The sequence below is a fragment of the Pseudomonas sp. GW456-12-1-14-TSB6 genome (assembly GCF_059424205.1).
This window is the reverse complement of sequence record NZ_JBWKZE010000003.1, coordinates 1-226308: the sequence shown is the minus strand read 5'-3', so window position 1 is coordinate 226308 and position 226308 is coordinate 1. Positions and strand designations below refer to the sequence as shown.

209 protein-coding genes and 4 tRNA genes (1 of these 213 only partly in view) are annotated in these 226308 nt (G+C 61.1%); 114 read left to right on the top strand and 99 right to left on the bottom strand.

The window, feature by feature from the left end; all coding sequences use genetic code 11:
* The 4 genes from eutC to exaC form a co-directional block, all read right to left on the bottom strand.
* Nucleotides 1–217 carry the 5' portion of an ethanolamine ammonia-lyase subunit EutC gene (gene eutC, locus AC07Y2_RS04165; RefSeq protein ID WP_408980492.1) on the bottom strand. 617 nt of this gene lie to the left of the window's left edge, so 217 of the gene's 834 nt are visible here — the first part of the coding sequence; the start codon lies at nt 215–217; its stop codon lies off the left edge, out of view.
* The gene (locus AC07Y2_RS04160) at nt 214–1608 is read right to left on the bottom strand and encodes an ethanolamine ammonia-lyase subunit EutB (RefSeq protein WP_085668085.1); all 1395 of its coding nucleotides are present in this window, start codon (nt 1606–1608) and stop codon (nt 214–216) included. The genes eutC and AC07Y2_RS04160 overlap by 4 nt, the downstream gene beginning before the upstream one ends.
* Nucleotides 1609–1689: 81 nt before the next feature.
* Nucleotides 1690–3060, bottom strand: coding sequence for an ethanolamine permease (eat, locus tag AC07Y2_RS04155; RefSeq protein WP_103385495.1), 1371 nt, complete (start codon nt 3058–3060; stop codon nt 1690–1692).
* A 234-nt stretch (nt 3061–3294) separates the two neighbouring features.
* On the bottom strand, nt 3295–4815 hold the full coding sequence (gene exaC, locus AC07Y2_RS04150) for an acetaldehyde dehydrogenase ExaC (protein ID WP_039771883.1): 1521 nt from the start codon (nt 4813–4815) through the stop codon (nt 3295–3297).
* A gap of 301 nt (nt 4816–5116) precedes the next feature.
* Here exaC and AC07Y2_RS04145 point away from each other — a divergent pair, with 301 nt between their 5' ends.
* From AC07Y2_RS04145 to AC07Y2_RS04130, 4 genes are all read left to right on the top strand, one after another.
* Entirely contained in the window at nt 5117–7033 is a 1917-nt protein-coding gene (locus tag AC07Y2_RS04145; RefSeq protein WP_103385494.1) for a sigma-54-dependent Fis family transcriptional regulator, read from the top strand.
* 194 nt (nt 7034–7227) lie between these two features.
* Nucleotides 7228–8577, top strand: a complete 1350-nt coding sequence (gene mpl / locus AC07Y2_RS04140; RefSeq protein ID WP_103385493.1) for a UDP-N-acetylmuramate:L-alanyl-gamma-D-glutamyl-meso-diaminopimelate ligase — start codon at nt 7228–7230, stop codon at nt 8575–8577.
* Nucleotides 8574–9221, top strand: a complete 648-nt coding sequence (ubiX, locus tag AC07Y2_RS04135; protein WP_039771880.1) for a flavin prenyltransferase UbiX — start codon at nt 8574–8576, stop codon at nt 9219–9221. Before mpl ends, ubiX begins: the two co-directional genes overlap by 4 nt.
* Complete coding sequence (locus AC07Y2_RS04130; protein WP_074691595.1) at nt 9214–9498, top strand: YceK/YidQ family lipoprotein; 285 nt, start codon at nt 9214–9216, stop codon at nt 9496–9498. The genes ubiX and AC07Y2_RS04130 overlap by 8 nt, the downstream gene beginning before the upstream one ends.
* A 34-nt stretch (nt 9499–9532) precedes the next feature.
* Here the strand turns inward: AC07Y2_RS04130 and AC07Y2_RS04125 are convergent, their stop codons facing one another.
* The 3 genes from AC07Y2_RS04125 to AC07Y2_RS04115 form a co-directional block, all read right to left on the bottom strand.
* Nucleotides 9533–10174 (bottom strand): oxidoreductase, encoded by a 642-nt coding sequence (locus tag AC07Y2_RS04125; RefSeq protein ID WP_007958634.1) that lies wholly within the window; start codon nt 10172–10174, stop codon nt 9533–9535.
* Between the two features lie 27 nt (nt 10175–10201).
* Complete coding sequence (locus tag AC07Y2_RS04120; RefSeq protein WP_103385492.1) at nt 10202–11929, bottom strand: C13 family peptidase; 1728 nt, start codon at nt 11927–11929, stop codon at nt 10202–10204.
* A 110-nt stretch (nt 11930–12039) separates the two neighbouring features.
* Nucleotides 12040–12495 (bottom strand): MaoC family dehydratase, encoded by a 456-nt coding sequence (locus AC07Y2_RS04115; RefSeq protein ID WP_085668083.1) that lies wholly within the window; start codon nt 12493–12495, stop codon nt 12040–12042.
* Between the two features lie 193 nt (nt 12496–12688).
* Here AC07Y2_RS04115 and AC07Y2_RS04110 point away from each other — a divergent pair, with 193 nt between their 5' ends.
* From AC07Y2_RS04110 to AC07Y2_RS04100, 3 genes are read left to right on the top strand one after another with little or no spacing between them, the layout of a single operon-like run.
* Nucleotides 12689–13051: a CidA/LrgA family protein gene (locus AC07Y2_RS04110; protein WP_039771873.1), complete on the top strand. Its 363-nt coding sequence runs from the start codon at nt 12689–12691 to the stop codon at nt 13049–13051.
* Nucleotides 13051–13767, top strand: a complete 717-nt coding sequence (locus AC07Y2_RS04105) for an LrgB family protein (RefSeq protein WP_007958637.1) — start codon at nt 13051–13053, stop codon at nt 13765–13767. Before AC07Y2_RS04110 ends, AC07Y2_RS04105 begins: the two co-directional genes overlap by 1 nt.
* Before the next feature lie 10 nt (nt 13768–13777).
* On the top strand, nt 13778–14368 hold the full coding sequence (locus AC07Y2_RS04100; RefSeq protein WP_039771871.1) for an LON peptidase substrate-binding domain-containing protein: 591 nt from the start codon (nt 13778–13780) through the stop codon (nt 14366–14368).
* A 19-nt stretch (nt 14369–14387) separates the two neighbouring features.
* On the opposite strand, the gene AC07Y2_RS04095 is transcribed toward AC07Y2_RS04100, so the two are convergent.
* The 4 genes from AC07Y2_RS04095 to AC07Y2_RS04080 form a co-directional block, all read right to left on the bottom strand.
* Nucleotides 14388–16400, bottom strand: coding sequence for a hypothetical protein (locus AC07Y2_RS04095; RefSeq protein WP_178082842.1), 2013 nt, complete (start codon nt 16398–16400; stop codon nt 14388–14390).
* Nucleotides 16401–16442: 42 nt separating this feature from the next.
* Nucleotides 16443–19916: a calcium-binding protein gene (locus AC07Y2_RS04090; RefSeq protein ID WP_178082841.1), complete on the bottom strand. Its 3474-nt coding sequence runs from the start codon at nt 19914–19916 to the stop codon at nt 16443–16445.
* Nucleotides 19917–20164: 248 nt separating this feature from the next.
* The gene (locus AC07Y2_RS04085) at nt 20165–21481 is read right to left on the bottom strand and encodes a bifunctional DedA family/phosphatase PAP2 family protein (protein WP_103385491.1); all 1317 of its coding nucleotides are present in this window, start codon (nt 21479–21481) and stop codon (nt 20165–20167) included.
* Between the two features lie 54 nt (nt 21482–21535).
* The gene (locus AC07Y2_RS04080; RefSeq protein WP_074691587.1) at nt 21536–22231 is read right to left on the bottom strand and encodes a DNA-3-methyladenine glycosylase; all 696 of its coding nucleotides are present in this window, start codon (nt 22229–22231) and stop codon (nt 21536–21538) included.
* Nucleotides 22232–22408: 177 nt separating this feature from the next.
* On the opposite strand from AC07Y2_RS04080, the gene AC07Y2_RS04075 reads away from it, so the two are divergent.
* The 13 genes from AC07Y2_RS04075 to AC07Y2_RS04015 all read left to right on the top strand — a co-directional run bounded on the left by AC07Y2_RS04075 (nt 22409) and on the right by AC07Y2_RS04015 (nt 35126).
* Nucleotides 22409–23680 carry a glutamate-5-semialdehyde dehydrogenase gene (locus tag AC07Y2_RS04075; RefSeq protein ID WP_103385490.1) on the top strand — a complete coding sequence of 424 codons (1272 nt, stop codon included), beginning with the start codon at nt 22409–22411 and terminating at the stop codon, nt 23678–23680.
* Entirely contained in the window at nt 23649–24371 is a 723-nt protein-coding gene (gene nadD, locus AC07Y2_RS04070) for a nicotinate-nucleotide adenylyltransferase (RefSeq protein ID WP_039771865.1), read from the top strand. Before AC07Y2_RS04075 ends, nadD begins: the two co-directional genes overlap by 32 nt.
* Nucleotides 24372–24443: 72 nt before the next feature.
* Nucleotides 24444–24938 carry a ribosome silencing factor gene (gene rsfS, locus AC07Y2_RS04065; RefSeq protein WP_064382180.1) on the top strand — a complete coding sequence of 165 codons (495 nt, stop codon included), beginning with the start codon at nt 24444–24446 and terminating at the stop codon, nt 24936–24938.
* Nucleotides 24939–24947: 9 nt separating this feature from the next.
* Nucleotides 24948–25415, top strand: a complete 468-nt coding sequence (rlmH, locus tag AC07Y2_RS04060) for a 23S rRNA (pseudouridine(1915)-N(3))-methyltransferase RlmH (protein WP_009051038.1) — start codon at nt 24948–24950, stop codon at nt 25413–25415.
* Between the two features lie 9 nt (nt 25416–25424).
* Complete coding sequence (gene mrdA / locus AC07Y2_RS04055; protein ID WP_074691583.1) at nt 25425–27320, top strand: penicillin-binding protein 2; 1896 nt, start codon at nt 25425–25427, stop codon at nt 27318–27320.
* A gap of 31 nt (nt 27321–27351) precedes the next feature.
* Nucleotides 27352–28455: a rod shape-determining protein RodA gene (gene rodA / locus AC07Y2_RS04050; protein WP_050761190.1), complete on the top strand. Its 1104-nt coding sequence runs from the start codon at nt 27352–27354 to the stop codon at nt 28453–28455.
* A 17-nt stretch (nt 28456–28472) separates the two neighbouring features.
* Entirely contained in the window at nt 28473–29483 is a 1011-nt protein-coding gene (gene mltB, locus AC07Y2_RS04045; protein WP_007958658.1) for a lytic murein transglycosylase B, read from the top strand.
* A complete protein-coding gene (locus AC07Y2_RS04040; RefSeq protein WP_085612550.1) occupies nt 29483–30490 on the top strand; it encodes a septal ring lytic transglycosylase RlpA family protein in 1008 nt (335 codons plus the stop codon). The genes mltB and AC07Y2_RS04040 overlap by 1 nt, the downstream gene beginning before the upstream one ends.
* Nucleotides 30491–30815: 325 nt before the next feature.
* The gene (locus AC07Y2_RS04035) at nt 30816–31973 is read left to right on the top strand and encodes a D-alanyl-D-alanine carboxypeptidase family protein (protein ID WP_011336095.1); all 1158 of its coding nucleotides are present in this window, start codon (nt 30816–30818) and stop codon (nt 31971–31973) included.
* Between the two features lie 84 nt (nt 31974–32057).
* On the top strand, nt 32058–32333 hold the full coding sequence (locus tag AC07Y2_RS04030) for a DUF493 domain-containing protein (RefSeq protein ID WP_011336094.1): 276 nt from the start codon (nt 32058–32060) through the stop codon (nt 32331–32333).
* On the top strand, nt 32333–32980 hold the full coding sequence (gene lipB, locus AC07Y2_RS04025) for a lipoyl(octanoyl) transferase LipB (protein WP_039771855.1): 648 nt from the start codon (nt 32333–32335) through the stop codon (nt 32978–32980). Before AC07Y2_RS04030 ends, lipB begins: the two co-directional genes overlap by 1 nt.
* 25 nt (nt 32981–33005) lie before the next feature.
* A complete protein-coding gene (gene lipA / locus AC07Y2_RS04020; RefSeq protein ID WP_162130488.1) occupies nt 33006–34004 on the top strand; it encodes a lipoyl synthase in 999 nt (332 codons plus the stop codon).
* Between the two features lie 174 nt (nt 34005–34178).
* Nucleotides 34179–35126, top strand: coding sequence for a S66 peptidase family protein (locus tag AC07Y2_RS04015; RefSeq protein ID WP_074691579.1), 948 nt, complete (start codon nt 34179–34181; stop codon nt 35124–35126).
* A 51-nt stretch (nt 35127–35177) separates the two neighbouring features.
* Here AC07Y2_RS04015 and AC07Y2_RS04010 read toward each other — a convergent pair whose 3' ends face one another.
* From AC07Y2_RS04010 to leuS, 5 genes are all read right to left on the bottom strand, one after another.
* On the bottom strand, nt 35178–36500 hold the full coding sequence (locus AC07Y2_RS04010) for a lytic murein transglycosylase (protein WP_039771851.1): 1323 nt from the start codon (nt 36498–36500) through the stop codon (nt 35178–35180).
* Between the two features lie 61 nt (nt 36501–36561).
* Nucleotides 36562–36726 carry an alternative ribosome rescue factor ArfA gene (gene arfA / locus AC07Y2_RS04005; protein ID WP_007958672.1) on the bottom strand — a complete coding sequence of 55 codons (165 nt, stop codon included), beginning with the start codon at nt 36724–36726 and terminating at the stop codon, nt 36562–36564.
* Between the two features lie 142 nt (nt 36727–36868).
* A complete protein-coding gene (gene holA, locus AC07Y2_RS04000; RefSeq protein ID WP_039771848.1) occupies nt 36869–37906 on the bottom strand; it encodes a DNA polymerase III subunit delta in 1038 nt (345 codons plus the stop codon).
* Between the two features lie 39 nt (nt 37907–37945).
* Nucleotides 37946–38551, bottom strand: coding sequence for an LPS-assembly lipoprotein LptE (locus AC07Y2_RS03995; protein ID WP_039771846.1), 606 nt, complete (start codon nt 38549–38551; stop codon nt 37946–37948).
* Between the two features lie 87 nt (nt 38552–38638).
* On the bottom strand, nt 38639–41245 hold the full coding sequence (gene leuS, locus AC07Y2_RS03990; protein ID WP_103385489.1) for a leucine--tRNA ligase: 2607 nt from the start codon (nt 41243–41245) through the stop codon (nt 38639–38641).
* A 254-nt stretch (nt 41246–41499) separates the two neighbouring features.
* On the opposite strand from leuS, the gene AC07Y2_RS03985 reads away from it, so the two are divergent.
* Nucleotides 41500–41823 (top strand): hypothetical protein, encoded by a 324-nt coding sequence (locus tag AC07Y2_RS03985; protein ID WP_039771843.1) that lies wholly within the window; start codon nt 41500–41502, stop codon nt 41821–41823.
* A gap of 105 nt (nt 41824–41928) precedes the next feature.
* Nucleotides 41929–42708 carry a YdcF family protein gene (locus tag AC07Y2_RS03980; protein WP_074691573.1) on the top strand — a complete coding sequence of 260 codons (780 nt, stop codon included), beginning with the start codon at nt 41929–41931 and terminating at the stop codon, nt 42706–42708.
* 35 nt (nt 42709–42743) lie between these two features.
* On the opposite strand, the gene lnt is transcribed toward AC07Y2_RS03980, so the two are convergent.
* From lnt to miaB, 5 genes are all read right to left on the bottom strand, one after another.
* Nucleotides 42744–44267 carry an apolipoprotein N-acyltransferase gene (lnt, locus tag AC07Y2_RS03975; protein ID WP_103385488.1) on the bottom strand — a complete coding sequence of 508 codons (1524 nt, stop codon included), beginning with the start codon at nt 44265–44267 and terminating at the stop codon, nt 42744–42746.
* Between the two features lie 14 nt (nt 44268–44281).
* Complete coding sequence (locus AC07Y2_RS03970; protein ID WP_007909641.1) at nt 44282–45121, bottom strand: CorC family transporter; 840 nt, start codon at nt 45119–45121, stop codon at nt 44282–44284.
* Between the two features lie 5 nt (nt 45122–45126).
* Nucleotides 45127–45621: an rRNA maturation RNase YbeY gene (gene ybeY, locus AC07Y2_RS03965; RefSeq protein ID WP_007958682.1), complete on the bottom strand. Its 495-nt coding sequence runs from the start codon at nt 45619–45621 to the stop codon at nt 45127–45129.
* On the bottom strand, nt 45614–46618 hold the full coding sequence (locus AC07Y2_RS03960; protein WP_011336084.1) for a PhoH family protein: 1005 nt from the start codon (nt 46616–46618) through the stop codon (nt 45614–45616). The genes ybeY and AC07Y2_RS03960 overlap by 8 nt, the downstream gene beginning before the upstream one ends.
* A gap of 123 nt (nt 46619–46741) precedes the next feature.
* Entirely contained in the window at nt 46742–48070 is a 1329-nt protein-coding gene (gene miaB, locus AC07Y2_RS03955; RefSeq protein ID WP_103385487.1) for a tRNA (N6-isopentenyl adenosine(37)-C2)-methylthiotransferase MiaB, read from the bottom strand.
* A 132-nt stretch (nt 48071–48202) separates the two neighbouring features.
* Here miaB and AC07Y2_RS03950 point away from each other — a divergent pair, with 132 nt between their 5' ends.
* Complete coding sequence (locus AC07Y2_RS03950) at nt 48203–48532, top strand: DUF1820 family protein (RefSeq protein WP_007958692.1); 330 nt, start codon at nt 48203–48205, stop codon at nt 48530–48532.
* 98 nt (nt 48533–48630) lie between these two features.
* Here AC07Y2_RS03950 and AC07Y2_RS03945 read toward each other — a convergent pair whose 3' ends face one another.
* The 4 genes from AC07Y2_RS03945 to AC07Y2_RS03930 all read right to left on the bottom strand — a co-directional run bounded on the left by AC07Y2_RS03945 (nt 48631) and on the right by AC07Y2_RS03930 (nt 52151).
* Nucleotides 48631–49185, bottom strand: a complete 555-nt coding sequence (locus tag AC07Y2_RS03945) for a tetratricopeptide repeat protein (protein WP_039771834.1) — start codon at nt 49183–49185, stop codon at nt 48631–48633.
* A gap of 226 nt (nt 49186–49411) precedes the next feature.
* Nucleotides 49412–50695: a glutamate-1-semialdehyde 2,1-aminomutase gene (gene hemL / locus AC07Y2_RS03940; RefSeq protein WP_007958695.1), complete on the bottom strand. Its 1284-nt coding sequence runs from the start codon at nt 50693–50695 to the stop codon at nt 49412–49414.
* A gap of 10 nt (nt 50696–50705) precedes the next feature.
* Nucleotides 50706–51329: a thiamine phosphate synthase gene (thiE, locus tag AC07Y2_RS03935; RefSeq protein WP_103385486.1), complete on the bottom strand. Its 624-nt coding sequence runs from the start codon at nt 51327–51329 to the stop codon at nt 50706–50708.
* 24 nt (nt 51330–51353) lie between these two features.
* Complete coding sequence (locus tag AC07Y2_RS03930; RefSeq protein WP_039771996.1) at nt 51354–52151, bottom strand: hydroxymethylpyrimidine/phosphomethylpyrimidine kinase; 798 nt, start codon at nt 52149–52151, stop codon at nt 51354–51356.
* Nucleotides 52152–52455: 304 nt separating this feature from the next.
* Here AC07Y2_RS03930 and AC07Y2_RS03925 point away from each other — a divergent pair, with 304 nt between their 5' ends.
* The 4 genes from AC07Y2_RS03925 to AC07Y2_RS03910 all read left to right on the top strand — a co-directional run bounded on the left by AC07Y2_RS03925 (nt 52456) and on the right by AC07Y2_RS03910 (nt 58816).
* Nucleotides 52456–54804 (top strand): hybrid sensor histidine kinase/response regulator, encoded by a 2349-nt coding sequence (locus AC07Y2_RS03925; protein ID WP_103385485.1) that lies wholly within the window; start codon nt 52456–52458, stop codon nt 54802–54804.
* A 95-nt stretch (nt 54805–54899) separates the two neighbouring features.
* On the top strand, nt 54900–56549 hold the full coding sequence (locus AC07Y2_RS03920) for an acyl-CoA dehydrogenase family protein (RefSeq protein ID WP_103385484.1): 1650 nt from the start codon (nt 54900–54902) through the stop codon (nt 56547–56549).
* 59 nt (nt 56550–56608) lie between these two features.
* Complete coding sequence (gene amn, locus AC07Y2_RS03915) at nt 56609–58108, top strand: AMP nucleosidase (protein WP_011336076.1); 1500 nt, start codon at nt 56609–56611, stop codon at nt 58106–58108.
* 72 nt (nt 58109–58180) lie between these two features.
* Nucleotides 58181–58816 (top strand): pseudouridine synthase, encoded by a 636-nt coding sequence (locus AC07Y2_RS03910; protein WP_039771829.1) that lies wholly within the window; start codon nt 58181–58183, stop codon nt 58814–58816.
* On the opposite strand, the gene AC07Y2_RS03905 is transcribed toward AC07Y2_RS03910, so the two are convergent.
* The gene (locus AC07Y2_RS03905; RefSeq protein WP_003228500.1) at nt 58811–59020 is read right to left on the bottom strand and encodes a DUF2788 domain-containing protein; all 210 of its coding nucleotides are present in this window, start codon (nt 59018–59020) and stop codon (nt 58811–58813) included. The genes AC07Y2_RS03910 and AC07Y2_RS03905 overlap by 6 nt on opposite strands.
* Nucleotides 59021–59126: 106 nt before the next feature.
* A complete protein-coding gene (locus tag AC07Y2_RS03900) occupies nt 59127–59606 on the bottom strand; it encodes an Lrp/AsnC family transcriptional regulator (protein ID WP_007909658.1) in 480 nt (159 codons plus the stop codon).
* A gap of 455 nt (nt 59607–60061) precedes the next feature.
* Here AC07Y2_RS03900 and AC07Y2_RS03895 point away from each other — a divergent pair, with 455 nt between their 5' ends.
* A complete protein-coding gene (locus AC07Y2_RS03895) occupies nt 60062–61096 on the top strand; it encodes a DUF6515 family protein (protein WP_103385483.1) in 1035 nt (344 codons plus the stop codon).
* Here the strand turns inward: AC07Y2_RS03895 and AC07Y2_RS03890 are convergent.
* Nucleotides 61090–61986: a cation diffusion facilitator family transporter gene (locus tag AC07Y2_RS03890; RefSeq protein ID WP_074691557.1), complete on the bottom strand. Its 897-nt coding sequence runs from the start codon at nt 61984–61986 to the stop codon at nt 61090–61092. The two genes, AC07Y2_RS03895 and AC07Y2_RS03890, sit on opposite strands and share 7 nt — an antisense overlap.
* Before the next feature lie 15 nt (nt 61987–62001).
* Nucleotides 62002–62421, bottom strand: a complete 420-nt coding sequence (pmcY, locus tag AC07Y2_RS03885; protein WP_103385482.1) for a periplasmic Zn2+ metallochaperone PmcY — start codon at nt 62419–62421, stop codon at nt 62002–62004.
* 108 nt (nt 62422–62529) lie between these two features.
* Between pmcY and hrpB the strand changes: the two genes are divergently transcribed.
* Both hrpB and AC07Y2_RS03875 read left to right on the top strand, forming a co-directional pair.
* Nucleotides 62530–65049 carry an ATP-dependent helicase HrpB gene (gene hrpB, locus AC07Y2_RS03880; protein WP_103385481.1) on the top strand — a complete coding sequence of 840 codons (2520 nt, stop codon included), beginning with the start codon at nt 62530–62532 and terminating at the stop codon, nt 65047–65049.
* A 92-nt stretch (nt 65050–65141) separates the two neighbouring features.
* On the top strand, nt 65142–66290 hold the full coding sequence (locus tag AC07Y2_RS03875) for an ATP-binding protein (RefSeq protein ID WP_039771819.1): 1149 nt from the start codon (nt 65142–65144) through the stop codon (nt 66288–66290).
* Between the two features lie 90 nt (nt 66291–66380).
* On the opposite strand, the gene AC07Y2_RS03870 is transcribed toward AC07Y2_RS03875, so the two are convergent.
* A complete protein-coding gene (locus AC07Y2_RS03870) occupies nt 66381–67295 on the bottom strand; it encodes a LysR family transcriptional regulator (RefSeq protein ID WP_007958716.1) in 915 nt (304 codons plus the stop codon).
* 239 nt (nt 67296–67534) lie between these two features.
* Here AC07Y2_RS03870 and AC07Y2_RS03865 point away from each other — a divergent pair, with 239 nt between their 5' ends.
* The 5 genes from AC07Y2_RS03865 to AC07Y2_RS03845 all read left to right on the top strand — a co-directional run bounded on the left by AC07Y2_RS03865 (nt 67535) and on the right by AC07Y2_RS03845 (nt 73462).
* Entirely contained in the window at nt 67535–69028 is a 1494-nt protein-coding gene (locus AC07Y2_RS03865) for an aldehyde dehydrogenase (RefSeq protein ID WP_039771817.1), read from the top strand.
* A 32-nt stretch (nt 69029–69060) separates the two neighbouring features.
* The gene (locus AC07Y2_RS03860) at nt 69061–70431 is read left to right on the top strand and encodes an aspartate aminotransferase family protein (RefSeq protein WP_103385480.1); all 1371 of its coding nucleotides are present in this window, start codon (nt 69061–69063) and stop codon (nt 70429–70431) included.
* A gap of 415 nt (nt 70432–70846) precedes the next feature.
* Entirely contained in the window at nt 70847–71824 is a 978-nt protein-coding gene (locus AC07Y2_RS03855) for an ABC transporter substrate-binding protein (protein ID WP_103385479.1), read from the top strand.
* Between the two features lie 10 nt (nt 71825–71834).
* A complete protein-coding gene (locus AC07Y2_RS03850; protein ID WP_085648700.1) occupies nt 71835–72638 on the top strand; it encodes an ABC transporter permease in 804 nt (267 codons plus the stop codon).
* Entirely contained in the window at nt 72626–73462 is an 837-nt protein-coding gene (locus tag AC07Y2_RS03845; protein ID WP_039771810.1) for an ABC transporter ATP-binding protein, read from the top strand. The genes AC07Y2_RS03850 and AC07Y2_RS03845 overlap by 13 nt, the downstream gene beginning before the upstream one ends.
* Before the next feature lie 2 nt (nt 73463–73464).
* Here AC07Y2_RS03845 and AC07Y2_RS03840 read toward each other — a convergent pair whose 3' ends face one another.
* Nucleotides 73465–74541, bottom strand: a complete 1077-nt coding sequence (locus AC07Y2_RS03840; protein WP_103385478.1) for an endonuclease/exonuclease/phosphatase family protein — start codon at nt 74539–74541, stop codon at nt 73465–73467.
* Between the two features lie 74 nt (nt 74542–74615).
* On the bottom strand, nt 74616–75290 hold the full coding sequence (locus tag AC07Y2_RS03835; RefSeq protein ID WP_218191738.1) for a YciC family protein: 675 nt from the start codon (nt 75288–75290) through the stop codon (nt 74616–74618).
* Nucleotides 75291–75468: 178 nt separating this feature from the next.
* Between AC07Y2_RS03835 and AC07Y2_RS03830 the strand changes: the two genes are divergently transcribed.
* From AC07Y2_RS03830 to AC07Y2_RS03820, 3 genes are all read left to right on the top strand, one after another.
* On the top strand, nt 75469–76227 hold the full coding sequence (locus AC07Y2_RS03830) for a DUF2076 domain-containing protein (protein WP_085668065.1): 759 nt from the start codon (nt 75469–75471) through the stop codon (nt 76225–76227).
* A gap of 137 nt (nt 76228–76364) precedes the next feature.
* Nucleotides 76365–76844 carry an NYN domain-containing protein gene (locus AC07Y2_RS03825; RefSeq protein WP_007958730.1) on the top strand — a complete coding sequence of 160 codons (480 nt, stop codon included), beginning with the start codon at nt 76365–76367 and terminating at the stop codon, nt 76842–76844.
* Nucleotides 76845–76861: 17 nt separating this feature from the next.
* Nucleotides 76862–77467, top strand: a complete 606-nt coding sequence (locus AC07Y2_RS03820) for a 3'-5' exonuclease (protein WP_039771802.1) — start codon at nt 76862–76864, stop codon at nt 77465–77467.
* Between the two features lie 97 nt (nt 77468–77564).
* Here AC07Y2_RS03820 and AC07Y2_RS03815 read toward each other — a convergent pair whose 3' ends face one another.
* Complete coding sequence (locus AC07Y2_RS03815) at nt 77565–78017, bottom strand: Lrp/AsnC family transcriptional regulator (RefSeq protein ID WP_039771800.1); 453 nt, start codon at nt 78015–78017, stop codon at nt 77565–77567.
* Nucleotides 78018–78180: 163 nt separating this feature from the next.
* On the opposite strand from AC07Y2_RS03815, the gene yedA reads away from it, so the two are divergent.
* Entirely contained in the window at nt 78181–79131 is a 951-nt protein-coding gene (yedA, locus tag AC07Y2_RS03810) for a drug/metabolite exporter YedA (RefSeq protein WP_085747674.1), read from the top strand.
* Nucleotides 79132–79197: 66 nt separating this feature from the next.
* Nucleotides 79198–80538, top strand: a complete 1341-nt coding sequence (rhlE1, locus tag AC07Y2_RS03805; RefSeq protein ID WP_007958742.1) for an RNA helicase RhlE1 — start codon at nt 79198–79200, stop codon at nt 80536–80538.
* Between the two features lie 51 nt (nt 80539–80589).
* Here rhlE1 and AC07Y2_RS03800 read toward each other — a convergent pair whose 3' ends face one another.
* Complete coding sequence (locus AC07Y2_RS03800; RefSeq protein WP_103385477.1) at nt 80590–81849, bottom strand: TIGR03862 family flavoprotein; 1260 nt, start codon at nt 81847–81849, stop codon at nt 80590–80592.
* 175 nt (nt 81850–82024) lie between these two features.
* A complete protein-coding gene (locus AC07Y2_RS03795) occupies nt 82025–82945 on the bottom strand; it encodes a histone deacetylase family protein (protein WP_007958746.1) in 921 nt (306 codons plus the stop codon).
* Nucleotides 82946–83027: 82 nt separating this feature from the next.
* Here AC07Y2_RS03795 and AC07Y2_RS03790 point away from each other — a divergent pair, with 82 nt between their 5' ends.
* The 3 genes from AC07Y2_RS03790 to AC07Y2_RS03780 all read left to right on the top strand — a co-directional run bounded on the left by AC07Y2_RS03790 (nt 83028) and on the right by AC07Y2_RS03780 (nt 85163).
* Complete coding sequence (locus AC07Y2_RS03790) at nt 83028–83597, top strand: GNAT family N-acetyltransferase (RefSeq protein ID WP_064599611.1); 570 nt, start codon at nt 83028–83030, stop codon at nt 83595–83597.
* Nucleotides 83598–83703: 106 nt separating this feature from the next.
* Nucleotides 83704–84573, top strand: coding sequence for an acyl-CoA thioesterase II (tesB, locus tag AC07Y2_RS03785; protein WP_039771793.1), 870 nt, complete (start codon nt 83704–83706; stop codon nt 84571–84573).
* Entirely contained in the window at nt 84570–85163 is a 594-nt protein-coding gene (locus AC07Y2_RS03780; RefSeq protein WP_085608732.1) for an HAD family hydrolase, read from the top strand. Before tesB ends, AC07Y2_RS03780 begins: the two co-directional genes overlap by 4 nt.
* Nucleotides 85164–85190: 27 nt before the next feature.
* Here AC07Y2_RS03780 and AC07Y2_RS03775 read toward each other — a convergent pair whose 3' ends face one another.
* The 4 genes from AC07Y2_RS03775 to AC07Y2_RS03760 all read right to left on the bottom strand — a co-directional run bounded on the left by AC07Y2_RS03775 (nt 85191) and on the right by AC07Y2_RS03760 (nt 89776).
* Nucleotides 85191–86144: an alpha/beta fold hydrolase gene (locus AC07Y2_RS03775; protein ID WP_103385476.1), complete on the bottom strand. Its 954-nt coding sequence runs from the start codon at nt 86142–86144 to the stop codon at nt 85191–85193.
* Complete coding sequence (ypfJ, locus tag AC07Y2_RS03770) at nt 86145–87032, bottom strand: KPN_02809 family neutral zinc metallopeptidase (RefSeq protein ID WP_039771788.1); 888 nt, start codon at nt 87030–87032, stop codon at nt 86145–86147.
* 190 nt (nt 87033–87222) lie between these two features.
* Nucleotides 87223–88056, bottom strand: coding sequence for an aldo/keto reductase (locus AC07Y2_RS03765; RefSeq protein ID WP_074691525.1), 834 nt, complete (start codon nt 88054–88056; stop codon nt 87223–87225).
* On the bottom strand, nt 88040–89776 hold the full coding sequence (locus tag AC07Y2_RS03760; RefSeq protein ID WP_103385475.1) for an FAD-dependent oxidoreductase: 1737 nt from the start codon (nt 89774–89776) through the stop codon (nt 88040–88042). Before AC07Y2_RS03760 ends, AC07Y2_RS03765 begins: the two co-directional genes overlap by 17 nt.
* 177 nt (nt 89777–89953) lie before the next feature.
* Here AC07Y2_RS03760 and AC07Y2_RS03755 point away from each other — a divergent pair, with 177 nt between their 5' ends.
* The 4 genes from AC07Y2_RS03755 to AC07Y2_RS03740 all read left to right on the top strand — a co-directional run bounded on the left by AC07Y2_RS03755 (nt 89954) and on the right by AC07Y2_RS03740 (nt 93671).
* On the top strand, nt 89954–90730 hold the full coding sequence (locus tag AC07Y2_RS03755) for an IclR family transcriptional regulator (protein ID WP_039771781.1): 777 nt from the start codon (nt 89954–89956) through the stop codon (nt 90728–90730).
* A gap of 116 nt (nt 90731–90846) precedes the next feature.
* Nucleotides 90847–91908 (top strand): Gfo/Idh/MocA family protein, encoded by a 1062-nt coding sequence (locus AC07Y2_RS03750; RefSeq protein ID WP_103385474.1) that lies wholly within the window; start codon nt 90847–90849, stop codon nt 91906–91908.
* Nucleotides 91909–91910: 2 nt separating this feature from the next.
* Nucleotides 91911–92726 (top strand): sugar phosphate isomerase/epimerase family protein, encoded by an 816-nt coding sequence (locus AC07Y2_RS03745; RefSeq protein WP_103385473.1) that lies wholly within the window; start codon nt 91911–91913, stop codon nt 92724–92726.
* A 66-nt stretch (nt 92727–92792) separates the two neighbouring features.
* Nucleotides 92793–93671, top strand: a complete 879-nt coding sequence (locus AC07Y2_RS03740) for a DMT family transporter (RefSeq protein ID WP_039771776.1) — start codon at nt 92793–92795, stop codon at nt 93669–93671.
* A 60-nt stretch (nt 93672–93731) separates the two neighbouring features.
* On the opposite strand, the gene AC07Y2_RS03735 is transcribed toward AC07Y2_RS03740, so the two are convergent.
* Nucleotides 93732–95069, bottom strand: a complete 1338-nt coding sequence (locus AC07Y2_RS03735; protein WP_064599596.1) for an MFS transporter — start codon at nt 95067–95069, stop codon at nt 93732–93734.
* Between the two features lie 273 nt (nt 95070–95342).
* Between AC07Y2_RS03735 and quiC the strand changes: the two genes are divergently transcribed.
* Together quiC and AC07Y2_RS03725 are read left to right on the top strand one after the other, a co-directional pair.
* Nucleotides 95343–97244 (top strand): 3-dehydroshikimate dehydratase QuiC, encoded by a 1902-nt coding sequence (gene quiC / locus AC07Y2_RS03730; protein ID WP_085668056.1) that lies wholly within the window; start codon nt 95343–95345, stop codon nt 97242–97244.
* 102 nt (nt 97245–97346) lie between these two features.
* Nucleotides 97347–98024 carry a TetR/AcrR family transcriptional regulator gene (locus tag AC07Y2_RS03725; protein WP_085612590.1) on the top strand — a complete coding sequence of 226 codons (678 nt, stop codon included), beginning with the start codon at nt 97347–97349 and terminating at the stop codon, nt 98022–98024.
* Between the two features lie 33 nt (nt 98025–98057).
* Here AC07Y2_RS03725 and AC07Y2_RS03720 read toward each other — a convergent pair whose 3' ends face one another.
* From AC07Y2_RS03720 to AC07Y2_RS03710, 3 genes are all read right to left on the bottom strand, one after another.
* Nucleotides 98058–98912 (bottom strand): shikimate dehydrogenase, encoded by an 855-nt coding sequence (locus AC07Y2_RS03720; protein ID WP_039771772.1) that lies wholly within the window; start codon nt 98910–98912, stop codon nt 98058–98060.
* Nucleotides 98909–99358 (bottom strand): type II 3-dehydroquinate dehydratase, encoded by a 450-nt coding sequence (aroQ, locus tag AC07Y2_RS03715; protein ID WP_039771771.1) that lies wholly within the window; start codon nt 99356–99358, stop codon nt 98909–98911. The genes AC07Y2_RS03720 and aroQ overlap by 4 nt, the downstream gene beginning before the upstream one ends.
* A 140-nt stretch (nt 99359–99498) precedes the next feature.
* On the bottom strand, nt 99499–100410 hold the full coding sequence (locus AC07Y2_RS03710; RefSeq protein ID WP_103385472.1) for a LysR family transcriptional regulator: 912 nt from the start codon (nt 100408–100410) through the stop codon (nt 99499–99501).
* Between the two features lie 204 nt (nt 100411–100614).
* Here AC07Y2_RS03710 and AC07Y2_RS03705 point away from each other — a divergent pair, with 204 nt between their 5' ends.
* On the top strand, nt 100615–101043 hold the full coding sequence (locus tag AC07Y2_RS03705) for a DUF4160 domain-containing protein (RefSeq protein WP_074691513.1): 429 nt from the start codon (nt 100615–100617) through the stop codon (nt 101041–101043).
* Nucleotides 101040–101486, top strand: a complete 447-nt coding sequence (locus AC07Y2_RS03700) for a hypothetical protein (protein WP_039771767.1) — start codon at nt 101040–101042, stop codon at nt 101484–101486. Before AC07Y2_RS03705 ends, AC07Y2_RS03700 begins: the two co-directional genes overlap by 4 nt.
* Before the next feature lie 54 nt (nt 101487–101540).
* Here AC07Y2_RS03700 and trmA read toward each other — a convergent pair whose 3' ends face one another.
* Nucleotides 101541–102620 carry a tRNA (uridine(54)-C5)-methyltransferase TrmA gene (gene trmA / locus AC07Y2_RS03695; RefSeq protein ID WP_074691511.1) on the bottom strand — a complete coding sequence of 360 codons (1080 nt, stop codon included), beginning with the start codon at nt 102618–102620 and terminating at the stop codon, nt 101541–101543.
* Nucleotides 102617–103912: an NCS2 family permease gene (locus AC07Y2_RS03690; RefSeq protein WP_074691509.1), complete on the bottom strand. Its 1296-nt coding sequence runs from the start codon at nt 103910–103912 to the stop codon at nt 102617–102619. Before AC07Y2_RS03690 ends, trmA begins: the two co-directional genes overlap by 4 nt.
* 220 nt (nt 103913–104132) lie before the next feature.
* On the opposite strand from AC07Y2_RS03690, the gene AC07Y2_RS03685 reads away from it, so the two are divergent.
* Nucleotides 104133–104582, top strand: a complete 450-nt coding sequence (locus AC07Y2_RS03685) for a DUF4879 domain-containing protein (protein WP_103385471.1) — start codon at nt 104133–104135, stop codon at nt 104580–104582.
* A 67-nt stretch (nt 104583–104649) separates the two neighbouring features.
* Complete coding sequence (locus AC07Y2_RS03680) at nt 104650–105201, top strand: DJ-1 family glyoxalase III (RefSeq protein WP_039771994.1); 552 nt, start codon at nt 104650–104652, stop codon at nt 105199–105201.
* A 5-nt stretch (nt 105202–105206) separates the two neighbouring features.
* Here the strand turns inward: AC07Y2_RS03680 and AC07Y2_RS03675 are convergent, their stop codons facing one another.
* A complete protein-coding gene (locus tag AC07Y2_RS03675; protein ID WP_103385470.1) occupies nt 105207–106445 on the bottom strand; it encodes an MFS transporter in 1239 nt (412 codons plus the stop codon).
* A 400-nt stretch (nt 106446–106845) separates the two neighbouring features.
* Between AC07Y2_RS03675 and AC07Y2_RS03670 the strand changes: the two genes are divergently transcribed.
* The 3 genes from AC07Y2_RS03670 to AC07Y2_RS03660 are packed head-to-tail and all read left to right on the top strand — an operon-like array spanning nt 106846 to nt 109518.
* On the top strand, nt 106846–108282 hold the full coding sequence (locus AC07Y2_RS03670) for a cytochrome ubiquinol oxidase subunit I (protein WP_039771763.1): 1437 nt from the start codon (nt 106846–106848) through the stop codon (nt 108280–108282).
* Nucleotides 108283–108285: 3 nt separating this feature from the next.
* On the top strand, nt 108286–109293 hold the full coding sequence (gene cydB / locus AC07Y2_RS03665; protein ID WP_039771762.1) for a cytochrome d ubiquinol oxidase subunit II: 1008 nt from the start codon (nt 108286–108288) through the stop codon (nt 109291–109293).
* 57 nt (nt 109294–109350) lie between these two features.
* Nucleotides 109351–109518 (top strand): DUF2474 domain-containing protein, encoded by a 168-nt coding sequence (locus tag AC07Y2_RS03660; RefSeq protein ID WP_007950992.1) that lies wholly within the window; start codon nt 109351–109353, stop codon nt 109516–109518.
* A gap of 70 nt (nt 109519–109588) precedes the next feature.
* On the opposite strand, the gene AC07Y2_RS03655 is transcribed toward AC07Y2_RS03660, so the two are convergent.
* Entirely contained in the window at nt 109589–110713 is a 1125-nt protein-coding gene (locus AC07Y2_RS03655) for a methyltransferase (protein ID WP_103385469.1), read from the bottom strand.
* Nucleotides 110714–110864: 151 nt separating this feature from the next.
* Nucleotides 110865–111587 carry a LuxR C-terminal-related transcriptional regulator gene (locus AC07Y2_RS03650; protein ID WP_103385468.1) on the bottom strand — a complete coding sequence of 241 codons (723 nt, stop codon included), beginning with the start codon at nt 111585–111587 and terminating at the stop codon, nt 110865–110867.
* Between the two features lie 316 nt (nt 111588–111903).
* On the opposite strand from AC07Y2_RS03650, the gene AC07Y2_RS03645 reads away from it, so the two are divergent.
* Nucleotides 111904–112680 carry a ferredoxin--NADP reductase gene (locus AC07Y2_RS03645; protein WP_103385467.1) on the top strand — a complete coding sequence of 259 codons (777 nt, stop codon included), beginning with the start codon at nt 111904–111906 and terminating at the stop codon, nt 112678–112680.
* 32 nt (nt 112681–112712) lie between these two features.
* On the opposite strand, the gene mscL is transcribed toward AC07Y2_RS03645, so the two are convergent.
* The gene (gene mscL / locus AC07Y2_RS03640) at nt 112713–113126 is read right to left on the bottom strand and encodes a large-conductance mechanosensitive channel protein MscL (RefSeq protein ID WP_039771752.1); all 414 of its coding nucleotides are present in this window, start codon (nt 113124–113126) and stop codon (nt 112713–112715) included.
* A 285-nt stretch (nt 113127–113411) separates the two neighbouring features.
* Between mscL and katB the strand changes: the two genes are divergently transcribed.
* The gene (gene katB, locus AC07Y2_RS03635; protein WP_103385466.1) at nt 113412–114953 is read left to right on the top strand and encodes a catalase KatB; all 1542 of its coding nucleotides are present in this window, start codon (nt 113412–113414) and stop codon (nt 114951–114953) included.
* A gap of 142 nt (nt 114954–115095) precedes the next feature.
* Nucleotides 115096–116463 carry a DNA repair protein RadA gene (gene radA, locus AC07Y2_RS03630; protein WP_039771749.1) on the top strand — a complete coding sequence of 456 codons (1368 nt, stop codon included), beginning with the start codon at nt 115096–115098 and terminating at the stop codon, nt 116461–116463.
* Here the strand turns inward: radA and AC07Y2_RS03625 are convergent, their stop codons facing one another.
* Nucleotides 116464–116832, bottom strand: coding sequence for a PilZ domain-containing protein (locus AC07Y2_RS03625; protein ID WP_064599557.1), 369 nt, complete (start codon nt 116830–116832; stop codon nt 116464–116466). It abuts the gene before it with no gap.
* A 159-nt stretch (nt 116833–116991) separates the two neighbouring features.
* On the opposite strand from AC07Y2_RS03625, the gene AC07Y2_RS03620 reads away from it, so the two are divergent.
* From AC07Y2_RS03620 to yjiA, 3 genes are all read left to right on the top strand, one after another.
* Nucleotides 116992–119058, top strand: a complete 2067-nt coding sequence (locus AC07Y2_RS03620; RefSeq protein WP_039771745.1) for a carbon starvation CstA family protein — start codon at nt 116992–116994, stop codon at nt 119056–119058.
* Between the two features lie 15 nt (nt 119059–119073).
* Nucleotides 119074–119271: a YbdD/YjiX family protein gene (locus AC07Y2_RS03615; RefSeq protein WP_003228401.1), complete on the top strand. Its 198-nt coding sequence runs from the start codon at nt 119074–119076 to the stop codon at nt 119269–119271.
* Nucleotides 119272–119432: 161 nt separating this feature from the next.
* The gene (gene yjiA / locus AC07Y2_RS03610; protein WP_166742305.1) at nt 119433–120407 is read left to right on the top strand and encodes a GTPase; all 975 of its coding nucleotides are present in this window, start codon (nt 119433–119435) and stop codon (nt 120405–120407) included.
* 13 nt (nt 120408–120420) lie between these two features.
* Here the strand turns inward: yjiA and AC07Y2_RS03605 are convergent, their stop codons facing one another.
* The 5 genes from AC07Y2_RS03605 to AC07Y2_RS03585 form a co-directional block, all read right to left on the bottom strand.
* Nucleotides 120421–121116, bottom strand: coding sequence for a GntR family transcriptional regulator (locus tag AC07Y2_RS03605; RefSeq protein ID WP_103385465.1), 696 nt, complete (start codon nt 121114–121116; stop codon nt 120421–120423).
* Between the two features lie 24 nt (nt 121117–121140).
* The gene (locus AC07Y2_RS03600) at nt 121141–121845 is read right to left on the bottom strand and encodes a FadR/GntR family transcriptional regulator (protein WP_007950980.1); all 705 of its coding nucleotides are present in this window, start codon (nt 121843–121845) and stop codon (nt 121141–121143) included.
* A gap of 49 nt (nt 121846–121894) precedes the next feature.
* Entirely contained in the window at nt 121895–123208 is a 1314-nt protein-coding gene (locus tag AC07Y2_RS03595; RefSeq protein WP_011336023.1) for a C4-dicarboxylate transporter DctA, read from the bottom strand.
* Nucleotides 123209–123483: 275 nt separating this feature from the next.
* The gene (gene glyA, locus AC07Y2_RS03590) at nt 123484–124737 is read right to left on the bottom strand and encodes a serine hydroxymethyltransferase (protein ID WP_007950978.1); all 1254 of its coding nucleotides are present in this window, start codon (nt 124735–124737) and stop codon (nt 123484–123486) included.
* A gap of 240 nt (nt 124738–124977) precedes the next feature.
* Nucleotides 124978–128826, bottom strand: a complete 3849-nt coding sequence (locus tag AC07Y2_RS03585; RefSeq protein ID WP_039771736.1) for a bifunctional diguanylate cyclase/phosphodiesterase — start codon at nt 128824–128826, stop codon at nt 124978–124980.
* A 286-nt stretch (nt 128827–129112) separates the two neighbouring features.
* Here AC07Y2_RS03585 and ettA point away from each other — a divergent pair, with 286 nt between their 5' ends.
* Together ettA and gdhA are read left to right on the top strand one after the other, a co-directional pair.
* The gene (ettA, locus tag AC07Y2_RS03580; RefSeq protein WP_007950976.1) at nt 129113–130777 is read left to right on the top strand and encodes an energy-dependent translational throttle protein EttA; all 1665 of its coding nucleotides are present in this window, start codon (nt 129113–129115) and stop codon (nt 130775–130777) included.
* Between the two features lie 193 nt (nt 130778–130970).
* Complete coding sequence (gene gdhA / locus AC07Y2_RS03575; RefSeq protein WP_085668050.1) at nt 130971–132308, top strand: NADP-specific glutamate dehydrogenase; 1338 nt, start codon at nt 130971–130973, stop codon at nt 132306–132308.
* Here the strand turns inward: gdhA and AC07Y2_RS03570 are convergent.
* The 4 genes from AC07Y2_RS03570 to AC07Y2_RS03555 form a co-directional block, all read right to left on the bottom strand.
* A complete protein-coding gene (locus AC07Y2_RS03570; protein ID WP_103385464.1) occupies nt 132305–132799 on the bottom strand; it encodes a GreA/GreB family elongation factor in 495 nt (164 codons plus the stop codon). The genes gdhA and AC07Y2_RS03570 overlap by 4 nt on opposite strands.
* A gap of 70 nt (nt 132800–132869) precedes the next feature.
* On the bottom strand, nt 132870–133226 hold the full coding sequence (locus tag AC07Y2_RS03565) for a hypothetical protein (protein WP_064382109.1): 357 nt from the start codon (nt 133224–133226) through the stop codon (nt 132870–132872).
* 84 nt (nt 133227–133310) lie between these two features.
* Entirely contained in the window at nt 133311–135164 is a 1854-nt protein-coding gene (locus AC07Y2_RS03560) for an Lnb N-terminal periplasmic domain-containing protein (RefSeq protein ID WP_103385463.1), read from the bottom strand.
* A gap of 92 nt (nt 135165–135256) precedes the next feature.
* Nucleotides 135257–135745, bottom strand: coding sequence for a DUF3015 domain-containing protein (locus AC07Y2_RS03555; protein WP_007950971.1), 489 nt, complete (start codon nt 135743–135745; stop codon nt 135257–135259).
* Nucleotides 135746–136161: 416 nt separating this feature from the next.
* On the opposite strand from AC07Y2_RS03555, the gene AC07Y2_RS03550 reads away from it, so the two are divergent.
* Together AC07Y2_RS03550 and AC07Y2_RS03545 are read left to right on the top strand one after the other, a co-directional pair.
* Nucleotides 136162–138600 carry a Lon protease family protein gene (locus tag AC07Y2_RS03550; RefSeq protein ID WP_103385462.1) on the top strand — a complete coding sequence of 813 codons (2439 nt, stop codon included), beginning with the start codon at nt 136162–136164 and terminating at the stop codon, nt 138598–138600.
* 244 nt (nt 138601–138844) lie between these two features.
* Nucleotides 138845–139174: a PA4575 family protein gene (locus AC07Y2_RS03545; RefSeq protein WP_007950969.1), complete on the top strand. Its 330-nt coding sequence runs from the start codon at nt 138845–138847 to the stop codon at nt 139172–139174.
* A 19-nt stretch (nt 139175–139193) separates the two neighbouring features.
* On the opposite strand, the gene AC07Y2_RS03540 is transcribed toward AC07Y2_RS03545, so the two are convergent.
* Complete coding sequence (locus AC07Y2_RS03540; protein WP_103385461.1) at nt 139194–141023, bottom strand: hypothetical protein; 1830 nt, start codon at nt 141021–141023, stop codon at nt 139194–139196.
* Between the two features lie 162 nt (nt 141024–141185).
* On the opposite strand from AC07Y2_RS03540, the gene AC07Y2_RS03535 reads away from it, so the two are divergent.
* From AC07Y2_RS03535 to bamJ, 3 genes are all read left to right on the top strand, one after another.
* Nucleotides 141186–141674, top strand: a complete 489-nt coding sequence (locus AC07Y2_RS03535) for a TIGR00645 family protein (protein ID WP_007950967.1) — start codon at nt 141186–141188, stop codon at nt 141672–141674.
* Nucleotides 141675–141809: 135 nt separating this feature from the next.
* Entirely contained in the window at nt 141810–142115 is a 306-nt protein-coding gene (locus AC07Y2_RS03530) for a DUF6482 family protein (RefSeq protein ID WP_103385460.1), read from the top strand.
* A gap of 126 nt (nt 142116–142241) precedes the next feature.
* Nucleotides 142242–142859, top strand: coding sequence for a BamJ family beta-barrel-assembly machinery protein (gene bamJ, locus AC07Y2_RS03525; protein WP_007950965.1), 618 nt, complete (start codon nt 142242–142244; stop codon nt 142857–142859).
* Between the two features lie 49 nt (nt 142860–142908).
* Here bamJ and AC07Y2_RS03520 read toward each other — a convergent pair whose 3' ends face one another.
* The 3 genes from AC07Y2_RS03520 to AC07Y2_RS03510 all read right to left on the bottom strand — a co-directional run bounded on the left by AC07Y2_RS03520 (nt 142909) and on the right by AC07Y2_RS03510 (nt 144809).
* Nucleotides 142909–143166 (bottom strand): PA4570 family protein, encoded by a 258-nt coding sequence (locus AC07Y2_RS03520; protein WP_007950964.1) that lies wholly within the window; start codon nt 143164–143166, stop codon nt 142909–142911.
* A 207-nt stretch (nt 143167–143373) separates the two neighbouring features.
* Complete coding sequence (locus AC07Y2_RS03515; protein WP_007950963.1) at nt 143374–143715, bottom strand: zinc ribbon domain-containing protein YjdM; 342 nt, start codon at nt 143713–143715, stop codon at nt 143374–143376.
* 125 nt (nt 143716–143840) lie between these two features.
* Complete coding sequence (locus tag AC07Y2_RS03510) at nt 143841–144809, bottom strand: polyprenyl synthetase family protein (protein WP_007950962.1); 969 nt, start codon at nt 144807–144809, stop codon at nt 143841–143843.
* 241 nt (nt 144810–145050) lie between these two features.
* On the opposite strand from AC07Y2_RS03510, the gene rplU reads away from it, so the two are divergent.
* The 5 genes from rplU to AC07Y2_RS03485 all read left to right on the top strand — a co-directional run bounded on the left by rplU (nt 145051) and on the right by AC07Y2_RS03485 (nt 148803).
* Nucleotides 145051–145362 (top strand): 50S ribosomal protein L21, encoded by a 312-nt coding sequence (gene rplU / locus AC07Y2_RS03505; RefSeq protein WP_003228361.1) that lies wholly within the window; start codon nt 145051–145053, stop codon nt 145360–145362.
* 35 nt (nt 145363–145397) lie between these two features.
* The gene (gene rpmA / locus AC07Y2_RS03500; protein WP_003228360.1) at nt 145398–145655 is read left to right on the top strand and encodes a 50S ribosomal protein L27; all 258 of its coding nucleotides are present in this window, start codon (nt 145398–145400) and stop codon (nt 145653–145655) included.
* 193 nt (nt 145656–145848) lie between these two features.
* On the top strand, nt 145849–147072 hold the full coding sequence (cgtA, locus tag AC07Y2_RS03495; RefSeq protein WP_039771717.1) for an Obg family GTPase CgtA: 1224 nt from the start codon (nt 145849–145851) through the stop codon (nt 147070–147072).
* 137 nt (nt 147073–147209) lie between these two features.
* Nucleotides 147210–148328, top strand: coding sequence for a glutamate 5-kinase (gene proB, locus AC07Y2_RS03490; RefSeq protein WP_103385459.1), 1119 nt, complete (start codon nt 147210–147212; stop codon nt 148326–148328).
* A 10-nt stretch (nt 148329–148338) separates the two neighbouring features.
* On the top strand, nt 148339–148803 hold the full coding sequence (locus AC07Y2_RS03485; RefSeq protein ID WP_039771714.1) for a CreA family protein: 465 nt from the start codon (nt 148339–148341) through the stop codon (nt 148801–148803).
* A gap of 114 nt (nt 148804–148917) precedes the next feature.
* On the opposite strand, the gene rpsT is transcribed toward AC07Y2_RS03485, so the two are convergent.
* Nucleotides 148918–149190, bottom strand: a complete 273-nt coding sequence (rpsT, locus tag AC07Y2_RS03480) for a 30S ribosomal protein S20 (protein ID WP_003228351.1) — start codon at nt 149188–149190, stop codon at nt 148918–148920.
* A 252-nt stretch (nt 149191–149442) separates the two neighbouring features.
* Here rpsT and murJ point away from each other — a divergent pair, with 252 nt between their 5' ends.
* From murJ to ispH, 6 genes are all read left to right on the top strand, one after another.
* Nucleotides 149443–150981 (top strand): murein biosynthesis integral membrane protein MurJ, encoded by a 1539-nt coding sequence (murJ, locus tag AC07Y2_RS03475; protein ID WP_085668045.1) that lies wholly within the window; start codon nt 149443–149445, stop codon nt 150979–150981.
* A gap of 129 nt (nt 150982–151110) precedes the next feature.
* Nucleotides 151111–152049, top strand: a complete 939-nt coding sequence (ribF, locus tag AC07Y2_RS03470) for a bifunctional riboflavin kinase/FAD synthetase (RefSeq protein ID WP_007959537.1) — start codon at nt 151111–151113, stop codon at nt 152047–152049.
* A gap of 13 nt (nt 152050–152062) precedes the next feature.
* Entirely contained in the window at nt 152063–154894 is a 2832-nt protein-coding gene (ileS, locus tag AC07Y2_RS03465) for an isoleucine--tRNA ligase (RefSeq protein ID WP_085747714.1), read from the top strand.
* The gene (lspA, locus tag AC07Y2_RS03460) at nt 154887–155399 is read left to right on the top strand and encodes a signal peptidase II (protein ID WP_103385458.1); all 513 of its coding nucleotides are present in this window, start codon (nt 154887–154889) and stop codon (nt 155397–155399) included. The genes ileS and lspA overlap by 8 nt, the downstream gene beginning before the upstream one ends.
* Nucleotides 155400–155406: 7 nt before the next feature.
* Entirely contained in the window at nt 155407–155844 is a 438-nt protein-coding gene (gene fkpB / locus AC07Y2_RS03455; RefSeq protein WP_170928297.1) for an FKBP-type peptidyl-prolyl cis-trans isomerase, read from the top strand.
* Nucleotides 155845–155999: 155 nt separating this feature from the next.
* Complete coding sequence (gene ispH, locus AC07Y2_RS03450; protein WP_038361699.1) at nt 156000–156944, top strand: 4-hydroxy-3-methylbut-2-enyl diphosphate reductase; 945 nt, start codon at nt 156000–156002, stop codon at nt 156942–156944.
* Here ispH and AC07Y2_RS03445 read toward each other — a convergent pair.
* Nucleotides 156916–157470, bottom strand: a complete 555-nt coding sequence (locus tag AC07Y2_RS03445; protein ID WP_074691485.1) for a GspH/FimT family pseudopilin — start codon at nt 157468–157470, stop codon at nt 156916–156918. The two genes, ispH and AC07Y2_RS03445, sit on opposite strands and share 29 nt — an antisense overlap.
* A gap of 127 nt (nt 157471–157597) precedes the next feature.
* Between AC07Y2_RS03445 and AC07Y2_RS03440 the strand changes: the two genes are divergently transcribed.
* Genes AC07Y2_RS03440 through thiO form a run of 7 tightly spaced genes read left to right on the top strand, consistent with a single transcriptional unit; the run spans nt 157598 to nt 164370 of the window.
* On the top strand, nt 157598–158071 hold the full coding sequence (locus tag AC07Y2_RS03440; protein ID WP_039771701.1) for a GspH/FimT family pseudopilin: 474 nt from the start codon (nt 157598–157600) through the stop codon (nt 158069–158071).
* Nucleotides 158068–158517 carry a type IV pilus modification protein PilV gene (gene pilV, locus AC07Y2_RS03435; protein ID WP_039771699.1) on the top strand — a complete coding sequence of 150 codons (450 nt, stop codon included), beginning with the start codon at nt 158068–158070 and terminating at the stop codon, nt 158515–158517. The genes AC07Y2_RS03440 and pilV overlap by 4 nt, the downstream gene beginning before the upstream one ends.
* Nucleotides 158514–159227: a PilW family protein gene (locus AC07Y2_RS03430; protein WP_103385457.1), complete on the top strand. Its 714-nt coding sequence runs from the start codon at nt 158514–158516 to the stop codon at nt 159225–159227. Before pilV ends, AC07Y2_RS03430 begins: the two co-directional genes overlap by 4 nt.
* 10 nt (nt 159228–159237) lie before the next feature.
* Nucleotides 159238–159717: a pilus assembly PilX family protein gene (locus tag AC07Y2_RS03425; RefSeq protein WP_039771695.1), complete on the top strand. Its 480-nt coding sequence runs from the start codon at nt 159238–159240 to the stop codon at nt 159715–159717.
* The gene (locus AC07Y2_RS03420; RefSeq protein ID WP_103385456.1) at nt 159704–162796 is read left to right on the top strand and encodes a pilus assembly protein; all 3093 of its coding nucleotides are present in this window, start codon (nt 159704–159706) and stop codon (nt 162794–162796) included. The genes AC07Y2_RS03425 and AC07Y2_RS03420 overlap by 14 nt, the downstream gene beginning before the upstream one ends.
* Before the next feature lie 15 nt (nt 162797–162811).
* Nucleotides 162812–163213 carry a type IV pilin protein gene (locus AC07Y2_RS03415; RefSeq protein ID WP_085648738.1) on the top strand — a complete coding sequence of 134 codons (402 nt, stop codon included), beginning with the start codon at nt 162812–162814 and terminating at the stop codon, nt 163211–163213.
* A 56-nt stretch (nt 163214–163269) separates the two neighbouring features.
* Complete coding sequence (gene thiO, locus AC07Y2_RS03410) at nt 163270–164370, top strand: glycine oxidase ThiO (RefSeq protein ID WP_103385455.1); 1101 nt, start codon at nt 163270–163272, stop codon at nt 164368–164370.
* 59 nt (nt 164371–164429) lie between these two features.
* On the opposite strand, the gene AC07Y2_RS03405 is transcribed toward thiO, so the two are convergent.
* From AC07Y2_RS03405 to AC07Y2_RS03390, 4 genes are all read right to left on the bottom strand, one after another.
* A complete protein-coding gene (locus AC07Y2_RS03405; RefSeq protein ID WP_103385454.1) occupies nt 164430–165776 on the bottom strand; it encodes a sigma-54-dependent transcriptional regulator in 1347 nt (448 codons plus the stop codon).
* Complete coding sequence (locus AC07Y2_RS03400; protein ID WP_103385453.1) at nt 165773–167362, bottom strand: ATP-binding protein; 1590 nt, start codon at nt 167360–167362, stop codon at nt 165773–165775. The genes AC07Y2_RS03405 and AC07Y2_RS03400 overlap by 4 nt, the downstream gene beginning before the upstream one ends.
* Nucleotides 167352–167585: a PP0621 family protein gene (locus AC07Y2_RS03395; RefSeq protein WP_039771683.1), complete on the bottom strand. Its 234-nt coding sequence runs from the start codon at nt 167583–167585 to the stop codon at nt 167352–167354. Before AC07Y2_RS03395 ends, AC07Y2_RS03400 begins: the two co-directional genes overlap by 11 nt.
* Nucleotides 167586–167710: 125 nt before the next feature.
* On the bottom strand, nt 167711–168727 hold the full coding sequence (locus AC07Y2_RS03390; RefSeq protein ID WP_007959566.1) for an outer membrane protein assembly factor BamD: 1017 nt from the start codon (nt 168725–168727) through the stop codon (nt 167711–167713).
* 152 nt (nt 168728–168879) lie between these two features.
* Between AC07Y2_RS03390 and rluD the strand changes: the two genes are divergently transcribed.
* The 8 genes from rluD (at nt 168880) to AC07Y2_RS03350 (ending at nt 175757) form a co-directional block, all read left to right on the top strand.
* The gene (gene rluD / locus AC07Y2_RS03385; RefSeq protein WP_011335991.1) at nt 168880–169842 is read left to right on the top strand and encodes a 23S rRNA pseudouridine(1911/1915/1917) synthase RluD; all 963 of its coding nucleotides are present in this window, start codon (nt 168880–168882) and stop codon (nt 169840–169842) included.
* A complete protein-coding gene (gene pgeF, locus AC07Y2_RS03380; protein ID WP_103385452.1) occupies nt 169839–170561 on the top strand; it encodes a peptidoglycan editing factor PgeF in 723 nt (240 codons plus the stop codon). Before rluD ends, pgeF begins: the two co-directional genes overlap by 4 nt.
* A 130-nt stretch (nt 170562–170691) precedes the next feature.
* Nucleotides 170692–173256, top strand: coding sequence for an ATP-dependent chaperone ClpB (clpB, locus tag AC07Y2_RS03375; protein WP_039771676.1), 2565 nt, complete (start codon nt 170692–170694; stop codon nt 173254–173256).
* Between the two features lie 298 nt (nt 173257–173554).
* A tRNA-Asn gene (locus AC07Y2_RS03370) sits at nt 173555–173630 on the top strand.
* A gap of 9 nt (nt 173631–173639) precedes the next feature.
* Nucleotides 173640–173716 (top strand) — tRNA-Pro (locus AC07Y2_RS03365).
* Between the two features lie 5 nt (nt 173717–173721).
* Nucleotides 173722–173797: transfer RNA gene (locus tag AC07Y2_RS03360), tRNA-Lys, on the top strand.
* Nucleotides 173798–173894: 97 nt separating this feature from the next.
* A tRNA-Pro gene (locus tag AC07Y2_RS03355) sits at nt 173895–173971 on the top strand.
* 160 nt (nt 173972–174131) lie between these two features.
* Complete coding sequence (locus tag AC07Y2_RS03350) at nt 174132–175757, top strand: methyl-accepting chemotaxis protein (RefSeq protein WP_074691475.1); 1626 nt, start codon at nt 174132–174134, stop codon at nt 175755–175757.
* A gap of 72 nt (nt 175758–175829) precedes the next feature.
* Here the strand turns inward: AC07Y2_RS03350 and AC07Y2_RS03345 are convergent, their stop codons facing one another.
* The 5 genes from AC07Y2_RS03345 to AC07Y2_RS03325 all read right to left on the bottom strand — a co-directional run bounded on the left by AC07Y2_RS03345 (nt 175830) and on the right by AC07Y2_RS03325 (nt 179185).
* Nucleotides 175830–176237, bottom strand: coding sequence for an HvfA family oxazolone/thioamide-modified RiPP metallophore (locus tag AC07Y2_RS03345; protein WP_074691474.1), 408 nt, complete (start codon nt 176235–176237; stop codon nt 175830–175832).
* Between the two features lie 210 nt (nt 176238–176447).
* Nucleotides 176448–177746, bottom strand: a complete 1299-nt coding sequence (locus AC07Y2_RS03340; RefSeq protein WP_039771671.1) for an NAD(P)/FAD-dependent oxidoreductase — start codon at nt 177744–177746, stop codon at nt 176448–176450.
* 63 nt (nt 177747–177809) lie between these two features.
* Nucleotides 177810–177983: a DUF3094 domain-containing protein gene (locus AC07Y2_RS03335; protein WP_007909875.1), complete on the bottom strand. Its 174-nt coding sequence runs from the start codon at nt 177981–177983 to the stop codon at nt 177810–177812.
* 51 nt (nt 177984–178034) lie between these two features.
* Entirely contained in the window at nt 178035–178562 is a 528-nt protein-coding gene (locus AC07Y2_RS03330; RefSeq protein WP_103385451.1) for an MOSC domain-containing protein, read from the bottom strand.
* Complete coding sequence (locus AC07Y2_RS03325; protein ID WP_007959580.1) at nt 178559–179185, bottom strand: DUF1780 domain-containing protein; 627 nt, start codon at nt 179183–179185, stop codon at nt 178559–178561. The genes AC07Y2_RS03330 and AC07Y2_RS03325 overlap by 4 nt, the downstream gene beginning before the upstream one ends.
* A 133-nt stretch (nt 179186–179318) precedes the next feature.
* Here AC07Y2_RS03325 and AC07Y2_RS03320 point away from each other — a divergent pair, with 133 nt between their 5' ends.
* On the top strand, nt 179319–180008 hold the full coding sequence (locus AC07Y2_RS03320) for an energy-coupling factor ABC transporter permease (protein WP_103385450.1): 690 nt from the start codon (nt 179319–179321) through the stop codon (nt 180006–180008).
* Between the two features lie 65 nt (nt 180009–180073).
* Nucleotides 180074–180289 (top strand): hypothetical protein, encoded by a 216-nt coding sequence (locus AC07Y2_RS03315; RefSeq protein ID WP_007959584.1) that lies wholly within the window; start codon nt 180074–180076, stop codon nt 180287–180289.
* Nucleotides 180290–180294: 5 nt separating this feature from the next.
* Here AC07Y2_RS03315 and yacG read toward each other — a convergent pair whose 3' ends face one another.
* From yacG to pilB, 5 genes are read right to left on the bottom strand one after another with little or no spacing between them, the layout of a single operon-like run.
* Entirely contained in the window at nt 180295–180495 is a 201-nt protein-coding gene (yacG, locus tag AC07Y2_RS03310) for a DNA gyrase inhibitor YacG (protein ID WP_011335983.1), read from the bottom strand.
* Complete coding sequence (coaE, locus tag AC07Y2_RS03305) at nt 180492–181115, bottom strand: dephospho-CoA kinase (protein WP_074691472.1); 624 nt, start codon at nt 181113–181115, stop codon at nt 180492–180494. The genes yacG and coaE overlap by 4 nt, the downstream gene beginning before the upstream one ends.
* The gene (locus AC07Y2_RS03300) at nt 181112–181984 is read right to left on the bottom strand and encodes a prepilin peptidase (RefSeq protein ID WP_103385449.1); all 873 of its coding nucleotides are present in this window, start codon (nt 181982–181984) and stop codon (nt 181112–181114) included. Before AC07Y2_RS03300 ends, coaE begins: the two co-directional genes overlap by 4 nt.
* A 1-nt stretch (nt 181985) precedes the next feature.
* Entirely contained in the window at nt 181986–183203 is a 1218-nt protein-coding gene (locus AC07Y2_RS03295; RefSeq protein WP_103385448.1) for a type II secretion system F family protein, read from the bottom strand.
* A 2-nt stretch (nt 183204–183205) separates the two neighbouring features.
* Nucleotides 183206–184906 carry a type IV-A pilus assembly ATPase PilB gene (gene pilB / locus AC07Y2_RS03290; RefSeq protein WP_103385447.1) on the bottom strand — a complete coding sequence of 567 codons (1701 nt, stop codon included), beginning with the start codon at nt 184904–184906 and terminating at the stop codon, nt 183206–183208.
* Nucleotides 184907–185132: 226 nt separating this feature from the next.
* Between pilB and AC07Y2_RS03285 the strand changes: the two genes are divergently transcribed.
* A complete protein-coding gene (locus AC07Y2_RS03285) occupies nt 185133–185564 on the top strand; it encodes a pilin (protein WP_039771655.1) in 432 nt (143 codons plus the stop codon).
* A 296-nt stretch (nt 185565–185860) separates the two neighbouring features.
* The gene (locus AC07Y2_RS03280) at nt 185861–186217 is read left to right on the top strand and encodes a BON domain-containing protein (protein WP_011335977.1); all 357 of its coding nucleotides are present in this window, start codon (nt 185861–185863) and stop codon (nt 186215–186217) included.
* Nucleotides 186218–186384: 167 nt separating this feature from the next.
* Here the strand turns inward: AC07Y2_RS03280 and AC07Y2_RS03275 are convergent, their stop codons facing one another.
* The 14 genes from AC07Y2_RS03275 to dksA all read right to left on the bottom strand — a co-directional run bounded on the left by AC07Y2_RS03275 (nt 186385) and on the right by dksA (nt 205600).
* Nucleotides 186385–186681 (bottom strand): DUF2845 domain-containing protein, encoded by a 297-nt coding sequence (locus AC07Y2_RS03275; RefSeq protein WP_074691468.1) that lies wholly within the window; start codon nt 186679–186681, stop codon nt 186385–186387.
* Nucleotides 186681–189632: a DUF748 domain-containing protein gene (locus AC07Y2_RS03270; protein ID WP_103385446.1), complete on the bottom strand. Its 2952-nt coding sequence runs from the start codon at nt 189630–189632 to the stop codon at nt 186681–186683. Before AC07Y2_RS03270 ends, AC07Y2_RS03275 begins: the two co-directional genes overlap by 1 nt.
* A 109-nt stretch (nt 189633–189741) precedes the next feature.
* Nucleotides 189742–190758 (bottom strand): class I SAM-dependent rRNA methyltransferase, encoded by a 1017-nt coding sequence (locus tag AC07Y2_RS03265; protein WP_103385445.1) that lies wholly within the window; start codon nt 190756–190758, stop codon nt 189742–189744.
* Between the two features lie 100 nt (nt 190759–190858).
* Nucleotides 190859–192796, bottom strand: coding sequence for an acetate--CoA ligase (gene acs, locus AC07Y2_RS03260; RefSeq protein WP_103385444.1), 1938 nt, complete (start codon nt 192794–192796; stop codon nt 190859–190861).
* A 114-nt stretch (nt 192797–192910) separates the two neighbouring features.
* Nucleotides 192911–194575 carry a glucose-6-phosphate isomerase gene (pgi, locus tag AC07Y2_RS03255; RefSeq protein ID WP_039771644.1) on the bottom strand — a complete coding sequence of 555 codons (1665 nt, stop codon included), beginning with the start codon at nt 194573–194575 and terminating at the stop codon, nt 192911–192913.
* 349 nt (nt 194576–194924) lie between these two features.
* Nucleotides 194925–195785 carry a pantoate--beta-alanine ligase gene (panC, locus tag AC07Y2_RS03250; RefSeq protein WP_007959604.1) on the bottom strand — a complete coding sequence of 287 codons (861 nt, stop codon included), beginning with the start codon at nt 195783–195785 and terminating at the stop codon, nt 194925–194927.
* Nucleotides 195782–196582, bottom strand: coding sequence for a 3-methyl-2-oxobutanoate hydroxymethyltransferase (gene panB, locus AC07Y2_RS03245; protein WP_039771642.1), 801 nt, complete (start codon nt 196580–196582; stop codon nt 195782–195784). The genes panC and panB overlap by 4 nt, the downstream gene beginning before the upstream one ends.
* 320 nt (nt 196583–196902) lie before the next feature.
* Complete coding sequence (gene folK, locus AC07Y2_RS03240; protein WP_103385443.1) at nt 196903–197388, bottom strand: 2-amino-4-hydroxy-6-hydroxymethyldihydropteridine diphosphokinase; 486 nt, start codon at nt 197386–197388, stop codon at nt 196903–196905.
* A gap of 3 nt (nt 197389–197391) precedes the next feature.
* Entirely contained in the window at nt 197392–198792 is a 1401-nt protein-coding gene (locus AC07Y2_RS03235; RefSeq protein WP_064599472.1) for a polynucleotide adenylyltransferase PcnB, read from the bottom strand.
* A 733-nt stretch (nt 198793–199525) separates the two neighbouring features.
* The gene (locus AC07Y2_RS03230) at nt 199526–200962 is read right to left on the bottom strand and encodes a sigma-54-dependent transcriptional regulator (RefSeq protein WP_103385442.1); all 1437 of its coding nucleotides are present in this window, start codon (nt 200960–200962) and stop codon (nt 199526–199528) included.
* Nucleotides 200963–200984: 22 nt separating this feature from the next.
* The gene (locus AC07Y2_RS03225) at nt 200985–203939 is read right to left on the bottom strand and encodes a sensor histidine kinase (protein ID WP_007959612.1); all 2955 of its coding nucleotides are present in this window, start codon (nt 203937–203939) and stop codon (nt 200985–200987) included.
* Nucleotides 203923–204099: a hypothetical protein gene (locus AC07Y2_RS03220; protein WP_003176118.1), complete on the bottom strand. Its 177-nt coding sequence runs from the start codon at nt 204097–204099 to the stop codon at nt 203923–203925. The genes AC07Y2_RS03225 and AC07Y2_RS03220 overlap by 17 nt, the downstream gene beginning before the upstream one ends.
* Before the next feature lie 77 nt (nt 204100–204176).
* Nucleotides 204177–205073, bottom strand: coding sequence for a tRNA glutamyl-Q(34) synthetase GluQRS (gene gluQRS, locus AC07Y2_RS03215; RefSeq protein ID WP_039771635.1), 897 nt, complete (start codon nt 205071–205073; stop codon nt 204177–204179).
* 83 nt (nt 205074–205156) lie between these two features.
* Entirely contained in the window at nt 205157–205600 is a 444-nt protein-coding gene (dksA, locus tag AC07Y2_RS03210) for an RNA polymerase-binding protein DksA (protein WP_039771633.1), read from the bottom strand.
* A gap of 334 nt (nt 205601–205934) precedes the next feature.
* On the opposite strand from dksA, the gene AC07Y2_RS03205 reads away from it, so the two are divergent.
* Together AC07Y2_RS03205 and sfsA are read left to right on the top strand one after the other, a co-directional pair.
* On the top strand, nt 205935–207107 hold the full coding sequence (locus AC07Y2_RS03205) for a pyridoxal phosphate-dependent aminotransferase (protein ID WP_039771631.1): 1173 nt from the start codon (nt 205935–205937) through the stop codon (nt 207105–207107).
* Nucleotides 207107–207820 (top strand): DNA/RNA nuclease SfsA, encoded by a 714-nt coding sequence (gene sfsA, locus AC07Y2_RS03200; protein WP_103385441.1) that lies wholly within the window; start codon nt 207107–207109, stop codon nt 207818–207820. The genes AC07Y2_RS03205 and sfsA overlap by 1 nt, the downstream gene beginning before the upstream one ends.
* On the opposite strand, the gene AC07Y2_RS03195 is transcribed toward sfsA, so the two are convergent.
* On the bottom strand, nt 207817–208134 hold the full coding sequence (locus AC07Y2_RS03195; protein WP_103385440.1) for a Rieske (2Fe-2S) protein: 318 nt from the start codon (nt 208132–208134) through the stop codon (nt 207817–207819). The two genes, sfsA and AC07Y2_RS03195, sit on opposite strands and share 4 nt — an antisense overlap.
* A gap of 162 nt (nt 208135–208296) precedes the next feature.
* Between AC07Y2_RS03195 and AC07Y2_RS03190 the strand changes: the two genes are divergently transcribed.
* From AC07Y2_RS03190 to AC07Y2_RS03175, 4 genes are read left to right on the top strand one after another with little or no spacing between them, the layout of a single operon-like run.
* Nucleotides 208297–209169, top strand: coding sequence for a heme/hemin ABC transporter substrate-binding protein (locus AC07Y2_RS03190; RefSeq protein WP_103385439.1), 873 nt, complete (start codon nt 208297–208299; stop codon nt 209167–209169).
* 50 nt (nt 209170–209219) lie between these two features.
* Nucleotides 209220–210203 carry a FecCD family ABC transporter permease gene (locus AC07Y2_RS03185; RefSeq protein ID WP_170928972.1) on the top strand — a complete coding sequence of 328 codons (984 nt, stop codon included), beginning with the start codon at nt 209220–209222 and terminating at the stop codon, nt 210201–210203.
* Complete coding sequence (locus AC07Y2_RS03180) at nt 210203–210970, top strand: heme ABC transporter ATP-binding protein (protein WP_103385438.1); 768 nt, start codon at nt 210203–210205, stop codon at nt 210968–210970. Before AC07Y2_RS03185 ends, AC07Y2_RS03180 begins: the two co-directional genes overlap by 1 nt.
* Nucleotides 210971–210991: 21 nt before the next feature.
* Nucleotides 210992–211843 carry a ChaN family lipoprotein gene (locus AC07Y2_RS03175; RefSeq protein ID WP_103385437.1) on the top strand — a complete coding sequence of 284 codons (852 nt, stop codon included), beginning with the start codon at nt 210992–210994 and terminating at the stop codon, nt 211841–211843.
* Nucleotides 211844–212068: 225 nt separating this feature from the next.
* Here the strand turns inward: AC07Y2_RS03175 and AC07Y2_RS03170 are convergent, their stop codons facing one another.
* From AC07Y2_RS03170 to AC07Y2_RS03155, 4 genes are all read right to left on the bottom strand, one after another.
* Nucleotides 212069–212860, bottom strand: coding sequence for a Crp/Fnr family transcriptional regulator (locus AC07Y2_RS03170; protein ID WP_103385436.1), 792 nt, complete (start codon nt 212858–212860; stop codon nt 212069–212071).
* A 15-nt stretch (nt 212861–212875) separates the two neighbouring features.
* On the bottom strand, nt 212876–213148 hold the full coding sequence (locus tag AC07Y2_RS03165; protein WP_003228231.1) for a TfoX/Sxy family protein: 273 nt from the start codon (nt 213146–213148) through the stop codon (nt 212876–212878).
* 222 nt (nt 213149–213370) lie between these two features.
* On the bottom strand, nt 213371–213715 hold the full coding sequence (locus AC07Y2_RS03160; protein WP_007959639.1) for a pentapeptide repeat-containing protein: 345 nt from the start codon (nt 213713–213715) through the stop codon (nt 213371–213373).
* A 91-nt stretch (nt 213716–213806) separates the two neighbouring features.
* A complete protein-coding gene (locus tag AC07Y2_RS03155) occupies nt 213807–215363 on the bottom strand; it encodes a bifunctional aminoglycoside phosphotransferase/ATP-binding protein (RefSeq protein WP_103385435.1) in 1557 nt (518 codons plus the stop codon).
* Nucleotides 215364–215481: 118 nt separating this feature from the next.
* Here AC07Y2_RS03155 and mrcB point away from each other — a divergent pair, with 118 nt between their 5' ends.
* Genes mrcB through AC07Y2_RS03140 form a run of 3 tightly spaced genes read left to right on the top strand, consistent with a single transcriptional unit; the run spans nt 215482 to nt 218904 of the window.
* On the top strand, nt 215482–217806 hold the full coding sequence (gene mrcB, locus AC07Y2_RS03150) for a penicillin-binding protein 1B (protein WP_103385434.1): 2325 nt from the start codon (nt 215482–215484) through the stop codon (nt 217804–217806).
* Between the two features lie 16 nt (nt 217807–217822).
* Nucleotides 217823–218569: a tetratricopeptide repeat protein gene (locus AC07Y2_RS03145; RefSeq protein WP_064599445.1), complete on the top strand. Its 747-nt coding sequence runs from the start codon at nt 217823–217825 to the stop codon at nt 218567–218569.
* Entirely contained in the window at nt 218569–218904 is a 336-nt protein-coding gene (locus tag AC07Y2_RS03140) for a YqcC family protein (protein ID WP_064599443.1), read from the top strand. The genes AC07Y2_RS03145 and AC07Y2_RS03140 overlap by 1 nt, the downstream gene beginning before the upstream one ends.
* Before the next feature lie 18 nt (nt 218905–218922).
* Here AC07Y2_RS03140 and AC07Y2_RS03135 read toward each other — a convergent pair whose 3' ends face one another.
* Nucleotides 218923–219339 (bottom strand): DUF4124 domain-containing protein, encoded by a 417-nt coding sequence (locus tag AC07Y2_RS03135; protein WP_039771610.1) that lies wholly within the window; start codon nt 219337–219339, stop codon nt 218923–218925.
* A 400-nt stretch (nt 219340–219739) separates the two neighbouring features.
* On the opposite strand from AC07Y2_RS03135, the gene AC07Y2_RS03130 reads away from it, so the two are divergent.
* The 6 genes from AC07Y2_RS03130 (at nt 219740) to msrQ (ending at nt 225727) form a co-directional block, all read left to right on the top strand.
* Nucleotides 219740–221464: an acetolactate synthase 3 large subunit gene (locus AC07Y2_RS03130; RefSeq protein WP_039771990.1), complete on the top strand. Its 1725-nt coding sequence runs from the start codon at nt 219740–219742 to the stop codon at nt 221462–221464.
* A 2-nt stretch (nt 221465–221466) separates the two neighbouring features.
* Nucleotides 221467–221958 carry an acetolactate synthase small subunit gene (gene ilvN / locus AC07Y2_RS03125; protein ID WP_003205610.1) on the top strand — a complete coding sequence of 164 codons (492 nt, stop codon included), beginning with the start codon at nt 221467–221469 and terminating at the stop codon, nt 221956–221958.
* Nucleotides 221959–222006: 48 nt separating this feature from the next.
* On the top strand, nt 222007–223023 hold the full coding sequence (gene ilvC, locus AC07Y2_RS03120; protein WP_007959661.1) for a ketol-acid reductoisomerase: 1017 nt from the start codon (nt 222007–222009) through the stop codon (nt 223021–223023).
* A 147-nt stretch (nt 223024–223170) separates the two neighbouring features.
* The gene (pssA, locus tag AC07Y2_RS03115) at nt 223171–224028 is read left to right on the top strand and encodes a CDP-diacylglycerol--serine O-phosphatidyltransferase (RefSeq protein ID WP_039771608.1); all 858 of its coding nucleotides are present in this window, start codon (nt 223171–223173) and stop codon (nt 224026–224028) included.
* 62 nt (nt 224029–224090) lie between these two features.
* Nucleotides 224091–225104, top strand: coding sequence for a protein-methionine-sulfoxide reductase catalytic subunit MsrP (msrP, locus tag AC07Y2_RS03110; RefSeq protein WP_039771607.1), 1014 nt, complete (start codon nt 224091–224093; stop codon nt 225102–225104).
* Nucleotides 225104–225727 carry a protein-methionine-sulfoxide reductase heme-binding subunit MsrQ gene (msrQ, locus tag AC07Y2_RS03105; protein ID WP_039771606.1) on the top strand — a complete coding sequence of 208 codons (624 nt, stop codon included), beginning with the start codon at nt 225104–225106 and terminating at the stop codon, nt 225725–225727. The genes msrP and msrQ overlap by 1 nt, the downstream gene beginning before the upstream one ends.
* The last annotated feature ends 581 nt before the right edge of the window (nt 225728–226308 follow it).

Genomic DNA, 226308 nt, shown 5'->3' with positions numbered 1-226308 from the left:
CACGTTGGCGTTCAGTCAGCTGGGCGCTGAGCCCGGCGTGATCGAACGGCAAATGCACCGCGTCCCGTGCCTGTGCGTGGGCGTACTGGAAATCCAGCTGTGCGCGGGTCGGCAGGCTGGTGCCGGTGCGGCCGAGGGCAATGCGCGCCGGGGTCAGACGACGCAGCTCCAGCCACGGGTTTTGCGGATCGACGGGCGGTTTTTCCATCTGACTCATCCCAGTTGCGCCAAGGCCTGACGAAAGGCCGGCGGCAGGTTGTTGCCGAAGCGGACCTTGCCGTCCGCCTGGGTGAAGATGCCCATGTTCGCCAGCCACTGCTCGAACTCCGGCGCCGGTTTCAGGCCCAGGGTCTGGCGCGCATAGAGCGCGTCGTGGAACGAGGTGGTCTGGTAGTTGAGCATGATGTCGTCGGAGCCGGGGATGCCCATGATGAAGTTGATCCCGGCCACGCCGAGCAGGGTCAGCAGGGTGTCCATGTCGTCCTGGTCGGCTTCGGCGTGGTTGGTGTAGCAGATATCGCAGCCCATCGGCACGCCGAGCAACTTGCCGCAGAAGTGGTCTTCGAGGCCGGCGCGGATAATCTGTTTGCCGTTGTAGAGGTACTCCGGGCCGATGAATCCCACGACGGTGTTCACCAGAAACGGCTTGAAATGGCGCGCCACGGCGTAGGCCCGGGTCTCGCAGGTCTGTTGATCGACGCCGTGGTGGGCGTTGGCTGACAGCGCGCTGCCCTGGCCGGTTTCGAAATACATCAGGTTCTGCCCGAGCGTGCCGCGATTGAGGCTCAGGCCCGCTTCATAACCTTCCTGCAAAATGTTCAGGTTGATGCCGAAACTGGCGTTGGCCGCTTCGGTGCCGGCAATCGACTGGAACACCAGATCCAGCGGCACGCCACGGTTGATCGCTTCTATAGAGGTGGTGACGTGGGTCAGCACGCAGGCCTGGGTCGGAATGTCGTAGCGCTGGATGATCGCGTCGAGCATTTCCAGCATCGCGCAGATCGAGGCGATGCTGTCGGTGGCCGGGTTGATGCCGATCATCGCGTCGCCGTTGCCGTACAGCAGACCGTCGAGAATGCTCGCGGCGATGCCGGACGGCTCGTCGGTCGGGTGATTGGGTTGCAGCCTTGTGGATAACCGTCCACGCAGGCCGAGGGTGCCGCGAAATTTTGTGACCACGCGGATCTTCTGCGCCACCAGCACCAGATCCTGCACGCGCATGATCTTCGACACGGCAGCGACCATTTCCGGTGTCAGTCCGGGGGCGAGGGCGCGCAGGCTGGTTTCATCGGCGGCGTCACTGAGCAGCCAGTCGCGAAAACCGCCAACCGTGAGATGGCTGACGACTGCGAAGGCCTGTTTGTCATGGCTGTCGATGATCAGTCGGGTGACTTCATCGGCTTCGTAGGGAATCAGTGCTTCCTGCAAAAAATGCGTGAGCGGGATGTCGGCCAGCGCCATTTGCGCGGCCACCCGCTCGCCATCGTTGAGCGCGGCGACGCCGGCCAGGAAATCCCCGGAACGCGCGGGGCTGGCCTTGGCCATCACGTCCTTGAGGCTGTCGAAGCGATAGGTCTGGGCGCCGACGGTATGGGCAAATGCGGCCATTGGGCGCGTTCCTCCTGAATGAATGCTTTTAGTGCAGGCACCGAGCCCAAAGCCCGGTGCCGGTGCAACTCAGATAGTTTTTTAGATACCTTCGAGCATAGCGTCTGCCGGTGCTTCGGAGCGTTGCTTGGCGGTCAGCTGGAAGTACAGGTAGCCAGCGGCCATGAAACCGAGGAACACACAACCGATCAGCGTGTTGAACCAGGCCATCGCCACCAGGCACACCAGCGCCAGAAACAGCGCGATGGCCGGCACCACCGGATAGCCCGGCGCGCGGAAGGTGCGCTCCAGGTTCGGCTCGGTTTTGCGCAGTTTGAACAGGCTGAGCATGCTGATGATGTACATCACGATGGCGCCGAACACCGACATGGTGATCATCGCCGCCGTCAGGGTCATGCCTTGCAGATTGACCAGACCGTCGCTGTAGATTGCCGCGATGCCGACCACGCCGCCCGCCAGGATCGCCCGGTGCGGGGTCTGGAAACGCGAGAGTTTGGCCAGGCCTTTCGGCAGATAACCGGCCCGGGCCAGGGCGAAGAACTGCCGCGAGTAGCCGAGGATGATCCCGTGGAAACTCGCCACCAGCCCGAACAGGCCGATCCACACCAGCATGTGCATCCAGGTCGAATTGTTGCCGACTACCGCTTTCATTGCCTGCGGCAGCGGATCGTTGATGTTCGACAGTTGACGCCAGTCGCCGACGCCGCCAGCCATCACCATCACGCCAATGGCCAGGAACACCAGGGTCAGGATGCCGCTGACGTAGGCCCGTGGAATCGTGCGTTTCGGGTCCTTGGCTTCCTCGGCCGCCATGGCGGCGCCTTCGATGGCGAGGAAGAACCAGATCGCGAAGGGAATCGCCGCGAAAATGCCCGGAATCGAGCCCATCGTGAACTCATTGGCGCCGGACCAGCCGTTCAGCACAAAGTTGCTGAAGCTGAAGCCCGGCGCGACCACGCCCATGAACACCAGCAGTTCGGCGACGGCGAGCACGGTGACCACCAACTCGAAGGTCGCGGCGATGCTGACGCCAAGGATGTTCAGGGTCATGAACACGAAATACGCGCCGACCGCCGCGAGTTTGGGATCGAGGCCCGGATATTGCACATTCAGATAGGCGCCGATGGCCATGGCGATGGCCGGCGGGGCGAACACGAATTCGATCAGAGTGGCGATGCCGGCGATCAATCCGCCTTTTTCGCCGAACGCCCGACGGCTGTAGGCAAACGGCCCGCCCGCGTGAGGAATCGCGGTGGTCAGTTCGGTGAAACTGAAGATGAAGCAGGTGTACATGGTCGCGACCATCAGGGCCGTGACCAGGAAACCCAGGGTTCCCGCCGTGCCCCAGCCGTAACTCCAGCCGAAGTATTCGCCGGAAATCACCAGGCCGACGGCAATGCCCCAGAGGTGCAGGGTGCCGAGTGTGGGTTTGAGCTGTGTGGTGGAAGTCATAAGTCCTCTCTGTCTTTTTTATTGTTCGATCTGTTGGACTTTCGGGTGCAGCGGTTGATTGGGTGGATGCTGTTCACGCAGCGGCAGTGTTCCTGCAAATCCTGAATGACGGGTACGCAAGGCCCGTGCCAGAGCGGCCAGGCTTTGTGTTGTGTCATTAAGGACGCTATCGCTGGCTTGCCAGCGATGGCTATTTGAGGGGCAACACAGGGCTACCTGTATTGCCCCGAGGTTTTAGAAGAAGCCCAGCGGATTGATGTCGTAGCTCACCAGCAGGTTTTTGGTCTGCTGGTAGTGGTCGAGCATCATCTTGTGGGTTTCACGGCCGACACCGGATTTCTTGTACCCGCCGAACGCGGCGTGCGCCGGGTACAGGTGGTAGCAGTTGGTCCACACGCGACCCGCCTTGATGGCGCGACCCATGCGATAGGCGCGGTTGATGTCGCGGGTCCAGAGGCCGGCGCCGAGGCCGAACTCGGTGTCGTTGGCAATCGCCAGGGCTTCGGCTTCGTCCTTGAAGGTGGTGATGCTCACCACCGGGCCGAAGATTTCTTCCTGGAACACACGCATCTTGTTGGTACCCTTGAGCAGGGTCGGCTGGATGTAATACCCGGTCGCCAGGCTGCCCTCGAGTTTTTCCACCTTGCCGCCGGTCAGCAGTTCGGCACCTTCGCCCTTGGCGATTTCCAGGTACGACAGGATCTTGTCGAATTGCTGCTCGGACGCCTGGGCGCCAACCATGGTGTCGGTGTCGAGCGGGTCGCCACGTTTGATCTGGCTGACTTTCTTCATCACCGCTTCCATGAACTGCGGATAGATCGACTCCTGAACCAGTGCGCGGGACGGGCAGGTGCAGACTTCGCCCTGGTTGAAGAACGCCAGCACGAGGCCTTCGGCGGCTTTTTCAATGAAGCTTGGCTCGGCCTGCATGATGTCTTCGAAGAAGATGTTCGGCGACTTGCCGCCCAGTTCCACGGTGGATGGAATGATGTTTTCGGCGGCGCACTTCATGATGTGCGAGCCGACCGGGGTCGAGCCGGTGAAGGCGATCTTGGCGATGCGCTTGCTGGTGGCCAGGGCTTCGCCGGCTTCTTTGCCGAACCCTTGCACCACGTTGAGCACGCCCGGCGGCAGCAGATCGCCGATCAGTTCCAGCAGCACGCTGATGCCCAGCGGGGTCTGCTCGGCAGGCTTGAGCACCACGCAGTTGCCGGCGGCCAGGGCCGGGGCGAGTTTCCACGCGGCCATCAGGATCGGGAAGTTCCACGGGATGATCTGGCCGACCACGCCCAGCGGTTCATGGATGTGATAGGCCACAGTGTTGCCATCGATCTCGGCGGCGCTGCCTTCCTGGGCGCGCAGGCACCCGGCGAAGTAGCGGAAATGGTCGGCAGCCAGCGGGATGTCGGCGTTGAGGGTTTCGCGGATGGCTTTGCCGTTGTCCCAGGTTTCGGTGATCGCCAGGGTTTCGAGGTTCTGTTCGATGCGGTCGGCGATTTTCAGCAGGATCAGCGAGCGGGCCTGGGCGGAAGTGGAACCCCAGGCATCGGCAGCGGCGTGGGCGGCGTCCAGGGCCTTGTCGATGTCTTCGGCGGTGGAACGCGGGAATTCGGCAATTGGCTGGCCATTCACTGGCGAGGTATTGGTGAAGTACTGACCTTTGACAGGCGCGACGAACTCGCCGCCGATGTAGTTACCGTACTTGCTCTTGAACGAGACTTTGGCGCCTTCAGTACCGGGGTGAGCGTAACGCATGATGATGTTCTCCTTGGCTTTGTACTTATTAGAGAAACGCGCATGAGCGCTTGCTATAAGCGTAGAGCAAAGGTCGGGCCACTGCCGTGCAGGTCAGGCAAATCAAGGCCTTGCGTAATTTGTGTCAGACAAGTGGCAAGCGCCTGTGACGGTATCGGTACAGCTCGGGTGACAGTTTGTACCGCTTGTGGCACAACCCGTGACCGGGCGGTCTTGCCAGCATTGCAAAGACCGGTTGGCTGGAGGATGCTGGGCACCACTTCACGCATGGGCCGATGAGCCTCGGGGAGAATAATAAGAAATGCACGACAACCATTTGAGTCGCCATGCCCGGCAGGTTCTCACCGTCACCCAGGGCAAGCCGCACCTGCACGGCCCCGGTGCCGACCCGTCGATTGCCCGTTCGTGGCTGCGTTGTCTTGAGGACTATCACCTCGACCCGGCCCTGACCATGGCGCCGACCGTGCTCGAACACGGTCGCGTTCTCGAAAGCCGCGAACGGCTGCAACAGGTGTTGCAGATTGCCGGCAATGAAATGAGCAGTCTGCATCAACAACTCTCCGGCGCCGGCCACGCGGTGCTGCTGACCGACGCGCGCGGGGTGATCCTCAACTGCGTCACCGCTCCCGCTGAACGCAAGATTTTCGAACGCGCCGGCCTGTGGCTGGGTTCCGACTGGAGCGAGGCCTGCGAGGGCACCAACGGCATCGGCACTTGCCTCGTTGAACGTCAGGCCCTGACGATTCATCAGGACGAACACTTTCGCGGCCGTCACACCGGCCTGACCTGCTCGGCGAGCCCGGTGTTTGACCCGCACGGCGAACTGCTGGCGGTGCTCGACGTTTCCTCGGCGCGGCATGACGTCTCGCGGCAGAGCCAGTTCCACACCATGGCGCTGGTCAATCTGTCGGCGAAGATGATCGAGAGCTGCTATTTCCTGCGCTGTTTCGATAACCAATGGCTGTTGCGATTCCATCTTCAGGCGGAGTCCGTCGGGCTGTTCAGCGAAGGGTTGCTGGCGTTTGACGGGGAAGGGCGAATCAGTGCGGCCAATCAGAGTGCCTTGAATCTGCTTGGGCACATTCGCGGTGGTTTGCTCGGCAAACCGGTGGAGGCGTTTTTCGATTGTTCCCTGGATGAGTTGCTCGGGCGTGCCAGTGCCAATGCCAGCGCGAGCTGGCCGCTGCGTACTCGCGACGGGCGGCATCTGTTTGCGGTGCTGCGTGGCGAAACTCGCCGGCCGCTGCCGGTAGCGCCGGTTCCCGCGCCGGTCGAAGCGCCGCGTCTTGCAGGCATTTGTCTCGGTGATGCGGCGTTGCAGGCGGATTTTCGCAAGTCGTTGCGGGTATTCGAGCGTGACGTGCCGCTGCTGATCAACGGTGAAACCGGCTCCGGCAAGGAAGCATTCGCCAAGGCTGTGCATAACGCCAGTCAACGCGCCGGCAAAGCCTTCGTCGCCCTCAACTGCGCGGCAATTCCCGAAAGCCTGATCGAGAGCGAGCTGTTCGGCTATCGCGGTGGCAGTTTCACCGGCGCGCGCAAGGACGGCATGCGCGGCAAGTTGCAGCAGGCCGATGGCGGCACGCTGTTCCTCGATGAAATCGGCGACATGCCGCTGGCCTTGCAGACCCGTCTGCTGCGGGTGCTGGAGGACCGGCAAGTGGTGCCCATTGGCGGCGAGCCGGAAGCGGTCAACGTGCGGATCATCAGCGCCACTCACCGCAATCTGCTGGAGCGGGTCGGCGATGGCAGTTTCCGTGAAGACCTGTATTACCGGCTCAACGGACTGGAAGTCGCGTTGCCGCCGTTGCGCGAGCGCAGTGACAAATCGCAGCTGCTGGATTTTCTGCTGGCTGAAGAGGCGGGCGGGGAAAAGATCCTGATCGAAGAACCGGCGCGCCAGGCGTTGCTGGGCTTCAACTGGCCGGGCAATGTGCGGCAGATGCGCAATGTGCTGCGCACGCTGGCGGCATTGTGCGATGAAGGGCGGATCGGGTTGGAGGATCTGCCGGCGATGTTTCGGCAGGTGCAGCCGCTGTTGGTCAAAGTCGATGAATCGTCGTCCGAACATCCATTGGAAGATGCCGAGCGGCTGGCGTTGCTCAATGCGCTGGAACACACGCGCTGGCATATGACCCACACGGCGCAGCAGCTCGGCGTGAGCCGCAATACGCTTTATAGAAAGCTGCGCAAGCACGGGATCGCCCGAACCGCCTGAATACTCCTGCCGATCGTTCCCACGCTCTGCGTGGGAACGCCTCCCCGGACGCTCCGCGTCCGCTTTTGGACGCAGAGCGTCCTGCGCTGCATTCCCACGTGGAGCGTGGGAACGATCAGGGTCGGGTGATCAGCTAAAGAGTGCGGTTTTCACCTCCCTGCGCTAACCTGCGGCCATGTTTTACGAGGTCGACTATGCACATTCATATTCTGGGTATCTGCGGGACTTTCATGGGCTCGATGGCGGTTCTGGCCAAAGAGCTGGGCCATCATGTGACCGGCTCCGATGCCAACGTCTATCCGCCGATGAGCACCCAGCTCGAAGCCCAGGGCATTCAGCTGACCCAGGGTTACGACCCGGCGCAGCTTGATCCGGCACCGGATCTGGTGGTGATCGGCAACGCCATGTCCCGCGGCAACCCGGCGGTGGAATATGTGCTGAACAAAGGTTTGCCTTACGTGTCCGGCCCGCAGTGGCTGGCCGACCATGTGCTGCAAGGTCGCTGGGTGCTGGCGGTTGCCGGTACGCACGGCAAGACCACCACCAGCAGCATGCTCGCCTGGGTGCTGGAACATGCCGGCATGAGCCCGGGTTTCCTGATCGGCGGCGTGCCGCAGAATTTCTCGGTGTCGGCACGTCTGGGCGGCACGCCGTTCTTCGTGATTGAGGCCGACGAATACGACAGTGCGTTCTTCGACAAGCGTTCGAAGTTCGTCCACTACCGTCCGCGTACCGCGATCCTCAACAACCTTGAGTTCGATCACGCCGACATCTTCCCTGATCTGCCGGCCATCGAACGTCAATTCCATCACTTGGTGCGGACCATCCCGAGTGAAGGCCTGGTGATTCACCCGATCACCGAACCGGCCTTGCAGCGTGTGATCGAGATGGGCTGCTGGACACCGGTGCAAACCACCGGTGCCGGCGGTCAATGGCAGGTCAAGTTGCTGAAAGACGACGGCTCGGCGTTCGAAGTGATGTTCGAAGGCGTATCCCAAGGCGTGGTCGAGTGGGAATTGACCGGTCAGCACAACGTTGCCAACGCCTTGGCGACGTTGGCAGCCGCGCGTCACGTCGGTGTTGTTCCGTCGATGGGCATTGCCGGGTTGAGCGCGTTCAAGAGCGTCAAGCGCCGTATGGAGAAAGTCGCGGAAGTGCGCGGCATCACTATCTACGATGACTTCGCCCACCACCCGACCGCGATTGCCACCACCCTTGATGGCCTGCGCAAACGCATCGGTGATGCGCCGTTGATCGCGATCATCGAGCCGCGCTCCAATTCGATGAAGCTTGGCGCGCACCGTGATGGTCTGCCGGACAGCGTGGTCGATGCCGATCAGGTGATCTGGTACGCCCCGGCCAACCTCGGCTGGGATCTGGCAGGCACCGCCGCGTTGTGCACCGTGCCGTCGATCGTCAGCGATTCGCTGGAAGGCATCATCGAACGCGTGAAGAGTCAGGCCCAGCCCGGCACCCACGTAGTGATCATGAGCAACGGCGGCTTCGGCGGCCTGCACGGCAAACTCGCCGAGGCGCTGAAATGAACACTCGTTTCGAGAGCAATGGCCCGGAACGCATCACGCTGGCGATGACCGGCGCGTCCGGCGCCCAGTACGGCTTGCGCCTGCTGGATTGCCTGGTGCGCGAGGATCGTGAGGTGCATTTCCTGATCTCCAAGGCCGCGCAACTGGTAATGGCCACCGAGACGGACGTGTCGCTGCCGGCCAAGCCGCAAATGATGCAGGCGTTCCTCACCGAATACACCGGCGCGGCCGCCGGGCAGATCCGTGTGTACGGCAAGGAAGACTGGATGTCGCCGGTGGCCTCGGGCTCCGGCGCCCCGGCCGCGATGGTGGTGGTGCCGTGTTCGACGGGGACTTTGTCGGCCATCGCCACCGGCGCCTGCAACAACCTGATCGAACGGGCGGCGGACGTGACGTTGAAGGAACGTCGCCAGTTGATTCTGGTACCGCGCGAAGCGCCGTATTCGAGCATTCACCTGGAACACATGCTCAAGCTGTCGAACATGGGCGTGACCATCCTGCCGGCCTCGCCGGGTTTCTATCACCAGCCGCAGACCATCGATGACCTGATCGATTTCGTGGTGGCGCGAATTCTCAATCTGCTGGGCATCCCCCAGGACATGCTGCCGCGTTGGGGCGAGCACCATCTGAGCAGCGATGAATAAGCTGCTGGCGATCCTGCTGGTGTTGCAACTTACTGGCTGCGCCACCGCGCGCACGCTGGATGCCGCCAAGCCCGGCGCGCCGGTGGTGTATTCCGGCACCCGGCTGGATCTGTATGCGATGAATGGCGGATGTTGCGCGATGGATCGATTCGGCGCCGAGGCGCCGAGTTACCCCGGTGTGGATCTGCCGGCCAGCGCACTGCTCGACACGCTGCTGTTGCCGTTGTCGTTGCTGACGGTGATCGGCGTGGGGTTCCAGGCGACTGGCGGACTCTAAAAAGATCGCAGCCAATGGCTGTGATCTTTTGTTTTTACTTGCCGAGTTTTCTCAACTCGTCCGATTCGACGATCCGCACACCATCCTGCTCCTCCAGCGCCAGCCGCCACATGGCCCGGGCCAGTTGGCAGGCTTCGATGCCGCGGTATTTGCCGGGAATCAGTTTCGAGAACGGTGCGGCAAGCTGCTCGCCCAGGCGCGGCTCGCTGCGTTCGCCGAGCAACAGCGATGGCCGGCAAATGGTCAGCTGCGGCCAGTCCTGCGCACGCAATGCGTACTCCATCTCGCCTTTGACACGGTTGTAGAACACCGAGGACCGGCGGTCGGCCCCCAGGGCACTGATCACGATCAGGTGCCGTGCGCCCATTTCCCGTGCGCGCTTGGCGAAAGCTACGACCATGTCCAGATCCACGGCGCGGAACGCTTCTTCGGAGCCGGCCTGCTTGATGGTGGTGCCGAGGCAGCAATAGGCGATGTCGACGCGACCCGCCAACTGCGGCAGGAAGGTCTGTGGGTCGCCGACCGGGTTTTCCAGATGCGGATGTTCGGCCAGCGGCCGGCGTGAGGGGGCAAGGACACGGCTGATCGTTGGCTCGTTGAGCAGGCGGTCGAGCAGATGTTCACCGGTCAGACCGGTGGCTCCGGCAAGCAAGACATGCTGAGGCGTCAAGTACATAGTGTCTCTCCCTTGATACTGTTCAGCTTAGTTGCTGTTTGTCGCTCCGTCGTTCAATGCAGCACTTTGCAATGCTTTTCTCGCTTGCTGTTTACGCAGCAGTTGCCAGTGCGCCAGTACGGTTTTCGGCGCCCAGATCTGCGGTTCAGAGGCTTCGAAGCTGTCCGCCAGTTCCCGTTCGGCGACGGTGGCCTTGGCCAGTTTGAAGGCTTGTTCCAGGTCGTCGGTCTGGTTCAGCGCCTGGGCAAACAGGGCGTCGCCGAAGTAGGTGAAGTTGGCCTCCTCGGAGCAACCGAACGAAACGCGATCGGCGCGCGAGGCGGTCATGATCAGCGTGCGCTCGTCCTTCAGCGCCGGAATGAAGCCGCCGGAATAGCACGAAGAGATGACAATGATCTTGTCGCGGTTCTTCAGCGGCGCCAGCACGGCGGCGAGTTCGTCGGCGGGCAGGTCGGCCAGTTCCATGCGCGGCTGGTCGAGTACCAGTTCGTGCTCGGCGGTGCCGTGGCTGGTCAGGTAGATGAAGACCAGATCTTCCGGACCGCTGCGTTCGGCCAGGGTCAGCGCTGCGCGGCGCAGGTTTTCGCGGGTGGCCATCGGTCGGTCGCCGAGGTGGTCGCGGTGGTTGACCAGGCGAATCTGGCCAAACGCGCCGAAACGGCTGGTGAGCATGTTGGCCACGTAATCGGATTCGCGCAGGAACACGCTCTGCTTGCCATCGCCGCCGAGGGTCAGGGTGTACAGCTCCACTGCCGGGGTCGAGGCCGGCACATTGGCCAGTGCTTCATCGAGCAGGCGACCCTGGGCCAGCAGGCCGAGTTCGAGGGTGTCCGGCAGCAATTTGCCGTCGGCATCGCGCACTCGCTGGCCGTTGATCCAGGTGCCGCTGAGCACGCTGCCATCGGTGAGCACCAGGGTGCCGCGCCCGGAATAGCTGTCGCTGTCGAACCCGCCGACGTAGAAACTGCCATCGGACAGGTTCAGGCGACCCTGACCGCTGAAGCGCCAATCATTGAAGTAACCGATGTAGTGGCTGCCGTCGGCGCCAATCAGTTCGCCCTTGCCGGTCAGCGCGCCTTCCTTGAACTGCCCGAGCCAGACATCGCCGTCGGCGTTTTCATAGCGGCCCTTGCCGTGCAGTTGATTGTTCTTGAAACCGCCGACGTAGATGTCGCCGTCGGCGCTGTTGAAGGTGCCGTTGCCTTCGAGCTGACCATTGACGAAGTGGCCGGTGAACTGATTGCCACTGGCATCGCCGCGCTGGCCTTCGCCGTTGGGTTTGCCGTGGGCGAACTGGCCCTGATAGGAACTCCCGTCATCCAGCTCGAGGCGGCCGAGCCCGGAATACTGGTCGGCCTTGAATTCGCCGCGATAGGTCATCGCGTTTTCTTTAAGGGTGCCTTCGCCGTCACGTCGGCCCAGCTTGAAGCCGCCGGTGTAGCTGCCGGCCGTGGTGGTCAGCGTGCCCTGGCCGTCGAACAGCCCTTGCTTGAAGTTGCCGCGATAGACCTCGCCATTGCTGCCGTGCCATTCGCCCTGGCCATGCCATTGCCCCTTGTCGAACGCCCCGGCGTACCAGCTGCCGTTGGGGTAGTCGACCCGGCCCTGGCCTTGCAGCAAGCCATCGACCAGTTCACCACGATAGCGGCCGCCGTCGGGCAGGCGCGCATCCGGCGGCAACAGCGATTCGCCGTCGCCACACGCGGCCAGCAAAAGGGTCAAGGCAAGGGGAGCAAGAGGGGCGAATGAGCGCATAGCGGGATCCGGGCAATTAGGCGACCGAGTATGCCGCAGCTATGTGACCTTATACAGCCGGCAGGGAAGAGCGGATGCGAAACAGCGTGAGCCGCTTCGCATCCAGGCGCTTAAACGAAGCAGAGCGACAGCGGTTCGGCGATGTAGGCCGGTTTGTCCGAGCCTTCGATCTCCAGGGTGGCGGTGGCCTTGAGCAGCCACTGGCCAGGTTTTTTCTCGGTCACTTCACCCAGATCGACCTTGAGCCGGACTTTGGAGTCGACCTTGACCGGCTGGATGAAACGCACGCTGTCCAGGCCGTAGTTGACCACCATCTTCACGCCTTGCGGCAGGATCAGGATGTCTTCCATCAGTTTGGGGATCAGCGACAACGACAGGAAACCGTGTGCAATGGTGCTGCCAAATGGCGTTTGCGCGGCTTTGACCGGATCGACGTGGATGAACTGATAATCCCCGGTGGCTTCGGCGAACAGGTTGATGCGCTCCTGATCGATGGTGAGCCATTCGGAACGTCCGAGTTCCTTGCCGACATAATCTTTGAGCTCTGCAACGGGAACATAGGGCATTGAGACTCTCCTTGGGTTCATCGGTTTTATAGTTTTTCAGGTGGGGGATTTGACCGCCCTGCGAACCACTGTAGATCATCATGGCGATTTGCTCAGGTCAACCGACCATGCTTTTGGCGAATGCCGGTTCATAGCGCAGGCGTGCTTATAATGCGGGCGACCTGCGGGGTGAAAAGTAAGACGGAGATGTCGGATGTTGCTACGTGGCCTGACCATGCTGGTGCTGTTTCAATTGCTCGGCACGGCCCTCAATCATTTGCTGTTGCCGGTGCTGCCGGGGCCGATCATCGGCCTTTTGCTGTTGCTGGCATTCCTGATCGTGCGCGGTGAAGTCGGCGAGCCGCTGAATCTCGCCGCCGGCAGCCTGTTGCGTTATTTGCCGTTGTTGCTGGTGCCGCCGGCGGTGGGTGTGATGGTCTACGCCACGGCGATTGCCGCCGATTTCTGGGCCATCGTCGGGGCGTTGGTGGTGTCGCTGATTCTGTCGATGGCCTTCGCCGGCGTGCTGATGCAACGGCTGGTCAAGCGTCACGCGCCGCATTCGGAGGAATCCTGATGCTGTTCGACTGGCAAGGTGCCTGGGCTTCGGTGATTCACCATCCCCTGTTTGGCATCGGCATTACCTTGGGGGCCTATCAACTGGTGCTGGCGGCGTTCGAGAAAACCCGCTGGATCTTTCTGCAACCGGTACTCGTCTCGATGTTGCTGGTGATCGGCGTGCTGGTCGGCTGCGGCCTGACCTACGCCGAGTACCGCAAAAGTACGGAAATCCTCAGCATTCTGCTGGGGCCGGCAACCGTGGCGCTGGCCGTGCCGCTGTATTTGAATCTGCGGCGCATCCGCCAATTGTTCTGGCCGATTTTTACTACGCTGGTGATAGGCGGCGTGGTCGCCACGGGCATGGGCGTGGCGCTGGGCTGGTGGTTCGGCGCCGATCACATGATTCTGATGACCATGGCGCCCAAGTCGGTGACCTCGCCGATTGCCATGCTGGTGGCCGAGCAGATCGGCGGTGTCGCGGCACTGGCGGCGGTGTTCGTGTTGATCACCGGGGTGATCGGTGCGATCTTCGGCCCGGCGCTGCTGACCCGCCTTGGCGTGCACAGCCCCGAGGCGCGCGGCATGGCGCTGGGCATGACGGCGCATGCGGTCGGCACTTCGGTGGCGTTGCAGGAGAGCGATGAGTGCGGCGCCTTCGCGGCGCTGGCGATGAGTCTGATGGGCGTGGCCACGGCGGTGTTCCTGCCGTTGGCGGTGTCGATGGTGGTGTAAGGAAATGTCTATGAGTCTGCCGCTTTTTCCGCTGAACACGGTGCTGTTTCCCGGCTGCAATCTGGATTTGCAGATCTTCGAGGCGCGCTACCTGGACATGATCGGCCGTTGCATGAAACAGGGCGGCGGATTCGGTGTGGTGTGCATCCTTGAAGGCACTGAGGTCGGCGTGGCGCCGGAAGGTTTCGCCATGGTCGGCTGCGAAGCGCGGATCACCGATTTCCAGCAGCAGGACAACGGACTGCTGGGCATCCGGGTGCAGGGCGGGCGGCGCTTCATCGTGCAACGCACCGACGTGCAACGCGATCAGTTGATCGTGGCCGAGGTCGAGTGGCTGGACGAAGAACCCGAACAACCGTTGCAGGATGAAGACGCCGATCTGGTGGCGCTGCTCAAGGCCCTGGCCGAGCACCCGATGGTCGAAGCGCTGAACATGGGCACTGAAGCGGTTGGCCAGCAATCGCTGGCCAACCAGTTGGCCTACCTGTTGCCCTTTGCCGAAGAGGACAAGATCGACCTGCTGCAACTCGACGATCCGCAGCAGCGACTGGATGCGATCCAGGCGTTGCTCGATGAGTTGCAGGGGGAACTGTTTGCGTAAGGCCGGCTGAGCGGTTCCGTTACTCGGGCCAGACGATGTCGCCGGCGAACCACTCCTTGCCCGGGTCCAGTGTCAGTATCGGCTTGCCGGCCTTGGCGACCTTGTCGATCAGCGCGTCATATTCATGCTGGTTGTAGGCGCCGCGATGGGTACGCTCTTCAATACTCGAAGAGGTGAACCAGGGGTCTATTCCTGCCTCAGCCACATCGTCGACTTTCGCCGCCCGTGTATGGGTTGAGTCGAGCAGCCAGAGTCGGCTGGACTCGATGCCCTTTTTCGAGGCGGAGATAAGCGCTTCAAACTCATCCTGAGGAAACCACGCGCCATTCTTCTCAGCGGATAGATTGAGTAGCTGGTTTTCTTCCCTGAGCACGACTTCCATTTTTCGCGTGTCGATGATGTAGGCGAAGATGAAACTCTGGTTATGTCGAGTCGTTTCGTAGTTGCGCTCGGAATCGAGTTCCACGTCAGAGGCATCAGACCACTCGTTATCGGATTCGCCGGAATCAGGGTCAGGCTTACCGGTTTTTTTGCCGGGGTATTTGTTCTTCTGGTTGTTGTAGAGCAGGTATTCCGGATCCGGCGGATTTCTGCCATTGCCGCCATACTCGTGGAGCAACTTCAGACTGACCGTCGCGCTGATCGGCTTTTGGGTGGTCGCTCCCTGCGGATGTTTCCAGCGCGGCAGCATTCTGCCGTCGTTATAAAACTCGAACGGCGTTCGCTCATCTGCCCGGAACAAACCGGGAATATCAAGGCGATACAGGCAACCGCTGTTGTTGCGCAGGTAACCCAGACTGGCTAGAAACCCGTCGAGAAACGGCCGGCTCAGGCTTTGGTCGAAGTCCAGCAGATCGCCGCGCCAGAGCTTGCCGTTTCTTGTCGGGATGATCAGCGGCTCGATTTCCCGACGCAGTTGATCGAAGCGCCCCGGGTCGTTTTCGTCGAGCGAGCGCAATCGGTGCTGCTCCGCCCACTGCGGCATTTGCTGCGGGTTGTCGAGCAGATCCTTGCGCAGCTGCACATGCTGCACGGGCGAAAGATTGTAGCTGCGCAGATGTTCAGTCACTTCATCAAGCGTCTTCTGAGGATGCAACCAGCGCAAACCATCCATGATCAGATCCTGTCTGGCATTGCCGGTCACCATCGGTTTGACCCAGTGCGGCCGACTGCCACCGGTCTGGCCTTCTTCCCGCAAACGCGTGATGTCCTGGCCGTGAATGCCGTATGCCTCCCATATCTGATGGTCCTTCCAGGCTGTCAGGTGGGTGGGCGAACCATTGAAACCGGCCGGCGGTTCGTCAACCTGAACCCAATAGTTGTCAGGACCCTTGAATCCGTAAAAATAATCGGCGTTCGGTAAGCTGGAAAAAAATTCCTGCCGTCGGTAATAACCTTGGGTATCAACCTGTACCCAGTGAGGCATGGGGGCCAGGTGCATACGTGACAAAGGCCGGAAATGTTGCGGTTGTGAAGTGGTCGTACGCTTGATTTGTGTGTCGCCCTGATCAGAGGCAGGACGTTTGGCCAATGGTGCTTTCGGCGGTTGATCGGCAAGGTGCCATGTTGTTTCGCCCGGATCTCTGCGGATCAGCGGGCCGGGTGCCAGTTTCCTGTACAGATCGGTTACCCGATAGGCGGCGTGGACTGCGTCGAACTCCACATGCACGGTGCCGAGGTCCTGTATATCGACGAAACGGCGTCCGACGACAAAGCGAAAACCATCGGCGTCCGCTGGCTGCATGTTGCGCAACAGCGCCTGGTTCAACAGGTAACCGGTCAACCCGCCGCTTGTTACGGGCCGGGCATCCGGCAGGTCGGATATCTCGACCCTGGGCGGGGTGCCGCTGTCGGCCGAGTGACTGCCGGAACCCTGCCCGGGTGTGACGACAGGTGGGGTGGGAATATCCGGGTGTGGTCGATGCCGTACCGGTATTTCCACCTCCGGACGCGGTCGATTGACGAACGTGTCCGTTGGCGTTTGCGAACTCACTCTCGAAGAGTTTGATGGCGGGGGTGTTTTGGGGCGCATCGTGTCATTCCTTGACGATTGATGTGGTTAGCGGGCCGCGACTCAGTTCGCGGCCGTTATGGCGGCAACCCTGTTTTCGATGATCAGGTGTTCGGGATCGACCAGACGCGTGGGGGCGCCGTTGGCTGTCCACTTGCCTGTTGCCGCGTTGTAGAAAATCTCTGCATGAGGTGCGTCGGACAGATGAATGTTTTCGATGAGAACGTTATCGCTTTCCAGCATCTGTCGGCGTTTATGGTCGTTCACCAGGACGACGATTGCCTGGGTCGATCCGCAGGACGAGGCGTTGACGCTATGCAGACCAATCACCTCGAACAGTGCATTGACCCGGTACCGATCTCCCGATGTAACGATCACGTCAATGGTTTCCAGGGGCAGCGAAACGTCATTGCTGTCGGGCAGATGAACATAAAGGCTGCCGATCTTCAGCAGGTCATCCTTGATGGAAAGATGGCTGTCGTTGATTTTTTCCTTCATCTGGTGCGCATGAATGTGCCAGGTCGATGAACCCCGCAGGTTCGCGTCCGCTTCGGCGGTGGACAGGCGAATGGACAGGTTGCTGGACGGGTAGAGCGCATAGGTCGAGGATCGTCCTTCCAGCCAGTAGCTCGTGTTGTGATCGATGGCTTTGAAATCGATGCGTTGCGGGGTATTCCTCAGGGTTCGCTTTTCGACAGAGGGTTTGACGAACAGGTAGGTACCGGCACGCTCTCGCAGTGAGGCACGGCTTGCCACCGATCGATAGCCCGGGTTCCTGGCGTCGTCCAGGCAGACATTGGCCGGATAGTCGAGGGCATAGGAAACACCGTCACGCATGACCAGGGTGAAGGCGTGATTCATCTTCCAGCCCGCGGTCAGGATCCCCGCGCCGCTGTCACTTTTTTTTCCCGTATCTTCGATGACGGCACCGTGCACCGAGAGCAGCCCTGCACCCGCACCGAAAGCAATCCTGAAGTGGACATCGTCGTAGTCGAGCACGGTAAATGCATTTGTCTGTCGGACTGTAACGGTATAGACGGCCTCGACATCGGCAATGTCCTTGCTGTCGAAGTCGATATAAAGCGTACTGCGCCCGCCATTGCTCTGCGGTGCTGCCTTCAGGACGGTGTGGTAGTTGCGTCTGGAGACGAAGTAGAACGAGTGCGCTTTGGTCGGCGGTATGTTGACCGGGCTGTTGAGCTGCACCGGGGAGGGCTTGGCAAGGCCGGCAGTGAGGACGTTGACACGCAGGGGGCGGTCGCTCTGGTCCGCAATCTCGGCGGGCCATTGAGGTTGCAGGTGGTAACCGTCCTGCGTGATGAATATCCATTTGTCGTTGTTCAATACGCGCTTGCCATCGACGGTCCGGTAAACCGCTTCGAGCACGAGGGCGCGCAGCGGAGATCGGGGATGGTCGTCGCGCAATGATTCGACGACCAGGGCATGAGTCCGAATGGTCCAGCTTTGAACGGCCTCGAGGGTGACACCCAGATAGACCCTGCTCGGCTCCAGACCATCCTCAGTGACGAGGATCTGGCGACTCAGAGGGTCGAGTTGGTAGATATCGTTACCGCTACCGCCGTCAACGCTGACGAAGTGGCCTCGAACTGAAATGTGGTCATCCCCTGCACCGGCATTGACCTGATCCTGCCCGTTGGCGGTAATGACGTCGGCCTGATCCGATCCGTTGACCCGGTTGCGGGCACCGGCCAGGGTTTCGACTTTCTCGATGGAACTGAACGTGGAATGCAATACCGGTTCGATTGCGGGGTTTGCTGAACGCAACCCGAGCCTTCCGGTTTTCATGTCGATGTCGTAACCGAGGTAAAGCGGTGGATTCGGGATGTGATCCAGATGCCTGTGAGTGCCTTGAAGCCAAAGCAGGTCGGTACCGTCTCCCCCTTGCAGATGATTCGCGCGGACCTCTGCGCGAGAGAGTGCATCGCCGGCGGACTGAAAGAGAAACGAATCGTCCTTGTCGCCGCCGGTGAGGGATTTGTCGCCGGCGCCGTAACTGAAAAAGTTCGGTTTGTCGCGCACGCCTTGTACCGTGTCATTGCCTCCACCCAGATTCCAGAACACCCCTTTGGCAGTGTCAGTCTTCAGGCTGGTCACGATGGCATCCGAGTCAGGCAGACCGGCTCGTGCATCGTAATGGTCATCGGTTTCGACGATGACTGGCAGGTTTTCAGTGACATAGGGTAATTCGCCCTTGGCCTCATCCCATTGATACCGTGAGAGACGAGTGGGCTGAAGCCTGACATCGAATCGGCCATTGACGATCGCGTCGACACTGTCCTTGAGTTCATTGTCCAGCCAGCGCAGGCTTTGGGTTTTCAAGGCCTTGGCATAGTCGCTGGTGGTTTTCGAGATCAGATATCGCTCCATCAGCGCCTTGTCCTGGTCCTGCCCGGTGAAGGCGAACCAGCCGGCACGCCAGCGTTCGTTCACGGACAGTTCGATGTAATCGTCGATGTCGTCGACAGCCCGGACGGCGCCGTAGATTCTGGCACCGACAATCATGATGGCCGCCGCTGCGATACCCACCGGGCCGGCTGCCTGGAAACCTGCCAGTGCCGCGCAACCCAACGCGAGGGAGAGCGCGGCGCTGAATACACTCAATCCCCCGGTCACGTAGAGATCCTGCGCCTCTTTTCCCTGGGCCTTGGCGGCATCGTTGAAGGATTTGATCGCGGTGTAGATGTCAAAGGGCAGTGTCAGCGCACTGGCGATCAGGCCTGCCCCCCGGCACAGCCATTTGCCCATGCCGGTCTTGCCGAAGTGTTCGATGGCCATCGATCCCTGCCGGATCATGTGCTCGCCTGTCCTGCTCAAGGCGTACTCGAATCCCAGCGAGGTTATCTCCGCAATGCCGCCGCCGACATTGATCAGCACTTCCCCCATTTGGCCTTTCTTGAGAGCGTCGATGGCGCCGGTATACGCGCTGTACAGTCCGTAGGCCTGCAACCCCACCCCCATGCTGGTCATGCTGCGACTCTTGGCCTTGTCTACCCAGCTGGGCAAATGATCCGGCAGCGGGTCTCTGCGAATGTCCAGACGTTGTGTAGCTTTCAGCAGACTGTTGATCTTGTTCATCGCTGGCGCGGAATCGCCGGCGGCCATCTCGCGCATCAGCGCTGGGGCATCGGGTGAACGTTGCGTGACAATCTCATACAGCAGTGGCGCAACTTTCTGGCCTTCTTGCGTATTGACTGATTTGATGCGCTGCTCAACTTCGGCCGGATCGAACTCCAGTGCGTCGATGAATGTTTGATCGGGCTCGGGGAAATAGGAGTTGGCGGCTGTGATGACCTGCCCGTTAAGCCGTCCGCCCAAGGCTCTCAGTTCCTCGCGGGTAACGGTCATCTCACCGATACGCAGGGGGCCGAACAGGCTGTCTGTTTCATGCAGGCTGGGTGTGCGATCGATCGGAGAGGGAGTGTCGGTCTCATTGTTAGTTGATGAATTACTTAGGTCGGAAATAACAATTGCGGCTGTAGGATAAGTTTCCGAAGTTTTTTCGAACGGGATAGACAAGATCAATACTCTTCCATGAGGTAATGAGTATTCAATCTGTCATGCAATGAATTTTTGGCCAGGCTTAATGTTTTGCCAATTATATTTATGGTTGTCGGTTTATCGCGATGACGAATGTTGTCTTTTTTACTTGGAGCAAGCTTGGCGGTGACGTATTTGTCGAAACAGCAGCGTTTCAGTTCAGAAACAGGACTGATCGCCGCTTGCGGATTCGCCCCGAAGGGGAATCCGCAAGCGGCGGATGCGGCTCAATAGGCGTATCGAAGCAGGGTGTGTGGCAGGTGTCGCAATACGAAGAAGCCAAATAGAGCGACCAGAGCTGGCAATACCAGCCACCAGACTTTCTGCGGCATTGCACCAAGAGGTGCATGACGTTGACTGAGCCACAGGCCCGCTGCGCAGACACAGGCGGCGAGCATGGCGCCGGCCAGGACATCCGTTGGCCAGTGCGCGCCCAGATATACCCGTGACAGGGCAATTGCCAGCGCCGGTATGCAGCCGAGCAACAGCCAGGTGAGGCGTAGCCGTGGCGGTTGTCCGCGTCCGGCCAGCACGGCGAGCGCCAGGAACAGCGCAAACGAGCCCGAGGCGTGGCCGCTGGGCATGCTGTAACTGGTGAGTGGGTCAGTCAGCACTTCCGGGCGTACCCGGGCGAAAAACAGTTTGGTCCCGGTGTTGGCCAATGCCGTGACGAGCAGGGTGCCGCCGACGAAGATCGCGTGTCGCCACTGACGACACAGCAACAGCAGCGCTGTCAGCAGGGCACTGAACAACAGCATGTTGCGGAACTCACCGATCAGGGTGAAAACCACTGCCACTTCATCCAGCGCCGGCCTGCGGTGCTCCTGTACCAGGGTCATGACGCCCTGATCGAGGGCGGTCAGGTATGGAAAACCGATGAACAGGCCGATCAGGATCAACAGGCTCATGCTGCTGATCCAGACCGTCGCCCGCCGATGACGGCGCAGGCTGCTGTTGGCGCTCAGGCCGACCATCACCGCGATGCTGCCGGCGACAATCCCGGCCTGCAGCCAGAAGCCTTCCGGCAAGGGCAGGCGAATCGCCGCCCCGGTGGCCCAGCCCGGCAGCAGATAGGCGAGGCTCCAGCCGGCCGCCGCCAGCAGACTCACGGCGGCGAAGCGCGGGAAGGGCATGTCGCACATACCCGCGACCATCGGCAGCATCGGTCGCAACGGGCCGATGAAGCGGCCGACCAGCAGGCTGGCGATGCCGTAGCGTTGGAAGTAGGTTTCCGCGCCGGCCATCCACTCCGGGTGATGGCGCAATCCCGGCAAGCGCCGGATGTTCTGGTGGAAGTGGCGGCCGAGGAAATACGAAATCACATCACCGAGAATCCCGCCAAGGAAACCCAGCAACAGGGTTTCACTCAACGACAGCGCTCCGCTGCCGGCCAGCACCGCCACGGCAAACAGCAGCACCGTGCCGGGCACAATCAAGCCGGCTATCGCCAGGCATTCCACGCAGGCCACGACAAACACAGCGGCGGCCAGCCACTGCGGATTGGCGGCCAGCCACCCGGTCACGCTATCGAGCCATGGGCCCATACAAACCACTCCATTTCATTGATGTCCCTGATCGGCGAGCCGAAGGGTGTGCATTCACAGCAGAAAATAATCGCGACCTTCGACCTGGCCCCGGCGCAGCGGGTTCCGCGTGCACCACTGGGCATAGGCGGCATCGACGAAGCGATACATCAGGTGTTCGTCGCGGCCATGGGGAATGCCCAGGCGGGTGGTCTGAATTATGTGGGTCGGCGCAGGGCCGGTGTCTTCCACCAGCAGAATTTCGTGGTCGAAGCGCTTGGCATCCCACACCGGCACTTTCAGTCCCAGCGCCTTGCACAGCAGCGTCTGCCCGGCACAGAGTTTCTGTGACGGGCGCGGGCGGCCCTGAGCATCGGGGTTGTTCAGCAGCATCTGCGCCAGGCTGGCCGGGCCGCTGATCTCGTCGACCCACGGATAGGCCGATTTGATCAGCACTGCATTGCCCGGACCCTGCGCGCTGAAGTTCAGCGAATCGCCGCCACGGGCGTAGTACATATAGATGTGGCCGCCGTCCAGAAACAAAGCCTTACGCTTTTCTGTGTAGCCGAGGGACGCGTGGCTGCCTTTTTCCTCGCGGTAATAGGCCTCGGTTTCGATGATTCGGGCACTGAGCCACAAGTCACCGACCCGATGGCGAATGACTTTGCCGAGCAGATCCTTGGCCAGCGTCTGGGCGTCACGGTCGAAAAAGGCGTCCGCAAGGCCGACAGGCTGGCGCGCGGAGGTGGCGCGAACGGTCAGGTTGGACATGGCAAACAGTGTTTATCCAGGCGGAGGAGGTCGTGATGATAACAATTCAAGGCTTAATCCCGGCTGAACGTCGGCAAATCGCCGTCCATTTCGACCATCCGCCCGTCACCGCTGTTAGTCCCGGGACGCGACAGCTATAATCTGCCGCTTTCCTCTTTGCCAAGACCCCAGCAGACCATGACTGAGTCCGTTCTTGACTACATGACCCGATTGGGTCGCGCCGCCCGCGAAGCTTCCCGCGTCATCGGCCGTGCCAGCACCGCGCAGAAAAACCGCGCCCTGCTGGCTGCCGCCAATGCCCTGGATGCCGCCCGCGCCGAGCTTGCGGCAGCCAATGAACAGGATCTGGCCGCCGGTCGCGCCAACGGTCTGGAACCGGCATTGCTGGAACGTCTGGAGCTGACCCCGGCACGCATCGACGGCATGATCGTCGGCCTGCGTCAGGTCGCAGCGCTGCCGGATCCGGTCGGTGCGATCCGCGACATGAGCTTCCGTCCGTCGGGCATTCAGGTCGGCAAGATGCGTGTCCCGCTGGGCGTGATCGGGATCATCTACGAATCCCGTCCCAACGTGACCATTGATGCCGCCAGTCTGTGCCTGAAGTCCGGCAACGCGACGATCCTGCGCGGCGGTTCCGAAGCGATTCATTCCAACCGCGCGATTGCCGCTTGCATCCAGCGCGGTCTGGCCGAAGCCGAACTGCCGGCCGCCGTGGTGCAAGTGGTGGAAACCACCGACCGCGCCGCCGTTGGCGCGCTGATCACCATGCCCGAATACGTCGACGTGATCGTACCGCGCGGTGGCCGTGGCCTGATCGAGCGCATCAGCCGTGACGCCCGGGTGCCGGTCATCAAGCATCTGGACGGCATCTGCCACGTCTATGTCAGCGAACATGCCGACCTGCCGAAAGCCCAGCGCATCGCCTTCAATGCCAAGACCTATCGCTATGGCATCTGCGGTGCGATGGAGACCTTGCTGGTCGATCAACGTGTTGCGAAGGATTTCCTGCCGTCGATGGCTGCCCAGTTCCGCGAAAAAGGCGTCGAACTGCGTGGTTGCGAACGCACCCGGGCGATCATCGAAGCCGTAGCGGCGACCGAAGAAGACTGGAGCACCGAGTACCTGGCGCCGATCCTGTCGATCCGCGTGGTGGATGGCCTGGATCAGGCCATCGAACACATCAACCATTTCGGCTCCCACCACACCGACTCGATCGTCAGCGAAAACCTCGCCGACACCCGCCAGTTCGTGGCTCAGGTCGACTCGGCGTCGGTGATGATCAACACCCCGACCTGCTTCGCCGACGGATTCGAATACGGATTGGGTGCCGAGATCGGCATTTCTACTGATAAGCTGCACGCCCGTGGCCCGGTGGGCCTGGAAGGACTGACCTGCGAGAAGTACATCGTGGTCGGTGATGGCCAGCTGCGCGGCCAGGCGACGGTCTGACTTGTCCGACCTCGACCTGAAAGCGCCGAAACCCGGCAAGAGGTCCCGTCCCCGGCGCATTGGCGTACTGGGCGGGACGTTCGACCCGGTGCACGTCGGCCATTTGCGTGGCGCGCTGGAAGTCGCCGAAGCGCTGGGGCTCGATGAGCTGCGCATGATGCCCAGCGCCCGGCCGCCACACCGCGATACGCCGCAGGTGTCGGCGCAGGACCGGCTGGCAATGGTTGAATGTGCGGTGGCCGGTGTGCCGCCGCTGGTGGTGGACGCCCGCGAATTGCAGCGGGACAAACCGTCCTGGACCATCGATACCCTGGAGTCGCTGCGTGCCGAAATGGCCGCCGAGACCCAGGTTTTTCTGCTTCTGGGCTGGGACGCGTTTTGCGGCCTGCCCACTTGGCACCGCTGGGAAGAGTTGCTCCAGCATTGCCACATCCTGGTGCTACAGCGCCCGGACGCCGACAGCGAACCGCCGGATGCCTTGCGCAACCTGCTGGCAGCGCGTTCGGTGAGCGACCCGCTGGCCCTGAAGGGGCCGAGCGGACAGATTGCATTCGTCTGGCAGACACCGCTCGCGGTTTCCGCCACCCAGATCCGTCAACTGCTGGCCAGCGGTAAGTCGGTACGTTTCCTGGTGCCCGACGCGGTCCTGGCCTACATCGATGCGCACGGTCTGTACCGTGCGTCGAACTGAACAAGGCGTGCTTCACTGATACGAATCCACGTGTCGCCAAGCCGCCGAAAATATGAGCAAAACGAGTTTTATATGACTGACAAAGACCAAACCAAAGTAAAGCGCAAAGGCACATTCAAGAGCGCCCCGCTGCCAGAACCGGTCAACACCAACGAACCGCTGAAGGGCGACGAACTGGTCAAGGTGGCCGTTGCAGCCCTGGAAGACGTGAAAGCCCAGGACATCCAGATCATTGATGTGCGCGACAAGCAGAGCATCACCGACTACATGATCATCGCCACCGGTACCTCCAACCGCCAGATCAACGCGATGCTGGACAAGGTTCGCGAAGAAGTGAAAAAGCAGGGCGCCAGGCCGCTGGGCGAAGAAGGCAAGGGCGACAGCGACTGGGTGCTGCTGGACCTGGACCTGGTGATCGTGCACATGATGACTGCCTCGGCACGTCAGTTCTACGACCTGGAACGCCTGTGGGCCGGTGCCGAGCAGAGCCGTGCGGCGGACGCCAAGCACCACAGCCCGGAAAACACCCACGAGCATTTCACCAAGCTCAACAAAGACCAGCTGTAAGGGATTGCTGTGCGACTGCGACTGATCGCCGTCGGTTCACGCATGCCCAAGTGGGTGGAAGAAGGCTGGCATGAGTATGCCAAGCGTCTTCCATCCGAGCTGGCGCTGGAACTGGTGGAAATTCCGCTCAATACCCGTGGCAAGAACGCCGACGTGGCCCGCTTCATCCGTCAGGAAGGCGAAGCCATGCTGGCCAAGGTCGGGCAGAACGAGCGGATCGTCACCCTCGAGGTTCATGGCAAGCCGTGGAGCACCGAGCAACTGGCGGTCGAACTCGATCGCTGGCGCCTGGACTCGCGCACGGTCAATTTCATGGTCGGTGGCCCGGAAGGGTTGGCACCGGAAGTCTGTGCCCGCGCGGATCAGCGCTGGTCGTTGTCGCCGCTGACGCTGCCGCACCCGCTGGTGCGCATCCTCATCGGCGAGCAGTTGTATCGTGCCTGGACCGTGCTGTCCGGCCACCCTTACCACAAGTAATCCGCCCTCATGTCTCAGCCGATCCGCATCAAGGACCACGAAAAAGACGCCCGTCTGGTGCGTGGTCGCGTCGTGTTCGGCGCAATTGCGGTGGTGGCGCTGATCTGCGTGCTGATTGCGCGCCTGTATTACCTGCAGGTGATTCAGTACGAATATCACTCGACCCTGTCGGAAAACAACCGGGTTCACGTTCAGCCGATCCCGCCGACCCGTGGCCTGATTTTCGACCGCAACGGCGTGGTGGTGGCGGACAACCGTCCGAGCTTCAGCCTGAGCATGACCCGCGAGCGCTCCGGCGACTGGCAGCAGGTGCTCGACGTGATCGTCGAGGTCTTGCAGCTGACGCCGGAAGACCGGGTGATCTTCGAGAAACGCATGCGCCAGGGCCGCCGGCCGTTCGAGCCGGTGCCGATCCTGTTCGAACTGACCGAAGAGCAGATCGCCCGGATCGCGGTGAACCAGTTCCGTCTGCCGGGCGTCGAGGTGGTCGCGCAGTTGGTGCGTCACTACCCCCAGGGCGCGCATTTCGCGCACTCGGTGGGTTACATGGGGCGGATCAACGAGAAAGAGCTGAAGACCCTCGATCCGGTCAACTACAGCGGCACCCACCACATCGGCAAGACCGGCATCGAGCGCTTTTACGAAGCCGAGCTGCACGGCCAGGTGGGTTACGAAGAGGTTGAGACCAACGCCCGTGGCCGCGTCCTGCGCGTGCTCAAACGGACCGATCCGGTGCCGGGCAAGGACATTGTCCTGAGCCTCGACATCAAATTGCAGGAAGCTGCCGAGGCTGCGCTGGGCGGTCGGCGTGGTGCGGTGGTGGCGCTCGATCCGAAAACCGGCGAAGTGCTGGCGATGGTCAGCCAGCCGAGCTTCGACCCGAACCTGTTCGTCACCGGCATCAGCTTCAAGGCTTACGCCGAGCTGCGCGATTCGATCGACCGGCCGCTGTTCAACCGTGTATTGCGCGGTCTGTACCCGCCGGGCTCGACGATCAAGCCGGCGGTGGCGATTGCCGGTCTCGATGCGGGCGTGGTGACGGCGTCGAGCCGGGTGTTCGACCCCGGTTACTACATGCTGCCCAACTACGATCACAAGTACCGCAACTGGAACCGCACCGGGGACGGCTTCGTCGACCTCGATACGGCGATCATGCGGTCCAACGACACCTACTTCTATGATCTGGCGCACAAGCTGGGCATCGATCGGTTGTCGGCCTATATGAACAAGTTCGGCATCGGCCAGAAGGTCTCGCTGGACATGTTCGAAGAGTCCCCCGGCCTGATGCCGTCCCGCGAGTGGAAACGCGCGACCCGGCGTCAGGCGTGGTTCCCCGGCGAAACCCTGATTCTCGGGATCGGCCAGGGCTACATGCAATCGACCCCGCTGCAACTGGCCCAGGCCACGGCGCTGGTGGCCAACAAGGGTGTGTGGAACCGCCCGCACCTCGCCAGGACCATCGAAGGCGAGAAGCCCAAGGATGAAAATCCGATGCCGGACATCATCCTTCGCGATCCGTCGGACTGGAACAAGGTCAACCACGGCATGCAGCAGGTGATGCACGGTGCCCGTGGCACCGCGCGCAAGGCCTCGATCGGCGCGCAATACCGGATCGCCGGCAAGTCGGGTACGGCACAGGTCGTGGCGATCAAGCAAGGCGAGAAGTACGACCGCTCCAAGGTTCAGGAGCGCCACCGTGACCATGCCCTGTTCGTCGGTTTCGCGCCGGCGGATGACCCGAAAATCGTGGTGTCAGTGATGGTCGAGAACGGTGAGTCCGGTTCCGGCGTCGCGGCACCGGTGGTGCGCCAGGTCATGGATGCCTGGCTGCTGGATCAGGACGGACGGTTGAAGGCCGAATACGCCAGCCCTATCAGTGCGGAGGCTACGGCCCGTGATGAATAATTTCGATCGCATGCTCTCCAGCGAGGATGTGATGCGTCGCCGGGCGACGCTGCTGCAACGTTTGCATATCGACGGCCCGTTGCTGGTGCTGTTGTTGATCCTGGCCGCCGGCAGCCTGTTCGTACTGTATTCGGCCAGCGGCAAGAGCTGGGACCTGTTGGCCAAACAGGCCACGTCGTTCGGTATCGGCCTGGTGTCGATGATCGTCATCGCCCAGTTCGAGCCAAGGTTCATGGCGCGCTGGGTGCCGCTCGGCTACGTGATCGGGGTGGTACTGCTGATGGTGGTGGACATCATGGGCCACAACGCCATGGGCGCGACCCGCTGGATCAACATCCCCGGGGTGATCCGCTTCCAGCCCTCGGAATTCATGAAGATCCTGATGCCGGCGACCATCGCCTGGTACCTGTCCAAGCGCACGCTGCCGCCGCAGCTCAAGCACGTCGGCATCAGTCTGCTGCTGATCGGCGTGCCGTTCGCCCTGATCGTGCGTCAGCCGGATCTGGGCACTTCGCTGCTGATTCTGGCCGGTGGCGCCTTCGTCTTGTTCATGGGCGGGCTGCGCTGGCGCTGGATTCTCAGCGTACTGGCGGCGGCGATTCCGGTGTCGGTTGCGATGTGGTTCTTCATCATGCACGACTACCAGAAGCAGCGGATCCTGACGTTCCTCGACCCGGAAAGCGATCCGCTGGGTACCGGCTGGAACATCATTCAGTCGAAAGCCGCCATCGGTTCCGGCGGCGTGTTCGGCAAGGGCTGGCTGCTGGGCACCCAGTCGCACCTGGACTTCCTGCCGGAAAGCCACACCGACTTCATCATCGCGGTACTCGGCGAAGAATTCGGCCTGGTGGGCATTTGCGCGCTGTTGCTGATCTATCTGTTGCTGATCGGTCGCGGCCTGGTGATTACCGCCCAGGCGCAGACGCTGTTCGGCAAATTGCTGGCCGGCGCTCTGACCATGACGTTTTTTGTTTACGTTTTCGTCAACATCGGTATGGTCAGTGGCCTGTTGCCGGTGGTGGGGGTGCCGTTGCCGTTCATTAGCTACGGCGGAACTTCGCTGGTGACGCTGCTGTCAGCGTTTGGGGTTTTGATGTCGATCCATACCCATCGCAAGTGGATCGCACAGGTTTGAATAAGGTGAAGAGTTCAATGCAAGTAATGCGTGACTGGGCGACACGATACGCACCGTGGCTCGGCCTGGTAGGCATCCTTGGCAGCGCGCAGGAAGCGTTGGCCGGCGATTACGAAGGCTCGCCCCAGGTGGCCGAATTCGTCGGTGAAATGACCCGCGACTACGGTTTTGCCGGCGAACAGCTGATGGCCGTGTTCCGCGAAGCCCAGCGCAAGCAGGCGATTCTCGACGCCATTTCCAAACCCGCCGAACGGGTCAAGCAGTGGAAAGAATACCGGCCGATGTTCATCACCGACGCGCGCATCGCCCGCGGTGTGGACTTCTGGCGCCAGCACGAGGCCACCCTGGCCCGCGCCGAGCAGGAATACGGTGTTCCAGCCCAGGTGATCGTGTCGATCATCGGCGTTGAGACCTTTTTCGGACGTAATACCGGCAATTACCGGGTGATCGATGCCTTGTCCACGCTGGGTTTCGACTATCCTCCCCGTGCCGAATTTTTCCGCAAGGAGCTTCGTGAGTTCCTGCTGCTGGCCCGGGAAGAGCAGGTCGACCCGCTGACCCTCAAGGGTTCCTATGCCGGGGCGATGGGTTTGCCGCAGTTCATGCCGAGCAGCTTTCGCGCCTACGCGGTGGATTTCGACGGCGACGGCCACATCAATATCTGGAACAACCCGGATGATGCGATCGGCAGCGTCGCCAGCTATTTCAAGCGTCACGGCTGGGTCGCCGGTGAACCGGTAGTCAGCCGCGCGGATGTCCGTGGCGAGCAGGTGGATGAAGGCCTGACCACTGGCATCGAACCGACGAAAACCGTCGGGGAGTTGCGAGCGCTGGGCTGGTCGAGTCATGATGCGCTGCGCGATGACATGCCGGTCACCGCATTCCGCCTGGAAGGCGACAACGGCCCGGAATACTGGATGGGCCTGAAGAATTTCTACGCAATCACGCGTTATAACCGCAGCGTGATGTACGCCATGGCCGTACATCAACTGTCTGAACAGCTGGTACAAGCACGGGGCGTCAAGTAATGCGGGCATTGCCTATCAATAAACCCCTGAAGCTGGTGGCTTTCGCTGCGTTGGCGGTGCTGGTCGCCAGTTGCTCGACCAGCCGTTCGCCGACCCAGAAGCCGACCACCGCCGTTCGCTCGCAGCCGGGCCTGGACATCAACCGGGCTCACAAGGATGGCGCGCCGTGGTGGGATGTCGATGTGTCGCGTATCCCGGACGCCACGCCGACCCTGCACACCGGCCCGTACAAGGCCAACCCGTACACCGTGCTGGGCAAGACCTACTTCCCGTTGCAGGAATCCAAGACTTACGTGGCCTCCGGTACTGCGTCCTGGTACGGCACCAAGTTCCACGGTCAGAACACCGCCAACGGCGAGGTCTACGACCTGTACGGCATGAGTGCCGCCCACAAGACATTGCCGCTGCCGAGTTATGTTCGGGTGACCAACCTGGACAACAACAAGAGCGTGATCCTGCGGGTCAATGACCGCGGGCCATTCTACTCGGACCGGATCATCGACCTGTCCTACGCCGCCGCGAAAAAACTTGGTTATGCCGAAATCGGCACCGCGCGGGTCAAGGTCGAAGGCATCGACCCCCAGCAATGGTGGGCCGCGAAGGGCCGTCCGGCGCCTTTGATGCTCAACGAGCCGCAAGTCGCGCAGAATAGCGCCCCGGTGATCACGGCCTCGGCCGGCACCGTCGAGCAATGGACTCCGCCGCCGCAGCAGCACGCCGCGGCCGTCGTGCCAGTCCAGCTCGATGCAAAAAAAAACGCTTCTGCACCAGCGTCTGGCCAGTATCTGCAGGTGGGCGCGTTCGCCAACCCGGACGCTGCAGAACTCCTGAGGTCGAAGCTCAGCGGGATGGTGAGCGCTCCGGTGTTCATCAGCTCGATCGTGCGCAATCAGCAGACCCTGCACCGGGTTCGCCTGGGACCGATCGGTTCGCCGGGTGAAATTGCCCAGGTACAGAACAGCGTGCGCCTGGCCAACCTCGGTTCGCCAAGTGTGGTCACCGAGTAAACGTAGGACTTGATTGACGGTTCACCAGCGATTGGGGGGTGAACCAGGTTGTTGGCTCGTCGAAGAACAAAAGCCCGGCAAGGGTGACTGGAGTGAGCAACTGAACACGCGATGCTCGTAGGGTTTGCTCGAAAGCTCGCCGAGCGGCGATCAGGCAAGGCAAAAACAGGTGAGGAAGCGGAGTGTAGGGGACCTACATGAGCATTCCGAATCTGTTTTTAACGCAGCATGATCGTCGCGCAGGCAGGTTTCGGGCAAAGCCTGAAAGACATCTGATTAAATTTTGTCCGCTAGGACAGTTTCCATTAGCGATTTCGAGAGACGGATGAACATCACCACCTTTGCCAAACGCCTGTGTCTGCTAGTCCCGCTGCTCCTCTCGCCAGCCGCCTTCGCGGCCGAGATGATGCCGTCGCCACCACAACTGGCCGCCAAATCCTACGTGCTCATGGATGCCAACAGCGGCAACGTGCTGGTGGAGAACAACGGTGACCAGCGTCTGCCGCCGGCCAGCCTGACCAAACTGATGACCGCGTACATCGCCACGCTGGAAATCCGTCGCGGCCAGATCGGTGAAAACGACCCGGTGACCGTCAGCGAAAACGCCTGGCGCACCGGCGGTTCGCGGATGTTCATCAAGGTCGGCTCGCAGGTCACTGTCAGCGACCTGCTGCACGGCATCATCATCCAGTCCGGCAACGACGCCAGCGTCGCGGTGGCTGAACACATCGCCGGCAGCGAAGACGCCTTCGCCGACCTGATGAACAAGACCGTCGCCGATCTGGGCATGACCAATACCCATTTCATGAACCCGACCGGTCTGCCGAACCCCGAGCACTACTCGTCGGCTCACGACATGGCGATCCTGGCGCGCGCGATCATCCACGAAGACCCGGCTCACTACGCGATCTACTCGCAGAAAGAATTCTTCTGGAACGGCATCAAACAGCCTAACCGCAACCTGCTGCTGTGGCGCGACAAGACCGTCGACGGTCTGAAAACAGGTCACACCGACGAAGCCGGCTACTGCATGGTGTCCTCGGCCGTACGTGACGGCATGCGCCTGATCGCCGTGGTGTTCGGCACCAACAGTGAAGTGGCTCGTGCCGCCGAGACCCAGAAGCTGCTGACCTACGGTTTCCGCTTCTTCGAAACCCAGACCTTCTACCAGAAGGGCACCGAACTGGCTCAGGCCCCGGTGTGGAAAGGCACTACCAGCCAGGTCAAGGCCGGTCTGGCTCAGGACCTGACCATGACCCTGCCGAAAGGCCAGCTGAAGAAGCTCGCTGCCAGCATGACCATGAACCCGCAACTGACCGCGCCAATCGCCAAGGGCGACGTGATCGGTAAAGTCGAAGTGAAACTGGACGACAAGGTGGTGCACAGCGCCGACCTGATCGCCCTGGACGCTGTCGAGGAGGGTGGTATCTTCCGCCGCATGTGGGATAGCATCCGTCTATTCTTCTACGGCTTGTTCAACTGATTTGAGTTGACCTGCATGGCCCCGTTCCGATCCGGAGCGGGGCCTTGTTCGTTACCGGGCTTACGCTTACGAGGCCGTTACGCCATGACCGATACCGAAGTAAAGGCGCCAAAGATCGAATTTCCCCAGGTTGATTATCCGGTTAAGGTGATCAGCGATACGGGCGTCGGCAACAAAGACAAGATCATCGACATCGTCAAGAAACACGCCAGGATCAACGATGAGCGTGTCGACGAGCGTCAAAGCAGCAACGGCAAGTACACCACCATCCAGTTGCACATCGTCGCGACCGATCAGGATCAGCTGTACAACATCAACAGCGAACTGCGGGCTACCGGTTTCGTGCACATGGTGCTGTGATGCCCGGCACGCTGGGCTTTCGCGAGCTTGGCCAGATGGCTTACGAGCCGGTCTGGCAGGCCATGCAGCGTTTTACCAACGAGCGTGGCACCACGGCCCCGGACGAAATCTGGCTGGTGGAACACCCGCCGGTGTTCACCCAGGGTCAGGCCGGCAAGGCCGAGCACCTGTTGCTGCCGGGAGACATTCCGGTGGTGCAGGTCGACCGCGGCGGTCAGGTGACCTACCATGGACCAGGCCAACTGGTAGCCTATCTGCTGCTGGATGTGCGCCGACTCGGTTTCGGCGTGCGCGATCTGGTCAGCCGCATGGAGCGCTGCCTGATCGAACTGCTGGCCAGCTACGGCGTGACCGCCGTGGCCAAGCCGGATGCTCCCGGCGTCTACGTCGACGGAGCGAAGATCGCTTCTCTGGGTTTGCGGATTCGCCACGGTTGTTCCTTTCATGGCCTGGCCCTGAACGTGGACATGAACCTGGAACCGTTTCGACGGATTAATCCCTGCGGCTATGCCGGGCTGGCGATGACCCAGCTGAGCGAGCACGCAGGATCGATTGAATTTGCCGAGGTAAGTGCCCGGCTGCGCGCGCAGCTCGTCAAACACCTCGACTATGCTGAGCAGACGACCCTGACGGGCGGAATCGACTGATATGACTACTGATGCAGTGCAAACCATGATCCCGACGCTCGACGTGACCGAGCGCCCGGCCCCGCGTCCCAAGGTTGAAGCCGGCGTCAAGCTGCGCGGCGCCGAGAAGGTTGCACGCATCCCGGTGAAGATCATTCCGACCACCGAACTGCCGAAGAAACCCGACTGGATCCGCGTGCGCATCCCGGTTTCGCCGGAAGTCGACCGCATCAAGAGCCTGCTGCGCAAACACAAGCTGCACAGCGTCTGCGAAGAGGCCTCCTGCCCGAACCTGGGCGAGTGCTTCTCCGGCGGCACCGCGACCTTCATGATCATGGGTGACATCTGCACCCGTCGCTGCCCGTTCTGTGACGTTGGCCACGGCCGTCCGAAGCCACTGGACGTCAACGAGCCGGAAAGCCTGGCCATCGCCATCGCCGACCTGAAACTCAAGTACGTGGTGATCACCTCGGTTGACCGTGATGACCTGCGTGACGGCGGTGCCCAGCACTTTGCCGACTGCATCCGCGAAATCCGCAAACTGTCACCGAACGTACAGCTTGAGACCCTGGTTCCGGACTACCGTGGCCGCATGGACATCGCCCTGGAAATCACCGCCGCCGAGCCGCCGGATGTGTTCAACCACAACCTGGAAACCGTACCGCGCCTGTACAAGGCTGCGCGTCCGGGTTCGGACTACCAGTGGTCGCTGACCCTGCTGCAACGCTTCAAGCAGATGATGCCGCACATCCCGACCAAATCCGGCCTGATGCTCGGCTTGGGCGAGACCGACGACGAAGTCATCGAAGTCATGAAGCGCATGCGCGAACACGACATCGACATGCTGACCCTGGGCCAGTATCTGCAACCGTCCCGCAGCCACTTGCCGGTGCAGCGTTTCGTGCACCCGGACACCTTCGCCTGGTTCGCTGAGGAAGGTTACAAGATGGGCTTCAAGAACGTCGCGTCCGGCCCGTTGGTGCGTTCTTCGTACCACGCTGACGAGCAAGCGAAACTGGTCAAGGCCGAGCTGCTCGGTTCCTGATTAAGCGCTGAATGAAAGAATGCCCGCCGGGGTTTATCGCCCGGCGGGCATTTTTTTGCCCGGCCTACACGCGTTACTGACTTTTCCTGCAATCTGCGGCGCAGCCGAGCCTCTTCTGTTTGTCGCCGTTCCTGACTACTGTGTGAGCATGACTTCACACAGGGAGATCCATGGATGACCGTTCGACCGACCCACACCCTTTTTCCGCACAAGTCCGTGCCCGCACTGCCGTCGGAAGGGCTGATCGGCGTCATTGCGCCCGCCGGCCCCGGCACGCTGGATACCGAAAAGGCCGTTCAGTGGATGCGCGCCCGGGGTTACGGTTTACGGGTGTTCCCGGGCGTCTATGAAAAGGACGGTTATCTGGCCGGCAGCGACGAGGTGCGGCTCAACGATCTGCACGCGGCGTTCGCTGACGAAGAGGTCGATGCGATCATTTGCCTGCGCGGTGGTTACGGCACGCCAAGGTTGCTGGATCGGATCGATTACGATCTGCTGAGCCGCCATGCCAAGCCCTTCGTCGGTTACAGCGACATCACCGCACTGCATCTGGCCATCAGTCGCTACGCCGGGTTCGTGACCTTTCACGGGCCGTTGTTGAATGCCGATCTGCTGGGTGACAAGGAGCCGCCGACGGTGACGTCGTTCTTCGCCATGCTGCGCGGTCAGTTGAAGGCCGGCAGTGTACTGAGTCATCCGGCGGCTTATCCGTTGACCACCGTGGAGCCCGGCATTGCCCACGGGCGTTTGCAGGGCGGTAATCTGGCAATGATCGCCTCGACTCTTGGCACGCCTTACGAAATCGATGTCGAAGGGGTGATTCTGCTCATCGAGGACATCAACGAGCCGCTGTACCGGATCGACCGCTTGCTGACCCAGATGCGTCTGGCGGGCAAGTTGGCCAGATTGCGCGGCGTGTTGGTCGGGGATATTGCGGGGGTGGATGTCGATGCGCTGAATCGCCTGCTCAAGCAGACCTTCGAACCGCTGCGGATTCCGGTGCTGTCAGGATGGCGTAGCGGGCACTGTAATCCGAACCTGACGCTGCCGTTGGGGGCGCTGGTTCGACTGGACGCAGGGAAGAAGGAGTTGATGCTGGAACAGGATGTGGTGATTCGCTGATCGAGCCGCAAAAAAAGACCGCCGCCTGAAGAGGCGGCGGTCTTTTTGTTTTTACTGGTTGCGCAGGCTTTCCAGCAGCTTGTGCGTCGGATAACCGTCCGCCGGCCAGCCAAATGACTGCTGCGCAGCGCGAATCGCCTTGCGCGTATTGGCCCCGATGATCCCGTCGGCGGTGCCTGCGTCGTAGTTTCGCGCGGTCAGCAGGTTTTGCAGTTCGATCCGCTCGGTGCGGCTCAACGGCAGGTCGTCTTTTGGCCAGGTGCCATTGATGAGGCCGGCGCCGTTGAAGCGCTCGGACAACAGGCTGACGGCCAGTGCGTAGGACGACGAGTTGTTGTACTTGAGGATCGCCCGGAAGTTATCGAGGATCAGGAACGCCGGGCCACGGTAGCCAGCCGGCAGCAGCAGGGCGGCGGACAGTTGCTCGGAGCCGGCCGGCACCTGGCCGCCGTTCGGCAGGATCACGCCCAGTTGCCGCCATTCAGCGACGCTCTTGCGAATCGCGCCATCGGCCAGGGTGTAGTTGAAACTGCTCGGCAGTTGCACTTCGAAGCCCCACGGCTGGCCACGCTGCCAGCCGGAGCTTTGCAGGTAATGCGCGGTGGAGGCCAGGGCGTCAGCCGGGCTGCCCCAGATGTCGCGGCGACCGTCACCGTCGAAGTCCACGGCGTGGGTGTTGTAGGTGGTCGGGATGAACTGGGTCTGGCCCATTGCGCCGGCCCAGGAGCCGAGCATTTTCTCCGGGGTGATGTCGCCCTGTTGCAGGATCTGCAGCGCCGCAATCAGCTGAGCATGGGCAAAGCCCGGACGGCGGCCTTCATAGGCCAGAGTGGCCAGCGAGTTGATCACCGACTTGCTGCCCTGGAACTGGCCGAAGTTGCTTTCCATCCCCCACACCGACACCAGCGCCTGGCGATCGACGCCATAACGCTGCTCGATGCTTTGCAGAATGTCGGCGTACTGGCTGATCAGTGCCTGGCCTTTGCGCACGCGCAACGGCGACAGTGCGCCATCCAGGTATTCCCAGACCGGCCGGGCGAATTCCGGCTGGCTGCGGTCGGCGCGAATTACGCTGGCATCGAAGCTGACATTGGCGAATGCGCGGTCGAACAGGTCGGCACGAATGCCGGCGGCCAGAGCGTCCTTGCGGAAACCAGCCTGCCATTCGGCAAAGGTCTGGGTCGGTTGCAGGTCGAGATCGTCACCGGACGGCACTACCGGCGGGATGACCGCTGGGGCTGTGGCAACGGGGACGGTCTGAAGCGGTTGAGCGTCAGCGGCGGTGGGTTTTTCCGCGCAAGCGACGAGCAATACGAAGCTGGAGGCAGCGATCAGTTGGCGAAAGGGCCAACGACGGGAAAGACTGAGGGGCATGCACGGGTCCAGGGAATACGAATCAGGTGCAGACCTTAACATGAGGAAGGGGTGCTGCGCTTTAAGCGGCCAGAAAGTAAGAAGCCTCCCAGCTGTCAGACTGGAAGGCTTCGCGGCGGTAGCTGCCTTTACCCTTGGTTGGTCGTTCCTGGCGGCTGCGGAACAGGGGTTGGGCGACGATGGATTTGGCCTTGTTGTGGCCATGTTTCGATGGCTTTTTACTCATGATGATTCTCTCGATTGAGTGAGGTTTTGCGCGGCAGATAATCTGCCGATCCAGAGCGTCTGTCTATAGGACCGACGGTGGGATGTTCTGTAGGAAATGGACTCGGTAAAAAAAACGGGATCACAGCGCGCGATCCCGGATTTCATTCGGCAGGCAACGTCAGGCGCTGACCAGCCATCAGCAGCGCCAACCGGCTCAGGCTCATCCACGGCGAGCCCGCCGCCTGGCCCTTGATCTGTGCATCGATGCGCTGGGCTTCGAGCAGCAACTGCGCCCAGCGTTGCGCCGAGTAGCGTTGCAAGGCCTTGCTCATCAGCGGTTTGCGCTTGTCCCAGACCGGCGGCTTGGCCTGACTGAAGCATTTGTCCAGCGGTGTGCCCTGGCTGTATTGCAACGAGATGTTGGCCAGCAGCCGTAACTCCCGAGCCAGGGCCCAGAGGATCACCGGCGGCTCGACCCCTTCACCGCGCAGCCCTTCGAGCATGCGCAGGGCGTGGGCCGGTTCGCCGTTGAGCACTGCATCGGTCAGGCCGAACACGTCGAAGCGCGCACTGTCGGCCACGGCCGCCTGTACGGTTTCGATGGTGATCTGCCCGCCCTCGGCCATCAGCTTGAGCTTTTCGATCTCTTGCGCAGCGGCGAGCAGGTTGCCTTCGACCCGCGCGGCAATCAGTTCGACTGCGTCCTGACTGGCCGACAAGCCGGCCTGGGACAGGCGCTGACGAATCCAGCTCGGCAGCTGGTTGGCGTCCACCGGCCAGATCTGCACGAACTGGGTCTGCTGACCTTCGACCAGCGCCTTGCCCCACTTGGTTTTCTGCGCGCTACCGTCCAGCTTCGGCAGGCTGATCAACAGCACCGTGTCTTCAGCCGGGCGCGAGCAGTATTCGATGAGTGCGGCAGCGCCCTTGTCACCGGGCTTGCCCGAAGGCAGGCGCAGTTCCAGCAGGCGTTTTTCGGCGAACAGCGACATGCTGGCGCCGGCCTGCAGCAACGTCCCCCAATCGAAATTGGCGTCGGCGGCAAAGACCTGGCGTTCATCGAATCCTTGCTGGCGGGCAGCGGAGCGAATGGCGTCGGCGGCTTCCTGACACAGCAGCGGGTCATCGCCGCTGATGATGTAGACCGGCGCAAGAGCGCCTTGCAGGTGTTTGCCGAGTTGGGCGGGAGCGAGCTTCATAAGAGAGGGCGAACGGGGCGCCTGAGCGCCCCGAACGTCTTACTGCTGCGGCAGTTCGAGCGGCGACTGACGCGGGGTTTCCGCTTCAGCCTTCTGTGCCGCTTCGAGGGCGTCGGCCTCTGCCTTGGCACGGGCATTGGCGGTTTGCTGCAGAGCGTCCAGCTGTGCCGGCGTCAGCTGTTGCAGACGCAGCATCATGCGCTGTACCAGCTCGCGGCGGGTTTCACGGCGTGCATCGTTGGCTTCCTGGTCGGAACCCACCAGGTTGTTGCCGTCGTGGATGAACACTTTCTGCACTTCAAGCTTGTCGCTTTTGAGCAACAGGTCCTTTTCGCCGCGGATATCGTAGGTCAGCACGGTGCTCACCTGATATTCGCCAGTACGACCGGCGCCCGCGTAGCTGAGGATGCGCTGGCTTTCCTGCTCATCGGACAGGTAAAGCTTGTACGGCGCACCGGAAACGACCTTGACGCCGCTGGCCTCCAGCACCTGACGCAGTTGCGTCACGGTTTCGCCGTAGGCGTTGCGGGCGCTCAGATCGAGCTCCTTGATCGACAGTTCGTTGGTGCCGGTACCACGCAGCTGGAAACCGCAGGCGCTCAACAGGACGGCGAGGCCCATCACCAGCAGATTGCGTTTGATCATTGTGTTGCTCCCCTTGAAACCATGTGGGCCGACTCTGTGGCCCGAAAGGTTTTACTGGGCGTCAGGCACACCTGACGCCCGATCCAATTAGCTGGCGACGATATTGACCAGTTTCCCGGGCACTACGATCACTTTGCGAATCGTCAGGCCGTCAACGAAACGCAGTACGTTCTCGTTGGCACGGGCTGCCGCTTCGACTTCTTCACGGGTGGCGGCGGCCGGCATTTCGATCTGGCCACGCAGCTTGCCGTTGACCTGGATCACCAGGGTCAGGCTGTCCTGAACGAGTGCGCTTTCATCCACCACTGGCCAGCCGGCGTCGATCACAGGGTCGGCGTGGCCCAGTTGATTCCACAGTTCGTGGCAAATGTGCGGGGTGATCGGAGCCAGCAACAGCGTAACGGCTTCCAGACCTTCCTGAACCAGCGCGCGATCCTGTTCGGTGGATTGTGCTGCTTTTTCCAGCACGTTCATCAGCGTCATCACCTGGGCGATGGCGGTGTTGAATTTGTGGTTCTGGCCAACATCGTGGCTGGCCTGCTTGATGGCCTGGTGAATCGCGCGACGAACGGCTTTCTGCTCGTCGTTCAGGCCGGCGATGTCCAGTTTGCCCGGCAGGCCCTGAGTGACGTGGGCCTGAGCCAGACGCCAGACGCGCTTGAGGAAGCGGTGCGAACCTTCAACGCCGGAGTCGGACCACGCGGCGCTCATGTCGGGCGGCGAGGCGAACATCATGAACAGGCGGCAGGTGTCCGCGCCGAACTGGTCGATCATCGATTGAGGGTCGACGCCGTTGTTCTTCGACTTGGCCATTTTCTCGGTGCCGCCGATTTCCACCGGCAGACCGTCGGTTTTCAGTCTGGCGCTGGTGACGTTGCCCTTGCCGTCGCGTTCGAGATCGACGTCCGCCGGGTTGAACCAGGTGTAGGCGCCGTTGGCTTCGCGGCGATAGTAAGTCTCGGCAATCACCATGCCTTGAGTCAGCAGGTTCTTGAACGGCTCGTTGGAGCTCACCAGGCCTTCGTCGCGCATCAGCTTGTGGAAGAAGCGCGCGTAGAGCAGGTGAAGAATGGCGTGTTCGATACCGCCGATGTACTGATCCACCGGCAACCAGTGGTCGGCCGCGGATCTTTCCACCAGACCGCCTTCGAAGTGCGGCGAGGCGTAACGGGCGTAGTACCAGGACGACTCGACGAAAGTGTCCATGGTGTCGGTTTCACGCTTGGCAGGCTGACCGCATTTCGGGCAGCTGCACTCGTAGAACTCGGGCATGCGCGCCAGCGGCGAACCGGCGCCGTCCGGCACCACGTCTTCCGGCAGGACGACAGGCAATTGATCTTCCGGCACCGGCACGTCACCGCAGGCATCGCAGTGGATGATCGGGATCGGGCAGCCCCAGTAGCGCTGGCGGCTGATGCCCCAGTCGCGCAGGCGGAACTGGGTGCGCGAGGCGCCCAACTCTTTCTTGATCAGGGCGACTTCCATGGCGTCGAACGCGCCAGCGAAGTCCAGGCCGTCGAACTCGCCGGAGTTGATCAGCGTGCCGTGCTCGCCGTAGGCGTCTTGCCATGGCGCCGGGTTGGTTTCACCGGAGCTGGTGCGAACCACCGATTTGACCGGCAGGTTGTACTTGTGGGCGAACTCGAAGTCGCGCTCGTCGTGCGCCGGCACAGCCATGACCGCGCCGTCGCCGTAGTGCATCAGTACATAGTTGGCGACCCACACCGGCAGTTTTTCGCCGGTCAGCGGGTGCTCGACGAACAACCCGGTCGGCAGGCCTTTCTTCTCTTGAGTGGCGACGTCGGCTTCGGCGACGCTGCCGCCCTTGCATTCGGCGATGAACGCTTGCAGCTCAGGGTTGTTCTTCGCGGCGAGAGCGGCCAGGTGGTGCTCGGCAGCCACGGCGACATAAGTCGCGCCCATCAAGGTATCCGGACGGGTGGTGAAGACTTTCAGGGTGCCGCTTTCGCCGATCGAGTCAACGTTGTACGGGAATTGCACTTCCATCCCGCGCGACTTGCCGATCCAGTTGCGCTGCATGGTCTTGACCTGCTCGGGCCAGCCGGTCAGTTCGTCGAGGCTCTCCAGCAGCTCATCCGCGTAGGCGGTGATCTTGAAGTAGTACATCGGAATTTCGCGCTTTTCGATCAGCGCGCCGGAACGCCAGCCGCGACCGTCGATCACCTGTTCGTTGGCCAGAACGGTCTGGTCGATCGGGTCCCAGTTCACGGTGCCGTTCTTGCGATAGATCACGCCTTTTTCGAACAGGCGAGTGAACAGCCATTGTTCCCAGCGGTAGTAATCCGGTTTGCAGGTGGTGACTTCGCGCGACCAGTCCACCGCCAGGCCCAGGCTGCGCAGCTGGGATTTCATGTAGGCGATGTTTTCGTAGGTCCACTTGGCCGGGGCCACGTTGTTCTTCATCGCGGCGTTTTCCGCCGGCATGCCGAAGGCGTCCCAACCCATCGGTTGCAGAACGTTCTTGCCGAGCATGCGCTGGTAGCGGGAGATCACGTCGCCGATGGTGTAGTTGCGCACGTGCCCCATGTGTAGCTTGCCGCTGGGGTAAGGGAACATCGACAGGCAGTAGTAGGTTTCCTTGCCTGGCTGTTCACTGACTTCAAAGGACTTTTGCTCGTCCCAGAACGATTGGGCGGCGGCTTCGATTTCACGGGGCTGATATTGTTCGTGCATGGCTACTTTTGTACTGGATAGGGGTGGCCTAATCCTCTTCAATGCGACGTCCCGGGCATGTCGGACGAGCTGGAAGTGGAGTTACAGGAAGCGCCGTAGCATACATGACCGCGCTTGGCCTAGGGAAACCCTGATTGCAGCCGTTTGACCGGCCGAAATTGCGGCGAGGGCCGTTGGTCGCGGCACGCAGCCGGTTTGTGCAGCGAAGCTAAGCTCTAACTGGGGAGTGAGTCTTATCTTCAATGAGGTGAGGGATGGTGGAGTCACAGCAAAAAAACGTTACCAAACCCGAGTTGTACGAGCGGTTGATCGATCGTCTTGGGATGGCCCTGGACGCGGCAAAAACCGCTGGAAGGCTGCGCGACGAGCGCCCCCTGGAGCTGGAATTGCGTGGCTTGAGTCCCGCCGAGTTCAAACTGGTCAAGGCCTATCTGGATCGCAGTGAGCGTGAAACCCACGGATACCTGTCACAAGCAGTGAAACAGCTCGATGCTGCCCATTCGGCCAAGGTCATCTGGCTCAAGGACAAGGCACCCGGCAGAGACGCCGTCAAAGTGCGGACTCTGCAGGCCAAGTAAACGCATGGCAGGTCAAAAAGCAGATCTTTTTCAACGGGATCCGACCCTACTGGTTGTCGCGCTGTATCAACCCACTTAGGCTTCGGGCATCTCTGGAGATGCTCGATGCCTTTTCGTTATTTCATTAAACAACTTCTATTGCCGCCAGGCCTTCTTTTGCTGCTGTTGCTGGCGGCCTGGTGGCTGCGTCGCTCGCGGCCACGGCTGGCCGGGCTGTGCTTTGCCCTGGGTTTTGGCGGCTTCTTGCTGATGAGTCTGCCGGTGGTCGTGCAGTGGGGCGCCAAAGCTCTGGAACGTGAGCCGCCGCTGGCCCGGGAAGCATGGGCAAGCCTGGCGCAGCGCGCCGATGCGATTGTGGTGCTGGGCTCAGGACGCGAGCGCGGCGATCTGGCCTGGGGCGAAGATCAGCCGACCGGTGTTGGACTGGAGCGCCAACGTTACGCGGCGCGACTGGCCAAGGCGTCGGGGTTACCGATTCTGACCAGTGGTGGCCTGCATTACGGTACGCCGCCGACCGAGGCGAAGCTGATGGCGGATTCGCTACGCGATGACTTCGGCGTGACCGTGCGCTGGCAGGAAGGGGAAAGCCGAACCACGTGGGAAAACGCCGAATTCAGCGCCAAAGTGCTGTTGCCGGAAGGCGTCAAACGCATCGTGCTGGTGACCCAGGCCTGGCACATGCCGCGAGCGGTGTGGAGTTATCAACAGGCTGGATTTGAAGTGGTGCCGGCGCCGGTCGGTTTCCTCGGCACGGACAATGCACGACCGTTCGGCGGCTGGCTGCCGGAATTCAAGTCGATCTGGCAGAGCGGGCAATTGATGAACGAGGCGGTGGGGCAAATCGGCTATTCGCTGTTCTATCGAAGGGATGACCGCGCCGAATGATCACTCCCGCGCAAGACGCGGGAGTGAACAGGTTTTCAGAGCGTCTTGGACATCCGGTTGGTCATCAGCGCCCAGCCAAACAGCACCACGCACAGGATGATCAGCGGCCACGAGCGCCATTGCAGATACGGCGTCAGGTTGTGCATCGGCACCACTTCGCCGTAGAGCACGCCCTGTTCGAACTGCGGAATTCGTTCGGTGATCTGGCCGAACGGATTGATCAACCCGGTCACGCCGTTGTTGGTCGCGCGAATCATCCAGCGTCCGGCTTCAAGCGCGCGCATCTGCGCCATTTGCAGGTGTTGCAGCGGGCCGATCGACGTACCGAACCAGGTGTCGTTGCTGATCGTCAGCAGCAGATCGCTGCGTGCCGCCAGGCCTGCGGCGAATTCCGGATACACCACTTCGTAGCAGATGAACGGCGCGATCTGGTAGCCCTTCGCTTGCAACAGCGCCTGATCGGCAGGGCCGCGGGCGAAGTCGGACATCGGCAGGTCGAAGAACGCGATCAGCCCGCGCAGGATGTCCTGCAACGGTACGTATTCGCCGAACGGCACCAGTTTCTGCTTCAGATAAGTGCCATCGCCTTCGCCGACTACGGTGATGCCGTTGAAGAAGCGTTTTTCGTGACGGACCATTTCGCGGATCGGCACGCCGGTGATCAGCGCCGATTTACGCTCGGCGGCGAAGTTGCCCATCATGGTCAGGTAGCCCTCGGCTGACTCCTTGAGCACCGGCACGGCGGTTTCCGGCCAGATCAAAAGATCCACCGGTTTGGAGCGGAAACTCAGATCGCGGTACAGCGCCAGTTGCGCGTTGAGCTCGGCCGGGTCCCATTTCATGCTTTGCGCGACGTTGCCCTGGATGGCGGCAACGGTCAGCGGCGCGCCGGCCGGGCTGGTCCAGGTATGGCCCTTGAGCGCAATGCCCGCCGCCCACGGCCCGATCAGCAATACCAGGCCGGCAGCGATGAAGGCTTTGCGGCGGGTTTGCAGCAGGCGCGGTGCGTTGTAGATCAGTGCAGCGGTCAGTGCGAGGACGAACGACACCAGCCACATGCCGCCCACCGGCGCGAGTCCGGCCAGCGGGCCGTCGAGCTGGCTGTAACCGGAATACAGCCACGGGAAACCGGTGAGGAACCAGCCACGGAAAGCTTCCTGGCCGACCCACAATGCCGCAAACGCCAGGGCGTCGGCCACCGGCGCTTCGTTACGCCGCAACCAGCGCGCCCACAGCCAGGCGGGAAGGGCGAAGAACCAGGCAATGGCCGCCGTGAAGATCAGCATCAGGAAACCGGCCAGCAGCACCGAAGCGCCGCCGAAGTGGTGGATGCTGTAATAGATCCAGCTGGTGCCGGCGCCAAACAGGCCGAAACCGAAGCACCAGCCACGACCCAGTGCCTGACGCGGGCTCAACTCGCGCAGGCCGGCATAGAACAGGCCGACCGCCAGCAGGGCCAGCGGCCAGAGATCGAACGGTGCCAGCGCGAAGGTGGTGATTGCACCGGCCACCACGGCCAGCAGGTTACCGGGCCAGCCGGGGCGGGTTGTCCAGCGCATTTCAGTCCTTAGAATTAACGAGCAATGGGCGTCAGTCGCAGCAAATGAATCCGACGGCTGTCGGCGTTCAGGATGCGGAAGCGATAGGCGCCGATTTCAGTGATTTCGTTGCGTTTTGGCAAGTGCCCGAACGCGCTCATCACCAGCCCGCCGACGGTGTCGAACTCATCGTCGGAGAATTCGCTGTCGAAGAACTCGTTGAAGTTCTCGATCGGCGTCAGGGCCTTGATCAGGAAATCACCGCTGGGCAGCGGCTTGATGTAGCTGTCTTCTTCGACGTCGTGCTCGTCTTCGATGTCGCCGACGATTTGCTCGAGCACGTCTTCGATGGTCACCAGACCGGCCACACCGCCGTATTCGTCGATCACGATGGCCATGTGGTTGTGGTTGGCGCGGAACTCACGCAGCAACACGTTCAGGCGCTTGGACTCCGGCACGAAGGTGGCCGGGCGCAGCAGGTCCTTGATGTTGAAGCTGTCGCCGTTCTCCTTGAGGATCAGCGGCAGCAGATCCTTGGCCAGCAGCACGCCCATCACGTCGTCATGGCTTTCGCCGATGACCGGGTAGCGCGAGTGGGCCGAGTCGACCACGGCGGGGAGGAATTCGCGGGGTGTCTGGGTCGCCTTGATGCTGATCATCTGCGAGCGCGGCACCATGATGTCGCGAACCTGCAGGTCAGCCACCTGGATGGCGCCTTCGACGATGGCCAGCGCTTCGCTGTCCAGCAGTTTGTTCTGATGTGCATCGCGCAGCAGCTCAAGCAGCTCCTGGCGGTTCTTCGGCTCGTGGGCAAAAGCCTGGGTCAGTTTACCCAGCCATGACTTTTGCCCGTTGCTCGATCGATCTTCGCTCATAGCGATTACTCTGAATCCTTTGTCGTAACAGTAGGGGATGTTTCGGTTTCGTCGTCCGCGTACGGATCGGGATAACCCAGTTCGGCAAGCAACTCGCGTTCCAGTGCTTCCATTTCCTCGGCTTCCTCGTCATCTATATGGTCGTAACCCAGCAGATGCAAGCAGCCGTGAATGACCAGATGTGCCCAGTGGGCCTTTAGTTCCTTGCCCTGTTCGGCGGCTTCGCGCTCGACCACGGCCACGCAGATCACCAGATCGCCCAGCAATGGAATGTCGAGAAACTCGTCAGGCACTTCGGCGGGAAAGGACAGGACGTTGGTCGCGTAATCCTTGTGCCGCCAGGTGTGATTCAGTTCGCGACCTTCTTCCTCGTCGACCAGACGAATGGTCATTTCCGAGTCGGCTGTGCGCTGGCGCAGGGCCAGTTCGCACCATTGGCGGAACTCGGCTTCGGTCGGCGCAGACGCTTCGGTCGCGATTTGCAGGTCAAGCTCAAGCATCGTGGCGAGTGTCCTTTGGCGCTTCGTCGGCCAAGCGCGTCTCGAAGCGCTCGTAGGCTTCGACGATGCGTTGCACCAATGGATGGCGCACCACGTCTTTGGGCTGGAAGTGGGTGAAGCTGATGCCCGGCACATCTTTCAGGACTTCGATGACGTGATGAAGTCCGGATTTGGTGCCGCGCGGCAGGTCGACCTGGGTGATGTCGCCGGTGATCACGGCCGTAGAGCCGAAACCGATCCGGGTCAGGAACATCTTCATCTGCTCGACGGTGGTGTTCTGGCTCTCGTCGAGAATGATGAAGCTGTTGTTCAGCGTGCGACCGCGCATGTAGGCCAGTGGCGCGACTTCGATCACCTGACGCTCGATCAGCTTGGCCACGTATTCGAAGCCGAGCATTTCATAGAGCGCGTCGTAGAGCGGGCGCAGGTAAGGGTCGATCTTCTGCGACAGGTCGCCGGGCAGGAAGCCGAGTTTTTCACCCGCTTCGACCGCCGGACGCACCAGCAGAATGCGGCGGATCTGCTCGCGCTCCAGGGCATCGACGGCGCAGGCCACGGCCAGATAGGTCTTGCCGGTACCGGCCGGGCCGATGCCGAAGTTGATGTCGTTGCCAAGGATTTCTTTCACATAGCGCAGCTGATTCAGGCCGCGTGGGCGAATCATGCCCTTCTTGGTGCGCAGGGCGACGGAGGCTTCGGCGGGGGCGTGGTTGTCCAGTTGCTCGACGGCCGATTCCTGGAGGAACAGGTGCACCGTATCCGGCGACAGCTCTGAACCCTTGGTTTCCCGGTACAGGCGGCGAATCAGGTTTTCCGCGGAAGTGGTGTGCTTGGGTTCGCCGATCAGCTCGAACTGATTGCCGCGGTTGCGGATCTCGATGGCCAGGCGCTGTTCGATCAGCCGCAGGTGCTCGTCGAACTGCCCGCACAGATTGGCGAAGCGGCGAGCCTCAAAGGGCTCGAGGATAAAACGATGTGGTTCGATGGGTGCGTTCAAGGTCGTATTTAGCCGCCCTGGGGCAATTAGGATGAAATCAAGGATAACGCCAGCGGCGTGGGTGCGAAAGCTCTTAAAAAGCCTTGCATCGATTCAGCCGTCTGGCGGGGTCTCCTTGCGGTGTTACTGGATCAGCGAGCCGCGCAGCGAGTGCGGTTGCGCCGCGTCGATGTGGACGTCGGCGAACTGGCCGATCAGGGTCGGATTATCGCAGCGGAAGTTGACGATACGGTTATTCTCGGTGCGCCCTTGCAGCTCGCCCGGGTCTTTCTTCGAATAATCGGTCACCAGAATCCGCTGGATCGAGCCGACCATTTGTCGGCTGATCTCGAACCCTTGCTGGTTCAAGCGATGCTGCAAGGCGTTCAGACGTTCTTTCTTCAGTTCTTCCGGGGTGTCGTCGGCCAGGTCGGCGGCCGGGGTGCCCGGTCGCTGGCTATAGACAAACGAGTAGGAAAAGTCGAAACCGACGTCGGCAATCAGCTTCATGGTCTGTTCGAAGTCTTTCTCGGTTTCCCCCGGGAAGCCGACGATGAAGTCCGAACTGATGCAGATCCCCGGTACGGCGGCGCGCAATTTGCGCAGCTTGGATTTGTATTCCAGCGCCGTGTGGTTGCGTTTCATCGCGGCCAGGATCCGGTCCGAACCCGACTGCACCGGCAAGTGCAGGTGCTTGACCAGTTCCGGCACTTCGGCGTGGGCCTGGATCAGGCTGTCGGAGAACTCCAGCGGGTGCGAGGTGGTGTAGCGGATGCGGTCGATGCCGTCGACTGCCGCGACGACGCGGATCAGTTCCGCCAGGTCCGCCAGGCGACCATCGTGGGTCAGGCCGCGATAGCCGTTGACGTTCTGCCCCAGCAGGGTCACTTCACGCACGCCGTGTTCGGCCAGGTGGATGATCTCGGCGATCACGTCGTCGAACGGCCGGCTGACTTCTTCGCCGCGGGTGTAAGGCACCACGCAGAAGGTGCAGTACTTGCTGCAGCCTTCCATCACTGACACATAGGCGCTCGGGCCGTCGATGCGCGGCTCGGGCAGATGGTCGAATTTTTCGATTTCCGGGAACGAGACGTCGACTTGCGGCAGCTTGCTGATGCGCGCGGCGTCGATCATTTCCGGCAGACGGTGCAGGGTCTGCGGGCCGAACACCACGTCGACGTACGGCGCGCGATCACGGATCGCCGCGCCTTCCTGGCTGGCCACGCAACCGCCGACGGCGATCACCATGTCCGGGTTGGCCAGTTTCAGTTCGCGCCAGCGGCCGAGCTGGGAATACACCCGGTCCTGGGCGCGTTCGCGGATCGAGCAGGTGTTGAGCAGGATCACGTCGGCATCTTCGGCGCGCGCCGTGACTTCCAGGGCCTGGTGTTCGCCCAGCAGATCGACCATGCGCGAGCTGTCGTACTCGTTCATCTGGCAACCGTGGGTTTCGATGTAAAGCTTCTTGGCCATGGAATAGGGTCGTCACGTGGTTCAAAGAACCGCGCATTATAGGGAACATGTCCCCAGGTTCCTACCGCTGTGCGTCCGGTGGCTATGCTATAGTTCGCGCCCTCATTTTTACCCCGATGCTGTCTGCCCGCCATGACCAAACGCGAAGCTCCAATCTACAAGGTGATTTTCCTCAACCAGGGCCAGGTGTTCGAAATGTACGCCAAGCAGATCTATCAAAGTGATCTGTGGGGCTTTCTGGAAGTGGAAGAGTTCGTCTTTGGCGAGCGCACGCAAGTGGTCGTCGACCCGAGCGAAGAAAAGCTCAAGGCGCAGTTCGAAGGCGTGGTGCGCAGCTTTGTGCCGATGCACTCGATCGTGCGCATCGACGAGGTCGAGCGACTGGGGACGCCGAAGATCAGCGAAGCCCGTGGCGGCGTTGGCAACGTGATGCCGTTTCCGGTGCCGATGCCCGAGAAGTAAAACCGGACTTTATGGAAGTGATCGTTCCCATGCTCTGCGTGGGAATGCCGCCTTCGACGCTCCGCGTCGGTGACGCAAAGCGCGAGAACTATCGTTAGTCAGGGCAGGGGCGAAAACGGTGTACGCCCGTCGGCGCTCTGCAGTTCCATCAGGTATTTACGGAATATTTGCCCGAGCACCTGGGTCGCGGTTTCCAGGTCTTCGCGGGGCATTTTTTCGGCCACTTCGTCAGCCGTGTCCAATGCCTCTTCAGCACCGTTGACCGCCGCCATCTTCAGCACGATGTAGGCCTGAATGTTGTTGGCCTGCACGCCTTCGCCGTGGAAGAACATGGTGCCGAGCTTGAATTGCGCCTGGGCGTGGCCTTGCAGCGAGGCCTTTTCGAAATAGCTCAGGGCTTGATTGAGGTCGCGCGGCGCATTCTTGCCGTCGTAGTAGAACTCACCCAACTCGTATTGCGCTTGCGCATCCCCCTCGTCCGCCGCTTTCTGGCAGGCGGCCAGTGCCTGCGTGACGTCTTGCGGCTGAGTATTGAGGGTGCAGCGACCCATCGCCGGGATCAACAACGAGTTGCCGCCTGCTTGTGCATGTGCGAGCAGCGGCTGAAGGAGCAACAGGCAGCCCAAGGCAAGGGTGCGGCCGGTGCGGTTCATGGGAATCGACTTACCTCTGAAGGGCGCGCGGACCCGTCGAGGGATCCAATAAGCGCGCATTATGAAATAAGCAGGGCCATCCTTACAAAGTCTTTACTCGATTTTCTGCTGCGCGGGAAATATATCGCCCACTTTATGAGAGATTTTTGGCAGGCGTGTCGGAAAAGGCGTGCGGGTGTAGGAGAACGCTGACGCTGGCAATGGCCAACGTCAGCGGCGGGGCGTTTTACTTCAACCTGGCGAAGGCGCGTTCGGCGGCGTCGAGGGTCAGTTTCAGCTCGGCTTCGCCATGGGCGATCGAGGTGAAACCGGCTTCGAAGGCGCTCGGTGCCAGGTACACGCCACCTTCCAGCATCAGGTGGAAGAAGCGGCCGAACAGCGCTGCATCGCTGGCCATCACGTCTTCAAACGTAACAATGTCGTCGGCACCGCTGAAGTACAGACCGAACATGCCGCCCGCCTGGGTGGTCACGAACGGAATGCCGGCGGCATCGGCGCGCTGTTGCAGGCCGTCGAGCAGGCGCGTGGTGTAGTCGGTCAGCTCGGCGTGGAAGCCCGGACGGCTGATCAGGCGCAGGGTGGTCAGGCCGGCGGCCATCGCCAGCGGGTTGCCCGACAGGGTGCCTGCCTGATAGACCGGGCCCAGCGGCGCGATGCGCTCCATGATCGAGCGTTTGCCGCCGAAGCAGCCGACCGGCATGCCGCCGCCGATGATCTTGCCGAAGGTGGTCAGGTCCGGGGTTACGCCGTAGTAAGCCTGGGCACCGCCGAGGGCGACGCGGAAACCGGTCATCACTTCGTCGAAAATCAGCACCACGCCGTGCTTGTCGCACAGGCTGCGCAGGCCTTCGAGGAAACCCGGCGCCGGCGGTACGCAGTTCATGTTGCCGGCCACTGGCTCGACGATGATGCAGGCGACGTCCTGTCCGACTTCGGCGAGCATTTTTTCAACCGCGTCGATGTCGTTGAACGGCAGGGTCAGGGTGTGTTTGGCGAACGCTGCGGGTACGCCGGCAGAGCTTGGTACGCCCTGGGTCAGTGCGCCGGAACCGGCCTTGACCAGCAGACTGTCGGAGTGGCCGTGGTAGCAGCCTTCGAACTTGATGATGCTGTCACGGCCGGTGAAACCACGGGCCAGACGGATCGCACTCATGGTCGCTTCGGTGCCGGAGCTGACCATGCGCACCATCTCCATCGATGGCACCAGCGAGCAGACCAGATCGGCCATCTCGGTTTCCATCGCGGTCGGCGCGCCGTAGGACAGGCCGTGTTGCAACTGGTTGCGCACCGCATCCAGCACGTCCGGGTGGCTGTGGCCGAGGATCATCGGACCCCAGGAGCCGACGTAATCCACATAACGCTTGTCGTCTTCGTCAGTGACGTAGGCGCCTTCGGCGTGCTTGAAGAACAGCGGCGTGCCGCCAACGCTCTTGAACGCGCGAACCGGCGAGTTCACGCCACCGGGAATGTGTTTCTGGGCGTTGGCAAACAGGGTTTCGGAACGAGACATGATCGGGCTCTCAGACTTTTAGTAATTCATTGAAGGCGCGGGCGCGGCGGGTCACTTCGGCGCTGCTGTCGGCGCCGAACAGGCCATGGACCACGGCCAGCAGATCGACACCGTGGGCCACCAGTGGCGCAGCGTTGTCGAGGGTGATGCCGCCGATCGCGCAGATCGGCAGGTGCAGGGTGCGTTTGGCCTCGTCGAGCAGATCGAGGCTGCAACTCGGTGCACCGGGTTTGGTACTGGAATTGAAGAAGCGACCGAAGGCGACGTAACTCGCACCTTCCTTGGCGGCCTGTTCGGCCAGTTCAAGCTGCGCGTGGCAGGTCGAACCGATGATCGCCTTGGAACCGAGCAGGGCGCGGGTCGGCGACAGCGGGCCGTCGGTCTGGCCCAGGTGCACGCCGACGTTCAGGCGCGCGGCCAGTTCGGCATCATCGTTGATGATCAGTTGCGTCTTGTAGCGCTCGCACAGATCGCGCAGGGCTTCGGCCTCACGCAGACGGCGGGCCTCGTCGCTGCTCTTGTCGCGGTATTGCAGCAGGGTGACGCCGCCTTCCAGCGCCGCCTCCACGTAGGACAGAAACTTGCCGGCCAGCAACTGGCTGTCGGTGATGGCATACAGGCCACGTAGTTTCATCGCGCAGACCTCAGGCTCGAAACATCAGGAACAGAAATCCAGCGGCAGACGACGCGGCACGAACTGGCCTTTGCCCAGCTGTTCGGCATCGCGCAGGGTGCGCCAGGTGTAATCCAGCGCAGTACGCACCGCGCTGGCGAGGTTTTCGCCCAGTGCCAGGCGGCCGGCGAGGGTGCTGGCCAGAGTGCAGCCGGAACCGTGATAGCTGCCCGGCAGGCGCTGGCACTTGAAGGTTTCGCGCAGGCCGTCGCGGCTGTACAGGCGATTGTGGATTTCGGTTTCGTCGCCGTGACCGCCGGTGATCAGCAGGTTCTTGATGAACGGCAGGAGTTTTTCAGCGCACTCGTCCGCGGTGCCTTCCGGCAGTTCGGCAAGGATCCGGGCTTCGGGAAGGTTGGGGGTGGCGATGATCGACAGCGGCAGCAGGCGTTCGCGCATGGCGTAGCCGACTTCGTCCTTGCCCAGGCGTCCGCCGCCGCCGGCACGCAGCACCGGGTCGCAGACCACTGGCAAGTGCGGATGCGCCTGGAGCAGTTCGACGACGGTGTCGACCATTTCCAGGGAACCGAGCATGCCCAGTTTCACCGCCGCGACTTCGGAGTCGTTGAGCACGGCATTGGCCTGGGCCAGTACCCACTCACGGTCGAGGACGCGAAAGTCAGTGACGTTGACCGTGTCTTGCACGGTCAGGGCTGTGACGGCCGGAGCCGCATGGCAACCCTGAGCGAGCAGGGCTTCGATATCTGCCTGCAGGCCGGCGCCACCACTGGGGTCGTGGCCGGAGAGACAGAGGACAACGGGGCGTGAGCTGTAGATATTCATGGTGCGCGAGCTTACCACCAAACCTGTTTTCCGGGTGTTGTGGCGCAGTGCGCGGCCGATAACACGGGTAGCGAGATCCACAGCGCTTGTCACAATCTGACCGAGCCAACAGCTCTAGTCCGGTGTTTTGCTCTGGAACGCCCGTTCTAGAGCCTTTGTAGGAAAAATTTCCATGGTGCTCAATGGCCATCAACGGCTATGCTAGAGTGGATCCAAACCAATAACAGGTAATACCGGTTTTACGTCATCTCAAAGGGAATGGGGGGCTTCCTGACACAACCGGCCAAGCCACGCTGGGGCTTCAATGCGCTATTTGTTGATGATGTTGTTCTGTTTGCCCCTCCTGGCAAACGCCGTCGAATTCGACGAGTTCACCCAGAGCCTCCCGCTGGGTCGATCCCTGCAAGTGTTCGAAGACCCGAGCGGTCAGGCGAGCATTGCCGACGTCCGCGCGCAAGCCGCCGCCGGAAACTTCAAACCCCATGACAAAGCCACGCTCAATGCCGGTTATTCGCGCTCGGCGTTCTGGCTGAAGATCGACCTGCATTACCGCCCGACCAACCCGTCGGCGCAACGCAGCTGGCTGCTGGAACTGGCGTATCCGCCGCTCGATCATCTCGATCTGTATCTGCCCGATGCGGCCGGTGACTACCGTCTGGTGCGGCAGACCGGGGACGCCTTGCCGTTCGCTAGTCGCGAGATCCGTCAGAACAATTACCTGTTCGACCTGGCGTTCAAGCCGGATCAGCAACGAACCGTTTATCTGCGGTTGTCCAGCGAAGGTTCGATCCAGGCGCCGGTGACGTTGTGGTCGAGCACCGCGTACCTTGAAGACCAGCCGGTGCGCCTGTACGTGCTGGGGATCATTTATGGCGTGCTGCTGGGGATGCTGGTTTACAACCTGTTCATCTACCTCAGCGTGCGCGACACCAGTTACCTCTATTACATCTTCTATATCGCCTCGTTCGGCCTCTATCAGCTGTCGGTCAACGGCGCGGCGGTCGAGTATTTCTGGCCGGACAATCCATGGTGGGCCAACGCCGCCACGCCGTTCTTCATCGGATGTGCGGGGTTGTTCGGCAGCCAGTTCGCCCGCAGTTTCCTGCAGACGAAGAACCACAGCCGCTGGCTCGATCGTCTGTTGATCGCCCTGATTGTTTTTGGCGCCGTGGTGATCGGTCTGTCGTTGATGACCAGTTATGGCCTGGCCCTGCGTCTGGCGACGACCCTGGCCCTGACCTTCACCGTGGTGATCTTCGCCGCCGGGATCCTCGCCTGGTGGCGTGGCTTGCGGGTGGCGCGTTATTTCATCATTGCCTGGTCGGCATTCCTGATCGGCGGCATCGTCAACACCATGATGGTGCTGGGCCTGCTGCCAAATGTGTTCCTGACCATGTACGCCAGCCAGATCGGTTCAGCCATCGAAGTGGCGCTGCTGTCGCTGGCGCTGGCCGACCGCATCAACGCCATGCGCGAACAACAGGCGCAGACCCTGTTCGACGCCGGCCAGAAACTTGAAGTGCTGAACCAGCAACTGGCCCACAGCAACAAGCTCAAGGACGAATTCCTCGCGACTCTGACCCACGAACTGCGCACGCCGATGAACGGGGTGATCGGTTCGCTGGAGCTGATGCAGACCGTCGAACTCGATCCGGAACTGGAGCAATACCAGCAGACCGCCGCCGGTTCAGCGCGGGACATGATGCGCATGGTCAACGGCATCCTCACGCTGACCGAGTTGCAGGCCGGCAAGCTCAAGGCAACGCCCGGCAGTTTCAGCCTGCGCGGGGTGGTCGAGGCGTTGCGGATGCAGTTCGATGGCAATGCTTCGAGCAAGTCGCTGGACTTCAAGGTCGATGTGCTGCCGACCCTGCCGGATCGTCTGCATGGCGACAGCGCCAAACTCGCGCAATGCCTGGAGTGCCTGCTGGACAACGCGATCAAGTTCACCCGCGTAGGCGGCCTCGCCTTGCGGGTCACCGGCAAACCGTCGACGGACAATCGCCTGGCGCTGTCCTTCGCGGTGATCGACACCGGCATCGGTTTCACCGATCTGGGCGAGGCGACGATGTATCAGCGGTTCTTCCAGCTCGACGGTTCGATGACCCGCGAATACGGCGGGCTGGGCGTCGGTCTGGCGATCTGCCGTCAATTGGTGGAATTGCTCGGTGGCAAGCTCACGCACCGCTCCGAGCCGGGGCGCGGCAGCCGTTTTCAACTGGATGTCGAGTTTGAGTTGCCGGAAGTGGAAGCCGTGCCCGCGTTCAGCCGTGACACTGTGCGCGCGCCGCAGGATTGCACCGTGCTGCTGGTGGACGACAACAGCGTCAACCAACTGGTGATGCGCGGCATGTTGCTCAAGCTCGGATTTCGGGTGCGCACTGCCGACCACGGCGCGGCGGCGCTCGACTGTTTGCAGCGCGAGCGCTTCGATGCGGTGCTGATCGACTGCCAGTTACCGCCGCTCGACGGGGCATCGCTGTGTTGCCAGATCCGTGACCTGCCGGGATGCGCCCATTTGCCGGTGTTCATGATCGCGCTGGGGGCGGATCGCGAGCATTGCGCGTCGGGCGGCTCGATCGACTACCTGAGCAAACCGGTGAAATTCGAGGATCTGCAGGTGGCGATGCAGCGGCGGGTGTTGAGTTGCTGACAGGGTGAAAGCGCCGGTATTTAGGCCGATATGACACTTTGATCGGTTCCGGGGCGGTGCTTAACTGAAGCTCTGGCCGATCAAGGAGCCCCGTCATGAACCTGCATCAGTTCGCCGAAACCCACGAAGTCACCAACCAGCCACCGTCGCTCGACGGCACCAACCTCTACCGCATCGACCTGCCGTTGCAGGAGTGGTCGCAGCGGTTCGGCGCCGGTTGGGCCGAGTCGCGGATCGACGCTTACGGCGCCTTGGCCGGCGGCCCGTTGATGGAGGCCGGGTTCCTCGCCAATCAAAACAAACCGGTGTTTGCCAGCCATGACCGCTACGGTCATCGCATCGATCTGGTGGAATTTCACCCGGCGTATCACGAGCTGATGCGCACCGCTATCGAACATGGCTTGACCTCGCTGCCCTGGGCTCATCCACAGGATGGCGCCCATGTCGCCCGCGCCTCCATGACCTACCTGCACAGCCAGGCCGAGGCCGGCAGCGGTTGCCCGCTGACCATGACCTTCGCCAGTGTGCCGGCGATGCGTTTGCAGCCGAATCTGGCCGAACAGTGGCTGCCGAAAATCCTCGCCACCGAATACGACCCGCGCAATGTCGGCATGGCCCACAAGGCTGGCGTAACCATCGGCATGGCGATGACCGAGAAACAGGGCGGCACCGACGTCCGTGCCAACACCACCAAGGCTTATCCGGTCGGCGCCAGTGGCCCGGGCCAGGCTTATGAACTGGTGGGGCACAAGTGGTTCTGTTCGGCGCCGATGTGCGATGCGTTTCTGACGCTGGCGCAAACCGACAAGGGCCTGAGCTGTTTCCTGCTGCCGCGCCATCGCCCGGACGACACGCGCAATCAGTTCTATATCCAGCGCCTGAAAAACAAACTCGGCAACCAGTCCAATGCCTCCAGCGAAGTGGAGTTCCGTGGTGCGCTGGCGTGGATGGTCGGCGAGGAAGGACGCGGGGTGCCGACCATCATCGAGATGGTGGCCATGACCCGTTTCGACTGCATGGTCGGCTCCAGTTCGCTGATGCGTCAGGCGCTGACCCAGGCCAGCCATCACTGCGCCCATCGCAAGGTCGGCGGCAAACTGCTCAACGAACAACCGCTGATGCAGAACGTGCTGGCCGATCTGGCGCTGGAAAGCGAAGCCGCGCTGGCTCTGAGCCTGCGCATGGGCAAGGCGCTGGATCATCTGGACGACCGCCATGAAGCGCAGTTCGCCCGGCTGGTGACAGCGGTGGGCAAATACTGGATCTGCAAACGTGCGCCGGGGATGATCAACGAAGCCGCCGAGTGTATGGGCGGCGCCGGGTATGTCGAAGACAGCATCCTGCCGCGGCTGTACCGCGAAGCGCCGGTGAACTCGACGTGGGAAGGCTCTGGCAACGTGCAATGCCTCGATGTGTTGCGCGCCTTGTCGAAAGAGCCGGGTGTGCTTGACGTGTTGTTCAGCGAGTTGGGCGACGGCCATGGCGACAAGCGACTGGCCACGCACATCCAGCAATTGCAGGCGCAGTTCAAGGACACAAGCGACATTCAGTACCGCGCTCGGCAATTGACCGAAGACATCGCTTTGGGACTGCAAGCCAAGCTGCTGCTGGAGGCCGGGAATGCGGCGGTCAGCGATGCTTTTATCGCCAGTCGCCTGAGCGGTGGCGGTCGGGCCTACGGCGCGTTACCGCGTGGGCTGGATGTCGAGGCAATCGTCGCTCGCTCGACACCGCAAGGTTTCTGAAGGGGGATCGCGACAAAGCCACAACGCCACTGTTTCCGTGACGCCACGATGCAGGCAAGATGAAGCTCTGCAAGTCAGAACACAGGAAGCTGATCGTGACCGAAGCGTTTATTGTCGTTCAAACCGCCGAACAGGCCGTGGATCGTCTGGCCGAGCTGCATGAGCGGGCCACCACGGCGCTGAACTCGGCGCTCAAGCGTTATCTCAAGGATCGCGTCGAGCCCGACGCCGAGCAACGTGCCCTGTTCCGTTATCCCGAACTGCGTCTGACCTACCACTGCCAGGGTGAAGTCCCGCAGACCACCCGCGCCTACGCCAAGGTGCAGTTGCCGGGCACCTACAGCGTGACCGTTACCCATCCGAAGGCGTTTCGCAAATACCTGCTCGAGCAGCTCACGCCGCTGATGCACGACTTCACCGTGACTGTCGAAGTCGGAGTCAGCGGGCAGAACATTCCGTACCCGTACGTGGTCGAGCAGGGCGATGAACTGGCCGGCTCCGGTGTCACTGCCGCCGTGCTGGCGCGAGTGTTCCCGAGTACTGACCTGTCCGCCGCCACCGATGGCATCGCCGACGGCCTCTACGACTGGGAAAACACCGATCCACTGCCATTGGCGCTGTTCGATGCGGCCCGCGTCGACTTCTCGCTGCGTCGTCTGGTGCATTACACCGGCAGCGACTGGCGCCATGTGCAGCCGTGGATTCTGCTGACCAACTACCACCGTTATGTCGACCAGTTCATCGTCCATGGTCTGGAGCAACTGCGCCGCGACCCGCGCTTCGTGCGCATGGTGCTGCCGGGCAACGTGATCATCGAAAAAGGCATGGATCACGGCGAAGCCTCGGCGATTGCCGCCGGCGTGGTCTGGCACCGCTACCAGATGCCGGCCTATCACCTGATCGCCAGCGATGGCCACGGCGTGACCCTGGTGAACATCGGCGTCGGCCCGTCCAACGCCAAGAACATCACTGACCACCTGGCCGTGTTGCGTCCGCATTGCTGGCTGATGATCGGTCACTGCGGCGGCCTGCGTCAGTCGCAGACCATCGGCGACTACGTGCTGGCTCACGCTTATATGCGTCGCGACGGGATTCTCGACCGGGTGGTGCCACCGAATATTCCGATTCCGGCGCTGGCCGAAGTGCAACTGGCGCTGCAACAAGCGGCAGCCAATATCACCGGCGAGAAGGGCGAAGAGCTGAAGAAGCGCCTGCGCACCGGCACCGTGCTGACCTACGACGACCGTAACTGGGAACTGCGTTGGGCCCAGGAGCGACCGCTGATCAACCTGTCCCGCGCCGTGGCGGTGGACATGGAAAGCGGCACCATCGCCGCCCAGGGTTATCGCCTGCGAGTGCCGTACGGCACGTTGCTGTGCGTTTCGGACAAACCGCTGCACAGTGAAATCAAGCTGCCGGGTTCGGCCAACGCGTTTTACGAACGTGCGGTCAGTCAGCACTTGAAGATCGGCATCGAAGCGGTGGATCTGCTGCGCACCGAACTCAATTCGCTGCACTCGCGCAAACTGCGCAGCTTCGACGAGCCGCCGTTCCGCTAAAGGTTTGTCGTGGTCATTTGGCGGTCGGGGCACTAGCATTGTCAGCCCAGATCGCCAGATGTTGTTTTGCCCATGTCCCGTCCCCAACGTCCACCTTCTCGCCGCCCCGGCGTGAAGCCATCCTCTTCAGCCCCGCGCCGTGTCGCCAAGGCACCACCGGCCGAGCCGAAGCTGATCCTGTTCAACAAACCGTTCGATGTGCTGACGCAATTCAGCGACGGTGAAGGGCGGGCGACGCTCAAGGATTACATCGACATTCCGGGCATCTATCCGGCCGGGCGGCTGGATCGTGACAGCGAAGGTTTGCTGCTGCTGACCAACGATGGCCAGTTGCAGGCGCGGATCGCCGACCCCAAGCACAAGCTGGCGAAAACCTATTGGGTGCAGGTCGAAGGCGTGCCGACAGCCGAGCAGTTGCAGCGTCTGCGTGACGGCGTCGAGCTGAATGACGGCATGACCTTGCCCGCGCAAGCGCGGCAACTGGATGAGCCCGAGCTGTGGCCGCGCAATCCGCCGGTACGCTTTCGCGCAACGATTCCGACAACCTGGCTGGAGCTGGTGATTCGCGAAGGGCGCAACCGCCAGGTGCGGCGGATGACAGCGGCGGTGGGGCTGCCGACGTTGCGGCTGGTGCGGGTCAGGATTGGTGACTGGACGATCGAAGGGCTCGATCAGGGCCAGTGGAAAGAAGTGCCGGCGCGTTTATAAGGCGCCGGATTCGATCAGGCCGATCACCACGCTCTTGATGATGAACGCGGCCACGCCCAGGCCCAGCACGAAGAACAGAATGAACGAGCCGAAGCGCCCGGCCTTGGACTTCTTCGCCAGATCCCAGACGATGAAACCCATGAAAATGATCAGGATGCTGACAAGGCCAGTCATCATCCACTCTTCAAATACTGCTGGATCCATCGGGCATCTCCGGCGCTGCGCGGCTGAAAGGGCGGCCGGGAGTATACGCCAGCGGTGAACGACGCAGCATTGACCTGCGTCGGTGTGCCGCAGTCATTCGTCGATTTCAGCTGCGCAGATGAGTCAGCGGCAGTTCGGTGCTGTTGAGCACCTGATTCAGCACAAAACTCGAGCGCACGCTGGTTACGCCTTCGATCCGGGTCAGATGCCCCAGCAGCAGCTTCTGATAGTGATCCATGTCCGGCACCACCACTTTCAGTTGGTAGTCGGCATCCACGCCAGTCACCAGGCTGCATTCCAGCACTTGCGGCAAGGTGCGGATTGCGGCTTCGAAGTTCTCGAAACGCTCCGGCGTGTGGCGGTCCATGCCGATCAGCACGTAGGCGGTCAGGCTCAGGCCGAGCATCTTGCGATCGAGCAGGGCGACTTGACGGGAGATGTAGCCGTCATCCTCCAGTTGCTTGACCCGGCGCGAGCACGGGGAGGGCGACAGACCGATGCGCTCGGCCAGTTCCTGGTTGGAGATGCGGGCGTCGCGCTGCAATTCCGCCAAAATACTCAGGTCGTAACGGTCGAGTTTGCTCATCAAACGGTCCTTTGTCTTAACTATTGCGGCGGATTATCTATCCAGGGTTAAAAATTGCGCAAGTGATGTTTATTTGAGCAATCTTCGCAATCATCTGTCGCGGCTCCGGGCCTATTCTTATCACCAGAATCACTGCTCGGTAACACAGTCCACTGCGGCCCGCCCAATCCGGCCCGCCGCGGCCGCCACCCCCACCGGGGTTGTGCCGGCCCCCGAGCTGCACACTGTCCAGAAGACGGCGTGAGGTGAGCCGACGTCAAAAGCGTCGAGCCAGGACGAAGTTCTCTAGAAGGGAGGCCGACGGGTCTCCCTTTTTTCTTGCCCGCGATTTGGCCCATCTCGCTCAATAAATAAATGACGTGACTGATAACCTGTAGCAGAACCCGGTGTGTCCATCTCCGGTCTTAGCTACACGCCCTCTTAATTTCAGGCTCAAGTCCGCAGTGAGGAATTCCATGAAGTCGCGCATCTGGCGTCTGGCCAGTGTTGGTTTGCTGTGTGTGAGTGTCGGTGCGCAAGCGCTGGCGGATGAGCCGCAGAATCGCGGCCCCGACGGCGGCGGACGCGGGCCGGAGCATCAGGGCAACAATCAGGGGCATGGCGGCGGTGATCAGCAGCGCGGCCAGAACAGTCCGCAGCGGCAGAACAACGACATCATTCGTGGCGACAATAGCCGCCAGTTCGAGCACAACGGTCAGCAGAACCACGGTCAGTGGCAGAACCAGAACCAGCCACGTCCGGCCTATAACCCCAATCCGGTGCGCCAGCCGCCACCGCCGCCGCAATTGCCGGCCAACGATCTGCCGATCCAGCCGCGCCCCGACACCGTGCGCCAGACCCAGGAACCGCGTCAGGGTTACTACCGCGACGAGCGCCCGCAGAACGGTTATCACCAGAACTGGCAGACCGGCAACCGCCCCAACGACAACCGCTGGCCGGGTCGACCCGATGGGCATGGCAACGGCTGGGGCCCCGGTCCGCAATACCGGCCGGGTCATGTGATCGACCGTTTCCCGGATCGGGATTACCGCGTGCCGTATCGCGGCCAGGACTATTTCTACTCCGGCGGCTACTGGTATCGCCCGCAAGGCCCGCGCTACATCGTGGTTCAGCCGCCGCGCGGGATTCGCATCCAGTACCTGCCGGATTACGCTCGGGAAGTGTGGATCGGCGGCTCGCTGCTGTTCCTTGCCGCCGGCTCGTACTACGCCTATCAGGAAGCGACGCAGGATTACGTGGTGGTCGAACCGCCGGCGCAGCAGCCACCGCAGCCGACCGGCAATGGTTATGACGTGGAGGCGTATCCGGCCAACGGTCAGTCACCGGAGCAGGTTCAGCGCGACGGTTACGAGTGCTATCAGTACGCGGTGCAGCAGAGCGGCTTCAATCCGCGCACCGCGACTTACCAGCCGGCGCCCGAAGTGGTGCAGGCCTACCGCCAGGCCCAGGGCAATTGCCTGAGCAGTCGCGGTTATCAGGTCAACTACTGAGCCCGAGCGGCTTTGACCACTTCCTGCGGGTCGGCGTGCACCAGCACTTCTGCCCGTGGGTAGGCTTTGTGAATGGCATCCGCCGCCTGATCGCTGATGCCGTGAGCAACTGACAGCGTCAGCTCCCCCGGCAATTCCAGGTGCAATTGCACGAACCAGTGATTGCCGGAAATCCGCGTGCGCAAATCATGCGCGCCCAATACCCCCGGTACACCGCACGCCAGTTCGAGCATGTGCTGACTGACATCCGCCGGCAGCTCTTCATCCATCAGCACCGAAAAACTTTCCCGGGCGATCTGGATTGCGCTCCATAAGATGTAGGCAGCGATCCCCAGACCGAACCACGCATCCAGCTGATCGAAACCCAAACCGGCCAACACCAGCGCAATCAGAATGCTGCCGTTAAGCAACAGGTCCGAACGGTAATGCAGCGAGTCCGCCCGCACGGCGTTGGAGCCGGTCTGCTTGATGACCCGATGCTGCAGCATCAACAGTGCGACAGTCAGCAGCAGGGAAAATACGATCACACCAATGCTCAGCCACGGCGCGCCGAGTGGCTCGGGATGTTTCAGGCGCTCATAAGCCTGAAACGCGATCAGCACCGCACTGCCGCCAATGAACAGCGCCTGCGCCATGCCCGCCAGCGACTCGGCCTTGCCGTGGCCATAACGGTGATCGTCGTCCGCCGGACGCAGCGCGTAATGCACCGCCAGCAGATTGAGCAACGAAGTGACGCCATCGAGGGCCGAGTCGGTGAGGCCGGCGAGCATGCTCACCGAACCGCTCAGCCACCAGGCGATGGCTTTGGCGATAATCAGCGTACAGGCCACCGCCACCGAGGCGCGGGTCGCCAGCCGCAGCAGGCGGGCGTGTTCGGTGCTTGTGGTCATGGGGGCGTCAATTCCTTATGCGGCAGGTTGCAGGCCGAACATCGCCAGTTGCTGGGTGCTGCCCCTGTGCTGGATCAGGCGCGGGTCGTCCAGCGGCAGATTGCGGCCCAGCTCCGTTTCGAGAATAGCCTGCAACTTCAAGTTATCGACCTGACCGTCCGGGCCGATGGCTTGCTTGAGCTTGGCCGGATCGACCTGCGCCGTGTGGCCCGGTTCGAAGTAGATCGCGCCGGTGGCGAAGTCCACGGCAAACGCGATCACGCCGGGAAGGATATAGAACAGCAGGCCCACGGCATCGAGCACGGCAATCGCCGGGTCGATCTTGCCGTCGATCTGGCCGCGCCGGTCTGGGTAGAAAATCGAACCGCACGCGGTGATCTGAGTGAGCAGGGTGGCAACCAGTACACCGCCGATCAGGCGAAAAGGTAAGCGCATGGGAATCTCCTGAGTCATCTGTTAACGAAGCGTCATCGTGTGAAGTTAAGACCCTGACGAACGCCTGGCAGTTCGCCGTTATACTCGCCGCTCTGTTTTGGAGCCAGTATGAATTCGTTGCCGATCGATGACGTTTTACCCGCCCTGCGTGAAGCCCTCGCGACACGTCACGAAGCCGTGCTCGAAGCACCGCCCGGCGCCGGTAAAACCACCCGCGTGCCCTTGGCCCTGCTCAATGAAGCGTGGCTGAACGGGCAGACCATTCTCATGCTCGAACCGCGTCGGCTGGCCGCCCGCGCAGCGGCGGAACGGCTGGCCAGCGAGCTGGGCGAGAAGGTCGGTGAAACCGTCGGTTATCGCATCCGCCTCGACAGCAAGGTTGGCCCCAACACCCGCATCGAAGTGGTCACCGAAGGCATCCTCACCCGGCGCTTGCAGGACGACCCGGCGCTGGAAGGCGTGGGCCTGCTGATCTTCGACGAATTTCACGAACGCAGCCTCGACGCCGATCTGGCGCTGGCCCTCAGTCTGAACGGTCGCGAGCTGTTTCGAGCTGAACAACCGCTGAAAATTCTGCTGATGTCCGCCACCCTTGAAGGCGAACGTCTGGCCGGGTTGCTCGACGACGCGCCAATCCTGCGCAGCGAAGGCCGGATGTTCCCGGTAACGATGCGCTGGGGCCGACCGTTCCAGCCCGGCGAGTACATTGATCAACGCGTCACGCAAACGGTGCTCGAAGCGCTGCACGATGAAACCGGCAGCCTGTTGGTGTTTCTGCCGGGGCAGGCGGAAATCCGGCGGGTTCATCAGCAACTGGCGGACGCCATCGGTGAGCGCAGCGACGTCTTGCTCTGCCCGTTGCACGGCGAACTCGACCTGAATGCACAACGCGCCGCCATCGACCCGGCCCCGGCGGGCCAGCGCAAAGTGGTGCTGGCCACCAACATCGCCGAGACCAGCCTGACCATCAACGGCGTGCGCGTGGTGATCGACGCCGGGCTGGCGCGGGTGCCGCGTTTCGATCCGGGCAGCGGCATGACTCGCCTCGACACCCAACGCATCTCTAAAGCCAGTGCCACCCAGCGTGCGGGCCGGGCCGGGCGTCTGGAACCGGGCGTGTGTTATCGCCTGTGGTCGCAGGATCAGCACGAACAACTCGCGGCTTATGGCAGTGCGGAAATCCTTTCGGCGGATCTGGCTGGCCTGGCTTTGCAACTCGGTCGCTGGGGCGTGGCGCCGAGTGATCTGATCTGGCTGGACGTGCCACCGGCCGCCGCTTATGCACAGGCTCAAGACCTGTTGCAGCGCCTCGGTGCGCTGGACGGTGAAACCCTCAATCGCCACGGTCAGGCCATGGCCGAATTGCCGGCCCATCCGCGCATCGCTCATTTGCTTTTGCGCGGTCAGGCACTGGGATTGGCGAACATGGCGTGCGACGTCGCCGCGTTGCTCGGCGAGCGCGACATTTTGCGTGGCGCCGGGGCCGATCTGCACAGTCGTCTGGCGCTGCTGTCCGGCGAAGAGCGCGCGGCTCGTGGTACCCAGGGCGGCGTGCAGCGTGCCCGGCAACTGGCGCGGCAATATCGCGGCTACCTGCGTGGGCAACCGAGCGAGCCGGTCGCCGACCCGGATCATCCACGCTGGCTCGGCGCCTTGCTGGCGCTGGCCTACCCGGATCGCGTCGCCCAGCAGCGACGGGCCGGTGGCGCCGAATATCGTCTGGCCAACGGTCGCGCGGCGCTGTTCGCCGAAGCCGACAGCCTGATGAAGGAACCGTGGATCGTGATCGCCGACCTCGGCAGCCGCCAAGGCCAGCGTGAAGAGCGGATTTATCTGGCGGCGGATTTCGATCCGGCGCTGTTCGATTCGGTGCTCGCCGAACAAGTGCACAACGTCGATCAACTGGACTGGGACGAACGCGAAGGCGTATTGCGCGCCGAGCGTCAGCGCAAGGTGGGCGAACTGATCCTCAGCCGCGAACCACTGACCGGCCTCGACGAAAACGCCCGCAGTCAGGCGCTGGTCAATCTGGTGCGGCGCAAAGGTCTCGAGCTGCTGCCGTGGACTCCGGAACTGCGCCAGTGGCAGGCGCGAGTCGCGTTGCTGCGCCAGCTCGACCTGGACGCCAAGGGCGACAGCCAATGGCCGGATGTCAGCGACGCCACACTGCTGAAAACCCTCGAAGACTGGCTGATGCCTTATCTGGGCAAGGTCTCGCGCCTCAGCCATTTCGCCAACCTCGACCTGTCGAGCATCGTGCGCAATCTGCTGCCGTGGCCGCTGCCGCAACAGCTCGACGAGCAGGCGCCGCATCACCTGAGCGTGCCGTCGGGCTCGTCGATTCGACTCGACTACAGCGAGCAACCGCCGATTCTCGCGGTGCGCTTACAGGAGCTGTTCGGCCTCGCCGACACACCACGCATCGCCGGCGGCCGGCAAGTGGTCAAACTGCACCTGCTGTCGCCCGCACGGCGCCCGGTGCAGGTGACGCAGGATCTGGCCAACTTCTGGCGCAGCACCTATGCCGAAGTGAAGAAGGATCTGAAGGGGCGGTATCCGAAGCACTATTGGCCGGATGATCCATTGGTGGCTGAAGCCACTGCTCGGGCAAAACCACGGGGTACGTAACAGACGGCATTCAGGTAGGCCTTCCATCTTCCTCAATTATGCGTAATTATTTCTTTATTCATAAATTATGTATTTTGACATAAAGGCTCATAATGACTCCGGAAACCAAGGACTCGCTGCTCTTCCCTCGCACCAACCTGGCTGAAGGAATCCTGGTCACTTTCGAGTCACGCCTGCAGAACGCCGCGACGATATTCGCGCCTCGGCGCAAGGGCAAAACCACCTTTCTGATCAACGATCTGATACCGATTGCCAAGGCACACGGCTTTATTGTTGCAACAGCAGACCTGTGGTTTGACAAGGCGCATCCTGAGCGGGTGATCGCGGGTGCGTTGTATGAGGCCATCCACGGTACAGGGTTCTTGCGACGCAACTGGCTGAAGCTCATGCGACCGGGGTCTCTGGTCCAGTCGGTGGAGGCCGGCGCCAGTACCGACGGCGTAACAGTGAAGGCCGAGCTGGCGAAGGAGGGCGGACTGAACCTGATCGAGCTCTTCGAGCGCTTCCGGATACTCGGTAACGGCAAGGCGCTGCTGATCATCGATGAGGTTCAGCATCTGGCGAGCCGGAAAGAATTCGAAGACTTGACTGCTACGCTCCGTTCGCTATTGCAGCACGCGCACGGTGAAGTCTTTGCAGTGTTTACAGGGTCCTCCCAGGATGGCCTGCATCGAATGTTTCGTCGTACCAAAGCACCGTTCTATCAGTTCAGCCACGAGATCCAGTTTCCTAATCTTGGCCTGGAATTTGTCCAGCATCTGGGCCAGCGGTTCCAGGAAATCACCGGAAGGGAGTGGGAGGTAAACGCCGCTTTCGAGCGTTTTGCTGCCCGGGGATACATGCCCAAGTACATTCGCGATGTATTTCTGCTGTGTCTCACTGAGGGGCTCAGCGTGCGAGATGCAGATCATCGAGCCTGGGGCACCATGACGGACGAAGGCAACTTCGAGAACCTGATTCTGGAGATGGCTCCTCTGGATTTCACTGTACTTATCGGGCTGGTGAGGGGGCTTCCCATTTTTTCTACCGAAGGACGCGAGTGGATTGGCAGCGAGATGCCCGGTGGCCACGTGCCCAGCGCGGCGACGGTTCAGACTGCCTTGAAGCGCCTGCAACGCCGCGACCTGGTCGGCAACCTCGGGCATGGTGAGTGGGCGATTGAAGACATTGCCATGGAAGGTTACTTGCGTCGGAACTTCGTTGAAATTGACCCTCAACTCGGTACGGAAAACGATCAATAGGTTTTTTGGGGGTTGGCATCGGCTTTCCGGCGACAGCCTGAGTTTTATAAAGCTGGTATCAAAAGATCGCAGCCTGCGATCTTTTGATTTTCATCGGCTGGCCTTCGCCGTCAGCTGCTCCCGACAATAATCGGCAAACAGCTGCGCCGGTTTGGTCAGTTGTCCGCGTTTGAGCCACGCCGCCACCAGGCCTGACCCGGTGACGTCTTCGACGATGTCCACGCACACGACTTTCTTGCCGTCGTAGGTGCATTCCGAATGCGGGCGGGTGACCAGGATCGAGAAGCCGAAACCCTGGCCGACCATGCCGCGCACCATTTCGATCGAGGGCGAGCTGAACTCGATGCGTGGCGACAGCCCGAGTTCTTCGAACAGGCTGACGAAGTAGGTGCGGCTCGGTTGTACGTCGAGCAGGATCATCGGTTCCAGGCACAAGTCCCGCAGCGAAACCTGCTTGAGCTGGGCGAAGCGGTGATCTGCCGGCAGCAGGGCGTAAGGCCGTTGGGCCGGCATCAGCGGCTCGGTTTCGATGGTGGCGTCGAGGTCGTGTTTGTACAGGATTGCCAGATCGAAGGTGCCCGAGGTCAGGCCTTGCACCAGTTCCTGTTGTTCGCCGTCGCGGATGCGGATCTTCACCCCCGGATACAGCGCCGAGAACCCGGCAATCAGTTGCGGCAGGTACAGCGGGGCGACGGTTTCGAAACAGCCGATATCGATCTGCCCGGCCACCACGTCGTTGTCGGCGAGGGCGTTCTGTTCGAACTCCTTGGCCATGCGCAGCAGTTCCTGAGCCTTGCGGAAGAACCGCGCACCGCTCGGCGTCAGGGACACGCCCTGGGCGTGATGGCGGATCAGCAGTTGCACGCCGAAGCTGTCTTCCAGCCCCTTGATCGCTGTGGAAATCGCCGGTTGCGCGATGTACAGCTTGCGCGACGCTTCGGCGACGCTGCCGCATTCGACGGTGGTGATGAAGTATTTCAACTGACGCAGGTTGTAAGCGGCCACGGTGAACCTCAAAGCGAACGGATTTCACATCCAAGCAATTTGTAAGCCGCCGGCCTCCGTTCTGTCGGCGGTTTTTTTGTCCCTGAACAATAGCCCCATACGCGCGCGAAGGGGCCATCGGCTGGTTACCTTTTTTATTGTCTGCGAAGACATTTTTACTGGTTTTAGCGCGCACGGGCCTGAGCGACTATCGACCCCGCACTGTTCTCAAAAGAATAAAAGTCCAAGGAGCAACCACCGTGTTCGAGCTTGCAGACTGGCAGCGCAAGGCCGCTGAATTGAGCTATCCGTACCAGGCCGTGATCGACGGCAAACTGCGTGCGGCGCAGTCGGGGCAGACCTTTGCCGCGATCAACCCGGCCACCGGCCAGCTGCTGGCAAACGTCGCCGCGTGTGGTGAAGAGGATGTTGACGCGGCGGTGCAGAATGCGCGACAGGTGTTCGAGGCCGGCACCTGGGCCGGGCGTTCACCGACCGAGCGCAAGCAAGTGCTGCTGCGGCTGGCGGATCTGATTCTGGCCAATCGCGAAGAACTGGCGCTGCTCGATTCGCTGAACATGGGCAAACCGGTGATGGACGCTTACAACATCGACGTGCCGGGCGCCGCCGGGGTGTTCCGCTGGTACGCCGAAAGCCTCGACAAGCTCTACGATCAGGTCGCGCCGAGCGCCTCGAACGTGCTGGCGACCATCACCCGCGAAGCGCTGGGCGTGGTCGCGGCTGTGGTGCCGTGGAACTTCCCGCTGGACATGGCCGCGTGGAAACTCGCCCCGGCGCTGGCGGCGGGCAATTCGGTGATTCTCAAACCCGCCGAGCAATCACCGTTCTCCGCGTTGCGTCTGGCCGAGCTGGCGCTGGAAGCCGGGCTGCCGGCCGGTGTGATGAACGTGCTGCCGGGGCTCGGCGAACAGGCCGGCAAAGCCTTGGGCCTGCACCCGGATGTCGATTGCCTGGTGTTCACCGGCTCGACCCAGGTCGGCAAATATTTCATGCAGTACTCCGCGCAGTCGAACCTCAAGCAGGTGTGGCTGGAGTGCGGCGGCAAGAGCGCCAATCTGGTGTTCGCCGACTGCAAGGATCTGGATCTGGCGGCGCAGAAAGCCGCGTTCGGGATCTTCTTCAATCAGGGCGAAGTCTGCTCGGCCAACTCGCGGTTGCTGGTGGAGCGCTCGATTCATGATGAGTTCGTCGAACGACTGAAGGCCCAGGCCGAACGCTGGCAGCCGGGCGATCCGCTGGACCCGGCGAGTGCGGCCGGGGCGATTGTCGACACCCGTCAGACCGAAAGCGTTCTGCGCTTCATCCATCAGGCCGAACGCGAAGGCGCGACCCGCGTCTGTGGCGGCCGTCAATTGAGTTTCAACGGCTCGGACAACTTCGTTCAGCCGACGATTTTCACCGACGTGCAGCCGCACATGACCCTGTTTCGTGAAGAAGTGTTCGGCCCGGTGCTGGCGGTGATGCCGTTCGATGACGAGGCCCACGCCTTGCGACTGGCCAACGACAGCGTCTACGGTCTGGCGGCGTCGCTGTGGACCGATGATCTGCACCGCGCGCACCGGGTGGCGCGGCAATTGCGAGCCGGTACGGTGTCGGTCAACAGCGTCGATGCGCTGGACGTGACCGTGCCGTTCGGCGGCGGCAGACAATCCGGTTTCGGCCGCGATCTGTCGCTGCACTCGTTCGACAAATACACCCAGTTGAAAACCACCTGGTTTCAACTGCGCTCATGACAGCCGCTCACAACAAGAAAGGAGATCCGGCGATGACCACCTCACGTCAAACCCGCGACTACCAGGCCGCCGATGCAGCGCACCACATTCATGCGTTCGTCGACCAGAAGGCCCTCAACGACGAAGGCCCACGGGTGATGGTGCGCGGTGAGCGTCTGCATCTGTGGGACAACGACGGTCGGCGCTACCTCGACGGCATGTCCGGGCTGTGGTGCACCAACCTCGGTTACGGGCGCAAGGATCTGAACGCCGCGGCGAGTCGGCAACTGGAGCAGTTGCCGTACTACAACATGTTTTTCCACACCACCCACCCGCAGGTGATCGAGCTCTCCGAGTTGCTGTTCAGCCTGCTGCCGGGCCACTACAGCCACGCGATCTACACCAACTCCGGCTCCGAGGCCAACGAGGTGCTGATCCGTACCGTCCGCCGTTACTGGCAGGTGCTGGGCAAGCCCGAGAAGAAAATCATGATCGGCCGCTGGAACGGCTATCACGGTTCGACCCTGGCGGCGACGGCCCTTGGCGGCATGAAGTTCATGCATGAAATGGGCGGGATGATTCCCGACATCGCGCACATCGACGAGCCGTACTTCTTCGCCCACGAAGGCAACCTGACCCCGGCTGAATTCGGCCTGCGGGCGGCGCAGCAACTGGAAGCGAAGATCCTCGAACTGGGCGCCGACAAGGTCGCCGGATTCATCGCCGAACCGTTCCAGGGCGCGGGCGGGATGATCTTCCCGCCGGAAAGCTACTGGCCGGAAATCCAGCGCATCTGCCGCCAATACGACGTGCTGTTGTGCGCCGACGAGGTGATTGGAGGCTTTGGTCGCACCGGCGAATGGTTCGCCCACGAATACTTCGGTTTCGAGCCGGACACCCTGTCCATCGCCAAGGGTTTGACCTCCGGTTACATCCCGATGGGTGGCCTGATCCTGTCGAAGAAAATGGCCGACGTGCTGGTGGAGCAGGGCGGTGTGTTCGCCCATGGTCTGACCTATTCCGGGCACCCGGTGGCGGCGGCTGTGGCGATTGCCAACCTCAAGGCATTGCGCGATGAAGGCGTGGTGACGCGGGTCAAGGATGACATCGGGCCGTACCTGCAACAGTGCCTGCGCGAGGTGTTCGGCAATCACCCGTTGGTGGGCGATATCCAGGGCACGGGCATGGTTGCGGCGTTGCAACTGGCCGAAGACAAGGCCACGCGCAAGCGCTTTGCCAATGAGAACGACATCGCCTGGCGCTGCCGCACGATCGGTTTTGAAGAGGGGGTGATCATTCGCTCGACACTGGGGCGGATGATCATGGCGCCGGCGTTGATTGCCAGTCGTGAAGAGATTGACGAGCTGGTGGGCAAGACGTTGAAAGCGCTGGATCGTACGGCGCAGGAATACGGCCGGCTCTAACTCCCCCGATCGCTCGTTCCGTGTCCTGATCGTTCCCACGTCGAGGCGTCGAACCGTCTGCGTGGGAATGCCTCAAGGGACGCTCCGCGTTCCAGCTCTCGAATGGGACGCAGAGCGTCCCGGGCTGCATTCCCACGCAGAGCGTGGGAACGATCTCCGCCAGACTTTTTCCCATCTGCACCCACCTCGGGCACCCCCGCCCGACGCGCCCTTTCGCGGTGCGCACTACCCAGTTTTTTCATCGTTCGCGTCTAACTATTTCCTCGTTTTCCTGAGGCCAAGCCTGGTTCAACATCGATTTCGCCAGCTAAGGCATTGCCCGCCAGAGTCCAGCAGAGACCGCAGCGTGCATCCGCGCCGACGAGGCTGGCCGTACTGCCCATGACAACTAAATCAACAGCGTTGGGAGTGCTCCATGAACAAGTCCTTGTTTACCCGTCTTGCATGTCCTCTGGCGATTTCCGCCCTTTGCGTCACCGCCGCTCAGGCTGGCACCTTGTCGATCGGCCACACCACGTGGGTCGGTTACGGCACCCTGTATCTGGCTCAGGATCTGGGCTACTTCAAGGAAAACGGCCTGACCGTCGAATTGCCGGTGGTCGAAGAAGCGTCGATGTACATGGCCGCCCAGGCGTCCGGGCAATTGTCCGGCTCGGCCTCGACCATCGATGAAGTGCTCAAGTACCGCCCGCAGTTCTGCTTCAAGGCCGTGGCCGCGCTGGATGACAGCCATGGCGGCGACGGTGTGCTGGTCGGTAAAAACGTGAAGAGCCTGCAAGAACTCAAGGGCCAGGCCGTGGCCGTCAACGAAGGGTCGACCTCGCAGTTCTGGCTGTCGTACCTGCTGAAAAAGAACGGCATGAGCATGAGCGACATCACCGTGCAGAACATGACCGCCGACGATGCCGCCACCGCGTTCATCGCCGGTCGCGTGCCGGCCGCCGTGACCTGGGAGCCGCACCTGTCGATGGTGCGCGACAAGCAGCAGGGCAAGGTGCTGATCGACAGCAGCAGTACGCCGGGGGTGATCGTCGATGTGGTGGCGCTCAACTGCACGGTGATCGAGAAGCAGCCGGAAGACGTCAAGGCGCTGGTCGCCGGCCTCTATAAAGCGGTGCAGTTCACCAAGGACCATCCACAGCAAGCCTACGAAATCATGGCCAAGGGCGTCGGTGGTTACCTGTCTGATCCGAAGGAACTGGCCGCCGCTGCGCAAGGCGTGCGCTTCTACGATCAGGCCATGAGCGAAAAACTCCTTGGCTCGCCGGGCAAGCCGGGTGACAGCGCACCGCTGATCAAACTGGCCAACGAAACCGCCAGTGAATTGCAGGGCAAGCCCTACAACGTCAGCAATGACGATCTGGTGGATAACCGTTTCGTCAGCCCGCTCTAGGAGACTGCTCATGTTCAAGCGCAATTCATGGCTGAGCCGCTGTATCACGCCGAAGACCGGGTTGCCGGTGCCGGTGGTGTGGAGCGCCAGCGGTCTGGCCTGGGTGTTGCTGGTCGGCCTGTGGGCCGGGTTGTCTTATGGCGGCATCGTGCCGGGGATGTTCCTGCCGACGCCCGGCGCAGTGGTCGAAGCCGCCGTGCGCCTGAGCCGCGATGGCACCCTCGGCCAGCATGTCTGGGCGAGTGTCGAAGTGGTGATGGTCGGTTTCATTGTTTCGTCGCTGGTGGCGGTGCCGCTGGGGTTGCTGATGGGCAGCTTTCGCATCGTCCAGGCGTTCCTCGAACCGCTGGTCAATTTCATTCGCTACCTGCCGGTGACCTCGTTCGTGCCGCTGTTCATCCTCTGGATCGGTATCGGTCTGGAGCAGCGGGTGTCGGTGATCATTTTCGGTGTGTTCTTCCAGCAACTGGTGATGATCGCCGACGTGTCCAAAGGCATCTCCAAAGACTTGATCAACGCCTCCTACACTCTCGGCTCCACCCGGCGTGACGCGGTGCTGCACGTGATCGCCCCGGCGTCGTTGCCCGGCGTGCTCGACACCTTGCGGGTGACCATGGGCTGGGCCTGGACCTATCTGGTGGTCGCCGAACTGGTCGCCGCATCGAGCGGCCTCGGTTACTTGAGCCTCAAGGCCATGCGCGGCTTTCAGGTCGATGTGATTTTTCTCGCCATCGCGATCATCGGCCTGCTCGGCCTGGTCACCGATCAACTGTTCCGCTTCTTGCGTTTGAGGATTGCCGCATGGGCTCAGTAACCGCTGCCAACCGTCGTTTCATCGAGCCGGTCGCCGCACCGGCACACGCCGCGCCAAGGTTGCAGGTGGACAAGGTCAGCCTGCGCTACACCAAGCCCGGCGGCGGTACATTCACTGCGCTGGAAGAAGTGTCGTTCGAAGTGCCGGATCAGCAGTTTGCGGTACTGGTCGGGCCGTCGGGCTGCGGCAAGTCGAGCCTGTTGTACCTCACTGCCGGCCTGGCCGAGCCGACCTCTGGCGAAATCTACGTCGGCGGCCAGCAAGTGCAGGGCCCCGGCGCGGATCGCGGGATGGTGTTCCAGAGCTACACGCTGTTCCCGTGGCTGACCGTGCGGCAGAACGTCGAGTTCGGCCTCAAGCGACGGGGCATGCCGGCGGCGCGGCGCAAGGAAATTGTCGATCACTATGTCCACGAAGTCGGCTTGTCCGGGTTTGCCGACAACTACGCCAAGCAACTGTCAGGCGGCATGATGCAGCGGGTGGCGATTGCCCGGGCATTGGCCAACGACCCGCAGATCCTGCTGATGGACGAACCCTTCGGCGCCCTCGACAGCCAGACCCGCCTGCAAATGCAGCAGCTGTTATTACGGGTGTGGGGCAACAGCAAGAAAACCGTGCTGTTCGTCACCCACGACATCGACGAGGCGATCCTGCTTGGCGACCGGGTGTACGTGATGGGCGCCAGGCCGGGGCGAATCAAGCAGATTCTCGATGTGCCGATCGAGCGTCCACGCACGCTGGATATGGTGATGGAGCGCTCGTTCATCGACATGAAACGGCAGATCTTCGGGCTGTTGCACGATGATCTCGAAGAGACTCATTGAGGTCAGTTGGGTGGCAGGAGGAACTTCGCAATCACCGGCAGATGATCGGAAATGCGCAACGTATCGTCCTGCCGCACTGTGGCTTCGACTCGTTTGATCTTCGGGCTGTAGAACAAATAATCGACCGTGCGGTCCGGGCCGTTGAGGCCGGGGTCGTTGGGGTAATGGGTCAGCCATTTGGCGCGGTCGATGCCGCTGGCTTCGTTGTTGGTCGGGATCATCGGGTACTTGTCCCACAGCACATGCAGCGCACTGTCGGCGGTGTACGGCGTGCGCTGCTCGGTGGGCAGGCGCCGGTACTGGCCGAGCGGCAGCAGATTGAAGTCGCCGCCGATCAGCCACGGCGTGCCGTGGCTTTCGTGTTTGTCGAGGACCTTGGCCACCGCTGTCACCTGCGCCTGCAAGGTGTCGTCCGGCTGTACGGCGCGATCCAGATGGGTGTTGAACACCACCAGTTGCCCGCCATCGCTGAGCGGCAAAGTGGTGGCGAGCAGCGCATCTTTCGGCTGGAACTGACGGCTGATGAGGTTCGCCGGCTGCACCGGCAATTGCAGGCGCTCGGCGTGTTCGATGCGGTAGCGGCTGAGGGTCGCGAGTTGCCGGCCGACGCTGCCGAAGATGTGCGGTTCCGGGACGAAGTCGGCCTTCCAGTCAAAGGCGTGGGCGCTGCACGGATAGAGGTCGGTCAGGCGCTCCTGCAACAGCTTGAGTTGATTCTGATAGTCGCTGGCCTTGGCGCCGTCATCCAGTTCCTGCAACAGCACCACGTCGGGCTGTTCGTCGCGGATCACCCGCGCCACTTCATCGAGGCTGAACGCCATGTCTTCCGGGGTCGGGGCTTCGTCGTCGCCTTGCGCCAGGTCATTCCAGAACACGTAGCGCTTGCCGGCCAGGTATTGCACGTTCCAGGTCATGACTTTCAGGGCCTGGCCGGGGACCAGCGTCGGCGGTTGCCCGATGCAACTGACCGGCAGGGTTTCCCGGGCGTCGGGGCGCCAGGTCAGGCTGTAGATCAGCGTGCCGATCAGGGCGAGGGCGAGCAGTACGGGCAACAGGATGTAGCGCAGTAGACGGGTCATGGCTCGGCTTATAGCGATACGGAAGTGGTCCCGAGCATACCCGAGACCCATCGATCAGCCCAAGCGCCGTGCAGTCAGACTATTCCGTCACGTTTGTCGGGCAATTCGCTGATCAGCATGAACAGGCGGAACAGCACCACGCTGGTGAACAGTTGCAGGAAGCTGTGACCGCTGTCGATCAGCACTGCAATCAACGGATTCTGCGGATCGGGATAGACCTGCAGGGTCAGGCCCTTGAGCAGCCACAGCGGCCCCATCACACACAGGATGCACGCCAGAATCCGCAGAAAATGCCCGCGGCTCAGGCGCAGGCTTTCCTTCATCGCCTGCAACGGACCGTAACCGCGCAGCACCAGCAGGTACTCACCGAAGGCCAGAGTGACCATCAGCCACAGGCCCGGCAGGAAATACAGCGACAGCCCGAGCAGAATCAACAGCGTGTTCAGCGCAGTCAGCAGGGCAAAGCGCGGCCACAGACGAGCGGCCATCGCCAGCAGATCGCGGGTTTGTGGGGATTCGCCGCGGGTGCGGGCATCGAGAAACAGAATCAGCGCTGCGGTGTACAGCGGATAGACCAGCAGGCCGACGATCACGCTGATGGCCGAGTAACCGTCCGGGTCGCTGGCATGGTCGACCACCTGTTGCAGCACGGCTTCGACAATCACCAGCGGCAGGCACAACTGGACGATTCGGCCCAGATTGCGTTTGAAGAAATACAGGGAGTCGCGCAGCACATCGAAGGCATTCATCAGTCGGTATCGCAGGTCAAAAACAGTGGCCCACTTTAACCGATGATCCGTTTCGCTGCGCAAACGTAAACGTTCGGTAAAGGTCATTGAAACATTCTGTTGCTGCCTCCATTACAGAGGTGCGCCTGCTCCGACGTGGAGGAGGGCAACGTTATCCCCGGCAATCTACGAGGTCGCCATGAACAGCGAAGAACAAACCCTGATCGATGGACTGTTTTCCCGGCTGCAACAGGCCGAAACGGAGGCAGCCCCGCGCGACGCCCAGGCCGAGGCGCGGATCAAGGAACACCTGACGCGCCAGCCGGCCGCAGGTTATTTCATGACCCAGGCGATTCTGGTGCAGGAGGCTGCCCTCAAGAGCCTCGACGAACAGAACAAACAACTGACTCAACAGGTCAAGCAATTGCAGGCCGAACTGCAATCGGCCAAGGCGCAGAGCGCGCCGCCGGCCTCCAGCGGTGGTGGCTTCCTGTCGAGCATCTTCGGTGGCAGCAGCTCGCGCCCGGCGCCGACCCAGAGCGCCCCGGCCTCCACTGGCGGCTGGCGTGAGCCGGCACCGCAGCAGAGCTTCGGTGCGCCCGCGCCACAACAGAACTTCGGCGCGCCACCTCCGGGTTATGGCCAGCAACAAGCGGCCCCGGCAGCCGGCAGCAGCTTCCTCGGCGGCGCCCTGAAAACGGCGGCCGGTGTGGCCGGTGGCGTGATGCTGGCACAAGGCATCAGCAGCCTGTTCCATCACAATCAGCAGCCGGAAGAAATCGTCGAAGTCATCAAGGAAGAGCCGGCCCAGGTCAACGACCAGAGCAACAACGGCTGGGGCGATGACCAGCGCATGGCCAACAATGACTCCTACGGTAATGATCAGGGCGGCTTCACCGACACCGACTACAGCGATGACAACTCATCGTTCTTCGATGACGACGATTCTTTCGTCTGATTCACCATTCGTCCGGGGCGCCTGATCGCCCCGGGCCGATTATTCGCGGAACCTTCCTTCGGGCTGGCATACTGAGCGCCTTTTTCGGGCCAGGTGCCTGATCCGGCTCATGCGCGTCAGCGCTCACAGGAACTCCGGTGAAAAAAATCGCAGTGTTCGCCGATGTGCAGAACCTCTACTACACCGTGCGTCAGGCCTATGGTTGCCACTTCAACTACGCGGCGCTGTGGGCGGATGTCAGCCAGCACGGGCAGATCGTCGAGGCCTACGCCTACGCGATCGACCGGGGCGACAGCAAACAGCAGCAGTTCCAGCAGATCCTGCGCAATCTCGGTTTCACCGTGAAACTCAAACCCTACATCCAGCGCAGCGACGGCTCGGCCAAGGGCGACTGGGACGTGGGCATCACCCTCGACATCATGGACGCCGCCGACCACGTCGACGAAATCGTCCTGGCCTCCGGTGATGGCGACTTCGACATGCTGCTCGAACGCATCATCAACAAGCACGGCGTGCAAGCGGTGGCCTACGGTGTTCCCGGCCTGACCGCCAACTCGCTGATCCGTGCCGCCAGCCGTTATGTGCCGATCGAAGGCGCACTGTTGCTCAAGAATTGAACGGAGTTGAACCCGGTTTGGAACGCATTGCAGTCATCGACTTTGAAACCACCGGCATCTCGCCGAGCAGCAGCTGCCGGGCCACGGAAATCGCCGTGGTCATGCTGGAAAACGGCCGCATCGTTGAGCGTTACCAGAGCCTGATGAACGCCGGCGTCCGCGTCCCGGCCTTCATCGAACAACTCACCGGCATCAGCAACGCCATGCTGCGCACCGCGCCGTCGGCCGAACAGGTGATGAACGAAGTCAACGAATTCGTCGGCTGCACGCCCCTGCTGGCACACAACGCAGCCTTCGACCAGAAGTTCTGGGACTTCGAACTGGGCCGGATCAAACGCACCCGTTTGCAGAATTTCGCTTGCTCGCTGCTGCTGGCCCGCCGTTTGATGCCGGCGGCGCCGAACCACAAGCTCGGTACGCTCACCACGTTTGCTCAACTGCCGCACACCGGTCAGGCGCACAGGGCGATGGCGGATGCGGAGATGGCGGCGAATTTGCTGGCGCATCTGGCGGATGAGTTGCGGCGCAAGCATGGGGTGCGCGAGCTATCGCACGACTTGCTGTGCAAATTGCAGAAAGTCCCGGCCGCCAAGGTCGGTGAGCACTTGCAGCGCTATCGCTGAATTCCGGCCCCGGTTGATCGTTTGATCGTTCCCACGCTCCGCGTGGGAATGCAGCCCGGGACGCTCCGCGTCCCAGCTCTCGAGCGGGACGGGAAGGTTACTTGCCGTTACCTTCGATATGCCCCAACGGCACCCGCTTCTCTATCGCACTCGATAACACGATCGACGTCTTGCTGAACCCGAATTTCGCCACCCGGTTGATCAGCTCTTCCAGCTCGGTCATCGAGCCCACGGCTGCCTGCATGATCACGCACGGGTCGCCGGTGACGCGGTGGCATTCGGTGAGTTGCGGAATTCTGATCAGTTCGTCGTACACCTTCGGGTTGCCGTGCTGGTTCAGGCGCAGTTCGATGACGCACTGGATCGGCAGGCCGAGTTTGGCCATGTCGACTTTGGCCGAGTAGCCGGTGATGACGCCGCTGGCCTCGAGTTTGGCCACGCGCTCGGCGACGGCGGGGGCGGAGAGGTTCACTTTGCGGGCGAGGTCGGCGTAGGACGCGCGACCGTTTTCGAGCAGGGCGCTGAGCAGCATGCGGTCGTATTTGTCCAAGGTCGGACTCCTGAAAATGCCAGACTTTCGAAATCGCGGTTTTGGCCGTCGATCTCCGTGTTTTCAAAAGTGTACCGGCGCTATAAACAGGATTTGTAACTTATTTTTAGCGGTTGGCCTTTCTAGAATAACCCATTCCCTGAGTCTGACTTTCGAGCTGCCCATGTCTGCCTTGCGCCGTTTTTCCCTGCCCTTGATCGCTGCGTTTTTTGCGTTGTACGTGATTTGGGGATCGACCTATCTGGTGATCCGCATCGGCGTCGAGTACTGGCCGCCGCTGATGCTCGGTGGCGTGCGCTTCGTGATTGCCGGCACTCTGATGTACGCGTTCCTGCGCTGGCGCGGGGCACCGGCGCCGACCTGGGCGCAGTGGAAGGCGGCGGGGATCATCGGGATTCTGCTGCTCAGTTTCGGCAACGGCGCGGTGACTTTGGCCGAGCACAGCGGCGTGGCGTCGGGTGTTGCCGCGTTGGCGGTGGCGACGGTGCCGCTGTTTACCTTGCTCTGCGGTTATCTCTGGGGCGCGCGCAACACTCGCCTGGAGTGGGCCGGGGTGGTGATGGGGATTATCGGTATCGCGATGCTCAACATGGGCTCCAACCTGCAATCGAGTCCACTGGGCGCGGCGTTGCTGATTTTCGCGGCAGCGAGCTGGGCGTTCGGTTCGGTGTGGAGCAAACACTTGCCGCTGCCTCAGGGCGCAATGGCCAGTGCCGTGGAAATGCTGGTCGGTGGCGTCGTGCTGCTGATCGGCAGCGCGGCCAGCGGTGAACACCTGCAGGCCATGCCACCGCTGGAAGGCTGGCTGGCGCTGGCGTATCTGATCTTCTTCGGCTCGATCATCGCCTTCAACGCTTACATGTATCTGTTGAAAAACGTTCGTCCGGCGGCAGCCACCAGTTATGCCTACGTCAACCCGGCGGTGGCGGTGTTGCTGGGGATCGTGTTTGTCGGCGAGACCATCGGCATCGAAGAAGCGCTGGCAATGCTAGTGATCATCGGTGCGGTGGTGCTGATCAGTCTGCCGCAGTGGCGGCGTCCGGCGCGGTCGCCGGTGGTCAGCGAGCCGGCTGCCGCAGCGAAGGTCATAGCGACGGAGCAGCGTGCGAATTAGGGTAAACTGCGCGCCATCGCATACTCGTTTTGCACAATCTGCTCTGATTTTTCCTACGGTACTCCCATGACTTTCGCCACCCTTGGCCTGATCGAACCCTTGCTGCGCTCCCTCGAGAAGCTCGGCTACCAGACCCCGACGCCGGTGCAGGCGCAAGCCATTCCGGCCGTGCTGGCCGGTCGCGACCTGATGGCTGCGGCCCAGACCGGCACCGGCAAGACCGCCGGTTTCGCTTTGCCGCTGCTGCAACTGCTGGCGATGGAAGGGCCGAAAGTCACCGCCAACTCGGTGCGTGCGCTGATTCTGGTGCCGACCCGCGAGCTGGCCGAGCAAGTCCACGAGGCCGTGCGCCAGTACGCCGAAAACCTGCCATTGCGCACTTACGCGGTGTACGGCGGCGTCAGCATCAACCCGCAGATGATGAAGCTGCGCGGCGGCGTCGATCTGCTGGTCGCGACCCCGGGCCGTCTGCTCGACCTGTTCCGCCAGAACGCGCTGAAGTTCAACCAGCTGCAAACTCTGGTGCTGGACGAAGCCGACCGCATGCTCGACCTGGGCTTTTCCGAAGAGCTGGCGAACATTTATCGCGCGCTGCCGAAGAAGCGGCAGACGCTGCTGTTCTCCGCGACCTTCTCCGATGACATCCGCCTGCTGGCCGGGCAGATGCTCAACGATCCGCAGAGCATCGAAGTCAGCCCGCGCAACGTCGCCGCCAACACCGTCAAGCAGTGGGTGGTGACGGTGGACAAGAAGCGCAAGCCGGAACTGTTCGTGCACCTGATGCGCAAGAACAAGTGGAAGCAGGTGCTGGTGTTCGCCAAGACCCGTAATGGTGTGGACGCGCTGGTCGAGAAGCTCCAGGGCCTGGGCGTGAACGCCGACGGCATCCACGGCGACAAGCCGCAAGCGACCCGGCAGCGGGCGCTGGACCGTTTCAAGTTGAGCGAAGTACAGATTCTGGTGGCCACCGACGTGGCGGCCCGTGGTCTGGATATCGAAGACCTGCCATTGGTGGTCAACTTCGATCTGCCGATCGTTGCCGAGGATTACATTCACCGTATCGGCCGGACTGGCCGCGCGGGTTCGACCGGTGAGGCGATTTCGCTGGTGTGCGCCGATGAAGTGAACATGTTGTCGGCGATTGAAATGCTGACCCGCAGCACGTTGAAGCGTGAGGTTGAGCCGGACTTCGTGCCCGAGCACCGCGTGCCGGATACCGATGCCAGTGGTCAGGTGATCAAGAAGCCGAAGAAACCGAAAAAGCCCAAGGCTTCCGGTGGTGGCGGTGGCAAGCGCAATCTGGGCAAGTGGGTGGACAGCGGCGAGACTCAGGCGCCGGAGCCTTCGATCAAGCCTGTGCGCAAGGTGCCGGTGTTCAATACCGGGCCGCGTAAGCGTAAGCCATAAGGGCAGCGGCGAGTTTCAAGCTGCAAGCTACGAGTTAAGGGCGGTTTGTCGTTAGCTTTTGGCTTGTAGCTTGCCGCTGTTGTTGAGCCACTTCAGCATTCCAGCTCCGGCCGCCCGGCCGCTGGCAAAACACGCCGTCAGTAGATAACCCCCAGTCGGCGCTTCCCAATCCAGCATTTCCCCCGCACAAAACACCCCCGGCAACGCCTTGAGCATCATCCGCTCATCCATCGCCTCAAACGTCACGCCACCGGCACTGCTGATCGCTTCATCCAGTGGTCGGGTTTTCACCAGCGTCAGCGGCAAAGCCTTGATCGCCCGGGCCAGCCGCGCCGGATCGGCAAACGTCGCCGCATCAGTGAGTTCACGCAACAGCGCCGCTTTCAACCCATCAATCCCGACCTGACTGTGCAGATGCTTGGCCATCGAGCGCGAACCCCGTGGTTTGCTCAGTGCCGCCTGCAATTTATCCACAGGACGGCCGGGCAGCAGGTCGATGTGAATGGTCGCCGCACCGTGCACATTGATCGCCTCACGAATCGGCGCCGACAGCGCGTAGATCAAACTGCCCTCGATGCCGGTTGCGGTAATCACGCATTCACCCAAACGCGGAACGTCGTCATTCAAACCAATGGCGATATTTTTCAGCGGCGCGCCGGCGAATTTGCTGACCATCAATTCGCTCCAGGCCTGCACCTCGAAGCCGCAATTGCTCGGCTGCAACGGCGCCAGTCCTACACCGCGTTGCTCCAGCGGCAGCATCCACGCGCCGTCGGAGCCCAGTCGCGACCAGCTGCCGCCGCCGAGGGCGAGCAGGGTGGCGTCGGGGGTGAGGGTTTTCTCGCCTTCCGGGCTGTCGATGCGCAGTGCGCCGTTTTCGTCCCAGCCGAGCCAGCGGTGGCGGGTGTGGATAACCACGCCGCTGTCGCGCAGGCGCTTGAGCCAGGCGCGCAGCAATGGCGCGGCTTTCATGTCGGTGGGGAACACCCGGCCGGAGCTGCCGATAAAGGTTTCGATGCCCAGCTCGTGAATCCAGCGGCACAGTGCGTCGGCGTCGAACGCGCGTAGCAGCGGGGCGATGTTCGGGGCGCGTTCGGCGTAGCGCGAGAGGAAGGCCGGCCAGGCTTCGGAATGGGTGATGTTCATGCCGCCGACCCCGGCCAGCAGGAACTTGCGGCCTACCGAGGGCATTCCGTCGTACAGATCGACGCGAACTCCGGCCTGGCTCAGCACTTCGGCGGCCATCAGGCCGGCGGGGCCACCGCCGATGATGGCGACGTGAGCGGGAAGGGCGGCGGAAGTCTGGGTCATGGCAGCGGCAATAGCGTGGCGGAATAAGCCGCGCATTCTAGCAGCAGCGGCCATCGTCAGACCTGATCAAAAAACAACCAGTGCGCTGCAAGCCATGTTCATCGTGGGCTGTAGTCCCTTTCGCTCAGGTTATCCACAGGCCGTTCCACAGCCATTGTGGGTAACGCAGCACAACTCAATGACAACCGGATGACTGCCAGACGCGCTGCGCACTGTGATGCAGGATGCCGTGGCGGCGGGCCAGGGCGTGGCGATCCTTGCTGTAACCGCCGCCGATCACCCCGACCACCGGGATGTCGCGGCCCAGGCAGTGGCGCATCACGCTTTCGTCGCGGGCGGCGACGCCTTCGTCGGTCAGTTGCAGATAACCGAGGGCGTCGTCCTTGTGCACGTCGACACCGGCGTCGTACAGCACCAGATCCGGCTGATACAGCGGCAGCAGATAGTTGAGCGCGTCGTCGACCACTTTCAGGTAATCGGCATCGCCCATGCCGTTGGGCAGTGGAATGTCCCAGTCGCTTTCGGCCTTGCGTGCAGGAAAGTTCTTTTCGCAGTGCAGGGAAACGGTGATCGCTTCCGGGGTGTTGTGCAGAATCCGCGCAGTGCCGTCGCCCTGATGCACGTCGCAGTCGAAGATCAGCACCCGGTTCACTCGGCCGCTTTGCAGCAGGTAGTGGCTGATGATCGCCAGGTCATTGAAGATGCAGAAGCCGGCGGGGTAGTCGTAGTGGGCGTGATGGGTGCCGCCGGCCAGGTGACAGGCCAGGCCATGTTCCAGCGCTTTTTCCGCTGCCAGAATCGAACCGCCGACCGCCCGCACGGTGCGTCGCGCCAGGGCTTCGTTCCACGGCAGACCGAGGCGCCGCTGGTCTTCGCGGGACAACTCGCCGCTCATGTAGCGTTCGATATAACCGCGGTCATGGGCCAGGGCGAGAATGTCGGCAGGGCACAGCTCGGGGCGCAGCAGGTCTTCGTCGCGGGTCAGGCCGCTGTCCACCAGGTGATCGCGCAGCAGGCGGAACTTGTCCATGGGGAAGCGGTGATCCGCCGGAAATTCCGGGCTGTAGTCTTCGTGGTAGATCAGCGGCAACGGCATGGTGGACTATTCATAAAGGCTGCAGGAAAGAGTGCAAAGCCTAACAGCGATGTAGACTGACGGCATCAAGCGGAGGGGCGGGATGGAACCGATACTGGAGCTGCAAAGCGCAAGGCTGCTGATGCGCCAATGGCAGGACGAGGATTTGCCGGCATTCGCGGCGATGTGCGCCGATCCGCAGGTGATGCGCTACTTCCCCGCGCCCTTGAGCCGGCTGGAAAGCGCCGCGCTGATCGGCCGGGTGCGCGGGCATTTCGCCGAACACGGGTACGGCCTGTGGGCGCTGGAGCGCAAGGACACTGGGGAGTTCATCGGTTTTACCGGGCTCGGCGTGGTCGGCTTCGATGCGCCGTTCACCCCGGCGGTGGAAATCGGCTGGCGCCTGGCGAAGGAACATTGGGGCCTGGGTTATGCCAGCGAAGCGGCGTGGACTGCACTGCGCTGCGGTTTCGACCGTTTGTCCCTGAAGGAGATCGTGTCCTTCACCGCGCAGAGCAATCTGCCGTCGGAAAAAGTGATGCAGGCGATCGGCATGCATCACGATCCAGCCGACGATTTCGATCACCCGAAACTGGCGGTCGACCATCCGTTAAGTCGACATGTGTTGTACCGCATCACCCGGGAGCAATGGCTGCAGACCTTGCATGGCTAAGCCGACACGGACGTTTACAATGGCGCGATCAGTGGCTCGCGCCAGAATCTGAATTGGCCGCCGCAGCCAGGGCTGCGCGGCATAGCGTTGTGTGAGGAGAGTCTGAATGAGCCAAGTGTTGGAAGATCTGGTGGATCTGCTGACCCTCGAACCGATCGAGGAAAACCTGTTCCGTGGTCGCAGTCAGGATCTGGGCTTTCGCCAGTTGTTCGGCGGCCAGGTATTGGGCCAGTCGTTGTCGGCGGCCAGTCAGACCGTTGAAGAAGCGCGCCATGTGCATTCGATGCACGGTTATTTCCTGCGTCCGGGCGATGCCAAGTTGCCGGTGGTCTACTCGGTTGACCGCGTGCGCGACGGCGGCAGTTTCAGCACCCGCCGCGTGACCGCGATCCAGAAGGGCCACCCGATTTTCACCTGCAGCGCTTCGTTCCAGTACGACGAAGAAGGCTTCGAGCACCAGAGCCAGATGCCGCAAGTGGTCGGCCCCGAAAACCTGCCGTCGGAGCTGGAACTGACCCAGCAACGCGCGCACCTGATCCCGGAACACATGCGCGAAAAGCTGCTGTGCCCGAAGCCGATCGAAGTGCGCCCGGTCACTGAAAAAGACCCGTACAACCCGCAACCGGCGGATCCGATCAAGTACGTGTGGTTCCGCGCCGACGGTGCGTTGGCCGATATCCCGGCACTGCACAAATACCTGCTGGCCTACGCCTCGGACTTCGGTCTGCTGACCACCTCGATGCTGCCGCACGGCAAATCGGTCTGGCAGAAAGACATGCAGGTCGCCAGCCTCGACCACGCGCTGTGGTTCCACAATGACTTGCGCGCCGATGACTGGTTGCTTTACGCCATGGACAGTCCGTGGGCCGGCAACTCTCGCGGGTTCTCCCGTGGCAGCGTGTTCAACCGCGCCGGGCAACTGGTGGCGTCGGTGACCCAGGAAGGCCTGATCCGTCATCGCAAGGACTGGGCATGAGTCTGGCGGACGTGCGGCACTGGGTGTTCGACATGGACGGCACCCTGACCGTCGCCGTGCACGACTTCGCGGCGATCCGCGTGGCGCTGTCGATCCCGCCGGAGGACGACATCCTCACCCACCTCGCGGCATTGCCCGCCGAGGAAGCGGCGGCGAAACACGCTTGGTTGCTGGAGCATGAGCGCGATCTGGCGCTCGGTTCGACCCCGGCGGTCGGGGCGGTGGAGCTGGTGCGCGACCTGCACGCCCGGGGCTATCGCCTCGGCATCCTGACCCGCAATGCGCGGGAGCTGGCCCACGTGACGCTGGAGGCCATCGGCCTGGCTGACTGCTTCGCGGTGGAGGATGTGCTGGGCCGCGATGAAGCACAGCCAAAACCGCATCCGGGCGGTTTGCTGAAACTGGCCGAGGCCTGGCAAGTGCCGGCGAGCGAGATGGTGATGGTCGGTGATTACCGGTTTGATCTTGATTGCGGCCGGGCGGCGGGCACCCACACGGTGCTGGTGAACCTGCCGGATAATCCGTGGCCGGAGCTGACCGACTGGCATGCGAAGGATTGTGTCGAGTTGCGGCGAATGCTGTTCGCCTAAAAAAACGGGGGCTTGGGCCCCCGTTTTTTATTGCTCGAATAGTGCTTTCTGGCCTTCCGGCGAGGTCAGCATGCCGTCGCCGTTATGCCCGACGCCGGGTACTTCGATCAGGCGCTGATTCACCCCTTCAGGGTGACGACGCAGCAAGTAACCGAAAAACAGCTTCCCGCGCTCCAGTCGATAAGCCCCCTGGGCTTTGGCGGCGCAGCTCTTGTCCAGCGCCGGGTGTTGCGGGTCGGTGTCCTGCTGACCCAGCAGATAAATCACCTCGCGTTTGACGTAACGGCCTTCAAGCTGCGCGGGCGTTTGCCCACCCGCGTAGATCGGCGGGTCCACCAGACCGTACTTCCAGCGGTTGAAACCCGGACACTTGGCATGATCGAAGGCCACCGGGCGTTGCTCATTGAAATAGGCGTACGACGACGGGTTGGCCACCACGTAACGCAAGCGAATGCCTTCGGTCTTGAGCGCCGGTTGTTCCTGGGCCAGCAGCGCATAACGCTGCACCACCTGAGCGCCGCCGGAGTGGCCGAAGATCACGATCTGCTTCACGTCCGGAAACTGCTTGCGATCGCTCAGCCGCCCGACGATTTCGTCCAGTGCGGCGTAGGAACTCAGCGGGCTCGGCCCTGTGGATAACCCGCCGCCCATCCAGTCGTTGCCTTGCCAGCGCAGCACGCTGGCGGGTAACGAGTAGAGCGCCACATCGCTTTCGTTGAGAAACTGCGGGGCGATCACCAGGGTGTTGGCGGTTTGCCCGGCCAGTTCCGCCGCGACTTCGCCGCTTTTGCGATAGGTCTCGGCGTTGCGCAGACGGCCATGAATGACGATCAGCACGCGCTCGATTTTCGCCGGCGCCGGGCCGATGCCCACCGCCATTTCGCCGGCCTGCAATTGCAGGCGCCCGGGACTGATTGCGTCGACGCCGGCCGCTTGGACGGTGCCGCCGATGAACAGTAAAGCCAACAGCCATTTATGCATTTACAGGTTTTTCGCCGCAAAGGTATCGCACTGGCCGACCTGGCCCTGGGCGAATCCGGTTTTGAACCAGCGCACCCTTTGCGCCGACGTACCGTGGGTAAACGAGTCCGGCACCACACGGCCCTGACCCTGTTGTTGCAGGCGATCATCACCGATGGCGTTCGCCGCGTTCAAGGCTTCTTCGATATCGCCCGGTTCCAGCCAGTTCAGACGCTTCTGCGCGTTGTAGGCCCAGACCCCGGCCAGACAATCGGCTTGCAGTTCCTGACGCACCAGCAGGCCGCCGTCGCCTTCCATCTGCCGGCCTTGCTGGCGGGCTGTCTGAATTTTCGCCGAGACGCCGAGAAGCGTCTGCACATGGTGTCCGACTTCGTGAGCGATCACGTAGGCCTGGGCGAAGTCGCCGGCGGCCTTGAAGCGTTGGGCCATTTCCTGGAAGAACGCCATGTCCAGATAGACCTTCTGGTCTGCCGGGCAATAGAACGGGCCGGTGGCCGAGGTCGCCAGACCGCAAGCGGAGTTGACCCGGTTGCTGAACAGCACCAGGGTCGGGTCCTTATATTGCCGGCCGGCCTGCTGGAAGATCGCGCCCCAAGTGTCTTCGGTGTCGCCGAGGATCGAGCGCACGAATTCGGCCTGTTCATCGTTGGCCGGCGGTGCCTGACGGGTTTGCGAAGTGGGGGCCGATTGTTCGGTCATCTGCCCGGTGAGCTGGCCCAGGATCTGCAGCGGGTCCTGTCCGGTGATCCAGCCGATGCCGACGATCAGCAGGATCGCCCCGAGGCTCAGCCCCTTGCCACCGCCGAAGCGCATGCCGCCACCACCGCCCATATCATCGCCACGGGCATCGACGACGTTGTCACTGCGTCGGCCTTTTTTCCATAGCATGTGGGAATCCTCTATCTGTAGGTGGTGATGAGTGTTGCTGGTGTGTGAGTGTGGCGCCAGTCCGGTCGTCCGTCTATTCGTACACACGCACAAAGGCCCGGCCTCGGGGTGACGAGGTCGGGCCTGTTATTGACGAGCGCGAGCGCCGGGAATTCAATTCGCCGGCGGATTTCTTTCGCCGGGTCGGGTGTCAGCGGTCGAAGGCATCCCACACCGGCGCGAAGTCCGGGCTGACCTGACGTTCGCGCTTGGGCAGCGCGGCGATCAGCGCCCGGTCGTCGTCATCCAGTTTGACATTCAGCGAGGCCAGGTTGGCCAGTTGATTGGTCTTGCTGCTGGCCTTGGGAATCGCCGCGACGTTGTCCTGATCCAGCAGCCACTTCAGCGCCACTTGAGTGGGCAGCACGCCGTGTTTTTCAGCGATCTGCTGAATCTGTGGAATCTCCGAGACTTTATTACGCGCCAGCGGCGTGTAGGCCGTCAGCGCCAGATCGTGTTGACGGGCGTAGTCGAGCAGGGCGTTTTGTCCGAGCAGGACGTGGTACTCGACCTGAATGGCTGACAGAGGAATACCGTATTCCTCGACGACTTTGCGCAGCAGCGGCAGCGGAAAATTCGCCACGCCGATGTTGCGAGCCAGCCCCTGTTCCTTGAAGGATGCGAGGGTTTCAAGGGTGCGCGGCAGGTCCCAGTCAGTGCTCGGCCAATGGATCATGAACAGGTCGACGTACTCGCTGCGCAAGGCCTTGAGGCTGCGATCCAGCGATTGACGCATGGCGTTCGGTTGCAACTGGTCCCACCAGACCTTGGTGGTGACGTGGATCTGCTCGCGGGGTGTCGGCGTATTTGCCAGCGCCTGTCCGACTGCGTCTTCGTTGTTGTAGGCCGCTGCCGTGTCGATGTGTCGGTAACCGAGTTCCAGCGCTTGCTCCACGGCGCGGGTGCATTCGTCGCCGAGCATCGGCCAGGTGCCGAGGCCGAGTTTCGGCAGGTTCAGTCCTTGTCTGTTAACGATGTGCTGCATGGTCGATCTCCTGTTCGAAAGCCGTGACGCCCGCCATGTGCCGGGCGGCGATGTAACCGAAAGTCAGGGCCGGGCCGAGGTTGATCCCGCCCGCCGGATAATGCCCGCCCATGATGCTGGCCATGTCGCCACCCGCCGCGTAGAGCCCGGCGATGGGCCGGTCTGCGGCGTCGAGCACTTGCGCATGCGGATTGACCTTGAGCCCGGCGAAGGTGCCGAAGCAGCCCGGCTGCACCTTCACCGCGTAGAACGGGCCTTGTTCGATGGGCGCCACGCACGGGTTGGGCTGTTGCGCGGGATCGCCCTGTTTGCGGTTGTACGGGGTCGAGCCGCGACCGAACAGCGGGTCTTCGCCGTGCCGGGCATGGTCGTTGTATTCATGGAGAGTGGCGCGTAATCCGTTCGGATCGATGCCGCATGCAGTGGCCAATTCCTCAAGGGTATCGCCGGTTTTCAGATAGCCGCTGCGGATAAAACCTGACACCGGCACCGGAAACGGCCGAGACATGCCTAGCCCGTAACGCCGCTGGAACGCGCGGGTGCAGATCAGCCAGGACGCGACTTCTTCGCCTTCAGGGGCCGCGGCGACCATGGCGCTGACATAGTCGTAATAGCCGTTGGCTTCGTTGACGAAGCGCTGGCCGTTGCGCAGCACGCCGATGACGCCCGGTTTGCCGCGCTCGATGATGTGTGGGAAATGGCCGATGCTGCCGTCGGAATGTGGCACCTGCGAGACCGGCGCCCACGCCACGGGCGAGGCCACATCGGTGTTGACCCGGCCCCCAGCGGTTTCGCCCAGTCGCAGACCGTCGCCATTGACTGCCAGCGGAGGCAGTGCCCAATGTTCGTGACCGGTGGGCGTGCGCGGGAACAAGGCCTTGCGCCGCTCGATGTCGTTGGCAAATCCGCCGGCCGCGAGCACCACGCCCTTGCGCGCATGGACAGTGACCGGGCCTTTCGCGGTGTGCACGCGAGCGCCGGTGATGCGTGATTCGTCGCGCAGCAGTTCCGTCACTGGCGCCGATTCCCACAGCAGCACGCCGAGGTCTTCGGCGGATTTCGCCAGCCGCGCCACCAGCGCCACGCCGTTGACCAGTTGCATCGCTCGGCCGTGCAGCGCCAGGTCCAGCAGGTGGCGAGTGAAACGCCGGGTCACGTGCCAGACCGCCGACAACGAGCGAGTCAGATTGAGAAACGCCGACAGGTCCGCGCCGGCCATGATCGGCATGCCCATGAACGATGTTTCCCGCATCGTTGTGCGAAGACGCTTGAGCAGGCGCCCGACCTTTCGTCCGTCGTAGGGAGCGGCAATCACCGAGCGTCCGCCGGTGCCGGCGCCCGGTGTTTCGCCGTGGATGTCGGCGATGGCGTTGCCGTCGGCGAATTGCAGGGCGGTGTGTTGTTCGAAGAACGCCACCATGCGCGGGCCGGCTTCAAGGAAGGCGTCGATCATGGCCGGGTCGTAGTGCTCGCCGAGTTCGTGGCGCAGATAGGTGCGCGGCAATTCCACGTCTTCCACGATCCCGGCGCGCCGGGCCAGCGGATTGCACGGCACCCACGCCCAGCCGCCGGACCACGCGGTGGCGCCGCCGAACACCGGATCCTTTTCCACCACGATGACCTTCAAGCCATGCCAGGCGGCGGTGACGGCGGCCGACAAACCGGCGGCGCCGGAGCCGACCACCAGAACGTCGCAGTGGATATCGGGAAGGGCAGGCATCAGGAAACGCTCCAGCAATCAATTATTTTTAGAATCAGGTTCCAGAAAATAACCAGTGCTGGCGAAGCAGATCAACCGACTGACGCGCAAAGTGGGCGGTTATCGGACGCCGGGTTCCAGATTTCGCATTCCTCGGGATGTCTTCTAGAATCGGCGAAATTTCACCGAGAGCGCATCATGGCCGGCAGTCAAATCGAACGGGTTTTCAGCGTGCTGGAAAGCCTCACCAGTGATCCGCGCGGGCTGCCGATGCAGACCCTGGCCGAGCAACTGGACATTCCGAAGAGCGCGACGCACCGCCTGCTCGCCGAGCTGATCCGCTTGGGTTATGTGCGGCAGAACCCGGAGACGTTGCGTTATCACCTGTCGACCAAACTGGTGGCGATGGGCTTTCAATATCTGTCGAGCAGCGGTGCCGACATTGTGCAGCCGGTGCTTGATCGCCTGGCCCAGGAAACCGGTGAGTTGGTACGCCTCGGGGTGATCGACGGCGAGCGTCAGACCTGGATCGCCAAGGCCCAGGGCGCTCGTAGCGGTCTGCGTTACGACCCGGACATGGGCCGCGACGCGCCGCTGTTCTACACCGCATCGGGCCATGCGTGGCTGGCGTGCATGAGCGACGCCGAGGCGTTGTCGCTGGTCGAGCGCCAGGGCGCGGAGGTGCCGGCGGATATCGGGCCCAATGCGCCGCGCTCCAATATTGAACTGCTCGAACGCCTGCGCGTGGCCCGGGAACAGGGCTATGCCTGTGTGGAAGAAAGCTCGGCGGTCGGCACTTCGGCGATTGCTGCCGTGGTGAAACATCCCGCCGATGGCCGGGTGATTGGCGTGCTCAGCATCGCCGGGCCAAGCGCACGGATGTCGGCGGCGCGATTGCATGAACTGGCGCCGTTGCTGCTGACGTTTACCGAGGAGCTGTCGGCGGCGAGCCTGGCCTCGGAGTTGTTCGTTTAAGCAAAGCTGTGCGCTGTTCGCCCACTTTTCAACCGAGTAGGTGTGAGAATCTGGAACCGGGTTCTAAATTGTTGATGGAGTGAGTTTTCCTACAACAATCACAAGAGGATCGCACCTTGAACCCGCCCCTTCGAATCGCCCTGATCGGCGCCGGCAACATGGGCCAGCAACATTACCGGCACCTGAAGAATCTCACTGAGGCCACGGTATGCGCCGTGGCCGATCCCGGCCCTCAGGCACGGGCCCTGGCGGCAGAGTGGGGTGTGGCGTATTTCGCCGATCACCGTCAGATGCTGGAGCAGAACCGGCCAGACGCAGTGATCGTCGCCAATCCGAATAATCAGCACGTCAGCACCGCGCTGGATTGCCTGGCTGCAGGCGTTCCGGTGTTGCTGGAAAAACCGGTGGGCGTGCATCTGAATGAGGCGCGGGAATTGGTGGCAGCGGTGGAGCGCAGCGGCGTACCGGTGCTGGTCGGCCATCATCGGCGGCACAATCCATTGATCGTGCGTGCTCATGAGCTGGTCAAGGGTGGGGCGTTGGGACGGCTGACGCTGGTGACTGCGTTGTTCCAGCTGCGCAAGCCCGACCAGTATTTCGAAACGGTGTGGCGGCGCGAGGCAGGTGCCGGAATGCTGTTGACCAATCTGATTCACGACCTCGATCTGCTGCGTCATCTATGCGGTGAAGTGCGTTCGGTGCAGGCGATCACCGACCATTCGGTGCGCAGTTTCGCCAATGAAGACAGCGCGGCGATTCTGCTGCAATTCGATGGCGGAGCGCTGGGTACGCTGACCGGTTCCGATGCGGTGGCGGCGCCGTGGAGCTGGGAGTTGAACTCTGGGGAGAACCCGGTCTATCCACGTCAGGCGGATCAGCCGTGTTATTTACTGGCGGGAACGGCAGGAGCCTTGAGCATTCCGCAACTCAAGCGCTGGCATTACCGCGCCGATCAGGTGGATGCCGGTTGGCATGAGCCGTTGCTGTCCGTTGATGAACCGTTCACACCGGACGAAGCCCTGCGGTTGCAGTTGCAGCATTTCGTCCGCGTCGTACGACGGGAAGTCGAACCGTTGGTGAGTGCCGCCGACGCCGCCTGCACCCTGGCGCTGGTCGAGGCTATCCGTGAAGCGGCGGCCAGCGGTCGCGCCACTGAACCTGCGCAGATCGAGTCCTGAATATGAGCGAACGAATTCTGTCCCTGGCCAGCCTGACCGTGCTGGAGTTGTCGCCACCCGAGATGGTCGAGGTCGCGGCCCGTGCCGGATACAGTCATGTCGGCCTGCGTCTGGAGCCGGCGACGCCCGAGGAATATCACTTTCCGTTGGTAGCCGATGGCGATTTGCGGCGTCAGACACTGGCGCGTTTGCGTGACACCGGAATCGGCGTGCTTGACGTGGAAATCCTTCGATTGAAGCCGCAGACAGTGGTCGCGGATTTCGAGCCACTGCTCAGCGTTGGCGCGCAGTTCGGTGCCAGTGAGTTGTTGGTCGCCGGTAACGATCCTGACGAACAGCGGCTCACCGATAATTTTGCGGCACTCTGCGATCTGGCGGCGCGCTACGGTTTGCATCCGCATCTGGAGTTCATGCCCTGGACCGATGCACGCAATCTTGAGCAGGCGTTGCGCATCGTCGCCAAGGCCGGGCGCGAAAACGGTGCGGTGCTGGTCGATGCGTTTCACTTCGACCGTTCCGGATCGCGGCTGGAAGATCTGGATGGCGTGCCGCCCTCACGGCTGCGCTATGCACAGTTGTGCGATGTTGCCGGGCCGAGGCCGACGGACATGGCCGAGATCTTGCGTCAGGCCCGCAATGAACGACGGTTTCCCGGCGAGGGTGATTGTGACTTGAGCGGCTTGTTGCGCAGTCTTCCGGCTAACCTTCCCCTGAGTCTGGAAATTCCCACGGTCAAATTGCTGGAGCAAGGCGTGAGTGGCTTGCAGCGGGCGCAAATGGCGATCGACCGGACACGGGAATTGTTGGCCCGGCTTTAAGTCTGCTTCAAGGGGCGAGGGCGCACGCGTCCTCGTCACCGTTTATTTTTCATTCAGAGAGAGCCCATGACCGTCAGCACTCCGCTTTCCGGCGTCAACCAACCCTTCAAGGGGATCTTGCTGATTGTCGTGGCAACCTTCCTGTTCTCCAGCCACGACGCGCTGTCGAAATACCTTTCGGGTTTTTATCCGATCGTCATGGTGGTGTGGGCGCGGTATCTGGTGCACACGCTGCTGATGGCGGGGATTTTCCTGCCGCAGTCCGGGCTGCGCGTGCTGCGTACAAAACGCCCGTTGTGGCAATTGGCGCGGGCGTTGTGCCTGTTGGGGACCAGCCTGTTTTTCACCACGGCGTTGCTGTACATCCCGCTGGCCGAGGCCACGGCGGTCAACTTTCTTGCGCCGGTGCTGGTGACGGCGCTGTCGGTGCCGCTGCTCAAGGAGCGGGTGACGCGCGGTCAGTGGATCGCGGTGGTGTGCGGGTTCATCGGGGTGCTGATCATCGTCCATCCGGGCGGTGACCTGTTTACTCCGGCGATTCTCCTGCCATTCTGTTCGGCGCTGTTTTTCTGCTTCTATCAGCTGCTCACCCGCAAGCTCGCCGAAGTCGACAGCCCGACCACCAGCAACTTTTTCGCCGGGTTGTGCAACACGCTGGTGATGAGTGCGCTGGTGCCGTTCTTCTGGCAGGTGCCGAGCCTGGGCCATGCGCTGTTGATGCTGGCGCTGGGCAGTTGCGGAATGACCGCGCACCTGTTTCTGACCCAGGCATTCCGCCATGCCGCGCCGGCGTTGCTGGCGCCGTTCGGTTATTGCCAGATCGTGTTTGCGGGGTTGCTGGGCTGGTTGCTGTTTGCTCACACGCCGACCCTGATGACGGTGATCGGGATTGCGGTGATCTGTTGCAGCGGACTGGCGGCAGCGTGGCAGCAGAGCCGGCGCTGAAAGCAAAACCGGCCTGAAATCAGGCCGGTCGGTGCAGGAAGGTTATTCAGTATTGGAAGGCTACTCAGTGACGGTAGGAATCTTGCGCGGTGCCATGAAGTACATCCAGGTCAGGGCAATGAAGTACATCGCGGGGATCAGAGTGAACAACACGGTGTAGTTGTTGTTGGTGACGGTCAGGATGTGGCCGACGATCTGGGTCATGAACATCCCGCCAATCGCTGCGCACATGCCGCCGAAACCGAACACCGTGCTCATCATGTGCTTGGGCGTGTAGTCCATCACCAGGCTCCAGATGTTGGCGGTCCAGGCCTGGTGCGCGCCGATGGCCAGGGAGATGGCAGCGACGGCAATCCACAGGTTGGCGGAACCGGCGGCCATGACCACGCCGATGATGCAGCAGGCGAACAGGAACATCGACAGCAGCCGCGCCTTGATCGAGTTCATGCCGCGACCGATCAGGAACGAAGACAGAATCCCGCCGCCCACGCTGCCGAAGTCAGCGGTCACGTAGATGATGATCAGCGGAATGCCCATCTGGGTGACGTTGATGCCCAGGTTGTATTGCTGATTGAGAAACGGCGGCAGCCAGTACAGGTAGAACCAGAACACCGGCGCGGTCAGCGAGTAGGCGAGGGCGAAGGCCCAGGTGCCGCGCATCCGCAGGATTTTCGAGAACGGCACGCGGGCCTGTTCCGGTTCGACTTCTTTCTGGATGTATTCCAGCTCTGACTGCTTAACGTTTGGGTGATCTTCCGGGTTGAAATACTTCAGGCCCCAGAACAGCAGCCAGATCCCGCCGAGTGCCGACATGCACAGGAATGCGGCCTGCCAGCCCCACACGTGAAGGATCAGCGGCAGCAGCATCGGGGTGAACATCGCGCCGACGTTGGTGCCGGCGTTGAAGATGCCGGTGGCCACGGCGCGCTCGCCGGCCGGGAACCACAGGCGCGTGGTCTTCACGCAGGCCGGGTAGTTCGCCGCTTCAGTCAGACCGAGGATGAATCGGCAGACCATGAAGCCCACCGCCGAGGTCGCCAGACCGTGGGCGCCGGTGGCCAGGCTCCAGAGCAGCACCGCGCAGAAGAACACGCGCTTGACGCCGACCCGATCGATCAGCCGTCCTTGCAGCACGAAACCGATCGCGTAGCCGACCTGAAACCAGAAGTTGATGTTGGCGTAGTCCATCGCCGTCCAGCTCATTTCCTTGGCGAGGATCGGCTGCATGACGCCGAGGGCGGCGCGGTCGATGTAATTGAGGGTGGTGGCGAAAAACACCAGCGCCAGCATGCCCCAACGGGTCTTGCCGACGGCCATGGCGCCGCGGATCTTGTCGCCGATGCCACCCGTGGCAGTGCTCATGGCCGGAGCCATGCGGGAAGTCTGTGAAGGAATCATGTGTTCCACCCGTTTTTGGATTTGTTATTTGGTGTGCTTTTCTTGTGCACGCTGCGACCGGTGGTTCAGTTCCGGACTCAAGGTGAGACGGATGTTGGGCAGTGGACGAAAAATCGTCAATTCGCCAAACCGGCATTCTGTTCGATAATCGCACGCAAAACTAACCGGGTAGTACAGTTTAAATTGCTCAATGAAAAACCGGGACCAATAATTCGCTCACCCTATAAAAGCGGCGCAATTTTCGTAGCCGACGTCTCCACCGGGAGTTGAAACATGCAGCGATCCATTGCCACCGTCTCCTTGAGCGGAACCCTGCCGGAAAAACTCGAAGCCATTGCCGCCGCCGGGTTCGACGGGGTGGAGATTTTCGAGAACGATCTTCTGTATTACGACGGCAGCCCCCGGGAAATCCGGCAGATGTGCGCCGACCTCGGGATTGCCATCACCCTGTTTCAGCCGTTCCGCGATTTCGAAGGCTGCCGCCGTGATCGTCTGGAGCGCAACCTGGAACGGGCCGAGCGCAAGTTCGACCTGATGCAGGAACTGGGCACCGACCTGGTGCTGGTCTGCAGCAACGCCTCCCCCGACAGCCTCGGCGATCAACAGATCCTCATCGACGACCTGCGCCTGCTGGCCGAGCGCGCTGGTGCCCGTGGCCTGCGCATCGGTTATGAAGCGCTGGCCTGGGGCCGTCACGTCAATACTTATCAACAGGTCTGGGACATCGTGCGTCAGGCCGATCACCCGGCCCTCGGCGTGTTGCTCGACAGCTTCCACACCTTGTCGCTCAAGGGCGATCCACGGGCGATTGCCGAGATTCCCGGCGACAAGATTTTCTTCGTACAGATGGCCGACGCGCCGATCCTGGCGATGGACGTGCTGGAGTGGAGCCGGCATTTCCGCTGCTTCCCGGGGCAGGGCGAATTCGATCTGCCGGGCTTCCTCGCGCCGATCATCCAGAGCGGCTACACCGGGCCGCTGTCGCTGGAAATCTTCAACGACGGCTTCCGCGCCGCGCCGCCTCGGGCCAATGCCGCTGACGGTCTGCGTTCGCTGCTGTATCTGGAGGAGAAAACCCGCCAGCGTCTGGAGCAGGAAATCCGTCCTGTGGATAACCGCGACATCCTCTTCGAAACGCCGAAGGCCAGCGAATACAACGGCATCGAGTTTCTTGAGTTCGCCGTGGATGAAAGCCTGGGCGCCAAGCTGTCGAACTGGCTGGAACGGCTGGGTTTCGTCAAGGCCGGCCAGCATCGCTCCAAGAGTGTCAGCCTGTTGCGTCAGGGTGATATCAACCTGATCCTCAACTCTGAACCCTATTCGTTCGGCCACAGTTTTTTCGAGGCCCACGGCCCGTCGCTGTGCGCCACCGCCTTGCGGGTCAAGGACAGCGCCAGCGCGCTGGCCCGGGCCGTTGCCTATAAAGGTCAGCCGTATCGCGGACTGGTCGGCCCCAATGAACTGGAACTGGCGGCGGTGCGTGCGCCGGATGGCAGCCTGATTTATCTGGTGGATCAGGAGGCGGATGTCTACGGCACCGACTTCAATCTGCTGCCAAATGCAGTGGCGGGCGGTGGTCTCAAGCGCATCGATCACATGGCCATGGCGCTGCCGGCGGACAGCCTCGACAGTTGGGTGTTGTTCTACAAGAGCCTGCTGGATTTCGAGGCTGATGACGAAGTGGTGCTGCCGGATCCGTACGGGCTGGTGAAGAGCCGCGCCCTGCGCAGTCGCGACAGTTCGATCCGTCTGCCGCTGAACATTTCCGAGAACCGCAACACCGCGATCTCACACGCGCTGTCGAGTTATCGCGGTTCCGGGGTGCATCACATCGCCTTCGATTGCGACGATATCTTCGCCGAAGTCAGCCGGGCGAAAGAGGCGGGCGTGCCGCTGCTGGACATCCCGCTGAACTATTACGACGACCTGGCGGCGCGCTTCGATTTCGATGACGAGTTTCTCAGCGAGCTGGCGTACTACAACGTGCTGTACGACCGCGATGCGCAGGGCGGCGAGTTGTTTCACGTCTATACCGAGCCGTTCGAGGGGCGCTTCTTCTTCGAGATCATCCAGCGCAAGAACGGATACGCCGGTTATGGCGCGGCCAACGTCGCGGTGCGGCTGGCGGCGATGGCCAAATCACGCAGTGGCGCGGTTCGCCAGGCGAAGTTGTAGGAAATTCGTAAACGCGGGATTAAACACCGGTCGCGCGGCTTCCTTCACTGGGTCGCGCGGCCCATAATCGCCAGCCTGTGCAGTGATGGCCGTGAGCCCGCAATGACAATGACTTCAGAACTTCCCGCAGCTCCCGTTCTACCCGCGGTAGAGCCGCGCAAGAGTCGCAAGAACAACCCGGAAAAGACCCGCGAGAATATCCTGCAGGAGGCGATCGTCGAGTTCGTCCAGCAGGGGCTGTCCGGTGCTCGCGTCGATGCGATCGCCGAGCGTATCCACACCTCCAAACGCATGATCTATTACTACTTCGGCAGCAAGGAGCAGTTGTACGTCGAGGTGCTGGAGAAGCTCTACGGCGATATCCGCAGCACTGAAAACCGCCTGCACCTGGCTGAATTGCCGCCGGTGGAAGCGATCCGGCGTCTGGTGGAATTCACTTTCGATCACCACGATCGCAACGTCGATTTCGTGCGGATCGTCAGCATCGAAAACATCCACAACGCCGAGTATGTGAAGCGTTCCGACGCGATCAAGGCGATGAACAACACCATCCTCGATTCCCTGGGCGAGATTCTGCGTCGCGGTGCTGAAGAAGGCGTGTTCCGCGCCGGGCTCGACGCGCTGGACGTGCATCTGTTGATCAGTTCGTTCTGCTTCTATCGCGTATCGAACCGCCATACCTTCGGAGAGATCTTCCAGATCGACCTGCCGGACGAAAGCATCAAGCAACGTCATCGCGAGATGATTTGCGAGTCGGTGCTGCGCTACTTGCAGGCGTGACCGAAGTCGAGGGGGCCAGGCCCCCTCACTGTTTTATCCATTCATGCTTTGAAAATGCGCGAGCATTCGCTGCGCATCCGGCACCTTGCCGCTGAACAGCTCAAACGCCTTCACTGCCTGAAACACCGCCATGTTGCCGCCATCCAGGGTTCGGCAACCCAGGGCGCGGGCGTTGCGCAGGAGTTCGGTTTCCAGCGGGAAATACACAATCTCCGCCACCCACAACTCGGGCCGCAGCAGCGCCGCCGGCACGGGCATGCCGGGCAATTTGGCCATACCCATCGGCGTAGTGTTTACCAGACCATCGGCCTGACTCAGCGTGCTCCCCAGATCATGTCCGGCCACGGCCCGACCGGCACCGAAATGCTGATTGAGGTTGTTGGCCAGGCTTTCGGCGCGCTCGACATCCACATCAAAGATGCTCAGCTGCTGTACGCCTTCGCTCAACAAGGCGTGGGCAACGGCCGCGCCTGCACCGCCGGCGCCCATCTGGACTACGCGCTCGCGGGCAACGTCTGGCAGGCCGCGACGAAAACCTTCGGCAAAACCCAGGCAATCGGTGTTGTGGCCGACGCGTTTGCCGTCCTTCAGCACCACTGTGTTCACGGCGCCGATGCCTCGGGCTTCCGGAGACAATTCATCGAGCAGCGGGATGATTGCCTGCTTGCACGGGAAGGTGATGTTCAGGCCGGTGTAATTCATGCGTTCGGCGGCCTGCAACAGATCGGGCAGGGCGCTGCTGTCCAGTTGCAGTTGATCGAGGTCGATCAGCCGGTACAAGTAGCGCAGGCCCTGTTCGTCGCCTTCGTGTTCATGCAGCGCCGGAGTGCGGGAAGCCTGAATGCCGGCGCCGATCAGCCCGGCGAGTATCACGTTGTTGCGGTTCATGCGGTTCGCCCCTTCAGCCGCTGGCTGAAATGTTCCAGGGCCAGGCGATAGCCGTGGCTGCCGAAGCCGCACATCACGGCGGTGGCGATGGCCGAGACGAACGAGTGATGACGGAACGGCTCGCGGGCGTGGACGTTGGACAGGTGTACTTCGATCACCGGCAATTCGCTGGCGACCAGAGCGTCGCGGATCGCGACCGACGTGTGAGTCCAGGCGGCCGGATTGATCACGATGCCGGCGCAGCGCTGACGGGCGCCGTGAATCCAGTCGAGCAATTCGCCCTCGTGGTTAGTCTGGCGAAACTCCACGGCCAGGCCGAACTCTTCGGCGGCGCGCCCGCACAGGGCAGAGATGTCGGCCAGGGTTTCGTGACCGTAGGTCGCCGGTTCACGGGTGCCGAGCAGGTTCAGGTTCGGGCCGTTGAGCACCAGAACGATAGGGGGCATGGGGGCAAACTCCACTTATTGTTTTTGGCTTGGGCCGAGGGTTTCGACCTGTGGAGTTAAATTGTACTAGATGGTTACTTTAATCAATTGCTCTGCATCGGCAGCCCGGTTTTGTGTGCGGTGATCGCACACAGGTGAAATCAATGCGGCAACTGCTCGACCAGAAAATCAATGAAAGCCCTGACGCGCAGCGGCATGTGGCGATTTTGCGGGTACAGCAAGGTGAACGGTCGCGAGCGTCCGCTGTAGGGCTGGAGCACTTCCACCAACGAGCCGTCGGCCAGTTCCTTTTCGACAATGAAGCGATAGGTCTGGAACAACCCGGCGCCATGTTTGGCCAGGGTCACGCCACCGAGCACGTCATCGGAGCAGCAGAAGTTGCCCTCGGCGAGGATTTCCCGTGGCGCGTCTTCCTCATAGAACAGCCAAGTGATCCGCCGCCCGCTGCTGGGCAATTCGTACTGAATACACTCGTGTTGTTCGAGGTCTTCGAGGGTCTGCGGCGTGCCGGCGCGTTTGAGGTAGTCGGGGCTGGCGACCATCACCAGCGCTGCGTCCTCCAGATGGCGGGCGATCAGGCCGGAGTCGGGGATTGCCCGCACGCGGATCGCCATGTCGTAACCCTCGCCGACGAAGTCGATGTTGCGGTTGCTGATGTGCATGTCGACCTTCACCTGCGGGAAGCGCGCACGAAACGCGGGCAACAGCGGCAGGATCCGGTGATGGGCGTAGGTTGTAGGAATACTGATACGCAGGGTGCCGGACGGTTCCTGCTGCTGGCCCATGACTTCCCGTTGCGCCTCGACCAGTTGCGCCAGCGCCTGGCTGCATTCTTCGTAGTAGCGACGGCCGCTGTCGGTCAGTTTCACGCTGCGGGTAGTGCGCGCAAACAACCGTACGCCCAGCCGTTCCTCCATGCGGGATACCGAGCGGCTCACCGCTGCCGGCGTCACCGAAGCCGCCTGCGCCGCGCCGGTGAAACTGCCGCACTCGGCGGCCAGGCAAAACAGCTCGATGCTGCCCAGCTGAAGATCGTCGAAGTGTCGTTGCATGATTGATTACACCGGGGAATGAGTCTTCGTATGTAGCAAATGCGTGGCCGCTGCGAAAGAACTGCTTACCATTTTGCGCGGGGCTTTCCTGAATCCCGCACTAGGCTCGAAAACGTAATGACCATTTGAGGCAGCAATGCCGATGGTCGGAATTGTCAGGGAATGGCAGTTTTCGAAATTCTTTAACCTAACGGATGGGTTAGCATGAAAGTGTGCAGTTACAAGGGATTGTCGGTGGTGATCATGCTGCGAGACGAACATTGTCCGCCCCATGCGCACGTTGATTCAGGTGCATGGAGTGCCCGTTTCAAATTCAGCTTCTGGCACAACGGCGTGGAGTTATGGGATGTGGTGCCCCTGTCGCGTCGGCCACCGATTGCAGTGCTTGAGGGGCTGCGTCAATCGCTGCGTGAAACTGTTCATCTGCGGCGGGCCCGTCGAATCTGGTGGACTCGTTTGCAGACGGCGTGTCTCGATAATCAATGGTGGGACGGGGACTCGAACGAAGTGGCCGTCATGCGCGCAGTCACCGGAGCAACCTTCAGAATCGGATCGGCGTATTACGAACCAGAAGAAAACAAAACCCTGCTGGCCCTGGTTGGTGCTCGGGAAGGTGTGGAGATCGAACTATGAAAACAGTAAAAGCCGGTTTGCATGCTGATCGACCGGTAACAGAAAAGCGTCTCGATGAAGCTGTTGAGCGGGGAGGGCTGCGCCGACGCAGCAGCCTTCAAGCCGTGTCGGTGGCCTTTCAGAAACCCTGCCTGGTGATTCACTTCGAGGACGACAGCGGCGTGCTGCTCCCAGTGAATCTCTACCGGGAATTCGATGATTTCGAACCGGAAGACTTCACTGGATTGAACGTTGGCTTTGCCGGCACAGCGCTCTGCCACGACGGCAAGGATCTGCAGGTTTCCATCGCCGGCATGATCTCGGCCAGTCAACCTTTGATGGCCATGGCTGCCTCGGTGATCGCCTCTCGCAATGGCCGCCAGAGCAGCACCGCGAAAGCCGAAGCTGCCCGGGCCAACGGCAGGAAGGGCGGGCGTCCGCGCAAGATCGATCCCGTGCCATGAACAGGCACAAAAAAGCCGTCGATGAGGACGGCTTTCTTGTATCTGGCAGTGCGATCAACGCCGGGTCAATAGCACGCCGGATTCCATGTGGTGAGTCCAAGGGAACTGGTCGAACAGCGCGCAGCGGGTGATGCGGTGCGTGTCGTGCAGTTGGGCGATGTTGGCTGCCAGCGTTTCCGGGTTGCAGGAGATGTACAGGATGTTGTCGAAGCGCCGGGTCAGCTCGCAGGTGTCCGGGTCCATGCCGGCCCGTGGCGGGTCGACGAACACGCTGCCGAACTCGTAGCTTTTCAGGTCGATACCGTGCAGGCGACGGAACGGGCGAACTTCGTTCAGTGCTTCAGTCAGCTCTTCGGCGGACAGGCGCACCAGCGTGACGTTATCCACAGCATTTTCGGCCAGGTTGCTCAGTGCGGCGTTGACCGAAGTCTTGCTGATTTCGGTGGCCAGCACTTTGCGCACGCGGGTCGCCAGTGGCAGGGTGAAGTTGCCGTTGCCGCAATACAGCTCCAGCAGATCGTCGCTGCGATCACCCAGTGCTTCGTATGCCCAGTTGAGCATCTTCTGGTTCACGGTGCCGTTAGGCTGGGTGAACGCGCCTTCCGGCTGGCGGTAGCTGAACGTGCGACCACCGACGTCGAGTTTCTCGACCACGTAATCGAGGCCGAGTACTTCGCGCTTGCCCTTGGAACGGCCGATGATGCTGACGCCCAGATCAGCCGCCAGTTTGGTGGCCGCTGTATGCCAGTGCTCGTCCAGCGGGCGGTGATAGCACAGGGTGATCATCGCGTCGCCGGCCAGGGTGGTCAGAAACTCCACCTGAAACAGCTTGTGGCTCAGCGCCGCGCTGGCCTGCCAGGCCGCTTTCAATTGCGGCATCAACTGGTTGATGCGCAGGCTGGCGATCGGGAACTCTTCGATCAGGATCGGCGTGCGTTTGTCGTCCTGGGAAAACATCGCGTAATGCCGCTCACCGGCCTCGCGCCACAGGCGGAATTCGGCGCGCAGGCGGAAATTCTGCAACGGCGAGTCGAACACCGTCGGCTCCGGTGCATCGAACGGGGCCAGCAGGTCACGCAGGCGCGTGACCTTGTCTTCGAGTTGTGCGGCGTAGGCCTGGGAATCAAAAGTCATGCGTTGAACCAACCCAGCTTGATCACGAACAGAATCGACAGGATCACCAGCGCCGGGTTCAGCTCACGGGCACGGCCGGACAGCAGTTTGATCGCAGTCCAGGCGATGAAGCCGAAGGCGATGCCGTTGGCGATGGAATAGGTGAAAGGCATTGCCAGAGCGGTGACCACGACCGGCGCGGCGACGGTGATGTCGTCCCAGTCTATTTCCGCCAGACCGGAAGTCATCAGCACGGCGACGAACAGCAGCGCTGGTGCGGTGGCGAAGGCCGGTACGCTGGAGGCCAGTGGCGAGAAGAACAACGCCAGCAGGAACAGGATCGCGACGACGATGGCGGTCAGGCCGGTGCGGCCGCCGGCGCTCACGCCTGCGGCAGATTCGATGTAGCTGGTGGTGGTCGAGGTGCCCAGCAGCGAACCGGCCATGGCCGCGGTGCTGTCAGCGATCAGTGCACGGCCCATTTTCGGCATGTGGCCGTCCTTGCCCATCAGGCCGGCGCGCTTGGCGACGCCGATCAGGGTGCCGGAGTTGTCGAACAGGTCGACGAACAGGAAGGCGAAGATCACGCTGACCAGACCGATGTCCAGTGCGCCCTTGATGTCCAGTTGCAGGAAGGTCGGGGCCAGCGAAGGTGGCATCGAGGTCACGCCGCCGAACGGGGTGAAGCCCATCACGATGGAAACGATGGTCACCGCGAGAATGCCAATCAGCACCGCGCCGCGTACTTTCAGGGCCTCAAGGGCGACGATCAGCGCGAAACCGAGGGTGGCGAGGATCGGAGCCGGTTGTTTCAGGTCGCCGAGGCCGACCATGGTCGCCTGGTTACTGACCACGATGCCGGCGTTGTGCAGGGCGATCAGCGCCAGGAACAGGCCGATACCGGCGGCAATCGCCGAGCGCAGTGGCAGCGGGATGCTGTTGATGATCCATTCACGGATGCGGAAGATCGACAGCAGGAAGAAGCACACGGCCGAAATGAACACCGCGCCCAGCGCCACTTGCCAGGTGTGGCCCATGTGCAGCACGACGGTGTAGGTAAAAAAGGCGTTCAGCCCCATGCCCGGCGCGAGGGCGATCGGGTAGTTGGCGATCAGGCCCATGACCGTGGAACCGATGGCAGCTGCCAGGCACGTGGCGACGAACACCGCGCCCTTGTCCATGCCGGTCTCGCCGAGGATGCTCGGGTTGACGAACAGAATGTAGGCCATGGCCAGGAAGGTCGTGACGCCCGCCAGAATCTCGGTTCGCACGTTGGTGTTGTGTGCCTTGAGTTGAAACAGCCTTTCCAGCATGTCTGCTCCCCGTGGCGCGCGTGGCGCCGTGAATGTATCGACCTCAACAGCAAAGCACAGACCGTCGCAAGCGCCTGGAAAATTGTGGTGGGCCGGAAAAAGCCGCGCATCATACCAGCAGCGTGAGGAAGATGGCGGATGTTGGTGTCGATCGTCGGCGAAGTTTTGCACCACGGCCAAGTACGCCATACTGCGCGCTGTTTTTTCGGGGATGGATCGCATGAACAAGGGTTGGATGAAGACCGCTGGACTGATGGCCTTGCTGCTGGCCGTTGTACCGACGGCACTTGCGGCGTCGGCACCGCCATTGAGCGAGGTGAAAGTCATCAAGGTTCAGTCGTCGTCCTGCGGGCTCGAAGACATTACCGATGGCCAGGTGCAAACCCGTTGCGATCACAGCGCGCCGGGCATCAAGGTCTATGTGCTGGAAATCGGTTACGGCCAGAGCCAGCCTCAGGCAGCGCTGGACGGCTTTGAAGTGAACGGCACCCGAAGCCCGGTCTGTGCTTTCGATAACGGCAACCTGACCGAATGCACGCCAGGCGCGAAAACCGTCGGTTCGCTGTACACCTTCGATCTGGCGACCCGACAGGAAGGCACCTTTACCTTCAGCAACACGTCGATCAACGCCCCGCGCAATACGATGTCGACCCAGCTTTACATCAAGTAACGGCTGTCGCCGAACAGGGCAGGGCAAAGCTGACTACGCTTTAAGGATCACCCAGCGGATGGCGCCCATGACCTTTAGAGCCCTGATTACCCTCGCCGAGGGCATCGATGATCTGCAATGCGTGACCCTGATCGACGTGCTGCGTCGCGCCGGCGTCGAAGTGGTGGCGGCCAGCATCGAGGGCCGGCGCATGCTGACCTGCGCCCGAGGCACTCGACTGACCGCCGACGGCATGCTCATTGATGTGCTGGCCCAGACCTTCGACCTGATTGTCCTGCCCGGCGGCGCTGTCGGCGCGCAACACCTTGCCGCGCACCAGCCTCTTCAACAACTGCTAAAGGATCAGGCCAGTGCCGGACGACTGTTCGCCGCCATCGCCGAAGCCCCGGCGGTCGCGCTGCAGAGCTTCGGTGTATTACGTCAACGCCGGATGACCTGCCTGCCCGTCAGCAGTCATAACCTTTCCGGTTGCACCTTTGTTGATCAACCGGTGGTGGTCGACGGCAATTGCATCACCGCCCAAGGCTCCGGCGCCGCGCTGGCATTTGCCCTGACACTGGTCGAGCAACTGGCGGGCAAGGCCGTCAGAGCGAAGGTGGCGGGGGAGTTGCTGGCCTGAGAAGTTCAGGCCTTCACCTCTTCCACCGGCACATGCATCCGGTCGCGGTTGGCCAGGGTCGGGAACAGTTTGATCCAGGTTCCGGTCACCACCAGCGTGCCGATGCCACCCATCACCACCGCCGGCACGGTGCCGAACCAGTGGGCGGTGAGGCCGGATTCGAATTCGCCCAGCTGGTTGGAGGCACCGATAAACAGGCCGTTCACCGCGCTGACCCGGCCGCGCATTTCGTCCGGGGTTTCCAGTTGCACGAACGAGGCGCGGATCACCATGCTGATCATGTCCGCCGCGCCCAACACGACCAGCACCGCCAACGAGAACCAGAACGAGGTCGACAGACCGAAGGCGATAGTGGCAACACCGAACACGCCGACGGCAGTGAACATCACCCGACCGACGTTTCGCTCAACGGCAAACCGCGCCAGGAACAGCGACATCATCAACGCCCCGACCGCCGGCGCCGAGCGCAGCAACCCGAGCCCCCACGGCCCGGTCAGCAGAATGTCCCTGGCGAACACCGGCAGCAACGCGGTGGCGCCGCCGAGCAGCACGGCGAACAGATCCAGCGAAATCGCCCCGAGAATGTCTGGACGGCTGCGAATGAAGCGAATTCCGGCCAGCAACGAATCCAGCGTCGCCTTGCCTTTGTTCAGCGGTGTTTGCCGCGCGGGCAGGTTGAGCATCAGCGTGCAGGCGATGACATACAGAATGACCGTCGGGCCATAGACCCACACGCTACCGAAGGCATAGAGCAGACCGCCGAGCGCCGGGGCGACGATGGTTGCCGATTGCTGCGCCGATTGCGCAGCGGCAACCGCCCGTGGGAACAGCGTGCTGGGCACGATGCTCGGCAGCAGCGCCTGGGTGGTCGGCATTTCGAACGATCGTGCGGCGCCCAGCAGGAACGCCAGGATAAAGATCATTTCCCGGGTGACATGGTCAGTGGCGCTGCCGATGGCCAGTGCCAGGGCGATCAAGGCCTGCAACGACTGGCAGATCGCCGCGACCTTGCGCCGGTCGTAGCGATCGGCAACGTGGCCGGTGTGCAGCATGAACAATACACGTGGCGCGAATTCCACCAACCCGACCAGACCCAGGTCGAGCACATTGCCGGTCAGTTGATAGAGGTTCCAGCCGATCGCCACGGTGAGCATCTGAAAACCGCTGGCGGTGAAGATCCGGGCCAACCAGAACGCAACGAAGGGACGGTGGTGACGTAACAGCAAGGGCTCTTGGCTGGGCATTTGCGGGCCGGTCTTGATCGAGGGGAACCGCGAGATTATCACCAGTCTGTAACAGGAAGTTGCTATGACAGAAAATTTAGTTAGCCAGACATCGATTTTTCCCCGTCGTGGCGCGAGCTCCGGCCACGGACGTATTTCAGAGCGTTGCCAGGTCTGTGAGGCAACTTGTCACGCGGCAAAAGACCACGCGGTTCTCCGTCGGAAATGGGACTACTCTTTCAACGTTGATTGATCCAGATCAAGACCCATCGCGGAACTGATCCCGGACCCGTCGGCAGACTCCCTGCGTCGCGATGCCTGTAAAAAGAAGAACGAATTCGAGTTCGCCGCACTCCATACCCGTGGGGGCAGTGGTTCAAGGCCGCCAGTCCTGGAACCGTTATCTGATAGAGGAAAGCTTATGTTCGGTTTAGAGGCCCTGGATCTCGCCCGAATTCAGTTCGCGTTCACCATCTCGTTCCACATCCTGTTCCCGGCGATCACCATCGGTCTTGCGAGCTATCTCGCGGTGCTGGAAGGCCTGTGGCTGAAAACCGGCAATGACACTTACCGTGACCTCTACCATTTCTGGTCGAAGATCTTTGCCGTCAACTTCGGCATGGGCGTGGTCTCGGGGCTGGTCATGGCCTACCAGTTCGGCACCAACTGGAGCCGCTTCTCGGACTTCGCCGGTTCAGTCACCGGCCCGTTGCTGACGTATGAAGTGCTCACGGCGTTCTTCCTCGAAGCCGGTTTCCTGGGGGTGATGCTGTTCGGCTGGAACAAGGTCGGGCGCGGCCTGCACTTTTTCTCCACGGTGATGGTGGCCATCGGCACACTGATTTCCACGTTCTGGATTCTCGCCTCCAACAGTTGGATGCAGACCCCGCAGGGCTTCGAGATCGTCAACGGTCAGGTCATTCCAACCGACTGGCTGGCAATCATCTTCAACCCGTCATTCCCCTATCGCCTGATGCACATGGCGACGGCAGCGTTCGTCGCAACGGCCTTCTTCGTCGGCTCGTCGGCGGCCTGGCACCTGCTGCGCGGCAAGGACAACCCGGCGATCCGCACCATGCTGTCGATGGCGATGTGGATGGCGCTGATTGTTGCGCCGATCCAGGCAGTCATCGGCGACTTCCATGGCCTCAATACCCTTGAACACCAACCGGCGAAGATCGCCGCGATCGAGGGTCACTGGGAAAACGTCGGCGACGAAGCGACACCGCTGATCCTGTTCGGCTGGCCGGACATGAAGGAAGAAAAGACCAAGTTTGCTGTCGAGATTCCATACCTCGGCAGCCTGATCCTGACCCACTCGCTGGACAAGCAAGTCCCGGCGCTCAAGGAGTTCCCGCCAGAAGACCGGCCGAATTCGACCATCGTGTTCTGGTCGTTCCGGATCATGGTCGGTCTCGGCTTCCTGATGATCTTCACCGGTCTGTGGAGTTTGTGGCTGCGCAAGCGTGACTCGCTCTACACCTCGCGGCCGTTCCTGTACCTGGCGCTGTGGATGGGGCCGTCCGGCCTGATCGCGATCCTGGCGGGCTGGTTCACCACTGAAATCGGTCGTCAGCCATGGGTGGTCTACGGGCTGATGCGCACGGCCGATGCGTCTTCAAACCACAGTTTCATGCAGATGAGCATCACGCTGATCATGTTCGTGGTGGTGTATTTCGCGCTGTTCGGTGCGGGGCTGGGCTACATGATGCGCCTGGTGCGCAAAGGGCCGAAGACCGACGAAGGCAAGGAAACCAACGACGGTGGTCCTGGCCAGAAACGCACACCGGCACGTCCGTTGTCCGCTGCCGACGACGACGGCGCCGAACACGACCGCAGCCTGACCAAGGAGATTTGAGTCATGGGTATTGATCTTCCGCTGATCTGGGCCGTGATCATCATCTTCGGGATCATGATGTACGTGGTGATGGACGGTTTCGACCTGGGGATCGGGATTCTCTTCCCGTTCATCCCCGGCAAGACCGACCGCGACGTGATGATGAACACCGTCGCCCCGGTGTGGGACGGCAATGAAACCTGGCTGGTACTGGGGGGCGCTGCGTTGTTCGGCGCATTCCCGCTGGCCTATTCGGTGGTGCTGTCGGCGCTGTATCTGCCGCTGATCTTCATGCTGATCGGGCTGATCTTCCGTGGCGTGGCGTTTGAGTTCCGCTTCAAGGCCAAGGACGACAAGCGTCACCTGTGGGACAAGGCGTTCATCGGTGGTTCGGTGGCGGCGACGTTCTTTCAGGGCGTGGCGCTTGGCGCGTTCATCGATGGTCTGCCGGTGGTCAACCGGCAATATGCCGGCGGTTCACTGGACTGGCTGACGCCGTTCACGCTGTTCTGCGGCGCCGCGCTTGTTGTGGCGTATGCGCTGCTCGGTTGCACCTGGCTGATCATGAAGACCGAAGGCAAGCTTCAGGAGCAGATGCATGACCTGGCGCGCCCGCTGGCCTTCGTGTTGCTGGCGGTGATCGGCATCGTCAGCCTGTGGACGCCGCTCTCTCACCCGGAAATCGCCGAGCGCTGGTTCAGCCTGCCCAATCTGTTCTGGTTCCTGCCGGTGCCGATTCTGGTGTTGGTGACGCTGTACGCACTGATCCGTGCGGTGGCGCGAAACGCCAACTACATGCCGTTCCTGCTGACCCTGGTGCTGATCTTCCTCGGCTACAGCGGTCTGGGCATCAGCCTGTGGCCGAACATCGTGCCGCCGTCGATCTCGATCTGGGACGCCGCCGCGCCGCCGCAAAGCCAGGGCTTCATGCTGGTGGGCACGCTGTTCATCATCCCGTTCATCCTGGGTTACACCTTCTGGAGCTATTACGTGTTCCGCGGCAAGGTCACCCACGAAGACGGTTATCACTAATGGTGATCACGATGGCGCCGAGCGCGGCGCCATTTCCCGCAACCGGAGGATGCAAGCATGACCGGCAAACATTCCCTGCACGATATTGAAGAAGCCGAAAAAAAGCCGCTGTGGCAGCGGCTCGGCTGGTTGGCCATGATCTGGGTCGGCAGCGTCGGTGCTCTGTTCATCGTCGCCAGCCTGATGCGTATGTTCATGAATGCAGCAGGCCTGACCACGCACTGAGACTTCCCATCCCGCTGCCTTGCGGCACGGATTTTCGACCCTCCGACCGGAGGGTTTTTTTTTGCCCGGATTATTTGCGCGCCTTGAGGATCACGAATTTCGGTGTGGCCGCCACTTGCTCGACACCCCGAAACAGTCGCGCCAGTTTGCTGTGATAACCCAGGTGACGGTTGCCGACGATGTACAGCGCACCGCCAACGACCAGCGCTTCGCGGGCCTGCTGGAACATGCGCCAGGCAAGGAAATCGCCGACCACCTGTTGCTGGTGGAATGGCGGGTTGCACAGGACTACGTCCAGCGATTGCGCCTCCTGGCCGGCCAGACCGTCGCCGGCGCGTACGATCACGTCACGTTCACCGAACGCCGCGCGCCAGTTCTCGGCTGCCGATTGCACGGCCATGAACGATTCGTCCACCAGCGTGTAATGCGCTTCAGGATTTTGCAGGGCGCTGGCGATGGCCAGTACGCCGTTACCGCAGCCAAGGTCGGCGACTCGTGCCGAGCCGAGGTTTTTCGGCAGGTGCGGAAGGAAGGCACGGGTGCCGATGTCCAGCCCTTCACGGCAGAACACGTTGGCGTGGTTGAGCAGTTCGATGGCCGGCTCGTCGAGGTGATAGCGGGTCGGGTAGGGCGAGACGGCCGGTGCCTTGGCCTCGGGCGTGGCGATCAGCAGTCGGGCCTTCTTCACCGCCAGCGAAGCCTGAACCGCGCCGATGTAGCGTTCCAGCAGATCACCGGCGGCACGGGGCAAATGCTTGACCATCGCGGCTGCCACCACTTGCGCACCGGGCGCCAATTGGCCTTGCAGGCGAATCAATTGTTCTTCCAGCAGTGCCAGGGTTTTCGGAACGCGGATCAGCACCCGGTCAAATGGCCCGGCTAACGGCTCGCTGGCGGGAATGCCGCGCAGCGCATCGAATGCCTGACCATTGCGCAGCAGGTTTTTTTCAAGGCCTTGAAACGCCAGGAACGAATCACCGCTGGTGCTGACCTGCACCTTGCCCGAAAGGCTGATGGCCAATGCGCCGAAACTGTCGTTGAGCACCAATACTCGGGTCTCCGCCGGCAGATTTTGTTCGGCCACATGATTGAGCAAGTACTCGTCGGCTGCGTCGAAGGCTTGCAGCGGTTCGTTCTGCTGTTCGGGCTGGCGGATCAGATCGAGCTGGGCGAAGGGCGTATCGAGCAAAGGCATGGGGCGGGGACTCTGGGTAATCGACGGGTGTCCCGCGGCCCAGGGGGAGTGCGGCGGAACCGTCCGAGTGGACAGCGGCGCAAAAGATCGCGTCATCACTCAGGAAGGTTGCAAATGGTACGTTTTTTTTGTTGGCAATACTCGCCTGATTTCAGTACGGGTGAGTGGGAATAAACCCAGCCCTGGTGGCGGCGATGACGGCTGACACCTTGTTGCAGGCGTTGAACTTAACGATCAGGTTTTTGATGTGATAGTTCACGGTTCGTTCGGCCACATTCAGAATCTGGCCGATTTCCCAGGCTGTCTTGCCCAATGCGCACAGCCTTACGATTTCGAGCTCCCGGGTAGACAGTCGTACGGGCGGTGATTTGGCCTGTGCCGGCGGGAGGGCGTGGACGATCATTCCACTCAAGTGCTGCGTGATGAAGTGCATCACACCGTATTGTTCGTAGAGCTCCAATGCAGAGATTTCGCAATGGGGTCGTGCCAGACTGATGGTGCAGCACAGGTCGTTCTCTTCGTCGAGATACGACTGTGACCAGCCATGTTCCATCCCGTGATTCTGAAGCGCACTCCACATTGTCGGTGCCTTGGAAAATGCTTTCCTGGTCCAGAGAAACGGCAACATTGAATGATGGCAAAAAGCTGTAATCGGGTCGTTTTCACAGCAATGTTTTTCGTATTCGTCGTTCCACGCCTCTGTGAAGTTATTGATATAAAACGGTTTGAATGACTGGGAGTCAGGCCGCGAGACGGTAATACCGCAGAATTGAAAACCGATGTTGTTGGCAAAGTTTTTCAAGATCGGGAATGCGTTTTCAATATTCTTCGCGCGCGTAAGCTGTTCTATTTGATACTCCTTCCACCTTTCCATTTTAGGTTGTTCTCCAGTGTTTCATTTCCGCGGGGGGGGCAAATTGGATCCAAGGAACCAGCACGGGTGGAAGTGTAGGAGGATTCCTACAAAGCTGTTGGATTTTTTTGTTCTTGGACGGTGGCAGAAACTGGAATATGAATAATGAGTTTTTATATGCAGGGAATCATTTAAAGGGTTGCATCGCTTCGGCCTCTATAATCGATGTCCGCTGCTGGCTTTTAGATGATGGCACTTTGAAATGTCATTACAAATTGTCGGTGTTCCACTGAAGATTAATGGGTAACACTTGAGTCATTGTTGATGGAGTAACCCAATGACTGCCAGCAGTGAAAAATTCAGCCGCCAGACATTGCTCGATGTACAGCCGCTGACCCCCAGTCTGTTCACCCTGCGCACCACGCGGGATGCCGGTTTCCGCTTCCGCGCCGGGCAATTCGCTCGGCTTGGCGTTACGCGTGAGGACGGCAGTACGGTGTGGCGCGCCTACTCGATGGTATCTTCGCCGTTCGACGAATTTCTCGAGTTTTTTTCCATCGTGGTGCCGGGCGGCGAGTTCACCAGCGAACTGAGCCGGCTGAAGGCGGGGGATACCTTGCTGATAGAGCGCCAGGCCTTTGGCTATCTGACGCTGGACCGATTCATTGATGGCCGCGATCTCTGGCTGTTATCCACAGGCACGGGCGTGGCGCCGTTTCTGTCGATCCTGCAGGACTTCGAAGTCTGGGAGAAATTTGAGCGAATCATATTGGTCTACAGCGTGCGAGAGGCCCGGGAACTGGCTTATCAACAACTGATCGCGGAACTGACACAGCGCGACTACCTCGCGGAATACGCCCACAAGTTCCAGTTTATTCCGGTGGTCACGCGTGAGCCGTATGCCGGCGCCCTCAACGGTCGCATCACTACGTTGATCGAAAATGGCGAACTGGAAAAGATGGCCGGTGTGGAGCTGACGCCGGCGCATTCCCGGGTCATGCTCTGCGGCAATCCGCAGATGATCGATGACACCCGGGCCTTGCTCAAGCAACGCGGCATGGCCTTGAGTCTGACCCGGCGACCGGGACAGGTGGCGGTGGAAAACTACTGGTAAGGAAACGGCGCCCTAAGGCGCCGTTTCAGTCTTCAAGGCTGGTTGTTCTGGGCCTTGAGCAAATCGCGGATCTCACCCAGCAATTCTTCCTCTTTGGTCGGTACCGGCGGCAGGGTAGGGGCTACAGCTTCTTCGCGCTTCAGGCGGTTGATGGCTTTGACGCCCATGAAGATCGCGAAGGCGACGATCACGAAGTCCAGAACACTCTGGATGAACTTGCCATACGCCAGCATCACGGCAGGCGCATCGCCCTGGGCAGCCTTGAGTGTGATGGCCAGGTCACTGAAATCCACGCCGCCGATCAGCAGGCCGATGGGTGGCATGATCACATCGCCGACAAACGATGAAACGATCTTGCCGAAGGCCGCGCCGATGATGATACCGACGGCCATGTCGACCACATTGCCTTTGACCGCGAAGGCCTTGAACTCGCTGAGCACGCCCATAGTTATTTCCTTGTTACAGATGAGTTTGGTGTACGCAGTGTAAATCAGCATAACGCGTCCTGCGCGAAACACCTTCTTACAAAGCCCGTTTTTATCGACACACCATTTCGCAATTAGTTTGCAAAGTGCCACTAATCGCGCGCGCAATACGCTGCAACGTGCTGATCTTCAAGAAAAAATGATCAATCATCGCGTTACGAACTTTCTATTTATGTTTGGCAAGCCGAGCTTCTAGCCTCTGTCTGGCGCACCTGGATGCGCCTCAAAAAAACAGAGGAGCCTGAAATGAATTCCATGCCTGGCCTGGGGGGCTTTCCCCTTCGTCGTACCTTCGGTTTATTGACTGCCGGCCTACTGACCCTTTCTGCGAATGCGGCGCCCTTGACCCGGGATAACGGTGCCGCGGTCGGCGACAACCAGAACTCGCAGACCGCCGGCGCCAACGGTCCGGTGCTGTTGCAGGACGTGCAACTGATCCAGAAGCTGCAACGCTTCGACCGCGAACGCATTCCCGAACGCGTCGTGCATGCCCGAGGCACCGGTGCCCATGGCACGTTCACCGCGACCAACGATCTGAGCGATCTGAGCAAGGCCAAGGTATTCGCTGTCGGCCAGGTCACGCCGGTGTTCGTGCGTTTCTCGGCGGTCGTTCACGGCAATCACTCTCCGGAAACCCTGCGTGACCCACGGGGTTTCGCGACCAAGTTCTACACCGCCGATGGCAACTGGGATCTGGTGGGCAACAACTTCCCGACGTTCTTCATCCGCGATGCGATCAAGTTCCCGGACATGGTGCATGCCTTCAAGCCCGATCCACGTACCAACCTCGACGATGATTCACGTCGCTTCGACTTCTTCTCCCATGTACCGGAAGCTACCCGCACATTGACCGAGTTGTATTCCAACTCGGGAACTCCGGCCAGTTATCGGGAGATGGACGGTAATAGTGTGCATGCCTATAAGTTGGTCAATGCCAAAGGCGAAATCCACTATGTGAAGTTTCATTGGAAAAGTTTGCAGGGGATAAAAAATCTCGATCCAAAACAGGTCGTGCAAGTTCAGGGCCGTGACTACAGTCATATGACCAATGACTTGGTAACAAATATTTACAATGGCAACTTTCCAAAGTGGGACTTGTACATTCAGGTCTTGAATCCGCAAGACTTGTCCAAGTTTGATTTCGATCCTCTTGATGCAACCAAGATCTGGCCAGGTATTCCAGAGCGAAAAGTTGGACAAATGGTCTTGAATCGCAATCCTGCGAATGTCTTCCAGGAAACCGAACAAGTGGCCATGGCTCCCTCAAATGTTGTTCCGGGCATCGAGCCCTCGGAAGACCGTCTGCTGCAAGGCCGGATATTTGCCTATGCCGATACGCAAATGTATCGACTCGGCGCCAACGCACTGCAATTGCCGATCAATGCTGCGAAAGTGGCAGTCAACAATGGCAATCAGGATGGCGCGATGAATGCCGGTGCGAGCACCTCGGGGGTCAACTATCAGCCAAGCCGTCTGCAACCGCGTGAAGAGACGCCGGGTGCGCGATACAGCCAGACCGCACTGCAGGGCAGTACGCAACAGGCGAAGATCCAGCGCGAGCAGAACTTCAAGCAGGCCGGTGATCTGTATCGCTCGTTCAGCAAGAAGGAGCGCCAGGATCTGATCGAGAGCTTCGGCGGTTCGCTGGCCGGCGCCGATGACGAGAGCAAGCACATCATGCTGTCCTTCCTCTATAAGGCGGATCCGGAATACGGCGCCGGTGTGACCAAAGTGGCCAAGGGTGACCTGGATCGGGTCAAGGCCCTGGCGGCCAAACTGGTCGACTGACAGCGACCCTTCAAGCCCCGGCAACTGTCGGGGATTGACCGGCAGCAGCGCCGCGCGTCCGGCCAGCGGAAAAATCCGTCCCGGCGCGGCGCGCTGATCGACGATGGCTGCGTTATCATCGCGGTTTTTGCCGGGGGTTCAGATGGCCAAGGCCAAGCGCATGTACGGCTGCACCGAGTGCGGCGCAACCTTTCCCAAGTGGGCCGGGCAATGCGGCGAATGCGGCGCCTGGAACACCCTGACCGAAACCATGGTCGAGAGCGGCGGTGCCGCCGCCCCGAGCGGGCGCACCGGCTGGGCCGGACAGCAGGCCCAGATCAAGACCCTGGCCGAAGTCAGCATCGAAGAGATTCCACGTTTCTCCACAGCCTCCGGCGAACTGGACCGAGTGCTCGGCGGTGGTCTGGTGGACGGCTCGGTGGTACTGATCGGTGGCGACCCCGGCATCGGCAAATCGACGATTCTGTTGCAGACCCTGTGCAACCTCGCCAAGACCATGCCGGCGTTGTACGTCACTGGCGAAGAGTCCCAGCAACAGGTCGCCATGCGTGCACGTCGTCTGGGCCTGCCGCAGGATCAATTGCGGGTCATGACCGAAACCTGTATCGAAACCATCATTGCCACCGCCCGTCAGGAAAAACCCAAGGTGATGGTGATCGACTCGATCCAGACGATTTTCACCGAACAACTGCAATCGGCACCGGGCGGGGTGTCCCAGGTACGCGAAAGTGCGGCGTTGCTGGTGCGTTACGCCAAGCAAAGCGGCACGGCGATTTTCCTGGTCGGCCACGTGACCAAGGAAGGCGCGCTCGCAGGGCCGCGGGTTCTGGAGCACATGGTCGATACCGTGCTGTATTTCGAAGGCGAGTCCGATGGCCGGTTGCGTTTGCTGCGAGCGGTGAAAAACCGTTTCGGCGCGGTCAACGAGCTGGGCGTGTTCGGCATGACCGACAAGGGCTTGAAGGAAGTCTCCAACCCTTCGGCGATTTTTCTCACCCGCGCTCAGGAAGAAGTCCCGGGCAGTGTGGTGATGGCGACGTGGGAAGGCACTCGGCCGATGCTGGTGGAAGTCCAGGCGCTGGTGGACGACAGTCACTTGGCCAATCCGCGCCGGGTCACGCTGGGTCTGGATCAGAATCGTCTGGCGATGTTGCTGGCGGTGCTGCACCGTCATGGCGGCATTCCGACTCACGATCAGGACGTGTTCCTCAACGTGGTCGGCGGGGTGAAGGTGCTGGAAACCGCGTCCGACCTGGCGTTGATGGCCGCCGTCATGTCGAGCCTGCGCAACCGTCCGTTGCCCCATGACTTGCTGGTGTTCGGCGAAGTCGGTCTGTCTGGCGAAGTGCGCCCGGTGCCAAGCGGCCAGGAGCGTTTGAAGGAAGCCGCCAAGCACGGCTTCAAGCGCGCAATCGTGCCCAAGGGCAATGCGCCGAAGGAAGCCCCGCCAGGCTTGCAGATCATTGCGGTGACACGACTGGAGCAGGCGCTGGACTCGTTGTTCGAGTGATCAGACGTCGATCAGCGCCCCGAGCTCGCGTTCCAGTTCGGTTTCGTCGGCCAGATTGAGTTCGATCAAGCGACGCAGGCGCTGAATCGACTCCAGGCTGATGTGCCGGCACACGAAACCGAGCTGGCCGTGATCTTCATGAGCCAGTTGCACATCCATCTCGATGTGCACGTCTTCGCTCAGATGAATGTCGACGAAAAAGTCCTGCTCGGGATTGCCCAGCCAGGGCTCGGGCCGCTCGATCAGCAGCCCCTTGAGCGAGAGGTCGATCAGCTTCACCGGCCAGATGTATTCGCCCTGGCTCAATTCGGTTCTGGCATCGAACGCGATACGTTTGAAGCGGCGACGCTCGGACGGGTGCTCGCTCATGGCGCAATCCTCAGGAAGGTCAGCTGACTATAGACCCGACCGGCGGGGTGATGCCAACGAATGGACTGTCTAGACCAATGTCGGGGTATGGCCTTTGCCGCCAACAGCGCTAAACTCGGGGTGGCTGTCTTTCTTGTCCACCCTGGCTGGAATAATAAAATGAAAAATAATAATAGCCTGCTACGCCACTTACCCTGGCTGCTGCTGGCAATCGTAGGAGCGTGCGCCCTGGGCGTAGTGGCATTGCGCCGAGGCGAGGCGATCAACGCCTTGTGGATTGTGGTCGCCGCCGTGGCCATCTATCTGGTTGCGTACCGTTACTACAGTCTGTTCATCGCTAACAATGTGATGCAACTCGATCCGCGTCGGGCCACCCCCGCCGTGCTCAACAACGACGGTCTGGACTACGTTCCGACCAACAAACACATTCTCTTCGGTCACCACTTCGCGGCCATTGCCGGCGCGGGGCCGCTGGTCGGTCCGGTGCTGGCGGCGCAGATGGGCTATCTGCCCGGTACGCTGTGGCTGATCGCCGGCGTGGTGCTGGCGGGCGCGGTGCAGGACTTCATGGTCCTGTTCATGTCCACCCGCCGCAACGGCCGGTCCCTGGGCGACATGGTGCGTGAAGAAATGGGCCGCATCCCCGGCACCATCGCTCTGTTCGGCTGCTTCCTGATCATGATCATCATCCTCGCGGTGCTGGCGCTGATCGTGGTCAAAGCCCTGGCTGAGAGCCCGTGGGGCATCTTCACCGTGATGGCGACCATCCCGATCGCGATGTTCATGGGCATCTACATGCGCTACATCCGTCCGGGCCGCATCGGCGAGATCTCGGTCATCGGCGTGTTGCTGCTGCTCGGTTCGATCTGGCTGGGCGGGCAGATTGCCGCCGATCCGGTCTGGGCCAAAGCCTTCAGCTTCACCGGTGTGCAAATCACCTGGATGTTGATCGGTTATGGCTTTGTCGCCGCCGTGCTCCCGGTGTGGCTGATCCTTGCACCGCGTGACTACCTCTCCACCTTCCTCAAGATCGGTACCATCGTCGCTCTGGCGATCGGCATCCTGGTGACCATGCCCGAGCTGAAAATGCCGGCCCTGACCCAGTTCGTCGACGGCACCGGCCCGGTATGGAAGGGCGGTCTGTTCCCGTTCCTGTTCATCACCATCGCCTGCGGTGCGGTATCGGGCTTCCACGCGCTGATCTCCTCGGGGACAACGCCGAAGCTGCTGGATAACGAAACCAACGCCCGTTACATCGGTTACGGCGGCATGCTGATGGAATCGTTCGTGGCCATCATGGCCATGGTCGCTGCCTCGGTGATCGAGCCGGGCGTGTACTTCGCCATGAACAGCCCGGCTGCCGTGGTCGGCGGTGATGTGGTGGCCGTGGCAACCGCAGTCAGCAACTGGGGCTTTGCCATTACCCCGGAAGCCTTGCAAGCCGTGGCGCATGACATCGGCGAAACCACCATCCTGGCCCGTGCCGGTGGTGCGCCGACCCTGGCGGTCGGTATCGCGCAGATCCTGCACAGCGTCCTGCCGGGTGAAAACACCATGGCGTTCTGGTACCACTTCGCGATCCTGTTCGAAGCGCTGTTCATCCTGACCGCAGTCGATGCCGGTACCCGTGCCGGTCGCTTCATGCTGCAGGACCTGCTCGGCTCCTTCGTACCGGCGCTGAAACGTACCGAATCCTGGACCGCCAACCTGATCGCTACCGCCGGTTGTGTGGCGATGTGGGGCTGGTTGCTGTATCAGGGCGTGATCGATCCGCTGGGTGGTATCAACACCCTGTGGCCGCTGTTCGGCATCTCCAACCAGATGCTGGCCGGTATCGCACTGATGCTCGGCACCGTGGTCCTGATCAAGATGAAGCGCCAGCGCTACATCTGGGTCACCCTGTTGCCGGCCACCTGGCTGCTGATCTGCACCACGACCGCAGGCTTCATCAAGCTGTTCGACGCCAATCCGGCGATCGGCTTCCTGTCGCTGGCCAAGAAATACAACGACGCACTGGCCGCGGGTCAGGTGCTCGCTCCGGCCAAGAACGTCGAGCAGATGCAGCACGTGATCTTCAACGCCTACACCAACGCCACATTGACCGCGCTGTTCCTGTTCGTGGTATTCAGCATCCTGTTCTATGCGCTCAAGGTCGGCATCGCCGCCTGGGGCAAAAAAGAGCGTACGGACAAAGAATCGCCATTCCAGGCCCTGCCGGACGCGTAACCAGAGGATTGCAGCATGTTCAATGACCTGAGTCGCCTCGGTAAATACCTCGGTCAGGCCGCGCGCCTGATGGTCGGCATGCCCGACTACGACACCTACGTCGAGCATATGCAGACCAAACACCCGGACAAACCGGTGATGAGCTACGAGATGTTCTTTCGCGAACGTCAGGAAGCCCGTTACGGTGGCAAGGGTGGGCCGAAGTGCTGTTGATCTGACAGCCTTCGGTTGATGCAGTCCCCAACGGTGGGAGCGGGCTTGCTCGCGAAAGCGGTGTGTCATTGAGCAATGATGTCGACTGACACGACCCCTTCGCGAGCAAGCCCGCTCCCACATTTGTTTTGTGTCGTTCATCAATTTTGCGAAGGGGATCGATGTTGTCTTCTCCAATACCTGTAACGGTGCTCAGCGGTTTCCTCGGCGCCGGCAAGACCACCTTGCTGCGCCATCTGTTGAAAGCCGAGCACGGCCTGAAAATCGCCGTGATCGAAAACGAATTCAGCGACGCCGGTATCGATACCCAATTGCTGGGCGACGAGCCGGTGCAAGTCATGACCCTGGCCAACGGCTGCGTCTGCTGCACCATTCACACCGACCTGACCAAGGCCCTGTATCTGCTGCTCGAACGGCTGGACAGCGGCGAAATCGCTTTCGATCGGCTGGTCATCGAATGCACCGGTCTGGCCGACCCGGCCCCGGTGGCACAGACCTTTTTCATCGACGAAGAACTGCGCGAGCGTTACCTGCTCGACGGCATCATCACCCTCGTCGACGCGGCCCACGCCGAACAGCACCTGACCCAGACCATCGCCCAGGCGCAGATCGGTTTTGCCGACCGCCTGCTGGTGAGCAAGACCGATCTGGTGGACGAGGCTGCGTTCACGGCGCTCAGCGAGCGCCTGACCCGCATCAACCGCCGTGCACCGATCCGCGTGGTCGAGCACGGCAACATCGATCTGGCGGAATTGCTCGATGTGCGCGGTTTCAACCTGAATGCCGATCTCGGCGGCGGGGTGAGTCTGCGACCGGTGAGCAAGGCGCCGTCCATCGACCGGATTTCCAGTCTGGTGCTGCGTACCGATCAGCCGCTGGATATCGATCAGCTCAGCGAGTTCATGAATGAATTGCTGGAAGAGCACGGCAAGCAATTGCTGCGCTACAAAGGCGTGTTGAACATCGCGGGCGAAGATCGGCGGCTGGTGTTCCAGGGCGTGCTGAAACTCTATGGCTTCGACTGGGACACCGAGTGGGCGGAAGGCGAGGCGCGGGAAAGCGTGATCGTGTTTATCGCCGACGATTTGCCGGAAGAGAAAATCCGGTTGGGGTTTGCCAGGGTGGCGGCGAACTGAGTCCGCCGCGCTTTCAGTGCGTGGAACCGCTGAGAATCGTCTGCTCCAGGTGATCCAGATGACGGTTCATCAGCGACACCGCCTCGACGGCGTCATCACGCTCGATCGCCTCGACGATCCGGGCGTGATCCTGCCAGCCGCAACAGCTGTGCGTGGTCTCAGTGCATCGCGCAATCGCCAGTGAGGTCAGCGGCACCAGCGTGCCGAGAAAATGCGCCAACGGTGCATTCCGCGCCATTTTCGCCACCTGCAAATGAAACTCCCCGGACAGGCGAATCGCCGCCCCGCGCCGATCTTTATCCACAGCCTGACGCTCCCGTTCGATCAACGCTCGCAGGCGCTTCAGATCTTCAACCTGCACATGCTGACAAGCCAGTCGCACCAGCGTGTTCTCGGCCAGGCGCCGGGCGTGCAGGGTCTGACGTGTCTGCTCGGCATCCGGCGCGGCCACTCGTGGTCGATGGTTGGCCCGCAGTACGATGATCTGTTCGTGGGACAGCTGGGTCAGCACCCGACGCACATCGGCGCGGCTGACCCCGAACATCTGCTTGAGACTTTCTTCGGTGAAACGGCTGGCAGCATCGATGCGCTGTTCGAGGATTGCGTCGAACAGGCGCGGATACAGATCCTCCACCGGCGCGTGCAGGCGGGAGAAGGGCAGGGCCGTCGAGATCGGGCGAGGGTGCGACGGCGTGGCAAGACTGTTCATGGCCGGTCTCCAGTGTGAGGCGTTTCAGTGGCTCAGGTTGTCATCCGGAATATTCAGCTCGATGCCCATCCGCTGGCCTTCACGCAGGATGTGCCGACGCATTTCGGCACTGGCCTGGGCGCTGTTCTTGCTGCGGATCGCGCGCACCACGGCTTCGTTTTCTTCAAGGCGTTCGGCCAGGTGCTCCGGCGAATTGCGCAGCACCTCGGCGCTTTGCTTGAGGGCGTTGCTGGTCTGTTGCACCACACTCTGGAAAATCGGATTCGAGGTCAGGGTGAACAGCTCCTCGTGGAACGCGATGTAGGCGCTGACCCCGGCCTCGCTGTCGCCCGCTTCGAGGGCTTCGCGCATGTCCATCAGGGTCAGGCGCAGCTGGCCGACTTCCTTGCTGCTGATCGACTGCGCCACCAGCCCGACGATGAACGGTTCGAGGGTGTAGCGCAGTTGCAGCACGTCTTCGAGGCTGGCGCCGGCCACTGCGCTGTCGTGGCTCTGACTGTCACTGGCCTGGGCGTCGAGCACCACCACGCCTTTGCCGGGCATCGAGCGCACCAGACCGAGGGTTTCCAGCACGATCACCGCTTCACGCAGGCTCGGGCGGCTGATGCCCAGTTGTTCTGCCAGTTCGCGCTGACCCGGCAGCATCTCGCCGGAGCGCCACTGACCACGGGCCAGCGCAGCCCGAAGTTTTTCTACCACTGAGTTGACGACGGTTGATGTAGTAATCACGGGTTCGCTCCATGTGCCGTGCCTGCATTGGCGCAGGCACGGCGGTCATTCAGAATTCTTTGGCCGCCGCTTGAGCGACGGTTTTTCTCGGCTGAAAGTTATAGCCCTGCTCGCCGTTGAGCACCTTGTTCGCCCGTTGCACGTCGATGTCCTTTTCCCAACGGGCGATGGCCACGGTGGCAACGCAGTTGCCGATCAGATTGGTCAGTGCCCGGCCGATGCCCATGAACCAGTCCACGGCCAGCACCAGCACCAGACCGACCACCGGAATCGCCGGGATGGCCGTCAGCGTGGCCGCGAGAATCACCAGCGCCGAACCTGGAATGCCGTGGGCACCTTTGGAGGTAATCAGCGATACCAGCAAAATCGTCAGCAGATCGGTCATGGCCAGTGGCGTGCCGGTGGCGTTGGCGATGAACACGATGGCCAGGGTCAGGTAGATCGAAAAACCGTCGAGGTTGAACGAGTAACCGGTAGGAATCACCAGCCCGACGGTCGAGCTGCCGATGCCCAGATGTTCCAGTTTGCGCATGATCTGCGGCAGCACGGCGTCGGAGGAGGCGGTGCCCATGACGATCAGCAGTTCTTCACGCAGGTACTTGAGCAGCGGCCACATGCGCAGGCCGGAGAGGCGCATCACCAGACCGAGAATCAGCGCGACGAAGGCGATGCAGGTCAGGTAGAACAAGCCGACGAGGCTGCCCAGATGTTGCAGCGAATCCAGGCCGTATTTGCTGGTGGTGAAGGCGATGGCGCCGAACACGCCGATCGGTGCCAGACGCACGATCATGCCCATGATGCGGAAGATCACGTGGCTCAGTTCGTTGATCAGCCGCGAGATTCCGGAAGCGGCTTCGCCCACCAGATTCAACGCACTGCCGAACAGCACCGAGAACAGCAGCACCTGGAGGATATTGTTATCGGCGAAGGCGCCGAGTACCGAGGTCGGGATCAGGTCCATCAGGAACTGAGTGGTGGTGTGCATATGCTGGCCGCGTTCGGCGATGTCGCCCATGTCGGCGGCGGACAGTTGCTCCAGATGGATGTTGGCGCCGCTGCCGATTCCGGTGGTGAAGGCGAACACGAGACCGATCACCAGGGCGATGGTGGTCAGCACTTCGAAGTAGATCACCGACTTGAGGCCGATGCGCCCGACCTTCTTCAGATCGCCCGCGCCGCTGATGCCGCTGACCACCACGCAGAACACGATCAGGCCGATGAGCATCTTGATCAGTTTGATGAAACCGTCGCCGAGCGGTTTGAGCTGGGCCGAGTATTCGGGAAGGGTCAGCCCGCAGACGATGCCGAGCATCAGTCCGAGAACCACTTGGAGGAAGATTGAACGCGAGCACCATCTGAGCATGGGAGGAATCCTGGTCGGTGTCCTGGCTGCCGTGCGCGGGGCGCATCAGATTCAGGACTTAATTATTGTGGTCTTACCGGTATGTCCAGTGCGGGTGCAGTCTAGGCGCTGTTTTTTAGGGATCGCAAGTGAAAAATGACGAATTGGCATTACCGGTCTGACCAGTTGAGCGGCAAGTCCCATTCTTGAGCGATTCAGCTGTTTGAAAAAATCCGGGCGAAAAAAAACCGGCCAATCACTTGGCCGGTTTTCTTGCTGCGGGTTTAACGTCGCAATTAAGCGCCGTATACCGGCAGTTTCTTGCAGATGGCTTTGACTTTCTCACGAACGGCGTCGATCACCGCTTCGTTGTTCAGATCAGCCAGGATGTCGCAGATCCAGCCAGCCAGCTCTTTGCACTCTGCCTCTTTGAAGCCGCGAGTGGTCACGGCCGGAGTACCGAAGCGCAGGCCGGAGGTGACGAACGGGGAGCGTGGGTCGTTTGGCACGGAGTTCTTGTTCACGGTGATGAACGCTTTGCCCAGAGCGGCGTCGGCGTCTTTACCGGAGATTTCCTGCTTGATCAGCGACAGCAGGAACAGGTGGTTTTCAGTACCGCCGGAAACCACGTCGAAACCGCGCTCGATGAACACGCCGGCCATGGCCTGGGCGTTTTTCACCACTTGTTGCTGGTAAGCCTTGAACTCAGGCTGCAGTGCTTCCTTGAAGCAGATCGCTTTGGCGGCGATCACGTGTTCCAGCGGGCCACCCTGGGCGCCCGGGAATACGGCGGAGTTCAGCTTCTTCTCGATGTCGGCGTTGGCCTTGGCCAGAATCAGGCCGCCACGTGGACCGCGCAGGGTCTTGTGGGTGGTGGTGGTCACGACGTCAGCGAACGGAACCGGGTTCGGGTAGACGCCAGCGGCGACCAGACCGGCCACGTGAGCCATGTCGACGAACAGGTAGGCGCCAACCTTGTCGGCGATGGCACGGAAGCGCGGAAAGTCGAGGATCTGCGAGTAGGCAGAGAAACCGGCCACGATCATTTTCGGCTTGTGTTCAACAGCCAGGCGCTCGACTTCGTCGTAGTCGATCAGACCGTTGGCGTCGATGCCGTACTGGATGGCGTTGTACAGCTTGCCGGAGGAGGAAACGCTGGCGCCGTGGGTCAGGTGACCGCCGTGAGCCAGGCTCATGCCCAGGATGGTGTCACCGGCCGACAGCAGGGCCAGGTAAACAGCGGCGTTGGCCTGGGAACCGGCGTGCGGCTGAACGTTGGCGTAGTCGGCGCCGAACAGCTCTTTGGCGCGGTCGATAGCCAGTTGCTCGACAACGTCGACGTACTCGCAACCACCGTAGTAGCGCTTGCCCGGGTAGCCTTCGGCGTACTTGTTGGTCAGTACCGAGCCTTGAGCTTCCATCACCGCTGGGCTGGTGTAGTTCTCCGAAGCGATCAGCTCGATGTGTTCTTCCTGGCGCTGGGCTTCTTGCTCCATGGCGGCAAAAAGATCGGCGTCGTACTTGGCAATAGTCAAATCACGGCTGAACATGGCGGTCCTCAAGGATCGGGGGCAGAAAAGGGGGGCATTCTAACCCAACGGGTTTTGGATGGCATATGAAACGACATCATGTCGCAGACAAGTGGCGTTCATGACCAGATGTGTGGCGTCCGTGCCGGCCTTTTCGCTGACCAGCCGGTTTGCACAATAACCGAGGCCGCCCCGCGATTTTGTGATCGACATCAATCCCTGTGGAAACGAGCTTGCTCGCGAAGATCGCGCCGCCGATCTTCAGTCGAACATGAACAGCGCATCATTGCTGAACTGCGCTTCGAACCGGCCCGCCGGCATCGGCCGCCCGAACAGATAACCCTGAACCTCGTCGCAGCCATGCTCGCGCAGGAAGTCCAGTTGCTCATGGGTTTCCACGCCCTCGGCGATTACCGCCAGATTCAGGCTGTGGGCCATGGCGATGATTGCCCGGGCGATCTGCGCGTCCTGCTCGCCGGACGGCAGGCCGTCGACGAAGGTGCGGTCGATCTTCAGCACGTCGATCGGGAATTGCTTGAGGTAGTTCAGCGACGAGTAGCCGGTGCCGAAGTCGTCGACTGCAATGCTCAGGCCGAGGTTCTTCAGACCGGCAAGAATCTGCATCGCCTCGCTGACTTCGCGCATCAGGATACTTTCCGTCAGTTCCAGCTCCAGGCAAGCCGGCGGCAGGCCGGTCTCGCGCAGGATCGTGGCGATCCGCGTGCCGAGCTGGCCGTCGGAGAACTGCCGCGCCGAGATGTTCACCGAGACCTTCGGTACGCGCACACGGTTCTGGTGCCAGGTCTTGAGCTGACGGCAAGCCTCGCTGATCACCCAATCGCCGACGTCCACCACCAGCCCGAGTTCCTCGAGCACCGGTATAAAATCCCCCGGTGGCACCAGCCCGCGACGGGGATGACGCCAGCGCAGCAGGGCTTCGGTGCCGGTCAGGCGTTTGCCGTCGCCGCTGAACTGCGGCTGGTAATAGAGCACGAATTCATTCTGCTCCAGGGCGTGGCGCAGGTCGCTTTCCAGTTCCAGACGTTCCAGCGCACTGGCGTTCATGTCGGCCTGGTAGAACTGGAAGTTGTTCTTGCCGCGCTCCTTGGCGTGGTACATCGCGGTGTCGGCGTTTTTCATCAACTGGCTGAGTTCATTGCCGTCCTGCGGGCTCAGGGCGATACCGATGCTGGCGGTGACGAAGAACTCGCGCCCCTCCAGCACGAACGGTCGCACCAGACTGCCAAGAATCTGTTCGGCCACGTGGATCGCACGGTTCAGCGCCATTTCGCGGCTGGAGCGGTGTTGCAGCAGCAGGGTGAATTCGTCGCCGCCCATCCGCGCCACGGTGTCGTCATCATCGACGCAGGCCAGCAAGCGCGTGGCCATGTCCTTGAGCATGCGGTCGCCGGCGGCGTGGCCGAGGGAGTCGTTGATCGGTTTGAAACGGTCGAGGTCGAGGAACATCAGCACCACCCACGACTTCTGCCGTTCGGCCGATTGCAGCGCGGTGTGCAGACGGTCCTGGAACAGCGTGCGGTTCGGCAGGTGGGTCAGGGCGTCGTAGTAGGCGAGGCGGTGAATCCGCTGCTCGCTGGCCTTGCGCTCGCTGATGTCGCTGAAGAAACACACGTAACTGGCCAGGTCGCCCTCGTCATCGAGCACGGCGGTGATGCCGACCCACGCCGGGTAGTGCTCGCCGTTGCGGCGCTTGAGCCAGACTTCACCTTCCCAGGTGCTGTGCTGGTGCAACTGCTTGAGCACGTAGCGCAGGTGTGCGTCCTGCTGTTCGTCGACGGTCAGCATGTTCGGCAGCTGGTCGAGCACTTCACCCACCGCGTAACCGCTGACCCGGCTGAACGCCTCGTTGGCCTGCACGATGTAACCGGCCGGGTCGGTGATCAGGATTGCCGAGGTCGAGTGTTCGAATACCGTGGCCGCCATGCGCAGGTCTTTCTCGGCGCGGCGCTGCTGACTGATGTCGCGACCGACCCCGAGCACGCCTTCGAAGGCGCCATGCTCGTCCCACACCAGCACCAGGCGCAGTTCGATCGGGATCTTGCGGCCGTCGGCGCGCAGGCAGTCGAACAGGAACAGCTGGGTCTGCACCTGGCTGCGCAAAATCACCAGTTGTTCGGGTTTGCCCAGGGCTTTGCTGACGCGATCCATCAGGTGATAGATGCCGCTCAGTTGCTGCGGGTTGGCGATGGTCGACTGCCAGCCGTTCTGGAAAATCCACTCGGCGTCATAACCGAGCACGGCTTGCACCGAGGGGCTGACGTAGTTCAGCGAGAGCTTGCTGTCGGTGGAGAAAATCACGTCGCTGATGCTTTCGGCGAGCATCCGGTAGCGCTGTTCGCTGTCACGCAGGGATTCGCTGGCTTCGATCTGCTCGGTGATGTCCTTGGCCACGCCGATGATCCGCGTGACCTGATCGTGCTTGTCCCGGGCCAGCGCCTGTTCGCGAATATCGAAGCGCCGCCACTCGCCGTCGCGATGACGGAAGCGCAGCTGGCATTGCAACAACTGGCTGTAACCGGCGTGACGCTGCATCTGCCGTGAGCGGTGGTAATAGTCGGCGTCTTCCGGGTGCAGGAGAATTTCCCAGAAGTACTCGCCCATCTGATGCAGTTCGGTGCGGTTGTAACCGAGGGTCTGGCCGAGGTGGTGGTTGCTGAAGATCATCCGCTGGCTGATCACGTCCTGCACATACAGATGATCCGGCACGGTGCGCACCACATCCGACCAGAAACCTTCGCGCTCCAGCAGCGACAGTTCGATCAGCTTGCGGCTGGTGATGTCGTTGATGCTCAGGATCACGGCCTTGTAGTCGTGCTGTTCCTGCGGCAGGCGCAGCACCAGCCACAGGTGCTGGTCGCGGCCATTGATGTCCGGCAGTCTGATTTCCAGTTCCAGCTGCTTTTGCTGCTGCAGCACCGCGTCGAGCACCTGATTGCCGATGGCGCACTGACTGTGCGGCTGACCGTCGATCAACAGTTGCCAGGCGTGGTCGCAGGAATTGACGTTGAGCAGTTGCAGCGCGACCTGGTTGACCTCGGTCACCCGCAGTTCGTGGAGCAATTGCTGGCGCTGTGCCGGCTGGTCGAGCCAGGCCTTGAGCTGGTCGCTGGTCTGGATCTGGGCCCTTTCGAAAACCTGTTTGAGCCCCGAAAGATCCAGCACGCACAACGCCACGCCGGTGCCTTCGAAAATATCCTGATAACGCCGACGCCCCTCATGCACCTGACGCTGACGGCGACGCATGTTGAGCAGGGCGATAAACGGCAGCAGCGACAGCGCCAGGCCCAACAGGCATTTGCCGATGAACGCCGGCAGCAGTTGTTCGAGCACATGCTGGCGGTCGAACAGGCCACGCAGTTGCCAGTCGCTGCTGCTCAGCGGCACTGTCAGCACGCTGTTGGCGAGATCGTCCGGGGTCAGGACGCTGGTGCTGCCGACGGGCATCGCTTCGTCGCGGCTGATGATCTGATGGTTGATGCGGTTTTCCACCAGCCACAGAGGACGGATGCCTGTTTCGCCTTGTTTGGTCAGTGCTTTAAAGAAGGTGGGTGTCAGCCGCAGCGCCCAGTAACCGCGAGTGCTGCCACTGGCCTGATGCAGCAGCAGATGCACCACCGAACCGTCTTCGTCGTTGCTGAAGTAATGCGCCTGAGCGCGACTGCGGCGCACCAGATCGCTGAGGTAATCGGCGTCATGGCTGTCGGCGGCGCTGTCGCTGAGGATCTTTCCGGACGGGCTGAGCAGGGCCAGGCTGCGCAGGTCGGGCAGTGATTTCTGAAGTTTGCGCAGGAGTGCCTGCTGTTCGTCGGCCGACTGCGGTTGTTCGACGATCGGTAGCAGGTTGAGGGCGATCTGCGCGTTCAACGCCATGTTCAGGCTGACCTGAGCGGCGAGGTCGGCGGTGTAGTCGATGGTGTACTGACGCTGGTTTTTCTGGGTTTCACGCAGTTGATCGAGCAGTTGCCAGAACAGCAGCGCCAGCAGCAAAAGCACCAGCGTCGCCAGCGCGCCTTTCAAGGTTCCGCGCAGGGACGAGCCGGGCGCCGGTTGGGTGCTGCTCACAGAGGCTGGCGGAGTGACGTTGGACAAGCTGTAATCCTGCGGTCTGGCTGGACTGGCGCGACGTGCACTATAAGCCGGACGCCCAAGAGGCGGCTAGCATGCCTTGAGTTGTGGCGAAGTGCCAGCCCCACTCGGCTGGACTGCCTTCCGTCATTAAGGTAGCTTTGCCGGTTACGCGGGAGCGTTCCAGCTCCTAGACTCAGACTTTTTCAGCGCGCACGCATTGATGACCATCAAGTGAACGACGCGCATCGGTCTGGCCGGGCATCGCCTGCGCTCCAATCATTCATCTGTCACTGACCCAAGGTTCTCCATGGCTCAATACGTCTTCACCATGCATCGGCTGGGCAAAGTTGTTCCGCCGAAGCGGGAAATCCTGAAAAACATTTCGCTGTCTTTCTTCCCCGGCGCCAAGATCGGCGTACTCGGCCTCAACGGTTCGGGTAAATCCACGCTGCTGAAAATCATGGCCGGCGTCGACACCGAGTTCGAAGGCGAAGCGCGCCCGATGCCGGAACTGAACATCGGTTACCTGCCGCAAGAGCCGCAACTGGATCCGACCAAGACCGTGCGTGAAGTGGTCGAGGAAGCGGTCAGCGTGATCAAGGATGCGCAAGCGCGTCTGGACGAGGTCTACGCGGCCTACGCCGATCCGGATGCCGACTTCGACAAGCTGGCCGCCGAACAGGCCAAGCTCGAAGCGATTCTGCAGGCCAGCGACGGTCACAACCTGGAGCGCCAGCTGGAAGTTGCCGCCGATGCGCTGCGTCTGCCGGCCTGGGACGCGAAAGTGGAACACCTGTCCGGTGGTGAAAAACGTCGTGTGGCCCTGTGCCGTCTGCTGCTGTCCGCCCCGGACATGCTGCTGCTCGACGAACCGACCAACCACCTGGACGCCGACTCCGTTGCCTGGCTCGAACACTTCCTGCACGACTTCCCGGGCACTGTGGTCGCGATCACGCACGACCGTTACTTCCTGGACAACGTCGCCGGCTGGATTCTGGAACTCGACCGCGGCGCGGGTATTCCTTACGAGGGCAACTACTCGGGCTGGCTGGAAGCCAAGTCCGATCGTCTGGCCCAGGAATCCAAGCAGCAATCGGCTCACGAAAAAGCCATGAAGGAAGAGCTGGAGTGGGTGCGCAAAGGCGCCAAGGCCCGCCAGTCGAAATCCAAGGCTCGTCTGCAACGCTTCGAAGAAATGCAATCGCAGGAATTCCAGAAGCGTTCGGAAACCAACGAGATCTACATCCCGGCCGGTCCGCGCCTGGGTGACAAGGTCATCGAATTCAAGAACGTCACAAAGGGCTACGGCGATCGCGTACTGATCGACAACCTGTCGTTCTCGATGCCCAAAGGCGCCATCGTCGGCGTGATCGGCGGTAACGGTGCCGGTAAGTCGACCCTGTTCCGCATGCTGATGGGCAAGGAAACCCCGGACTCCGGCAGCATCGAGATCGGCGAAACCGTGCAGCTTGCCTGTGTTGACCAGAGCCGCGAAGACCTGGACGGCAGCAAGACCGTGTTCCAGCAGATCTCCGACGGTTCCGACCAGATCCGCATCGGCAACTACGAGATCCCGTCGCGTACCTACGTCGGGCGCTTCAACTTCAAGGGCGGCGATCAGCAAAAGTTCGTCAAGGACCTGTCCGGTGGTGAGCGCGGTCGTCTGCACCTGGCGCTGACCCTGAAGGAGGGCGGCAACGTCCTGCTGCTCGACGAACCGTCCAACGACCTCGACGTTGAAACCCTGCGTTCCCTGGAAGAAGCCCTGCTGGACTTCCCGGGCGCCGCCATTGTGATCTCTCACGATCGGTGGTTCCTTGACCGTGTCGCGACTCACATCCTGGCGTACGAAGACGACTCGCAAGCGGTGTTCTTCGAAGGCAACTACACCGAGTACGAAGCCGATCGCAAAAAGCGCCTCGGCGAAGCAGCGGCCCAGCCACACCGGGTACGCCACAAGAAACTGGCCTGATTACGGGTTGGTTGCATGAAAAAGCGGAGCCTTCGGGCTCCGCTTTTTTTTGCCTGCAATGCAGACTGTTTTATAGCGTGTGTACTATTTGTTTTCATAAATGCGACATTTTTGTCTGTTGCTGTGTACATGTCGTTTGTTACAGTCCGGCTCAATCGCTTCCAACGACAACAAATCTGCCGAGACTTTTCCCATGATCGAATCCGTCGAATCCTTCCTCGCCCGTCTGAAAAAACGCGATCCGGATCAACCCGAATTCCACCAGGCCGTCGAAGAAGTCCTGCGCAGCCTCTGGCCGTTTCTCGAAGCCAATCCGCACTATCTGACCTCGGGGATTCTGGAGCGCATCTGCGAGCCGGAGCGGGCGGTGGTGTTCCGGGTGTCGTGGGTCGACGATCAGGGCAAGGTGCAGGTCAATCGCGGTTTCCGCATCCAGATGAACAGCGCTATCGGCCCGTACAAGGGCGGTTTGCGCTTCCATCCTTCGGTGAATATGGGCGTGCTGAAATTCCTCGCCTTCGAACAGACCTTCAAGAACTCCCTGACCTCGTTGCCCATGGGCGGCGGCAAGGGCGGTTCGGACTTCGATCCGAAGGGCAAGAGCGATGCCGAAGTCATGCGTTTCTGCCAGGCGTTCATGAGTGAGTTGTACCGCCACATCGGTGCCGACGTGGACGTGCCGGCCGGTGATATCGGTGTCGGCGCTCGGGAAATCGGTTTCCTGTTCGGCCAGTACAAGCGCCTGAGCAACCAGTTCACCAGCGTGCTGACCGGCAAGGGCATGACCTACGGCGGCAGCCTGATCCGCCCGGAAGCCACCGGTTTCGGTTGCGTGTATTTCGCTGAGGAAATGCTCAAGCGCCGCGAGCAGAGCGTCGAAGGCAAGCGCGTGGCGATCTCCGGTTCCGGCAACGTCGCGCAATACGCGGCTCGCAAAGTGATGGATCTGGGCGGCAAGGTGATTTCCCTGTCCGACTCCGAAGGCACGCTGTATTGCGAGGCGGGCCTGAGCGAAGAACAGTGGCTGGCGCTGCTGGAACTGAAGAACGTCAAGCGTGGGCGGATCAGCGAATTGGCGGCGGCATTCGGCCTGGAGTTCCGCGCCGGTCAATTGCCATGGTCGTTGCCGTGCGACATCGCGCTGCCATGCGCGACCCAGAACGAGCTCGACGCCGAATCCGCGCGCACCCTGCTGCGCAACGGCTGCATCTGCGTGGCCGAAGGCGCGAACATGCCGACCACCCTTGAGGCTGTGGATATCTTTATCGAGGCCGGGATTCTGTTTGCGCCGGGCAAGGCCTCGAATGCCGGCGGCGTAGCGGTCAGTGGGCTGGAGATGTCGCAGAACGCCATGCGCCTGCTGTGGACCGGGGGCGAAGTGGACAGCAAGTTGCACGGGATCATGCAGTCGATCCACCACGCCTGCGTGCATTACGGTGAGGAAAACGGCCGGATCAACTACGTCAAAGGCGCGAACATCGCCGGCTTCGTCAAAGTCGCCGACGCGATGTTGGCGCAAGGCGTAGTTTAAGAACGCTCTATACGGATCACTTCAATCAGTTGATCGCCGGCCGGGCGCTGCCACAGCACTTCATCGTTGAGCCGCGCGCCAAGCAGCGCACGGCCCAGCGGTGAGGCCCAGTTGATCAGGCCGTTGGCCGCATCGGCCTGGTCTTCACCGACCAGTTGCACCCGGTGCTCGGTGTCGTGTTCGTCGGCGTAGGTCACCCAGCTGCCGATCTGCACTTTGTCGGTAGATGTCGGGGCCGGTGCGACCTGAGCGCTGCCGACCCGTTGATTGAAATATCGCAAATCCCGTTCGAGATCGGCCAGCCGCTGCTTGTCGGCCTGTTCGCCCTTGGCCGACTGCTCTGCGTGCAGGCTTTGCAGTTCGGCGACTTTTGCCTGCAATTGGGCAAACCCTTGCGGCGTGACGTAATTGGGCTGGGTGCTGACCTGCCGTTCGACCGGCTGATCGGCTTGCGCAGCGGCATTGTCTTCGTTGACGAAAGCGCGACTCATGGTGGGCTCCTGTTATAGCCGTTGGGCCATGGTCGCAGGCAAAAGGTTTCGCTGGATGTCTGGAAGCGACCTACTGCGAACGATAAGCCCGCGCGGCGCCCTGATCCTTCTCCTGCTGCCAGGCGCGCTCGCGTTCGTCCCAGTGTTCGTTGCGATACTGTTCGCGGTCCTTGTTTTCCAGCATCGCCTGACACTGGCGGAAGCCGTCGCTCCAGCCTTCGGCGTATTGCTTGTCCTTGAGATAACGCGGCACGTTCTTGCGAAACTCGCCGCTGATCGAGCCGGCGGCCTGGCGACCGCTGATGCAACCGTCATCGAAACCGTCAGCGAACGCCGGTGGATAACCCTTGGCAATCAGATCTTCGTGGGTGCTCTGACAGCCACCCAGCAACAGCAACACGCCCGCAAAACACACACACCGCCACATCACACTCTCCCGGGCCGTCAAACGGCTGATAGGGAAAGTCTAGAAGCGGATTCGTCGATGGGGCGTGAAAGAAAGATCAAAACCTCAGTAGTGATACCACTTCACTTCCAGCATCACTTCGGTCTCCGGTGTTGCCAGATGGCTGAACTCGCGCTGCGCACTCAGGCGCAGGCCGAGGTTGCGCGACAGTTCCCACTGTTGGTTCAGACTCAGGCTACGGCGCACTTCACCGTTGAAGAAGTAATCGCCTTTGGCCTCCAGGCTGAGATTGCCCAACGGGTTTTTCCACAGTACGCCGGTATTGAAACCGCCTGCGGGGGAAACGAACTCGGCGAAATCATTGTTGTGTTCAACGCGCACCGTACCGAGGGCAAAACCCAGCACATCGTCGCCCAATGCCCAGGTACCGCCACCGCCGCCGTTGACATGGCTGACCAATGTCTCGTCATCGTGCTTGCCCGGCACACGCTCAAGACCGCCGGTGACTTGCCAAGACAGCGGCTGCAACAGCGCATTGCGCGGCGTCAGTGAGCGGATGGTCGCCAGATCCAGTTGCTGGAATTGCCAGTGATTGCCTTCGTACTGGCGCAGCTTCATCTGCAGGATTTCGATCTGTGCGCCGAGGGGGAAACTCTCCGCGTTGTCGTTGAGGTCGTGATAGGCCATGCGCAAGCCGTACTCGCCGAACGCGCGGTCACCCCGAGTGCCGACACCGGCCTGCCAGGTGCGCGATTCATGGCCGTCCTCGGGCAGGCCCGGTTGGGGAATTTGCAGCTCCGGCGCCGGGTTCTTGTTGATCGCTCGCAGCAATTCGAAACTGCGTTGCGCTCGCTGTGGATCACGCTCCTGGCCGTTGGCGCGGTAGCGCTCCAGCCGATACGCCGCGTCAACAATCAGCGCCTGGCGATCCCGGGGCAGGGCCTGGAAGGCTGGATCCTGCAATTGCTGCTGGTCGGCGCTGACTTTCAGCACCCAGTCCTGTTCTTCGCCGCTCAGGGGCTCGGCACGGCTGAGCAGTTCGCGCTCGCGGGACGGACGATATTCGATGTGCTCGACCAGCCCGGCTTCCTTCACCGCTTTGACGGTGTCGGTGGGGATCGCCGTCAGCGGGAATTGCTCGGTCAGTCGCAGGCTCGGACGGGCGACTTGCAGCAGTTCAAGCAGGCGATAGGAGCAGTTTTCATCGAAGAAAAAATAGTCGAACTGGATCTGCTTCAGCTCCCACACATGCTCGACCATGCGCGCGGTTTCGGCTTGCGTCAGGTTGAGCCGGTACTCCCACAGGTCGCGGTTTTCCAGGCTGCGGTATTCCGAGAGTTTTTCCTGATAGGGCACGAGTGCGAACAGTCCCGGATAACCACCCATCAGGCCTTTCCAGGCGTAAAGAATGCTGTTGTCCGAACCTTCGATGTAGGCGCCGAAGTTGATCGCGTAACTGAGCAGCGAAGTCTTGTCGCTCTGCACGTCGGCCTGGTCGATGCGCAGCAGGGTATGGCCGAACATCGACGACGGGCTGTTGAGGTAGGCCGCCGGGAAAATCATCACCGCGCTGTGGGGCGAGACGTCCTTGAACCATTTCTTGAATTCGGCGCAGTCCGGCGTCGGCAGGTCGGTCAGGTTCAGTTGATCTTTCAACCAGCGGGTGCGTGCCGGGTAAACGCACTGTGCGTGTCGCTCACCGAGACTGGCCGGGGCGTACAACGCCTGCACGGTGGCGGCCAGTTCATGGTCGGGGTGTTCGTTGCCGTCGGGGGCGAGGAAGAATTTTTTGTCGCTGACGTAGCTGCGCCAGCCACCGAGTTTGGCGGTTTCGTAATGACCGAGGGAAATCCAGAAGCGGTCGTTGGCCAGTTGCTGCAAACGTTGAGGGTCGATGTGAGGCGCGGCGGACAGCGGGGCGCAGACACACAGCGCCAGCCAGGCAAGGCGTTTGAGCATAAATGGCAACTTAAGTCGAAAAGAAACAAAGCCCGGGAAGGGCGGGCCGAAAAAATAAAACCCGCTTCCCGAAGGAAGCGGGTGGGTCGAGCTTAAGCCTGAGTCGCGTACTTGGCCAGACGTGGGTCTGCCTTCAGAACGGCCAGGGTGTTGGTATGCACGTCTTCAGCGGTCACGTCAGCCTTGCTGAAGATCTGCTGGAAGTGCTCGTGAGTGACGGCGGCGAAGTGCGCACGGTCTTCCGGCGCCACGCCCAGTACCACGGCATAGGTCGTCAGCGCTTCGCCGTTGCCTTTTGCCATGTCTTCGGACAGCTCGTTCATCATGCCATTCATGGCAAACCAGGATTTGCCGCCATAGGTCAGCGAAGCGTTGGTGGAGCAGCCGTTGGTGCCGGACGTCATGCCGAACGTCGCGTTGCCGGAGGTGCCGTTGGTGGTGGATGCCAGGAAGTGTGCCGGGGTGCCACGCTGACCTTCGAACAGCATGTTGCCCCAACCGCAATCCGGGCCGCCTGGAGCTTGCGCCATGGCGTTGATGGATACAGCGGTGAAGAGAGTACCGAGAAGAATCCGTTTCATAGCTTTGTTCTCTTTGTGTGCATACCAATGGACAGGGTTCTGGCCGGCTCTAAACGTAAGCTGCCTGCGCGACGATCATGCTGCGTTGAAAACAGGCTCGGAATGCTCATGTAGGACCCTACACTCCGCTTCCTCGCCTGTTTTCGCCTTGCCTGATCGCCGCTCGGCGAGCTTACGTTCAGAGCCAAACGAAGCCAGTGGGCCGGTATTAGTTCCAGCCGCGCAGTTTGGAGTTTAGGCACGTTCCGAGGGTTCCGTGAGTTTTTGCACAATATTTGGAATAAACCCCGGTTTCACGAGGCGGCGCCGCGTGCAGGGCGGTTGTCTATGCTTTGTCGTGTGGCGCGCCTTGCCAGTGGGGCTCGGGCAGCGCCAGAATGCCGCTATCTGCCCCGCCTGATTGTTAAGGAAGCCCGATGCCTGATCCTGTTGCTGCCAGCTTGCGTCTAGCGCCCGAAGCGCTGACCCGTCCGTTTTCCGCTGAACAGTTCAGCTTCACTACCACCAATGATCTGGAGCCCTTTCGCGGTGTGCTCGGCCAGGAACGTGCGGTCGAAGCCTTGCAGTTCGGTGTGGCCATGCCACGCCCCGGTTACAACGTATTCGTCATGGGCGAGCCCGGCACCGGCCGTTTCTCGTTCGTCAAACGCTACCTGAAGGCCGAAGGCAAACGCCTGCAGACCCCGGCGGACTGGGTCTACGTCAACAATTTCGATGAGCCGCGCGAACCCCGCGCTTTGGAGCTGCCATCGGGCAGCGCCGCTGCTTTCATCGGCGACATCAACGGCCTCATCGACAACCTGCTGGCGACCTTTCCTGCGGTGTTCGAACACCCGTCCTACCAGCAGAAGAAAAGCGCCATCGACCGCGCCTTCAACCAGCGCTACGACAAGGCGCTGGACGTCATCGAACGTCTGGCCCTGGAAAAAGACGTCGCCCTGTATCGCGACAGCAGCAACATCGCCTTCACCCCGATGCTTGAAGGCAAGGCGCTGGACGAAGCTGAGTTCGCCCAGTTGCCGGAGGCCGAACGCGAGCGTTTTCATGACGACATCTCCGGTCTCGAAGAACGCCTGAACGAAGAATTGGCGAGCCTGCCGCAATGGAAGCGCGAGTCGAGCAACCAGCTGCGTCAGCTCAACGAAGAAACCATCACCCTGGCCTTGCAGCCCTTGCTCGCACCGCTGTCGGAAAAGTACGCGGAAAATGCGGCCGTCTGCGGTTACCTGCAAGCGATGCAGGTCTATCTGCTGAAAACCGTGGTCGAGCAACTGGTCGATGACAGCAAGACCGATGCGGTCGCGCGCAAGCTGCTGGAAGAGCAATATGCGCCGAGCCTGGTGGTCGGCCATCCGGCCAGCGGCGGTGCGCCGGTGGTGTTCGAACCGCATCCGACCTACGAAAACCTGTTCGGCCGCATCGAGTACACCACCGATCAGGGCGCGCTCTACACCACCTATCGCCAGTTGCGTCCGGGTGCGTTGCACCGCGCCAACGGTGGTTTCCTGATTCTTGAAGCGGAAAAAATGCTCGGCGAGCCGTTTGTCTGGGATGCGCTCAAGCGCGCCCTGCAATCGCGCAAGCTGAAGATGGAATCGCCGCTGGGCGAGATGGGCCGTTTCGCCACCATGACGCTCAACCCGCAGCACATTCCGTTGCAGGTCAAAGTGATCATCATCGGCGCGCGTCAGCTGTATTACACGCTGCAGGACCTCGATCCGGACTTCCAGGAGATGTTCCGTGTTCTGGTGGACTTCGACGAAGACATCCCGATGGTCGACGAAAGCCTGGAACAGTTCGCCCAGTTGCTGAAGACCCGCACTTCGGAAGAAGGCATGGCGCCATTGACCGCCGACGCGGTGGCGCGTCTGGCGACTTACAGTGCGCGTCTGGCCGAACACCAGGGGCGTTTGTCGGCGCGGATCGGCGATCTGTTTCAGTTGGTCAGCGAGGCGGATTTCATCCGGCATCTGGCCAACGATGAAATGACCGACGCCGGCCACATCGAGCGTGCGCTGAAGGCCAAGGCCACTCGCACCGGTCGGGTGTCGGCGCGGATTCTCGACGACATGCTGGCGGGGATCATCCTGATCGACACCGACGGCGCCGCAGTCGGCAAGTGCAACGGTCTGACCGTGCTTGAAGTCGGCGACTCGGCGTTTGGCGTGCCGGCGCGGATTTCCGCCACGGTGTACCCGGGCGGCAGCGGCATCGTCGACATCGAGCGTGAGGTCAACCTCGGTCAGCCAATTCACTCCAAAGGCGTGATGATCCTCACCGGGTATCTGGGCAGCCGTTACGCCCAGGAATTCCCGCTGGCGATTTCCGCGAGCATCGCGCTGGAGCAATCCTACGGCTACGTCGATGGCGACAGTGCGTCGCTGGGCGAGGCGTGCACACTGATTTCGGCGTTGTCGAAAACCCCGCTCAAGCAGTGCTTCGCGATTACCGGTTCGATCAACCAGTTCGGCGAAGTGCAGGCGGTGGGCGGGGTCAACGAGAAGATCGAAGGCTTCTTCCGTCTCTGCGAAGCGCGCGGGCTGACGGGCGAGCAGGGCGCGATCATTCCCCAGGCCAACGTCGCAACGTTGATGCTCGATGAGAAAGTACTGGCGGCGGTGCGTGCCGGGCAGTTCCACGTTTACGCGGTGCGTCAGGCCGACGAAGCGTTGAGCCTGCTGGTGGGCGAGCCGGCCGGTGAGCCGAACGAAGAGGGCGGATTCCCGGAAGGCAGCGTTAACGCGCGGGTAGTGGAGCGTCTGCGGGTGATTGCCGAGATGATCAGCGAAGAGGATCTGAAAGAAGCCGAGAAGGAATTGGCGCAGGAAGCGCTGGCGGAGGCCAAACCGGCGTAAGCCAGGCAGCCTTCAAAAAACGGGAGCCTAGTGTTCCCGTTTTTTGTTTTGTCGCGAACGTCGGCAAAAGTGCCATCACTCTGGCGTCAATATTCACACAATGACCATTCGGCGCCTTCTGGTTCTGTGCGGCTTGCGCGGCGGACTTTTCTTCTATTCTCTGCTCAAGGACATCGACAGTATCACTGGATCGAAACAGCTCTTCAGCAAGGGCTGAACACCGGCTTTACCGAGGGTCGCCGCCATGTCGCGCAACCTCTGCCTCACCCGTCAGTGCCTGGGTCTCGTGACCCGTATCGAATGCGCCATCAAGCCGTTGGCGGGCGATAACGGCATGTGGACGTTGCTCTTCGCCGCCGGCATGGCCGGTGAACAACCTTCCGCCATCAAGGCCCAGGGCCCGTTCCACGGACCGATCGCCGCCGAGTCGATTCTCGACACCATCGTTGAAAGCCTGACGATGCACGGCTATGAGCTGGCCAATGATCCACAGATCTGGTCGTTGCATCTGCAGGCGCAGTTGCGGCAGATCAACGGTGGACGCGGACGCAGCATCGGCACCTTCGACCATTAGCGCCGATCATCAGCGCCGATCAGGGCGCAGCGCCCTGGGTCTGCGCCTTGTCGAGTTTGACCTCAAAGCCGTATTGCACGGTGGCGAGGTCGGTTCGCTGGTAGGTTTCAACGTGCGTCGGACGGCCGTAGAAATAATGCACGCCGAATAACGCCGGCCCTTCCGTGCTCGCGTCGTGGCTGACCGACAGAATCCGCTTCAGGTAATGACCGCTGTCGTCCTTGACGAAGAATCGCCATTCGTTGGCGGGGAATCGCTTCAAATCCACCACCAACGCGTTGTTCCTGATTTCCAGACCTTTAGGCAGGGCCTTGGCTTCATAAGCCTGTTTGTCCACCGTGGCCAGGAACAACGGCATCGAGCCGACGGCAATCGCCGGGGTTTCCGGGAACAGGTTCAGGTCGTAGGTGATGGTCGCCTGCAGCGGGTCGACCTGATACGCCTCGGGCGGCAGTTCGATCGGCTCGTCGAGTTTGCCATTGTGTTTTTCAGTGAAGAACGTCACCGGGCTTTCGCCGGGGCTGAAATCGTCGCCGAGCATTTCATCGTTGAAGGTTTTGCGGTGGTCGAACTCAATCCGCGCGGCGCTCGGCTCCTCAACAGACTGGCGGATATGGACACCGCTTTTCAGCTGTTCTTCAGTCAGGGACGCGCCCTTGAGCCAGTCGGGCGCGAGGTCATCGTAGACGGTGATCGGCAGGTCGAGCGGCTGCACGGTTTTTTCCGTGGTGTGCGGATCGAATTCGCGCACGGGCAAATCCAGCGCCTTGCGGGTGACGGTTGCTTCGGAAAAATCCAGCAGGCTGACTTCGAGGGTGTCGATCGGGCCGTTGAAGTACACCTTGTTGTAGTGGCGCGGATGCTGCTGTTCAAAGGCCTGTTGTTCATCGTCCAGCTTTTTTTCCAGCGTCTCGCTCCAGGCTTTTTGCTGTTGCAGGTAGGCCAGCTGCTTTTGATAGAACGCCACCTGCTCGGGGTTTTCATTGATGGCGCCGGCGCGCACCAGAAACTGGCCCGTCGAGTCGCGGGCCTGGACGATCAACGGATTGAGCCGGGTATTGGCGACTTCCGGGGCGAGCGGCAGTTGGTTGCTGAACTCGAGTTCGGCGTAGTGTGTGTCCAGTTTCAGCAAGGTCACGCTGAGGTTGCCATCGGAGCGGGTCTGGCCGACGTCCTTTTTATCCAGATTGAAACTGTGCAGGCGTTTCGGGACGATGACCTCCACCTGGCCTTGCAGGCTGACCGGGCGCGGCAGGTTCTTCTTGTCGACATTCAGTCCTTCGATGAAAGGGTAAGTGACAGTCAGGTCATCGGGGTTGGTGACGTTGGAACTGGAAGGACTGAGCTGAATGCCCGGATCGGTTTCCGACCATTCCGGTTGATAGGCAATCACCCGTTTGTTGCTCAGGGTCACCGAGTGCCACTCCACGCCATGGGGGAACAGAAAGCCGCCGGGGATGTTGAGATTGAAGGGGAACACCGGTTGCAGATCGGTGAGGTAATCGGAACTGGAATCCTTGTGCAGCACGAACAGGCCATTGATGAAGGTATCGACCAGCGTCTGTGGCGTGGGGTAGTGCCTGAGCACGCCGAGGGCGTCTTCGCCGTATTCGGTAATGGACGGTTTGTTGTCGAGCTTCTGTTGCGCGCGCTCGAGCAACAGCAGCGAACCGCCGAGTTCGGTCACGGCGTCCTTGAGTTTGGGGTCGGTGATGGCGTCCAGCGACTGCTCGAACTGCGCAGTCTTTTCTTCAAGACTGACGGCAGGCTTTTCATCGCCGGGCGAACACCCGCCAAGCAACAGGGCAAAGCAAATTCCGGCAGTCGTTATCGGCAATCGCACATCCATTTCCAGTCTTCCTGTGCACTGTCGCTGGGCTGTCAATGGTTTGGACACTAGCAGAAAAACTTTGACACACACACGCAGGTGGCGGATTTTCGGGCGGTTTCTGGCTGTCATGGGCGGCTGGTATACTCGCCGCCGATTTCAACCCTTCTTGTGTGAGAGTCAATGGAACGCTTTATCGAAAATGCAATGTACGCCACGCGCTGGCTGCTGGCGCCGATCTACATCGGGCTGTCCCTGGGGCTGCTGGCGCTGGCATTGAAATTCTTCCAGGAAGTGTTTCATGTCATTCCCAATGTCTTCTCCATGGCCGAATCCGAGCTGATTCTGGTGCTGCTGTCGCTGATCGACATGGCGCTGGTCGGCGGCTTGCTGGTGATGGTGATGATTTCCGGCTACGAGAACTTCGTCTCCGAGCTGAACATTGATGAAGGCAAAGAGAAGCTCAGCTGGCTGGGCACCATGGACTCCTCGTCGCTGAAGATGAAAGTGGCGGCGTCGATCGTTGCAATCTCTTCGATCCATCTGCTGCGGATTTTCATGGATGCCAAGAACGTCGATCCCGAGCACCTGATGTGGTACGTGATCATCCACATGACCTTCGTGATCTCGGCGTTTGCCATGGGTTATCTGGACAAGCTCACCAAGCACTGATGAGCTGACGATTGCTGTAACAAAACCGCCCGTCTGTTGCGAAACAGACGGGCGGTGTCGTTTGTGGCTTGTACTTTGATTCGCCGAGGCATATCCCTGTAGGTCTCAAGGCTTGCCACCGCGTGAGGTGCGTTCATGAACCTGCAAGAGTTGAATGCGTTTGCCGTCGCCAGAAAGGTCGACGAACTGAACCTGATCTCCATGGAAGGCGGGATCTATCTGCTTGAAGCCCGGATGCATGGCGCAGCGTACCCGCTGAGCGACCCGCAAGGGAAAGTGCTGATGCTGCGTTCGGTCGAGCATGCCCGGGATGTGTTGCATAACTTTCCGGTGCTGCCGTTCAACCTGGTGCACACCTCGGTGCACGATGAAATGTGCGGTCTTGGCGCCAGTGGCGAAGAGAGCCTGAAGGTGCCGCTGGCCTGGCGATCCGCGCTGTAGGCGCTGGGGCCTGATCACTGCCGGAACATCTGTGCTAGTCTGCTCGCCCTTTTGGTTCCGGGCGCGCCGGGACGCGCTGTGTACGCACGGCAGGTCCTGAGGCCGTCCGCACAGCGGAGCAGTGTCATGTCCGAAGTAAATCTGTCCACCGACGAAACCCGCGTCAGCTACGGTATCGGCCGTCAGCTGGGTGACCAGCTGCGCGACAACCCGCCACCGGGTGTCAGCCTGGACGCCATCCTGGCCGGCCTGACCGACGCATTCGCCGGTAAGGAAAGCCGTGTAAGCCAGGAAGCCATGTCCGCCAGCTTCAAGGTGATCCGCGAGATCATGCAAGCCGAAGCCGCTGCCAAAGCTGAAGCCGCCGCTGGCGAAGGCCTGGCATTCCTGGCTGAAAACGCCAAGAAAGAAGGCATCACCACCCTGGCCTCCGGTCTGCAATTCGAAGTGCTGACGCAGGGCGAAGGCGCCAAGCCATCCCGTGAAGACACCGTGCGTACTCACTACCACGGCACGCTGATCGACGGCACTGTGTTCGACAGCTCCTACGAGCGTGGCCAGCCGGCTGAATTCCCGGTTGGCGGCGTTATCGCTGGCTGGACCGAAGCCCTGCAACTGATGAATGCCGGCAGCAAATGGCGTCTGTACGTGCCGAGCGAACTGGCTTACGGCGCTCAAGGCGTTGGCAGCATCCCGCCGCACAGCGTTCTGGTGTTCGACGTCGAGCTGCTCGACGTTCTGTAATCCCGTTACCCTGCACAAGCGTGGCTTGTGCAGGGTTTCTCCGCCGTTCTCATACTTCGATCTTGTTGTGCAGTTCACTGGTCGGGCGCAAGGCCCGGGCATAGCAGAACAGGAACAGATTGCGCACCAGCTCCTTGAGCACCAATGGCTCGCTGGAACTCAGGCCGCTGACGTCCAGATCCCCTTGATCCTGCAACTCGTGCAGGGCTTCTTCTTCCAGTACGGCACAGACTTCACCGGTTTCCCGATGCAGGATCCTGAGGTACGGGTGCGGGCGATCCAGCCAGGCGTCGATCAAATAAGTCATGGGTCTCATCTCCATTGAAAGGGTTTCAATGAGAATAATTCTTATTCGTCAAATAGCAAGCGCCTATTGGCGGTTTGTGATTTTTTGCGGGTAAAGATTGCGTAAGGTCAAAACGGCTGGCGTTTGGCTATTGCGAGGATTTGTTGGGGATTGCGGGGGAGGGCGAAGCTCCATCCCACGGCGGGCGCGGGATGGAAGACAGCAGACTCAGACTTTTCTGACGAACTCGGATTTGAGTTTCATCGGGCCGATGCCGTCGATCTTGCAGTCGATGTCGTGATCGCCATCGCACAGGCGGATGTTCTTGACCTTGGTGCCGACCTTGACCACCAGCGAGGTGCCCTTGACCTTCAGGTCCTTGATCACGGTGATGGTGTCGCCGTCCTGCAGGACGTTACCGACCGAATCTTTCTTCACGGCGTCATCGGACGCCACTTCGGCTTCACCGCCGGCAGACCACTCGTGGGCGCACTCCGGGCACACCAGTTGGGTGCCGTCTTCGTAGGTGTATTCGGAATTGCATTTCGGGCAGGGTGGCAACGTGCTCACTAAGGCTCCTTGGAAAGGGGATCGCTAAAAGTCGCACATTGTATAGGGTTTTAGCCGCCGATGGCAGGCAACAAAAAACCGCAGGCTCCAACGGAGGCTGCGGTTTTTAGATGACGCGATGCTGATCAGTGCGTGCGGGCGACCGCGAACTCGCTCAGCTCAACCAGCGCATCGCGGTATTCGCTGGCCGGCAGCGCGTCGAGGCACTTGATCGCACGGGCCACGTAATCACGGGCCAGTTGCGCGGTGTATTCCAGCGAACCGGAGGCTTCCACGGCGATGCGGATGCTTTCCAGGTCTTCGATCCCGCCTTTCTGGATTGCCTGACGCACCAGTGCAGCTTGCTCTGGCGTGCCTTCGCGCATGGTGTAGATCAGCGGCAGGGTTGGCTTGCCTTCGGCCAGATCGTCACCGACGTTCTTGCCCAGAGTTTCGGCGTCGCCCTTGTAGTCGAGCAGGTCGTCGACCAGTTGGAACGCCACGCCCAGGTGATCGCCGAAGGTGCGCAGGGCTTCGCTCTGCTCGGCGGTGGCACCGGCCAGCGCCGCGGCACTGTGGGTCGAAGCCTCGAACAGCATCGCGGTCTTGCCGCGGATGACTTCCATGTAGGTTTCTTCGGTGGTGCTGGCGTCGCGGACCTTGGACAGTTGCAGCACTTCGCCTTCGGCGATGATGCGCGTGGCCTGGGACAGGATCTTCATCACCGGCATCGAGCCCAGTTCGACCATCATCTCGAACGAGCGCGAGTACAGAAAGTCGCCCACCAGTACGCTCGGGGCGTTGCCCCACATGGCGTTGGCGGTGGAACGGCCACGGCGCATGCCGGACATGTCGACCACGTCGTCATGCAGCAGGGTGGCGGTGTGCAGGAATTCGATGGTGGCGGCCAGCAGGCGCATGTCGTCGCCTTCGCGACCCAGGGCCTTGCCACACAGCAGCACCAATAAAGGACGCAGGCGTTTGCCGCCGGCCGACGTGATGTAATCGCCGATTTTCGATACCAGCGGCACTCGGGAAGTCAGCTGCTTCTTGATGATGCCGTCGACGGCGCTAAAATCGTCCGCCACCGCGCGGTAGAAAGCTTGGGGTTGCATCAGCGACAGGTGCTCCAGAAGGGTTGCGCGGCATGCTAGGACCCACGTCCGGGCCTGTCAAGGCGCGATGGACGGCCCCTTGCATGACTTCGAAGGCTTGCGTACAATCGCGCACCCTGAACTTCCTGGGCAGCACCTGCCTTACGCAATTGCACTTGGGCCGTTCCAGCCCCATGCAGCCATGCCAGCCAATACCTCTTCTTATAAAGAGCTGGGTGAGCAGGATTATCGGAGAAATACCATGTACGCAGTAATCGTTACCGGCGGTAAGCAATACAAGGTCGCTGAAGGTGAATACCTGAAGATCGAAAAACTGGAAGTCGCCACTGGCGAATCCGTGACTTTTGACCGCGTTCTGTTGGTCGCCAACGGCGACGACGTGAACATCGGCGCACCTGTTGTTGCTGGCGCAACCGTCAAGGCTGAAGTGATCTCCCAAGGTCGTCACGATAAAGTCCGCATCATCAAGTTCCGTCGCCGTAAGCACCACATGAAGCGTATGGGCCACCGCCAGTGGTTCACCGAGATCAAAATCACCGGTATTCAGGCTTAATTACAGCCTAATTCCTCACTAGGAGAATTGAACTCATGGCACACAAAAAAGCTGGTGGTAGTACCCGTAACGGTCGCGACTCAGAAGCCAAACGCCTTGGCGTGAAGATGTATGGCGGCCAGGTCATCAAGGCCGGCAACATCATCGTGCGTCAGCGCGGCACCCAATTCCACGCTGGCTACGGCGTTGGCATGGGTAAGGATCACACCCTCTTCGCGAAAATCGAAGGCGTGATCAAGTTTGAAGTAAAAGGCGCCTTCGGTCGTCGTTACGTGAGCGTTGTCGCAGCCTAACTGCGAGAGTGCTGGAGAAGCCCTGTCTTGCGACGGGGCTTTTTCGTTTGTGGGGTGAGTCTCTTGCAAAGCTGTTTGTATGGGCTGCCGGCGTGCGATGCAGGTCGTGGATTGGGGTCGCTGCGCTCATTTTTGCAAGAGTCTTATGTCTTGATTGTTTTTCGGCTCGTCCGTACGGCGAGAGGCGTTGGTTATGAAGTTTGTTGATGAAGTATCGATCCGCGTAAAGGCTGGCGACGGCGGCAATGGCTGCATGAGTTTCCGTCGGGAAAAGTTCATTGAAAACGGCGGCCCGAACGGTGGTGATGGCGGTGACGGCGGTTCCATCTACATGATGGCCGACGAAAACCTGAACACCCTGGTGGACTACCGTTACACCCGGCACTTCGATGCCGAGCGTGGCTCCAACGGCGGCAGCACCGACTGCACCGGCAAGAAGGGTGAAGACCTGATCCTGCGCGTGCCGGTCGGCACCACCGTGATCGACTCCGCCACCCAGGAAGTCATCGGCGACCTGACCAAGGCCGGTCAGAAACTGATGGTGGTGCAGGGCGGCTGGCACGGTCTGGGCAATACCCGTTTCAAATCCAGTACCAACCGTGCGCCGCGCCAGACCACGCCGGGCAAGCCGGGCGAGCAGCGCGACCTGAAGCTGGAAATGAAAGTGCTGGCCGACGTCGGTCTGCTGGGTCTGCCGAACGCCGGTAAAAGTACCTTTATCCGCTCGGTGTCGGCTGCCAAGCCGAAAGTTGCCGATTACCCGTTTACCACTCTGGTGCCGAACCTGGGTGTGGTCAGCGTTGATCGCTGGAAAAGCTTCGTCATCGCCGACATTCCGGGTCTGATCGAAGGCGCTTCCGACGGTGCCGGTCTGGGTATTCGTTTCCTCAAGCACCTGGCGCGTACCCGTCTGTTGCTGCACCTTGTCGACATGGCGCCACTGGATGAAAGCAGCGCTCCGGACGCCGCTGAAGTGATCGTCAACGAGCTGATCAAGTTCAGCCCGTCGCTGGCCGAGCGTGACCGCTGGCTGGTGCTGAACAAGTGCGACCAGATCCTCGAAGAAGAGCACGAAGCGCGGGTCAAGGAAATCGTCGATCGTCTGGAGTGGACCGGTCCGGTCTACGTGATCTCGGCCATCGCCAAAGAAGGCACCGAGCGCCTGACGCGCGACATCATGCGTTATCTGGAGGATCGTGCCGATCGCCTGGCCAATGACCCGGCCTACAAGGAAGAGCTGGCCGATCTGGATCAGCGCATCGAAGACGAAGCCCGTGCGCAGTTGCAGGCGCTGGATGACAAGCGTGCCCTGCGTCGCAGTGGCGTGAAGTCGGTCCATGACATCGGCGACGATGACTGGGACGAAGAAGATGTGGATGACGAAGACGGTCCGGAAATCATTTACGTGCGCGACTGATTCGTTGCAGTAAACTTAAGCGCCGCTCAATCGAGCGGCGTTTTAGTATCTGGAAATCGATTGTTGGTCACGAAGAACCACGAATAACGTCACGGGCAGTGCCAGGTCGCGCTGCCCTCAAGCTAAGGTTGAAGATGATGCGGAGCAAGGTGACAGGTGCGCAGCGTTGGGTCGTGAAGATCGGCAGCGCTTTGCTGACAGCGGATGGCAAAGGGCTGGATCGCGCGGCAATGAGTGTCTGGGTCGAGCAGATGGTGGCTTTGCACGAGGCCGGCGTCGAGCTGGTGCTGGTGTCCTCCGGGGCAGTGGCGGCGGGCATGAGTCGCCTCGGCTGGACTGCGCGACCCAGTGCGATGCACGAGCTCCAGGCCGCCGCTGCAATCGGTCAGATGGGCTTGGTGCAGGCTTGGGAATCGAGCTTTGCCGAGCATGGCCGGCATACTGCGCAGATTCTCCTGACCCACGACGACCTGTCTGACCGCAAGCGCTACCTGAATGCCCGCAGCACCTTGCGTGCGTTGGTCGAGCTGAAAGTCATCCCGGTGATCAACGAGAACGACACCGTGGTTACCGACGAAATCCGCTTCGGTGACAACGACACGCTCGCGGCGCTGGTTGCCAATCTGGTCGAGGCCGATCTGCTGGTGATCCTGACGGATCGCGACGGTATGTTCGACGCCGATCCGCGCAATAACCCTGACGCCCAGCTGATTTACGAAGCGCGCGCCGATGATCCGACGCTGGATGCGGTGGCGGGCGGTACCGGTGGTGCGCTGGGGCGTGGCGGCATGCAGACCAAGCTGCGCGCGGCGCGGCTGGCGGCGCGTTCCGGGGCGCATACCATCATTGTCGGCGGGCGTCTGGAGCGCGTGCTCGATCGTCTGAAGGCGGGTGAGCGTGTCGGTACGCTGCTGTCGCCTGAGCGCGGCATGCTCGCGGCGCGCAAGCAGTGGCTGGCCGGTCATCTGCAAACCCGTGGCACGCTGGTGCTGGATGATGGTGCGGTTTCCGCGTTGTCCCAAGGCAACAAAAGCCTGTTGCCGGTCGGGGTCAAGCTGGTTCAGGGCAGTTTCCGTCGCGGCGAAATGGTGGTGTGCGTGGCGCCGGACGGTCGTGAGATCGCCCGTGGCCTGGCCAACTACAGCGCGCTGGAAGCACAAAAAATCATCGGTCAGTCGTCGGATGCGATTGTCGGTTTGCTGGGTTACATGGCTGAGCCGGAACTGGTTCACCGTGACAACCTGATTCTGGTGTAAGGAAAACGCGATGCGCATGGCAAAAGGATTGTTGGGGTTGTTGATGGTGTTGCCGTTGCTGGCCTCGGCCGAGGAAATCGGTCAGGTGTCGACGGTGTTCAAATTTGTCGGGCCGAACGACCGGATCGTGGTCGAGGCATTCGATGATCCGAAGGTTGAAGGTGTGACCTGCTACCTGTCGCGCGCCAAGACCGGTGGTGTGAAGGGTGGGTTGGGTCTGGCCGAGGATCGTGCCGAGGCGTCCATTGCTTGCCGCCAGGTCGGGCCGATCAACTTCAGGGGTGAGTTGAAGGATGGCGAAGAGGTGTTCAAGGAGCGTACCTCGCTGGTGTTCAAGACCATGCAGGTGGTGCGCTTCCTCGACAAGAAGCGCAATACGCTGGTGTATCTGGTCTACAGCGATCGCCTGATCGAGGGTAGTCCGCAGAATGCGGTGACTGCGATTCCGATTTTGCCGTGGGCGTCAGCTCATTAATCACGCGTAAAAAAAGAGGAGCCGATTGGCTCCTCTTTTTTTTGGCCTTGATTTCAGCAAATCGCAGGCAATAAAAAACCGACCCTGAGGTCGGTTTTTTAATGACTACGTCGCTTAGGCAGCTTCTTTCAGTGCCTTGACGTGGCCATTCAGACGGCTCTTATGGCGAGCAGCCTTGTTCTTGTGGATGATGCCTTTATCGGCCATACGGTCGATAACTGGCACAGCCAGAACGTATGCAGCTTGAGCTTTTTCAGCGTCTTTTGCGTCGATGGCTTTAACTACATTCTTGATGTAGGTACGAACCATGGAACGCAGGCTGGCGTTGTGGCTGCGACGCTTCTCAGCCTGTTTTGCACGTTTTTTGGCGGAAGGTGAGTTGGCCACCGTCGAGCTCCTCGAAAGACTTTTTAGGAAATAGCAAACAAAATAGGCCGCGAATCATGCCGATGAGTTGAAGTCTTGTCAAGGGCGCTTGAAACGTTCCGCTAAGTGGTAGGCGTGGTGCGACGGGATATTTCTTTCCGGCGTGTGACCTGTAAACTCGCGAGCTTTGGCTCTGTGCTGTTGCGGCGCGGAGTATCGCACAAGTGGGCGCGTTATTCGCCTGCTGTTTATCGACAGGCACACATTCCTTCAATGAATCTGCTCAAATCGTTGGCCGCCGTCAGCTCTATCACGATGCTTTCCCGGATTCTCGGGTTTGTTCGCGACACGCTCATCGCCCGCACCTTCGGCGCCGGAATGGCGACCGACGCCTTCTTCATCGCCTTCAAACTGCCCAACCTGCTGCGCAGGATTTTCGCCGAGGGCGCATTTTCCCAGGCTTTTGTGCCGATCCTGGCCGAATATAAAAGCCAGAAGGGCGAAGAGGCGACCCGCACCTTTATTGCCTACGTTTCCGGTCTGCTGACGCTGGTGCTGGCGCTGGTCACCGCGCTGGGCATGATTGCCGCGCCCTGGGTGATCTGGGCCACGGCGCCGGGTTTCACCGATACCCCGGAAAAATTCCAGCTGACCTCCGACCTGTTGCGAGTGACCTTCCCTTATATATTGCTGATCTCCCTGTCTTCCCTGGCGGGGGCGATCCTCAATACCTGGAACCGTTTCTCGGTGCCGGCATTCGTGCCGACCCTTCTCAACGTCAGCATGATCGTGTTTTCGCTGTTCCTGACGCCGTATTTCGATCCGCCGGTCATGGCCCTCGGCTGGGCGGTGCTTGTCGGTGGTCTGGCGCAATTGCTTTATCAACTGCCGCACTTGAAAAAGATCGGCATGCTGGTGCTGCCGCGCCTGAATCTGCGCGATACCGGTGTCTGGCGGGTCATGAAGCAGATGTTGCCGGCGATCATCGGCGTCTCGGTCAGTCAGATTTCCCTGATCATCAACACTATTTTCGCCTCGTTCCTGGTCGCGGGCTCAGTGTCCTGGATGTACTACGCCGACCGTTTGATGGAGCTGCCATCCGGCGTGCTCGGTGTTGCATTGGGCACGATCCTGCTGCCGACATTGGCCAAGACCTATGCGAGCAAGGATCGCCACGAGTATTCGCGGATTCTCGACTGGGGTCTGCGCCTGTGCTTCGTGCTGGTGCTGCCATGCGCGCTGGCGCTGGGTATCCTGGCCGAGCCGTTGACGGTTTCGTTGTTCCAGTACGGCCAGTTCAGCGGGTTTGATGCGGAAATGACGCAGCGGGCATTGATTGCCTATTCTGTCGGTCTGCTCGGCATTATCGTGATCAAAGTGTTGGCGCCTGGCTTTTATGCGCAACAGAACATCCGGACACCGGTAAAAATCGCAATCTTCACCCTGGTGGTGACGCAGCTGTTCAACCTGGTGTTGATCGGTCCGCTGGCCCACGCCGGTCTGGCGTTGGCGATCAGCGCCGGTGCCTGCCTGAACGCCGGACTGCTGTTCTATCAACTGCGCAAGCAGCAGATGTATCAACCGCAGCCGGGCTGGCTGAAGTTCGGTTTCAAGCTGTTGGTCGCGGTGGCGGTGATGTCGGCCGTGCTGTTGATCGGCATGCATTTCATGCCCGCGTGGGATCAGGGCCACATGCTTGAGCGCTTCCTGCGCCTGGGCGCGTTGGTGATTGCTGGCGTGGTCGCCTATTTCGGCATGTTGCTGCTGCTCGGTTTCCGCCTGCGCGACTTCAATCGCAAGGCGTTGAGCTGAGGTTTCACCCCTGAAAGACGGGCGCGAGCCGGCAGTTTTGTCGGCTCGATCACTTTGGGTTACGGTGTTGCCTGTCGTCGGCCGTCGGGTGTGGTTATAATCGGCCACTTTATGAGCAAGAAGCGCGTTATGCAGCTGGTTCGAGGCCTCCACAATCTGCGCCCCCAGCATCGGGGCTGCGTCGCCACTATTGGCAACTTTGACGGTGTTCACCGTGGTCACCAGGCCATCCTGGCCCGACTGCGTGAGCGTGCGCTCGAGTTGGGCGTACCCAGCTGCGTGGTGATTTTCGAGCCGCAGCCACGGGAGTTTTTTGCCCCGGAGACCGCGCCGGCGCGTCTGGCCCGGTTGCGCGACAAGCTGCAACTGCTGGCCGCCGAAGGCGTCGACCGGGTCTTGTGTCTGGCCTTCAACCAGCGCTTGAGCAAGCTCAGCGCCAGCGAGTTCGTCGATACCATCCTGGTTGATGGCCTCGGCGTGCAGCATCTGGAGGTCGGTGATGATTTCCGCTTCGGTTGCGACCGCCTCGGCGATTTCGATTTCCTGTTGCAGGCCGGGCAGGTCCACGGCTTTACCGTGGAAGCCGCGCAAACCGTCGAGCTGGACGGCATTCGTGTCAGCAGCACTCAGGTGCGCAACGCGTTGGCCGCCGCCGATTTTGCTTTGGCTGAGCGTCTGCTCGGCCGCCCGTACCGGATTGCCGGTCGCGTGCTGCATGGCCAGAAACTGGCCCGGCAGTTGGGTACGCCCACGGCGAACATTCAACTGAAACGCCGTCGCGTGCCGTTCACCGGGGTTTACCTGGTCGACGTCGACATCGACGGCAAGACCTGGCCCGGCGTCGCCAATATCGGCGTGCGGCCCACGGTCCAAGGTGATGGCAAGGCCCACCTTGAAGTCCATCTTTTAGATTTTGCCGGCGATCTGTATGACCGGCGTTTGACGGTGGTTTTCCACCAGAAGCTGCGTGAAGAGCAGCGTTTCGCCTCCCTGGAGGCATTGAAAACGGCGATCAGCGCGGATGTCGCCGCCGCCCGTGCACTAGCCGCACCTAGCGCCCATCGCTAATGAAGAGCCTTAAATGACCGACTATAAAGCCACGCTAAACCTTCCGGACACCGCCTTCCCAATGAAGGCCGGCCTGCCACAGCGCGAACCGCAGATCCTGCAGCGCTGGGACAGTATTGGCCTGTACGGAAAGTTGCGCGAGATTGGCAAGGATCGTCCGAAGTTCGTCCTGCACGACGGCCCTCCGTACGCCAACGGTACGATTCACATCGGTCACGCACTGAACAAGATTCTCAAGGACATGATCATCCGCTCGAAGACCCTGTCGGGCTTCGACGCGCCGTATGTCCCGGGCTGGGACTGCCACGGCCTGCCGATCGAGCACAAGGTCGAAGTGACCCACGGCAAGAACCTGGGCGCGGACAAGACCCGCGAACTGTGCCGTGCCTACGCCACCGAGCAGATCGAAGGGCAGAAGACCGAGTTCATCCGCCTCGGCGTCCTGGGCGACTTCGCAAATCCGTACAAGACCATGAACTTCAAGAACGAGGCCGGTGAAATCCGCGCCCTCGCCGAAATCGTCAAGGGCGGTTTCGTGTTCAAGGGCTTGAAACCGGTGAACTGGTGCTTCGATTGCGGTTCGGCCCTGGCCGAAGCGGAAGTCGAGTACGAGAACAAGAAGTCCTCGACCATCGACGTAGCGTTCCCGATCGCTGACGAGGCCAAACTGGCCGCCGCATTCGGTCTGCCGTCCCTGGGCAAACCGGCCTCGATCGTGATCTGGACCACCACCCCGTGGACCATCCCGGCCAACCAGGCGCTCAACGTTCATCCGGAATTCACCTACGCCCTGGTCGACATCGGCGACAAGCTGCTGGTGCTGGCTGAAGAACTGGTCGAATCCTGCCTGACCCGTTACGGCGTCGAAGGCACCGTATTGGCCACCGCACCGGGTTCGGCGCTGGAACTGATCAATTTCCGTCACCCGTTCTATGACCGTCTGTCGCCAGTGTATCTGGCCGACTACGTGGAACTGGGCGCCGGCACCGGCGTGGTTCACTCCGCGCCGGCCTACGGCGTGGACGACTTCGTGACCTGCAAGAAATACGGCATGGTCAACGACGACATCCTCAACCCGGTACAAAGCAATGGCGTCTACGTGCCGTCGCTGGAGTTCTTCGGCGGCCAGTTCATCTGGAAGGCCAACCCGGCCATCGTCGAAAAACTGACCGAAGTCGGTGCGCTGCTGCACACCACCGTCATCGAACACAGCTACATGCACTGCTGGCGCCACAAGACCCCGCTGATCTACCGCGCCACCGCGCAGTGGTTCATCGGCATGGACAAAGAGCCAGTCAGCGGCGACACCCTGCGCGTACGCTCGCTCAAAGCCATCGAAGACACCAAGTTCGTCCCGGCCTGGGGCCAGGCGCGCCTGCACTCGATGATCGCCAACCGTCCGGACTGGTGCATCTCCCGTCAGCGCAACTGGGGCGTGCCGATCCCGTTCTTCCTGAACAAGGAAAGCGGCGAGCTGCACCCACGTACCGTCGAGCTGATGGAAGAAGTCGCCAAGCGCGTTGAAGTCGAAGGCATCGAAGCCTGGTTCAAACTCGACGCTGCCGAACTGCTGGGCGATGAAGCGCCGCAGTACGACAAGATCAGCGACACCCTCGACGTCTGGTTCGACTCGGGCACCACCCACTGGCACGTCCTGCGCGGTTCGCACCCGATGGGCCACGAGACCGGCCCGCGTGCCGACCTGTACCTGGAAGGTTCGGACCAGCACCGTGGCTGGTTCCACTCGTCCTTGCTGACCGGTTGCGCCATCGACAACCACGCGCCGTACCGCGAGCTGCTGACCCACGGCTTCACCGTGGACGAGTCCGGCCGCAAGATGTCCAAGTCCCTGGGCAACGTGATCGCTCCGCAGAAAGTCAACGACACCCTGGGCGCCGACATCATGCGTCTGTGGGTCGCGTCGACCGACTACTCCGGCGAAATGGCCGTGTCCGAGCAGATCCTGCAGCGCAGCGCGGACGCCTATCGTCGTATTCGTAACACCGCGCGTTTCCTGCTTTCCAACCTGACCGGTTTCAACCCGGCCACCGATCTGCTGCCGGCCGAAGACATGCTGGCGCTGGATCGCTGGGCGGTGGACCGTACCCTGCTGCTGCAACGCGAGCTGCAAGAGCATTACGGCGAATACCGTTTCTGGAACGTCTACTCGAAGATCCACAACTTCTGCGTGCAGGAGCTGGGTGGTTTCTATCTGGACATCATCAAGGACCGCCAGTACACCACCGGCGCCGACAGCAAGGCCCGTCGTTCGTGCCAGACCGCGCTGTTCCACATCTCCGAAGCGCTGGTGCGCTGGATCGCACCGATCCTGGCGTTCACCGCCGACGAGCTGTGGCAATACCTGCCGGGCGAGCGCAACGAATCGGTGATGCTCAACACCTGGTACGAAGGCCTGACCGAGTTGCCGGAAGGCTTCGAGCTGGGTCGCGAGTACTGGGATCGCATCATGGAAGTGAAGGTGGCGGTCAACAAAGAAATGGAAATCCAGCGCGCGGCCAAGGCCGTCGGTGGCAACCTGCAAGCCGAAGTGACGCTGTTCGCCGAAGACGCGCTGACCGCCGACCTGGCCAAACTGAGCAACGAGCTGCGCTTTGTCCTGATCACCTCGACTGCCACTGTTGCGCCGTTCGTGCAGGCTCCGGCCGATGCTGTGGCCACCGAAGTCAGCGGCCTGAAGCTGAAGATCGTCAAATCCGCCTTCCCGAAATGTGCCCGTTGCTGGCACTGCCGCGAAGACGTCGGCGTGAACCCGGAACATCCGGAAATCTGCGGCCGTTGCGTGGACAACATCGATGGCGCCGGCGAGGTTCGTCACTATGCCTAATGCCGTTGGCCGTTTCGGACGGCTGAGCTGGCTCTGGTTGAGCTTGCTGGTTCTGGTCATTGACCAGGCCAGCAAGTTCTACTTCGAAGGCAAGCTCGAGATGTTCCAGCAGATCGTGATCATCCCTGATTACTTCAGCTGGACCCTGGCCTACAACACCGGCGCTGCCTTCAGCTTCCTCGCGGACAGCTCAGGCTGGCAGCGCTGGCTGTTCGCCCTGATCGCGATTGCGGTCAGTGCAGTGCTGATGGTCTGGCTCAAGCGCCTGGGCCGCAACGAAACCTGGCTGGCCATCGCGCTGGCGCTGGTTCTTGGCGGCGCACTGGGCAACCTTTATGACCGCATTGCCCTGGGCCATGTGATCGACTTCATTCTGGTGCACTGGCAGAACCGCTGGTACTTCCCGGCGTTCAACTTCGCCGACAGCGCCATCACCGTTGGCGCGGTGATGCTGGCACTGGACATGTTCAAAACCAAGAAATCCGGAGAAACCGTTCATGACTGAACAGGTATTGGCTGAGCAACGCATCGGCCAGAACACGGAAGTCACCTTGCACTTTGCATTGCGCCTGGAGAACGGCGACACGGTCGACAGCACCTTCGACAAGGCCCCGGCGACCTTCAAGGTCGGCGACGGCAACCTGCTGCCGGGTTTCGAGGCGGCGCTGTTCGGCTTCAAGGCCGGCGACAAGCGTACCCTGACCGTCGAGCCGGAAAACGCCTTCGGCCAGCCGAACCCGCAAAACGTACAGATCATTCCGCGTTCGCAGTTTGCGGACATGGAACTGTCGCCGGGGCTGCTGGTGATCTTCAACGATGCGGCCAATACTGAGCTGCCGGGTGTGGTGAAAGAGTTCGACGATGCGCAAGTGACCGTTGACTTCAATCACCCGCTGGCTGGCAAGACGCTGACCTTTGACGTGGAAATCTTCTCCGTCAAAGCGCTCTGAGTAACACAGCAGAACCCCTGTGGGAGCGGGCTCGCTCGCGAATGCTGACTGACATTCAACATAAACGTTGTCTGACACAGCGCTTTCGCGAGCAAGCCTGCTCCCACAGGGATTGCAATGATCCATTTTCTTGCGCGCAAGACACGAGGCACAGCATGCAAATCAAACTCGCCAACCCCCGTGGCTTCTGCGCCGGCGTGGACCGGGCGATCGAAATCGTCAACCGCGCCCTGGAAGTCTTCGGCCCGCCGATCTATGTGCGTCATGAAGTGGTGCACAACAAGTTCGTGGTTGAAGACCTGCGCAGTCGTGGCGCAATCTTCGTCGAAGAGCTCGATCAGGTACCGGACGACGTGATCGTGATCTTCAGTGCCCACGGCGTTTCGCAAGCCGTGCGCACCGAAGCCGCCGGCCGTGGCCTGAAAGTGTTCGACGCCACCTGCCCGCTGGTGACGAAGGTGCACATCGAAGTCGCGAAATACAGCCGCGACGGCCGTGAATGCATCCTGATCGGCCACGCCGGTCACCCGGAAGTCGAAGGCACCATGGGCCAGTACGACGCCAGTAATGGCGGCGCGATCTACCTCGTCGAAGACGAGAAGGATGTCGCCGAGTTGCAGGTGCACAACCCTGAAAAACTCGCCTTCGTCACCCAGACCACGTTGTCCATGGATGACACCAGCCGTGTCATCGATGCGCTGCGTACGCGTTTCCCGGCCATCGGTGGCCCGCGCAAGGACGATATCTGCTACGCCACGCAGAATCGTCAGGACGCGGTCAAGCAACTGGCCGACGAATGCGACGTGGTGTTGGTGGTGGGCAGCCCGAACAGCTCCAACTCCAACCGCCTGCGTGAGCTGGCTGAACGCATGGCCACGCCGGCCTACCTGATCGATGGCGCCGAAGACCTGCAAAAGAGCTGGTTCGACGGTGTCGAGCGTATCGGCATCACCGCCGGTGCCTCCGCTCCGGAAGTTCTGGTGCGTGGCGTGATCCAGCAGTTGCAGGCCTGGGGCGCCACCGGCGCCGACGAACTGGCCGGGCGTGAGGAGAACATCACGTTCTCGATGCCTAAAGAGCTGCGCGTTCGCTCGATCTGATCGCTTTATCCTTTCGGCAAAGCGCCTGTTCAGCCTTTTGGCTGGTCAGGCGTACGCGACCGGTTGCCGCCAGCACCACCTGGAGCTGGCTGACCGGCTCGCGAGCCGAGCATAGATGTAACGTCCCCGCCTGAAATTTCCGGTCCGGCACCAGTGGCTGGCCCAGGCTGCTGAAGCGTATGTAACGGCTCACCAGCCAGTTGCCGACAATCGGTATCTTTCCGTCACTCGCCTGCTCGGTCAGCAATGGATTACCCGCATCCGCCGGCCCCTTCCCATTGAGATCCAGAATGATCCGCCAGCCCTGACCCCAGTCACCGTTGATGCCATGAATCACCACACTCTGGTTGCGCGTGATGGCCATGCTCCGGGCATTACGAATCCCGTCGAGCAAAGAGTGCGCGGCCTGCTGCCGCCGGTTTGATTCGGTGAAGTCCGCCAGCGCCGGACTGACCAGCGACAGAACAATTGCGCCGATCGCCAGTCCCATAAGCAGTTCGACCAGACTGAAACCCTGTTGCGGCATGTGCGCCTCCTCCCTGGATTGTGCACGGCGGCGCAATCCGTGCGCCGCACGCGGTAAATCAACCGGCGCATGCCGGTCGAATGTTCTAGGTTTGTACAGGTATAGCCGACGGCAACGGAGGGCATCGATGGATCATCGTACAAAAGGTTTCACGCTGATCGAGCTGTTGGTGGCGGTCGCGGTGTTTGTGATCCTGATCACGATGGCGGTGCCGGCATTCACCCGTTCGGTGCAGGGCAGCAAGGCCGACACCGAGGTCGGCGACCTGCAACGGGCCCTCAATTACGCCAGGCTCGAGGCGATCAACCGGGGCGTCACCACTCGCTTGCGGCCGAGCGCCGGCGGCAGTGTCTGGACCGGCGAGTTGTCGGTCTACGACAGTACTGGCACTCCGGCCAATGTATTGCGGGTTGTTCCAGCGATGAGCAGCGGCGCGACTCTGACGCTACCCTCTGGAGTGACCGCGCTGGATTTCAACAACCTGGGCGGGCTGGCGGCACCGTCCACAGCGGTGGCCATCAGTTACACGCTGGGCACGCAAAGCAGGACGCTGAACGTGTGTCTGAACGGACGAATTCAATTGGGTGGAAGTTGCGGATGAGGGCAGGGAGCAAGTACGCACAGGAGGGCATGACGCTGATCGAAGTGCTGGTCGCGTTGTTGATTCTGACGGTCGGGTTGCTGGGCGCGGCGGCGGTTCAGCTCAATGCGCTGAAGTACACCGACAGCTCGCGGATGACCAGCCAGGCGAGTTTCATCGCCTACGACATGATGGACCGGATTCGCGCCAATTCCGGCGCCGACTACACCGTCACTCCGCCGACCACGGGCAACCTGAGTGTCGCCCGGGATCAGGATCTCTACGACTTCAGCACCAACATCGTCAATTTCGGCGGCCCGACCGCCACCGGCAGCATCACCCTCAATCAACGCGTGTACACCATCACCATCACCTGGAGTGACGCGCGCGCCGCCAATACGACCGGTGCAACCCGCAGTTTTGTCCTGACCAGCCGCGCCGCGGTCGATCCGGTGGCCACACCATGAAGCGTCATAACCTGGGTTTCGGCCTGATCGAAATGCTGGTCGCTCTGGCGCTGGGGCTGATCGTGGTGCTCGGCGTGGTGCAGATCTTCCTGGCGGCGAAGAACACTTATGTCAGTCAGAACAGTGCGGCCGCCATGCAGGAGGACGCGCGGTTCGTGTTGAGCAAGATGATTCAGGAACTGCGCATGGTGGGCATGTTCGGCTGCCTGGGCACGATTACCGATTCCAGCTCGGCGGGAGATTTCACAGCGGCCCAGATCACGCCGATCAGCTGGGACAACGCCAATCTAAAACTGACCCTGGTCACCGCCGATGTCGGCAGCGCGGGCGGGACGCCGACCTGGACCGTGGTCTCCGATTGCCGCAACAGCGCCACGGCTTATACCGGTGCGCGGGTGGCGGCGACAGGACAGATCGCGTTTCCGATCCGTCGGCTGGTCTATAGCTTCAGCAACAACCAGATTCTGATGGGTACCGGCAGCGGCAACCCCGCCCAGCAGGTGCTGGTGAACAATGTCAGTGCATTCACCGTGACGTTCGGTCTGGCGAGTTCCGCGACCGATGTCGCAGCGTCCACCTACAGCGCCAATCCCGGTGACCCGGCGCGGATCCGCAGCGTGCGCCTGAGCCTGACCCTCACTGACCCGAACAACCGGGTCCGCGATCAAACCTTCAACGTGGTTGCCGCCTTGCGCAACCGCTTGCAGTGAGGGGTGGGCGATGAACGTTTCTCTCCATCGGCGGCGGTCCCAGGGCGGCATGGTGTTGCTGGTCAGCCTGGTATTTCTGCTGCTCCTGACGCTGATCGGCCTGTCATCGATGCAGAGCGCCAACCTGCAGGAAAAAATGGCGGGTAGCGTGAGCCTGCGCAATCAATCGTTCCAGACTGCCGAGGCGGCACTGCGTGTCGGCGAAAGCGCGGTGCAGCTGGATGGTTATGCGCTGGCGGTGTGCGCCAGCCCTACCCAATGCGCGCCGCCGGCGGAGTCCTCGGTGGTCAGCGCGGCCGGGTTCAATTCCACGTCGGGGGTCACCTGGATCGCCGCCGGCAGCGGGTTCTACGGGGTGCAGAACATCGGCACGACCCTGACGGCGGTGAACGTGCCTAGCAACACCTCGGCGACGTTGTATCGGGTCACGGCCGTGGGCATCGCCGGCACTTCGCGCAGTGTGGTGGAGAGTGTCTATGCGAAGTACTGAGCGTCGCTTCAAGTGGCTGTCGCTGCTGTTCGGCATGCTGACCGGGCTCTATCTGGCGGCACCGGCGTACGCTTTCACGCCGTCCGATTCGCCGCTGTTGAGCGCGGCCGCCGTGCCACCGAACGTGATGTTGATGATCGACGACTCGGGCAGCATGAACAGCATCATCTATGCAGCAGGGTTCGATCCGACCGTGGATCGCACGCCGGCCCGCCAGTGCAACGCGGTCATCGGCCTGTGCCTGAGCTCAACTGCCATTACCGGCGATACGATCTTTCTCTCGAGCCTGCCAACCTCCGGCTGCTCCGGCGGTGCCTATGCGTTCTACAACAACAGCCTGACGCCGCTCTGCCTGAAGCTGCCGGATCCGGTGGGCAGCGGCAACACTCGCTATTCGGCGGATTACATTTCCTATGTGGTGAGTCTGGCGATCAACAACGGCACACGCGACTTCACCACCGGGGCAATTCCCAACGATTACCGGATCAACGTAGCGCGCAACGTTTCCACCGCACTGGTCACCAGCAACCGCAACCTGCGCATGGGCCTGGCCACCTTCAATCCGGCCACCAGCAACAACCCTGGCAACGGCGGTTTCATCGCGCGCTCCATCAGCGACCTGTCACCGGTCAGCGGCAGCGTGACCCAGGCCCAGGCCGACACCAACTACAACGCACTGATTTCCTCGATCAACGGCCTGAGCGCGGTGGCCAACACGCCACTGGCCGAGACCTACTACGAGATCACCCGCTATATGCGCGGGATGGCGCCGTACTACAACACCACGCCGAGCACTTACACCAGCCCGATCCAGTATCGCTGCCAGAAAAACTACGGCGTGGTCATCACCGACGGTTTGCCGACCTACGACCGCACCTTTCCGAGCAACGACCCGCTGGGCGGCAGCCGCCTGCCGAACTGGGACGGCATCAACAATGACGGGAACAACCTCAACGGGGACGGGGAGGGCGATACGCTGTACCTGGACGATATCGCCAAGTTCGCCTTCGACATCGACATGCGTTCCACCGGCACCGATGCAGCGGGCAAGAGCTGGAACGCGGTGGATTTCCCCAGGCAGAACATGAACACCTACACCGTGGGTTTCACCGCTTCCAACGACATGCTCTCGGATGCCGCCGATTACGGACAGGGCCGCTACTACCAGGCGACCGACAGCGCCGGTCTGAATGCCGCGCTGTCTTCGGCGTTGAGCGACATCACCTCGAAGGCCGGTTCCGGCGGCAGCGGTGTCGCCAGCGGGACGACGCTGGCGAGCGGCACCAGTTATTTCCAAACCAGTTATGACCCCAAGGACTGGCGCGGCACGATCAAGTCCTTTGGGTTCAACTCGGCCGGGGCGGTCAATACTTCGGCGGTGCTGTGGACCACCGATACGGCCATCGTGCCCGGAGCCACTGCGCCGACCTACCAGTCGTGGAACTCCCTGAACAACGCGGCGGTGACGCTGGCTTACGGCAACTTCTCCCCGGCCCAGCAGACCGTTCTCAGCCAGGGTTTGCCCACCGGCATCAGCGGCATCGATCTGGTCGAGTGGAGCAAGGGCACCAACAAGGCCGGGCTCAAAGTGCGCAGCGTATTGCTCGGGGACATCATCAACTCGCCGCTGGTGCTGGCCTCGCCCACGGAAAAAACCGCCTCCGATCTGGCCGGTGACACCACCTACAGCACCTACCTGACCACCAAGGCTTCGAACATGAATGCCAGCCTGGTGGTGAACGCCAACGACGGTTTTGTCAGCGTCATCAACTCGGCCAACGGTACCCGGCGCTATGCCTACATGCCGTCCAGCGTATTGCCCTCGCTGCGCCTGATTGCCGATCCGAACTACGTCAACGGCGTCAGCCACAAGTTTCTGGTGGATGGTCAGCTCGGTGTATTCGATGCGCAATTCGGTACGGCGTGGAAAACTCTGGCCATCGGCGGTACGGGCGCCGGCGGCAAGACTTTCTATGGGCTCCAGCTGTTCGACGCCTCGGCGGGCAACGTCATCCGTGCCTTGTGGGAAGTCAGCGCGCCGACGACCGCCAGTACTTCCAACGCTTTTAATGATCTGGGTTACGCCTATGCCCGTCCGGAAGTGGCACGCTTGGCCGATGGTCGCTGGGCGGCGTTCATTGCCAATGGTTACGGCAGCAACTCCGGTGTGGCGGCGCTGTATGTGCTGGATGTGCGCGATGGTTCGCTGATCAAGAAAATCGTCATCGACGGTACGGAAACCACCAACGGTTTGTCCTCGGTGAAGCTGCGGGTCAATTCGCAGAACGTGGTGCAGGCGGCGTATGGCGGTGACTTGAAAGGGCGGTTGTGGAAGTTCGACCTGAGCGCCACGTCCTCCGACAGCTGGGGCGTGGCGTTTTCCGGCAGGCCGTTGTTCACCACGGCCGGCGGGGCGACTCAGCCGATCACCGCGCAACCGTTGCTGGCGGACAACGCTCTGGGTGGCAAACAGATTTTCGTCGGCACCGGCAAATTCAACGAAGCCACCGACAAGACCAACAAGGATTTGCAGGCGTTCTATTCGGTGTGGGACGCCGATGGCGGGTCGGGTCAGATCACGGTCAGCAGTTTGCAGGCGCAGGCGATTACCGGGGTGTTCTCCGGCAGTAACGGGCAGTTCGCCACCACCAGCCAGAACGACACGAACTATCCGGCGGAGAAGGGCTGGTATCTGCCGCTGGTGTACAACAACGCCTTGACTGGCGAACGGGTGATCAATCAGGCCAGTCTGGTGCTGGGACGAATCGTGTTCACCACGGCCAGTGTCGATACCACCGACCCGTGTTCCAGTTTCGGTACCGGCAAACTGATCGAACTCGATGCGTTCAGCGGTAAGATGCTCAACTACGCGGTGCTCGACACCAACGCCGATGGCGTGGTCGACAGCAACGACACGATTTCCAGCGGCGTGGTGTTCACCGGCGGTATCCCGACCCTGAACGCCATCGTCAACGGTGCATCACGCAAGGTCGTGAACGATTCCAGTGGCGGTATCACCACCCTGGTGGAAAAATCCGGCGGCGGCAGCCGGCGTATCATGTGGCGGCAAATTCAGTAAGCGAGAGTTCGAGGCATGCGCAGATCCAACCGAGGTTTCACCCTGATCGAAATCATGATCGTGATTGCGATCATCGGTATCGTCATCACCATCGGCTATCCGAGCCTCACCGAATACGTGAAGAAGGGCCGCCGTGCCGACGTGGTCAGCACTTTGTCGGAACAGGCACAGATCCTCGAACGCTTCTATTCGAAGAACAACGTCTACACCGGTGTCACCGGGTTGAGCACCGGCAACGATTTCTACACCATCACGCCGACGATCACCGATCAGACCTTCCTGCTGACCGCGACCCGCAAGACCGGCACGGCCATGGCCACTGACAAGTGCGGGGATTTCACCCTCACCAACACCGGTGTCAGAAGCATGAACAACGCGACCACCGGGCTGACCACCAAGGATTGCTGGGGCCGCTGAGCCGCTTTATTTCGGGCGCCTTTTGCGCCCACTGTCTTTTTACGGTTGGATCAAACATGACCAGGCAACAGCAAGTGGTGATTGTCGGTGGCGGGGTGATTGGCCTGCTTACGGCGTACAACCTCGCCTCCGAGGTCGGCAGCGTGGTGCTGCTGGATCGTTCGAACGTCGGCCAGGAATCGTCCTGGGCCGGCGGCGGTATCGTCTCTCCACTGTACCCGTGGCGCTACAGCCCGGCCGTCACCGCGCTGGCGCACTGGTCCCAGGATTTTTATCCACAGCTGGGCGAGCGTCTGTCTGCCGATACCGGGGTCGATCCCGAAGTACACACCACCGGCCTGTACTGGCTGGATCTGGATGACGAAGCCGAAGCGCTGGCGTGGGCCGCGCGGGAGAACCGTCCGTTGCGGGCTGTGGATATCTCCGCGGCGCATGATGCGGTGCCGGTGCTCGGTGGTGGTTTTTCCCGGGCGATCTACATGGCTGACGTGGCCAACGTGCGCAATCCGCGGCTGGTGAAGTCTTTGAAAGCGGCGTTGCAGGCGCTGCCGAACGTGACGATCCATGAGCAGTGTGAAGTCAGCGGGTTTGTCCGTGATGGCGAGCGGGTGGTGGGCGTGCAGACCTCCACGGGTGTGATCACCGGTGATCAGGTCGTGCTGACGGCGGGTGCGTGGAGCGGAGAATTGCTCAAGACCTTGAACCTGTCGCTGCCGGTGGAACCGGTCAAGGGCCAGATGATTCTCTACAAGTGCGCGGCGGATTTCCTGCCGAGCATGGTGCTGGCCAAGGGGCGCTACGCCATTCCGCGTCGTGACGGGCATATTCTGATCGGCAGTACGCTGGAGCACGAAGGCTTCGACAAGACCCCGACGGACAGCGCGCTGGAAAGCCTCAAGGCATCGGCAGTCGAGTTGCTGCCGGCGCTGGCCGATGCCGAAGTGGTGGGGCACTGGGCCGGGCTGCGACCGGGTTCGCCCGAGGGCATCCCTTACATTGGCCGGGTTCCGGGGTTTGACTGTCTGTGGCTGAACTGCGGGCATTACCGCAATGGGCTGGTGCTGGCGCCGGCGTCCTGTCAGTTGTTTGCCGATGTGATGCTGGGGCGGGCGCCGATCATTGATCCGGCGCCGTATGCACCGGCCGGACGGATCTAGTCAGTTTTTCTTCCGGCAACTGATAAATCGCCTTCGCGGGCAAGCCCGCGAAGGGGCTCTCAGTCCAGCCCGAGCTTCTTGAGCCTGTAGCGCATCGACCGAAACGACAGACTCAACCGCTGCGCCGCCGCCGTGCGATTCCAGCGGGTTTCTTCCAGCGCCTGCAAAATCAGTTTGCGCTCGACGCTTTCCAGATAGTCTTCCAGGTTGTCGATCTGCGTGAGATCGGCAATGCCGCCTTCAGCAGTGCCGTTTCCTTCACTCAGACGTAAATCCTCTGCCTCGATCGTGCGGTTTTCACACAGGGTGTGCGCCCGCTCGAGCACGTTCTCCAGCTCCCGCACGTTGCCCGGGAAGCGGTAGTTTTTCAGTGCCTCGAGGGCATGGGGATGAAGGCGTGCCGCCGGTTGCCCGGTGCCATTGGCCAGGCGTTTGAGCATGTGGCCGGCCAGTGCTTCGATGTCCTCACGACGTTCGCGCAGGGGCGGCACACGCAGTTCGATCACGTTCAACCGGTAATACAGATCCTGACGAAAGCGCTCGGCAGCCACTTCCGCGTCGAGGTCCTTGTGCGTCGCGCAGAGGATGCGCACATCGACCACGGTTTCCTGTTGCCCGCCGACGCTGCGCACGGCTTTTTCCTGGATCGCCCGCAGCAGCTTGACCTGCATCGGCAGCGGCAGATCCGCCACTTCATCGAGAAACAGTGTGCCGCCATGGGCCGCCTGAAACAGTCCTGGTTTATCCTCCACTGCACCGCTGAAACTGCCTTTGCGGTGGCCGAAGAACTCGCTCTCCATCAACTCTGAAGGAATCGCCCCGCAGTTCACCGGCACGAACGGCTGATTGGCGCGGGGGCCTTGTTCATGAATCAATCGGGCCACCAGCTCCTTGCCGCTGCCGGACTCGCCGCTGATGTACACCGGTGCCTGGCTGCGGGCCAGTTTGTCGATCTGCTTGCGCAGGTTGCGCATCGGCGGTGAATCGCCGAGCAGCCGCCGGTCGATCGAAGTGCAGACATTGCCCGGCGCCGGCATGCGCAACGCCGAGCCGACCAGCTCGCGCAGGCGTGTCAGGTCCACCGGTTTGGTCAGGAAGTCGAAAGCCCCGGCCTTGAGGGCGTTGATTGCTGTTTCCAGGCTGCCGTACGCGGTGATCATCGCCACCGGCAGTTGTGGATAACGTTGCTGAATGTGCTGCACCAGTTCCAGGCCGGTGCCGTCGGGCAGGCGCATGTCGGTCAGGCACAGATCGAAGCTCTCGCGGCGCAGCAGCGCCTGGGCTTCATTGAGATTGCGTGCGCTGAAGGTGTCGAGTTTCATCCGTCCCAGGGTGATTTCCAGGAGTTCGCGGATATCCGGCTCGTCGTCGACGATGAGGATTTTTTGCCGTGGGCTCGTGTTCAACTTTGTTTCCGTCGGTGAGCAAAGGTGATGCGAAAGCAGCCGCCGCCTTGGCGTGATTTGAAGTCTAGGCGCGCTTGATTGCTTTCGCACAGCTCACGGGACAGATAAAGCCCAAGGCCGGTGCCTTGGCTGCTGGTGGTAAAGAACGGTTCGAACAGATGAGCCTGTTGATCGAGCGGCACGCCGGGGCCGTTGTCTTGCACTTCGAGCACGGCCAGCGTGCTCTCGGGGTCGATGGACAGCGTCAGCCAGACCTCGGCCGGATCGTGCAACAGGGCACTGTGGCGCCAACCATTGCGTAACAGATTGTCGAGAATCTGTGTGAGCTGGCCCGGATCCATCAGGGTGCGAAAATCCCCCGGGCCGATGTGCAGATGAATGTGCTGGCGCTCGCCGGCCTGTTCGCGGCTCTCGTCGACGAACTGCTCCAGCCACGGTTTGAGGTCGAGCCGTTGCGGTGCGCTCTGCTGGCGGCGGGACAGTTGCAGGACGTTTTCGATGACTCGGTTCATGCGCTGGGAGTGGTCTTGAATGATCTGCGTCAGACGCCGATCCGCGCCGTCGAGTTCCTCGGATTCCTGCAACAGCTGCGCGGCATGACTGATGGCCCCCAGCGGATTGCGGATTTCATGGGCGATACCGGCAGTCAGCCGGCCCAGCGCGGCCAGTTTCAATTGTTGCGCCTGCTGGGCGATCTGGGCGAGGTCTTCGAGAAACACCAGGGTCTGGCGGTTCGGGCTCTGTTCCAGGGCGATGAAACTCGGCTGCAGCTCCAGGCCATTGCCGGCGATTTTCAGGCTTTGCGGGCGCAGGGTCGGGTTGTTCAGCCACAGTTGCAGGCGTTCGACCAATGCGCTCGAGTGCTCATCGATCAAGTCGCCTTCAAGGTGTGTTTGGCCCAGGAGGGTCTTGGCGCTGTGATTGGCCAGTTGCACCCGGCGCTGTTCGTCGAGCACCAGAATGCCGGTGCGCATGCGTTGCAGGATCAGCGCGTTGAGGGCTTCGAGCCCCACCACTTCGCTGGCGCGCAGCTCGGCCAGGTTCTCGCTGACTTCGAGACGGCGCATCAATCCCTGCACCAGCAGCGAGGCGGCGAAGCACAAGGCGCCGAGGGTGCCGGCCTGCAGATAGTCGTTGGCGCTCAGGGAATGGCTGAAACTCAGCAGAAAGCTGAGCCCGACAATGCCCAGGGTGGCGATGGCGGCGATCAGCAAGCCGATACGTCGTCGCAGCAAGGTGTTGCTGATGGCCACCGAAACGATCAGCAAGTTGCCAATCGCACTGGCCACACCGCCCGCTGCGTAGAACACGCCGCACAGCAGCAGAATGTCGACCAGTGCCAGAGCGAACAACTGGGCCGGGCGGCGGATATTTTCGAGGAATACTACCAGCAGGATGTTCAGCACCAGGTACAACCAGCTGCCATTGCGCAGCCACTCGTCGTTGGCCGAGGTCAGCAGGCGGTTGTCCATGTTGCTGGAGATCAGCAACACCAGGGTGATGCCGACACTTAAACGGTACAGATGATAGAGACGCAGCAGTCGCTGGGCCTGTTTGCTGTCGGCGTTGTCAGCCTCAGCGATCACTGGAACCGGGGCCTTGCTCAAGGTGAGCCTGGCTGCAATACCACTGTTGTTGAAGGTTCAGCGCGCGGTCGCGGGGCAGGTGCACGCCGCAATGGGCGCAGCGCACCATCGGCGCGGCATCCTGTTCGCGAGGCGATCGGGTGGACGAGGCGGGGGCCTTGAATTTGCGCCACAACCACACAGCAGCGGCGATCAAGGCAATCCAGAACAGTAAACGAAGCATGATGGGCGGCTTTTCGGCTAATGATTCGGCAGTTTAGCCAAGGACCCGACAGGCGCACAGCCCAATCACACGCCGCAATAAAAAGGGAGATCCGAAGATCTCCCTTTTTGGCATCACCGCAGTGATCAGTCGAACAGACCGAAGGTCATGTAGCTGAAGATGGAACGGTCGCTGTCGCTCGACTCCGGTTCCGGCTCTTCGATCACGTCGCCGTTTTCGTCTTTAGGCTTTAGTTCGTTCGGGATCGCGTCTTTCGCGTCCTGGAACTGCTTCTGCACGTCCTGGTTGGCGCGGGTCTCTCCCGGCGGCAGCGGCGGACGGGATTCGATCAGACCCAGGGTGGCCTTGCTCAGGAACGAACGGTTGTCGGCTTCGGCAACGCGAGGCACGAACTGACCGTCCTGCAGGCTCGGGTGGTTCGGGTAGTTGAGCTTCAGGGTTTCCAGACTGGTGGCCGCCAGTTCGTCCAGATGCAGGCGCTGGTAGGCTTCGGTCATCACCGCCAGGCCGTCACCGACCGATGGGGTTTCCTGGAAGTTTTCCACTACATAACGACCACGGTTGGCAGCGGCGACATAGGCCTGACGGGTCAGGTAGTAGTCGGCCACGTGGATTTCGTAGGCAGCCAGCAGGTTGCGCAGGTAGATCATGCGCTGCTTGGCGTCCGGCGCGTAGCGGCTGTTGGGGTAGCGGCTGGTCAGTTGGGCGAACTCATTGTAGGAGTCGCGGGCGGCACCCGGGTCACGCTTGGTCATGTCCAGCGGCAGGAAGCGCGCCAGCAGGCCGACGTCCTGGTCGAACGAGGTCAGGCCCTTGAGGTAGTAGGCGTAATCGACGTTCGGGTGCTGCGGGTGCAGACGAATGAAACGCTCGGCAGCGGATTTTGCAGCTTCCGGCTCGGCGTTCTTGTAGTTGGCATAGATCAGTTCCAGCTGCGCCTGATCGGCATAGCGACCGAACGGATAACGCGACTCCAGAGCCTTCAGCTTGGCTGTGGCGCTGGTGTAGCTGTTGTTGTCCAGGTCCTGTTGAGCCTGCTGGTACAGCTCGGCTTCACTCAGGTTTTCGTCTACGACTTCCTTCGATGAGCAAGCAGCGGTCAATGCGAGGATGGCGATCAGCAGCAGGTGTTTCACTTGCATGGCGGCTTGCGTCCCTATGACGGCCGCTGTCTTGGGCGGGGCCGTCCTGTTATGATGAGCGCCCCGTTGAAAAGCCCCGGGGCAAAAGACGCCGTATTTAACCACAAGCGCGCAGCCGAAACCAAAGGCTGTAGCCGACGCCCAGTCCGAGCATGTCCGATAAAATTGAACTTCGCGCAGAGGTGCCGTCCGAATTGGGCGGCCAACGCCTCGATCAAGTCGCCGCCCAACTCTTCGCCGAGCACTCGCGCTCGCGCCTTTCCGCCTGGATCAAAGAAGGTCGCCTGACTGTGGACGGGGCGGTCATCCGCCCGCGCGACATCGTTCATGGCGGTGCCATTCTTGAGCTCACTGCCGAGCAGGAGGCCCAGGGTGAATGGGTCGCTCAGGACATCGAACTCGACATCGTCTATGAAGACGACGACATTCTGGTGATCAACAAGCCTGCGGGCCTGGTGGTGCACCCGGCTGCCGGTCACGCTGATGGCACCTTGCTCAACGCCTTGCTGCACCACGTGCCGGACATCATCAATGTCCCGCGCGCCGGTATCGTGCATCGTCTGGACAAGGACACCACCGGTCTGATGGTGGTGGCCAAGACCATTCAGGCGCAGACCAAACTGGTCGCGCAGCTGCAAAGCCGCAGCGTCAGCCGGATCTACGAGTGCATCGTGATCGGCGTGGTGACCGCCGGCGGCAAGATCAACGCCCCGATCGGCCGCCACGGCCAGCAGCGTCAGCGCATGGCGGTGATGGAAGGCGGCAAGCCGGCCGTCAGCCACTACCGCGTGCTGGAGCGCTTCCGTTCCCACACCCACGTACGGGTGAAGCTGGAAACCGGTCGTACCCACCAGATTCGCGTGCACATGGCGCACATCAACTTCCCGTTGGTCGGCGACCCGGCGTACGGCGGTCGTTTCCGCATTCCGCCGGCCGCGAGCCAGACCATGGTCGAATCCCTCAAGCACTTCCCGCGTCAGGCCCTGCACGCGCGGTTCCTTGAGCTGGATCACCCGACCACCGGTGAGCGCATGAGCTGGGAATCGCCGCTGCCGGAAGATCTGGTGTGGCTGCTGACCCTGCTCAAGCAGGATCGCGAGGCATTCGTCGGATGAACTGGCTGACGCCGGACTGGCCCGCGCCGGCCAGCGTCAAGGCCTGTGTCACCACCCGCGAGGGCGGCGTCAGCGAGGCGCCGTTCGACAGCCTCAACCTGGGCGATCATGTCGATGACCGCCCGGAGGCCGTCGCCGAAAACCGTCGGCGCCTGACCGAACACTTCTCTATAAAGCCTGCCTGGTTGCAGCAAGTGCACGGAATTGCCGTGGCGCATGCGGATCCGTCCGTGGTGGCCACGGCGGATGCCAGCTGGACGGCAACGCCCGGTATCGCGTGTGCAGCAATGACTGCCGATTGCCTGCCGGCGCTGTTCTGCGACCGTGCCGGTACTCGCGTGGCGGCGGCTCATGCCGGTTGGCGTGGATTGGCAGCCGGCGTGCTGGAAGCCACCCTCGACAGTCTGGATGTGCCTGCCGAAGACGTTCTGGTCTGGCTCGGTCCGGCCATCGGCCCGCAAGCCTTTGAAGTCGGTCCCGAAGTCCGGGAAGTCTTCATCAATCAATTGCCCGAAGCCGAGACAGCCTTTGTCCCGAGCCACAACGCCGGCAAGTTCATGGCTGACATCTATAAGCTGGCGCGGCTGCGTCTGGCAGTCCGCGGTGTCACCGCTGTTTATGGTGGCGGTTTCTGTACAGTGACCGATCCGCGCTTCTTTTCCTATCGCCGTGCGCCTCGCACTGGTCGCTTCGCCTCTTTAGTCTGGCTTACCCGCTAAACTCTCTGATCTGCATCAACTCCCTGACGCTTGAATCTTCCAGAATCGACCGCATCTATAGCGGTATCTGGCAGGTTTCTTTATTCAGGATGGTTTTTTAGGTCCGGCCTGCTCAAAAGGAAGGTGACCCATGCGTATAGACCGTTTAACCAGCAAATTGCAGTTGGCGTTGTCCGATGCCCAATCTTTGGCCGTCGGCCACGATCATCCAGCCATCGAGCCGGCGCATCTGATGCAAGCCATGCTTGAACAACAGGGTGGTTCGATCAAACCCCTGTTGATGCAGGTGGGCTTCGACGTCAACAGCTTGCGTAAAGAGCTGACCAAAGAGCTCGATCAATTACCGAAAATCCAGAACCCGACCGGCGACGTCAACATGTCGCAGGATCTGGCGCGTCTGCTCAATCAGGCCGACCGTCTGGCCCAGCAGAAGGGCGACCAGTTCATTTCCAGCGAGCTGGTGCTGCTCGCCGCGATGGACGAGAACAGCAAGCTCGGCAAGTTGCTGCTCGGCCAAGGCGTGAGCAAGAAAGCGCTGGAGAATGCGATCAACAACCTGCGCGGTGGCGAGGCGGTCAATGACGCCAACCACGAAGAGTCGCGTCAGGCACTGGATAAGTACACCGTCGACCTGACCAAGCGCGCCGAAGAAGGCAAGCTTGACCCGGTGATCGGCCGTGACGATGAAATCCGTCGCACCATTCAGGTCTTGCAACGCCGCACCAAGAACAACCCGGTGCTGATCGGCGAACCTGGCGTGGGTAAAACCGCGATTGCCGAAGGGCTGGCCCAGCGCATCATCAACGGCGAAGTGCCGGATGGCCTGCGTGGCAAACGCCTGCTGTCCCTCGATATGGGTGCGCTGATTGCCGGCGCCAAGTATCGCGGTGAGTTCGAAGAGCGACTGAAAGCGCTGCTCAACGAGCTGTCGAAGCAGGAAGGGCAGATCATTCTGTTCATCGACGAACTGCACACCATGGTCGGCGCCGGCAAGGGCGAAGGCTCGATGGACGCCGGCAACATGCTTAAACCGGCCCTGGCCCGTGGTGAGCTGCATTGCGTCGGCGCGACCACGCTCAACGAGTACCGCCAATATATAGAGAAGGACGCGGCCCTCGAGCGGCGCTTCCAGAAAGTGCTGGTGGACGAGCCGAGCGAAGAAGACACCATCGCGATCCTGCGTGGCCTCAAGGAGCGTTACGAGGTTCACCACAAGGTGGCGATCACCGACGGCGCAATCATCGCGGCGGCCAAGCTCAGCCATCGCTACATCACTGACCGGCAGCTGCCGGACAAGGCGATCGATCTGATCGACGAGGCGGCCAGCCGCATCCGCATGGAGATCGACTCCAAGCCGGAAGTGCTGGATCGTCTTGAGCGGCGCCTGATTCAACTGAAGGTGGAATCTCAGGCACTGAAGAAAGAAAGTGACGACGCGGCGAAGAAACGTCTGGAGAAACTCCAGGAAGAAATCGATCGCCACGAACGTGAGTACTCGGATCTGGAAGAAATCTGGAACTCGGAAAAAGCCGAGGTGCAGGGTTCTGCGCAGATTCAGCAGAAGATCGAACAGTCCCGTCAGGAGCTGGAAGCCGCGCGCCGTAAAGGCGACCTGAACCGCATGGCCGAGTTGCAGTACGGGGTGATCCCGGATCTGGAACGCAGCCTGCAAATGGTCGACCAGCACGGCAAAAGCGAAAACCAGTTGCTGCGCAGCAAGGTGACCGAAGAGGAAATCGCCGAAGTCGTTTCGAAGTGGACCGGCATTCCGGTGTCGAAAATGCTCGAAGGCGAGCGCGACAAGCTGATGAAGATGGAAAGCCTGTTGCATCAGCGCGTGATCGGTCAGGACGAAGCGGTGGTGGCGGTAGCCAACGCGGTGCGGCGTTCCCGGGCCGGGTTGTCCGACCCGAATCGTCCGAGCGGCTCGTTCATGTTCCTCGGCCCGACCGGTGTCGGTAAAACCGAGCTGTGCAAGGCGCTGGCCGAGTTCCTCTTCGACACTGAAGAGGCGATGGTGCGGATCGATATGTCCGAGTTCATGGAGAAACATTCCGTGGCGCGGCTGATCGGTGCACCACCGGGCTACGTCGGCTATGAAGAGGGCGGTTACCTGACCGAAGCGGTACGGCGCAAGCCTTACTCGGTGATCCTGCTGGACGAAGTCGAGAAGGCGCACCCGGACGTGTTCAACATCCTGCTGCAAGTGCTGGAGGATGGCCGTCTGACCGACAGTCATGGCCGCACGGTGGACTTCCGCAATACCGTGATCGTCATGACCTCCAACCTCGGTTCGATGCAGATCCAGGAACTGGTCGGTGATCGTGAAGCACAACGGGCAGCGGTGTTGGATGCGATTTCCACCCACTTCCGTCCGGAGTTCATCAACCGGGTCGACGAAGTGGTGATCTTCGAGCCATTGGCGCGGGATCAGATCGCCGGCATTACCGAGATCCAGCTGGGTCGTCTGCGCAGCCGTCTGGCCGAGCGCGAGCTGAAGCTGGAACTGAGCCCGGAAGCGATGGACAAGCTGATTGCCGTCGGCTACGACCCGGTCTATGGCGCACGGCCGCTGAAGCGGGCGATCCAGCGCTGGATCGAGAACCCGCTGGCACAGTTGATTCTGTCGGGACGTTTCCTGCCGGGCGAGACCGCGACCGGCGTCGTGGAGAACGACGAGATCACGTTCAACTGACGCCCGACGGTGGTGTCGTCATCAAGGCCTCGCAATGCGAGGCCTTTTTTTTCGCCAGGCTGTTGAACTCAAAGGAAAAGGCTTGTAAAGTGCGCCCCGCAGTCAGTCACCAACAGGGTTTCAGCTCACTGGGCAGAAATCTGAAATAAGTTGCAAATCATTAACTTGAAAGCAATTTAGGGGGTTGACAGAGGTGTTCTAGGTTGTAGAATAGCGCGCCTCAGGCACACGAACGCAGCGATGCGAAAACGATGTCGAGAAGCTGCAAGTTTCACCGTAGTAAATTGAAATGTGTAGTTCCGTGATAGCTCAGTCGGTAGAGCAAATGACTGTTAATCATTGGGTCCCAGGTTCGAGTCCTGGTCACGGAGCCAATTTCAAACCGGGGTATAGCGCAGTCCGGTAGCGCGCCTGCTTTGGGAGCAGGATGTCAGGAGTTCGAATCCCCTTACCCCGACCATTTTTGGGTCGTTAGCTCAGTTGGTAGAGCAGTTGGCTTTTAACCAATTGGTCGTAGGTTCGAATCCCACACGACCCACCATTTTTGAAACCAGGTAACACTGGGATCGAATCTTAAGATCAGAGGCCAAAAGCGCTGATCGAAGAAGGCGATCTTTGAAAGGTCGCCTTTTTTTTACCGGGGTATAGCGCAGTCCGGTAGCGCGCCTGCTTTGGGAGCAGGATGTCGGGAGTTCGAATCCCCCTACCCCGACCATATTAAAAATCCTCGTATCGAAAGATACGGGGATTTTTTTTGCCCGGCGGAAATGTTTCATTCAAGTCGTCATACAACTTGCCGATAGCCCGCTAACGAAAGGGGCCTGCCGCATCAAACGCCCCTGAACTCTGCCAATACAAGAAAAAGGGCGTTCGTCATGTTGCTTCGTCAGTTGAATATTGCTCCCCGCGCCGCTCTTGGCTTTGCCCTGATCGCGTTACTGGTGGCGTTGCTCGGGGTGTTCGCGCTGGGGCAGATGTCGAGCATCCGCGACAGTGAAGTGGCAGTGGAGACCCAGTGGTTGCCGAGCATTCGTGGCGGCGACGAAATTCGCGAGATCATGCTGCGCATCCGCACCATCTCCCTGCGCATGGCGCTGGATCAGGATCCGGCCAACATCGCCACGTACCGCAGCCAAATGGACACCCGGGACAAAGAGTTGAGCGAGAAAATCGCCGCCTATGATCGACTGGTAACCACCCCGGAAGGTCAGCAGTTGTATGAACAGTTCAAGAAAACCTTCGCCGCCTACCGCACCGGGATCGCCCAGTCGTTCACCCTCGCCGAGCAGGGCAAGCGCGACGAGCTGACCAAGCTGCTGCTGGTCGACATGAAAACCGTGGTCGACGGCTCCGGCAAACAACTCAACGACCTGGCGGATCTGTTCGCCCGCCAGGTCGCCGCCGAAAGCCAGAACTCTGCGGCCCACTACGAAACCTCGCGCACCATCGTGACCCTGTTCATCGCTCTGGCGGCGCTGGCCACCGTGGCTCTGGCCATGTTGCTCACCCGCAGCATCGTCCGCCCCCTGAGCGCCGCTGTCGACGCTGCTGAGCACGTCGCCAGAGGCGATCTGACCCGCCCGATCGAAACTCACGGCAACGATGAGGTCAGCCGGCTGCTCAAGGCGTTGGCAACCATGCAGCAGAACCTGCGCGAAACCCTGCAGGGCATCAGCGGCTCGGCCACGCAACTGGCGACTGCTTCCGACGAACTGAGCGCGGTCACCCACGACAGCACGCAAGGGCTGCAACAGCAGAACAATGAAATCGAACAGGCCGCCACGGCCGTCAACGAGATGACCACCGCGGTCGAGGAAGTCGCCCGCAATGCGGTGTCGACGTCCGACGCCACCCGCCAGTCCAGTGAGTCGGCACAGTTGGGCCAGGAGCGGGTCAGCGAAACTGCCGACGCCATCAACGCCCTGGCCAGCGAAGTCGAGCACACTGGTGAGCTGGTGCAATCGCTGGCCAACCAGTCGCAAGACATCGGCAAGGTGCTGGACGTGATCCGGGCGATCGCCGAACAGACCAACCTGCTGGCGCTCAACGCCGCCATCGAAGCCGCGCGGGCCGGGGAGAGCGGGCGCGGGTTTGCCGTGGTCGCCGATGAAGTCCGGGCGCTGGCTTATCGCACGCAGCAATCGACCCAGGAAATCGAGCAGATGGTGCAGGGCATGCGCAGCGGTTCGAGCCTGGCGCTGGAGTCGATGCAGGCCAGTGCCTCGCGCGCTGCCACCACACTGGTGCTGGCCGAGCGGGCCGGTGAAGCGTTGCAGACGATCACGGCGTCGGTACACGAAATCCACGAGCGCAACCTGGTGATCGCCAGCGCCGCCGAAGAGCAGGCGCAAGTGGCGCGGGAAGTGGATCGCAACCTGGTGAACATTCGCGACCTGTCGGTGCGGTCGGCGGCTGGCGCCGATCAAACCAACGCGTCGAGCCATGAACTGTCGCAACTGGCCAATGCCCTGCAGGGCATGGTGCGACGCTTCCAGCTGTAATCATGCAGGCGTGAAAAAGCCGCGCTTCTCGTCAGAGAAAGCGCGGCTTTGTTTTGTCGAGCGTCTGAAAAATCAGGCACCGTCCTGGTCTTTCAGGTGTTCGAACAGGCCTTTGGGCATTTTCTTGCCGTTGGCTTCGAAGTTGGCTTTGACGTTGTTGTACGCCTCTTGCTCGTCGATGAAACCGTCGTGGTTGGTGTCGATCTTGTCGAAGTCGGACTTCGGCGCGACCTTCAGGAACTCGGCGCGTGAGACCTTGCCGTCGCCATCGGTGTCGGTCTTGGCCATCGACGCATCGCCGCATTTGCCTTCACCGCATTTGCCTTCCGGGGTTTTCACCGAGGTCTCGGCCGAAGCGACCATGTAGCCCTGGGCCAGCGGTTGCGCGGCAAACACCGAGCCGGACAGCATCAGGCCGCCGGCCAGTACGGCACCGACCAGGCCAAGGGAGTTTTTGCCGATTTTCGCAGTACGGGACATTGCATTCTCCTTCGGTTGCACAGCGCAACCACACGTTAAGGGCGATCAAGCCGGAGCAGGTGTGCTCGGGTGTGGCCATTAAGCGGTGGCGGTGTATCGCGTCTGTGTCCGGGAGCGGGGCGTTTGTAAGCGAAGGTGGGGAAAGCGGGGGGCAGATACAGTAGAAAACAAAACACCGTGAGGGCGAGCCCGCCCCCACGGTGTTTTACATCAGTGCAGCTTCAGGCGTGGCTCGGTGCCGCGTCCGATCTTGCTGCCGAGCATCAGCATCGCTGTGCGGAACGGCCCGTACAGCGCCATCTGGTGCATGCGGTACAGCGACACGTAAAACATCCGCGCCAGCCAGCCTTCGAGCATCACGCTGCCGGTCAGGTTACCCATCAAGTTACCCACAGCCGAAAAACGCGACAGCGAAATCAGCGAGCCGTAGTCGGTGTACTTGTACTCCGGCAGGGTCTTGCCTTCGATCCGCAGTTTCAGCGATTTGGCCAGCAGCGACGCCTGTTGGTGCGCAGCCTGGGCCCGTGGTGGAACGTTGCGATCGGAGCCCGGTTGCGGGCACGCGGCGCAGTCACCGAAGGCGAAGATGTTTTCGTCGCGGGTGGTCTGCAGCGTCGGCAGCACTTGCAGCTGATTGATGCGGTTGGTTTCCAGGCCATCGATGTCCTTGAGGAAACCCGGTGCGCGGATCCCGGCAGCCCAGACTTTCAGGCTCGCCTTGATCTCGTTGCCATCGGCGGTGATCAGGCTGTCAGCGGTGACCTGGCTGACCGAGGCGTTGGTCATCACGTTGACCCCGAGTTTCTCCAGGGTCTTGTGCACCGGCCCGCTGATGCGCTCCGGCAGGGCTGGCAGTACCCGTGGCCCGGCTTCGATCAGGGTGATGTGCATGTTCTCCGGTTTGATCCGATCAAGACCGTAGGCGGCCAGTTCATGGGCGGCGTTGTGTAGTTCTGCCGCCAGTTCGACGCCCGTGGCGCCCGCACCGACAATGGCCACGCTAATCTGCTGGATCGCATCGGTCTGCCCGGCGTGGGCGCGCAGATAGTGATTGAGCAGTTGCTGGTGAAAACGCTCGGCCTGCTTGCGGGTGTCGAGGAACAGGCAGTGCTGCGCGGCGCCCTGGGTGCCGAAATCGTTGGTGGTGCTGCCGACCGCGATCACCAGCGAGTCATAGGGCACTTCCCGCGCCGGGACCAGCTCAACGCCGTTTTCGTCGTAGGTGGCGGCCAGCTGGATCTTCTTCTGCTCACGATCGAGCCCGCTCATGCGCCCCAGCTGGAACTCGAAGTGGTTCCATTTGGCCTGGGCGACATAGTTGAGTTCGTCTTCGGAAGAGTTCAGCGATCCGGCGGCCACTTCGTGCAGCAGCGGTTTCCAGATGTGCGTGAGGTTCGCGTCGACCAGCATGATGCTGGCGGTGCCGCGTTTGCCCAGAGTCTTACCCAGACGGGTAGCCAACTCCAGACCGCCGGCGCCGCCGCCGACAATGACAATACGATGGGACATAGGGATAGCTCGCAAGGTTTTTAAAGGAAATCGGTACGGCTACCCGAGCGAGCGCGATGCAGCTCATAGCGTCAGGTAACTGATAAATCGGCTCAACAGGCCCAGACCAATGGTCACTGCCAGCACCAGCACCAGGAGCATCCACGGCCGGAATGGCCGGCGCTCGACACGGTGTTGGGACAACTGCAGGTACTCTTCGACATGCTTCTGGTCTTCGGGGTTCAGGCGGCTGGTCATAAAGGCCTCGTCAGGTAGACGTTACTGAATGAGAACACGCTACAGCGGTTTTCAACCGGGATTGAACGCAGCATAGCCACTGTCCGGGACCGGTTCGACAGACACACTGTCCCCGAGGCGAATGATCCCGCTTTGTAACACTCGCGCAGTGATTCCGCCATGCCCGCGCACGGCCTGGAACGTGCCCGGGCCGAGGTTGTTCTGCAGGCGCGCGCACGGCTGACACCAGCCCGTGGTTTCGAAAATCGCCTGACCAATGCGAAAGCGCCGCCCCTTGAGGCTGAACAGGTTGATCCCGCTGATAACGAGATTGCGCCGCAGATCTTCAGGCCTGACCGGATGCTCGTGGGGACGGCCCATCAATGCACTGATCACGGCCAGGTGTTCGAACTGAATCAGCGTGACCTGTCGGGCGTTACGTACTCCGGGGCGGGCATGATCCCCGGTCAGTCCCGCTTCAAGGCGTGCTTCTACGGCGTCGAGCTCGATCATCGGTCCACGAGATTCAGGACGCACGCCAATCCAGCGTACGCGGCCGCTCTGCGGGACCTCGGCGATCAATTGTTGAAGCGGCGTCACAGGCTGATCCCTACATCGAACACGATGCTGCGCCCCAGATTGCCGCGCAGAAAATCCGGGGCATCGGGATGGGCGAACAGCACCCGGGCGAACGTAGGTCCGACCAGCGACAGCGAACGCCAGCCCTGGCGCAGGTATTCGGTGGGCGGCGGAAAGTGGCTGTTGAGGTCGAGCACTTCGCGCTTGAGGCTGGCGAAGGCAATGATGTCCAGCTCGCCGAGATCCATGCCGCGTTCCTTGTAGTTGTGCGCTTTCTTGCGCAAGGTCGGCGCCAGTCTCAGCAGAAATTCATTGGCCGGAATCCGCCGCGGCTTGGCTTCACGGCGCACCAGTTGGCTGAGGGAAAACGCACTGCGCCGACGTTGCAGCTCATCGCGCCATTCGTCGTTCAGCCGACGACCTTCATCGAGGACGAAAAACACCTCGAAATTGGCGTCGCGAAACAGCACGTCCGGCGGCTCACCGGCCGGGGCGAATTCGTCGGCGCGATAAGGAATGTTCAAGCCTTGCAGCAGGCGCTGGCAGACCCAACGCTCACGCTCCCATTTGCGGGCATTGGACAGGAACGCGTTGGCTTGCTCGGCCGCAATGGTCAGCAGGCGTAAGTAATCTGAGTCATCCATAGGCCCAAGCTTAGCGTTCAATTGCGACAAGCAGAAAGCTTTGCATCGGCAGATGTGCCGCCGTGCAGGTGTAGACTTCGCCGCAGGAGCGCCAATCAAAGGAGTCTGCGGTGCGAATGAAGGTGATGGGATCATGATCGGTGCAGAACTGCTGTCATCGGCAAGTCTGACCCTCGGCTGGCTGATTTACCTGCCGGTGTTGCTCTGGGCGATTGTCCGCGCATCGTGGGTCGAGCTGTTCAGCGACAACCGCCGTCAGCACTTGCTGTTCGGCACGGTGTTCGCGTTGTTTCTGCTGTGGCTGGTGCGCAGGGACTTCGACACCGGCGTGTCTTACCACTTCATCGGCATGACAGCGGTGACGCTGCTGCTGGACTGGCCACTGGCGATCGTCGGTGCACTGGTGGCCCAACTGGGGCTGGTGCTGCTGGGGCGCCAGGATCTGGTGGCCGTCGGGGTCAATGGCGCCTTGCTGATCCTGTTGCCGGTGCTGATCACCGAATGCGTGGCGATCCTGGTCGAGCGCGCCCAGCCGCGCAATCCGTTCGTGTACATCTTCTGTTCCGGTTTTTTCGCCGCGGCGCTGTCGGCGTTGTTCTGCCTGACGCTGAGCCTGACGTTGCTCTGGTACGACGGCCTGTTTGCCATGCCGGAATGGCTGGAAGATTTCATCGGTTACCTGTGGCTGCTGATTTTTCCCGAAGCCTTCATCAACGGCATGGTGGTCAGCGCGCTGGTGGTGTTCTGCCCGGAATGGCTGGAGACCTTCAACCGTACCCGCTACCTTTCGGCGCCCTGGAAGGACGACGATCCCAAGTCTTGATCCACATCAAATTCACTCTGTGCGCGGCATTTCATGCTCGGCCAAATTCCTTCAGGAGCAGCGGCATGAGCGTGTACGAGTGGGCGAGGCAGGAAACCCGGCAGAGTCTGGAGATGGCGCAGGAGGTGGGGTTCGATCCGGGCCTGAGCCTGCGCGCCTTGCTCAGTGCGGTGGTGCAGCAGAGCAAGGCGGTGCGCAACGCCGAAGACCTGGCCGACGAGTTGCGCTTTCTGGCGGAAAACCTCGACGACGATCAGGACTACGGCTTCATGCGGCCCTGACGGGATCAGTGACGCGGGTCGAAATCGCCGGAAAACAGTTCGTCCTCGGCATCCGGGGCCACCGGAATCTTGTGTTCTTCCGACGCCCAGGCGCCGAGGTCGATCAGTTTGCAGCGGTCCGAGCAGAACGGACGGTATTTGTTTTCCGGGGTGAATTCCACGGGCGCGCCGCAAGTCGGGCAGTTGACGGTTGGGGTCTGGCTCATGATTGGCCTCCGGATAAAGTCAGGTAAAAGTGATGCAGGCGCTCGACTTCGCTGTGCAACCAGGCGAGGTCGCGGTCGTTGACCACCACGTCATCGGCACGGCTGACGCGGTCTTCGCGGCTGGACTGGGCCTTGAGGATCGCCTGGACCTGCTCTTCGCTGGTCTGGTCACGCTGCAAGGTGCGTTCGATCTGCAGTTGTTGCGGGGCGTCGATTACCAGGATGCGTTGGGTCATCGCGTATTGCCCGGATTCGATCAGCAGCGGCGAAACCAGAATCGCATAAGGCGATTTTGCCAGCGCCAGGTGATGGGCGATTTCTTCGGCGATCAACGGATGCAGCAGCGCTTCGAGCCAGCGTCGTTGCTCCGGCACTTCAAAGATCAGTTTGCGCAGGGCTGCACGATCCAGCGTGCCGTCGGCCTGCAGGACTTCGGGGCCGAAGTGTTCGGCGATCTTCGCCAGCGCCGGGCGGCCCGGTTCGACCACCCAGCGCGCCGCGTGATCGGCGTCCACCACGTGGATACCAAGATCAATGAAGTGCTGGGCGGCGGCGCTTTTGCCGCTGCCGATGCCGCCGGTCAGGCCGAGAATCCAGGGTTTTTCCGCAGGGGTATTCATTTCAAACCGACAAACTGCCAATAGAAGCCGGTTATTTGACCACCCCAGAGCAAGGCAATCCAGCCGGCAATTGCCAGATACGGGCCGAAGGGGATCGGCGTCGAGGTTTTCTGGTCGCGCAGCTTGAGCAAAATCACCCCGAGCACGGCGCCCACCAGCGAGGACAAGAGGATGGTCAGCGGCAGAATCTGCCAGCCGCCCCAGGCCCCGAGCAGCGCCAGCAGCTTGAAATCGCCGTGACCGATGCCGTCCTTGCCGGTGAGCAGTTTGAACAGCCAGAACACCGACCACAGCGCCATATAGCCCAGCACCGCGCCCCACAGGGCGTCGTGCAGCGGCACGAACAGCTCGAAGCTGTTGACGATCAGCCCCAGCCACAGCAACGGCAGTACCAGCACGTCAGGCAGCAGTTGGTGCTCGATGTCGATCAGGCTCATGGCCAGCAGGCCCCAGGTCAGCACGATCAACAGGCACGCCGGCCAGCCGAAACCCAGGTGCCAGGCGATGAACGCCGAGAGCAGGCCGCAGGCCAGTTCGGTCAGTGGGTAACGCTTGCTGATCGGTGCGCTGCAACTTGAACAGCGCCCGCGCAGGCACACGTAACTCAACAGGGGAATGTTTTCCCACGCACGGATCCGGTGGCCACAGTGCGGGCATTGCGAGTGCGGGAGCATCAGGTTGTAGGTGGGCAATGGCGATTCACCGGGCAGGCCCAGTACATCGTGAGCCTGCTGGCGCCATTCGCGCTCGAGCATTTTCGGCAGGCGCCAGATCAACACGTTGAGGAAACTGCCCACCACCAGCCCCAGCAGCAGGGCGGCGACGACAAAGGCCAGCGGATACAGGCTGAGGAGTTCGTCGATAGGCATGTCAGATCGCTGAGCCGAGTTGGAAGATCGGCAGGTACATCGCCACCACCAGACCGCCGACGATCACCCCCAGCACCACCATGATGAACGGCTCCATCAGGCTGGTGAGGTTGTCGACCATGTTGTCCACTTCGTCCTCATAGAAACCTGCGACCTTGTCGAGCATCTCGTCCAGTGCGCCGGACTCTTCGCCGATGGCGGTCATCTGCACCGCCATGTTCGGAAAGATGCCGGTGGAACGCATCGAGAAATTCAGCTGCATGCCGGTAGAGACGTCCTGGCGGATGCGCAGCACGGCACGCTTGAACACCACGTTGCCGGTGGCACCGGCCACCGAGTCCAGCGCTTCCACCAGCGGCACACCGGCGGCGAAGGTAGTCGACAGGGTCCGGGCAAACCGCGCCACGGCGGACTTGTACATCAATGTGCCCACCAGCGGCAGCTTGAGAAACCAGGCGTCGCGTCGATCGCGCAGGGCCTGGGATTTTTTCAGGGCATGGCGGGTGCCGAAAAACGCGGCCACCAGCGCACCGAGAATCGCCCACCACCATTGCTGCATGAATTCGGACAGGCTGATCACCATCAGCGTGAAGGCCGGCAGTTCGGCACCGAAGCCGGAGAACACCGACTGAAACTGCGGCACCACCTTGACCAGCAGAATCCCGGTGACCACCGCCGCCACCAGCACTACGGCCGACGGGTAGGTCATGGCCTTCTTGATCTTGGCCTTGAGGCTTTCGCTCTTTTCCTTGTAGGTCGCGACCCGTTCCAGCAGGGTGTCGAGGGCGCCGGACTGTTCACCGGCATCCACCAGGTTGCAGTACAACTCGTCAAAATACTGAGGCTTCTTGCGCAGCGCGGCGGCGAAGCTGTTGCCGGCGGCGACTTCCTGTTTCACCTCGTCGACCAGTTTGCGCATGGCCGGGTTCTCGAAGCCTTCGCCAATGATGTCGAACGACTGCAACAGCGGCACGCCGGCCTTCATCATGGTCGCCATCTGCCGGGTGAACAGGGCAATGTCCTGGGCCTTGATGCGCTTGCCGAAGCTCAGCAACGAGGCGGATTTCTTGCGCACCTTCCCGGGGTTGATGCCTTGCTTGCGCAACTGGGCCTTGACCAGTGCGGGGTTCTGGCCACTCAACTCGCCGGTCACTTTGCTGCCTTTGCGGTCCGTACCTTCCCAGGCGTAGACACTGATTTTCGCTGCCTTGACCGCCATGTTCAGTCCTTGGTGACCCGGTTGATTTCTTCAAGGCTGGTGATGCCTTGCATGGCCTTGATCAGGCCCGAGGTGCGCAGGTCGTTGAAGCCGTCCCGGCGCATCTGGGTATCGATTTCCAGTGAGTTGCCCTCGGCCATGATCAGCCGTTGCAGCTCGGGGGTGTTCTTCACCACTTCATAAATTCCCACGCGACCCTTGTACCCGCCGTTGCAGTGATCGCAACCAGAGGGCTCATAGATCGTGAAATGGCCGATGCGTTCCTCGGGGAAACCTTCCTTGATCAGGGTCTCCCGGGGGATCTCGATGGGTTTCTTGCAATGACTACAGAGTTTTCGCGCCAGGCGCTGGGCAATGATCAGGCTCACCGAGGTTGCGATGTTGAAGCCGGGGATGCCCATGTTGTGCAGGCGGGTGAGGGTCTCTGCTGCGCTGTTGGTGTGCAGGGTGGACAGCACGAGGTGACCGGTCTGGGCGGCCTTGATCGCGATTTCGGCGGTTTCGAGGTCGCGGATTTCGCCGACCATGATCACGTCCGGGTCCTGACGCAGGAACGAGCGCAGGGCCTGGGCAAAGTCCAGTCCCTGACGGGGATTGACGTTGACCTGGTTGATGCCTTCCATGTTGATTTCCACCGGGTCTTCGGCCGTGGAGATATTGATGTCGACGGTATTGAGGATGTTCAGCCCGGTGTACAGCGACACGGTCTTGCCCGAGCCGGTTGGGCCGGTCACCAGAATCATGCCTTGCGGCTGTTTGAGCGCGGCCATGTACAGGTCTTTCTGCTCCGGCTCGTAGCCAAGGGCATCGATGCCGATCTGGGCGCTGGACGGGTCGAGGATCCGAATCACCACTTTCTCCCCCCAGAGGGTGGGCAGGGTGTTGACCCGGAAATCGATCGACTTGCTTTTCGACAGACGCATCTTGATCCGCCCGTCCTGGGGTTTGCGTCGCTCCGAAATGTCGAGGCTGGCCATGACCTTCAAGCGTGCAGCGATGCGCCCGGCCAGTTGAATCGGCGGCTTGGCCACTTCCCGCAGAATGCCGTCGGTGCGCACCCGCACCCGGTAGTTCTTTTCGTAAGGCTCGAAGTGCAGGTCGGATGAGCCGCTCTTGATCGCGTCCAGCAGCATCTTGTGGACGAAGCGCACTACCGGGGCATCGTCGGCATCGATGCCGCCGAGGGTGTCCTGTTTGCTGTCGTCGACCGACTCGATGTCCAGCCCGTCGAGGTCGACATCGGCCATTTCCTCCAGGCCGGTGGCGTGGGTGTCGAAGAATTTTTCGATGGCGTCGGTGAGCTTGTCGTCCTCGACCAGAATGGCTTCGGTGCTCAGCCCGGTGCTGAACTGAATGTCATTGATCGCCTGATGATTGCTCGGGTCGGAAATCCCCACGAACAGTTTGTTGCCGCGCCGCCAGAGGGGCAGGGCGTGGTGCTGGCGCACCAGTTTTTCGCTGACCAGGCCTTTGGGCTGGGTTTCCTTGTCGAGGCAGTTGAGGTCGAGAAATGCCATGCCGAAATGCTCCGAGGCAATTTCCGCGACCTGCCAGCTCTTCACCAGTTTGTTCTGCACCAGGTAACTGACCAGCGACAGGCGATTGCGCTGCGCCTGTTGCCAGGCTTGCTGGGCACTCTTTTCCGTGAGCAATTCGGCCTGGACCAGTTGCTTGGCCAGACCGCTCAGAGCGATGTCATTCATGGGGTTTCCACGTGCTTGCCGTTCATGACTTATAGCCTAGTCAAGTGACAGCGCCATACACGTGGAGTGCGGGTGACAAAAAGTGTCAGATAGTGCGGTTACGGGTTGTAGGAATCGGCATGTCAGCCGGATGGCGCCCAGCGGGTATGGGTTGCCAGCGTTTGGCACGGGCTGTGCTGAGTCTTGAACAGATCATGAGATTTCGACTCATGCATGGAGCGTGTCTATGAATAAACAACAGGGTTTCACTCTGATCGAGCTGCTGATCGTCGTGGCGATCATCGGTATTCTCGCCACTGTGGCGCTGCCGCAGTACTCCAAATATCAGGCGCGGTCGAAGGTGACGGCTGGGCTGGCCGAGATCTCGGCAATGAAAGTGCCGTTCGAGGATGTGATTAACCAAGGCACCGATCCTACGCTGACTAATGTGGCGGGCAGTGCAACGGTTACAACCTCCAATTGTTCTGTTACGGCTTCGGGCACCGCTTCGTCGGGCGCCGGTTCAATTGTTTGCACGATCAAAAACGCTCCGGGTCCGGTACTGGACAAAACCATCACGCTTACTCGCTCTTCCGGTACGGGGGCAGGTGTATGGACATGTGCCACAACGGTGGCGCCGGATTATTCGCCAAAAGGCTGTACTGCGAGCGGTACCTGATTTGTTGATGGACTACAAAAATGCCCCGCAATGCGGGGCATTTTTCATTGCGCGACACTTCACAAAAGCTTCAATAATTTCAGGCTGTTAGGAACTTTCCGAAAAGCCGCAACTTGCATGTAGATATTTCACGACTCATGCAATTTGCATGATTCCGAAAAAATGCGACATTTATAAGTTATTGATTTATAAGGTTTTAATCTAATTTTGAAAGTTGGCACAGCGTTCGCAATATCTCCAGTAACCCTGCTGACAAGACAACCAGCAGACTTTCCAGAAAAACAGGAGTTACTCGTATGAAGAAGTTCGCTATCACTGCCGCTGCTGCTACCGCGCTGACCCTGACCATGGCTTCGGGTGCATTTGCTCAATCGACCCAGACCACTCAGGCTCCAATGACCCTGGCTGCCGGTGAAGTCACCAAGGCTAAAGAAGCTACTTCCGATACCTGGATCACCACCAAAGTCAAAAGCGACCTGGTAACCGAAAAAGGCATTCCTGGTACCGACATCAAAGTTGAAACCAACAAAGGTGTGGTTTCCCTGTCTTCTGACGTCGCGATCACCGAAGCTCAGAAAACCACCGCTGTGAACATCACCAAGAAAATCAAAGGCGTGAAAGCGGTCTCCGCTGACGGCCTGAAAGCCGAGTAAGGCAAGACTTCTCGCCTGGACCGGGAGAAGACGCGACAGGCGGGCCGAGCAATACGTCTGCCGCACTTTAGAGTTCATGCGACCGGCCACACGGAATGTGGCCATTACAGGCCCCGGCATTCATGTCGGGGCCTGTTCTATTCAGGGGCCGGAAAAGGCGGGGAAGGTCAATTGCCGCGTTTGCTGTTGATCTGCTTCAGGCGATTGCCTTCAAAGCGCAGGTATTGATACATGCCGTTGCTCGGGCCGTAGGTCCATTCCTCGACCTGAAACTCTTCACGACGGTTGGCGCTGCGCTTGTAACCGAGCAGATCGCGACCGACCGGCTCACCACATTTTTGCAGCACCTCGCTGGCGCGGTCGCCAAGGCTCACCAACTGGCTGCCGCAGCGCAAGGTATCGGACGCCGCAGCCTGACTGGCGAGAAACACCAGCCCCAGTGCAGCCAGCCACTTTGGGTTCATCACTCGGCATCCAGATGCATTTGCGTCACCACCCGGCCGTCGCTTTCCGCTTCGCCGAGGTTGGCGTCGATGAAGTACACACGATCGTCGGCCAGTTGGCCCTTGTCTACCAGGTAATCCTTGATGCTGCTGGCACGGTCCTGACCGAGCTGGCGCAGCAGCACATCGCTGGAACTCCAGAACTTGATCACGTCGGCGCGCATTCTCGCGGTGCGTTCTTCCTTGCCCAGATCCTTCCACTCGGCCGGTGGCTGGGTTTTCAGGCGGGTGCGATAGATGCCCTCAAGCAGTGGGCCTTTTTCGTTATCCGGGACCTGGATCAGCGAAGCCTGCGCCGGCACCTTGTCGCCACGGCGCTGGAGCATCTTGTAGTAGTTGTACTGGTATTCACGTTCCAGGCGCTGTTCGGCGAGCAACGGGCCATCACTGCTTTTTGCCGCAGTGCCTTCGATTTCCAGGCGCAGGGCCGGACGTTCCTTCAGCGCTTGCGACAGCTTCACCAGCGCCGCTTCGGCGTCTTTGCTCAGGTCGCTGGAACCCGGTGCGAAGGACACGGTGCCGAGGTCTTCCGAGCCGCCACCGCTGACCAGACCGCCAATCAGCTTGAACGGTGCGGCGGCAGCCTTGACGATCAGGTTGCGCAGGGTCTGCCAGACAATCGGCATCACGCTGAATTGCGGATTGTTCAGGTCACCAGTGACCGGCAGTTCGATGGAAATCTTGCCGTCGACGTCCTTGAGCAGGGCGATCGCCAGTTTTAGCGGCAGGCTCACGGCATCCGGGCTGTCGACTTTCTCACCCAGTTGCAGTTGCTCGACCACCACTTTGTTCTCGGCCTTGAGCTGGCCTTTGGTGATCAGGTAATGCAGGTCGAGGTTGAGCCGGCCCTTGCGGATGCGGTAGCCGGCGAACTTGCCGGAGTAGGGCGTCAGGGTGGTCAGTTCGACCCGTTTGAAACTGGTGGCGATGTCGAGGCTGGCCATCGGGTCGAACGGGTTGACCGCGCCTTTGATGGTCACCGGCGCATAGCGGTCGACCTTGCCCTTGATGTCGACGCTGGCCGGTTTCGCCTGACGGCTGTCGATGGTGCCGATCTGGCCGTTGAGTTGCTGGACCGCCGTGGCAAAGTTCGGGGTCAGGCTGAAGTCGGCGAAGTTGGCCGAGCCGTCGTTGATCGCGATGCCGCCGATGTGAATACCCAGCGGTTTGTCATTGCTCGCCGGTTTCGCCGCGGCGGTCTTCGCCCCGGAATCGGCCGGCTGCGGAATCAGCAGGTCGTCGATGTTGGTGGTGCGATCATCATTGATCATGAACCGCGCATACGGCTGGAACAGGTTGACCCTGTCGATCGACAGGCTGTCGCCGTGCTGATAGTTCAGGCCTTCGACCACCACTTGCTGCCACTTCAGGAAGTCGCGGGTTTTCAGGGTGTCGAGGGTGTGCAACTGATCGATCTGAGCACGACCGGTGACGCTGAGGGCCAGCGGGTCAGTGCTTTTCAGGTTCACTTTCAGGTCGCTGCCGAGCATGCCGCTGCGCAGTTCGAGACGAATGAACGGGTTGATGTAGGACTGCGCGACCCGCAGGTCGATGTCCTGGGTTTTCACGTTGAGCTGTGCGGTGACCGGCGCCAGATTGACCACACCATCGGCGCTGATCTTGCCTTGCTTGCCCAGCCCGGTGTCGAGCCTGAGGTTGAAGGGCGAGCCGTTGAGGCTGTCGAAATTCTGCAGATCGACGTTCAGGGGCGTGACATCCAAAGTGACTTCGGGCTTCGCCGAACGGTCGGCCAGATGCACTTTGTAGTCACGCAGTTGCACGTCCTTGATCAACACTTGCCACGGTTTGCTCGGCGCGGTCGGTTCGGGTTTCGGCGAGTCGGCTGCCGCCGGTGTGTTCGCAGGTTCGGCAGCCGCTTTTGCGGCGGGTTTCGACGGCTGGCTGGCGAACAGTTTTTGCCAATCCAGTTGGCCGTCCGCTTCCAGGGCTGCCCAGGTTTCCAGTTTCTGACTGCGGATCTTGCCGACCACCACTTGCTGTTTGGCCAGGTCCACCGTGGTGTCGCTGACGTCGAGACGCTCGAGTTTCGCCAGCGGGCGCCCGTCCGGCGCCTTGATGGCGAACGGCGCGATATTGACCGCGACGTTGCTCAGCAGCAGTTCGGTTTCCTTGGACAGGTTGAGCTTGTAGTCGGTGCTCAGGCTGACGACCCCGTTTTCCAGCACCAGTGGCACGGCATCACGCACGTAGGGCCAGAAGGCTTTCATCTGGCCGTCGGTGATCTTGAGCGTGCCTTCGGAAGCGATCGGGATCAGGCTGAAGTTGCCTTTCCAGTCGATCTGCCCACCGGCCGGGCCGATCGCGACGAGGGTCATGTCGGCGTTGTCTTCGGGCAGGGTGCTGAGGTTTTTCAGCTCGAAGTCGAGCTTGTCGTAGAGAAACTCGATCGGCTCGCTGGGCCGCGCATCCACAAAATGCAGGTTGCCGCCGGCCAGCTGGATCCGGTCGATGCGCAGCGGAAACGGTTTGGCGTCGGGATCGGCCGGGGTGGGCTCGCTGGCCGGGAGCTTGAACAGACCGAGGAGGTTGAGCTGACCGTCCTTGGCGAACAGGATCTCGGTCCTGGATTTTTCCAGTTCGATGTCGGACAGATGCAGGGCTTTGGTCCACAGGCTGTCGAGTTGCAGGTTGGCATACAGACGTTCGAAGCCGACCTGTTCCTTGCCCGGCTCGCCGATCACCAGGCCCCACAGCGTGAGTTCAAGGCTGAAAGGGTTGAGTTCGATACGTTGCAGATGCGCTGGCACTGTGGCGTAGTTGGCCAGTTGCTGATTCACCACCCTGAGCGCAATGCCCGGCAAAATCAGGAACCCCAGCAGGCTGTAGAGGGCCAGGGCAGTCAACAGGGCGCCAATCGCGCGAATCAATCCTTTGGGCATGTGCGGCTTCATCTGTCTGAATCGGAGTGCCTTGGAGTATGGCACGCGATTCCGGTTCCGAAGCAATTGCCCATGCTCAGGATTGTTCAGATTTTTCCGTGGGAAATTTCCTTGGCAACGCTTAGAGCTGAAGGATCAGGGTCTTCAGCGGTGGCTGCTGATCCAGCGACGGGAAGTCGCGGCCCGGGTTCATCACGCTCCACTCACGCACCGGCCGCCCGGCTTTTTCGGCGCAGCGCAGCACCTGTTCGCGCCAGTCGTCCATGCTGACTTTCGCCAGATTGTTGCAGCAGATCAGCACGCCATTCTCGGCGGTGGTCAGCAGGGCCGGCTTTAGCAGGCTCTGATAATCGCGCAGCAGGTCGACGGTGCCGAACGCACTCTTGGCCCACGCGGGCGGGTCGAGCAGCACCAGATCGTACTGGCGCTGTTCGAGACGCTGATAGCTCGGCAGTTTCTGCCCGCGACGCTGGCTGATCGGCAGGCCGGCCAGTTGGCGGATGGCCGGGAAGTAGTCGGACTGGATGAATTCCATGGTCGGCAGGTGCGGATTGAGCTGGCCGTTCTCGCGGCCGACTGCCAGATTGCCCTCGGCGAAATCCAGGTTGCACACCTCGCGCGCACCGCCGGCCGCCGCGCTGAGACCGACCCCGCAGGTATAGGCGAACAGGTTGAGCACACTTTTTCCCTTGGCGTGATCCTTGACCCAGCCGCGGGTGTTGCGCAGGTCGAGGAACAGCAGCGGATCCTGCCCGGCGTGACGTCCGCGCACGCGATAGTTCAGGCCCCATTCGTGGCCGATCAGATCGGCCAGTGCCGCGTCGTCGGCGCGGTAGACGCTGTCTTCACGATCGATCCGTGAGTTGCCACGGGAGCGGTCGTTGTAGACCAGCAGGGTTTCCAGGCCAAGAGTCTGGTTGACCATGGCGTGCAGTTGCAGCAGGTCTTCACGCGCCAGGGTCTGGTGGAAGCTTTGCACCATCAGTTGCGGGCCGTAGCGGTCGATGGTCAGGCCGCCGGCGCCTTCCTGGCTGCCGTGGAACAGCCGATAGCAGTCGGTGCCCTGGCGGTGCAGCTCGGCGAGCAGATCCTGGCGTTGATCGAGAGCGGCGCGCAGCGCCAGGTTCAAGGAAGACATGCGGGCGCCTTGCTGAAGGGAATCGGGGCGCGGGAGTTTAGCAGCAACTTGGCGGGAAGCGGCGAGCTTCAAACTTGAAGCTCGCCGCTTGCCGCTGCTCCTATTGGTTCAAGCGTTTATCGATCAAGCCCTGCACCACGCTCGGATCCGCCAGGGTTGAGGTATCGCCGAGGCTGTCGAGCTCGTTGCAGGCGATCTTGCGCAGTATCCGCCGCATGATCTTGCCCGAGCGGGTTTTCGGCAGGGCCGGGGCCCACTGGATCAGGTCCGGTTTGGCGAAGCTGCCGATTTCCTTGCTGACGTGGGCCAGCAGTTCTTTCTTCAGCTCATCGTTGGGCTCGGTGCCATTCATCGGTGTGACGAACGCATAAATCCCCTGGCCTTTGACGTCGTGGGGATAGCCGACCACAGCGGCCTCGGCGATGCTGTCGTGCAGCACCAGCGCGCTCTCTACCTCGGCGGTGCCGATGCGATGGCCGGAGACATTGATCACGTCGTCGATGCGCCCGGTGATCCAGTAATCGCCGTCCTCGTCACGGCGGGCGCCGTCGCCGGTGAAGTAGTAACCGGGGTAGGGCTTGAAGTAGGTGTCGACCATGCGCTGCGGGTCGCCGTAAACGCTGCGGATCTGCGCCGGCCAGCTCGACTTGATCGCCAGCACGCCGCTGCCGGCGCCTTTGATCTCCTTGCCGTGCTCATCGAGCAGCACCGGTTGCACGCCGAACATCGGTTGGGTGGCGCAGCCCGGTTTGATCCGCTGGGCGCTGACCAGGGGGCTGAGCATGATGCCGCCAGTTTCGGTCTGCCACCAGGTATCGACGATCGGGCAGCGCTGTTCGCCGACTACGTTGAAATACCATTCCCACGCTTCCGGGTTGATCGGCTCACCGACACTGCCGAGCAATCTGAGGCTTTGCCGCGACGTTTCCTGCAACGGCCCGGCGCCTTCACGCATCAACGCGCGCAGGGCAGTGGGGGCGGTGTAGAAGATGTTGACCTTATGTTTGTCGATCACCTGCCAGAATCGCGAAGTGCTCGGGTAGCTCGGCACGCCTTCGAAAATCAGGGTGGTGGCGCCGTTGGCCAGCGGCCCGTAGACGATGTAACTGTGGCCGGTGACCCAGCCGACGTCGGCGGTGCACCAGAACACTTCGCCGTCGCGGTAATCGAGCACGTACTTGAAGGTCATTGCCGCTTGCAGCAGGTACCCGCCGGTGGTGTGCAGCACGCCCTTGGGCTTGCCGGTGCTGCCGGAGGTGTAGAGGATGAACAGCGGATCCTCGGCGTCCATCGGTTCCGGCGGGCAATCGTCGCTGACGTCGCGCACGGCCTGGTGATACCAGAGGTCGCGGCCTTCGACCCAGTCGACGTTGTTCTGGGTGCGCTCGACCACCACGACGGTGCTGACATTTGGGCAACTCTGCAGGGCCTTGTCGACATTCTGTTTCAGCGGCACGAATTTGCCACCGCGCACGCCCTCGTCGGCGGTGATCACGGTGCGGCAGTCGGCGTCGAGAATGCGGTCACGCAATGAGTCCGGGGAGAAACCGCCAAACACCACCGAATGAATCGCACCGATCCGCGCGCAGGCGAGCATCGCGTAGGCCGCTTCGGGGATCATCGGCATGTAGATGCACACCCGGTCGCCTTTCTTCACGCCACGGCTTTTCAGCACGTTGGCCAGGCGGCAGACGTGGTGATGAAGTTTGCTGTAAGTGATTTGTGTCGATTCGGCAGGGTCGTCGCCTTCCCAGAGGATGGCGGTCTGATCGCCGCGCGTTTCCAGATGGCGGTCGATGCAGTTGTAGCTGACGTTCAGCTTGCCACCGGCAAACCAGGCGGCTTCGCCGGTCTTCAGGTCATAGCGCTGGACGGTCTGCCACGGCGTGCTCCAGTCGAGGAAGCGGGTGGCCTGTTCGGCCCAGAAGGTGCTGGGGTGTTCAATGGATTCGCGGTACAGGCGCTGGTAGTCGTCCTGACTCAACTGTGCAGCCCGGCGGACGGCATCGGCTTTGGGGAACGTGCTGATATCGAACATGACGGTTCCTTATTCTTGTTGTGCGACAAGGATAAAGATGCGCCGAGAGCAGGGAGGGTTCAATACCTGTAAACAAACACCCCCTCATGGCGAGGGGGTGTGTTCGGGGCTGGATCAGCCGCGGTGACGGCCGCGGAAGTAGTTGATCAGGCCTTGGGTGGACGCGTCTTCGGCGGCGGTTTCTTCGCTGCCGACCAGACGGTTATACACGCCCTTGCCCAGTTCCTTGCCCAGTTCCACGCCCCACTGGTCGAAGGCGTTGATGCCCCAGACCACGCTTTGCACGAAGACTTTGTGTTCGTACATCGCCACCAATGCGCCGAGACGACGCGGGCTGATGCGCTCGACCACGATGGTGTTGCTCGGACGGTTGCCCGGGATCACCTTGTGCGGTGCGAGTTTCTGCACCTGGTCTTCGCTCATGCCCTTGTCGCGCAGTTCCGCTTCGGCTTCCGGCAGGGTCTTGCCGAGCATCAGCGCCTGGCTCTGCGACAGGCAGTTGGCGTACAGCCACTGATGGTGGTCGGAGACCGGGTTGAAGCTGACGATCGGCACGATGAAGTCGGCCGGGATCAGTTGGGTGCCCTGGTGCAGCAACTGGTGGTAAGCGTGCTGACCGTTGCAGCCGACGCCACCCCAGATCACCGGGCCGGTATCGGTCGACACCGCGGTGCCGTCCTGGCGCACGCTCTTGCCGTTGGATTCCATGTCCAGCTGTTGCAAGTGCTTGGTGATGTTACGCAGGTAGTGGTCGTACGGCAGGATCGCGTGGCTTTGCGCGCCCCAGAAGTTGCCGTACCACACGCCGAGCAGGGCCAGCAGCACCGGCATGTTCTGTTCGAACGGCGCGCTCTGGAAATGCTGGTCCATGGTGTAGGCACCGGACAGCAATTCCTTGAAGTTGGACATGCCGATGGCCAGCGCGATTGGCAAACCGATGGCCGACCACAGCGAGTAACGACCGCCGACCCAGTCCCACATCGGGAAGATGTTTTCTTCGCGGATACCGAAGGCCACGGCCGCCGCGTTGTTGCTCGATACGGCGATGAAGTGGCGATACAGCTCGGCTTCCGAACCACCCTGAGCCAGGTACCAGGCGCGTGCGGCCTGGGCGTTTTTCAGGGTTTCGAGGGTGTTGAACGATTTCGACGAAACGATGAACAGCGTGGTCTCGGCGCGCAGTTTTTGCGTCAGCTCGTGGAATTCGCTGCCGTCGATGTTCGCCAGGTAATGGCAACGCACGCCTTTCTGGGCATAGGACAGCAGGGCTTCGGAGACCAGCTCGGGGCCGAGGAACGAGCCACCGATGCCGATGTTCACCACGTCGGTGATCGGCTTCTCGGTGTAACCGCGCCACAGACCGTCGTGGATGCGGCCCACGAGATCGGTGATCTGGTTCAGCACCTTGTGTACTTCAGGCATCACGTTGACGCCGTTGACCGACAGTTTGTCGCCGACCGGGCGACGCAGGGCGGTGTGCAGCGCCGGGCGGCCTTCGGAGGAGTTGACGATTTCGCCGTCGAACAGCGCCTTGATCGCGCCTTTGAGATCGACTTCATTGGCCAGACCCACCAGCAGGTTGCGGGTCTCGGCGTTGATCAGATTCTTCGAATAGTCGAGAAACAGTCCGCAGCTGCTGAGAGTGAACTGATTGAAGCGCTGCGGATCGGCGTTGAAGGCTTCGCGCATGCTGAAATCCTGCATGGCTTGGCGGTGATCTTTCAACGCTTGCCAGGCAGGCAGAGCGGTAACGTCATGAGGAGTGCGGTAGTACGCCATCGCTGCGGTTTTCCTTTTTACTTGAACGGCCTTTTGAACACTGAAAAGACCTCCCCGCCATGTTTGGGCGAGGGGGCAACTGCGTCGACACGATTACTTTGGCGCAGGGCGAATACAGTAAACCCAGCGCCGCGATCTGTCTTGGCTTTGTCTGACCTGTTTTCGGTACTTTTTTAACATTGATAACAGACGGGGCCGACAGACGGCGGGTAATGCGAGCAAGTCCCTGCTTATCGCGTGGCGTCGAACGGCGGGAAGTTTGCCCGATGGGCAGGTGCTCAGCAATACGGTCTGCAAGCGCGTGCAAAAGCTGTGGAAGCGGGGTTGCTTCCACAGCGTCTGCCGGTGTTCAGGCGGGGGTATCGAGATTCAGATGCAGGTTGTCGATCAACCGGGTGGTGCCGAGGAAGGCCGCGACCAGAATCACCAGATCGCGATCCTCCGCCGTTGCCGGACGCAGGGTCAGGGCATGGCGGATTTCCAGGTAGTCCGGACGCAGGCCGGCGGCTTCCAGTTGCTGGCGTTGCGCCTGGATCAGGGCAGGGAAGTCGCGCTCGCCCTGCTTGATCGACTCGGCAATGCTGCTCAGGGTGCGATAGACCACCGGCGCCACGGCGCGCTGTTCTTCACTGAGGAAACCGTTGCGCGAGGACAGCGCCAGACCGTCGGCGGCGCGTACGGTCGGCTCGCCAATGATCTGGATCGGCATGTTCAGGTCGTGCACCAGCGCGCGGATCACCGCCAGTTGCTGGAAATCTTTCTGGCCGAAGATCGCCAGGTCCGGCTGGACCATGTTGAACAGCTTGCTGACCACCGTTGCCACGCCTTCGAAGTGCCCCGGACGGCTGGCGCCGCACAGGCCTTCGGACAGTTGCGGCACGCTGACCCGGGTCTGACCGGCCATGCCGTCGGGGTACATTTCCTCGACGGTCGGGGCGAACAGCAGATCGCATCCGGCTTCCAGCAGTTTTTCCTGATCTGCCGCGAGGGTGCGTGGGTACTTGTCGAGGTCTTCGCCGGCGCCGAACTGCAGCGGGTTGACGAAAATGCTCGCAACCACGAAGTCCACGCGCTGGGTGGCCTTGGTGATCAGCGCGATGTGGCCGCTGTGCAGGTTGCCCATGGTCGGCACGAAGCCGATGCGCTTGCCTTCACTGCGGGCGCGCGCCACGGCGGCGCGCAGTTCACGTACGGTTTTGACGGTGTTCATGCAGAGAATCCGTGTTCGATCCCGGGGAAAGTGGTGGCTTTGACTTCACTGACGTAAGCCTTCAGCGCGGACTGGATGCTGTCCTGACCCTGCATGAAGTTCTTCACGAACTTCGGCACGCGGCCGCTGATCGACAGGCCGAGCATGTCGTGCAGTACCAGCACCTGACCGTCGGTGTCGCTGCCGGCGCCAATGCCGATCACCGGAATCTTCACGGCCTGGCTGATTTCAGCTGCCAGTTCGCTCGGCACGCATTCGAGCAGCAGCATGGCTGCACCGGCCTGCTCCAGCGAGATCGCGTCGGCGCGCATCTGGCGAGCCTGGTTTTCGTTGCGACCTTGCACTTTATAGCCACCCAGAATGTTCACGGCTTGCGGGGTCAGGCCCATGTGGGCGCAGACCGGCACACCGCGCTCGGCCAGCAGGCGGATCGAGTCCGCCAGCCACAAGGCGCCTTCGACCTTGACCATGTGCGCGCCGGCCTGCATCAGCAGGGCGCTGTTGGTCATGGTTTGTTCGAGGGTGGCGTTGGCCATGAACGGCAGGTCGGCCAGGATCAGGGCATCAGAGTTGCCGCGTTTGACGCTGGCAACGTGGTAGGCCATTTCTGCGGTGGTCACCGGCAGGGTGCTGTCGTGACCCTGCAGGACCATGCCGAGGGAGTCGCCCACCAGCAGCACTTCGACACCGGCCTCGTTGCAGGCGTGGGCGAAGGTCGCGTCATAGCAGGTCAGCATGGTGATCTTTTCACCTTTCTGCTTGAGGCTCTGGAGCGTGGTCAGGGTGATGGCTGGCATGTAAGAAATCCTCGTTCAGGCGCTTTGGAAACTACTGCGAGTAACGCGCGTGATTCGTCATCTATTCAGGCGCACGCTCTTTCGTCGTGCTTATAAGGCCTGGATTGCGCCCTTGTATGCCGGGTTGGCGGCAGCGGGACGCCTATAGTCGTGATGAGGCCTCAGGAAGTCAATTGCATGTGTTACCGCATTGTTACGAGGGGAGTGTTACCGGCGTTACTGATGCGATTCAGCGGGCCGGCGGGCCTGATCTGCGGGGTTTTTGTCCTACAAGAAAGCAAAATGCGGGAGCCGGTTGGCTCCCGCATCAGCGGTTTGTGTCAGGCGTGGGAGAGGCGTTCGAGGCCGACGAACGGGCAGGCCGCCAGCAAATCGGCAAGGGTGCGGCCATCGGCCAGACACAGATCTTCGGGCGCCAGTTCGGCCAGAGGATAGAGAACGAACGCGCGTTCCTGCATGTGGTAATGCGGGACTTTCAGGCGCGGTTCGTCGATCAGGCGATCACCGAACAGCAGAATGTCCAGATCCAGCGTGCGCGGGCCCCAGCGCTCCAGGCGTTCGCGGCCCTGATCGTTTTCGATTGCCTGCAAGGCATCGAGTAGATCCAGTGGGGCGAGCGCGCTGTCGAGCGCGGCAACCGCGTTGGTATAACGCGGTTGCCCCGGCAGCAGGGAGTCGCTTTGGTAGAAGGCAGACACGCCGACCAGTTCGGTGTCGGGCAATTGCCCCAGCGCGTCGACCGCGCTGCGCAGTTGTTCGGCCGGGTCAGCCAGGTTGCTGCCCATGCCGATGTAGATGCGTTCCATGCCTTATTCGCCCGTGGCGCTCGGTGCGCCGGCGCGTTTGCGCTTGGAACCGCTGCTGCGGCGACGCTTGCGCGGTGCACCACTGGCGTCATCACCCTTACCGCTGAGGTCACGGATCATGTCGCGACGTTCGCTGTCGTTGGCGTCCTGATAATCGGTCCACCATTCGCCCAGGCCATCGGTCTGCTCGCCGGCGCTTTCACGCAACAGCAGGAAGTCGTAGCCGGCACGGAAGCGCGGATTGTCCAGCAACAGGTCGGCACGTTTGCCACTGCGGCGTGGCAGGCGTTCCTGCATGTCCCAGATTTCGCGGATCGGCATGGTGAAACGTTTTGGAATGGCAATGCGCTGGCACTGCTCGGCGATCAGTTCGTGAGCACCTTCCTGCATGGCCGGAATCGGCGGCATGCCGCGCTCTTGCAGACGCAACACGCGGGCCGGCAGGGCAGGCCACAGCAGGGCGGCAAACAGGAACGCCGGGGTCACCGGTTTGTTCTGCTTGATCCGCAGGTCGGTGTTGGTCAGTGCTTCGCTGATCAGCGTGTGGGTGTATTCCGGGTTGTGTTCCAGCGCATCGGCACTGGCCGGGAACAGCGGCGCGAACAGTTGCAGGTCGACCAGCATCTCGAAGGTGATCGCGCCATGACCGGAGAGGAACAGCTTGAGCACTTCCTCGAACAGGCGGGCCGACGGGATTTCGCGCAGCATCGGTGCCAGCTCGCGGATCGGCTGGACGGTGTGCTTCTCGATACCGAAATTGAGCTTGGCGGCGAAACGCACGGCCCGCAGCATCCGCACCGGGTCTTCCTGGTAACGTTTCTTTGGGTCGCCGATCAGGCGGATCAGGTGGTTGCGGATGTCGTGTACGCCGTTGGCGTAGTCGAGGATGCGCTCGCTGACCGGATCGTAATACAGGGCGTTGATGGTGAAGTCGCGGCGTTGCGCGTCTTCTTCCAGGGTGCCGTAGACGTTGTCGCGCAGAATACGCCCGCTCTCGTTGCGCGAAGACTGGTTGCTGTCTTCGTCGTCTTCGTTTTGCGGGTGATTGGCGCGGAAGGTCGCGACTTCAATGATTTCGCGACCGAAATGGATGTGTACCAGCTTGAAGCGGCGGCCGATGATCCGCGCATTGCGAAATTCGGCGCGGACCTGCTCGGGGGTTGCGCTGGTGGCGACGTCGAAGTCTTTGGGTGTGATGCCCAGCAGCATGTCTCGCACGCAACCGCCAACCAGGTACGCCTGGTAGCCGGCGCCCTGCAGACGTTCGACGATGTTGACCGCGTACCGGCTGAATTGCGCCTTTTGCAGCGAATGTTGGCCGCTGTTGAGGACTTCAGGCGTGCTACGGATGTGTTGCGTACGACGCAGGGGAGTTCGGAATGACTGGAACAGCTTCTTCAGCATGGGATGCACTGTTTGAAGGAATGTTCGGCCATACCAGAGAATGACCGCATGATGGGCCAGGATTCTAGCATTTAGTCGAGGGATGGTGTAGGACGCTGCCGTTTTGCGCTGCAAGCCGCGGGCTAGAGGGGTGTAGGGGCGTGTGAAGGAGAGATTTGCCGTAAAGGAGAAACTACAAGGGGAGCCGAAGCTCCCCAAGAAGTAGTTGCGTGCTCTTTTTATTATTGATTCGGGCTTCTTGTTTTTGTTGAGTGCCCTCGTCATGAAGCTTTCCCTTCATGACCCTCCCAATCGGGAGCCAAGAGCAAACGGATTGCTTTGGTCGCTGTGTTGCAGTGATCTTGCGATCCAACCAGTACAGGCTCTGTCTTAAGACAGTTTTTGTTGTTCTCGGCCTGGTCGTGGGGCTAGCCCCAAATACAACGCCTCTCCAAAAGAATCAGTTAGCTGCGCCTCTCGCCGTCTTGTTTTTATTGTGCGTGAGTCGATTCGTCTTATTTTTATTGTCTTGTGCATTGCTTGTTATTGTTCTTGTACCAAACATATAGCAGGTGCCGTGCCAACTTTTGCGAACCCCAATAAAACAAGGGGTTAGGTCGATATAACCGTTTTCGCAGGGCGAAAAAAAGCCGGGGTTTCGTTACCGATAACCCCGGCTTCTGTTACGTGAAAAGACTGAGGTAACAGTTTTTTCACCTCTTCAACGGTAACCCGCACACTCGACAGGTAACGTTCAGCTCTCGCTGGCGACCCCGGTCTTGCGCCGTGGAATGCCCAGACGCTGACGACGTTCCCACAGGCATTTGCGGCTGACGCCCAGTTTGCGCGCCAGTTCGGTCTCGGTCATGTGGTCCTGATGCTCGAGCACGAAATGCTGGAAGTAGTCTTCCAGTGACAGGTCTTCCGTCGGTTCGTGGCTGCTGTTGCTGGCGTTACCGGCCGGTTGCGCCGGCAGGCCGATGAATTCGTCGTCCTCCAGATCGCCCAGTTCGATGTCGATGCCCAGCAGGTCGGCAGAGATTTCCGGACTTTCGCTTAGAATCACCGCGCGCTCGACGGCGTTTTCCAACTCCCGCACGTTACCCGGCCAGGAATAGTGCCGGATCGCCTGTTCGGCATCGGCGGCAAATTTCAGGTCGGTGCGGTTGATGCGCGCGCTCTGACGAGCGAGGAACGCATTGGCGATTTCGTTGACGTCGGCGCCGCGCTCGCGCAGGGCCGGCAGTTTCAACGCGATCACGTGGAGGCGGTAGTACAAGTCTTCACGGAACTGGCCGATTTTCGCCAGGCTCTTGAGGTCCCGGTGGGTCGCCGCGATCAAGCGGACATCGACTTTCTGCGACTGGACCGAGCCCACCCGGCGAATTTCGCCTTCCTGCAACACGCGCAGCAGGCGAGCCTGGGCTTCCAGCGGCAACTCGCCGATTTCGTCGAGGAACAGCGTGCCGCCGTCCGCCGCTTCCACCAGACCGGCGCGACCGGCGCTGGCGCCGGTGAACGCACCTTTTTCGTGGCCGAACAGTTCGGACTCGATCAGGCTTTCCGGGATGGCGGCGCAGTTCACCGAGATCATCGGCGCCTTGGCGCGTTTCGACAGGTTGTGCAGGGCGCGGGCCACCAGCTCTTTACCGGTGCCGGACTCACCCTGGATCAGCACGTTGGAATCGGTCGGCGCGACTTTACGGATCTTGCCGTAAAGATCCTGCATCGGCGGACACGAGCCGATGATGCCGATTTCGCCATTGCTGTTGTCGATGGCGGATTTGCCGCTGCCATTGGCCGGTTTGGCAGCAACTGCCTCGCCAGCGGCAGGCGCCGATTGGCGATCACGCAGGATCCGCGCGACAGCCTGAAGCATTTCATCGTGGTCGAAAGGCTTGGCGATGTAATCCACCGCGCCCATCTTCATCGAGTCGACCGCCGAGCGCAGGCTGGCGTAGCTGGTCATGATCAGCACCGGTGTGCCTTGGCCGAGCTTGATCAGCTCGGTGCCCGGAGCACCCGGCAGACGCAGGTCGCTGACGATCAGATCGAATGTGGGAATACTGAAGCGTTCTTGTGCTTCCTGCACTGAACCGGCTTCGCTGACCTGGTACTGGTTGCGTTCCAGCAGGCGGCGCAAGGCGGAGCGGATAATGGTTTCGTCTTCGACGATCAAAATGTGCGGCATTGATTCGATACTCTCGACGGTCTCAGTTCACAGCGGACGTCGCTTCGACATGACGCGGCAATGTCACCCGGATACGGGTGCCGCGCTGGCTCTGAACATCAGCCGGGCTGTCGATGGTGATTTGTCCATAATGCTCTTCAACGATGGAATAGACCAGTGCAAGGCCCAGACCGGTGCCTTCGCCAGGATCCTTGGTGGTGAAGAAGGGTTCGAACAATCGATCCATGATGCTCGACGGAATACCGCTGCCTTCGTCTTCGACGATCAGATCGACCGTGTGTTCGCCGGCTTCGCTCTTGACCCGCACCGCACTGCCGGCAGGCGAGGCGTCGCGGGCGTTGGAGAGCAGATTGATCAGCACCTGGGCGAGTCGCTGCGGATCGCCTTCGACCCAGTGATCGGGATCGCACAGGTTATAGAACTGGACTTCGAAATTGCGTCGATTGAGCGCCAGCAAACCGATGGCGTCCTGGGCGACTTCCGCCAGACAAACGGGCTCGTCACTGTGCTGATGGCTGCCGGCGTGGGCGAAGCTCATCAGCGACTGGACGATGCGCGACACGCGTTTGGTCTGCTCGAGGATCTGGCCGCTGATTTCCGTCAGCTCACCATCCTCTTCGCGCTCTTCGCGCAGGTTTTGTGCGAGACAGGCGATGCCGGTGATCGGGTTGCCGATTTCGTGGGCCACACCCGCCGCGAGTCGGCCGATGCTGGCCAGGCGCTCGGAATGCACCAGTTTGTCTTCGAGCATCTGGGTTTCGGTCAGGTCTTCCACCAGCAGCACCAGGCCGCTATTGCCCGGTGCCAGCGGCTCGTCGATCGCCGCTTTGTGCAGGTTCAGCCAACGGGTCTGGCCGTCGAGGGCCAGATGCTGTTTGTGCAAATGCTCGTCCGGCAGATGGATGAAGCCTTGCAGCAGGTCTTTCCACGGATTGGCGATGGTGCTCAGGCGCGAGCCGACGACCCGTTGCGCGGCAATTCCGGTCAGTTCTTCCATGGCCTTGTTCCACATCAGGATCTCCTGATCCTTGGCCAGCGAGCACACGCCCATCGGCAGTTCCTGCAAGGTCTGGCGGTGGTAGCGGCGCAGGGCATCGAGCTCGGCAGCCAGACCGGTCAGGCGCGAGTGGTAGTCCTCGAGACGGCTTTCAATGAAGTGGATGTCTTCGGTGACGTAGTTTTCACCGCCGGCCTTGTAGGGCAGGAAGGTTTCCACCATGTCCTGGGCGACGCTCGGGCCCATCAGGCCGGAGAGGTTGGCTTCGATCCGGTCACGCAGGCGGCGCAGGGCATAAGGGCGGCGCTCGTCGAAGGGCAGATAAAGGTCGCGCAGGGCCTGTTCGACTTCTTTCTGCGCAGCCTTGGCGCCCAGCGGCTTGGCCAGTTGCGTGGCGAACTCCTGCGGCGAGGCGGCGTGCAATTCGCGGCGTTGCGGGCGACGTACGTTGTCCACCGCGCAGGCTTCGGCGGCGCTGGCCTCTTCCGGGCTGGCATTGGTGAACAGCGAAATCAACGTGAACATCAGGACGTTGGCTGCCAGCGAGGCGATGGCCGCCATGTGCCAACTGGTGTCGTCCAGCACGTAGATCATGTTCAGCAGCGGAATATAGAAACCCTGCAGATTGCCGACCAGCGGCAACAGCATGGTCACGACCCACACCACAATCCCCGCCAGCAGACCGGCGATGAAGCCACGGCGATTGGCGGTCGGCCAGTACAGCACCGACAGCACACCCGGCAGGAATTGCAGGGTCGCGACGAAGGCGACGATGCCGAGGTTGGCCAGATCCTGCTCGGCGCCGAGCATCAGGTAGAAGCAGAAACCGGCCATGATGATCGCGACGATCAGCGCCCGGCGGGTCCATTTCAACCAGCGATAGATATTGCCCTCGGCCGGTGGCTGATAGAGCGGCAGCACCAGATGGTTCAGGGCCATGCCCGACAGCGCCAGCGTGGTGACGATGATCAGGCCGCTGGCCGCCGACAGACCGCCGACATAGGCCAGCAACGCCAGCGACTTGCTGTTGGCGGCGATACCGATGCCGAGTGTGAAGTATTCCGGATTGGTGGTGGCGCCGAGTTTCAGGCCGGCCCAGAGAATCAGCGGCACGGCCAGGCTCATCAACAGCAGGAACAGCGGCAGGCCCCAGCTTGCGCTGACCAGCGAGCGCGGGTTGAGGTTTTCAGTGAAGGTCATGTGATACATGTGCGGCATCACGATCGCCGAGGCGAAAAACACCAGCAGCAATGTGCGCCACGGGCCTTCCTGCAGGGGTGTGTGCAGGGCGGCGAGGGCGGTCTGGTTCTGTAGCAGCCACAGTTCAAGTTGCTGCGGGCCATCGAATACGCCGTACAGCGCATAGAGGCCGACGCCGCCGAGAGCGGCCAGTTTGATCACCGATTCGAAAGCAATCGCGAACACCAGCCCTTCGTGCTTTTCACGGGTGGCGATGTGACGGGAGCCGAAGAAGATCGTGAACAGAATGATCAGCGCACAGAACGCCAGGGCGACGCGATTCTGCACCGGTTCGCCGGTGAGGATGCCGATGGAATCGGCCACGGCCTGGATCTGCAACGCCAGCAGCGGCAAGACGCCGATCAGCATGAAAATCGTGGTCAGCGCACCGGCCCAGGTGCTGCGGAAGCGGAAGGCGAACAGATCCGCCAGCGACGACAGTTGATAGGTGCGGGTGATCTTGAGGATCGGGTACAGCAGCACTGGCGCCAGCAGAAACGCGCCGGAAACCCCGAGATAACTGGACAGAAAACCGTAGCCGTACTGATAGGCCAGACCCACCGTACCGTAGAACGCCCATGCACTGGCGTAGACCCCGAGGGACAGGGTGTAAGTCAACGGGTGGCGAATGATCGCCCGCGGGATCATGCCCCGTTCACTGATCCAGGCCACGCCGAACAGCGCGGCCAGGTAGGCGGCGCTGATCAGCAGCATCTGGGTCAGGCTAAAGCTCATCGGCATCTTTTTGGCTCTGCAGGATGAAGGTCACGACAATCAGGATCAGCCAGAGCAGATAAGGGCGATACCAGGCGCCCGTAGCGTCGATCCACCAATCCATGATGGCAGGAGAAAACAGGTAGATCCCCACGACCAGAAGCAGGACCAAGCGATAGATGTACATCCCGGCCTCTCTTTTTTATGCGCGTGCCCGAAAACGTGCGGCGATGGTAACGGATGGGCGCGCCACTGCAAGTGTCGTCACAGCAGTTGCGCTTCGGGCAGGGTCAGTGTGCGCGGGATTTTCAAGGCATCCCAGTGGGCGCTGCCCCAGTTCAACAGTTCATGCGGCGAGGCGTGGGCGAGTTCGGGCCCCGGGTTTTGCCCCAGTGCACGCAAGGCTCGGAGCAGCAATGGCGTGGCCTGATCGGCTTCCAGCGGTGGCGAGCGATAGGACTTGCCGAGCTTGTTGCCGTCCGGCTGGGTGATCAATGGCAGATGCAGGTAGCGCGGTTGGCGCAGGCCCAGCAGTTCTTGCAGATAGAGCTGGCGCGGCGTGGAGTCGAGCAGATCGGCGCCGCGCACGATGTCGGTGATGCCCTGCCAGGCGTCGTCCAGCACCACCGCCAGTTGGTAGGCGTAGAGGCCGTCGCGGCGGCGGATCACGAAATCTCCCACGTCACGGCCCAGATGCTGGCGGTATTCGCCCTGTACCCGGTCGATGAAATGGTATTCGAGCTCCGGTACGCGCAGGCGGATCGCGGCATTTTCCGGCTCATGGCCGGCGTTGCGGCACAGTCCCGGATAAATGCCATGGTACGGCTCGAGCTGTTTGCGCGAACAGGTGCAGGCGTAGGCCAGGCCGTGATTGAACAGGCTGTCGAGCACTTGGGCGTAGGCTTCGTGCCGATCGCTCTGGCGGACCATCTCGCCGTCCCATTCGAAGCCATAGCTTTCCAGTGCCTTGAGAATCGCCGCTTGCGCGCCCGGCTCTTCACGGGGCGGATCGAGGTCTTCCATGCGCACCAGCCAGCGGCCGCCCACCGAGCGCGCGTCCAGATAAGAGGCCAGGGCGGCGACCAGCGAACCGAAATGCAGGTGCCCGCTGGGTGTCGGGGCGAAGCGGCCAATGTAGGCGGGGGAGGTGTTGGCAGTCATGAGGGCGATGTTACTTGAGAGTCAAAAAACGCCAGAAACAAAAACGGAGCGTTCGCACGCTCCGTTTTTCGTTCAGGCCGGGATTACTTGCCGACCTGCTTTTCCTTGATTTCCGCCAGGTTCTTGCAGTCGACGCACATGTCGGCAGTCGGACGGGCCTCGAGGCGCTTGACGCCGATCTCGATGCCGCAAGAGTCGCACCAGCCGTACTCTTCGTCTTCGATCAGTTGCAGGGTCTTGTCGATCTTCTTGATCAGTTTGCGCTCGCGGTCGCGGGCGCGCAGCTCGAGGGCGAACTCTTCTTCCTGGCTGGCACGGTCGGCCGGATCAGGAAAGTTGGCCGCTTCGTCTTTCATGTGATCAACAGTGCGGTCGACTTCCTGCATCAAGTCGAGTTTCCACTTGGTCAGGATCTTGGTGAAGTGCGCACGCATAGGCGCGCCCATGTACTCTTCGCCCTCTTTAGGGACGTAAGGTTCGAAACCGCTGAGTGTCTGACTTGCCTGTTGCTTTGCTTGGGTGGGCATGAAATGGACCGCCTCTACTCTTGTAATCCATTGCGCAGGATTGCTCCATCACCGACACCTGCCGGCCCTGCGGCTGCAAGCGGGCGAACTTACCAGATCAATTCGACCCGCGCTACTCCCGGATGTCGAGCGCGTGGCCGATGGGACTTGCAAATGTTTGCCAAGCCATGTCCGGCGGTGCTGCAAACCTGCTCAATCACTGATTTTAGTCAATCCTGGAGCGTACGCGCGGGTCGTTACAGTCCAGTGTTCTTGAGGCTGTGACCGCTGTGGGTTCTCGCTCGTTCCGGCAGATGGGTAGAATCGTTTCTTTTCCCTCGTTGAAGGAAGGCCAATGGCTCAGCCCTACAGTGCGCGCAGTCGTGCGATCGAACCGTTCCATGTGATGGCGTTGCTGGCGCGAGCCAATGAATTGCAGGCCGCCGGCCACGACGTGATCCACCTGGAAATCGGCGAACCGGACTTCACCACCGCCGAGCCGATCATCCGCGCCGGCCAGCAAGCCCTGACGGCGGGGAAAACCCGCTACACCGCGGCCCGTGGCATTCCCGAACTGCGCGAGGCGATTGCCGGTTTCTATCAAACGCGCTACGGCCTGAACATCGATCCTCGACGGATTCTCATCACCCCCGGCGGTTCCGGGGCGTTGCTGCTGGCCAGTGCGTTGCTGGTGGATCCGGGCAAGCACTGGCTGCTGGCCGACCCCGGCTACCCTTGCAACCGACACTTTCTGCGGTTGGTCGAAGGCGCGGCACAGCTTGTACCGGTGGGCCCGGACGTTCGCTATCAACTGACGCCGGACCTGGTGGCGCGGCACTGGGATCACGACAGCGTCGGTGCGCTGGTTGCCTCGCCGGCCAACCCGACCGGCACGATTCTGACCCGCGATGAGCTGGCCGGATTATCCACAGCCATCAAGGCGCGTCACGGGCATCTGGTGGTGGACGAGATCTATCACGGCCTGACTTACGGCACCGACGCCGCCAGTGTGCTGGAAGTGGACGACAGCGCCTTTGTCCTCAACAGTTTCTCCAAATATTTCGGCATGACCGGATGGCGTCTCGGCTGGTTGGTGGCGCCGGATGCCGCCGTCAGTGAACTGGAGAAGCTTGCGCAGAACCTCTACATCAGCGCACCAAGCATGGCCCAGCATGCGGCGCTGGCCTGTTTCGAGCCGGACACCATCGCGATTCTCGAAGAGCGCCGCGCCGAATTCGGCCGTCGCCGTGACTTCCTGCTGCCGGCATTGCGGGAGCTGGGCTTCAACATCGCCGTGGAGCCGGAAGGCGCGTTCTATTTGTATGCCGATATCAGCCAGTTCGGCGGCGATGCCTTCGCGTTCTGCCGGCACTTCCTCGAAACCGAACACGTGGCATTCACGCCGGGGCTGGATTTCGGCCGCTATCAGGCCGGTCATCACGTGCGCTTTGCCTACACGCAAAACCTCCCACGCCTACAGGAAGCGGTAGAGCGTATCGCCCGTGGCTTGAAGAGCTGGCAAGGCTGATGCGCTTTCATCCTCCGCTCGAAGAAGGTCGATTGATCCGCCGTTACAAGCGTTTTCTCGCCGATATCGAAACCGTTGGCGGCGAATTGCTGACCATTCACTGCCCGAACACCGGCTCAATGCTCAATTGCCAGGTCGAGGGCGGCCAGGTCTGGTTCAGCCGCTCCAATGATCCGAAGCGCAAGCTACCCGGCACCTGGGAGGTCGGCGAAACCCCGCAGGGACGGCTGTTTTGCGTCAACACCGGACGCGCCAACGCACTGGTCGAAGAGGCCTTGCAGGCCGGCGTCATCAGTGAGCTGAACGGTTTTACCGGGCTCAAGCGTGAAGTGGCGTACGGGCAGGAAAAGAGCCGGATCGATTTTCGCCTCGACTACCCGACGGGCTCGGCCTACGTGGAAGTGAAAAGCGTCACTCTCGGTTTTGACGGCACGGCGATTGCGGCATTTCCCGATGCAGTGACCCAGCGCGGCGCCAAGCATTTGCGTGAGCTGGCGCATCTGGCCCGGGACGGGATTCGCGCGGTGCAGTTGTACTGCGTCAATCTCACCGGTATCGAAGCGGTGCGTCCTGCCGAGGAAATCGACTCGGCCTATGCCGCTGCGCTGCGGGAGGCGGTGGCGTGCGGGGTCGAGGTCCTGGCGTACGGCGTGCGGTTGAGCCATGAAGAGATGGTGATCGACCGGCGGCTGGACGTGCTGCTCAACGGTTAAACGTCGATCCACAGCCCTTGCACGTCTTCACGGCAAGGGATGGCCGTCAGCGATTGTCCGGCGCAGGGGCCGGCGACGCATTCACCGTCCTCGATCAGAAACAGTGCGCCGTGGGTGGCACACTGGATCAGGCTGTTGCTCGGGTCGAGAAACTGGTCGGGGTGCCATTCCAGGCCAACGCCCCGGTGCGGGCAGCGATTGAGGTAGACATACGCCTGCCCCGCGCGGCGCACGGCCAACAGTTTTTTCCCGTCGATATCGAAACCGCGACTGCCGTCCTCAACCAGATCGGCACCCGCGCAAAGAAACTTCATGGCTATCCTCAAATGTCGGCTCGTGTCCGGATATGTCCGAGCTTGACGTTCAAATGCAAACAATTATCAAATGGCCGCCTTCGCCCGTGGCGAGGTGACCGCTGCCGAGGATACTTGGCCTGCCGTCCCGATGCCCGGGAAAACCTTTCAAGGAAGCTGTCTATGCGCCTGAGTACCCGCGTTGCCGTGCTGTGTGTCGGACTTTTGGTCAGCCACCAGGCTGCAGCGGCCGAGTTGCCGCAACGTTGGGTCAGCGCCGGCGGCGCCTTGTCGGAGTGGGTGAGTGCGCTGGGCGGTGAGGCGAAACTGGTGGGCGTCGACACCACCAGCCAGCACCCGCAGTCCCTCACGTCCCTGCCAAGCATCGGCTATCAGCGCAGCCTGTCGGCCGAAGGTATTCTCAGCCTGCGCCCGGACATCCTGATCGGCACCGAGGAAATGGGCCCGCCGCCAGTGATCTCCCAGGTTCGCAGCGCCAAGGTGCAGGTGGAATTGTTCTCGGCTCAGCCGGATCTTCCGACGCTGGAGAAAAACGTTACCCATCTTGGGCAGTTGCTGGGTGCCGAAAGCCAGGCCGCGCAATTGCTGCAAAGTTATCAACAGCAACTCGATACGCAAAAGGTTCGTGTAGCGGAGGCCCAGACCAAGCAGAAAGCACCGGGTGTGCTGTTGCTGCTCGGACATGCCGGCGGCAAACCGCTGATCGCCGGCAAAGACACCGCCGCCGATTGGCTGCTGCAACAGGCGGGCGGGCATAACCTCGCGACGCACACCGGTTACAAGCCGTTTTCCGTGGAGTCCCTGGCCAGTCTCGATCCTGAAGTGCTGGTGTTCGCTGACCGTGCGCTGACCGGCGAGGCGGCGAAAGCGGCGCTGTTTAAGGAGAACCCGATCCTCAATTCCAGCCGCGCGGCCAAGACCGGCCGTGTGCTGGAGCTGGATCCGACGCTGCTGGTGGGCGGGCTCGGGCCGCGTTTGCCGGCTGCGATGAAGACTCTGTCTGACGGTTTCTATCCGGCCCCGAGCGGCCAATGACCACGCTGGTCAAACCCCGTGGCTTGTTCATCGGCCTGATCCTGCTGTGTCTGCTGGCGATCTGGCTGTCGCTGGCATTGGGGCCGGTAAGCCTGCCGTTGTTCGATACCTTGCGCGCTGCATTGCGCATGATTGGTGTGCCGCTGGCGCCGGACGGGCTGGAACAGGCTGAACTGATTCTCGGGCAGATTCGTCTGCCGCGTACGTTGCTCGGGCTGGCAGTCGGCGGTGTGCTGGCGCTGTCCGGGGTGGCGATGCAGGGGCTGTTTCGTAATCCGCTGGCCGATCCAGGGTTGGTGGGCGTCTCGAGCGGCGCGGCGTTGGGCGCGGCGGTGGCGATCGTCGGTGGTTCTTTTTTTGGCGGATTGCCGGAGTGGTTCGGGCCCTATCTGCTGTCGGTTTGCGCGTTTCTCGGTGGCCTCGGCGTAACAGCGTTGGTCTATCGACTAGGCCGCCGTAATGGGCAGACCAATGTGGCGACCATGTTGCTGGCGGGGATTGCCCTGACGGCGTTGGCCAGTTCGGCGGTGGGGCTGTTTACCTATCTGGCCGACGACGCGACATTGCGCACGTTGACGTTCTGGAACCTGGGCAGCCTCAACGGCGCGAGCTATGCGCGGTTGTGGCCGCTGCTGATCATCACTGCCGGTGTTGCGCTTTGGCTTCCACGTCGGGCGAAGGCGCTCAATGCGTTGCTGCTCGGCGAATCGGAAGCCGGGCATCTGGGAATCGATGTCGAACGGCTCAAGCGCGAGTTGGTGTTTTGCACGGCGCTGGGTGTCGGTGCGGCGGTGGCGGCGGCAGGAATGATCGGTTTTGTCGGGCTGGTGGTGCCGCATCTGGTGCGCTTGCTCGCCGGGCCGGATCACCGGGTGTTGCTGCCGGCATCGGTGCTGGCCGGGGCCAGTCTGTTGCTGTTGGCGGATCTGGTTGCGCGGCTGGCGCTGGCGCCGGCGGAGCTGCCGATCGGCATCGTCACCGCGTTCATCGGTGCGCCGTTCTTCCTTTATCTGCTGCTGCGAGGGCGTGCCTGATGCTGCGTGCGCACAATCTGCACATCCGCCGTGGCCGCAAGACCGTTCTGGCCGACGTCAGCCTGCAACTCGAACCGGGCGAAGTGCTTGGCGTGCTGGGGCCCAATGGCGCCGGCAAAAGCACTTTGCTCGGCGCGTTGTGCGGTGAGCTGAGCGCACACGAAGGGGAGGTGCTGCTGGACGGTGAGGCATTGAGCCATTGGGGCGGCACTCAGCGCGCTCAGCGGCTGGCGGTGTTGCCGCAGGTATCGACCCTGGATTTTGCCTTTCGCGTTGAAGAAGTGGTCGGCATGGGGCGTCTGCCTTATCAGAGCGGGCGGGTGCGCGACGACGAAATTGTCGTTGCCGCTTTGCGGGCGGCGGATGCCGGGCATCTGAGCGGTCGCAGTTATCTGGCGCTGTCCGGCGGCGAGCGTCAACGCGTGCATCTGGCGCGAGTGCTGGCGCAACTCTGGCCGGGGCGGGCGGGGCAGACTCTGCTGCTTGATGAGCCGACCTCGATGCTTGATCCATTGCATCAACACACGACGCTGCAAGCAGTGCGCGAATTTGCCGATCGCGGCGCGGCGGTGCTGGTGATCCTGCATGATCTGAATCTGGCGGCGCGCTATTGTGATCGCATCCTGCTACTGGAAGGCGGGCGGCCGGTCGCACTGGATTCCCCGCAACAGGTATTGCGCCCGGAATCGCTGAAGGCGGTTTTCGGTCTGGAAGTGCTGGTGCAACCGCACCCGGAGCGCGGGCATCCGCTGATCATCGCCCGCTGATTTCGTCATCGAGGTGAGTGTATGCGCGGGATTTTGCTGTTGGCGGTGTTGTGGCTTGCGGGTTGCCAGCATGTTGCGGCGCCGCCGGTCGTGGGCGAGATCCGTGATCTGCGCAGCGGCGAGCATCTGACGGCGCAGCAATTACTGGCTCGGTTGAGCAGTCCATCGCAGGTGATTATTGGCGAACAGCATGACAACGCCGATCACCATGCCATTCAATTGTGGTTGTTGCAGAACCTCGAAGAAGCGCGGCCCCAAGGCAGTCTCCTGTTGGAAATGCTGACCCCCGATCAACAGTCGCGTGTCGATGACGTGCGCCATGCCGCAACGTCACCGGCCGATCTTCCTGCTGCATTGGCCTGGCAGGACGGTTGGGACTGGAATCTCTACGGACCGATTGTGCGGTTCGCCCTGACGCAATCCTGGCCGTTGCTGGCGGCGAACCTCGATAACATCGAAATCCGTGCGTTCTATCGCGATCCTCCGGTTCTGAGCGGTGAGCGCAGCAATGCCAAATCTGTGAAAGAGACGCTGTTGGAGCAGATCGGCGATTCTCACTGCGGCTTGCTGCCGTCATCACAAATGCCGGCGATGCTGGCCGTTCAGCAACAACGGGATCGGCGCATGGCTTCGCGGTTGCTGGCAGCGCCTGCGCCTGCCTTGTTATTGGCGGGTGCGTATCACGCGCGCAAGGATGTCGGGGTGCCGCTGCATGTGCTGGATCTGGGCGCGCCGCAAGCGCCGACGGTGTTGATGCTGGCGGAGCAGGGCAGTGGGGTTACGGCGGCGATGGCTGATTATGTCTGGCTCACCTCAGCCACGCCGAAACCGGATTATTGCGCGCAGATGCGTAAGCAGTTCGGCAAGGAATGACTTTTCCACAGGCAAAAAAAGACCCGGTAAAAACCGGGTCAAATAACCGTGATTAGCCTGATGAGGAGATAATCTGAGAGTCCGAACCAAGGGCTTTTCAGAATATCGACTGATCTCGCGATCAGTTGTGATAATCATAGCGATTCTCATTAACGAGTCAACTGCTGTTTTTTCATTTCTGTCGTTTTGTCCCGGCAATGGCGTAAACGCCCCGTGAACAGGGCTTCAGTTCTGGCTGTTAAATCCCGTGAGCTGCCTATTGAGCTGGTCGATACGCCGCGCCATGCTTTCGATCAGGCTGTGGGCGATTTTCGGATTGGTGCGGGTCATGCTCAGAAACTGATCGCCGGGAATCAGCATCACCGTGCTCGCCTCCCGGGCAATCACCGTCGCATTGCGCGGTTCACCTGTGAACACAGCCATCGCGCCGAAGATCTCATCCTTGGGCACATCGCCTACCTTGTGCCCATTAACAAAGGCTTCGGCGTGTCCTTCGATAATCACGAATACATGGTCAGCGACATCGCCCTGGCGTATCAGAACGTCTCCGGCCTCGAAACGCTTGAACCCATTGGTGCTGCGAAACTCACGTGGCTTGAACTCGGCAACGGCGTGGGCCAGCAGCGCCATTTGCCCCAGCAGGTAGCGCAGAAACTGCTCCGAGCGAGATGAATCGGAATACACATGTTGAAACAAATCGCTTCGACGATAGGGCAGTAAAGTCAGCGGGTTTTCCGTGTATAGCGTGCAATCCGCCCATTCCGGCCCCTGCTGCAGGCCGATCAAATCTCCTTCATGCCAATAGAAAAGACCGCGACCGCCCAGTCGGCCAGTGATGACACCTTGCGTGAGCAAGAACAGCTGGTCGTCCGGCAAACGTGTCAGCAAATCATCCGTGGCTTCCAGTTCCAGCGTCGGCCCGCACGGCGCCAAGGCTTCGAGCCATTGCGCAGGCAAGCTCTGCAAGTGGTTGATCAATGCATCGGCCTGGGCCGATTGTTCCCCGAGCAGGTACATGGCGGTCAGTGCCCGTCAGTTCTTGTGGCGAGAGGAAATGGCTTCCAATTGCTTGTTCAGCGCATCCTTGCGTTCGGCGGGAATGTCGTTCCAGTGCACATCCATCAGCGCCCCTTCGATCGCGTACAACAACACCTTCGACGCCCGGAACCCGCGGGTACGCACGGCCCGGTAGGCATCCACCGCGCCCAGGCGACGCAAGTCGGAGGCGCTATGGATGCCCACGGCATGCAGCCATTGCGCCGACGTCTTGCCAAGATTCTTCAGGTGTTGCAGTTCATCATTCATCAAGCCTCCTTGCGACGGCCGAATGGTGCGTGGGCGAGCTTCTCAGGAGTGTAGCCATCAGTAGGAAAAGCGTGGTTGTTTGGTCGGATTCGACGCAAACGCTTCTAAGAAACGTCAGTTTTTCGCTGATGAATCAGCACGGAGCAGGGCGAGGGGGAATTACCAATAGCACGCAGTCCAGCGCAAAGCGGGGGCGCTGGACGGTTCAGGTTTTTAAAAGCTTCAGCGAGTGCGATAACGCAGGCGCGTACCGAAATTCATCGACATCAGGATTTCGTCGGCACTCAGCTCCGGCGGGAAGTAGGCCCCGGAAATCTGCGCGTGGGCCAGGCTTGCGCCCTCCAGCGAAGCGTTGCGAAAGTCGATGCCGCGCAGGTCGGCGGAACGAAAGTAGGCGTCCCGGAAATCCACGCCATCGGCGTTCAGTTCGCGCAGGTCGAGACCACGGAAGTCGCCGCCGACCATATCGATCGGGCCGTCTTTCGGCCGTTCATTGTTGAAACCTGTGATGTCGTCTTTGTGCAGCAAGGCATAAAGCGGGGTGTCGAGAAGTTTCGGCTGGCTCATGTCAAATCACCTGTTGGTTTTATGACGCCAGTATAGTGCCACTATTTGACGGCCGTGAAGCGAGCGAGGGCTTCACGGCCGAAATAGTTTCTTACAGGCCTGGCAGGCGCTGGCGGATCTGCGCCACAACGGTGTCCAGGGTGCCGGATTCATTGGTCTGCACGCGTTTGCTGCGCAGGATTTCTTCCGGAGTCAGGGCTTCGCGATTGGCCTGTTGGGCTTTGATCACGGCGAGGGTCGCGTCGGACGGATCCTTCTTGTCCTCCTGACGAATCGCCAGCCAGCTCTCGATCACTGCCTGCGGAGCATTGCAGTCGAGGATCAGGAATGGCGCGCCAGTGGCTTCGGCGACCTTGGCGGCGTTGTCGCGTTGGTCGCGCTTGAGATAAGTGGCGTCGATCACCACCGGGAAACCGGCGTGCAGGATCACTTCGGCGATTTCATGCAGACGAGCATAAGTCGCGGTGCTGGCATCGGCGCTGTAGATCCCGGCCTGAACATCATTGGCAACGGTTTGCTCGCCGAACAGACGTTTGCGCTCGACATCGGAACGCAGACGGATCGCGCCCAGCGCTTCGACCAGACGCATGGCCACGTGGCTTTTGCCTACAGCGGACACGCCGTGGGTAATCGCCATGAAGCGCGAAGGAATGGTGCTGTAGCTTTCCGCCAGGTTGGCGTAGTTGCGGTACTGGCGCAGGGTGGTGGCGCGCTGCACCGGCGTCGCATCGGCCGGCATGCTGAACAGTGCAACCTTCGCACGCACCAGGGCGCGGTAAGCCTTGTAAAAGTTCAGCACTTCCAGGCCTTGATAGTCGCCGGTCAGTTCCAGGTATTGGCTGATGAAGCGACGGGCGAGGGATTTCAGGCCACGGTCTTCCAGGTCCATTGCCAGGAAACCGGTGTCGGCCCAGACGTCGGTGAAGCGGAACGGTTCGTTGAATTCGATGCAGTCGAAGATCACGACTTTGCCGTCGATCAGCGTCGCGTTGCCCAAGTGAATGTCGCCGTGGCACTCGCGAGTGAAGCCGTCGGCCTTGCGCTGGGCGAACAGCGGCTTGAGGCGATCGAAGCTGCTTTCAGCCCATGCTTGCAGAGCGTCGAGTTGCAGCAGATCGTTCTTGTCGCTGAGGAAAGGCAGGATCTGTTCGAAGTTCTGGCGCACCGGCGCCATCACGCTGTCAGGCGTGCCGGCATCGTGCTCGGTCGGGACTTTCGGCGCGTTGAGGTGGAAGCGGGCGATCTGCTCGGCCATCGCGTCGATGTGCGCGGTGGTCAGCTCGCCGTTGGCTTGCAGGGTGCTGAGCAGGCCGGTCTGCGGGAACTGGCGCATTTTCAGCACGTATTCGATGGCCGGGCCTTCGCCACCCAATTGCGGGGCTTCGGCGCTGCCGGTCACTGGAATCACTTCCAGATACAAATCTTCGGTCAGGCGCTGGTTCAGGCGCAGCTCTTCACCGCAGAAGTGCTCACGGGAGTCGAGGCTGGTGAAGTCGAGGAAACCGAAATTCACCGGTTTCTTCACTTTATAAGCGTAGGGACCGGTGAGCAGCACCCACGAAATATGGGTTTCGATGACCTGGAACCCTTCGACGGGATGCGGGTAGAGGGCCGGGTTTTGCAGGGCAGCGATCAGGGACTGGCTCACGGACGATCCTTCAGAGACTGGGGGAAATTCAAGGCGCTCATTATGGCCGCTCGCCAGCCCGACGCAAACCTCGGAGCGCTCCTGTTGAGTATGAATAAAGTGCGTATAATCCGCCGCCATGACTCGTACTCGATCCCCCCGTACCCCTAAAAAACCAGCTTCCCGGGGCCTGCGCCCATGGTTGGGCTGGGCCCTTAAACTCAGTCTGGTCGGCCTTGTGGTGCTGGCCGGCTTCGCCGTTTACCTCGATGCCGTGGTGCAGGAGAAGTTCTCCGGCAAGCGCTGGACCATCCCGGCCAAGGTGTATGCGCGCCCGCTTGAGCTGTTCGTCGGACAAAAGCTGAGCAAGGACGATTTCCTCACCGAACTCGATGCCCTGGGCTATCGCCGCGAAGCCGTGAGCAACGGTCCCGGCGCGGCGGCGGTCAATGGCAACACGGTTGATCTGAATACCCGTGGCTTCCAGTTCTATGAAGGCCTCGAGAAACCGCAGCCGGTGCGCGTGCGTTTCTCCGGCGATTACGTGGCCGAACTCTCGGCGACCAACGGTTCGAAGCTCTCCGTGGTACGCCTGGAGCCGCTGATGATCGGCGGTATCTACCCGAAAAATCTTGAAGACCGGATTCTGATCAAGCTCGATCAGGTGCCGCCGTACCTGCTGGAAACCCTGGTCGCCGTGGAAGACCGGGATTTCTACAGCCACTGGGGCGTATCGCCGAAATCGATTGCCCGCGCAGTCTGGGTCAACACCTCTGGCGGCAAGATGACTCAGGGTGGCAGTACGCTGACCCAGCAACTGGTCAAGAACTTCTACCTCACCAACGAACGCAGCCTGACCCGCAAGCTCACCGAAGCGATGATGGCGATGCTGCTCGAGCTGCATTACGACAAAAAGGAAATCCTCGAGGCTTACCTCAACGAAGTCTTTGTCGGTCAGGACGGTCAGCGAGCGGTGCACGGTTTCGGTCTGGCCAGCCAGTTTTTCTTTGCCCAGCCTTTGTCTGAGCTGAAGCTGCACCAGGTCGCGCTGTTGGTCGGGATGGTCAAAGGTCCGTCCTATTACAACCCGCGCCGCAATCCGGAGCGGGCGCTGGAGCGACGCAATCTGGTGCTCGATGTGCTTGAGCAGCAGGGTGTCGCCTCCGCCGAGCAGGTGGCTGCCGCGAAGAAAATGCCGCTGGGCGTAACCACGCGCGGCAAGCTGGCCGACAGTTCGTTTCCGGGCTTCATCGATCTGGTCAAACGCCAGTTGCGTGAAGACTACCGCGACGAAGACTTGACCGAAGAAGGCCTGCGGATTTTCACCAGCTTCGATCCGATCCTGCAGATGAAAGCCGAAGCGTCGGTCAACGACACCTTCAAGCGTCTGTCCGGTCGCAAGGGTTCCGACGACGTGGAAGCGGCGATGGTCGTGACCAATCCGGAAACCGGTGAAGTCCAGGCCATGATCGGCAGCCGTCAGGCGAGTTTTGCCGGGTTCAACCGGGCACTGGATGCGGTGCGGCCGATTGGCTCGCTGATCAAGCCGGCGGTTTATCTGACGGCGCTGGAGAAACCGAGCCAGTACACGTTGACCAGTTGGCTGTCGGACGAGCCGCTTTCAATCAAGGGTGCGGATGGTCAGGTCTGGAAACCGCAGAACTATGACCGTCGCTCCCACGGTACGGTGTTCCTGTATCAGGGGCTGGCACATTCCTACAACCTGTCGACCTCGCGTCTCGGTCTGGCGGTTGGCGTTCCGAATGTCCTCAAGACGCTGGGTCGCCTGGGCGTGACCCGCGAGTTTCCGGCGTTCCCTTCGATGCTGCTCGGTGCGGGCGGCATGACCCCGATTGAAGTCGCGACCATGTACCAGACGCTGGCCAACGGTGGTTTCAATACGCCGATGCGCGGGATCCGTAGCGTGCTGACTGCCGACGGCGAGCCGCTCAAGCGTTATCCGTTCCAGATCGAGCAGCGTTTCGATCCGGCCTCTATCTACCTGATCCAGAACGCCATGCAGCGGGTCATGCGTGAAGGTACTGGCAGTTCGGTTTATAACGTGTTGCCAAGAACCCTGACACTGGCGGGCAAGACCGGCACCAGTAACGATTCGCGCGACAGCTGGTTCGCCGGCTTCAGCCAGGATCTGCTGGCGGTGGTGTGGCTCGGCCGTGACGACAACGGCAAGACGCCGTTCACCGGGGCCACCGGTGCGTTGCAGGTCTGGACCAGTTTCATGCGCAAGGCCGATCCGCTGCCGCTGGACATGCCGCAGCCGGATAACGTGGTGCAGGCCTGGGTCGATTCGCGTACCGGCCAAGGCTCCGATGCCAACTGTCCGGGCGCCGTGCAGATGCCGTATATTCGCGGCAGCGAACCGCCACCCGGCGCCTCTTGCGCGAGCGAAAGCCCGGCCTCGGGCGAGTCGGTGATGGATTGGGTCAAGGGCTGGATGAATTAAGCAAAGAGGGTTTCAAGTGAACAAGTGGTTGATTCCAGCGGTGACCGCCGTGGCTTTGCTCAGCGGCTGCTCCACCGTACAGCGTGGTTCGATCCCGGTCGTGGATTCCGGCACCGCCGTGTCCAACAGCGAGCGCATTTCGGCCAATGGCGGTTTCCGTCAAACGACGGTGAAACGTCCTGCACAGGCCCAGACCCAGGCGATCCCGCAAGGCGATACCGGTGTGGTGGTGATGGTGCCGGGCGGCGCAGCGGCTTCGGCGCCGATCAGCACTTCGCCGATCGTTCCGGGCCCGGCGTCGGGTGGCATCACACCGGGGCCGTACAACCCGTCGGCGGTCGAGTCGGCGCCGATCAGCTCCGGCAGCTACAGCATGCCTTCGACGCCGAGCGGCATTCCATCGGCCAGCAGCGGCGGCGGTCTGTCTGCCGATGAACAACTGGACGGCCCGGTTCTCGCCCTGTTGACCACTGCGCAACAGCAGCAGGCCGGTGGCGACCTCAACGGCGCGTCCTCCAGCCTGGAACGCGCCCAGCGTGTAGCGCCGCGCGAGCCGCAAGTGCTTTACCGTCTGGCGCAGGTGCGCATGGCCCAGGGCGATGCGCCACAAGCCGAGCAGACCGCTCGTCGCGCACTGACCATGGCCAATGGTCGTCCGGACTTGCAGGCCAGTCTGTGGGAATTGATCGCTCAGGCGCGTGAGAAACAAGGTGATTCCGCCGGCGCCACCCTGGCCCGTCAGAAGGCCAAGGTTTCGCTGTGATGGACAGTCGTTTCTCCAAAGTCGCCGATCAATTGCTGTTGATCGAGCGCGAACTGCGCGCCCAGGGCTGGTGGGATGACGTCCAGCCCTCGGTCGAAGCCCTGAGCAGCGTCGAGCCGTTTTCGGTCGACACGCTTGATTTCGAGCAGTGGCTGCAATGGATCTTCCTGCCGCGGATGAAGATGATCCTCGAACAGGATCTGCCGTTGCCCAATGCTTCGGGCATTCAGGAAATGGCCGAGATGGTTTTTGCCCAACGCAACCTGCAGGGCAAGGATCGGCAGCTTCAGGTGTTGCTCAAAGAGTTCGACCTGCTGATCACCGCTTCACGCTGAGCCGGGAGCTGCCAGTCGTCACTGGCAGTTTTCCGCTATCTGTTTCTTTGCCTCTTCAGTACGCTGCTGGCGCTGGTCGTCGCTCAGCCGCCGCAGTTCTCCCTCCACCTCCTCCCTCAAGCGCGGATTGTTCTGCAGTTGCGCGAGATTCGTGCGCGCCTGTTCGCAAAATGCCTTGAGTTGATTCTGTTGTTCGGCCACTTGCTTCTTGACCTTGTCATCGATGGCTTTCTGATCGCCCAGCGCGCCGCTGCCAGGTAATGCGGCAGGTATTGGTGCGGGAGAGGAGGGCGTCTTAACGGCGGTGGACGACTGCCCTTGTGGTGGCTGTTGATCGAAATGGGTGACGCCTTGGGCGTCGACCCATTTGTAGATCTGAGCGGCCATGCACCATGGGCTGGCGCCTATTAGCAGAGTTAAGAGAAGCGTTCGCATGCTGATTCCTTGGCAAAACTGCGCAATTGAAGCTAACAGAGTAGCGGTTTCCAGGTTTTTTCTTGCGTTCTCATGTGCTTACCCACAATTAAGCACATAGACGGCTTGACTTGCAGAGGGCGAAACAGAAGAATCCAAAGTCCGCTGTACAGGGACTGCCAGAAGCAGACCCTCTCGGCAGATCATGAGGCGCATATCCGCGTCGACCTGTTACACCCGCAACGCGTTACCTCGCGCTGGGTGGGAAAGGCCCGCAACACTTGGGACGATCCCAATACTTGCTCAGTCAGTGCTGACGTAGTCGGCGACCACCGTCGCTCATGCTCTGCCGAGAAGTAAACCTATTAAGACCCGTTCGCCTTTTTGTGGACGGTATTCTGGCGTTTTAGAGGTGAACAACGTGGAGCTTTTATCTGGCGGTGAGATGCTCGTCCGCTTTTTGCGTGACGAAGGCGTCAAATATATCTACGGGTACCCGGGTGGTGCTCTCCTTCATGTTTACGATGCCCTGTTCAAAGAACCGGAAGTGACCCACATCCTGGTTCGTCACGAACAAGCGGCTACCCATATGGCTGACGGCTACGCCCGTGCCACCGGTAAAGCCGGCGTGGTATTGGTGACTTCCGGTCCAGGCGCCACAAACGCCATCACCGGTATCGCCACTGCCTATATGGATTCGATTCCGATGGTGATCATTTCCGGTCAGGTGCCAAGCACCATGGTCGGCACCGATGCGTTCCAGGAAACCGACATGATCGGTATCTCCCGGCCGATCGTGAAGCACAGCTTCATGATCAAGCACGCCTCGGAAATCCCGGAAGTCATGAAGAAGGCCTTCTACCTGGCGCAATCCGGTCGTCCGGGCCCGGTCGTGGTCGATATCCCGAAAGACATGACCAATCCGGCCGAGAAGTTCGAATACATCTTCCCGAAGAAAGCCAAACTGCGTTCCTACAGCCCGGCCGTTCGCGGTCACTCCGGGCAAATCCGCAAGGCGGCAGAAATGCTCCTGGCGGCCAAGCGTCCCGTGCTGTACTCCGGCGGTGGTGTGATTCTCGGCAACGGCTCCGCGCCGCTGACCGAACTGGCGCAAATGCTCAACCTGCCGGTTACCAATACCTTGATGGGCCTGGGTGCCTATCCTGGCACTGACCGTCAGTTCATCGGCATGCTCGGCATGCACGGCAGCTATACCGCGAACCTTGCGATGCACCATGCCGACGTGATCCTGGCGGTCGGTGCGCGTTTCGACGATCGTGTGATCAACGGCGCGCCGAAGTTCTGTCCGAACGCCAAGATCATTCACATCGACATCGACCCGGCTTCGATTTCCAAGACCATCAAGGCCGACGTGCCAATCGTTGGTCCGGTGGACAGCGTCCTGACTGAAATGGTCGCGATCCTCAAGGAAATCGGCGAAACCCCGAACAAGGAAGCGGTCGCCAGTTGGTGGAAGCAGGTTGACGAGTGGCGCGGTGATCGCGGCCTGTTCCCTTACGACAAGGGCGACGGCAGCAAGATCAAGCCACAGACCGTAATCGAAACCCTGTGCGAAGTGACCAAGGGCGACGCCTTTGTGACTTCCGACGTGGGCCAGCACCAGATGTTTGCTGCGCAGTACTACAAGTTCAACAAGCCGAACCGCTGGATCAACTCCGGTGGCCTGGGCACGATGGGCTTCGGTCTGCCGGCCGCGATGGGTATCGCTTTGAGCTTCCCTGACACCGATGTTGCGTGCGTCACCGGTGAAGGCAGTATCCAGATGAATATCCAGGAGCTGTCGACCTGCCTGCAATACGGTTTGCCGGTCAAGATCGTCATCCTGAACAACGGTGTTCTGGGCATGGTTCGTCAGTGGCAGGACATGAGTTACGGCAGCCGTCACTCGCACTCCTACATGGAATCCTTGCCTGACTTCGTCAAGCTGGCTGAAGCCTATGGCCACGTCGGCGTACGCATCACCGAATCGAAAGATTTGAAGTCGAAGATGGAAGAGGCGTTCGCCATGAAAGATCGCCTGGTGGTGATCGACATTTCGGTCGACACCAGCGAGCACGTCTATCCGATGCAGATCAAAGACGGCTCCATGCGCGATATGTGGCTGAGCAAGACGGAGCGTACCTAATCATGCGGCACATTATTTCCTTGCTTCTGGAAAACGAACCCGGTGCTTTGTCTCGCGTAGTCGGCCTGTTTTCGCAGCGCAACTACAACATCGAAAGCCTGACCGTGGCGCCAACCGAAGACCCGACCCTGTCGCGTCTGACGCTGACCACCGTCGGTCACGATGAAATCATCGAGCAGATCACCAAAAACCTGAACAAGCTGATCGAAGTGGTCAAGCTGGTGGACCTGTCGGAAAGCGCTCACATCGAGCGCGAACTGATGCTGGTCAAGGTCAAGGCCACTGGCGCCCAGCGCGCCGAGATCAAACGCACCACCGATATCTACCGTGGACAGATCGTCGACGTCAGCGCCAGCGTGTATACCGTTCAACTGACCGGTACCAGCGACAAGCTCGACAGCTTCATTCAGTCCATCGGCACCGCATCGATTCTGGAGACCGTCCGCAGTGGCGTCACCGGTATTGCCCGCGGCGACAAAGTACTCAGCATCTAAACCAAATTAGCGAATGGCCTGAACGGCCTGGATATAAAGGGGAAATTCATGAAAGTTTTCTACGATAAAGACTGCGACCTGTCGATCATCCAGGGCAAGAAAGTTGCCATCATCGGTTACGGCTCCCAGGGCCACGCCCAGGCGTGCAACCTGAAAGATTCCGGTGTCGACGTTACCGTCGGTCTGCGTAAAGGTTCGGCTACCGTTGCCAAGGCTGAAGCCCACGGCCTGAAAGTGACCGATGTGGCTGCCGCTGTTGCCGGTGCCGACCTGGTCATGATCCTGACCCCGGACGAGTTCCAGTCCCAGCTGTACAAGAACGAAATCGAGCCGAACATCAAGAAAGGCGCCACCCTGGCCTTCTCCCACGGCTTCGCGATTCACTACAACCAGGTTGTTCCGCGTGCCGACCTCGACGTGATCATGATCGCGCCGAAAGCCCCGGGCCATACCGTACGTTCCGAGTTCGTGAAGGGCGGCGGTATCCCTGACCTGATCGCGATCTACCAGGACGCCTCGGGCAACGCCAAGAACGTCGCGCTGTCCTACGCCGCCGGCGTGGGTGGCGGTCGTACCGGCATCATCGAAACCACCTTCAAGGACGAGACCGAAACCGACCTGTTCGGCGAACAAGCCGTTCTGTGCGGCGGTACCGTTGAACTGGTAAAAGCCGGTTTCGAAACTCTGGTTGAAGCTGGCTACGCGCCGGAAATGGCCTACTTCGAGTGCCTGCACGAACTGAAGCTGATCGTTGACCTCATGTACGAAGGCGGTATCGCCAACATGAACTACTCGATCTCCAACAACGCTGAGTACGGCGAATACGTGACTGGTCCGGAAGTGATCAACGCCGAATCCCGTCAGGCCATGCGCAACGCCCTGAAACGTATTCAGGACGGCGAATACGCCAAAATGTTCATCAGCGAAGGCGCAACCGGCTACCCTTCGATGACCGCCAAGCGTCGTAACAACGCCGCTCACGGTATCGAAATCATCGGCGAGCAGCTGCGCTCCATGATGCCGTGGATCGGTGCCAACAAGATCGTCGACAAAGCCAAAAACTAAGTCGTCGAACGTTGTATGAAAAAACGCGGCCTCGGCCGCGTTTTTTCGTATGGGCCGGCGGTTCTGGTATAAAGCTGCATCGTTTGTGGCCGAACCGTCGTCCCAGACACCTGTCGAAAATGTCCAATCCGTTGCAAGGTACTGTCCATGAGCGAACGTCCCGAAGAGCCGAACCAGGCTTCAGACGCCGAAAGCCTGCTGCCCATCGATGAGCACATCGAAGAAGGGCATGACGCAGAAGGCCGTAAAGTCCGGCATCGCGGTATCTATCTTCTGCCGAATCTGTTCACCACTGCGAATCTGTTCGCGGGGTTCTATTCCATCATCAACTCGATGAGTGCCCAGGCTGCCTTGAGTGCCGGGGACGCGGCGAATGCGAGCAAGTATTTCGCCTTTGCCGCCATCGCGATTTTCGTCGCCATGGTGCTCGACGGCCTTGATGGTCGCGTGGCACGCATGACGAATACCCAAAGTGCGTTCGGTGCCGAGTACGACTCGTTGTCGGACATGGTTGCTTTCGGTGTCGCGCCGGCGCTTCTGGCTTTCGGCTGGGCACTGGGTGACATGGGCAAGGTCGGCTGGATGGTTGCCTTCATCTATGTGGCGGGTGCGGCGTTGCGTCTGGCGCGTTTCAACACTCAGGTGGGGACCGCCGACAAGCGCTACTTCATCGGTCTTGCCAGCCCGGCGGCTGCCGGTGTGGTTGCGGGGATTGTCTGGGCGTTCAGCGATTACGGGATCCAGGGTTCGAAGATGTCATTCCTGGTTGCGCTGATGGTGGCCGCCGCCGGCATGCTGATGGTCAGCAACATCAAGTACAACAGCTTCAAGGAGCTGGATCTGAAGGGGCGCGTGCCTTTCGTGGCGATTCTGGCGGTGGTGCTGGTGTTTGCCGTGGTGTTCAGCGATCCGCCTCGCATTCTGCTGCTGGTGTTCCTCGCTTATGCCGCGTCGGGCCCGGTGCAGTATCTGTTGCATCTTCGTCGTCACAAACACGCCGAGTGATGTAATTTCCCTCATACTCCGCAGTCTATGGTGCATCTGTCCTCCAAAGCTGCGGAGTTGCCATGCTGATCAAAGTCCCCAAAGCGTCCGACTGCCATGAGTCGGACGTCACGCCTGAATCCATTTATCTCTCTCGCCGACAATTGCTCGGAGCAACTGCGGCCGGGTTGGCCATGAGCAGTCTGCCGCGCTGGGCCAGTGCCGAAGAGGCCGCCCGCTATGCCGATGTCGAAGCCGGAAAGGCGCCCGCCTGGTTTGCCGAGAAACTGCCTTCTGTCAAATGGGGAGCGGTGAACGTCAAGGATGAGGCGATCACACCTTTCAAAGACGCGACCCATTACAACAACTTCTATGAATTCGGTACCGACAAGGGCGACCCGGCGGCCAATGCCGGGTCGTTGAAAACCGAACCGTGGAGTGTTGTCGTGGACGGGGAGGTGGGTAAGCCGGGGCGTTATGCTCTGGAAGACTTCATGAAACCTTACCAGCTGGAAGAGCGCATCTACCGTCTTCGTTGTGTCGAAGCGTGGTCGATGGTGATTCCCTGGATCGGTTTCCCCATCTCGGCGTTGTTGAAGCAGGTAGAGCCCACTTCCAATGCCAAATACATTCGCTTCGAAACCTTGCAGGATCCCAAGAGCATGCCCGGACAGCGTTCGGGATTTGCCCTGATCGACTGGCCCTATGTTGAAGGTTTGCGCCTGGATGAGGCGATGAATCCCTTGGCGATTCTTGCGGTAGGTATGTATGGCCGCGAATTGCCAAATCAGAACGGTGCGCCTTTGCGTCTGGTGGTGCCCTGGAAGTACGGATTCAAGAGCGTCAAATCCATCGTGCGGATCAGTCTGGTCAGCGAGCAGCCAAAGACGACCTGGCAGAGCATTGCGGCGGATGAGTACGGGTTTTATGCGAATGTGAACCCTACGGTCGACCATCCACGTTGGACCCAGGCGCGGGAGAGGCGGTTGCCCAACAGCCTGTTCAAGCCGAATGTGCGTGATACGCAGATGTTCAACGGCTATGCGGACGAGGTCGCTTCTTTATATACAGGGCTCGATCTGCGGAAGAACTATTGATGCGATATCCGATCTGGCGCGTAGGTGTTTTCCTGGCTGCGGCGATCTGGCCGCTGTTCTGGTTCTATCAGGCTTTTGCGGATCTGCTTGGACCCGATCCGGGGAAAGTCCTGGTTGATCGGCTAGGGCTTGGGACATTGGTATTGCTGTTGATCACCCTGAGTATGACGCCGCTGCAGAAACTTACGGGGTGGGCCGGGTGGATTGCCGTGCGCCGTCAGTTGGGGCTCTGGTGTTTTGCCTATGTGGTTCTGCATCTTTGCAGCTATATGGCGTTCATTCTCGGTTTCGACTGGTCGCAACTGGGTGTCGAGCTGCGCAAGCGTCCCTACATCATTGTGGGTGCTCTGGGTTTTCTGGGATTGTTGGCATTGGCGGTTACCTCCAACCGATACAGCCAGCGCCGTTTAGGTACCCGCTGGAAGAAGCTGCACCGGTTGGTGTATGTGATTCTCGGGTTGGGATTGCTGCATATGTTGTGGATCGTGCGCGCCGATCTTAAGGAGTGGGCAGTCTATGCCTTTATAGGTGTTTTCCTTTTGGCGCTGCGGATTCCTCCCTTGACCCGCCGGATCCCGCGTTTGATGGGTAAAAAGCAGGTTTTTCAGGAAAAGCGAAATTAAGTGTTGACGGCAGATTCTGAGTCTCTATAATTCGCCCCACTTCCGGCGCAGTCGAAACGGAAAACTCCTTGATATTCAATGAGTTAAGTGGGTTTCGAAGGCGGGTCGCTTCAGTTCATCGAAGCCTGGAAGCAGTTGGAAATGCCGGTTCTTTTGGTGCTTTCAACGGTTCGATCTTCTCGGTCGAAAGCGGGGAAAAAGAGGTGTTGACAGCAGTGTGTAACGCTGTAGAATTCGCCTCCCGCTAACGAGAGATCGGAAGCGCAAGTGGTTGAAGTTGCTGAAGAAATCTTCGAAAACTTCTGAAAATAATCACTTGACAGCAAATGAGGCTGCTGTAGAATGCGCGCCTCGGTTGAGACGAAAGATCTTAACCAACCGCTCTTTAACAACTGAATCAAGCAATTCGTGTGGGTGCTTGTGGAGTCAGACTGATAGTCAACAAGATTATCAGCATCACAAGTTACTCCGCGAGAAATCAAAGATGTAACCAACGATTGCTGAGCCAAGTTTAGGGTTTCTTAAAAACCCAAAGATGTTTGAACTGAAGAGTTTGATCATGGCTCAGATTGAACGCTGGC

Excerpts from the sequence above, each read along its gene's own strand:
- AC07Y2_RS04160 (WP_085668085.1), bottom strand. The coding sequence starts at position 1,608 with ATGGCCGCATTTGCCCATACCGTCGGCGCCCAGACCTATCGCTTCGAC.
- eat (WP_103385495.1), bottom strand. The coding sequence starts at position 3,060 with ATGACTTCCACCACACAGCTCAAACCCACACTCGGCACCCTGCACCTC.
- exaC (WP_039771883.1), bottom strand. The coding sequence starts at position 4,815 with ATGCGTTACGCTCACCCCGGTACTGAAGGCGCCAAAGTCTCGTTCAAG.
- AC07Y2_RS04145 (WP_103385494.1), top strand. The coding sequence starts at position 5,117 with ATGCACGACAACCATTTGAGTCGCCATGCCCGGCAGGTTCTCACCGTC.
- mpl (WP_103385493.1), top strand. The coding sequence starts at position 7,228 with ATGCACATTCATATTCTGGGTATCTGCGGGACTTTCATGGGCTCGATG.
- ubiX (WP_039771880.1), top strand. The coding sequence starts at position 8,574 with ATGAACACTCGTTTCGAGAGCAATGGCCCGGAACGCATCACGCTGGCG.
- AC07Y2_RS04130 (WP_074691595.1), top strand. The coding sequence starts at position 9,214 with ATGAATAAGCTGCTGGCGATCCTGCTGGTGTTGCAACTTACTGGCTGC.
- AC07Y2_RS04125 (WP_007958634.1), bottom strand. The coding sequence starts at position 10,174 with ATGTACTTGACGCCTCAGCATGTCTTGCTTGCCGGAGCCACCGGTCTG.
- AC07Y2_RS04120 (WP_103385492.1), bottom strand. The coding sequence starts at position 11,929 with ATGCGCTCATTCGCCCCTCTTGCTCCCCTTGCCTTGACCCTTTTGCTG.
- AC07Y2_RS04115 (WP_085668083.1), bottom strand. The coding sequence starts at position 12,495 with ATGCCCTATGTTCCCGTTGCAGAGCTCAAAGATTATGTCGGCAAGGAA.
- AC07Y2_RS04110 (WP_039771873.1), top strand. The coding sequence starts at position 12,689 with ATGTTGCTACGTGGCCTGACCATGCTGGTGCTGTTTCAATTGCTCGGC.
- AC07Y2_RS04105 (WP_007958637.1), top strand. The coding sequence starts at position 13,051 with ATGCTGTTCGACTGGCAAGGTGCCTGGGCTTCGGTGATTCACCATCCC.
- AC07Y2_RS04100 (WP_039771871.1), top strand. The coding sequence starts at position 13,778 with ATGAGTCTGCCGCTTTTTCCGCTGAACACGGTGCTGTTTCCCGGCTGC.
- AC07Y2_RS04095 (WP_178082842.1), bottom strand. The coding sequence starts at position 16,400 with ATGCGCCCCAAAACACCCCCGCCATCAAACTCTTCGAGAGTGAGTTCG.
- AC07Y2_RS04085 (WP_103385491.1), bottom strand. The coding sequence starts at position 21,481 with ATGGGCCCATGGCTCGATAGCGTGACCGGGTGGCTGGCCGCCAATCCG.
- AC07Y2_RS04080 (WP_074691587.1), bottom strand. The coding sequence starts at position 22,231 with ATGTCCAACCTGACCGTTCGCGCCACCTCCGCGCGCCAGCCTGTCGGC.
- AC07Y2_RS04075 (WP_103385490.1), top strand. The coding sequence starts at position 22,409 with ATGACTGAGTCCGTTCTTGACTACATGACCCGATTGGGTCGCGCCGCC.
- nadD (WP_039771865.1), top strand. The coding sequence starts at position 23,649 with ATGGCCAGCTGCGCGGCCAGGCGACGGTCTGACTTGTCCGACCTCGAC.
- rsfS (WP_064382180.1), top strand. The coding sequence starts at position 24,444 with ATGACTGACAAAGACCAAACCAAAGTAAAGCGCAAAGGCACATTCAAG.
- mrdA (WP_074691583.1), top strand. The coding sequence starts at position 25,425 with ATGTCTCAGCCGATCCGCATCAAGGACCACGAAAAAGACGCCCGTCTG.
- rodA (WP_050761190.1), top strand. The coding sequence starts at position 27,352 with ATGCGTCGCCGGGCGACGCTGCTGCAACGTTTGCATATCGACGGCCCG.
- mltB (WP_007958658.1), top strand. The coding sequence starts at position 28,473 with ATGCAAGTAATGCGTGACTGGGCGACACGATACGCACCGTGGCTCGGC.
- AC07Y2_RS04040 (WP_085612550.1), top strand. The coding sequence starts at position 29,483 with ATGCGGGCATTGCCTATCAATAAACCCCTGAAGCTGGTGGCTTTCGCT.
- AC07Y2_RS04035 (WP_011336095.1), top strand. The coding sequence starts at position 30,816 with ATGAACATCACCACCTTTGCCAAACGCCTGTGTCTGCTAGTCCCGCTG.
- AC07Y2_RS04030 (WP_011336094.1), top strand. The coding sequence starts at position 32,058 with ATGACCGATACCGAAGTAAAGGCGCCAAAGATCGAATTTCCCCAGGTT.
- lipB (WP_039771855.1), top strand. The coding sequence starts at position 32,333 with ATGCCCGGCACGCTGGGCTTTCGCGAGCTTGGCCAGATGGCTTACGAG.
- lipA (WP_162130488.1), top strand. The coding sequence starts at position 33,006 with ATGATCCCGACGCTCGACGTGACCGAGCGCCCGGCCCCGCGTCCCAAG.
- AC07Y2_RS04015 (WP_074691579.1), top strand. The coding sequence starts at position 34,179 with ATGACCGTTCGACCGACCCACACCCTTTTTCCGCACAAGTCCGTGCCC.
- AC07Y2_RS04010 (WP_039771851.1), bottom strand. The coding sequence starts at position 36,500 with ATGCCCCTCAGTCTTTCCCGTCGTTGGCCCTTTCGCCAACTGATCGCT.
- arfA (WP_007958672.1), bottom strand. The coding sequence starts at position 36,726 with ATGAGTAAAAAGCCATCGAAACATGGCCACAACAAGGCCAAATCCATC.
- holA (WP_039771848.1), bottom strand. The coding sequence starts at position 37,906 with ATGAAGCTCGCTCCCGCCCAACTCGGCAAACACCTGCAAGGCGCTCTT.
- AC07Y2_RS03995 (WP_039771846.1), bottom strand. The coding sequence starts at position 38,551 with ATGATCAAACGCAATCTGCTGGTGATGGGCCTCGCCGTCCTGTTGAGC.
- leuS (WP_103385489.1), bottom strand. The coding sequence starts at position 41,245 with ATGCACGAACAATATCAGCCCCGTGAAATCGAAGCCGCCGCCCAATCG.
- AC07Y2_RS03985 (WP_039771843.1), top strand. The coding sequence starts at position 41,500 with ATGGTGGAGTCACAGCAAAAAAACGTTACCAAACCCGAGTTGTACGAG.
- AC07Y2_RS03980 (WP_074691573.1), top strand. The coding sequence starts at position 41,929 with ATGCCTTTTCGTTATTTCATTAAACAACTTCTATTGCCGCCAGGCCTT.
- lnt (WP_103385488.1), bottom strand. The coding sequence starts at position 44,267 with ATGCGCTGGACAACCCGCCCCGGCTGGCCCGGTAACCTGCTGGCCGTG.
- AC07Y2_RS03970 (WP_007909641.1), bottom strand. The coding sequence starts at position 45,121 with ATGAGCGAAGATCGATCGAGCAACGGGCAAAAGTCATGGCTGGGTAAA.
- ybeY (WP_007958682.1), bottom strand. The coding sequence starts at position 45,621 with ATGCTTGAGCTTGACCTGCAAATCGCGACCGAAGCGTCTGCGCCGACC.
- miaB (WP_103385487.1), bottom strand. The coding sequence starts at position 48,070 with ATGGCCAAGAAGCTTTACATCGAAACCCACGGTTGCCAGATGAACGAG.
- AC07Y2_RS03950 (WP_007958692.1), top strand. The coding sequence starts at position 48,203 with ATGACCAAACGCGAAGCTCCAATCTACAAGGTGATTTTCCTCAACCAG.
- AC07Y2_RS03945 (WP_039771834.1), bottom strand. The coding sequence starts at position 49,185 with ATGAACCGCACCGGCCGCACCCTTGCCTTGGGCTGCCTGTTGCTCCTT.
- hemL (WP_007958695.1), bottom strand. The coding sequence starts at position 50,695 with ATGTCTCGTTCCGAAACCCTGTTTGCCAACGCCCAGAAACACATTCCC.
- thiE (WP_103385486.1), bottom strand. The coding sequence starts at position 51,329 with ATGAAACTACGTGGCCTGTATGCCATCACCGACAGCCAGTTGCTGGCC.
- AC07Y2_RS03930 (WP_039771996.1), bottom strand. The coding sequence starts at position 52,151 with ATGAATATCTACAGCTCACGCCCCGTTGTCCTCTGTCTCTCCGGCCAC.
- AC07Y2_RS03925 (WP_103385485.1), top strand. The coding sequence starts at position 52,456 with ATGCGCTATTTGTTGATGATGTTGTTCTGTTTGCCCCTCCTGGCAAAC.
- AC07Y2_RS03920 (WP_103385484.1), top strand. The coding sequence starts at position 54,900 with ATGAACCTGCATCAGTTCGCCGAAACCCACGAAGTCACCAACCAGCCA.
- amn (WP_011336076.1), top strand. The coding sequence starts at position 56,609 with ATGAAGCTCTGCAAGTCAGAACACAGGAAGCTGATCGTGACCGAAGCG.
- AC07Y2_RS03910 (WP_039771829.1), top strand. The coding sequence starts at position 58,181 with ATGTCCCGTCCCCAACGTCCACCTTCTCGCCGCCCCGGCGTGAAGCCA.
- AC07Y2_RS03905 (WP_003228500.1), bottom strand. The coding sequence starts at position 59,020 with ATGGATCCAGCAGTATTTGAAGAGTGGATGATGACTGGCCTTGTCAGC.
- AC07Y2_RS03900 (WP_007909658.1), bottom strand. The coding sequence starts at position 59,606 with ATGAGCAAACTCGACCGTTACGACCTGAGTATTTTGGCGGAATTGCAG.
- AC07Y2_RS03895 (WP_103385483.1), top strand. The coding sequence starts at position 60,062 with ATGAAGTCGCGCATCTGGCGTCTGGCCAGTGTTGGTTTGCTGTGTGTG.
- AC07Y2_RS03890 (WP_074691557.1), bottom strand. The coding sequence starts at position 61,986 with ATGACCACAAGCACCGAACACGCCCGCCTGCTGCGGCTGGCGACCCGC.
- pmcY (WP_103385482.1), bottom strand. The coding sequence starts at position 62,421 with ATGCGCTTACCTTTTCGCCTGATCGGCGGTGTACTGGTTGCCACCCTG.
- hrpB (WP_103385481.1), top strand. The coding sequence starts at position 62,530 with ATGAATTCGTTGCCGATCGATGACGTTTTACCCGCCCTGCGTGAAGCC.
- AC07Y2_RS03875 (WP_039771819.1), top strand. The coding sequence starts at position 65,142 with ATGACTCCGGAAACCAAGGACTCGCTGCTCTTCCCTCGCACCAACCTG.
- AC07Y2_RS03860 (WP_103385480.1), top strand. The coding sequence starts at position 69,061 with ATGACCACCTCACGTCAAACCCGCGACTACCAGGCCGCCGATGCAGCG.
- AC07Y2_RS03855 (WP_103385479.1), top strand. The coding sequence starts at position 70,847 with ATGAACAAGTCCTTGTTTACCCGTCTTGCATGTCCTCTGGCGATTTCC.
- AC07Y2_RS03850 (WP_085648700.1), top strand. The coding sequence starts at position 71,835 with ATGTTCAAGCGCAATTCATGGCTGAGCCGCTGTATCACGCCGAAGACC.
- AC07Y2_RS03845 (WP_039771810.1), top strand. The coding sequence starts at position 72,626 with ATGGGCTCAGTAACCGCTGCCAACCGTCGTTTCATCGAGCCGGTCGCC.
- AC07Y2_RS03840 (WP_103385478.1), bottom strand. The coding sequence starts at position 74,541 with ATGACCCGTCTACTGCGCTACATCCTGTTGCCCGTACTGCTCGCCCTC.
- AC07Y2_RS03835 (WP_218191738.1), bottom strand. The coding sequence starts at position 75,290 with ATGAATGCCTTCGATGTGCTGCGCGACTCCCTGTATTTCTTCAAACGC.
- AC07Y2_RS03830 (WP_085668065.1), top strand. The coding sequence starts at position 75,469 with ATGAACAGCGAAGAACAAACCCTGATCGATGGACTGTTTTCCCGGCTG.
- yedA (WP_085747674.1), top strand. The coding sequence starts at position 78,181 with ATGTCTGCCTTGCGCCGTTTTTCCCTGCCCTTGATCGCTGCGTTTTTT.
- rhlE1 (WP_007958742.1), top strand. The coding sequence starts at position 79,198 with ATGACTTTCGCCACCCTTGGCCTGATCGAACCCTTGCTGCGCTCCCTC.
- AC07Y2_RS03800 (WP_103385477.1), bottom strand. The coding sequence starts at position 81,849 with ATGACCCAGACTTCCGCCGCCCTTCCCGCTCACGTCGCCATCATCGGC.
- AC07Y2_RS03795 (WP_007958746.1), bottom strand. The coding sequence starts at position 82,945 with ATGCCGTTGCCGCTGATCTACCACGAAGACTACAGCCCGGAATTTCCG.
- AC07Y2_RS03790 (WP_064599611.1), top strand. The coding sequence starts at position 83,028 with ATGGAACCGATACTGGAGCTGCAAAGCGCAAGGCTGCTGATGCGCCAA.
- tesB (WP_039771793.1), top strand. The coding sequence starts at position 83,704 with ATGAGCCAAGTGTTGGAAGATCTGGTGGATCTGCTGACCCTCGAACCG.
- AC07Y2_RS03780 (WP_085608732.1), top strand. The coding sequence starts at position 84,570 with ATGAGTCTGGCGGACGTGCGGCACTGGGTGTTCGACATGGACGGCACC.
- AC07Y2_RS03775 (WP_103385476.1), bottom strand. The coding sequence starts at position 86,144 with ATGCATAAATGGCTGTTGGCTTTACTGTTCATCGGCGGCACCGTCCAA.
- ypfJ (WP_039771788.1), bottom strand. The coding sequence starts at position 87,032 with ATGCTATGGAAAAAAGGCCGACGCAGTGACAACGTCGTCGATGCCCGT.
- AC07Y2_RS03765 (WP_074691525.1), bottom strand. The coding sequence starts at position 88,056 with ATGCAGCACATCGTTAACAGACAAGGACTGAACCTGCCGAAACTCGGC.
- AC07Y2_RS03760 (WP_103385475.1), bottom strand. The coding sequence starts at position 89,776 with ATGCCTGCCCTTCCCGATATCCACTGCGACGTTCTGGTGGTCGGCTCC.
- AC07Y2_RS03755 (WP_039771781.1), top strand. The coding sequence starts at position 89,954 with ATGGCCGGCAGTCAAATCGAACGGGTTTTCAGCGTGCTGGAAAGCCTC.
- AC07Y2_RS03745 (WP_103385473.1), top strand. The coding sequence starts at position 91,911 with ATGAGCGAACGAATTCTGTCCCTGGCCAGCCTGACCGTGCTGGAGTTG.
- AC07Y2_RS03740 (WP_039771776.1), top strand. The coding sequence starts at position 92,793 with ATGACCGTCAGCACTCCGCTTTCCGGCGTCAACCAACCCTTCAAGGGG.
- AC07Y2_RS03735 (WP_064599596.1), bottom strand. The coding sequence starts at position 95,069 with ATGATTCCTTCACAGACTTCCCGCATGGCTCCGGCCATGAGCACTGCC.
- quiC (WP_085668056.1), top strand. The coding sequence starts at position 95,343 with ATGCAGCGATCCATTGCCACCGTCTCCTTGAGCGGAACCCTGCCGGAA.
- AC07Y2_RS03725 (WP_085612590.1), top strand. The coding sequence starts at position 97,347 with ATGACAATGACTTCAGAACTTCCCGCAGCTCCCGTTCTACCCGCGGTA.
- AC07Y2_RS03720 (WP_039771772.1), bottom strand. The coding sequence starts at position 98,912 with ATGAACCGCAACAACGTGATACTCGCCGGGCTGATCGGCGCCGGCATT.
- aroQ (WP_039771771.1), bottom strand. The coding sequence starts at position 99,358 with ATGCCCCCTATCGTTCTGGTGCTCAACGGCCCGAACCTGAACCTGCTC.
- AC07Y2_RS03710 (WP_103385472.1), bottom strand. The coding sequence starts at position 100,410 with ATGCAACGACACTTCGACGATCTTCAGCTGGGCAGCATCGAGCTGTTT.
- AC07Y2_RS03705 (WP_074691513.1), top strand. The coding sequence starts at position 100,615 with ATGAAAGTGTGCAGTTACAAGGGATTGTCGGTGGTGATCATGCTGCGA.
- AC07Y2_RS03700 (WP_039771767.1), top strand. The coding sequence starts at position 101,040 with ATGAAAACAGTAAAAGCCGGTTTGCATGCTGATCGACCGGTAACAGAA.
- trmA (WP_074691511.1), bottom strand. The coding sequence starts at position 102,620 with ATGACTTTTGATTCCCAGGCCTACGCCGCACAACTCGAAGACAAGGTC.
- AC07Y2_RS03690 (WP_074691509.1), bottom strand. The coding sequence starts at position 103,912 with ATGCTGGAAAGGCTGTTTCAACTCAAGGCACACAACACCAACGTGCGA.
- AC07Y2_RS03685 (WP_103385471.1), top strand. The coding sequence starts at position 104,133 with ATGAACAAGGGTTGGATGAAGACCGCTGGACTGATGGCCTTGCTGCTG.
- AC07Y2_RS03680 (WP_039771994.1), top strand. The coding sequence starts at position 104,650 with ATGACCTTTAGAGCCCTGATTACCCTCGCCGAGGGCATCGATGATCTG.
- AC07Y2_RS03675 (WP_103385470.1), bottom strand. The coding sequence starts at position 106,445 with ATGCCCAGCCAAGAGCCCTTGCTGTTACGTCACCACCGTCCCTTCGTT.
- AC07Y2_RS03670 (WP_039771763.1), top strand. The coding sequence starts at position 106,846 with ATGTTCGGTTTAGAGGCCCTGGATCTCGCCCGAATTCAGTTCGCGTTC.
- cydB (WP_039771762.1), top strand. The coding sequence starts at position 108,286 with ATGGGTATTGATCTTCCGCTGATCTGGGCCGTGATCATCATCTTCGGG.
- AC07Y2_RS03660 (WP_007950992.1), top strand. The coding sequence starts at position 109,351 with ATGACCGGCAAACATTCCCTGCACGATATTGAAGAAGCCGAAAAAAAG.
- AC07Y2_RS03655 (WP_103385469.1), bottom strand. The coding sequence starts at position 110,713 with ATGCCTTTGCTCGATACGCCCTTCGCCCAGCTCGATCTGATCCGCCAG.
- AC07Y2_RS03650 (WP_103385468.1), bottom strand. The coding sequence starts at position 111,587 with ATGGAAAGGTGGAAGGAGTATCAAATAGAACAGCTTACGCGCGCGAAG.
- AC07Y2_RS03645 (WP_103385467.1), top strand. The coding sequence starts at position 111,904 with ATGACTGCCAGCAGTGAAAAATTCAGCCGCCAGACATTGCTCGATGTA.
- mscL (WP_039771752.1), bottom strand. The coding sequence starts at position 113,126 with ATGGGCGTGCTCAGCGAGTTCAAGGCCTTCGCGGTCAAAGGCAATGTG.
- katB (WP_103385466.1), top strand. The coding sequence starts at position 113,412 with ATGAATTCCATGCCTGGCCTGGGGGGCTTTCCCCTTCGTCGTACCTTC.
- radA (WP_039771749.1), top strand. The coding sequence starts at position 115,096 with ATGGCCAAGGCCAAGCGCATGTACGGCTGCACCGAGTGCGGCGCAACC.
- AC07Y2_RS03625 (WP_064599557.1), bottom strand. The coding sequence starts at position 116,832 with ATGAGCGAGCACCCGTCCGAGCGTCGCCGCTTCAAACGTATCGCGTTC.
- AC07Y2_RS03620 (WP_039771745.1), top strand. The coding sequence starts at position 116,992 with ATGAAAAATAATAATAGCCTGCTACGCCACTTACCCTGGCTGCTGCTG.
- AC07Y2_RS03615 (WP_003228401.1), top strand. The coding sequence starts at position 119,074 with ATGTTCAATGACCTGAGTCGCCTCGGTAAATACCTCGGTCAGGCCGCG.
- yjiA (WP_166742305.1), top strand. The coding sequence starts at position 119,433 with ATGTTGTCTTCTCCAATACCTGTAACGGTGCTCAGCGGTTTCCTCGGC.
- AC07Y2_RS03605 (WP_103385465.1), bottom strand. The coding sequence starts at position 121,116 with ATGAACAGTCTTGCCACGCCGTCGCACCCTCGCCCGATCTCGACGGCC.
- AC07Y2_RS03595 (WP_011336023.1), bottom strand. The coding sequence starts at position 123,208 with ATGCTCAGATGGTGCTCGCGTTCAATCTTCCTCCAAGTGGTTCTCGGA.
- glyA (WP_007950978.1), bottom strand. The coding sequence starts at position 124,737 with ATGTTCAGCCGTGATTTGACTATTGCCAAGTACGACGCCGATCTTTTT.
- ettA (WP_007950976.1), top strand. The coding sequence starts at position 129,113 with ATGGCTCAATACGTCTTCACCATGCATCGGCTGGGCAAAGTTGTTCCG.
- gdhA (WP_085668050.1), top strand. The coding sequence starts at position 130,971 with ATGATCGAATCCGTCGAATCCTTCCTCGCCCGTCTGAAAAAACGCGAT.
- AC07Y2_RS03570 (WP_103385464.1), bottom strand. The coding sequence starts at position 132,799 with ATGAGTCGCGCTTTCGTCAACGAAGACAATGCCGCTGCGCAAGCCGAT.
- AC07Y2_RS03565 (WP_064382109.1), bottom strand. The coding sequence starts at position 133,226 with ATGTGGCGGTGTGTGTGTTTTGCGGGCGTGTTGCTGTTGCTGGGTGGC.
- AC07Y2_RS03560 (WP_103385463.1), bottom strand. The coding sequence starts at position 135,164 with ATGCTCAAACGCCTTGCCTGGCTGGCGCTGTGTGTCTGCGCCCCGCTG.
- AC07Y2_RS03555 (WP_007950971.1), bottom strand. The coding sequence starts at position 135,745 with ATGAAACGGATTCTTCTCGGTACTCTCTTCACCGCTGTATCCATCAAC.
- AC07Y2_RS03550 (WP_103385462.1), top strand. The coding sequence starts at position 136,162 with ATGCCTGATCCTGTTGCTGCCAGCTTGCGTCTAGCGCCCGAAGCGCTG.
- AC07Y2_RS03545 (WP_007950969.1), top strand. The coding sequence starts at position 138,845 with ATGTCGCGCAACCTCTGCCTCACCCGTCAGTGCCTGGGTCTCGTGACC.
- AC07Y2_RS03540 (WP_103385461.1), bottom strand. The coding sequence starts at position 141,023 with ATGGATGTGCGATTGCCGATAACGACTGCCGGAATTTGCTTTGCCCTG.
- AC07Y2_RS03535 (WP_007950967.1), top strand. The coding sequence starts at position 141,186 with ATGGAACGCTTTATCGAAAATGCAATGTACGCCACGCGCTGGCTGCTG.
- AC07Y2_RS03530 (WP_103385460.1), top strand. The coding sequence starts at position 141,810 with ATGAACCTGCAAGAGTTGAATGCGTTTGCCGTCGCCAGAAAGGTCGAC.
- bamJ (WP_007950965.1), top strand. The coding sequence starts at position 142,242 with ATGTCCGAAGTAAATCTGTCCACCGACGAAACCCGCGTCAGCTACGGT.
- AC07Y2_RS03520 (WP_007950964.1), bottom strand. The coding sequence starts at position 143,166 with ATGACTTATTTGATCGACGCCTGGCTGGATCGCCCGCACCCGTACCTC.
- AC07Y2_RS03510 (WP_007950962.1), bottom strand. The coding sequence starts at position 144,809 with ATGCAACCCCAAGCTTTCTACCGCGCGGTGGCGGACGATTTTAGCGCC.
- rplU (WP_003228361.1), top strand. The coding sequence starts at position 145,051 with ATGTACGCAGTAATCGTTACCGGCGGTAAGCAATACAAGGTCGCTGAA.
- rpmA (WP_003228360.1), top strand. The coding sequence starts at position 145,398 with ATGGCACACAAAAAAGCTGGTGGTAGTACCCGTAACGGTCGCGACTCA.
- cgtA (WP_039771717.1), top strand. The coding sequence starts at position 145,849 with ATGAAGTTTGTTGATGAAGTATCGATCCGCGTAAAGGCTGGCGACGGC.
- proB (WP_103385459.1), top strand. The coding sequence starts at position 147,210 with ATGCGGAGCAAGGTGACAGGTGCGCAGCGTTGGGTCGTGAAGATCGGC.
- AC07Y2_RS03485 (WP_039771714.1), top strand. The coding sequence starts at position 148,339 with ATGCGCATGGCAAAAGGATTGTTGGGGTTGTTGATGGTGTTGCCGTTG.
- murJ (WP_085668045.1), top strand. The coding sequence starts at position 149,443 with ATGAATCTGCTCAAATCGTTGGCCGCCGTCAGCTCTATCACGATGCTT.
- ribF (WP_007959537.1), top strand. The coding sequence starts at position 151,111 with ATGCAGCTGGTTCGAGGCCTCCACAATCTGCGCCCCCAGCATCGGGGC.
- ileS (WP_085747714.1), top strand. The coding sequence starts at position 152,063 with ATGACCGACTATAAAGCCACGCTAAACCTTCCGGACACCGCCTTCCCA.
- lspA (WP_103385458.1), top strand. The coding sequence starts at position 154,887 with ATGCCTAATGCCGTTGGCCGTTTCGGACGGCTGAGCTGGCTCTGGTTG.
- ispH (WP_038361699.1), top strand. The coding sequence starts at position 156,000 with ATGCAAATCAAACTCGCCAACCCCCGTGGCTTCTGCGCCGGCGTGGAC.
- AC07Y2_RS03445 (WP_074691485.1), bottom strand. The coding sequence starts at position 157,470 with ATGCCGCAACAGGGTTTCAGTCTGGTCGAACTGCTTATGGGACTGGCG.
- AC07Y2_RS03440 (WP_039771701.1), top strand. The coding sequence starts at position 157,598 with ATGGATCATCGTACAAAAGGTTTCACGCTGATCGAGCTGTTGGTGGCG.
- pilV (WP_039771699.1), top strand. The coding sequence starts at position 158,068 with ATGAGGGCAGGGAGCAAGTACGCACAGGAGGGCATGACGCTGATCGAA.
- AC07Y2_RS03430 (WP_103385457.1), top strand. The coding sequence starts at position 158,514 with ATGAAGCGTCATAACCTGGGTTTCGGCCTGATCGAAATGCTGGTCGCT.
- AC07Y2_RS03425 (WP_039771695.1), top strand. The coding sequence starts at position 159,238 with ATGAACGTTTCTCTCCATCGGCGGCGGTCCCAGGGCGGCATGGTGTTG.
- AC07Y2_RS03420 (WP_103385456.1), top strand. The coding sequence starts at position 159,704 with ATGCGAAGTACTGAGCGTCGCTTCAAGTGGCTGTCGCTGCTGTTCGGC.
- AC07Y2_RS03415 (WP_085648738.1), top strand. The coding sequence starts at position 162,812 with ATGCGCAGATCCAACCGAGGTTTCACCCTGATCGAAATCATGATCGTG.
- thiO (WP_103385455.1), top strand. The coding sequence starts at position 163,270 with ATGACCAGGCAACAGCAAGTGGTGATTGTCGGTGGCGGGGTGATTGGC.
- AC07Y2_RS03395 (WP_039771683.1), bottom strand. The coding sequence starts at position 167,585 with ATGCTTCGTTTACTGTTCTGGATTGCCTTGATCGCCGCTGCTGTGTGG.
- AC07Y2_RS03390 (WP_007959566.1), bottom strand. The coding sequence starts at position 168,727 with ATGCAAGTGAAACACCTGCTGCTGATCGCCATCCTCGCATTGACCGCT.
- rluD (WP_011335991.1), top strand. The coding sequence starts at position 168,880 with ATGTCCGATAAAATTGAACTTCGCGCAGAGGTGCCGTCCGAATTGGGC.
- pgeF (WP_103385452.1), top strand. The coding sequence starts at position 169,839 with ATGAACTGGCTGACGCCGGACTGGCCCGCGCCGGCCAGCGTCAAGGCC.
- clpB (WP_039771676.1), top strand. The coding sequence starts at position 170,692 with ATGCGTATAGACCGTTTAACCAGCAAATTGCAGTTGGCGTTGTCCGAT.
- AC07Y2_RS03350 (WP_074691475.1), top strand. The coding sequence starts at position 174,132 with ATGTTGCTTCGTCAGTTGAATATTGCTCCCCGCGCCGCTCTTGGCTTT.
- AC07Y2_RS03345 (WP_074691474.1), bottom strand. The coding sequence starts at position 176,237 with ATGTCCCGTACTGCGAAAATCGGCAAAAACTCCCTTGGCCTGGTCGGT.
- AC07Y2_RS03340 (WP_039771671.1), bottom strand. The coding sequence starts at position 177,746 with ATGTCCCATCGTATTGTCATTGTCGGCGGCGGCGCCGGCGGTCTGGAG.
- AC07Y2_RS03335 (WP_007909875.1), bottom strand. The coding sequence starts at position 177,983 with ATGACCAGCCGCCTGAACCCCGAAGACCAGAAGCATGTCGAAGAGTAC.
- AC07Y2_RS03325 (WP_007959580.1), bottom strand. The coding sequence starts at position 179,185 with ATGGATGACTCAGATTACTTACGCCTGCTGACCATTGCGGCCGAGCAA.
- AC07Y2_RS03320 (WP_103385450.1), top strand. The coding sequence starts at position 179,319 with ATGATCGGTGCAGAACTGCTGTCATCGGCAAGTCTGACCCTCGGCTGG.
- AC07Y2_RS03315 (WP_007959584.1), top strand. The coding sequence starts at position 180,074 with ATGAGCGTGTACGAGTGGGCGAGGCAGGAAACCCGGCAGAGTCTGGAG.
- yacG (WP_011335983.1), bottom strand. The coding sequence starts at position 180,495 with ATGAGCCAGACCCCAACCGTCAACTGCCCGACTTGCGGCGCGCCCGTG.
- coaE (WP_074691472.1), bottom strand. The coding sequence starts at position 181,115 with ATGAATACCCCTGCGGAAAAACCCTGGATTCTCGGCCTGACCGGCGGC.
- AC07Y2_RS03300 (WP_103385449.1), bottom strand. The coding sequence starts at position 181,984 with ATGCCTATCGACGAACTCCTCAGCCTGTATCCGCTGGCCTTTGTCGTC.
- AC07Y2_RS03295 (WP_103385448.1), bottom strand. The coding sequence starts at position 183,203 with ATGGCGGTCAAGGCAGCGAAAATCAGTGTCTACGCCTGGGAAGGTACG.
- pilB (WP_103385447.1), bottom strand. The coding sequence starts at position 184,906 with ATGAATGACATCGCTCTGAGCGGTCTGGCCAAGCAACTGGTCCAGGCC.
- AC07Y2_RS03285 (WP_039771655.1), top strand. The coding sequence starts at position 185,133 with ATGAATAAACAACAGGGTTTCACTCTGATCGAGCTGCTGATCGTCGTG.
- AC07Y2_RS03280 (WP_011335977.1), top strand. The coding sequence starts at position 185,861 with ATGAAGAAGTTCGCTATCACTGCCGCTGCTGCTACCGCGCTGACCCTG.
- AC07Y2_RS03275 (WP_074691468.1), bottom strand. The coding sequence starts at position 186,681 with ATGAACCCAAAGTGGCTGGCTGCACTGGGGCTGGTGTTTCTCGCCAGT.
- AC07Y2_RS03270 (WP_103385446.1), bottom strand. The coding sequence starts at position 189,632 with ATGAAGCCGCACATGCCCAAAGGATTGATTCGCGCGATTGGCGCCCTG.
- AC07Y2_RS03265 (WP_103385445.1), bottom strand. The coding sequence starts at position 190,758 with ATGTCTTCCTTGAACCTGGCGCTGCGCGCCGCTCTCGATCAACGCCAG.
- acs (WP_103385444.1), bottom strand. The coding sequence starts at position 192,796 with ATGTTCGATATCAGCACGTTCCCCAAAGCCGATGCCGTCCGCCGGGCT.
- pgi (WP_039771644.1), bottom strand. The coding sequence starts at position 194,575 with ATGGCGTACTACCGCACTCCTCATGACGTTACCGCTCTGCCTGCCTGG.
- panC (WP_007959604.1), bottom strand. The coding sequence starts at position 195,785 with ATGAACACCGTCAAAACCGTACGTGAACTGCGCGCCGCCGTGGCGCGC.
- panB (WP_039771642.1), bottom strand. The coding sequence starts at position 196,582 with ATGCCAGCCATCACCCTGACCACGCTCCAGAGCCTCAAGCAGAAAGGT.
- folK (WP_103385443.1), bottom strand. The coding sequence starts at position 197,388 with ATGGAACGCATCTACATCGGCATGGGCAGCAACCTGGCTGACCCGGCC.
- AC07Y2_RS03235 (WP_064599472.1), bottom strand. The coding sequence starts at position 198,792 with ATGCTGAAGAAGCTGTTCCAGTCATTCCGAACTCCCCTGCGTCGTACG.
- AC07Y2_RS03230 (WP_103385442.1), bottom strand. The coding sequence starts at position 200,962 with ATGCCGCACATTTTGATCGTCGAAGACGAAACCATTATCCGCTCCGCC.
- AC07Y2_RS03225 (WP_007959612.1), bottom strand. The coding sequence starts at position 203,939 with ATGCCGATGAGCTTTAGCCTGACCCAGATGCTGCTGATCAGCGCCGCC.
- AC07Y2_RS03220 (WP_003176118.1), bottom strand. The coding sequence starts at position 204,099 with ATGTACATCTATCGCTTGGTCCTGCTTCTGGTCGTGGGGATCTACCTG.
- gluQRS (WP_039771635.1), bottom strand. The coding sequence starts at position 205,073 with ATGACTGCCAACACCTCCCCCGCCTACATTGGCCGCTTCGCCCCGACA.
- dksA (WP_039771633.1), bottom strand. The coding sequence starts at position 205,600 with ATGCCCACCCAAGCAAAGCAACAGGCAAGTCAGACACTCAGCGGTTTC.
- AC07Y2_RS03205 (WP_039771631.1), top strand. The coding sequence starts at position 205,935 with ATGGCTCAGCCCTACAGTGCGCGCAGTCGTGCGATCGAACCGTTCCAT.
- sfsA (WP_103385441.1), top strand. The coding sequence starts at position 207,107 with ATGCGCTTTCATCCTCCGCTCGAAGAAGGTCGATTGATCCGCCGTTAC.
- AC07Y2_RS03195 (WP_103385440.1), bottom strand. The coding sequence starts at position 208,134 with ATGAAGTTTCTTTGCGCGGGTGCCGATCTGGTTGAGGACGGCAGTCGC.
- AC07Y2_RS03190 (WP_103385439.1), top strand. The coding sequence starts at position 208,297 with ATGCGCCTGAGTACCCGCGTTGCCGTGCTGTGTGTCGGACTTTTGGTC.
- AC07Y2_RS03180 (WP_103385438.1), top strand. The coding sequence starts at position 210,203 with ATGCTGCGTGCGCACAATCTGCACATCCGCCGTGGCCGCAAGACCGTT.
- AC07Y2_RS03175 (WP_103385437.1), top strand. The coding sequence starts at position 210,992 with ATGCGCGGGATTTTGCTGTTGGCGGTGTTGTGGCTTGCGGGTTGCCAG.
- AC07Y2_RS03170 (WP_103385436.1), bottom strand. The coding sequence starts at position 212,860 with ATGTACCTGCTCGGGGAACAATCGGCCCAGGCCGATGCATTGATCAAC.
- AC07Y2_RS03165 (WP_003228231.1), bottom strand. The coding sequence starts at position 213,148 with ATGAATGATGAACTGCAACACCTGAAGAATCTTGGCAAGACGTCGGCG.
- AC07Y2_RS03160 (WP_007959639.1), bottom strand. The coding sequence starts at position 213,715 with ATGAGCCAGCCGAAACTTCTCGACACCCCGCTTTATGCCTTGCTGCAC.
- mrcB (WP_103385434.1), top strand. The coding sequence starts at position 215,482 with ATGACTCGTACTCGATCCCCCCGTACCCCTAAAAAACCAGCTTCCCGG.
- AC07Y2_RS03140 (WP_064599443.1), top strand. The coding sequence starts at position 218,569 with ATGGACAGTCGTTTCTCCAAAGTCGCCGATCAATTGCTGTTGATCGAG.
- AC07Y2_RS03135 (WP_039771610.1), bottom strand. The coding sequence starts at position 219,339 with ATGCGAACGCTTCTCTTAACTCTGCTAATAGGCGCCAGCCCATGGTGC.
- ilvN (WP_003205610.1), top strand. The coding sequence starts at position 221,467 with ATGCGGCACATTATTTCCTTGCTTCTGGAAAACGAACCCGGTGCTTTG.
- ilvC (WP_007959661.1), top strand. The coding sequence starts at position 222,007 with ATGAAAGTTTTCTACGATAAAGACTGCGACCTGTCGATCATCCAGGGC.
- pssA (WP_039771608.1), top strand. The coding sequence starts at position 223,171 with ATGAGCGAACGTCCCGAAGAGCCGAACCAGGCTTCAGACGCCGAAAGC.
- msrP (WP_039771607.1), top strand. The coding sequence starts at position 224,091 with ATGCTGATCAAAGTCCCCAAAGCGTCCGACTGCCATGAGTCGGACGTC.
- msrQ (WP_039771606.1), top strand. The coding sequence starts at position 225,104 with ATGCGATATCCGATCTGGCGCGTAGGTGTTTTCCTGGCTGCGGCGATC.